Below are 226959 nucleotides of genomic sequence, written 5' to 3' on the forward strand. Positions count from 1 at the left end.
GGCGGTGCCGGTGGCGCTGACGACTTGCATGCCGCCTTGAATGTTGCCGTTGTTCTTGCAATCGAAATCCGACTGCTTGAGCGGCTGGCTGTTTTCGGCACCGCTCTGCTGTTGCGCCAGCGCGATTTGCTGGCCGCAGAACTGGTCTATGGCCATCTGCCTGGGGTTCGAGAAATCAAGCGGCGCTCCTGCCTTGGCCGCCGAAGCCGAAAGCTTGCAATAGGCCCATTGCATGCCCCAGAGCGGAAAGGGCGCCTCCTGCGTCATGAATCCCTGCGCCCGCACCAGCAGCGAGGAGAACCGCTGGTCGAGCGAATGCAGGCTGTCGACGGAATTATAATAGGCATCCTTCAGAAGCGTCAGGTCGGTCGTCGACGCCTGCTTGGCGGTGGCCGAGCTCAATTGCTTCTTCGTCGCCCAGACCTGCCGGATCGACTGCCCGAACCGAGCACTGAACTCGTTGTTGTCGATCTCCTGCAGCTTCGTGTTGATCGAAACGCCCCTGTTGTAGACATAGGTCAGCTTGCCGATGACGATCATCATCGTCACCGACAGGGCGATGAGAAAATAGGTCGCGAGCGCGGAGCGCCGTGACATGTCGCCGGGCGACCAGCCAGTGCGGAGCGCAGCCAGGGTGGAAAACGGCACGGTGTTGGAGCAGTCGTTGAGTACCGTCTGAAGTTTGACGACCTCGGGCTGGCTTGCCGTCGCATCATTGAGCTTTTCCGCATCGCCGATGGCGGCGAAGAGCGCGCTGTCCTTGAACACCCCGTAGCGGCCGTAGCCGGCAACCAGCTTGGCATCGGCAAGCAAGCCGGAGACGAGAGGATCGTGGGATGTCGTCGTCATCGCGTCCCCTCCGACGACTAGCCCAGATAACCCGGCACGAAGCCATATTGCGACGGGCACCCGCAGGGATAGCCGGGCGGCCCGGGCGGCTGCGCCCAGCACCAGAAGAATTGGGTGATGCAGATCGTCCCCGGCGCGTGCGGCGGAACTTGCGCGAGAGCGGGCCACGGCAGCACCGCCGCGCCGACGGCGAGAGCCAGAACGACCAGGGTTCGTGCAACGCGCGCCTTCAATCCAGCCCCCAAAAGCCAACCGCGCTTACTCACATGCGCGGCGACTTTCGGAAAATACCGGAGCGACGTCCGTGAAATGGCTCACGCTCTGCCTGGATAGTTGGCGCGCCAACAAAAAGGCGCCGCATCCTGGCGGCGCCTTCCCATTCGAAGCGGTTCCAGCTAGGCGGCGTTCCGCCGCAAGGCACGCTGGTTCGAAGCGTAGATCGTGTCGCGCTCGGGCAGGGCGCCGGTCTTCAGGCAATCGATCCAGTCGGCGGTCTTCAGCACCGCGGCGAAGCGCGACTGCAAGACGACGCTCACCACCCGGTGTATGTCCTCGGCCGATGCATAGCCGGCGCTGTTGGCATAAGGCACCGAGCCGCTGGCATCCGAAAGGAACTCGACGGCAAAGCCCATATGCACCGCGTGGATGATGGTCGACAGATCGCAATTGTGGGTCATGTAGCCGACGACCACGATCGTATCGATGGCGCTGGCGCGCAGCCAGGCTTCGAGATCCGTGCCGGTGAAAGCCGAAGGCAGCGTCTTTTCGACATAGTGGTCGCGGCCGCGCCTGGCGATCTCGGGATGCAGCTCGCCACCATGGCTGCCCTTGGCAAAGATCGGCGAGGTCTCGGGCGCCATCTGCTTGACGACGACGACCTTGATGCCGGCCGCCGCGGCGGCATCCATGGCGCGCGCGACATTGGCGACGCTCTCGGCGAAGGGCGGATGCTGGATGGCGAGATTGCCGCCATTGTAGTCGTTCTGGACATCGACGACGACAAGCGCGCGGCGTGGCTGGGTGGCTGGTGCGGACATGGCGGTTTCCTTTCGACCGGGTTGATGGGCCAAAGCTAGCCGGCTGCTTCAGCTCCAGAAAGTGGCCCAATTGACATCATTCGAAAGAATTGGGACAATCAGCTCTCAACGGATCAATGCTTGCCATGAGGGACCCGATCATCGCCGCTGTCGCTTTCGACGGCATCAGCCCGTTCCATCTCTCCGTGCCGTGCCTGGTGTTCGGCGCGGACCGCACCAAGCTTGGCCTGCCGCGCTTCGACTTCCGCGTCTGCGCGATGGAGGAGGGACCCATTCATACCGATGCCGGGCTGAGCATCGTCGTGCCGCATGGGCTTTCGGCGCTCGACGAGGCCGACATCGTCATCATCCCGAGTTGGAAGGATCTCGGGGATCCCCTGGCGGCGCCGTTCAAGGAGGCGCTGCAACGCGCGCATCGGCGCGGCGCGCTCATCGTCGGCTTGTGCCTCGGCACCTTCGCCATTGCCGGCGCCGGATTGCTGGCCGGACGCAAGGCGACCACCCACTGGGCCTATACCGACCGGTTGCAGGCGCTGCATCCCGACCTCGCGATCGATGCCGACGTGCTCTATGTCGACGACGGCGACATCATCACCTCCGCCGGCGTCGCCGCCGGGCTCGATTGCTGCCTGCACATCGTGCGCGCCCGCTACGGCGCGGAAGCCGCCCTTCGCCTTGCCCGCCACGTCGTGCTCTCGCCGCACCGGCAAGGCGGCCAGGCGCAGTTCATTGAGCGCCCGGTCGCGCCGACGCCGAACGCCGACCGGTTCACGCGCGCTCTCGACAAGGTGCGGGCAACGCTCGGCGAAACGCACAGTCTCGACAGCGTCGCCGACATGGCAGGCCTCACGCGTCGCACCTTCACGCGCCGCTTCCAGAACTCGATCGGCACCAGTTTCGGCGACTGGCTCGCCGACCAGCGCGTGGCACTGGCGCAGAGGCTGCTGGAGCAGACGGACAAATCGATGGACATGGTGGCCTTCGAAGCCGGCTTCGGCAGCGCCACGTCGCTGCGCCAGCATTTCGCCGCGCGGCTCAAGACGTCGCCGATGCGGTACCGGCGTGAGTTCTCAAAAAGCGCTCAAAACGCCGGCGCGTTCATCGGCGCGTAACCATCCGTGCCGGATTGCCGACAACGGTGGTGTTCGCCGCCACGTCGCGCGTCACCACCGCGCCGGCGCCGACGATGGCGCCCTCGCCTATGCTGACGCCGGCAAGGATCACCGCGCTGCCGCCGATCCAGGCATTGTCGCCGATCGTCACGGCCTTGGCGATCTCCAGCCCTGCCAGCCGGCCGGAGGCCTCGCGATGATGCTCGGCGCAGTAGATCTGCACATTGGGCCCCAGCAGCGTCCCCTTGCCGATGTGCACCGGCGCGGTGTCGAGGATGGTGCAGCCAGCATTGAGGAAGACGCCGTCGCCGAGGAAGAGGTTGAAGCCATAGGCGCAATGGAACGGTGCCTCGATGCGCGCCCGCTCGCCCGCGCCGCCGAGCAGCGCCCGCAAGGCCGGGGCGATATTGCCGCGCTGCCTGGGCGGCAAGCTGTTGTGCTCGAACACCGCATCGCGCGCGGCAACGCGCAAGTCCTCGAGCTCATCGTCGCTGCAGATGTACCATTCGCCCGCCGCCATCTTCATGCGTTCGCTCGTCGTCATGGCGGCACCTCCGGAGTCTGCTGCCAAAGCATAATCGCCAAAGCATAATCGATTGTCAGACAAAAGCCCCGTGGCCAAACGCCTGGCCTATGCTAGCCTGCGGTTGGGAGACCATGCGACGGTCTCATTTGAGGGGGTCGATCATGCTTTACATTCTTGCACTGCTGATAGGCGTCGTTGCCGGCCTGCGCGCCATGACCGCGCCGGCTGCCGTGGCCTGGGGTTCGTATCTCGGCTGGCTGCCGGTCACAGGCACCTGGGCGAGCTTCATGGGCCACTGGATCGCCGTCGGCATCTTCACCATCCTGGCGATCGTCGAATTGGTCACCGACCAGTTGCCGTCGACGCCGAGCCGCACGGTGCCGCAGCAATTCGGCGCCCGCATCGTGACCGGCGCCTTCTCCGGCGCGGTGATCGGCGTCACGGCCGGCGCCACCATCGGCGGGCTGGTGGCAGGCGCCATCGGCGCGGTGATCGGCACGCTGGGCGGCGCCGAGGTCCGCGGCAGGCTGGCCGCCGCCTTCGGCAAGGATCCGCCCGCCGCCTTCATCGAGGACGCGGTGGCGATCATCGGCGGGCTGCTCATCGTGGCGGCGGTGGCATGAGCGCGAAAGCTTTCGACGCCATCGTCATCGGCGCCGGACAGGCCGGCACCCCGCTCGCCGGCCGGCTGAACGCGGCCGGCATGAAGGTGGCGCTGATCGAACGCAAGCTGGTCGGCGGCACTTGCGTCAACACCGGCTGCATCCCGACCAAGACGATGGTGGCGAGCGCCTATGCCGCCCATCTTGCCCGTCGCGCCGCCGATTATGGCGTGACCGTTTCCGGTGAGGTCGGCGTCGACTACAAGGCGATCAAGGCGCGCAAGGACAAGGTGTCGGGTGCTTCCCGCACCGGGCTGGAGACCTGGATCGCCGGCATGGAGGGCTGCACGCTTTTTCGCGGCCATGCGCGTTTCGAATCCGCCAATACGGTGCGCGTCGGCGACGGGCTGCTCACCGCGCCGAAGATCTTCCTCAACACCGGCGGCCGCGCCTCTGTGCCCGACCTGCCCGGTGTCCACGATATCCCTTATCTCACCAACTCCTCGATGATGGATCTCGATGTGCTGCCCAGCCATCTGATCGTCGTCGGCGGCAGCTACATCTCGCTCGAATTCGCGCAGATGTTCCGCCGCTTCGGCTCCGAGGTCACGGTGATCGAGAAGGCGCCGCGGCTGACCGGTCGCGAGGACGAGGACACCTCCGCAGCCATCCTGTCGATCCTCGAAAACGAGGGCATCGCCGTTCATGTCGGCGCCGGCGACATCAGCTTCGCCAAACAAGGCAGCGGCGTCGCCGTCACCTTCGCCGCCGACAAGCCGGCGGCGGTGGGCTCGCATGTGCTGCTGGCGCTCGGCCGCGTTCCCAACACCGACGATCTTGGCCTCGACAAGGCCGGTATCGCAGTCGATCAGCGCGGCTTCGTCGTCGTCGACGACCAGTTGCGCACCAATGTGCCCGGCATCTGGGCGATGGGCGACTGCAACGGCAAGGGCGCCTTCACCCACACCTCCTACAACGACTTCGAGATCGTCGCCGCCAACCTGCTCGACAACGATCCGCGCAAGGTCAGCGACCGCATCGAAGCCTATGCGCTCTATATCGATCCGCCGCTTGGGCGCTGCGGCATGACGGAGGCCGCGGTGAAGAAATCCGGCCGCCGCGCGCTGGTCGGCCAGCGGCCGATGACCCGTGTCGGCCGCGCCGTCGAAAAGGGCGAGACGCAAGGCTTCATGAAGATCCTGGCCGATGCCGACACAGGCGAGATCCTCGGCTGCTCCGTGCTTGGCCCAGGCGGCGACGAGGCGATCCACTGCGTGCTCGACCTCATGTATGCCAAGGCGCCGATCTCGACGCTCGCGCGGGCGATGCACATTCACCCCAATGTCTCGGAGTTGCTCCCCACAATCGCCCAGGAGCTTAAGCCGCTGACCTGAGGCTGGCCCGTCGGCTGGTGGCGAAGGGTCGCCCTCGCCTTTCTGCATTGCTGCGTTGCGACAATGTCGCTTGTGTGGGGGCATGCCCAAAGCCAGTTTCGAATTTTGAACCGATTCAGTCCGGACATCCCATGCCGCTGCCGATCCTAGCGCTAGCCATTGCATCCTTCTGCATCGGCACCACCGAATTCGTCATCATGGGTCTTCTGCCGGAAGTCGCTGGAGACCTCGGCGTCTCGATCCCTTCGGCCGGCCTGCTGGTCACCGGCTATGCTCTGGGCGTGGTCTTCGGCGCGCCGATCGTCGCCATGGCAACCGCCCGCCTGCCGCGCAAACCGGTGCTTGTCGGCCTTGCCACGCTGTTCGTCATCGGCAACCTCTTCTGCGCCATCGCGCCGAACTATTGGCTCTTGATGGCGGCGCGCGTGTTCACCGCTTTCGGCCATGGCGCCTTCTTCGGCATCGGCTCGGTGGTTGCGGCGGGCCTCGTGCCGCGCAACAAGCGGGCGAGCGCCATCGCGCTGATGTTCGCCGGCCTGACGCTCTCCAACATCCTCGGCGTTCCCGCCGGCACGGCGCTTGGCGAGGCTTTCGGCTGGCGCGCGACTTTCCTCGCCGTCGTCGGCATCGGCCTGATCTCGGTCGCAGCCATCGCCTGGCTGGTGCCGTCGGATGTCGCCGAACCCAGCGGCGGCGGCCTGGTCGGCGAACTGCGCGTGCTCGGCAAGCTGCAGGTCTGGCTGGCGATGCTGATCGCCTCGCTCGCTTCCGCCAGCCTGTTTGCCGTCTTCACCTACATCAAGCCTTACCTCACCGACGTCTCCGGCCTGTCGACGGCGACCGTCACCTGGGTGCTGCTCTTGTTCGGCGCCGGCATGACCATCGGCAACGTCATCGGCGGCAGGCTGGCAGACTGGAAGCTGATGCCGACGGTGATCGCCACGCTGCTCGCCATGGCCCTGCTGTTCCTCGTCTTCACCGAGCTCGGCGCCATCGCCAGCGTGGCTGTCGCCATCGTTTTCCTGTGGGGCATGCTGATCTTCATCGTCGTGCCGCCGCTGCAGATCCGTGTCGTCGAGGCGGCCGCCGAAGGACCGAACCTTGCCGCCACGCTCAACCAGGGCGCCTTCAATGTCGGCAATGCCGGCGGCGCCTGGATCGGCGGCCTCGCCATTTCCTGGGGCGTATCCTACGCCAATCTGCCGCTGGTGGGCGCGGCGCTCGCGCTTCTGGCCGTCGCGGTGGCCATGCTGTCGCAGGCGCTCGACCGCCGAACTCTCCTGCAGCCGCAACCGGCTGAATAACGCTCGGCGTCTTCGCCGTAGCGGGCTCGGCGTCTTCGCCGTAGCGGGCTCGGCGTCTTCGCCGTAGCGGGCTCGGCATCTTCGCCGTAGCCAGCTTCTGCCCCGACGGGCCGGCCCGTCTGGACCACTCGACAGTCCTGCCGCAAACATGCATGTCTGGCCCTCCATTGGAGGTACCCCATGCAGAAGACGATCGAACGCATCGCCGGCGACAGCGAGGGCGTCGCTTACGAATTTCCGGTCTTCCGCTTCGAGGGCAAGGACAAGTCGGCTCCTTCCGCCTATCTGCAGGCGGCGCTGCATGCGGGCGAACTGCCGGGCGTCGTCGCCATCGACGCGCTGATGCCGATGCTCACCAAGGCCGAGACCGAGGGCCGCATCAAGGGTCCGATCACCATCGTGCCCTGGGCCAACCCGATCGGCCGCGCGCAATATCATTTCGGCGAGCATCAGGGCCGCTTCAATCTCGGCACCCGCACCAACTTCAACCGCTCATTTCCGCTGCTTGCCGCGCCCGACGCGCGGCTCTTGCCCGATGTCAGCCTCGGCGGCGCCGATCGCCGGCTGAAGAACCGGCTTGTCCAGCTCTCGCTCGGCAACGACATCGTCCTTGACCTCCACTGCGACGACGAAGGCCTTGCTTATCTCTACATCCACACCAGCCTGTGGCCGCATATGGCCGACTGCGCCGCCGCCATGGGCGCCGAAGCCGTCCTGCTGTGGAGCGAGGACAGCACCGGCACCTTCGAAGGCGCCTCGATCATGCCCTATCAGAACGTGCCTGCGAGCGTCGCGCGCTTCGACCGCCGCGCCGTCACCACGGTCGAATATCGCGGCATGCTCGATGTCGACGGCGCCCTGGCCGCGTCCGATGCCGCGGGACTCTATCGCCTGCTGGCGGCGCGCGGCGTCGTCCAGGACTCGTCCATGCCCAAATTCGAGACATTTTCCGGGCCGGTCGTGCCGCTGGAAAACATCGACATGATGCCCTCGCCCAAGTCCGGCGCTATCCTCTACGACGTCAAACCCGGCGACCGCGTCAAGAAAGGCGACAGGCTGGCGACGATCGTGCATGCGCCCGGCGAGACCGGCGGCCGCACGGAAGTATTTGCCCCTCAGTCGGGCTTCATCCTGACCCGGCGCTCGCGCCGCATCATCCGTACCGGCGAGGATCTTTTGAAGCTGGCCGGCGACGGCAGGAGCGGCGACGCGCGTTCCGGTACGCTGGAAGACTGAAGCCTCTGTCTTCCGTGCACGTGAAATCCAGTTGCACCGACCTCCATTCGCCGCTATGGGAGTCGCCATGAACATGCGTTCGAACAAGACCGTTTGGTGGTGGGCTCGCTGACAGCGGCCTGTTCGTGCGTGTGCGCGTGATAGTAGAGGGTGGCCGCAACGGAATGTCCGGGCGGCCATTTGTTTTTTAAAGCCATTCCCGGGTCCGTTGCCCAAAACGCTGATGGAGACGGCAATGACGACTAGAGTTCTCGACAACGGGGCGGAGCGCTTCGTTACCGCGGGCGGCGTGACGATCACCCGCGAGCGGCACGACAGGCCCTATGAAGGCGCGATCGATGCCTATGTCGACGGCCTGAATTCGCGCCGCGGCGCGGTGTTCTCCTCCAACTACGAATATCCGGGCCGCTACACGCGCTGGGATACGGCCATCATCGATCCGCCGCTGGTGATCTCCGCGCGGGGCCGCACGATGCGCATCGAAGCGCTCAACAAGCGTGGCGAAGTGTTGCTGCCGGTGATCGGCAGGGCGCTTGGCGAGCTCGACGACGTGACGATCGCCGAGACCTCGAAGACGCTCATCCGCCTCGATGTGGCAAAACCCGGCCGTGTCTTCACCGAGGAGGAGCGCAGCCGCGTTCCCTCCGTCTTCACCGTGCTGCGCGCCATCACCGCGCTGTTCAAGACCGCCGAGGACGCCAATCTCGGCCTTTACGGCGCCTTCGGCTACGACCTCGCCTTCCAGTTCGACCCTGTCGACTACAAGCTCGAGCGCAGAGAGAGCCAGCGCGACCTGGTGCTGTTCCTGCCCGACGAGATCCTCGTCGTCGACCACTATTCGACCAAGGCCTGGACCGACCGCTACGACTATTCCGGCGACGGCTTTTCGACCGAAGGCCTGCCGCGCGACGCCCATGTCGAGCCCTTCAAGACCGCCGACCGCATCCCGCCGCGCGGCGACCATGAGCCCGGCGAATACGCCAACCTGGTGCGGCGCGCCATGGAGAGCTTCAAGCGCGGCGACCTGTTCGAGGTCGTGCCCGGACAGATGTTCTACGAGCGCTGCGAGACCCAGCCCTCCGACATCTCGCGCAAGCTGAAAGCGATCAATCCGTCGCCCTATTCCTTTTTCATCAATCTCGGCGAAAACGAATATCTGATCGGCGCCTCGCCGGAGATGTTCGTGCGCGTCAACGGCCGCCGCGTCGAGACCTGCCCGATCTCGGGCACGATCAAGCGCGGCGACGACGCCATTTCCGACTCAGAGCAGATCCTGAAGCTGCTTAACTCGAAGAAGGACGAGTCCGAGCTCACCATGTGCTCGGATGTCGACCGCAACGACAAGTCGCGCGTCTGCGAGCCGGGCTCGGTGCGCGTCATCGGTCGCCGCCAGATCGAAATGTATTCGCGCCTGATCCACACCGTCGACCACATCGAGGGGCGCCTGCGCGAAGGCATGGACGCCTTCGACGCTTTCCTGTCGCATGCCTGGGCGGTCACCGTTACCGGCGCGCCGAAACTGTGGGCCATGCGCTTCATCGAGCAGAACGAGAAGAGCCCGCGCGCCTGGTATGGCGGCGCCATCGGCATGGTCAATTTCAACGGCGACATGAACACCGGACTGACGCTCCGCACCATCCGCATCAAGGACGGCATCGCCGAGGTGCGTGCCGGCGCCACGCTGCTTTTCGACAGCGTGCCCGAGGAAGAAGAAGCCGAAACCGAACTGAAGGCATCCGCCATGCTCTCCGCCATCCGCGACGCCAAGACCGGCAACGCCACCGGAACCGAGCGCACCACCGCGCGCGTCGGCGACGGCGTCAACATCCTGCTCGTCGATCATGAGGACAGTTTCGTCCATACCCTGGCCAACTACTTCCGCCAGACCGGCGCCAATGTTTCCACCGTGCGCTCGCCAGTGCCGGAAGAGGTCTTCGAGCGGCTGAAGCCCGACCTCGTCGTGCTATCGCCCGGCCCCGGCACGCCGAAGGATTTCGACTGCGCCGCCACCATCAAGAAGGCGCGCAGCCGCGACCTGCCGATCTTCGGCGTCTGCCTCGGCCTGCAGGCGCTGGCCGAGGCCTATGGCGGCGAGCTCAGGCAGTTGCACATCCCCATGCATGGCAAGCCGTCGCGCATCCGCGTCTCCAAGCCCGGCATCATCTTCTCCGGCCTGCCGAAGGAAGTGACCGTCGGCCGCTACCACTCGATCTTCGCCGACCCGGTGCGCCTGCCCGACGGCTTCGTGGTCACCGCCGAGACCGAGGACGGGATCATCATGGCTTTCGAGCACCGCAAGGAGCCTATCGCGGCGGTGCAGTTCCATCCGGAATCGATCATGACACTCGGGCACAATGCCGGCATGCGCATCATCGAGAACGTCGTCGCGCATCTGCCGCGCAAGGCCAAGGAAAAGGCCGCGTAGGAGAACATGGCCGCAACGCAGGACATGACGGCGGCCGCGGCGAAAGCCGCGACCCGGGAGAAGGTTGCCAGGCTCGCCTTCTGGTCGATCGTCGTCGCCTGCGTCGTGCTCGCGCTCAAGGTCGCCGCCTGGTACATCACCGGTTCCGTCGCCCTCTATTCCGACGCGGCGGAATCGATCGTCAACGTCATCGCCTCGATCGCCGCCTACTGGGCGATCCAGGTCAGCTACAAGCCCGCCGACCAGGACCATCCCTTCGGCCACCACAAGGCCGAGTATTTCTCCGCCGTTCTCGAAGGCGTTCTGATTATCGTCGCGGCCCTCTTGATCCTCAACGAGGTCTGGCAGTCCTGGCAACATTCCGCGCCTTTGGAACAGCCCTGGCAAGGCCTGGGCGTCAACGGCGTCGCGACGGTGGTCAATGCCATCTGGGCCTGGGTGCTGATACGCACCGGTCGGAACGCGAAGTCGCCGGCCCTCGTCGCCGACGGCCAGCACATCATGACCGATGTGGTGACATCGGTCGGTGTGTTCGGCGGCCTCGTCGGCGCGGTGCTTACCGGCTGGCAGATCCTCGACCCGGCGCTTGCCGTCATCGTCGCGCTCAACATCCTGTGGCAAGGCTGGCATGTCATCGGCTCGTCGATGAACGGGCTGATGGACCGCGCAGTCGACAACCACGAGCACATGCAGATCCGCGACATCATCTCGGCCAATTCGAAGGGCGCGCTCGAGGTGCATGACCTGAAGACGCGCATAGCCGGGCGCGCCACCTTCATCGAGTTCCATCTCGTCGTCGACGCCGACATGACGGTCGGCGCCAGCCACGTCATCTGCGACCGCATCGAGGATGCGCTGAAGGCCGAGATCCCATCGGTGCGCGTCACCATCCATGTCGAGCCGGACGACGAGGCCAAGCTGCCGAAAGGTACCACTGCGGTGCCTTTTGCCTGAGCCGAGTAACCACCTTGGAAATTAGCTGAAGCCTTCAGACTTCGTCATGTATGGACGGCCCCTCTCGGGCAAGAGGGGCCGTCCATACATGACGAAGCGCTGGTTACGGCGCGCACGCCGATTGCGGCATCGGCTGCAGCCGATAGACCTTGTCATCCGACTTCGTCTTGCCGTTCGCCGCCTTCGAGCAGAGATCGAGAACCGCCACCGCATTGTTGGGGTTCGCGACCATCATCGTGCCGTTGGCGCCGCGCTTGAGGAAGATTTCCTTCTGCGAGATGTCGCAGGAAAAATCGCTCATCTTCGAGCTGGCCGAACAGCGCCACTGGTCGGCCTCGCCCTGGCAGGAATAGGTCTGCGTGACCTTTTTCCCTTTCTGCCTCGTCGTCACCGAAACGGCGATATCCGCCCCGTCGGGCCAGTTCGCGGCATCGCCGCCGGCGGCGAAGGAGGCGAGCTCGACCGGGCCGCGGAAGACGCGGATCGATTGCGTGAGCTGGTTGGGATGCGACTTCAGATGCGCATCGTCGTAGTCGCGCCCGAAGCAGAAGGGCTGATCGGACTTCAGCCGCACGCGCAGCGGGTCCCCCAGCGCCGGATCGATCGGGTCGATGCGCGCGAACTCCGCCTTGCAGCTGTCGGCCGGCATCGGGTCCAGCTTGAAATTGTCGTCCTCGCTGCCCAGTTGCTGCCTGGCATACTCCGCCTTGCTCATCGACTCCGACGCATCAGGGTCGAGATAAACGTCCGGCGACAGGCCGGAGAGCAGAAGCTTGCCCTTGTCGACCTTCAGCGAGGCCAGCGTCCGGTCGCAATCCATGCCGCAGCGGATGCCGCTCGCCTTGTCGCTCGGGTCTTCCTTGTTGCACCAGCTGCTCGCCCATTCCGGTTTTTTGGCGCCACGCACCGTGGTGGTGAGGAAGCCGTTATAGGAAGTATCCTGGTTGGCGGGAGGTTCTTCATTCGGCCGGCTGACCGGGTCATGGCCGTAGAGGAAGAAGATGCGCGCCACCTTCTGGTGCGGATGCGCCTTGAGATGAGCGGCATCGTACACACGGCCGAAGCAGGCGTCGGCGCCGGTCGGGCTGAGCTCGGGAAGTTGGGGCGGCTGTTCGGCGCGCGCCGCGCCGGCAAAAGCGGCAAGGGCGGCGCAAAGCGCCGCGCCCGCCATAGTCCTTGCCCTCGATGTCATGTGATCCTCCTCCCACCGACAGGACCGGGATATGCTAGAGCAATTCCAGGAAAAGTGTGAGCGGTTAAGTTCGGCGTCTTCGCCGTAACCTTCCGTCCGGAATTGCGTCAAAACAAGGAGATAGGGCGTTTCGCCGTTTCCATGAAACGGTGAAACGCACTAGTCTAGGAGCCCGCCCGGGCCATGCAAAATCGCGCGAGCGGGCGAGGCAAGGAGGATAGGATGCTGCGCCGTGACATTTTTCGCGCCGGTCTCGCAGGCGCCGCCGGCCTGTTCGGACTGAACCGGGCAAATGCGGCAACGGCCGAGGGAAGGCTGAAAGTCGCCTATCACCTCAGCGACACCGACAAGGTCAACTTCGTCCTCGGCAACATCAAGAACCACTATGAGGGCACCGGCGGCAATGTCGACATCGTGCTTGTGGTGCACGGCCCGGCCCTGGCCGCCTTCAAGTCCAAGGGCGCTTCCGGCGCCGTTTCCAGCCGCTTTGCCGGCCTCGTCCAGCAGGGACTTGTCCCGCAAGCCTGCGGCAACACCCTGCACGGCATGGACATCACGCTGACCGACCTGCTGGCGGGCTTCGAGCTTGCCGAGAAGGGTGGCGTCGTGAAGCTCGCCGAGCTGCAGCATCAGGGCTATGTCTATCTCAGACCCTGAATGCGCCCACACTGAACGCCAACACTTGAAGGCCAGGCCGGCAATGGCCTACGAAGGATGGGAGCCCGGAGGCCAGCTGACATGACGACACCTGCCATCCCCGATCTTGCCGGAAAGGCGGTGCTGGTCACCGGCGCTTCGACCGGCATAGGTGCCGCCCTCGCCCGCGCCTATGCGGCGCAAAAATGCCGGGTCGCGCTGCATTACAATGCGAGCCGCGCTCCCGCCGAAGCCGTGGCCAGGACCATCCGCGACGATGGCGGCGAGGTGTTTCTGGTCCAGGGCGATTTTTCGATACCTGCCGACGTCGAGCGCGTCGTCGAAGAGAGCGCAAAACATTTCGGCCGGCTCGACGGCCTGGTCAACAATGCCGGCGGCATGCTCGGGCGCGTCGCCTATGCCGATCAGGACGAGGCGCATTACGACGCGGTCATGGATCTCAATGCGCGCTCCGTCCTGACCGCCTCGCGCAAGGCGATACCGTGGCTGAAGCGCCAGGGCGGCTTCATCATCAACACCACCTCGATCGCCGCCCGCAACGGCGCCGGCGGCGGCGCCGGCCTCTATGGTTCGTCGAAAGCTTTCGTCTCCAACGTGACGCGCGGCATGGCCAAGGAACTGATCGGCTTCGGCATCCGCGTCAACGCCGTGGCGCCCGGCACGATCCTGACGCCCTTCCACGAACGCTATTCGAACGCCGAGCAGATCAAGGCTATGGTCGCCACCATACCGCAAGGCCGCGCCGGAACGCCCGAGGATTGCGTCGGCGCCTATCTGTTCCTGTCGTCGGACCTCTTGAGCGGCTACATCATCGGCCAGGTGATCGAGGTCAATGGTGGCCAGTTGATGCCGTGAGCGGTCGACTGCATACTCGATGGAGCGTGCAACCTGGAGGGAGAGCAAGGGCATGTACGGACTGATCGGCAAGATGCGGGCGGCGCGCGGCCAGCGCGATGCGGTCATGGACGTGCTGCGCGAAAGCACCGGCGCGCTCCCCGGTTGCCTGAACTACATCATCGCCACCGATCCGGCCGACGCCGACGCGATCTGGGTGACCGAAGTGTGGACCGACCAGGCGAGCCACAAGGCCTCGTTGCAACTGCCGGAAGTCCAGGCCGCGATCGCCAGGGCGCGTCCCTTCATCGCCGGCTTCGAATTCCAGGTCGAGACCCACCCGGTCGGCGGCTTCGGCCTTCCCGCCTCCGAGAAGGCCGGCTAACCGCGCGGACGCGGAATTTCCGCGAAAAGCTGGTTCGCATTTGTCTGTATCCGGTCTAAGAGCCGGACATGGACTCTTCACCAGAGCAGCCATCCCAGAACCAAGCGCCCGTCGAGCGCATGGCGCGCCTGCGCCCGCCGCGGCAATGGCTGGTGCTTCTGGTATTCTCGCTGCTCTTCGCCAGCGCGCTGGAGTTCGCCGCCCTGCCAGCGGCCCTGCTGATCGGCCCGATGCTTGCCGCGATTCTGGCCGGCACCAACGGCGCCTCCGTGCGCGTGCCGCGACCGCTGTTCGGCGCGGCCCAGGCGATCGTCGGCTGCCTGGTTGCCGGCTCGATCTCGGCCGACATCTTCCCGGTGTTCTATGCCGAATGGCCGCTTTTCCTCGCCGTGGTGGTCGCGACCGTCGCCGCCTCCAGCCTGCTTGGCTGGATGATCAGCCGTTGGCGCATCCTGCCCGGCACCACGGCAGTCTGGGGCTCCTCGCCGGGCGCCGCCACCGCCATGGTGCTGATGGCAGGCGCCTTCGGCGCCGACCAGCGTCTGGTCGCCTTCATGCAATATCTGCGCGTCATCTTCGTTTCGATGACGGCGGCGATCGTTGCCAAGATGTGGGTCAACACATCCGGCGTCGAGGTGACGCCCATCGTCTGGTTTCCGCCGATCGACGCCTTCGCCTTCGCCGCCACCATCGGCATTGCGATCGTCGGCGGCCTTCTCGGAAAGCTGGTCAGGCTGCCCTCGCCGTTCTTTCTCGGCACCTTCATCTTCGGCGCGGTGATCCATCTCGGCCTCGGCGTGCCGATGCAATTGCCGCCCTGGCTGCTGGCGATCAGCTATGCCATGGTCGGCTGGTCGATCGGGCTCAATTTCACCCGGCCGATCTTGCGCCACGCGGCGCGCGCCCTGCCGCAGATCGTCGGCTCGATCGTCGCGCTGATCGCCTTTTGCGGCGGCGTGGCCTTCGTCATCAGCCGCCTGCTCGGCATCGACCCGCTGACCGCCTATCTGGCGACCAGCCCTGGCGGCATGGACAGTGTCGCCATCATCGCCGCCGCGGCACGGAACGTCGACATCTCCTTCGTCATGGCGCTGCAGTCGGCGCGCTTCCTGGTCGTACTGCTGATTGGGCCAAGCGTAGCCAAGCTGGTGGCGCGAAACGTCGGGGCCTGATCCGGGCTATCCAATGCCTGAGCAGTTCCAGGAAAAGCGCTCGGCGGTTGGGCTCGGCGCATTCGCCGTAGCCTTCCGTCCGGAATTGCGTGAAACAGAAAATTGGAGCGGCTCAGCAATCCTGTCAGGATGCTGAATTGCTCTAAGCAAACGAGGGGGAATTGCCGATGAACCGCCGTTTGAACGCCGTCGATCTGTCCGGCCGCGTCGCCGTGGTGACCGGCGGCGCGCAAGGCATCGGCCTAGCGGTCGCGCGACGCCTGTTGTCGTCGGGCGCCGGTGTCGCCATCTGGGACGTCGACCAGGCCGCGATGGCCAAGGCCGTCGCCGAACTCGCTTTGCTCGGCCGCGTTGAAGCGATCCTTTGCGACCAGTCGCAGATCGAGGCCGTCGATCGCGCCGCCACCCAGACCGAGCGGACGCTTGGCCCCGTCGATCTCCTCGTCAACAATGCCGGTATTGCCGGGCCGGCGGCGACCGTTGTGAACTACGACCCCGCCGCCTGGCGCCAGATCGTCGACATCGACCTCACCGGCGTCTTCTACTGCTGCCGGCGCCTGGTGCCCGGCATGGTCGCGCGCAACTACGGCCGCATCGTCAACGTCTCATCGGTCGCCGGCAAGGAAGGCAATCCCAACGCCGCCGCTTATTCCGCTGCAAAAGCCGGCGTGCTGGCGCTGACCAAGTCGCTCGGCAAGGAGCTCGCCGGTCACGACATCGCCGTCAACGCGCTGACGCCTTCGCCCGCCCGCACCCGCATCCTCGAGCAGCTCACCGAGGCCCAGGTCGCCTATATGCTCGGCAAAGTGCCGCGCGGCCGCTTCGTCGAGGTGGAAGAGGCGGCCGCCATGGTCGTCTTCATGCTGTCTGACGAGAACTCCTTCACCACCGGCGCGACCTTCGACCTCTCCGGCGGGCGCACGACCTACTAGAGCAATTCCAGGAAAAGTGTGAGCGGTTTTCCGTCCGGAATTGCGTACGGCCGAGCCGCAAGATGTCGCGTCGCTGCCGGCCTGCCAGGAAGGATAGCCGTCCACCAAATCAGCCGATGGCGAGAGAGGTCAACTGATGACCAGGCTTGCGATCCGGTCGCCGTCGAGCGTGAAGGCCATGTCGCCCACGCCATTGAAGCCATTGCCCGTCACGGCGACGCGGGCATGGTAGACGCCGTCGCGCTCGGCGACGCGAACGATGCGAAGATTGGACTGCACGCCGATATTGTCCGACTGGTTCCACCGCGCGACCCCGTCGCGGCCATGGAAATCGCGACCCCAGTCGCTGAGGAGGGCGTTGTCGGTGAATGTCGCCAGAAAGGCTTCGGTATCACCGGCGTTGGTGGCTTCGACAAAGCGGCGGATCGGATCGGGCGTGGTCATCAATCCAGTCGCTTCATCAGATCATCGTCCAGCCAGCGGCCGAAGAAATAGACAAGCTGCTTGTGCCACCACGGCCAGTCGTGGCTGACGTCGCCACCCCAATAGTCGACCCAGGCCGGGATGGATTTGTCGCGCAGCACCTGCTCCAGCTCGCGCGTCTCGACCAGCATGCGCTCTTCCCAGGCGCCCTGGCCGCAGCAGAAGATCAGCCGCAGCGCCCTGAGCCGCCCGAGCAGCTTCTGGTCGACGATGCCAGGCAGGTAGTCGAGCGGCGAGTTGAAATAGATGTTGCCTTCCAGCGTCCGGCCGAAGAAGTCGCGGGCCGAATAGACGCCGGACAGCGAAATCACGCCGCTCGCCAGCTCCGGGAAGCGGAACACGAAGTTCGACGAGTGGTAGCCGCCCATCGAGCAGCCGCAAAACAGCGGCTTCAAGGCGCGACCGCCATTGGCCTTGGCGGCGACCGCCTGCAGTTCCGGCAGCGCCTCTTCGCGCACATAACGGAAATAGGCCTCGTGGCGGGCGATGCGATGCGCCGCGTCGGCATGCTTGTTGAAGAACGACTCCGAATCGATGCCGTCGAGCGTGAAGAGCTGGATGCGGCCGGTGTCGATGAGGTCGGCAAGCGCTGCGACCCCGCCGGAATCCTCGAACTGGTAGAACCGCCCCTGCGAAGTCGGGAACACCACCACCGGGCGCCCGGCATGGCCGTAGCGCTTGTATTCCATGTCGCGTCCGAGATTGCGGGCATGGCCCTTGTGATAGGAGACGTCCATCGGCTCAGGCCTTTTCCGCGTGGATATAGTCGACCGCCTGGCGCAGCGCCTTCGGATCCTTCGAACGCATCTGATAGGCGTAGTTGCCCATGGCGCGGCTGAAGATCTCTTCGATGGCCTGGTGATGGACGATCTTGTCGCCGTGGGCGGCTAGCACGTCCGCATGGCTGTGCAAATAGTCGATATGGCGCTTGCGACTGGCATAGGCGGTGAAATACTTGCCCTTGTAAGGGCCGCCGGCGGCATCCTTGACCACCATGTCGGCCCAGGCGGCATAGACGTCGATGTCGAACGTGTAGTTGATGGCGTCCGTCATCCAGGCGCCGGGCGGGCGCATGTTGACCTCGAGCGCGATGACGCGCTTGTCCCTGGTTTCGAACAGCTCGATGTGGAAGAAGCGCTCGCGCACGTCGAACGCCTTGAGTATCTTGCGGCCCGCCTCCTCGACCTGAGGGCTGATCTCGGGGAAGCAGGTGTAGCTCATGTGGCGGTCCTTGTTGACCGCATCCATGATGCTCTGGTCGTAGCGGTGGCTGGCCGCCAGCACCACCTCGCCATCGCGGTTGACCAGCCCGTCGAAGGTCACCACCAGCCCCTCGATGAACTGCTCCATGACGAAGGTGACGCCCTCGGGCTTGTCCCTGAAGAACTGGTCCAGTTCTTTGGCGTTTGATATCTTGAAGGTGTTCGAGGCGCCGGAGCCCGAATCCGGCTTGACCACCACCGGGTAGCCGACACGACGGATGAAGGTCATGGCGCCGGCGCGGTCGGAGCATTTGCGCTGCGGAATGGTCTCGACGCCGCTCTTGCGGAAGAAGGCGCGCATGCGACTCTTGCGCTTCAAATTCTTCACGAAATCGACCTTGGTGCCGAAGATGTTGAAGTCGGTTCGGATGTTGGCTTCGAGTTCGAGCCAATGCTCGTTGAGCGACTCGAAGCGGTCGATGCGGCCCCATTTGTGGATGAAATGCCCCATCGCGCGGAACACGGCATCGTAATCTTCCATGTCGGCGATGCGGTAGTATTCCGAAAGCGCCGTCTTCAGCTTGCCGTTCAGCGTCTCGTAAGGTGCATCGCCGATGCCGAGCACGGTGGCGCCTGCCTTTTTCAGCCGGTCGCAGAAATCCGTGCCGTTGGCCGGGAAATGCGGCGAGAAGAACACGAAATTCATGCACAACCTCCCCCGGGGCACTATGGGCCGCGTCGGGCGAGTGTGGCGCATTTGCCCGATGCGGGGAAGAGCCAGCGCTAATGCATGTCGCCCAAAGTTTGCGCCGCTTTTGGGAAAACGACATGCATAAAACCAAAGGCTTAAAGCGCGTCGCTCGAATCTATTTCGATGCGAAGCGCTTTAAGCGCGTCCTGGCCGGCACTTGCCTCCCGATGGCCGCTCCTGTAAGAGAGCCGCCATGACCACGCGCGTCCGCTCTGTCGCTTCCTCTCGCACCGGCTTTGCCGGCGAGACTGCGCGCGCGCTCGCCTCGACCCTGCTTCTTCTCGGCCTTATCGGCGATCGCCGGGTTCGCTGAAGGAGCGCCCGGCGGTCGGTACCAGCCGCCTCAGGCGCATGCTCCTTGGCAAGGTCATAATCAAGCGAACGAAATTCTGGTAGAGGCGACGCTCGCCATCAATCCGCCCAAGGCGAACGCGAGCCGCCCGGAGAAGAGACGATGAACGCACGAGAAGAAATCAGCGCCGGCGAGGCTGAAGCCGGAAAGCGCACGGCCGGCCACATGCCGGATGCAGCACGCAAATACCAATCCTACCCGACGGTCGGCCTGATCGACCGCACCTGGCCGAACAAGATCATCGACAAGGCGCCGATCTGGTGCTCGGTCGACCTGCGCGACGGCAACCAGGCGCTGATCGACCCGATGGGCCATGAACGCAAGGCGCGCATGTTCGCCTTGCTGCTCGATATGGGCTTCAAGGAAATCGAGATCGGCTTCCCCTCGGCCTCGCAGACGGACTTCGACTTCGCCCGCTGGTGCATCGAGGAAGGCGGCGTGCCGCAGGATGTATCGCTCCAGGTGCTGGTGCAGTGCCGGCCCGAGCTGATCACGCGGACCTTCGAGGCGTTGAAACGCGCGCATCGCCCGATCGTGCATTTTTACAATTCGACCAGCGAGCTGCAGCGCCGCGTCGTCTTCGAGAAGGACGTCGCCGGCATCAAGCGCATCGCCACCGACGCCGCCAAGATGATCACCGACATGGCGGCCAAGGCCGGCGGCGGCTATCGCTTCGAATATTCGCCCGAAAGCTTCACCGGCACCGAGCTCGACGTCGCGCTGGAGATCTGCAACGCCGTCACCGAGATCGTGAAGCCGATGGCCGACAACAAGCTCATCATCAATCTGCCCTCGACGGTCGAGATGTCGACGCCCAACGTCTATGCCGATCGCATCGAGTGGATGTGCCGCAATCTCGACAACCGCGAGAACCTGATCATCTCGCTGCACCCGCATAACGACCGCGGCACCGGCATCGCCACCACCGAGCTCGGCCTGATGGCCGGGGCCGACCGCGTCGAGGGAACGCTGTTCGGCAATGGCGAGCGCACCGGCAATGTCGACATCGTCACGCTGGCGCTCAACATGTTCACCCAGGGCGTCGATCCGGAGCTCGACTGCTCCGACATCAACCGGATGAAGGATGTCTACGAGTATTCGAACCAGCTGAAGATCCCGGAGCGTCACCCTTATGTCGGCGAACTGGTCTACACGGCTTTCTCCGGCTCGCACCAGGACGCCATCAACAAGGGCATGAAGGCTCTGAAGAAGGCCAACACGCCGATCTGGGAAGTGCCTTATCTGCCGATCGATCCGGCCGATGTCGGCCGCACCTACGAGGCGATCATTCGCATCAACTCGCAGTCGGGCAAGGGCGGCATCGCCTATGTGCTGCAGGCCGATTACGGCCTCAATTTGCCGCGCAATCTGCAGATCGAGTTCAGCCAGGCGATCCAGGCGATCACCGATGCGGAAGGCAAGGAAGTGCCGGCCAAGCGCATTCATGACCGCTTCCTCGAAACCTATGTCGACCAGCCCGGCGCGCGGCTGAAGTTCCTCGACCACCGCACCTATCCCGACACCGAGGTAAAGGGCCGGCGCATGGTCGAGGCGGATATCCTCGACAATGGCAAGGAAGTGACCATCACCGGCTCGGGCACCGGCCCGATCGACGGCTTCGTCGACGCGCTCTCGCGCCATGTCGGCGTCGACATGTCGGTGCTCGACTATTCCGAGCATTCCTTGCAGCGCGGCTCCAACGCCTCGGCGATCTCCTATGTCGAAATGGAGTATCCGGGCGGCAAGCTGTTCGGCGCCGGTATCAACACCAATATCGTGGCCGCCTCGCTGGAGGCCGTTGTTTCGGCCGCCAATCGCATCATCGGCCATAAAGCCGGCTGAGCGGCAACTCGATCGAAGTGTGGCGCATCCAACATGCGCCGCACTTCAAAGACAGACGCGAAAGACAGACGCGAAAGCCTGCCATTCGTTAACCGCCGGAGGAATTTCCGGTGGCTTACGCGATCGCATAATAGAAGCATCCTTGTGCGCCGGCGCGGGCGCTATATTATCGCGTCCTAACCTGTGCCGACTTCGAAAGGCTCGACACTTGGAGCATGCCCCGCCTGCCGCCCCCGCAGTGCGCGAGACATTGGAGCGACTGCTTGCCAGCGAAACGTTCGGACGATCCGAGCGTGCGCGTAGGCTTTTACGCTATCTGGTCGAACGCGAGCAGGCTGGCGAGGCGGACAGGCTGAAGGGTGTTTCCATCGCCATGGACGTCTTCGGCAAGGACGGCGATTTCGACGCCTCCACCGATGCCGTGGTCAGGGTCCAGGCCGGCCGCCTGCGCGAGCTCCTGGACCAGTACTTCGCCAATGAAGGCATTGCCGAGCCGGTGCGCATCGCGATCCCGCGCGGCGGTTATGTCCCGTCCTATGAGCTGAACGCAATCCGCTTGCCTGGCAACGCCAGGTCCGCCTCCGACGGCACCGCGCGGCCCGACGTGTTGGCCGAAGCCGAACATCTCGACAGGCCGACGCTGGGCGAGCCTGCCGCCCCCATTGCCCCGGCCACACCTGCACAATCGCTGACGCGGCAACTGCGTTTCTTCTGGGCTGCCATGGTCCTGGTCATTGCCATGCTCGGCGTGCTCATCCTTCGCCAGGGCGATGTCTTCCTCGGCGGCGGCGACACGGTGGCAACGGCCGAAACGGCGGGCGCTGCCGGCACCGCCGCCCAGCCGGTGTTCGACTCCCTGCCGCTGATCTACATTGCCACGAAAGCCGACGGAGCAGAGGCGGCTCGCGTCGCGTCGTCGCTGCGCGCCGGGCTCGCCGGTTTCGACACCATCGACTTCATCGGGCGCGATGCGGATTCGACGCGCGATCAATCGGCCGACCCGATCAGTTTCGTCTTCGATATTGTTCCCGGCCCCGCCGCCGGCGACGTCACGGTCGAACTGCAGAGCGTCGCGACCGGTCGGGTTCTCCTGTCGCGCAACCTGACATCGGCCGAAACCGCGCCTGGCGTGGTTGAAAGCAACATAGCCAGCCTTCTGACATCGACCGTTCCCGCTTCCGGCGCGATCTACAGCTACATCGACCAGAGCGACATCCGGACCAGCCAGATCGGTTGCCTGGTGCTCGACGACCGCTATTTTCTCGACATGAACGCCCAGACCCATGAAGCTGCCTATCGCTGCCTGGAGAAGCTTGCCGCCGAAGGCACCAAATCATCGCTTGTCTATGCGGAACTGGCCGCGCTTCATGGGGAGGCCGTCACCGCCCACTATTCCTATCCACCGGAAGCAACGCTCGAAAAGGCCATGTCGCTTGCGCATCGCGCCGTCCAGATGGGGCCTATGAACCCGCACGCGCATCGTGCCCTCGGCTACCTCAACTCGCGCCTCGGCAACGCGGACGAAGGGATCCGCTTGACGCGCAGGGCCTACGAACTCAACCCGTATGATCTCGGCATGGCCGCCGCCTATGGCTACGGACTGATCTTCGCCGGCAAATATGATGAGGGAACACCGATCCTGAGCCACGCGGTCGAGGCCTTCAGCGGCCATCCGACCTGGTGGGATTACGGCCTGTTCGTCGGAGCCTTCATGCAGGGCGATATGAAACGGGCCGCGATCGCCAGCGAGTCGCTGCGCACGACGGCATCCAAGTCGCATTACCTGGCCGCGCGCCTGATCGGCGCCAGGATTTCGGGCCGCGACAAGCTGGCGGGCGAGCTTGCCAACGAACTCACCGCCGAATTCCCGAAGTTCGCCGCCGACCCGCGGGCGACATTCGTCGACCGCAAATACCCCGCCGATCTCACCGATCGGCTGGTGCAATCCTTGCGTGCGGCCGGGATCGGCAACCCGAGCTGAACACGCCTTCGGCCCATTTCGGCGGCCGATCGAGCGCCTGACGGATCGCTTCGGTCGCGAAAATTTTACTGGCCAACGGTCCGGATCAGGAGCAATCCAGCCACAATTCGAAAGTGTTGCCCTCTTTGCTCACTGCTCCATTTTTCATGCTTCCATTCCCCTATGCCGTCGAGAGCGGCGCTGGCCTGAAGACGATCGTCTTTCTGCACGGCTTCGGAGGCTGCAGCGAGATTTGGCGTGACGTCGCGCTGTCGCTCGCGACGGAGGCAAGGATATTGACCTACGATCTGCCGGGCCATGGTCATTCGCTGGAGTGCGAAGGCCTGGGCGGCGCCAAGCCGGCCGCGCAAGCCATCCTCGCCGATCTCGCCGCGCGGCGGCTGGGCAGAGTCCATCTTGTGGGTCACTCAATGGGCGGCGCGATCGCGACATTGATGGCGCTTGCCGACCCCGACAGGGTGGCCTCGCTCACACTGTTGGCGCCTGGCGGCTTCGGCCCGGAAATCAACGCAGGCTTGTTGCGCCGCTATGCCGCCGCGACCGGCAGGAGAGAGGTCCGCGCCAGCCTCGCGGCCATGTCGGGTCCGCGGAGCGTGCCGCCAGACCACGTCGTGGATGCATTGTGCCGGATGCGCAAACAGCCGGGCCAGTTACAGGCTTTGATCGATATGGCGGCCGCGATGACAAGGGATGACCGGCAAGGGGTCATCCCACGCGCGCAGCTGGATACGCTTGACATGCCGGTGATGGTCGTTTGGGGAGCGGAGGACCCGCTGCTGCCAGTCGAGCAGGCCGAGGCGTTGCCGTCGCATTTCCATCTGCACCATGTTCTCGACGCGGGTCATATGCTGGTCGAGGAGGCTCCGGGCCTGATCGCCGAAATCGTCCGCCGCAACACGCGCCGGCGCCGCAGGCGGGTGCGCCCATCACGGGACGCGGCGGCGAGCTGATCGCTGATTGTCCTGCGGGATTGGCCCTTCGGACCGGCCTCGAAAATATCCGCAACCCGCTCCGCCAGACCGCAGCGGTCGCACTGCTCGTCACCGGCAGTGCATTTTGCCGGCGATTGTGTTAACTCGCTGTTAACCAACAGTGAGGCAGCCGCCATGAAGGATGCAGGCGACAAGATCACCCCTATCGAGCCGTCGCGGAAGCTCGCCGATGCCGTACGCGACGTCAAGAACGCCTTCGCCGACCGCGACGACGTGGTCGTCGACATGCGCGAGGCGCACCGCATGCGGCTCGATCTTCTGGCAACCGAGCTTGCCCCGATCTTTGCCGATGTTCCGGCCGACATGGACAGCTTCGACTTCGCCGTCTCGTCCGGCCTGCAGCCGCGGCTATGGATCGACGCGGTGAGCCACGTCGCCATGGGACGCGACCGCCGCACCTACCGCTTCCTCAAGGATACGCGCGTCGGCCGTGTTGTGCTGGCCGAGACGACCGAGATGAAGGCCGTCGCCGATGCGGTGACGCGCTACGTGGCCGAGCGGGTCGTCGAGCGGCAACGCATGATGGAAGGGAGCATGGAAAGCGCCGTTCCCGGCCTGCATCGCCACGTGGTCCAGGAAGCGGAACCGCCCATCCAATCCGAAACCCGCCGCAGCAATGGCTGGACCACCTTCTTCGCCGGCCTCGGCCTGATTACCGCCGGTGCCCTTGTCGGCCTGGCGGCTTCGCTGGCGATGTTCTGGGACCGCATCGTGCACATGAAGATCAGCTTCTGACGAGTTCGCGGTCCTTCGCGACCGGCACGTCGAGATCCGTCGTTTGCAGGTCTGACGGCGGCAGCGCCGGCCCCGTCAGGCCGCGCCGGATCAGGCGGAGACGCCAGTCACCCTTTTCGCCGTCGATCTCGAACAGATTGTACTGAGCGGCCGGATGTTTGCCACCGGGCGCCTGGCCTGCGGCGGCGACCCCGACCACGGGCACCTTGGCGCCACGTGCGCCGATGGTGAACAGCGACGGCAGATGCGAATGGCCGTGCAGGACGAGTTCCGCGCCATGCCGGCGAATGACCTTGTGGAAACGGGCGATGCCGAACAGCCGCTTATGCTGCTGGACGGCGCCGCGCACCGGCGGGTGGTGGATCATGATGGCGCGGAACAGCCCTTGTTTCGCCGCGTCGTCGAGAACCTTGCCGAGCCGCTCGGCCTGTCCTTCCATGAAGAAGCCGTTGGCCATGAAGGGCGCGGTGGCGCGCGCCGTGGTGACGCCGATCAGCGCGACATTGCCGCGCACGCGCAGATACGGAAAGGAATTGCGGTCGACCGGACTGTTAACGCCGTCGCCCGTCATCCAGGGAGCCCACGCCCGGCAGACCTTGTCGAAGGCGCCCGGCACATAGGCGTCGTGGTTGCCGGGAACCACGGAGACGTCGTGCGGCGATCCGAGCGTCTCCAGCCAGTGCTTGGCCATCTCGATCTCGCCGTCGAGCGCCAGGTTGACGAGATCGCCTGTCACAGCGAGGTGGTCCGGCGCGTTCGCCTTGATGTCGGCGACGATGGTATCGATGACCGCGTCATGCATATGGCGGCGCCGGTTGCGCTGCCAGTTGACGTAGCCCAGCACGCGCTTGGACGCGAGGTCGCGATAGGTTACATCGGGCAGCGGTCCCAGATGAGCATCGGAAATATGCGCGAGCCTGAACATGGTCCCTTCTTAAGCGACGCTGACGAAGCTTTCCACTCACCCTTTGCTGTTCGCCCAAGCAGGTTCCGCAAAAGTCTCCCACGGTTTTGCGGCCAGAATCTGCGAAAAACAAGGATCCCCAAGCAGATGTTCGTGGGGCAACCCACGAACATCTGCTTGGGGATCGTTGCATGAACCGCCGAGCCGATCCGGAAGAGGCATTCCGCCAGACCGGCTGGCCGGGGCTGCGGGCAAGGTTGTTCCATTTCTACTTCCTGCTGCGCCGCCCGATGACGCTCGGCGTGCGCGGGCTGGTTTATGACCGTGCCTCCAACGCCGTCTTCCTGATCCGCCACACCTATGTGCCAGGTTGGCAATTGCCGGGAGGCGGCGTCGAGGTCGGCGAGACCCTCGAGCAAGCGCTGGCCCGCGAGCTGGCCGAGGAAGGCAACATCACCCTGACCGCTCCGCCGGTGCTGAAGTCGATGCATTTCAACCGCCGCTCCAGCAAGCGCGATCATGTCGGCCTTTATCTGATCGACACCTTCAGCCAGACGGCGCCGAAACTGCCGGACCACGAGATCGCCGAAGCCGGCTTCTTCCCGCTTGGTCGGTTGCCGGAGGGCACGACGCCGGCGACGCTCCGGCGGATAGCGGAGATTTTTGAGGGCGAGCGCATCTCGGCTTACTGGTAATCAAGCCGCCTTCCTGAACCGTCCCCGGTCATGCGGCGCGGCATAATCGAGTTCCGGCCCCGCCGGAACGATCCCCGTCGGATTGATCGACCTGTGGCTGCCGTAATAATGCGCCTTGATGTGATGCAGGTTGACCGTGCCCGAGACGCCCGGCACCTGATAGAGATCGCGCAGATAGTTCGACAGGTTCGGATAGTCGGCGATGCGGCGCAGGTTGCATTTGAAGTGGCCGACATAGACCGGATCGAAACGAACCAGCGTCGTGAACAGCCGCCAGTCGGCCTCGGTGATGTGTTCGCCGGTCAGATAGCGCTGCTTCGAAAGCCGCTCCTCGATCGTATCGAGCGCTAGGAACAATTCGCCGAACGCTTCCTCATAGGCTTTCTGCGCGGTGGCGAAGCCGGCGCGATAAACGCCGTTGTTGATCGCCGGATAGACCAGCGCATTGATCTTGTCGATCTGCGCGCGCAGCGCCGCCGGGTAGAAGTCGAGACCCGCGTCGCCCCATTGGTCGAAGGCCGAATTGAGCATGCGGATGATCTCGGAGGACTCATTGTTGACGATGGTCTCTTGTTCTTTGTCCCACAGCACCGGCACCGTCACGCGGCCCGAATAGCCCGGATCGGCCTTGGCATAGACCTGGTGCAGGAAATCGAGGCCGTAGAGCGTGTCCCCGGTCGCGCCGTCCTCGGCTTTGAAGGTCCAGCCGTTTTCGCCCATGAAATGGTGCACCACGGAGACGGAGATGATGCCCTCCAGCTTCTTCAGGGCGCGGAAGATCAGCGTGCGATGCGCCCATGGGCAGGCGAGCGACACGTAGAGGTGATAGCGGCCGGGTTCCGCCTTGAAGCCGCGCGTGCGGCCTTCCGCCGGCGCGCCGTCGCGCGTGATCCAGTCGCGCCATTGGGACTCCGTGCGTATGAACCGCCCGCCGCTGTCGGTGTTGTGCGGCCGGTCCTGCCATTTGCCTTCAATCAGCAATCCCATGCGAAAATCTCCCTGGCGGTTGCCATTATCTAGGCTGATGACCGGGCTGGCGAAGCCCTCAGGCGCTGAACAGTTCGTCAAATGGCGAATAGGTCCAGCGATGGACCGGTTCGTCATGCAACGCAAAGAAAGCCGGAAAGCACCGATTGCAGCGGCACAAAATTGGTGCTAGCGGAGGCGCCCATGTTCGACTTTGCCTCGATCCGGTTCGACCGACGACGAAAGGGCGCCCGCGCTTAAGAGCGCTGATTGGCGAACGCTGCCGCTTGCAGCAAACCTTCCTCGCATGCCGGAACGCAAAGACCATGAGCCTTGCCGACGTGAAATACCTGCCGGAAACCCCGGCGCATGATGCTGAAATCGAAGCCATCAACGACGAGGCCTTCGGCCCGGGTCGTTTCGTGCTCGCCGCCTACAAGATCCGCGAGTCGGGCGGACATGACCGCTCGATGTCCTTCGTCGCCGTCAAGGACGACACGGTCATCGCTTCGGTGCGCATGACGCGCGTGGCAGCGGGCGCCGGTCGCGCCATGATGCTCGGCCCGCTTGCGGTGCGCCCCGCCTTCAAGAATCTCGGCATCGGCCGCAAGCTGGTGGCTATCGCGCTGGAGGCGGCCAGGAAGGCCGGCGCGCCCGCCGTCATCCTGGTCGGCGACGAGCCATATTATGGGCCGCTCGGCTTCAAGCGCTTTCCGCGCGGGCAGATCGCCATGCCGCGCCCAGTCGATCTCGACCGGCTGCTGCATCACGAAATCAAGCCGGGCGCCGTCGCCCGCTTTGCCGGCGATGTCTGCCACGCCAACATGGCGAGGGTTGCAGAATTTGCCCCGGCCCTGGCGCGGCCTGCCGCCAATGCGCAGTCGTCGATCGACCCAGCTATTGCGGTTGCGCCTCCTTTGCGCGCCTCGTAGCATAATTCGAAATCCAGGGAGGCTTGCATGAACCCGAACGGCCAGATCGCGATCGTCACTGGCGGGGGATCCGGTCTTGGCGAGGCGACGGCGCGCGCCTTGGCGGCCAAGGGCGCCCGTGTCGCCATCCTCGACGTGGGCGTCGAGCGCGCTGCCAAAGTCGCGGCCGACATCGGCGGCTTTGCCGTCCAATGCGATGTCAGCAGCGGCGACAGCGCTGCCGCCGCGATCGCCGAAGCGGCTGAAAAGCTTGGGCCGCCGCGCATCCTGGTCAATTGCGCCGGCATCGCCATCGGCGTGAAGACGATCGGCAAGGACGGGCCGCATCCGCTCGACCAGTATCGCAAGGTGATCGAGATCAACCTGGTCGGCACCTTCAACATGATCCGCCTCGTCGCCGACCGGGCGGCGAAACTCGATCCGCTCGCCGGCGGCGAGCGCGGCGTCATCGTCAACACCGCCTCCGTCGCCGCCTATGACGGCCAGATCGGCCAGGCCGCCTACGCGGCTTCCAAGGGCGGCGTCGTCGGCATGACGCTGCCTGTGGCGCGCGATCTCGCCCGCTCCGGCATTCGCGTCTGCACCATCGCGCCCGGCATCTTCAAGACGCCGATGATGGCCGGCATGCCGCAGGAAGTGCAGGATTCGTTAGGCGCTTCCGTGCCCTTCCCGCCACGGCTCGGCGAGCCGTCGGAATATGCAGCACTTGCCCTCCACATCGTCGAGAACCAGATGCTGAACGGCGAGACCATCCGCCTCGACGGCGCCATCCGCATGGCGCCGAAATAAGCGGAGATGCCTGGCTCGCCTACAGGCGCCGGTGCTTCCACCGGAAAGATCGGCCCGCTCGCCGGCCTGAAAGTGATCGAATTGGCCGGGCTCGGCCCAGTGCCGCTTGCCGCCCTGATGCTGTCCGAGATGGGCGCCGAGGTGCTGCGCATCGAACGCGCCGACGCCGGCCAGCCGCTTCTAAGCCTGCCGGAAGAATACGATCTCGACCGCCACGGTCGTTCCATCCTCAAGTTCGACCTCAAGCGCCCGGCGGGCGCGGAACTGCTGCTGCGCCTTGCGGCACAGGCCGACTTGCTCGTCGAAGGCTTCCGTCCCGGCGTGATGGAGCGGCTCGGGCTGGGGCCGGATGTCGTTCTCCAGCGCAATCCGGCGCTGATCTATGGTCGCCTGACCGGCTTCGGCCAGGACGGGCCGCTGTCCGGGCGAGCCGGGCACGACATCACCTATCTCGCCTATGCGGGCCTCTTGCATGCGATCGGCAGGCAAGACGCGCCGCCGGTGCCGCCGCTCAACCTCGTCGCGGATCAAGGCGGCGGTGCCATGATGCTGATCGCGGGCGTGCTCGCCGCTCTTTTCCAGCGCTCGCGCAGCGGAAAGGGCCAGGTGGTCGATGCCTCGATGATCGAGGGAGCCTCGATGCTCGCAGCACCCATCCATGCCTACATGGCATCGGGTCTGTGGAGCGACAGGCGCGGCGAGAACCTGCTCGATTCCGGCGCGCCTTTCTACGACACCTATGAGACGGCGGACGCAAGGCACATTGCCGTCGGCTGTCTCGAACCGCGCTTCTTCGCCGAATTCGCCAGGCTGCTGCCGCTCGACGGGCATTTTGTCGGCGGCCAATACGACAAGTCAGCATGGCCCGCGATGCGCGCCGCCATTGCCGGCCGGATCAAGGAGAAGACGCGCGACGAATGGGCCGCGCATTTCGCCGCGACGGACGCCTGCGTGGCGCCCGTACTGTCCCTGGTCGAAGCCAGGAACCATCCGCACAATCGCGCCAGGCAAAGCTTCGTGAAGTCCGGCAAACTCGACCGCCCGGCGCCGGCGCCGCGTTTCTCGCAACGCGTACAAGCGCCTGCCGCAGCGCCGGCCGTCGCCGATCGCGAGCCCTCTGGCATATTGACCCGTTTCGGCTTGAGCGAAGAGGAGATCGGAGCGCTTGCAAAGACGGGTATACTCGGTCGATAACCGGATAACGAAAATCAACTTATCTCGGGTGAGCTTGTGACCGAACCGAAAAAGGACGTCATCCGCGAGACCGACGCCGAGGCGATCAGGCTGGCGAAAACCTTGGTCCGCGCGGCACGTTTCGGCGCGCTCGCGGCGATCGAGCCTGGCACCGGCGCGCCGCTGGCAAGCAGGGTTGGCGTCGCCACCGACATAGACGGCGCGCCGCTGATCCTGATCTCGATGCTGTCCGCGCATACCGGCGCGTTGCTCGCCGATCCGCGCTGTTCTCTGCTGCTTGGCGAACCCGGCAAGGGCGATCCGCTGGCGCATCCACGCATCAGCCTGGCATGCCGGGCCCTGCGACTGGAGCGGGGATCGGCCGATTACATCCGCGCCGAGCGGCGCTACCTCAACCGCAATCCGAAGGCGAAGCTCTATGCCGGGCTCGGCGACTTCTCGTTCTTCCGGCTCGAGCCCGAGCGCGCCAGCCTGAACGGCGGCTTCGGCAAGGCCTTTCTTCTCGACCGCGATGATCTCATCGCCGGCGCCACCCTTGTCGAGGAGTTCGCCGGCGGCGAGCAGGCAGCGCTCGATCACATGAATGCCGACCATCGCGACGCGCTTGCCCTTTATGCCCGTCATTTCGGCCGCGCCGAGGGCGACGGCTGGATCGCGACCGGTCTCGACCCCGATGGCATGGATCTCGCCGCAGCCGATGCGACCTGCAGGATCTTCTTTCCCCGGCCTCTGCAAGGCGCGCACGAATTGCGTTCGGCGCTTATCGAGATGGCGAAGGCAGGACGCGCAGCGGAGCAAGAGCGATAGTTGATGGCGCGCCGGCGAAAGCAACGCTTGAGATTTAGACGAAATGAATTACCTTCGTAGTGACGCTGATTCAGCGCCCATCGACATCTGAACATTGCGGAATCAGGCGCCATTGCCCCCTGGCGCCTGGATGAGCCAAGACCCTTGGGGGATCTATGATCTCAAATAAGCTGATCGCCAATGCGGAATCTGCGGCCGCGTTTCTCACCCTCATGGGCAACGAAAAGCGCTTGCTGATCGTGGCCCATCTGATCGACGATGAAATGTCGGTCGGCGCCATCGCCGAGAAGGTGCAACTCAGCCAATCCGCGCTGTCACAGCATCTCGCCAAGCTGAGGGCGCTCGATCTCGTCGAGACTCGGCGCGACCGCCAGATGATCTACTATTCCTGCAAATCCGAGGCGGTGCGCGAATTGCTGCGCATGCTGGAAGGCATTTTCGGCGACGGCGACCTTTCCCAGATGGCCTATCGGCTGCGCCGCGCCGGGGCTTGACCCGCGCCATCCAAAACCCCTTACCTCGCTGGCAATTTTTCCAGCGAGATTTGCATGAACCTCATTCCGATCGACGACCCTAAGGACCCGCGCGTCGCCGCCTATCTCGACATCCGCGAGCGCGATCTCGTCGGCCGGCACGGCCGCTTCGTCGCCGAAGGCAAGGTGGTGCTGGACCTCCTGCTGTCGAGCGGGCGCTTCGCCGCCGAGTCTGCCCTCATCCTCGAAAACAGACTGGCCGGCGTGCAGGAAATCCTGCGCAAGGCGCCCCCGGAGTTTCCGGTCTATGTCGCCGCGAGCGAGGTCATGGACCGGATCGCCGGCTTCCACATGCATCGCGGCATCCTGGCGATCGGCATGCGTGGCGACCCAGTGCCCGCCGAGATTCTGGTGGAGACCTTGCCCCGGCGCGCGTTGGCCGTCGTCCTGGTCGGCATATCCAATCACGACAACATGGGAGCGATCTTCCGCAATGCGGCCGCCTTCGGCGCGGACGCGGTGCTGCTCGACCAGACGTGCTGCGATCCGCTCTACCGCAAGGCAATCCGCGTTTCGGTTGGCGCGGCGCTGAAGGTTCCCTTCGCCGCCTTCGGCGATACCGGAACCTTCACCGCGACGCTCGATCGGCTGGGCTTCGGCCAGTTCGCGCTCTCGCCAGGCGGAAACGTCGACATCCGCGCCGCGGAACGATCAGCGCGCCTGGCGCTCTATCTCGGCACGGAAGGCGAAGGCCTGCCGCGAGACCTGCTTGCCCGGCTGCAAACGGTGAGGATCGCCATGGCGGAAGGTTTCGACAGCCTGAATGTCGCCGCCGCGTCGGCAATAGCCCTGCATCACTTTTCGATGGCTAGCGACCCTCAGAACGACCCCACATCCCGAGTAGCTGCGACGCTTTGAGGTGCGTCGTGATTCAGGTCAGGCCGAGTCGGAGTCGAAGACGGGCGCGAAGCGACCAAAATGGTGGGTTCCGAGAACCGGAGCGGAGCGTACTTAAAGTACGTGAGCACCGGAAGCGCAGGAAGCCGCCATTTGCAGGCCGGCCTCACCTGAATCTCAACACACCTCAGTTGGTCGAGCCGGCTTTCTGCAAGGCCCTCACCCGGTCCGCAAGGCTGACGCCGCGCCCATTTTGCTGCCCCTCGCCCGCCAGAGCCTTGGCGATAGGCGAGTCCGGCCCGTCGAGCTTCATCGTCAGATTGACCACCTCGGCGGCCAGCTCGTTCATTTGTTCGCGAAGGCCGGCGCCGGAGCGTGCGTCGCCCGCCGATTCGGGCATTGCCGTTCCCGAGGCGGCAAGATCGGTTTTCAGCCGCTTGTTCTCGCGCGCCAGCGCCGTCAGCCTTGCCTCAAGCCGTTCCCGGTCGGCCTCGAGCCTGGCGATTGCCTTGTCGACATCGTCGCCTTTCGCATCCGCGCCGGCCGCGAGCCGCGCGACGCCGTTTGCGGCGCTCTCCTTCGAACGTTCGCGCATTCGAGCGAGATCCTTCTCGCGCCGGTCGAGCTTTTCCTCGCGGTCGGCAAGCGTGGCAAGCAGCCGCTCGACCTTCTTGTCGAGCTCGGCCGTTTTCTTCTTCTCCGCCTTCAACGCCTCGCGCGCGGCCTTGCTTTCCGACGCGACCTCCTGGTTGCGTCGGTCCGCCTCCTTGCGCTGGCCCTTGAGCAGCGCAATGTCGCTGGCGAGCTTTTCCAGCTCCGATTCGCGGGCAACCAGTTCGATCTGGCGGTTCGAGGACGAGAAGCTGGCGTCGTCATACATCTGCTCGAGCTTCTGCAACTCCAGCGCGCGCTTCTCCAGCGCCCGCTCCGTCTGTGCGAGCTTTTCCGACAGCCGGTGCAAGTCCTCCTCGCGCTGCCTGAGCTCCGCATTCTTTGCCTGCAGATCGGAGAGCGCCTGGTTCTTGTCCTTCTTTTCGACCGCGAGTCCCTTCAGGGCCTCGCGCCCGCGACCGATCTCCACCAGCTGTTCGGCCGTCTTTTCCTGCAGGTTCTTGACGGTGATCTCCAGTCGGCGCGTCGTCATGGCATATTCCGCACGGACCCGGTCCTTGTCCGCCTGGATTTCGGCTTGTGTCAGCGGCAGCGAAGCCTCGAGGCGCCTGCGCGTCAGGACAACGGCCCGCCGCCAGACCGCCGGCGCCACCAGCGACACCAGAAAAACGGCGCAGAGGAAACCGAGTACGAAGAACAGAACCGACTGGACCAAGGCGTGCTATCCATTTTACGGAGCGGCAATCGCTGGATTGTGCCACCTTGGCATGGCCGAAATTCAACGCCGCGGCAAGGGCTTGCCACGGCGCGATCAGCACTGTCCGAGCGATTATAGCGGGCGCAATCCGATCAGAACGGGTTCCAGGTCGGCCTTTCGGTGAGCTTCAGATAGCCGAGATTGACTCCCAGACGCGCGCCGACACCAGTGCGGATCGGCACGAGCAACACCCGATTGGACTGCAACACATTGAAGCCTACGCCCGCAATGACATAGGCGGAGCCCGCGACGCCGCCGAAGCGGTTATAAAGGCTGCTGATATCGTCGAGGTTGTAGACCAGCATCATCACCCGCGATCCCTCGCCGCCGAAATCCCAGCCGAGCGACGGACCTTGCCAGAACACCTTATGATCGCCGGCGTTCTTGGTGTAGAGCGTCCCTTCGCCATAGGTCAGGCCGCCGATCAGGGCGCCGGAACCTTCCTCGCCAAGCAGGTAGCCGTTGGGCAGGCCGTAGGAGGCAAAGATCTTCTCGACGACGGTGGCCAGGCCGCCGGACGTCTCGCCGAAGAATTTATGACCGGAATCGACGATTTCCTGAGCGGTGTACTGCTGAGCCCGCGACGCGGCGGTCGAAAGGACCAAAGCCCCCAGGAGTGTGATGGTCATGGTGAGGACACGGACGAATGTCCGGTCGTAGTATCGGGAAAACATGCTTCCAATCTCCGTCAGGGAGCACTTTCGCCGACGCCTCGCACCCCTACGGCTCTTGCCGGCCGTTCAGGATGGCTGTTACGGGCAAACTATGCCGTAATCCTTTTTCAACCATTAAACTCCCACACGAAGATGGCGGTTCGAAGGCTGCACTTTTGCCGCTGCGGCGGGTTTCCCCCCGCGAACACACCATTTTTGCCGTCGACAATTTTGGATTTGTTGATGCGCGCTCGGGCCCTGTGTATTCAGAAAGCCTTGGAAAAGAGCGTGATTCGTGCGGGCAGGCGCGAAAACGGTCGCTCGGCCATGAACAGATGACTTGAGCAGGGATTTCGCCGATGGCCGAGCTTTTCACCCTTTCCGCGCCAGATCTCGCGGCACTGCTTTGCAGCCGTGTGTGCCACGACATCATTTCGCCGGTCGGAGCCATCAATAACGGCCTCGAGTTGCTCGACGAAGGCGGCGCCGACGAAGACGCCATGAAGCTCATTCGCCAGAGCGCCAAGAACGCCTCGGCGCGATTGCAGTTTGCGCGCATCGCCTTCGGCGCCGCGGGTTCCGCCGGCATGATGATCGACACCGGCGATGCCGAGGCCGTGGCCTTCGCCTTCTTGAAGAACGAAAAGCCGGAACTGTTGTGGAACGGCCCCCGTGCGCTGCTGCCTAAGAACAAGGTCAAGCTGCTGCTTAACCTCATTCTCGTCGCCAACGCGGCCATACCGCGCGGCGGCAAGCTGGTGGTCACGCTGGAAAGTCCCGAAACCGAGCCGCGTTTTTCGCTGTCGGCCAGTGGCCCGATGCTGCGCGTGCCGCCGAAATTCCTCGAGCTGCATTCCGGCCACAAGCCGGAGGAGCCGATCGACGCCCATTCGGTCCAGCCTTACTACACGCTGCTTCTGGCGCGTGAGGCCAATATGACGATCTCGATCCACGCGACCGCCGAGGAGATCGTACTGAAGGCTGCCTAAGAAAAGTCGAAGTATCTTTTCTTGCCAATATTTGTGCTGGCAGTGCCGGTCGAGCAATGCCAGCTGCAATCCATATAATGGCGTCGGGAGCTAGAGCGGCGCAAGATGCCCGTTTGGAAAAACTTTACCTAACGGCTTTTCAGCTTCTTTACCAGATTGGCCTATGGTGCCTTGCAGTTACCCGGAGATTGCCGGTGCGGCAGATGGCAAAGAGGACCCGGACATGAAGCGCTGCCTGTTCGTCGATGATTCGAGCGTCATCAGGAAGGTCGCAAAACGCATTCTTGGCGGCTCGGACTTGATTGTCGTCGAGGCCTCGACAGGAGTCGAGGCCGCCGAGATTTGCGCCGACGCCATGCCCGATGTCATCGTCATCGACGGTGGTCTTGCCGACGTCCCGGCCGTGGACCTTATTCGCCGCATCCGTGCTATCGAAGCTCCCATCAAGCCGCAGATCCTGGTCTCGCTGGTCGAGGTCGACGTCGCGGCGATCATGCGCGCCAAGCGCGCCGGCGCCCAGGGCTATCTGCTGAAGCCCTTCAACCGTGCGCAACTGCTCGAAAGCTTCCGCGTCCTGAAGATAGCCGCCTGATTCGCCAGGGCTTGTTCCAAACAAAAAACCCGGCCTGAGCCGGGTTTTTCGTTCGAATCACTTGGATCGTTTACGCGCTGACGCGGATATCTTCCGGCTCGCGCAGCACATAGCCGCGGCCCCACACCGTCTCGATGTAGTTCTGGCCGCCGGACGCCGCGTCGAGTTTCTTGCGCAGCTTGCAGATGAAGACGTCGATGATCTTCAGCTCCGGCTCGTCCATGCCGCCATAGAGATGGTTGAGGAACATTTCCTTGGTGAGCGTCGTGCCCTTGCGCAACGAGAGCAGCTCCAGCATCTGGTATTCCTTGCCGGTCAGGTGCACGCGCTGGCCGCCGACCTCGACCGTCTTGGCGTCGAGATTGACCACCAGGTCGCCGGTGGTGATGACCGACTGGGCATGGCCCTTGGAGCGGCGCACGATCGCATGGATGCGTGCCACCAGCTCGTCCTTGTGGAAGGGCTTGGTCATATAGTCGTCGGCGCCGAAGCCCAGGCCGCGCACCTTGTCCTCGATGCCGGCCATGCCGGAGAGGATCAGGATCGGCGTCTTGACCTTGGAAAGTCGCAGGGTGCGCAGGACTTCATAGCCCGACATGTCGGGAAGATTGAGATCCAGAAGGATGATGTCGTAATCGTAGAGCTTGCCGAGATCGACACCTTCTTCGCCGAGATCGGTCGTATAGACGTTGAAGCTCTCCGATTTCAGCATCAGTTCGATGCTCTGTGCGGTTGCACTGTCATCTTCAATCAGCAGAACACGCATTTCATTCCCCTTTTCTGCTGCCGGACCGTGTCACGACCCGTCCGGGACCCGGAGCAGTGATTGCCTGAACAGAAGGTGCCACTGACTGGTTAACAAATCCTAATTTCGTGCCATCCACGATACCAGATTTTTTAACCCCTTTCTACACCCACTTGAATCTAATAATGAATCACAGACCAAAACCGCTAATGCACCACATTAATAAGTCAGCCTAAGTGACTCCAGAGACTCGCTGGCCAGGGCTTCCGCCGAGAGCCGGAATTTTTACCCGGCCTTAAGTCCTCGCCCGTATGATTAACAATGCCCGTAAACGAATGGTTACCGCCGGCAAAAATCTTTAGGGCTTTGTTTCCCATAGCCCAGGGAAAGCCGGTGGAAACGGGTGGCGCTTGGGTCGTTCCGGGCGGACTGGACGGTATTGCAAGTGTGCGTTTGCGGAGTATCGAGTCATGAAGTCACGTGAAAACCTCGTTCGGCTGAAGCAGTTTCAGGTGAATGAGAAGCGGCGCCAGCTCTTGCAGCTGGACATGATGATCGCCGAGTTCGAGCGCATGGCCGTGGAGCTGGAAGCGCAGATCATCGCCGAAGAGAAAAAAGCCGGCATCACCGACATCAACCATTTCGCCTATCCGACCTTCGCCAAGGCGGCTCGCCTGCGCCGCGACAACCTCAGGAACTCACAAAGCGACCTCGCCCAGCAGCGAAGCGCCGCCGAATCATTACTCGGCGAAGCTGAAGCGGAGCTGTCCAAGGCGGAGATGCTGGAATCGCGCGACACCAAGATCCGCGAGGCCGAAACCGGCGGCCGCAGCGCCATGATCGGCTGATTGCCGGGCATATTCGCGATCGTGCCGGAGACCTGCCGGCACCATCAGATCGGGCAATCGGCAGAAATCGGCCCCGCGGTGTTCAGGACGCAGCGCCCATCTCGCCGTGATCGGCTGAAGCCCGGGCCCGGGCATCCTTGATATCCGGCGCATGCTCTTCCGCCCAGGAGCGTATCTGGCTGAGCAGCCCCGCAAGGTTCTGGCCAAGTTCCGTCAGTTCGTATTCGACGCGTGGCGGGATGACCGCGAACACCTCGCGCCGGACAAGGCCGTCGCGCTCCAGCACTCGCAGCGTCTGCGTCAGCATCTTGGGCGTGATGCCCTCCAGCTTGCGCGCCAGCTCGCCATTGCGCAGCCGGCCGCGCCGCAACGCGCAGACCGTGAGGTAAACCCATTTGCTGGCCAGCATCTCCAGCACCGTATGCGACGGGCAGGTGCGCCGGAATGCGTCGTAGCCGAGTGGCGATCTGTCTTCACTATCCATAAGGTGCCTATATATAGAAAATGTGCATACTCGACAAATGAATATTACTATCCAAATGATAGCGGCACATCCAATCGAACCAGGAGGCGTTCATGCGTGCCGTTACCCAGACTTCCGTCGGCGGACCCGAGGTCCTTTTCGTGGCCGAGCAGCCCGACCCCTCGCCCCGGCCCGGCGAAGTGCTCGTCCGCGTCAAGGCGGCGGGCATCAACCCGGTCGACGGCGCCGTGCGCGGCGGTTTTTATCCCCTGCTCGGCGAACCGCCATTCATCCTTGGCTGGGACATTTCGGGGACCGTTGCGGCGCTCGGTCCCGACGTGACCGCCTTCAAGGTCGGCGACGAGGTGTTCGGCATGCCGCGTTTCCCCAAGCAGGCAGCCGCCTATGCCGAGCTCGCCGCGGCGCCGGCAGACGAGATCGCCGCCAAGCCTGCCGCCATCGACCATGCGCATGCCGCCGCCTTGCCGCTGGCCGGCTTGACGGCCTGGCAAGGCCTCGTGCGCCATGGCGGCCTGCAAGCGGGGCAACGCGTGCTGGTTCATGCCGGGGCCGGCGGCGTCGGTCATCTGGCGGTTCAGATCGCCAAGGCGCGCGGCGCTTACGTCATCGCCACAGCCAGCCCGGACAAGCTCGATTTTGTCCGCTCGCTCGGCGCCGACGTCGTCGACTACACCAAGGGCAACTTCGTCGAACAGGTCGGCAATGTCGATCTTGTGCTGGACCCTATCGGCGGCGACCATGCCGACGAGTCGCTGAAGGTGGTGCGTGACGGTGGCGTCCTAGTGTCGCTGCTCAACGTTCACGACGCCACCAGGGCGAAGGCCAAGGAGCGGAGCATCCGTGTTGAACGAATGTCTGTAATCCCCGACCGCGAAGGGCTTACCGGGCTCGCCAGGCTCGTCGATGCCGGAAAGCTTGCGCCCCATGTGGCGAAAGCCTTTCCGCTCGACCAAGCGGGAGCTGCCCATGCTTTTCTCGCCACGCGGCCGATCGGCAAGATCGTGCTGACGGTCTGAGGCTTTTGCAAAAAGCGAAAGGGCGCGGTGTTCCGCGCCCTTTCGTACTTGTGTCTGTCCGGCCTAGAGCAATTTCAGGAAAAGTGTGAGCGGTTTTCCGTCCGAAATTGCGTCAAAACAAGGAGATAGAGCGGTTCGCCGTTTCCGTGAAACGGTGAAACGCTCTAGTGCCGGTACTGCTGGATCCGCGTGGTGCGCAGCCCGGCAAGGCCGTATTCGTCGATCGATGCCTGCCAGGAGAGAAATTCTTCGGTGGTGAGCTTGTAGCGCTGGCAGGCTTCCTCAAGGCTGAGCAGGCCGCCGCGTACTGCAGCAACCACTTCCGCCTTGCGCCGGATAACCCAGCGCCGGGTGTTCGTCGGCGGCAGATCGGCGATCGTAAGAGGGCTGCCGTCAGGCCCGATAACATACTTGACTCTAGGTCTAACCAGATCGGTCATCGTACTCTCTACTAAAAACTCAAAGACCCAATCCCCGCCACACTACCGCCACAGCTTTAAAAATTGCCTAAGCGAACCCTAATCACTAGGTAAGGATCGTGAACGCTCGGTTAGGATTTCGTTTAGAATTCGAAACACCGGCCTCCGGGCCTTGATTTTGCGGGTGAACTCGTCCTGGGCCGCAAGCTGGCGCATGCGTGGCGCTTGACCTATATTCCGGCCATTGGCATTGAGCGCCACACAGTGAAAGCACCATGAACAGCCTCGATCTTCCCCGCCGCCCCGAAGAAACCCGCGTCGTCGTCGCGATGTCGGGCGGTGTCGATTCGTCCGTCGTCGCGGGCATCCTGAAGCACGAGGGCTATGACGTCGTCGGCGTGACGCTGCAGCTTTACGACCACGGCGCGGCCACCCATCGCGCCGGTTCGTGCTGCGCCGGGCAGGACATCGACGATGCCCGTCGTGTTTCGGAGACGCTCGGCATCCCGCATTACGTGCTCGACTATGAGGAACGCTTCCGCAAGGCGGTCATCGATCCCTTCGCCGAGAGCTATGTCGCCGGCGAGACGCCGATCCCTTGCGTGTCCTGCAACCAGACGGTGAAGTTCGCCGATCTTCTGGCGACAGCCCAGGATCTCGGCGCCGACGCGTTGGCCACCGGCCATTACATCCGTTCGCGCGCCAGTGGCGCGCATCGCGCGCTCTACCGGCCGGTCGACGCCGACCGCGACCAGAGCTATTTCCTGTTCGCCACCACGCAGGCGCAGATCGACTATCTGCGCTTTCCCCTCGGCGGCCTGTCGAAGCCGCAGGTCCGCGCCATTGCCGAGGAGATGGGGCTGACCGTCGCCGCCAAGCAGGACAGCCAGGACATCTGCTTCGTGCCGCAGGGCAAATATTCCGACATCATCGCCAAGCTGAAGCCGGCCGCCGCCAATCCCGGCGACATCGTCCATATCGACGGCCGCGTGCTCGGCCGCCATGAAGGCATCCTGCGCTACACGATCGGCCAGCGCCGCGGCATCGGCATCGCGTCCGGCGAGCCGCTCTACGTCGTCCATCTCGACGCCGACCGGGCCCGCGTCATCGTTGGCCCACGCGAGGCGCTGGAGACGCACAAGATCTATCTGCGCAACATGAATTGGCTCGGCGACGGACCGCTGTCGGACGTCCCGGCCGGCGGCATCGAGCTGTTCGCGAAAGTCCGCTCGACCAGGCCGCCGCGTCCAGCCGTGCTGCACCACCGCAACGGCGTGACGTCGGTCGAGCTGGCCGACGGCGAGTCGGGCATCGCGCCGGGACAGGCCTGCGTGCTTTATTCCGACGACGGCAACGAGGCGCGGGTGTTCGGCGGCGGCTTCATCGAGCGCTCCGAGCGCGGCGCCGAGGCCGAGGCCATGCTGTCCAGGCTCGCGGCCAGGCCGGCGCAGATTCCCGCCGAGTAATCTCTCAGTCTATTGTTGCCGTTTCAGCACAGATTCACACGGACGAACCCGTATGGATCACCGTGCCGGCAGTCAGGATGCGCAGCACCCTGATCGCTTCCTCGCCGTCGGTGCGCGGCTCGGCGCGCGTCTCGATGCACTGCATGAAATGGGCAAGCTCGCGCGTCAGCGGCATGCCTTCGCCGACCGGCACGTAGGAAGGCTCGTTGGCCGTGAAGGCCCATTGGCCGCTGTCCTGCCAGACCGCGTGGCGGTAGACGGCGAGCTTGCGCTCCCAGGGCTCGACGTCGTCGAACACCGCCATCGCCTTGGTGCCGACGACCGTCAGTCGCCGCTCGCGGTAGGGATTGAGGCGCGAGGCGAAGAGATGGCTGCGCAAGCCGTTCGGGAAGCGCATATGCAGATGCGCGAAGTCGCTGAGATTGTCGAGCAGCGCCGCTCCCTCGCCCCTCACCTCAATCGGCTCGGTGCCGGTGATGGCGAGGATCATCGACAAATCATGCGGCGCCAGGTCCCAGAGCGCGTCGTTTTCGGTATGGAACTTGCCGAGGCCGAGCCGATGCGAGTGGATGTAGCGCACCTCGCCCAACTCGCCATTGTCGATCAGCGCCTTCAGCGTCTCGAAGGCGGGATGGAAGCGCAGCACATGGCCGACCATGAAGACCCGGCCATTGTCCTTTGCCGCCTTCACCGCGCGCTCTGCGTCGGCGACCGTCAGCGCGATCGGCTTTTCCACCAGCACGTCCTTGCCGCTTTCGACGGCGCGCACCGCGGTGTCGGCGTGGAATTGCGGCGGCAGCGCCATGACGATGGCGTCGATGTCGTTGCGTTCGAACAGCCTGTCCGGCTCGATCGCCAGGCAATCCTGCTCGCTGGCGAAACCTTCGGCGCGAGCGCGGTTGACGTCGGAAACGGCATGGAGCGCGCCAAGCGCCTTGAGGGTGCGGATATGGTTGCTGCCCCAGTATCCGCAACCGAGGACTGCGATGCGCGGCTTCATTCGCTCAAACTCTAGAATTTCATGGCCGAGACATAGCGACGTGCCCCGCCGAACTCAACCCCGGGACATGCCCTGAGTGTCTGTCCGGCAAAGCTTTTCTGGGATGAGATTATGCCGGCTGGATTATGCCGGCATGTCGGCCGCTTCGAAGCTTGACAGGCTCACCCTCGCAACCTTATATCCGCGCGACCTTGGCGAACGCCTCGCGACGCCCGTCCATTCAGGACGGTTTTCCGGGCCATTTGCCACCCTGGCGGGGTAGCTCAGTTGGTTAGAGCACGGGAATCATAATCCTGGGGTCGGGGGTTCAAGTCCCTCTCCCGCTACCATCAATACAGCGTTAGGCGCCTCTCCTGGTTTGCGGTTTGCCAGGTTGAGGAGCTCCGCCAGCGCACCGTGAACCTTGAGCTCAATCTGCCCCCTGCCCTCCGTCGGAATGATCTCGATCCTCGCGACCAGTGAGCGGACAATCCTCGCTGCCTCTTGACGCTCGCGATCGTCGGATTGCAGCGCCTCCTGGAGTTCTGACACTTTCCGGCGATAGGCTTCAACCGCCGCCGGGTGAAACTCCACGATGCTTGCAGCGCCATGGCCTGAAGTTCTCGCCCTAGATTTTCCTTATCGCTCTCGAGTTCCAGCAGCTTCGATCTCATGCTGGCCGTAGAGACAAGGCGAAGAAGCTCGGCATCAAGTGCTTCGACTTCCGCAAGAAGGGCGGTGCGTGAGCGCCGCGCTTTCATTCGCACACTATTCGGTGCTCGCGCCGCCTTTCGGGATATCGACGACAAACCGGGCGCTTGGACCCGGCTCGACAGTTATCTTTCCCTCGAATTGCTCGACGATCGACCGGATCAGGCGCATGCCCAGCCCCTTGCCGCCCTCTACGAGGAAGTCGCTCGGCAGGCCAACGCCATCGTCGCTGACGCTGAGGCGAGCGATCGGGCCCGCAGATCTCAGCTCGACCCTGATGCTGCCGTGCCGACCTGCGGGATAAGCGTGCTTCAAGCCGTTCATCACGAGCTCGGCCACGAGCATTCCCGTTTTCATCGCGCGCTTCGAGCCGAGCACAATCGGTTCCGCCTGGACCTCAATGCCATCAATATTGCTTGGCCGGTGAGCAGCGAGCGCTTTGCAAATCCCATCGAGGAATACTGACATATCGACCATGTCGCTGCCTGACGCCCGATAAAGCTGCTCGTGCGCCGCCGCGACGCTCGCGATTCGGCGCTGCGCCTGTTCGAGCGCCCTTGTCCCCTCGATGCTGGAGAGCTGATGCGCCTGAAGCCTCAGCATACTCGACACCATTTGCAGGGAGTTCTTCACCCGGTGGTCGACCTCCTGCATCAGCATATGGTTTTGCTCCAGGAGCCGGTCCTTTTCCGCAAGAAGCTGCTCAGCATCGCGACGCGCCAAGCGCTGCGCGGCGAGCGACCGCCTCAACTCAAGCTCGGTTATGACGCGGCTGGCCAGCACCTTCAGCAGCGACCGCTGCCTCTTCGTCAGATCGCGCGGCCTCCAATCGAGCACGCAAAGGGTGCCGACATGGCCTCCGTCTGGAGCCACGAGCGACGTCGCAGCGTAAAAGCGCACCGAGTTCTCCGGATGCGCCCGCAGGTAGTCCCTGAACCGCTCATCGGCTATGAGGTCCGGAATGACCATGATCGTATCTGCCGGCGACACCAGAGCGCAGATCCCGGCCGGATCGGCACCATCTCCGTCCGGCAAACCAGTCACCGCTTGGATGCAACGGTGATCGTCATTGACGAAGTTGATGGCGGCGATCGGCGCGTCGCAAATCGCGGTCGCTAAACGGACGATTTCGTCGAAAGCAGGGGCCGGGGCAGTGCCAACAACGTCGTAACGATGGGAAATGTCGAGCGGTGTTTCTTCAAGCTCTTTAGTATCTTCAGCATAGTGCATGACGTGCCCTCCCATGCGCGAACGTCGCCTCAAGGCCAAGAAGGCCGAGTGTACGTACGCGCCTTTTGTGGTGTATCCGCGGGCTGTTCTTTACCGGTCCGTCACGTGGCTCCATAGAGCCGGACGCATCATGCAAGCCTAGTAAAACTGCATTATTCAGTGTCGTCGCGGCCGCTTCGAGCTTCCTGCGCCAATCCCGGTGAAGCCACGTTCACGTGCCCAGACAACGGCGCCCGCTCTATTATGCACGTCAGCCTTCACATAAATCCGAGCTATGTGGTTACGAACCGTATTTTGCGTCACCCCAAGCTTTTTGACAATCTCGACGTTGCTCAATCCCTGAGACATCAGGCCAAGGATCTCAAGCTCCCGCGGTGTCAAATCGGCAAGTCCGGCCTCCGGCTTGCCCGACGCGCCCGGTCGACGCAGGTGAGCGAGTTTCTCGATGATCGTGCGGCTAACCCAGGACGTATCCTGCATCACCGCCTCGATCGCGGCGATTAGTTCTACCTCCGAGCGTTTCCGCTCGGTAATGTCCTGGATGACCGTCAGGACGCACTCTTCCCCCTGAATACTGATGGTCTCCGTCGAAACAAGACAATCAAGCACTTCATCGTGCTTGGTTCGCAACTGAAGTTCGAGCTTGCGCAAACTGCCCGCCGCTTCGATCTCACGATCGAGACGCTTGCCCGAGGCCGCATCGACCCAAATGGGAAGCTCCGGACTGGTCCGACCGATCACCTCTTCCGGCTCATAGCCGAGGACAGCCTCGAAGGCGTCGTTGACGTCCAGAACACGGAGTTGCTGGCGCGTCGACAACATCGTCGGGATGGGCGTCAGCCGGAATGACCGGGCAAAGCGCTCCTCACTCTGACGCAGCGCATCCTCCGCTTGCCTGCGAGGCTCCATGTCGATGAAGGAGAAGAGCATGCACTTCTCATCACCGATCTCGATTGGCTGGCCTGCGACGATCACAGCCTTGCCTCCGTCAGGCAGCCGGAGCATTGACTCCATCTGAGGAATGGTCCGACCTTCGCGAAGGCTGGCGATGGCCGCCTCTTTCGCCCCCGCGTTCTCAAGTACATCGAACTCGTAGGTCGAGCGCCCGATAACGTCGTCGCGACTACAACCCGTCATCTGCAGGAATCCGGAATTGACCCTGACATAGCGCAGGTCGGAAAGCCGACAGATGAGCGCCGGCGCAGGATTGGCCGCGAATGCTCGCTCGAACCGTTCCTCGGCGCTTATCTTCTCGGTGACGTTCTCGATAACGAGCACATAGGATTCCGGATTTCCCTTCGCATCCGGGAGCGCGAAGCCGTGGAATTTCAAGACGCGTCGTCGATCCTCGATGGTGTTTGAACGCTTTCTCGCCAACTCGACAGTAACGTCGCGAAACTCGTCCCCCGCCAGGAGACGGTCGACCGGATATTGGCCCTCATCCAGAGGGTGATGGTTCCGATACTTCAGCTCGAAACTATCGCGATAGTCGGCCGCCGAGGTGCCAAGCTGGGGAAGCTCCGAAATATTGTGAAGTGCCAACGCACTTTCGTTTGCCCAGACGATACCTTCTTTGGGGTCGACAAGAATGATGCCCTCGCCGAGCCCGGCAATAATCATCTGCAATTGTCGCCTGTTGACCTGCCGTTGCAATGCGACTTCGTCCGGCACCACCTGGTTCATCGAAAATCTTCCTCACCACCCGCGTTCGTTACTGAATATCCTATCCTCCGGGAGGCGCTGCGATTTCGGCGCCGAACAGCATTTTCAAGCGCAATCGGTCTGATCCTGCGCGATATGTCCTCCTTCGCTGTCTCCAGTGGTTCGCCGATTACGTCACGCCCAACGTCATACTCGTCCACGCGCGACTTCCAGAACGGCGAGGATCGTCACCAAGCGAGTCCTGAGTTCAGGACGCCAGCCAAGACGCCCGATGATGGGCTGATCTCGAGTCCACTGCCGCGAGCCATCAGGATCGCGACATCAACAGAGCAAGCCCGGCCGACGCTGCCCCAAAGATGCATGTCCCGCTCCATCCCCATGCCGAATAAGCGAGCCCGCCGCCTCCGGCACCAACCGCGCCTCCGAGGATCATGGTCGCCATGAAGATCGTGTTGAGACGGCTGCGTGCGTCGGGATCCAGCGCATAAACCCGTGCCTGATTCGCAACCTGGGACGATTGCACCGCTACGTCCAGGATCAGCACGCCGATGATCATCGCCACGAGCGAACCCTGAAATAGGCCGAAGATGGCAAAGGCGAGGACCACCAGCCCGGTGCCGATCGTCACCGTCGTGTCAGGCCCGCGCCGATCGGCGAAACGCCCCGCGAGCGGCGCCGCCAGCGCGCCGGCGACCCCGACCAGCGCCATCAAGCCCACTGCTGTCGCACCGAACCGGTAAGGCGGCGCAGCGAAGACCAATGCGAGATTGGACCAGAAACCGATGAAAGCGGCGAAGATCAGGGCCTGGACCGTGATCGCTTGGCGCAGCACACGATGCGTCCGGAGCAAGCTCCAGAGCGATCCCAGAAGCCGTCCGTAGCTCAAATCCGTGCTCGGTTCGACGCGCGGCAAGGTTACGGTCAACACCGCCGCCGTCGTGATCATCAAGCCGGAAGCGGCCCAGAACACCGCCTGCCAACCCCACAGGTCCGAGACGATACCGCTGATCGTGCGCGCGAGCACGATGCCGATCAGAATGCCGCCGGTCACGATGCCAAGTACGCGCCCACGCTCGGACGGGGAAGCCAGATGCACCGCGAGCGGCACGATTTGCTGGGTGACGGTGGCGAACAGCCCGATGCCTATGCCGGCGATGACGAGCCATGCGAAGCTCGGAGCGACGGCAGCAACAAGGAGCGCCACGACCAGCACCGCCATCGTTATCAAAATGAGGGACCGACGCTCCAGACGATCGCCGAGCGGAGCGAGAAACAAGATGCCGGCGACATTACCGAGTTGGGTCAAAACCGGGAGAAGCGAAACCGTTCCCGCGGACAGCTGGAACTCGCTCGCCAGCAAACCGAGCATCGCTTGATTATAGTAGTTGTTGGCGACCGTCAGCCCAGCCGCAATCGCCAAAATTGCCAGCAGGCCATCGCTGATAGCTGACTTTGGGCCTGTAGTTATCATCTCGGCAATTGCGTTCATCGCCGCGACCCTGCACAATCAGCGCAGCAGCAACAAACCACATCTCTTGCGTGCCGGTTTAGCTCACCTAAACTGACGACATGCAACCACCGGTCTCCCTCCTCGCCCTGCGGGCCTTTGCCGAAGTTGGACGCCACGGCAGCGTGAAGCGCGCGGCCGCGGCTCTTGGCGTCACGCCGGGAGCAATCAGCCAGCAGGTCAAGCTTCTTGAGCACAGGCTTGGCGTCACGCTGCTGGAGCGGCGCAATCGCGAGGTTCGCGTGACGGCCGACGGAATGCGGCTGCTCGAACCGTTGTCCGCAGGCTTTCAACAGATCGAAGACGCAGTGGGTCTCTTCGCCGTCGCATCGCCCAGTCGCAAAATCCTCACCGTAAGCACCACCCCCTCCTTTGCAGCATCCTGGCTCGTTCCTCGGCTTGGTCGCTTCTCCGCCCGCTATCCAGATCTGTATGTTCGTGTCGACACCACGCCCCGACTGGTCGACCTGCGAAGTGAGGGCGTCGACGTGGCGCTCCGTCACGGCGCCGGAAGCTATTCCGGCCTGGAAGCTGTGCGGCTGTTCACGCCACAACTCATCTGCGTCGGGAGCCCTGCCCTTCTGGCAGGCGGCCCGCCGATGCTGGAGCCAAACGACTGCCTTCACCATCCGCTTCTTCAGGACCGGGATCGCGCCGACTGGCCCTTGTGGCTTCGCGCGCGCGGAGTTGGCGCGATCGACGAACGAGCTAGAAACGGTCCATGCTTCGAAAACGACCTACTCCTGATCCGCGCTGCGATCGCCGGCCAAGGCCTGGCTCTTGTTCGCGATGTCTATGCCAGTGACGAGTTGAGCTCCGGGCGAATTGTTCTCGCTTTGGAAGGATCATCGCCGACGGCTGATGCCTATTATTTCGTGGCGCGGCCAGAGGCGATGGCGACGACCAAAGTCGCCGCGTTCCGTGATTGGATTTTCGAAGAGAGCGCCAACCGAGTTTGAAAGGTGTGGGCCGATCGTCCTGTTTGGGAAATGCACACGCGACGAAATCGGCTTGTTGATCTTGTCCGCAAGGAAGTGCGATCCAACGCCGCGCCGCGTCGCCACCATCCGGTGGACTGAAGTTCCGCCAATGCTTTGCGGACCGTGGTGCGGCTGATCCCAAAGGCTCGCTCGCTATAAGCTGGCTTCCGATGGCAACGCGATGTCGGCGGAGCGATTGCCGCCGGAAAACTCGCTCAGTAGCTGCTCGGCTATGGTTCGATAAAGTGGTGCCAAGGCGTATCTCCATGAGCAATGGTCGGACGCCCAAAAGATACAAGTAAATCTCGAACTGCACTGGATCGCTCTGAATTAGCGCAGTTGAATCAGATACATGAGAATGCTTCCTGTCGGCTACTTGTATCCTTTCTTCCTCTGGGAGTTCGGGAGTTCTGACGAGGCTGGCAGCCTAACGCCTAACGGCTTGCCAAGGCGAGTTGTGCAGCCAGCGCAGCAAAAGCAGCAGCGAAGCCGCGCCGCATCCATGTCTGGACGGAGGCGCTGGAGATGACATGCCGCCGAACAGCAGCGGCAAACGCTCCATAGGCAGCGAAGATCACGAACGTCAGCGCCATGAATACTAGGCTCAATTCCAGCATCCGACTCACGGGCGACGCGTCATCCGCCTTCACGAATTGCGGCAGGAAGGCGAAGAAGAAGATGGAGAGCTTGGGATTGAGCAGATTGATAAAGATAGCCGAAACGATCACCTGCCGGACGCTTTTGCCCGCCGCCTCGTCATTCAGGCTGAGCAATCCGCGATCACGGAACATCGCCCAGGCCATGTAGAGCAGATAGGCGACACCGAGATATTTGAGAATCTGGAAGGCCAGCGCGCTCGTATGAAGCAGCGCGGCGAGCCCGCTGACGGCCGCCAGCATATGGGGGACGATCCCGAGCGTGCAGCCAAAGGCGGCAATGAAGCTCGCCCGCGTGCCGCCCGAAAGACCGGCCGCCACGGTGTAAATCGCGCCGGTGCCGGGCGATGCGATGATGACCAGAGAGGTGAGGAGAAATTCCAGCGTCATAGCGGTTCCAATTCTGTCACCGCAGCGGCAGGCCAGTTCGCGGCAAGCGCCTCGGTAAGCGACGACGTGAGGACGGCAAGATCGTCGCCGGCCGTCTTGTGGAGGGCTTCGACGACGATCAGGGCTTGGGTGGTATCCGGGCGAATGGCTGACCAACCGCTCTGACGGTGGGTCCAGCGGCGCGCATGAGCTCGGTTGGTATCATCGGCGAAGATGACTTCTCCACGTTCGGGATGTTCGACGTCACCGGCAAAGGTCTCATAGATTTCGGTGCCATAGGCGGGTCGAACGGTTATCGCGCCAGTGACCCTGGCCGTATCGAACACTGCGACCGGAATGGCGAAGGCGAGCGAGGCCGCGTTGCACAGGTCGATGAGGGGATGAAGCGCGGGGAGAGCTCTCTCTTTGCGATAGCGCCTCAGCAGCGCTTCTGAGGCACACCGATAGTTAGTCGGCTTAAGCCCCATTGCGGAAAAGGCACGCCGCCACGCCTGTATCTCGGGAAATTCCCCTTCACTGGTGGCGGCAAGCCGTCTATCGGCAATCGCATTCAGCCGCGCGATCTGGGCGGAAGGGTCAGCCTTTGCGTCGATCCCGTCGACGAGCAGGACGCGCGATTGGAGTTGCGGAAAAGCGGTTCGAATATCAGGGGCATAGCAAAACTGCATGGGCATACTCGGAGCTCGATTGTTTTTCGAGCCATTCTCACGGTCCCGCTTCGCCCCGTCTTGAAGGAAATTGCAGCTCAGTTCACCGCGGCGGCATAAAGGCCGGGCGACATGCCATACGTGCGGACGAACAACCGGGTCATGTGGCTTTGGTCTGCGAAGCCAGCCGCTTGCGCCGCATCGGCGAGGGTCGCGCCTGCCGCGATCATCTTTCGCGATCTCTGAAGCCGGCGCTGGATGAGATAGGCGTGTGGCGTGAGGCCGGTCGCCTTCGAGAAGCCCCGCACAAGTTGGAACTGGCTGACCCCCGCGATGGCGGCCAGTTCTCCAAGCGACAGCGGCGCAGACGGATCATCGTCGATACGCTCACGCGCCTGTTGTATCGCCTTGGGTGCTCCGGGTTGTTTCCGATCGCGACGGCCGACGAGCGGCGCCAGCAGCAGAAGCAGATTTTCCCGGCCCTCGATCTCGCTATACCCGCCGTGTGGATCGGTCATCGTGCGAAAGAGAGACAGAAAGCACGCCGCCGATGCCGGATCGCGCATCGCCGGATGCGAAAGCTCGGCGCTACCGGTGCTGCCTTCCGTCACGGTGCGGATAGGGCCGGCCAACGCAGCCGGGTCGAAATAGAGCATCCGCCAAGCCCGGCCGCCCTCTCCGAGGGGCGAGCCGTCGTGCACTTCGCCGGGATTGACCGTAATGACGTCGCCGGCTTCCGCTTCCACGACACCTCTGCCGCTCATGGATTTCTGCGCGCCGCGCAGGATGACGCCGATCCCGAACTGGTCATGGGTATGCCGCCCGAACGCATGCGACGTATCGGCCGACACCGCGTCCACGCCTTCCATCCCGCAACGGGCTATCTTGAACCGTCCTTTTGTCATCACGCCGATACTATATCGCAACGGTCTAGCGAACCACGCGAAAACTTGGCGATATAGATCAACTGAGTTGAGCGATCCGGCCCATTTTGCCCGCTAGCTTGAGCATGGTGTTCAGTGCAGCATTGCGGTTCGACAGCGGCTAGACGGCCGAGAACGGCTCCGGCTCGTTCCCCGGGCTTTCATGAACCCCTGTTCGTCGAGGAAGAGGCCGGCGCATGGTTCAAGGCATTGACGAAGCCTTGTTATGAGATAACAGTGATGCAATGATCGAGAGCTCTCGTTAACCCGCAATCAAAAACTCGTCCTCGGTGCGGTCGAAGCCTCCCCAATTCCTGTGAGCGCCTACGCTATTCTTAGCGCGCTGGAGGGAACTGGTATCCGTCATCCATTGCCGGTGTACAGAGCGCTGGAAAAGCTGGTCGCCTTACGCCTCGTCTATCGGGTTCACACCATGGCGCGTTCATAGCAGCGGCGACCGCTGCCGATCCGCTGGCGGCGGAAACCCAACTCGTATTCACGATCTGCGATGTATGCGGCCGGGTCTCCGCCCTCCTGGACAAGGCGCTCCGCAAGCAACTCGACAGCACGCTGAAATGCCCAAGCATAAGCGCTTGCGGCTCAAATCAATAAAGCTCTAACCAAAAGCCTTCACGAATACGAAGGCCGGTTGCGCTATGTTCCGGCGAGGCATACCGGTTGGCAATGTCGTAGCATTGAATGGGAAACGCCAACACGCTGGTAAGTCAACGTCCATGTCCAAGAGTTTATTTTCGAATCGGCAAAAGACTGGGAACGAACTTCCAAAGAGCGCGCAGACGATGCTGATAATATTCGGCAAACTCAAGTCAACTCACATGGAACTTTCGATCGCAAGCTGTCGGTCCGCATTCTCCTTGCGATCCTCTGCACATCGCTTCTTGCATTGTCCATTGTTGCGCCGACTTATCGCGATTTCGCTGTTGCGCGACAGAATCTCCACGACATCCGGCAATACCGACTGATCCTCGATACCGCGAACTCTCTGGCAGCCGAGCGAGGCCCCGCCAATATCGTCATGTCCGAGGACCCGTCTATCGATAGTCCCGGCATGAAGCGTTTGGTGGAATTCCGAGCGCGAAACGATGCAGCTTTAGCTCAGCTCGCGGCTGTATCCGACGTTCCCTTTGGGCTGCACGGTCACCGAGTCCCGCAGGATCTGCTGCAAGATGTCCGCGACCAGCTAACCCTCGCACGAAACAAGGTCGATGGGATCGCATCGATCCCGCGCGCCTCGCTGAAGCTCGACGAAATCCAGGATGCGATTGACAGCATGTTCGCGGTGTCGGATCGGTTTCGCGTCGTAATTGCCTGGAACTCCAATGAACTCGCTCAACATAGTACGGGCCTCGCCGCACCCGCCCTTATCGGACAGATGCTCAGCGATCTTCGCGAACATGGCGGCAGGGTTGGCTCCGAGATTATGGCCCCGCTCGCCACCAACCAAAAAATGCCGCTGCAGAACGTAATCGACAGTCGGCGCAGCCAGGGTGGGCTCCTCGAGCTCTGGCAACTGATCAGCAGCCAAACCAACCTCTATAACGTGCCGTCGCTCGCAGCGAGCCGCGATGAAATCGACCGAGCCTTTTTTGGCCACGGCCTTGCCTTAGTCGATCAAGTCATCGACGAGGGACGGCGCAATCCGCCCTATACCGTGACAGCGACGGAATTCACAAATCGCTTCGTCCCAACCATGCGGCCTATCGAGACCTATCGGGCAGCGTTCCTCGATGCCGTCGTCGAACGGTTTGCCGACGCGAGGACCAGCGCACTTGTAAGCCTCGTTACGACCGTCCTGGTGTCGACCGCCGTCCTTACTATCCTCGTCGGCATCGTCTTGTCGGCGCGGGCACATGTGTTTCGCCCGCTCATGCAAGTGCACGACGCCGTCCTTCGATTGGCAGCCGATCGCCTCGTCACATTACCGGCCCGCCCCACTCAGGTGGGAGAGATCCGCAGTCTCTTCCACGCCATCGAAGTCCTCCAAGGAAAGCTGCAGGAGCGCGCGTTCCTCACGCACGAGCTTAGGCGTCAGGCAGAGACTGATGGTCTGACCGGTCTCCTGAACCGGCGCATGCTCGACCGCTTCGCGCGATCGCCCTCGCTTGGAGAACATGCGGGCGACGCTCTCTGCCTTATCCTCATGGACATTGATCACTTCAAGAACGTGAACGACACCTTCGGCCACTTTACCGGTGATCGCGTGCTGATCCAAATCGCGGAACTCCTGCGGTCTCACCTCAGAGAAAGCGACATTATCGCCCGCTTCGGCGGTGAGGAATTTGCGATCCTCATCTCCGACGTTGATCTATCGGGCGCGATCTCGATTGCGAAAAAAATTCGCCTGGCCATTCAGACCGACACGTTCACCACGCCCGATGGGACGCCCTTCCGTGTGACGGCGAGCCTCGGCGTCGCGCGGGGCCGCCGCGGCGAAGTCGCGTGGGCTGAGCTCATCGAGCGCGCAGACACCGCACTTTATCGTGCAAAATCCGAAGGTCGCAACCGCGTCCGCTTTGCGCGACTGTCAACGCCAGACATGGTGCCGTCGACCTCCAACCTTCTGTCGCTGACGGCGGCCACACGACCGAGTTCGGGCCGATAGGGCAGCAGACCTTTCGATGCCAGGTCCGGAGCCGGCGCATGGTCGATTCCCGGACCGTCAAAAACTGCGTCGGGTTTGGTGCGCCAAGGGAGAACGCGAATGGCCAGGAGAAAGCTTATCAGCTCGAAGGAGGCAGCGACGCTCCTGGGTATAGCGACGGATGAGGATAGCCTGATCCGTCACATCAAGGAGCCGCTTGTCTATCGATCGCCTTCTCACTTCGAATTTCGGCAGGCTCAACAGGGAAACGATCAAGCCGTGATTTTCAGATAGAGCCGCGGCAGCAGGTCGACGAGGCGATCGACGGAGTTGATGCTGAGCGTGTTGCGCCGTCCGAAGATGCGGCCGAGCGAGGAATCGGCGGTCGAATCGAGCCCGACGCAGAATGTGTCGATGCCCATGCGGTTCAAACCTTGCACGGCATTGCGGGCGTCTTCCACCAGATAGAGGCGATCCTCGACATCGATATCGAACGGCTCGCCATCGGTGACGACAAGCAGAAGCCGACGATAAGAAAGCCGGCGCGCCAGCGATGCTCCGGCATGCCGGATGGCGGCGCCGAGCCGCGTGGAAAACGCGCTTTCGAGACCGGCGAGATGTGCGTAGGTCGTAAGATCGGCGGGGAGTCCGAAATCCTTGACCCTAGTATAGCGCACATCTTCACGGCGGTCGGAACAGAATGCGGCAATGGCGAAGGGATCGCCAAGTTCGGACATGGCATGCGCCAGAAGCGTTGCCGCCTGACGCTCGATATCCAGAACGGACCGACCGGAACCCCGCACTTTTTCGGCTGTCGATTGCGACGTATCGAGAAGCAGGAGGACGCTGAGGTCGCGATGTCGCCGCTCGTAGCGGCCATGCACGCGCGGGCTTGGCGGCTCGCCGATACGCCGCGCGATTGCCGCATCGATACAGGCGTCGAGGTCGAGGAACTCGCCCTCCGGCTGACGGCGCAGCCGCTCGGTGCGGCTGACGCGCGCCGAACGGATCAGCGCGCTGAGCCGGTTGACCAGATCGGCCCGCTCGTCGCGAAGCCTTAGCAGCGCTTCGGTGGAACCGCGCCTAGGCGTATATTCGCGGACAGTTGTCCACTCTCGTCTTTCGCGGCCGGTGACATAATCATATTCGGGGTAGCGACCAGCCAGCATGCCGTCCATTTCCGGCTCGACGAGGCTGGCGCGGCCAGCCGCCTCATCCAGATCGTCAGCGTCGTCGCGCTGCGGCTCGCCGCCCTCGCCAACCTCGGTCCTGATCCTGACCGACTCCACGATCTGCTCGGCCTCCACCGCCTGCTGCTGGTCGTCGTCGCCGAAATCCCAAAGGCCGAGATTGTCGTCGCGGTAAGGCGGCTGCACGATATAGCCCTTGGCATCGAACTGCACCCGCATCTGGCCAAGATCATTGCCGAGCAGGTCGCCGATGCGACGGCTGAGTTGCTGGTCGCTCAGGGCATCGCTGTCGGCGAAGAATGCCTTCCTGGCCTTGTCTATCCAGCCGTTGTCGTCCTCGTAGGCCGGGTCGATCAGTGCCCGCGACAGGCGGGCAAACAGGCTTGGAGCGGTGTTTGGCCCGTTTGCCTGCGCGACATGAAAAGGTAGGTACAGACGGGCAAGGCCGGGAAGCTCCCGCATCGCCAGCCAATCGACCCTGGCGTCCTCGACCAGCGACACCAGCGCGACTTGAGCCGGCCGCAGCCCGCCGAGCTTGAACTTTTTCCGCGTGAACCGGTGGTGGGCGCCGACATGCGCGACAGCGGCGCGATAGAGTTTCTCCGAGTCCGCCGCGACAAAGCCCGGAAAGGATGCCGGCATCCTTACCACGCCATCGTCGAACCCCGGCCGTCGCCTGGCATTTTCCGGCGCGCCGGCCGGGACCTCGCGCAACGGCGGGCTGATGCCCCAGAGTGCCGAGAGAAACGGCTTGAGACGCCCCTCAAGGTCGAGAAAGCCAACCTCGCCGGATTCACGCTGCAGCCAACGCTGGGCTTCAGGGTCTTCCAGCGTGAAGAAGCGCAACCGTCGCGCCGCATCGCCAACGGCTGTGCGAACGCCGATCCTCAGCCAGGATTCCAGACCGGCAAGATCGAGCCGGGCAAGAAGATAGTCGGTCCGCTCAAGGATCGGGACCATCGATTCAGGAGCTTGCAGGGTCACTTGCTCGATGAGCCGCAGCCAGCGGCGCAGCGCGCCCGATGCCGTCAGCCGCTTCGCTGCAACCACCGTCGCCGCCGGGAGTTGGGAGGCAGCCCGGCTGCCCGATCGTATCGCCATGTTGGAGACGGACGCCGCCAGATCGATGGCGACATCGGTCGAGCTCAACCGCGCCACGTCGGGCGCCTGCCGTTCATACGCTTCGGCGACGTCGCCGCCATAGCCGGCCCCGGCAAGGCGCCGGTAAGCCTTGAGCCAGGCAGCATAGGCATCGCCCGGAAATGCGGCGCGAAGCACGGCGTCTGGCGCGCGGCCCCGCATGGTGCCGACGCCAACCGATGCGTCGCCGTCTTGTGTCTCGTCTCCAGTCATTGCCCGATCGCTCAGACGCAGGCAGCGATCGCCGCCCTCAGCGCATCGCGAATATCGGGGTCGTCGGTGATCGGCAGCACGAGTGCCACGTCGCAGGCCTCGGCAAGGGCGATGCCGTTGCCGACAAGCAGGCCGGCATTGATCAGCATGCGGGTCGAGGCGCCCTCTTCCAGACCGTGGCCCTTCAGGTTCCGCGACCGCGCGCCAATATTGACCAGCGTGGCGGCCGTGCGTCGGTCGACCCTTGCCTCGGCGGCGACGATCTCGGCTTCGATCGCGGCGACAGGATAGGAGAAGGCGATCGCGCCGAAACGCTGCTTGGTCGATTCCTTCAGGTCCTTGAGTACGCTCTGGTAGCCGGGGTTGTAGGAGATAACGAGGTGGAAATCGGGATGCGCCTTCAGCACCTCGTTCTTCTTTTCCAGCGGCAGGATGCGCCGATCGTCGGTCAGCGAATGGATGACGACGGTGGTGTCCTGGCGCGCCTCGACGATTTCATCGAGATAGCAGATGGCGCCGGAGCGGACGGCGAGCGTCAACGGTCCGTCATGCCAGACAGTGCCGACCGCATCGAGCAGATAGCGGCCGACCAGATCCGACGCAGTCATGTCCTCGTGGCAGGAGACGGTGATCAACGGCCTGCCGAGTTTCCAGGCCATGTGTTCGACGAAGCGCGTCTTGCCGCAGCCGGTCGGCCCTTTCAACATCACCGGCATGCGTGAGCGGTGGGCGGCTTCGAACAGCGCGACCTCATGGGCAACGGGGCGGTAATACGGTTCGCCGGCGATACGGAAGGGGTCGAGCGCGAGATCTTGTTGCGCTCTTGAATCGAGCGCGGCTCCGCTTCTGTCGTGCATTTCGTCTGACCTCATGCGTCGTGATCTGTGACGACGTGGCCGCGGGGTCCGGAGAGCCGGCGCCGCGCCAGAGCGGACCCCGTGGCCACTCGACCCGGGGGTCAGCGGTGCGCCGTGACCTTGTTGGGAATGCCCTCGATCGGGCTTTCCGGCGTGCCGACGGTCTGTCGTGTCATTGCTTCCACAACCTCGCGGGTCCCTTCCGGATCGGTGATCCAGTTCTTGTAGAAATTGTACGGGCAGACCGCATGGCCGCGCGCGTCGTCGCCCGAGTTGATCAGGCCGGTGTAGCCACGATGCACCAGCTTGAAGAGGTGGTTCTGCGACTGCATGTTGCGGCGGGCGTCGCGGATCAGCGATGTCGACAGCTGCGCATACTGGATGCCGTTTTCCTCGGTTCCGCATTCGCCCAGCGTCCGGCCATCGAAGCCGATGATCGAGGAATGGCCGAAGTAGGAATAGACGCCGTCGAAGCCGGCCGCGTTGGCCACCGCGACATAGACGTTGTTGGCCCAGGCCATCGACTTCGAGATCAGGATCTGCTGCTCCTTGGCCGGATACATGTAGCCCTGGCAGCGGATGATCAGTTCGGCGCCGCGCATGGCGCAATCGCGCCAGATTTCAGGATAGTTGCCGTCATCGCAGATGATCAGGCTGATCTTGAGCCCTTTCGGTCCCTCCGAGACATAGGTGCAGTCGCCGGGATACCAGCCCTCGATCGGTACCCACGGCATGATCTTCCGGTATTTCTGGACGATCTCGCCCTGGTCATTGATCAGGATCAGCGTGTTGTAGGGCGCTTTGTTGGGATGCTCCTCGTGGCGCTCACCGGTCAGCGAGAAAACGCCCCATACCCGCGCCCTGCGGCAAACGTCGGAGAAGATCTTGGTCTCTTCGCCGGGGATGGCCGAAGCCGTCTCATACATTTCGCGCTGGTCGTACATGATGCCATGCGTCGAATATTCCGGGAAGATCACCAGATCCATGCCGGGCAGGCCCGTCTTCATGCCTTCGACCATCTTGGCGATGTTGTGGGCGTTGGCCAGCACCTCTTCGCGGCTGTGAAGCCTCGGCATCTTGTAGTTGACGACCGCGACTCCGACGGTGTCGTTGCTGCTCGAAATATCGCCGTGGTACATTTCTAGTCCTCCTGTTGAATACTGCTCGCCTCAGACGACGAGGTGCTGGTGGATGAGATCGTCACTGAGCTTGTCGATTGGTCCCCCAACGGCGACGCTGCCGCGATTGAGGATCGCGAAATGCTGTGAGGCACGCCTGGCAAAGCGGAGATTCTGCTCGACCAGGATGATCGTCAGGCCACGCTTGCGGTTGAGATCGATCAGCACATCCTCGATCTGTTCGACGATGTTGGGCTGGATGCCTTCGGTCGGCTCATCGAGCAGCATGATCTTCGGCTCCGACAGCAGCGCGCGGGCGATGGCCAGCTGTTGCTGCTGGCCGCCGGAAAGGTTGCCACCACGACGGTGCATGAACTCCTTGAGGATCGGGAACAGGTCGAGCACCCATTCGGCGATGCGCCCATCGCTGGCCTTGCTGGCGAACGTGCCGATCATCAGATTCTCGCGGACGGTGAAGTTCGGCAGGATGCCACGGCCCTGCGGCACATAGCCGACGCCGGCGCGCGACCGCTCATGCGTCGGCTTGGCGATCAGTTCCTCGCCATCAAGGCGGATGCTGCCGGTCGTCCTGGTCATCAGGCCGAGTATGGTGCGCAGCAGCGTCGTCTTGCCGACGCCGTTGCGGCCGAGCACGCTGAAGAAATCGCCATTGCCGACCCGCATCGTCAGCGACTGCAGGGCGCGGCTGCGACCGTAGAAACCATCGACGTCAGCGAGTTCAAGCATGGCCGATTCCTCCCGATCCGAGATAGGCGTCGCGCACCTCCTTGTTGCGTTCGACATCCGAGATGGGCCCCTCTGCAAGCAGCCGGCCCTGATGCATGACGGAGATGGTTTCGGCGATGTCGCGCACAAAGCCCATGTCGTGCTCGACCACCACCAGCGTGTGACGGCCGCGAAGCCGGTTGAACAGCTGCGCGGTCTTCATGGTTTCCTGCGCCGTCATGCCCGCTGTCGGCTCGTCCATCAGGATCAGCGTCGGGTCCTGGGCCAGCAGCAGCGCTATCTCCAGCCATTGCGTCTGGCCATGCGAGAGATGCGCGGCCTCTATTTCGAGCTCGTTCTCAAGGCCGACCATTTCGGCGAGCCGATCGATGCCGGATGCGTCGGCGCTGCGCCCGAACGTCAACAGGTTGCGGAAGACGCCGGGCCTGCGCGAATGGCCGATGTGGAGATTGTCGCGGACAGTCAGTTCCCGGAACACGCTCGGGACCTGGAATTTGCGGCCGATGCCTACGCGCGCGATCTGGTGTTCGGGAAGCTTCTGGATCGCCCGCCCCTCGAAGCGGATCTCGCCAGACGTCAACCGCGTCTTGCCGCAGATCAGGTCGAGCGTCGTCGTCTTGCCGGCCCCGTTGGGACCAATGAGGCAACGCAACTCGCCCTTTCTCACCGTCAGATCAAGCTCCGACACGGCACGGAAGCCGCTGAAGCTCACGCTTGCCTTGTCCATCACCAGCAGGTCTTCCTGGCCCGCGCTCATGACAGGCTCTCCGCACGGCGGGCATCGTCGGCTTCGGCCCTTGCGGGCTTCGGAGCGGCGACAGCCGGGACCGCGCGATGGCCGCCGAAACGGTTCGCCAACAATTCCATGCCGCCGGCGATGCCTTTCGGCATGAACAGCACGACGATGACGAACAGCAACCCCATCACCAGGGTCCAGCTGTCGAGGAAGGTTTCCGATTCCGAAAGGGCACCCTGCACGCCGGTGACGATGATCGCGCCCAGCATGGCGCCAAGCAGGCTCTGGCGGCCGCCGACCGCCACCCAGATCACCACCGAAAGACTGAGCGGCACGCCGAGGAATGTCGGCGAAGCGAACTCCATGACGATGGTGTAGAGCATGCCGGCCAGACCGGCGATGCCGGCCGAAACGGAGAAGATGAAGATCTTGTAGAGCGCAACGTCGTAGCCGAAAAAGCGCACCCGGTCCTCCTCGTCACGGATCGCCTGCAGGATCAGGCCGGTCTTGCTCTTGGTGATAGCCAGCGCCAGGAACAGCGCCGCCGTCAGGCAGATGGCGACGAGGTAATAGGTGGCCGAGTCATAGGCATCGAAGGCGAAGCCGGCCACGTCGAACTGGGCGAGGTCGGTGATGCCGTTGAAGCCGCCGGTGAACTTCTGCTGGTCAATGATCAGCAGTTGCACGACCACCATCGCGGCCAGCGTGATGATCGCCGCGTAGACACCCGTGACCCTGCCGCGGAACATGAACCAGCCGAGCAGCGCCGCGCAGCAGGCCGGGATCAGCACGCCGGCCAGCAAGGCAAAGACCAGCGAGTAGAATGGCGTCCAGAACCAGGGCAGTTCCGTGACGTTGTTCCACACCATGAAGTCCGGCAATCCGTCGCTGCCGGTGTGGACGGGGATGGTTTTCAGCTTCAGCGCCATCGCCATGCAATAGGAGCCGATGCCGAACGTCATCGCCTGACCGAGGTTGAGAATGCCGGCTTGCCCCCATGACAGGCACAGCGACACCGCCAGCATGCCGAACACCAGGTAGCGGGCATACTTGTTCAGCAGGAACGCGTCTTGCAGGACTAATGGGATGAGGAAGATGACGAGGCAGACCGCCGCGTACACAGCCACTTGAATGATCGTCTTTCCAGGCAATGTCTTCTTTCCTTGGTTGTCCGGGCGCCCAGCGTCACGATCTGGTGCGAGCGGTGAACAGTCCCTGCGGCCGGAAGCGGATGAGCACGACGATGCAGAGCAGGACGATCGCCTTGGCGATCGTGTCGTTGCTGTAGAAAGCGAGGTAGCCGGTCAGCTCGCCGAGAATGCCTGAGCTCGCCAGCGTTCCTATCAGGCTCTGCGCGCCACCCAGCACGACCACCATGAAGGCATCCACGACATAGGACGTGCCCATTTCGGGCGACACGCTCTTAAGCGGTGAAATCAGAGCCCCAGCAAGACCGGCGACGCCCGCGCCATAGGCGAAGGTCGCGCGATAGATGCGGCCGGAATTGATGCCGAAACTGCTGGCGATGGCCCTGTTCTGGGTGATCGCGCGAAGCTTCAGCCCGAAATGCGTGTAGCGGTAGATGAACCAGGTGACGGCGAACAGGGCGAGCGCCAGGAACAGGATGAAGATCCGATAAGCGGATTCGCTGACCCCGAAAATGCTGATGCTGCCACCGAGTGCCGCCGGCATTTCGACATAGCGAAGCTCGCCGCCGGCGATCAGCCGCACCGCCTGCTGCGCCATGACGCTGATGCCCCACGTCGCCAGGATGGTGTCGAGCGGCCGGTCATAGAGATGGCGGATGACCAGCATCTCGATCAGCCAGCCGAACAGCGCCAGAAGGATGAAGATCGGCACGAGGCTCGCCAGCAGGCCGAGCCCGAAATAGCTCTGCAGTACCCAGGCGCCGTAAGCGCCGAGCATAACGAATTCGCCATGCGCCAGGTTGATGACGCCAGTGACGCCGTAAATGATGGCCAGCCCAAGCGCCACCAGCATCAGGATCGATGCGATGCTGAGACCGGTCACAAGCTGGGAAATGACGACGTCCATCAGGAATGCCTTCAGGTTCGGAAAGAGATGGCGGCGCATTGGCTCGCCGCCATCGGTTGGCTCGGGAGTTCCGCTCAGACCTCTTTCAGGCCTGTCGCGGTGCAGAGCTGGTGCGGGTAGGCCTTGTAGGGTGACGGTTCGAGCGAGTTCGCCGATTGCTTCAAAATCTCGAACTGTCCATCCGCCTTGCACTGGCCGATCTTCGGCCACAGCCAGGTGTGCAGGTTCTCAGGCTCGATCTTGACCTTGCCTTGCGGCGCCAGGATCTCCTGGCCCTTCACCGCTTCGCGGATGGTGTTCGGATCAATGTCGCTGCCGGCAAGTTTTTCGATCGCCTGCTTGAACAGGTAGACCTGGAAATAGGACGGTTCGGAAACGAAGTGGGTGACCTTGTCGGCGCCCCAGCGCTGCCGGTAGGCGTCGACGAATTTATGGTTCTCGGGCGAGTCCCAGACCATGAAGTATGGCGCCGAGGTGAAGTGTCCGGCCGCCGCCGCGCTGCCCATAGCGGCGACCTCGTTTTCCGAGGTCGTCAGACTTGCCATCGGCATCGTTTGCGGATCGAGCCCGGCGGCGTGATATTGCCGGTGCAGCGCCACGACTGAATCGCCGACGACGGTGGAGAAGATGACGTTCGGCTTCTCGGATTTCAGCTTGTTGATGACCGAAGAGAATTCCGAGTGGCCAAGCGGCACATATTCTTCCGCCACCACCTCGGCGCCGAGTTCGGCCAGCAGCTTCTTGCAGTAGTTGTTCTCTTCCTTCGGATAGATGTAGTTCGAACCGATCAGGTACCAGCGCTTGCCGAACTTCTCGACCAGCCACGGTATGAAGTCGTCCTGCTGCTGATTGGGAACGGCACCCGTGTAGATGACGTTCTTGGAGCATTCCCGGCCTTCATAAAGTGTGGGGTACCAATAGAGGTTGTTCTGCTTTTCGAACACCGGCAGCACCGCCTTGCGGCTTGCCGATGTGTAGGAGCCGAACACCGATACGCATTTGTCGCTGAGCACCAGCTTGCGGGCCTTCTCGGCGAAAGTGGCCGGATCGGATGCCGGATCCTCGACCACCGGCACGAGCTTCATGCCGTTGGCGCCGCCGGCGGCGTTGATCTCCTCGATGGCCAGCAGTGTCGCCTTGTTGAGCGATTCCTCGATGATGGCCGTTGTGCCGGTCAGCGAGAACAAGACGCCGACCTTGATCTCGCCACCGGCTGCCCGAGCGAGTGAACTGTTCTTGCTCCAGATGTGTGGAAATCCGGCCAGAGTGGCCGCGCCGAATGCGGCGGTGCCCTTCAAGAAATTACGACGATTATTGATCACCTTCCGTCCTCCCTGAACAAAACAAAAAAGGCCCCGAAGCGAGCTGCGTTCAGCAGTTCGTTTCGAGGCCCTGTCGCCATTATTTTTCGTGGCTTCGCCGCCGCGAGAATTCAGTCAATTCGGCAATAAAAAACCCCACGTCCCGCCAGAGCGAAAATCGTGAGGTTCCATTACCCGGATGTTTGGACGGCATCGTCGCCGCCAACAGAATTCGACGATTAGCTGAGAAGCTCGTGCGAGTCAATTATCGCATTTGCCACCGCGCCGATCGTCACGCGCCGCTCCATCGCCTGGCGCCTGAGATAGTTATAAGCCTCCTCCTCGCTGACATGTTTGACCCTGATCAGCAACGACTTGGCGCGCTCGACGCTGCGCATCGTGCGCAGGCTTTCGTCGAGCTTGTCGATGCGTCCCCGCAAACGCTTTTCGTAGAGATAGTGTCCGCGCGCCAGCGCAAGGCTCGCCTGCACCGAGCGAGCGGTGGTCGGGTAGTGCAGCACGCCATGCGCCGCGCAATTGTGCATCAGCCGCAGATCAAGCGCGCCGCCGCCGCGTTCCACCACGACGAGGGCCGCCGCCGGCTCGCCGGGTATCCAGGGCAACCGCTGCGGCAGGTCGTCGGTCAGCGCGCAGTAGATCGCGTCGAACTGCGCCGGGATCTGCGGCGGCATCGGCCAGATGTGATGTACGCTGCAGCGAAGCCTCTGCAGCTCGCGCACCAATCTCTCCCCGTCATCGTCGCGCTCGACGATGACCGCCACGTTGAGATCGAAATATACCTTCGGCGATGCCTGCCCCGAGGACTGGCCATGCGGCCCCTTCTCTTGCCACTGGCCGGCGCCGCGACTGTCCTGCTCACGACCAGATCTCATCATTTGAGCGTCTCGCTTGTCATTCTTTCGCAAAGCATGCCGGTCACCATACCTGTCTCAACTGAATTCGAGATTGCGGCCATAGCCGATCAGATAAGGGTCGGCCCGTATGCAGGCCGTCGATTCATAGACCAGGTCGAACTGGCCTTGCCGGTTGGCACGGCCGACCCGTGTCCACAGGTCGGCATGACCCCAGATCGGATTGATGGAGACATCGCCCTGCGGCGCTTCGAACTCGGAGCCCATCACCGAGGCGCGCAGTATTTCGGTGTCCATGGAGTTGGTCTGTTCAAGCGTCTTGGCGAACACGTTGACCTGGAAATAGGATGCTTCCAGACACATGTTGGTCGGCTCGTCATCGCCATAGCGTTTCTTGTAGCGCCGAACGAACGAGGAATTCCGTTCGTTGCCGATACCCTGGAAATAGGGCGCGGCGGTGATGTGGCCCTCGCCGACATCGTGGCCCATCGCCCTGATCTCCGCTTCCGTCGTGGTCAGGCTGGCGATCGGCATCACTTTGGGATTGAGGCCTAGATCGCTGTAGGCCTGATAGAGAAAAGTCGTGGCATCGCCCACCACGGTCGAGAAGATCACGTCGGGCTGCGCCTTCTTGACGTCGCGCATGACCGGCAGGAATTCGTTGCGAGCGGCGCCCAGCCGCACATAGCTTTCGCCAACGACGCTGCCGCCGCTGTTGCGGATCAGCTCGCGCATGATGCGGTTCGATTCGCGCGGATAGATATAGTCCGAGCCGATGAAGAAGAACCGTGTGCCGTAAAGTTCCATCAGGATGCGGCACAGCTCGACGCTGTTCTGGTTCGGCGTCGCGCCGGTGTAGATGACGTTCGGCGAGAATTCGAACCCTTCATACAGCGTCGGATACCAGAGCAGCCCGTTCAGCCGCTCCACCACCGGCAGCACCGCCTTGCGGCTGCTGGACGTGTAGCAGCCGAAGATCGTGCTGACGCCATCCTCGACCATCAGCTTCTTGGCGTAGCGTCCGAACGCCGGCGCCTCGGATCCCGGATTGTAGACGATCGGTTCGATCGGGCGGCCATTGACCCCACCGGCGTTGTTGATCTCATCGATCGCCGTCAACGTTCCGCGCAGCTGGGTCTCTTCGATAACCGCCATAAACCCGCTGCGCGAAAACAGCACGCCGACGCGCCAAGGTTCGGAGGTAGTATTTGATCTCGTCAATATACGCTCCCATCTGTTGTCCCGGGGTTCCCCAACCCCATGTCCCGGACCGGTCTTCCTTTGGGAAGCGTGGCCCGCGCCTTGCGGAGCGGGCCGGCTTCCGGTCGTCAGCTTGCCAGCAACTCCTTCAGCTTGCCGTCGAGGAATTTCACATCGTCCTTGCTGGTGCCCGGGCCACCGGCGAAATGCCCCCATACGGATTCGAACGGAACGAGCCTGGCGTTCGGCATGCTGGCCACCTCGAACTCGCTGTCCTCCGGCGGGAAATAGAGGTCGGTGCGCCCTGGCATGACATAGGCCTTGGCCTTGATGGCCTTCAGGGCTTTCTTGAGGTCGCCCTTGTAGAGATCGTTGTCGCTGATGTTCCCGTTCTGCCAGGTCCACAGCATCGTCAAGAGGTTGTTGGCGTCCTTGGGCAGGAAGAAGCCTTCCCAGAACGACACCAGGAAATCCTCAAGTGAGGAATAACCAAGCGTCTTCAGGTCAAGCTCCTGCCGATAGAAGGCCTGCGAGAAGCCCCAGCCGGCATAGACCCGCGCCATGGCCCGCAAGCCCCTTTCCGGCTTCTTCTCGTACCAGCCATTGTTCCATGCGGCATCGGCGGTAAGTGCCGCCTTGACGCCTTCGAGGAAGACGAAATTGTGCCGCGAGCATTTTGACGATCCGCAAAACGGTGCTATGCGCTCCACCATGTCGGGGTACATCGCGCCCCAGTGGAAGGTCTGCAGAGCACCCATCGACCAGCCGGTCACCAGCCTGATCTGTTCGACACCGAATTTCTCGGTCATCAGCCGGTGCTGGGCCCTGACATTGTCGTAAGCCGTCACCTGCGGAAAGCGGGAGGCGTTGTAAGGCTCCGGCGTGTTGCTCGGCGATGACGAGAGACCGTTGCCGAACATGTTGGGAATGACGATGAAATATCTGGCGGGGTCGAGCGCCATGCCCTTGCCCACTAGCCATTCATTGTCGATGTGCTGCCCGGAATACCATGTCGGATAGACGATGACATTGTCGCGCTTGGCGTTCAGCTTCCCGAACGTCTTGTACGCAAGCGCGGCGTCGCGCAGCGTCGCTCCTCGCTGCAGGACAAAGTCACCCAGTGCGAATATTTCATGATCAGCCATTGCTGATGTCCCTTCCCCATTTTCAATCATAGATGGGGAAGGGCCGGGAGTCCCGACCCTTCCCCGGTTTTCTCAGGCAGCCGCCCGTGCCGGCGACGGCAGCAGGCAAAGCAGGGCATAGGCCGCGCCGCCGGCGACCGCCGCGCTGATCGCCGTCGACAGGTGCGGGGCGTAAAACTCCACCACCAGGGCGACCAACGACCCGAAGGTCCAGGCTACGAAAGCCGACGGCCGCCAGTCGCGGTCGATCTCGGCATTCTTGCGGAACACATACTGGTCGACCAGGATGATCGCGCCGATCGGCGGAACAAGAATGCCCAGCAACGAAAGCCACTCGATGAAGAAGGCCCAGACATTGCCGGCGGCCACCACGATGCCGATTGCGCCGAGCAAGACCGCGAACAGCCGCATCCGGCTGCCGAAGATGCGCGACCAGCCCGTTGCCGAATTGTAGAGGCAGTGCGCGCAGACGGAACCGAGATTGCAATAGAGGAAGACGAAGGCCAGAAAGCTGAGGAACGCCATCTGCTTGCCGTTCATGTAGCCGAACATGTTGTCGGCGCCGAACGGGTTGGCGTTGGGCACGGCGAGCGCCGCGGTGGTGATTCCGCCGATCAGCATGGCCAGCAGGTTTGCTAACGGAAAGGCGCTAAAGGTGGCGATCACCGAACTTCTGGTATCTTTTGCCCAGCGATTGAAATCGGCCGACACGGTTCCGGCGTCAATGAACAGGGCAAGGACCACGGTAAGTCCGACCCCCATCGTCATCGTCGCCTGACCATTGTTGCCCGGATAGGCGATGATCGCATCCCATGTCGTCTTCGAAGCCGCGTCGAGCATGACCCAGCCGCCGAGCACGACGAACAGCGGAACCGAAATCAGCCCGATCAGGTGCAGGCCGCGGACGCCGACGAAGGTGATGCCGATGTAGAGCAGCCCGGCGATGATCGTCATCGCCACATAGTTGAGATTGTAGGCCGAACTGATCAGCGCACCGGTGATGCCTGTCTGCACCGCATACCAGCCGAGCAGCAAGGTCGACAGCAGGCCAGAGGCGAATACATAGCCCTTCTTGCCGAAGACGATACTGGCGAGCAGCGCGAAATTGGTGCCGCGGCGGGTACCAAGAACACCAAGCGCGCCGACATAGGCGAACATGATGACGTTGCCGATGATCATCGCCGTCAGCGCGTTTCGGAAGCCCATGCCGAGCACCAGGATCGAGCCTGTCATGGCTCCTGTGATGATCATCGGAAATCCTATCCAGACGGTCGTCACCGAAAAGGTCGTTCGCCTTGCCGACATCGGCACCGGCTCATGTTCGTATTCTTCGCCCAGGGCGTGATCAACACCTCCGAGCGTCTCGACCTCCCTTGATACCTTTGTCATTCCCCTACTCCTTTGAGACAGCTGTCGTGAAAACCGCTGGCCCGTCTGCGCAATTGGCCGGGGATGCATTTTGACCCTGGCGGAGGCTGCAATCTTGCCGTTCGGGCAAGCTCAGCCACACCAGTGCTTCGAGTAACGCAGCACCGTTACCACCGACGTCTTCGTCGGGATTGCACAAACGAAAAAAGCCTCCCTGTGGCTCTGTTGTCAGAGACATAGGGAGGCTTTTTTGCCTTGATTTGCTCAGATGGCTTCGTCGCCACCCAGCCTTGCAAGGAGGCTGCGCGCAAAAGCTAGCCCTGAGTCCGTAGTTAGTCAATATATGACCGAGAGCGATAGACTTGCGGGTTCGTCGCCCCCGATCCTCGGCGATGATCGCAGCGGCGGCGTGTCGGCTTCGGAGAACGCATACTCAGCGTCCATTTCTGGCACGAAGCGGTTGGAACGTGACACGCGTCAAAGTCAACCAGATGAGATCTGGTGCCGACTGACCGCAGAGAACCATGGCATCGTTTGGGGCTTGGGCGCGGCTTTTTGAGCGCGGCGACGGGGCTGTTCGGGCTTTCCAGGCTCGGCGCCTCTTGGGACTTGGCCGGCAATGTCTACCTTTGGGCGGATCGCTTGCCATCCTGGCTTCAGTCGGCGGGGGTTTGGTCTTGGAACGTTGCGGCGCGCAATCTGCCCATTGCTCTTGCAGAACAGCTTATCGTGTCTGAGACCGTCTTTGGTGTGATCTTTGGCTTGGCGGCGCACGGACGTTGGCCTTCGTCGGCGGAAACGTGCGGTATCGTCTCCCTGATTGCCGGCGTCGTTTCGGTAATCCATGTTTCACTAGCCGCCGACCACATAGCGCTGCGCGATACGGAGACTCAGGGTGAATTCAAACAGGGAAATCTTGCTACCGCGCTTAGAGCAGTTCCAGGAAAAGTGTGAAACGGTTTTCCGTCCGGAATTGCGTAAAAACAAAGAGATAGAGCGGTTCGGCGATTCTGTGAAATGCTGAACCGCTCTAGCGTAGGATTCCGCCCCCTCCTGCAAACGACCCCCATTCGCCTCGGAGAACTCTCACCGGTTCTGGTGAAGGATGGTTTCGGCGGCAATAAAACCCCAGGTCATGTTTGGGCCGAGGGTCGTGCCGGCGCCCACGGCGCGGGTACCGATCGGGTTGGCCATGGCAAGCCCGGCGGCATAAAGCCCAGGGATGATCGAACCGTCCGGCCTCAGGACCTGCGCCCGCTCATTGGTACGGGCGCCGCCCTTGGTGCCGAGGATCGAGCGATTGATCGTCATGCCGATATAGGGTGGCTTGTCGATCGGCTTCAGGCGGTTCCGCGGACCGTGCGCCTTGTATTCCTCCCAGCCATTCTCGCCGCGGCGGAAATCCTCATCGCGTCCCTTCGCGCAAAAGCCGTTCCAGCGGGCGATCGTTTCTTCGAGCGCCACCGCCGGCAGTCCGAGTTTTGCCGCAAGGCCGCCGATCGTGTCGGCCTTCTTGATCCAGTGGCGTTCGTAGGACGCGTACCAACGGAAGGGCAGCGACGTCTTCACGAAGCGATGATCGCCGACCAGATAGCAGGGCAGATTGACGGGTGCGCCATCCGGTCCGCGCGCATCGATCGCCTCGCCGATATTGAAATCGTTCTCGCTGACGAAGCGCCTGGCATCGCGGTTGACCACGATCGAATGCGGTTCGGCCTGGAAGGTCATGGGCAGGCCGTGCGGCTTGCCCTGGTAGCGCGTCGGCAGGCAGGGATAGACGTTCGCCTGATCCATGCGGTCCAGCTCCGCGCCGACGGAAGCCGCAAGCTTCTGGCCATCGCCCTCATTGGTAGGAGGGCTGCCGATACGATCCAGGGCACCGGGGAAATGGCGCGCCCGCATCTCGGCATCCCATTCAAAGCCGCCGGTCGCGATGACCACGCCGCGCCGGGCAAGAAGCTTCGTCCGCCGGCCCTCGCGCTCCACCTCGGCGCCGATCACGCGTGAGTCCGAATCCTGAAGCAGGCCCACGGCTCGGGTTTCCAGCCGGTAGGTGACGCCAGCATCGAGGCACCCCCTGATGAGCCCGGTCATCAGCGCCGTGCCCTGCCCGCCGGAATTCGTCAGCCGCCGCCAAAGCAGCTTCGGCCAGAGCCTGACGCCGGCGCGGATAGGGTGATGATAGAGGTCGCTGTCGACGATTTCCTGGTAGCTGAAGCTGTGCGGCAAGGTGGAACGGCGCAGGCGCGCCGCGAACTTGCCCAGGATGCGGCGGCTGAGCGGCCTCGGCGAAACCATGCGGCCGTAAAGCTTGCCGCCGGGCGCTTCGGCGAAGGGGTCCGGCTCGTTGACAAGGCGGAAGTCGAGAGGCGTGCTGCCGGAGAGGAAACGCAACATGTCGGGGGCGGCCCTGACGAAGGCGCTCCAGAGCGCATCTTCCTTGCGCGCCCAGCCTTCAGGCGCCACGGCGCGCAGATAGGTCAGCGCGTCGTCCCGGCTGTCGGCAACGCCGGCGTCCGCCGCCACATGGTTGGCGGGTATCCAGACCCCCGCGCCCGACATGGCGGAGGTGCCGCCCAACCACCCGCTCTTTTCGATCACCAGCACCTTGAGGCCGCCCTTGGCGGCCCGCAACGCCGCCGAGCAGGCCGCCGAGCCGGAACCGATAACCAGAACGTCGAATTCGCCCATTGGCGTTCCCCCTGCTGTCATCGCCACGACACTATAGGGGCGCGAAATAAAATCTGTCTACTATTGTGTCGACACTTTTTGCGTTATAATCTCCATGAGGTGAGCGGCATGCTCCCGCCCGATCATTTGCAGCCCTTTCGAGGCAGAGCCATGGACCACACCCATCTTCCACCTGCTCCATCCGGCATTCATGTCTCCGGGTCCGAAACGCGTGAAAGCTATTGGCAGCCGGTACCGGCGAACGGCCATATCGACGTGGCGCTGGCGCCGCACATCGTCGGCATGGAGCACCCGTTCGCGCTTGGCACGCAATCGGTCGCGCCCGGCGGCTATGTGCGCGAGCACACGCATGAGCGCAACGAAGAGGCGATCTATGTGATCGAAGGCCATGGCCGCGCCGTCGTCGACGGCAAGGAATATCCGATACGGTCCGACAGCGTGGTGTTCCTGCCGAAGAATGTCCGGCACATGTTCATCAATGACGGCGAGACGCGGCTTCGCTGGGTCTGGCTGATCGTGCCCAACGGGCTCGAGGACTTCTTTCGTCTCATCGGCAAGCCGCGCAGGTCGGGCGACCGCGTGCCGTCCAACTTCCCGCGCCCGGAAAACGTGCTGGAGATCGAGCGCCAGACGGTCTTCGGCGCCGACCTAGCCGACAAGTTCGACCCCGTGAGCCGTAACTCCTGAAGACGCCGGATGACGACGCTTGGTGTCATCGGCTACGGCGCGATCGCGCGCGAGATCGTCTCGGCTTTTTCAGCGGACGCGATCGATTGGGTGATGCTCCTGCGCGAAGGCGCCAACCCCGAATTGCCGGCCGGGGTCAGCGCGGTCACGCGGATTGAGCAATTGATCGACGCGCGGCCGGAAGCGGTGGTCGAGGCGGCAGGCCAGGAGGCGGTGGCCGCTTACGTGCCGGCGCTGCTCGAAGCCGGCATCCCGACTATCATCGCGTCGGTCGGCGCGTTGGCCGATGCGCCGCTTCATGCTCGTATCACCGCAGCCGGCCGCAATGGCGGCGCGCGCGTCGTCCTGCCGGCAGGCGCCCTGGGCGGCCTCGATTATCTCCGTGCCATTGCTGCCCTTCCCGACGCGCGGGTGCGCTACACCTCACGCAAGCCGCCGGTGGCCTGGAAGGCGGAGCTCGCCGCGCTTGGCCTGTCGGCCGAAGACGATGCCGTGACGCTGTTCGAGGGCACGCCCGCGGAAGCGGCAACGGCCTACCCGAAAAACCTCAATGCCGCCTTCGCCGTGGCGCTGGCCGTGGGCGCCGACAAGGTCACCGTGCGCGTGATCGCCGATCCAAAGGCGGGCGGCAACAGCCATGAAATCGAGGCCGAGAGCGCCGCCGGCACCGCCTCGTTCAGTTTGGTCAACGCGCCCTCTGCCGGCAATCCGAAGACCTCCGCGCTGACGGCGCTGAGCCTGGTTGCCGCGCTTCGCGATCTGCTCGACATGGACCTGCTCGGCATGGGAGGCCGCCGCTGATGGCCTTCTTCGTCGCCGCCGATGGCTGCCGCATCCATTACGAAACGTTTGGCGCGAGCGGTCCGCGCCTGGTACTCATCCCGGGGCTCGGCGGCGACGGACGATTCTGGGCCGGCGTGGTGCGGCTGCTCGAGGCCGACCATCGCCTGATCGTCACCGATCATCGTGGCGCTGGCCGCAGCGACCGCCCGGCAGGCCCCTACTCCCTATCCCTGATCGCCAGCGACGTCGCCGGCCTGCTGGCGCAGACGGGCGGGCCCGTGCATGTCGTCGGGCATTCCACCGGCGGCGCCATCGCGCAGGTGCTAGCGCTCGACCATGCCGATCTTGGCCTGAGCTATACGATCAGCAGTTCCTGGGCGCGGGCAGACGCCCGCTTCCGCACGCTCTTCACCGCCCGTGCCGAACTGCTCGAAGCCGGCATGGCCGAGACCTACCAGCGGCTCACCCATGCGCTCTGCCACGAGCCTCCCTACCTCGCCGCGCATTCCGCGCAGCTCGAGGCGGCCGTCGCCGCCGCCTCCCGGACCCTCGCCCCGCTTGGCGTCGCCGCCGCGCGGGTGCGGATGCTGCTAGACCACGATCGTCTCGACGACCTGCCGGGCATCGCCGCTCCGGTCCAGGTGATCGCCGCCATGGGCGACGTGCTGACGCCGCCGTCCCTGTCGCAAGCCATCGCCGCCGCGATACCGGCCGCGCGATACGCATCCGTCGACGGCGCGCATTTCCATCCCCTCGCGAAGCCCGAGGGCATCGCCGCCATCATTCGCCGTTTCATCGCCGAAACCGAGCAGCAGATATCATGACCGCCGACATCGCCCCCGTCCTCATCGATCCGCGTCTCCAGCCGGGTGCAGACCTGCTTGCCGAGGGGCGAACAATGGCGCGCGACTGGCGGCTCGGGAGTTGCCGCTTCCTCACCGAAACCGGAATGCCGTCCGAAGCCGCGTGGAAACGCAAGGCAGCGGCCGAAAAGCGCGTCATGCAACATGCGCATATCGGCTTCCGGAGCGTCGACCGCACCATCGCGGCGATCGGCGAGGTGCATGAGCAATGCCGGAAGGCCGGCGTGACGGTCGATCGCTTCGGCATCACGCTGGACTGGTCGATGGGCTATCCGCAAGCCATGCGCGCCAAGGCCGCGCGCGGCACTGGCATCGTGCTCAACGGTCCGGAAGACTTCGCACGCATCACCAATGCCGCGCCGGCCGCCGCCCATTTCGGCGACTTCATGCTCGGGTTGCCTGGCGCCGTCGAAAACACCCGCGCCGCGATCGCCGCCGGGGCGACGGCCATCGGCAATCTCGGACAGTATTTCACCTTCCGGCTGCCCTATTGGGACGATGACGTGGCGACCACAGAAGCGACCGTCACAGCGCTCGGGCTGATCGCCGCGCAGGATGCGGAGATCCTCGTCCATTCCAACCTCGACGACGGATTCGCCGGGCTTTTCATCGACATGGCCTGCGCGCTCGGCATGGTTCTGGTGGAGAAACACATCGTCGAGACGCTGATCGGCGCGCGGCTTGGCCATTGCTATGGCCATCACTTCAGCGATCCGTTGTCGCGCACCGCCTTTCACGCAGCGCTCGTCCGGGTCACGGACACGCCGGGCACGATGATCTTCGGCAACACCGTCTCCTATCAGTCGACTCCCGCCGGCAATTACGCAAGCCTGGCGAGCTATCTCCTGGCAGACATACTCGCGATGGGGCGCTGGCCGTCGGGCCATGCGGTCAATCCGGTGCCCGTGACGGAGAACCAACGCATTCCCGATGTGGACGAGATCATCGACGCGCAGACATTCGCCCATCGGCTGACGCTGCATGCGCCCTTCTACGATCCGGTGTTCGACTGGGCAAAGGCGGAGGCAATGGCCGACATCCTCGTCGAAGGCGGACGCCGCTTTGCCGATGCAACTCTCGCCGGCCTCGCCGAGCGAGGGGTCGATGTGAGCGACCCCGCCGCGCTGATGCTGGCCATCCGCCGCATCGGACCGCGGCGCCTCGAAGCGCTTTTCGGCCCGGGCGCAGTGGGCGCGCGTGGGCGCGCGCCGCTGATCCATGCCGAATGGGCGCGCGAGCTCAACCACAAGGCAGTGGCCTGGGTGGCGGCGCAAAAGCAGGTGGAGGCCGCACGGAATCTCACCGTCTGCATCGGCACCACCGACGTGCACGAGCACGGCAAATATCTCGTCGAGCAGGCGCTCGAGGGCCTCGGCGTCACCATTGCCGATGCCGGTGTCGCCGTCGATCCGGAGGTGCTCGTCGCTCGCGCCGCCGAAACCGGCGCGGACGCCATCGCGGTCAGCACCTACAATGGCGTGGCGCTTCGCTACGCGCAGGCGCTGAAAGCCGCGATGGCGGCGCGAGGGCTTGCCTTGCCGGTGCTGATCGGCGGGCGGCTGAACGAGGTGCCGAAGGACTCCAATTCGGGCCTGCCGGTTGATGTTACCAAGGATATCGCCGACCTCGGCTGCCTGCCCTGCGCAGACCTCGACGAGATGCTCGCCGCCCTGCGTTCCATCCCGCCCGCTGCCTGATGCCGTGAAGGACGTGCCGGCGCGATGCGATGGAGCTCGCTCTCACCAGGCGGTCATACCGCCGTCCACCGTCAGGATCGAGCCGGTCGCGAAGGAAGATTCACTGCTCGCGAGCCACAATATCGCATTGGCGATCTCGATCGGCTGCGCGACGCGGTTCATGGGCGAACGGGCATTCAGGGCCGCGACAAACCCCTTGGGGTCCGGATGCGTCTCCAGCATGCTGTCGAAATAGCTCGACCAGGTCACGCCCGGCGCCACCGCGTTGACGCGGATGTTCTCGCCCGCATGGTCGAGCGCCATGGCCCGCGTCAGCGCCGCGACGCCGCCTTTCGAGGCGACATAGGCGGCTCGGTCGGCAAGGCCGACATTGGCGACGTTCGAGGCAGTGTTCACGATCACCCCGCCGCCACCGGCAGCCATGACGGGAATGGCATGCTTGGAGCAGAGGAAGACGCCCTTCAGGTTCACCGCCATCAGCGCATCCCAATCCCCTGCCGCGGTGTCGACGACCGAACCGCGAATGCCGTAGCCGGCATTGTTGACCAGCACGTCTATGCGCCCGAACGCCTCTTGAGCGCGGCGCACCATCGCCGCGACGGAGGCCTCGTCGGAGACATCCGCCTCCGTCGCCAAGGCGCCGGTCCTGGCCGCCACTTCGCTGGCCCGCGCGCCGTCGCGGTCGACGGCGAGAATGTAGGCACCCTCCCTGGCGAAGAGTTCGGTGACGGCGGCGCCAATGCCGGCGCCCGCTCCCGTGACGATTGCCGCCTTGTCCTTCAGCCGCATGGCCGGTCCCCTTTTCCAAACTTGTTTTCACCCTATCTTGCAGAAGCGCTTGCAAAGTGTCGACACTTTTGTATTTAATTTCGGCACGAAATCGGGGATAGCCGTGAAGAACACTCCTTCGGTCGAACAACAGCTGGAAATCTATCGCCGGATGCTGCTGGTGCGGCATTTGGAAGAGAGGCTTGGAGCGCTTCACAAGGAAGGGCGCACACGCGGCCCGATCCACCGGTGCGACGGCCAGGAGGCTGTCGGCGTCGCCGCCACGGCCGCGTTGGAGACGGGCGACAAGGTGGCCACTACGCACCGCGGCCACGCCGTCTATATCGGCAAGGGCATGGCCATGCGTCCCGTGGTGGCCGAGATATTCGGCAGGGCCACGGGCGCCTGCGGCGGGCGCGCCGGCCATATGCTGGTCGCCGATGCCGAAAAGGGCGTGATCGGCGGCAATGCCATCGTCGGTGCCGGCATTCCCGCCGCCACCGGCATGGCGCTGTCGATGCAGATCCTCGGCACCGGCAATGTCGCCATGTGCATTTTCGGTGACGGCGCCGCCCAGACCGGTATCTGCCACGAGGCGATGAACATGGCCGGACTTTGGAAACTGCCGGTCGTCTTCGTGCTCGAGCACAACCAGTTCGGGCTGACCGTTCCTTCAGACGTCCAGTCGCCAGTCGCGGATCTGTCGATCCGCGCAGCCGGCTATGCCATGCCGGCCGAGATCGTCGACGGCAACGACGCGGTCGCCGTCTACCGTGCCGTGTCGGCCATGGTGGAGCGGGCGAGGCGCGGCGAAGGTCCCGGCATGGTCGAATGCAAGACCTATCGCGTCGAAGGCTTCTCCACCTCCGACATGGGCGGCTACCAGAAACCGGAGGACATCGCGGCCTGGAAGGCGCGCGACCCCTTGCTCGTCTCGCGCAAGGCGCTGTCGGGCAAGGTCGACGAGGCGCGGCTCGCCGCGATCGAGGCCGCGGCCAAGGCCGAGACGGACGAAGCCTTCGAGGCCGCGCTTTCCGACCCGATGCCGGAATTTGCGGTCGACGAAGCCTGCAATCCCTACAGCGAGGCGCACTGACATGGCGATGATGCGATATGCCGAAGCGCTCAACGCCGCGCTGCGCGAGGAAATGCAGGCCGACCCTTCCGTCTTCCTTTTCGGCGAGGACATCGGCCGCTATGGCGGCGTGTTCAAGGCGACGAAGGGGCTGATGGAGGAATTCGGTGAAAAGCGGGTGCGCGACACGCCGATCTCCGAACAGGCGCTGACCGCCATGGCGGTGACCGCCGCCATGACCGGCACCCGGCCGGTGCTGGAGATCATGTATGCGGATTTCATGCCGTTGACGCTTGATGCGCTGGTCAACCAGGCCTCGATCTACAACTACGTCTGGAACGGTCAGGTGAAAATGCCCTTCGTGCTGCGCACCCAGGGCGGCGGCGGCGCCGGTGCCGGCGCGCAGCACTCCAAGGCGCTCGATTCCATGGTCGCCCATATTCCCGGCATCAAGGTCGTCGCGCCTTCGACGCCCGCCGACGCCAAGGGCATGCTGAAGGCGGCGATCCGCGACAGCCAGCCTGTTGTCTTCCTCGAGCACAAGCTGCTCTACAACACCCGCGGCGAAGTGCCTGAAGGCGACGTGACGGTGCCGCTTGGCAAGGCGGGGATCCTGCGCGAGGGCAGCGACATCTCGATCTTCGCCACCTCCAAGATGGTGGTCGAGGCGTCGAAGGCGGCCGATCTTCTCGCCATGGACGGCGTTTCGGCCGAGATCGTCGATCTCCGGTCGCTGCGCCCGCTCGACATCGATGCCATCGTCGCCTCGATCGCGAAGACGCACCACGCCGTCGTGGTCAACGAGGGCTGGCGTTTCTGCGGCTACGCCGCCGAACTTTCGGCGACGATCATGGACCATGCTTTTGACGAATTGGACGCGCCGGTCGCGCGCGTCACGCTGCCGGACATGCCGATCCCCTATTCCGAACCGCTCGAAACGGCGATGCTGCCGAGTGCCGAGAAGATCCGCGCCGCCGCGCTGAAGACCCTGAAGTGACGGAGGCGGCAGATGGCAACCCATCCGATCAGCATCGACAGCGCCGGCGGCGAGTATATGGAAGCCGTTCTGGTGGTTGCCTGGGCGGCCAAACCGGGCGATCCGGTCAAGGCCGGCGATCTCATCGTCACCGTCGAGACGGCCAAGGCGGCGACCGAAATAGAGGCTGATCGCGACGGCTGGCTGGCGGACATCTTCTTCACCGAGGGGCAGGAAGCGCCGGTGGGCGCCGTGCTTGGCACTATCGCGGACGAGAAGCCGGCGGTAGGCCAGGCGGCTCCAGTCGCGACAATAGCGGCCGCCGATCCGCTCGCGGCCGCCAATGCCTCTTCCTTCGTCCGCCAGTCCGGCGCCCGCGCGATCGCAAGCCCGCTTGCCCGCCGGCTTGCCGCCGCCGCGGGGCTCGACCTTTCGACCGTCGCGGGAAGCGGTCCCAGAGGGCGAATCAAGAAGCGCGACATCGATGCCGCCCTCGCCGCCCGTTCGGACGCGCCCGGCGGCATCCTGACGGCGCAGGCCGCTTGCCCGGCGTCGCTCGCTGCCGCGCCGGCGACAGCACGGCAAACGGTGCCGACGCTCCTGATCCATGGCTTCGGGGCCGACCGCTCCGTTTGGCGGCAGGTCGTGCCTTTGCTCGAACCAGGTATCGCGACGATCAGCCTCGACCTGCCCGGCCACGGCGCGGAAGCCGCAAGACCGGCGAAGGACATCGAGGAAATCGCCTTCACCCTTTCCGACCGCCTGGAAGCGATGGGCGTGCAGGACGCCCATCTCGTCGGCCACTCCCTGGGCGGGGCGGCGGCTCTTGCGCTCGCCCGGTTTGGCCGTCTCACGGTGCGCTCGGTCACCCTTTTCGCCCCAGGCGGACTCGGTCCCGAGATCAACGCCGGCTTCATCGGCGGGCTTGCGCGGGCGACCAGCGTCCAGGCGCTGGAGCGCTGGCTGGCGGTCATGGTCGGCGACCCGGCAGCCCTGCCCGCCGGCTATGCGCAAGCAGCGCTCAGGCAGATCGACAGGACCGGCAATCGCGGCGCGCTGGCCGCGATGGCCGAGACCCTGTTTCCCGACGGAACGCAAGGCTTCGACCTGACGACGGCGCTTGCGGAACTTGGCGTCCCGACGCGGCTCGTCTGGGGCAAGCTCGACCGTGTCATTCCGGCCGCTCACGCGGCCCGCGCGCCGGCCTTCGCCGCCGTTCATCTCCTCGATGGCATCGGCCATGTGCCGCAGATCGAAGCGCCGGCGCTGACGGCCAGGCTCATCGCGGAGACGGTGCGCAGCTGCGGCTGAGCCGGATCGGCAGACCAGACACGATTTCAGCGGCGCAAGCATAGCCGGACCAGATACCAGAAGGAGTGACCGGGATGATCTTCGACCATCGGACCTACACCGCCCGCCCCAACAAGCTGTCGCATTTCCTCAAGCTCTACGAGGATGTCGGCCTGCCCATGCAGCGGCACTATCTGGGCGAGCCTTTCGGCTTCTTCCAGACCCATATCGGCGATCTGTCGCGGACGGTGCATCTGTGGAAATATGAAAGCCTCGCCGACAGGGAGAATCGGCGCGACCGCATGGAAGCCGATCCGGAATGGCAGGCGTATCGCCGCAAGGTCATCGAGACCGACTATCTCCTCGACATGCGCAACCAGATCCTGAAGCCTGTCTCCTTCTTCAACGCCGGGAAATAAGATGGATCTGATTTTCTCGGCCGAAGGGCAAAGCTGGCCGATACGGCTCACCGGCGATGCCGAGCGCACCCGCCGGGCGCTGCTTTCGGCCCTGCCCATGCGCCTGCAACTCCATACGCCCAAGATCGCCGGCAGCCACATCTACTGGCATGCGCCCTTTGTGGAGGATCTGGAAGGCGCAATGCATGTGCTTGCCGCGACCGCCGGCGCCTTCATCTATTGGCCGGTGCGGCAGTTCCTCGAAATCACCTTCGCGCCGTTGCAGGCCGAGAATGCCGAGATCACCGTGCTCGGCCATCTCGACGCGCCGGTGGAAGGCATCGCCGAACTCGCCGCGACGCTGAGGCGAGACCAGGGCCGCCGCATCCTCGAAGGCACGCTTTCCAAGGTGGACGGTGGTGTCTCGGCTGCGCCGGCGCCATCGCTGCTGCCGCAGGATATCGTCGCCGCACGCAAGGCGCTCTGGGCCGCTTGTCCGTCCGACATCAGCCGGGTGACATCCTCGCGCGCCATCATGCATCCGGCAGGACCCGTCTTCACCGCGGAATCGGAAGCCCGGGTGCTGCATGAATTCCTGTGGTGGATCCGCGCCGAGCGTGGCGAAACGGACGAAGCGATGCGGCGCCACACCGCCGCGCTGGCGCTCGACAAGGCTGCGACGCGCCTTCGCGATTTCTGCCATATGGAGGAAACGCCGGCGCTGCTTTTCCGGCTCAAGGCGGCCATGGGCGACGCACATCCCTTCGATGCCCTGATCGACGAGGCGATCCTGGTCGCCGGACGGATCGGCGCCTGGCTCGACCTGCTCATCCCCTGGAACGACCTCAACGAGGCCTTCCGCGCCGCGCTCGATGGAAAGAGGGCCTGACGATGGAAAGGCTGACGATCGGCATTGTCGGCTTCGGTGTGATCGGGCAGCGCTGGACGGCCTGCTTCGCCCATGCCGGACATGACGTGCGCGTCTACGATCCGATGGAGCGGCGCGAGGCAACCTTCCAGGACGTGCTGCCCGCGCTGATGGCCGATCTCGACGCGTTGAAAGGCCGGTCGCCCGCGCCGGGCACGATCCAGCTTTTCCAGACGCTGGCCGAAACGCTGGACGGCGTCGATTTCGTGCAGGAAAACGGCCCGGAGGATTTGCGGCTCAAGCGCCGGCTGCTCGCCGAGATCGAAGACCATGTCCGCGATGACGTCATCATCGCCTCTTCTTCGTCGGCGCTACTCGTCTCCGACATGCAGGCCGAGTGCCGCTTGCCTCACCGCATCGTGCTCGGTCACCCCTTCAACCCGGCGCATCTGATGCCGCTGGTCGAGATCGTCGGCGGCAAGGCGAGCGATCCGCAGGTGATCGCCCGGGCACGCGCCATCTACGAGGCCATCGGCAAAAAGCCGGTGACGCTCAACCAGGAAGTGACCGGCCATATCGCCTTGCGCCTTATGGGCGCGATGTGGCGCGAGGCGATCGCGCTGGTGCGCGACGGCGTCGCTTCGGTCGAGGATGTCGACCGGGCCTTCATGTATGGACCGGGTCCGAAATGGACGCTGCAAGGCTCGTTCATCTCCAACAGCCTCAATGCCGACGGCATCGAGGACTTCCTGGGCAAATATGGCCCCACCTATCAGGCGATCTGGGACACGCTCCTCGATGCCAGGCTCGATGGCGAGACGATCCGCGCGATCTCGGCCTCGACGACTGCAGCGGTGGGCGGCCGCGGTCAGGAGGAACTTAAGGCGGCGCGGGAGGCCGGCCTCGTCGGCATCCTCAGGACAGTTGCCGAGCGCGGCGCGCTCTAATTATCGCAGCTTGGGAGAACGGCCATGGAGTATCGCACCGCCCTCGTCACCGGTGCCTCGAAAGGCATAGGTGCCGCGATCGTCGAAAGCCTTGTCGCGGAAGGGTTGACCGTCCACGCGCTGGCGCGAAACAACGATGCGCTGCTTGATCTGCAGCAGCGGCTCGGGCCGCGGGTCAGGCCGCTGGTCGCCGATGTCCGCGACACGGAAGCGATCGCCGCTGCGCTCGGGGCGGCGGAAATCGACGTTCTGGTCAACAATGCCGGCGGCCTGGCGACGGTGCGCCCACTGCACGAACAGGGCGCTGAGGAAACAGCCGAGGTGGTGGCGCTCAACCTCACGGCGCCGCTGCAGCTCATCCGTCTTCTCCTGCCGGGCATGATCGCGCGCAAGCGCGGCCACATCTTCAACCTGACCAGCACCGCGGCCAGCGCCGTCTTTCCCGGCACGACGGCCTATGGCGCGGCCAAGGCCGGGCTGTCGCAAGCGGGCCGCATCCTGCGCTTCGACCTTGCAGGCACCGGCGTGCGGCTGACCGAGCTCGCTCCCGGGCGCGTGGAGACGGATTTCTACTTGAAGGCTTTCGACGGCGACCGCGAAGGCCTGCGCAAACGCATGTATTCCGAGCAGCGGCCGCTGCGCCCGGCCGACATTGCCGCCGTGCTCGTTTCGGCACTGCGCCTGCCGGATCACGTCGACATCGCCGAACTCATCGTCGCCCCCAGCGAACAGGCCGCCGGCGGCCAGGTCTATCCACCCGCGCCGCAGCGGTAGGGGCAACGGCCGAGACGCCGCAATCAGTCCAGCACCTGCCCAGTCAATTTGTCGAGCACCGCCGCGCAAGCCTCCTCCCAGGCGGCGGGCACGCCGCGCGCCGACAGAACCTGCAGGCCCCGCTCGGTGATGCCTCCCGGCGTCACCAGCTCTTCGAGCAATAGATCGATCGGCTCGGGCTTTTCGGCGATCAATTTTCCCGCCGCCACGAAGGTCATGGCCGTCAGCCGGCGGGCGATGGCCGGGTCGAGGCCCTCGGCGCTCGACCATTCGGCCGCCTTGCGGATCAGATCCTGCGCCCAGCCGTAGACCGCGGCGCTGACGGTCGCCACTTCGAAGTCCCTTTCGCTGGCCAAAGCGATCGCCGGGCCGAGCCGTCCGAGAACCGCCTGAGCCTCTTTGATGTCTGGGAAATAGGCCGTCGGGCTGGCGCCAATCTCGGCCGCGGTGAACGGCATGGCACGCACGACCCGCGCCGGCGAGACGCCGAGCCGCGACAGCGGCACGCCGGCGCAAACCGAAATCAAAATCTGCCCCTTGCGCCAGGGCAGGTCCTGGACGACCTGCGGCGCCAGCGCCGGCCGCACCGCGAGGATAACGATGTCGGTTCGCTCGACGAGATCGTGGTTGTCCGCCGCGAGCCGGAAGCCATGCCGGGCGCGAAGTGCCGCCGCCTTGCCGCGCGGCGACAAAAGGATGTTTTCCGGGCCAAGCCCGGAGCGCTGGAATCCGGCCAGCATCGAGGCTGCCAGATGACCGACGCCAAGAACCCCTAGGATCATCGCGGTTCCCTCGGCTCGAAGCTGTCGCTTGCCATTCGCATGGGTTTGGGGAAGAAAGGCGCATCGCAAAGTGTCGACATGCACCGCATGCAAGTCAGATGGGAGCCCTCATGACCGAACGCGCCGAGAGTACCGACAACGATCCGCTCCTCGCCGGCGAAGTCGACATGCGTCGCACCGCCGACAGCAGCGAGCGGGCCTACAACACCATCCGCAAGCTCCTCGTCGAATTCACGCTCAAGCCGGGCGAGCGCATCAACGAGGTTCAGCTTTCGCGCAGCCTGGGCGTTTCGCGCACGCCGATACGCGAGGCGCTGAACCGCCTCGCCTCCGAAGGCTTCGTCTCGCTCACGCCCAATCGCGGCTTCTTCGTCAGGAGCCTCAGCACCGAGGGACTGCTCGACCTCTACGAACTGCGCTCGATCATCGAATGCGCCGCTTTCAAGCTGATGTGCGAGCGCGCGGAGGACAGTGAGATCGACCGCCTGCGGCAGTATTGGGAGGCGATCGTCGACGGCTATCGCGACCAAGCGCCCGACATCATCTTGGCCGAGGACGAAGGCTTCCACCTGCTGATCGCCGAACTCTCCGGAAATCCGGAACTCGTCGGCCAGCTCTCCTCCATCAATGCCCGAATCCGCTTCATCCGCCGTATCCAGATCGAGCATCCCTCGCATGACAAGGCTCAGGTCACCTCCCACTCGGCGATCGTCGCCGCCGCCGTCAAGCGAGATGCCGAGAACGGCATGAAACTGTTGCGCGAGCATATCGAAATGACCGTCTCCGCCACGCAGCAGGCGCTCAAGGACGCGCTGCTCAAGGTTTTCGCGCCGGGAAACGGCGCGGATCTGAAGCGCCGGCGAAGGGCCCGCGACACATAATCCGTATCTGAGCACAAAATTGAACGCAATAGTGTAGACACTTTCTTGACGACGATCCCTTTGTCTGCTTCGATGGCGATCAAGGAGAAGAAGACCAGAACGGCCGCTCCCGTCGTGACCAGTAGCCAAGGGGAACCATCATGAGGAAATTCACTGCCACGCTCCTTTTGGGAGCATCGTTGTTCGCTGCGCCGGCCATGGCCGAGCAGGCCACCATCGGTCTTTCTGCTCCGCTCTCCGGCCCGCAGGCCTATTTCGGCACCACGTGGCACAACGGCTTCAAGCTCTATGTCGACAAGCTGAACGCCGACGGCGGGGTCAACGGCGTGACGATCGCCTACGAGCAGGAAGACGACAAGGCGGACCCGCGCGAAGGAACGCTGGTGGCGCAGAAATTCTGCGACAACGACCAGGTGGTCCTCGGCCTCGTCAACTTCAATTCCGGCGTCGCCCAGTCGACCCTGCCGATCTATGAGGATTGCACGCTGCCGACGATGACCTTCGGGTCCAATCCTTCGCTGACCAAGCAGGGTTACAAATTCATGGTGCGCCCGGTCGCCAACGACCTGGCTGGCGCGCTGCTGCCGGCCGAATATGCGCTCGGCAAGCTCGGCGCCAAGACCGCGCTCGTCGTCAACGACAAGCAGGTCTTCGGGCAAGGCATTTCCGAAATCTTCGCCAAGAACTTCGAGGCCGGCGGCGGCAAGGTTCTCGATACCATCGCGGTCGCGCCGACCGACGTCGATTTCACCGCCGTGCTGGCGCAGATCAAGCCCAAGAAGCCGGACGTGATCTATCTCGGCGCCGTCATGCCGCAGCTCGCGCTGTTCGCCAAGCAGATGCACGAGCAGGGCATCAGTGCCACGCTGATCGTTCCCGATGGCGGCTACACGCCGGACCTCATCAAGCAGGCCGGTGAGGCCAACGTCCAGGGCACGCTGGTCGCGATCCAGGTGCCGCCGATGGACGCTTCTCCCGAGATCGCCGAGTTTGCCAAGCTCTACAAGGCCAAATATGGCGAGGACGCCGGCCCCTACTCGATCTACGGCTATGTCCAGGGCCAGATCCTCGAGCAGGTGCTCAAGACGACCAAGGGCCTTAAGCGCGAGGACATCAACGCCGCGTTGCACGCGGTCAAGGTCAAGACCGCGGTGGGCGAGCTGGAATTCGACGAAACCGGCGAACTTAAAGTCGCCCCCTCCTACCTCTACAAGGTCGAAGGCTCGGACTTCAAACTCGTCGGCCAGAAGTAACGATTGCGCGCCGGAGCCGCTTGCCCTTGGCGGGCGGCTCCTTTTTTATTTGCGGCCGTGCCCGGCAGAAAGCGCTGCGGCCACGTTGATCGTTCCCCTCCGCGGCTGGCCTGTCGGGCGGAACCTATTGCACAGGGACGCCAGCCCATGCTGGGAAACCTCATTCAACAGACGGTCAATGCCCTGACGATCGGCGCCGTCTACGCGCTAATCGCGCTCGGCTACACCATGGTCTACGGCGTGCTGCGCATGATCAATTTCGCCCATGGCGAGATGTTCATGCTTGGGGCCTACGTCGCCTTTCTACTGCTCAGCATGCTCGTCGGCGATGTCGGCGCGACGGGCGCGATCGCTCTCACGGCGGCGTTTGTCATCGCCATCTTCCTGGTCGGCGTCATCGGCGTCGGCATCGAAAGGGTCGCCTACAAGCCATTGCGAAATTCCACCCGGCTCGCGCCGATGCTCTCCTCGCTCGGCGTGTCGCTCTCGCTGGTCACCGGCATCCAGATCCTTGCCGGTCCGCAGCCTGTCGCCTTTCCGAGTTTCTTTCCCGCCGTCCGCTACGAGGTGCTGGGCGGCACGGTCAGCGCGGTGCAGATCGGCATCCTGATCGCCGCCTTCGCGCTGATGTTCGGCCTGCATTTCCTCGTCAACCGCAGCCGCATCGGCATCATCGTGCGCGCCGTCTCGGAAAGCCGCCCGACAGCCCAGCTTCTGGGTATCAACGTCAACGGCGCGATCTCGATGGTGTTCTTCGTCGGGCCGCTGCTCGGCGCGGCGGGCGGCATCCTCTACGCCAGCTATTATGGCATCATGACGCCGACCATGGGCGCCGTCATCGGCCTGAAAGCCTTCACCGCAGCGATCCTCGGCGGCATCGGCTCCATTCCCGGCGCCATGCTCGGCGCCTTCATCCTCGCCTTCGTCGAGGTTGGCGGAACGGCGCTGCTGCCCGTCGTCACCCATGGCGTGCTCGGCACCGAATATCGCGACGTGCTGTCCTTCGCGATCCTCATACTCGTGCTCCTGGTCCGTCCCGCCGGCATTCTGGGCGAGGCCGTTTCCGAGGAAAGCATCGTGTACAAGAGGGAGTTCTGATGTCCGTCGCCGAGACCCTCACCACCGCCAAGCCGCGTTCGGGACGGGCCATTTCGTTCCTCTTCTTCGCCATCGCGATCGCGCTGATCGTAGCGACCCCCTTCCTGCCCAACTACTATGTCCGCGTCATCAACAGCCTGCTGATCTATATCCTGCTCGGGATCGGCCTGAACATCGTGATCGGCTATGCGGGACTGCTCGATCTCGGCTTCGTCGCCTTCTACGCGGTCGGCGCATACAGCTACGCGCTGCTTGCCAGCCCGCAGCTCGACCTGCACTGGCCGTTCCTCATCATCCTCCTGGTCGCCGCATGCCTTGGCGCGGTCACCGGCATATTGCTCGGCATACCGGTGCTGAGGCTGCGCGGCGACTACCTCGCCATCGTCACGCTCGGCTTCGGCGAGATCATCCGCATCATCATCAACAATCTCGACTGGCTCACCGGCGGGCCGAAGGGCATTCCCCGCCTCGACAAGGCCTCGATCCTCGGCATTCAGGTCGCCCGTCCGATCGATTTCTTCTGGCTGCTGCTCGTCACCGTGCTCGTGGTCGGCACACTGGTCTGGCGGCTGGAGCGCTCCATCCTCGGCAAGGCCTGGGCGGCCATCCGCGAGGACCAGGACGCCGCGCGCGGCATCGGCATCAACACCACCAACGCCAAGCTGGCGGCCTTCGCCACGTCGGCGACGATCGGCTCGATCGCCGGCGCGATCTTCGCCGCCTCCCAGCGCTTCGTCAGCCCGGAGAGCTTCACGCTGCAGGAATCCGTGCTGATCGTGCTGATGATCGTGATCGGCGGCATCGGCAACATTTTAGGCATCGTCGCGGGCGCTGCGATCCTGATGCTCTTGCCGGAAGTGCTGCGCGAGTTCGCCGAATGGCGCATCCTCTTCCTCGGGCTCTTGATGATCTTCCTGATCATCGTGCGCCCGGCGGGAATCGTGCCGCGCAGCTTCGGGCCGGACAAGCTCATCCGGAGGCTTTTCGGCAAATGACGCTCGCCTTCGACAGATTGCGAAAGCAATACGGCCAGGTCGTCGCCATCGACGACGTGACGGCCTCCTTCGCCCCGGGGCTGATCCACGGCGTGATCGGGCCGAACGGCGCCGGCAAGTCGACGCTCATCAACATGACCGCCGGCTCCTACAGCGTCTCCTCGGGATCGATCGCGCTCGACGGCAAACGCCTCGACATGCTCAAGAAATACGAGATCGCCAATTCCGGCGTGGCCCGCACTTACCAGAATATCCGCCTCTTCGATCAGATGACGGTGCTCGAAAACCTCGAAGTGTGCTTCTACCCGGCCGATGTCGGCGGCACATGGAAGGAAGTGATGTGGCCGCCCTACGCCTCGGCCAGGCGCGAAAGACGGCGCGAGAAATGCGTGGAGGTCCTGCGTTTCTTCGATCTGCAGGGCTACGCGGAGGCGGAGGCCGGCAGCCTGCCTTATGGCCGGCAGCGCATGCTGGAGATCGCCCGCGCGCTCGTCCCGAATCCGCGCGTGCTGCTGCTCGACGAGCCGGCAGCCGGCCTCAATCATCACGAGACGGCGGAACTGACCGCAAGGCTCGCCGCCCTGCGCCTGCCCGACCGGATCACCATCATCGTCGAGCATGACATGGATCTGGTCATGTCGCTCTGCGACAACATCATCGTCATGCATCACGGCAAGCTGCTGTTCCAGGGCACGCCCGCCGAGGTGCAGGCGAGCCCCGACGTCCAACTCGCCTATCTGGGAACCGCCAATGACATCGACGACATCCGGGCCGCTGCTCAGGATCGCCGGGCTCAGCTCGGGATACGGACGCGTCGGCGTTCTTGAAGGCGTCGACATAGAAGTCGATCCGCATGAGATCGTCGTCGTGCTGGGCCCGAACGGCGCGGGCAAGACGACGCTGCTCAATTCCATCTCCGGCGTCGCGCGGGCGAGCGCGGGCGCGATCACCTTCGAGGGACGCGACATCACCGGCATGCGTCCGGAGCAGGTCGTGCGCCTCGGCATCACCCATTGCCCTGAAGGCCGTCAGATCTTCCAGCGCCTGACGGTGGAGGAGAACCTGGTCGCCGCTCATATCGGCCGCGCCGGCAAGAGCTTTGAGGCGCTTCGCGCCGAGGCGTTCGATCTCTTCCCGGTGCTCAAGGAGCGCCGCAACAGCATAGCGAGCCGGATGTCCGGCGGGCAGCAACAGATGCTGGCGATCGGCCGCGCGCTGATGGCCGAGCCGAAGCTGTTGATGCTCGACGAACCGTCCCTCGGCCTCGCCCCGAAGATCGTGCACCAGATCTTCCGCATCATCCTCGACCTGTCGCGCAACGGCATCTCGATCCTGCTCGTCGAGCAGAACGTCCAGCTCGCGCTCGAATGCGGCGACTACGCCTATCTCCTGAACACGGGCAAGGTGAAGCTGCACGGCCCGGCCCAGGAGATGGCCGAGCACTCCGCATTGAGCGAGCATTATCTCGGCGGCGCCAGCGAGGCGGTCCTTCATGTTTGAGGTCGACTGGAAGACGCCGCATCTGTGGCGCAAGACCGCGCGCTCGCGCGAAACGGCGCCGGCGCTTCAAGGTGACCTGAAGACGGATGTGCTGGTCGTCGGCGGCGGCTTCACCGGCATGGCCGCGGCACTTGGCGCGCGCGACAGCGGGGTCGGCGTCATCCTGCTGGAAGGCAACGAGATCGGATCGGCGGCCTCCGGCCGCAACAACGGCCTCGTCATCTCGCATCACTCGAAGGCATCGCCTTCGGAATTCGAGGCCGCCTACGGCAAGACGGTCGGCACACGCTACAACCGCATGGTCGCGGACGCGGCCGGCGTCGCCTTCGGCCTGATGCAGCGCTTCAACATCGATGCCCATCAGGTGCAGGAAGGCTGGATCCAGCCAGCCCACACCGAGGCGACTCTCGCCCGCGCCCGCCAGTTCCATGACGAATGGAAAGCCTTCGGCGCAAATGTCTCCTGGCTCGACCGCGCGGAAGCCAGCACGCGCATCGGCAGCCCCTATCTCGGCGGCTGGATGGTCCACAATTCGGGCCACATCAATCCTTTCGCCATGACCATCGGCCTGGCGGCCGCGCTGGAACGCGAAGGCGTGACCATCCACGAGAACTCGCGCGCGGAGCGGATCGAGCGCCTGGAAGGCGGCTGGCGCGTCTTCACGGCGACGGGAAGTGTCACGGCGCCGGAGGTGGTTCTGGCGACCAACGCGCTGACCGGCGACATCTGGCCGGGGCTCAAGAAGACGCTCGTGCCCTTCAAGGTGTTCCAGGCGGCGACAAATCCCCTGCCCGAGGCATTGCGCGCCAAAATCCTTGTCGGCAATCCGGCCGTGTCCGACATGCGCAGCGACCTGCGCTACTTCCACTATGACCGTGACAACCGGCTGGTCAGCGGCGGCACGCATACGTTCTGGCTGAACGAGGCCGACTGCGGCCGCGCCAAGGTCTCGCGGATGCTCGGCAAGGCATTTCGGGCTTTCGGCGGCGAGCCGGAGATGGTCGAATACTGGCACGGCACCTTTGCGGTGGTGCCTGACCGCAGGCCTCGCCTCTACCGGTTGGGACCCGGTCTCGTCTTCGGCGGCGTCTATTCGGGCCGCGGGGTGGCGCTTTCCATGTCGCTCGGCCAGGAGATCGGCCGCTGGGCGGCAGGCCGCCGCAGCGACGGGCAGATGCCGCTGCCGGTCACCGACATGAAACCGGTTCCGTTCCATCCGATCGCGGTGCAGATCGCCAACCGCATGCACGCCTGGAACCGTCTTCAGGACCGTCGCTCGTAAGAAGCGTTTCTCACAAAACGATAGGGCAATGAGTACGCTCAACGGCCAAGGCCCGCTTCCCTTTTGGCCAAGGAAGCGAGCCTTCATTTTTCGGGTCGCGCAGCCGCTGGAATTGCCCCAGCGCGGCTCAGCCTCTGATGCGTTCCCCTTTGGGGTCATACCAGCTCTTGAGCTGCGCCCGCGCCGGATAGCGTCTCCAGGCGATCTCCACTTCCAGCGGCATCGAGGCGAGGTAGGCGTCGGTGACGCCGTCGGCGCACTCGACATAGGCCATGCCGAGCGACGCGCTGAGGCGGTGCCCGTAGGCGCCCGAAGTGACCGAGCCGATGATGCGCCCGTCGCGCCAGACCGGCTCGTGGTGATAGAGCAGCGGCGCGGACTCGTCCTCCAGCCGCAGTTGCACCAGCCGGCGGCGTATCGGGCCGGCTTCCTTCTGGCGCAGCAGCGCCCCGCGCCCGATGAAGCCGCCCGGCTTGTCGAAGGCGACCGAGAAGCCGAGCCCGCCCTGCAGCGGCGAGTCCTCCTCGCCGATGTCGTGGCCCCAGTGGCGATAGCCCTTCTCCATGCGCAGCGAGTTGATGGCGAAATAGCCGCCATGACGCAGCCCGAAGGCGGCGCCCGCCTCGACCAGCCGGTCGAAGACATGGGCGGCGAATTCCGCCGGCATGTAGAGTTCCCACCCCAGTTCCCCGACGAAGGTCAGCCGGCTGGCGCGCACGCGGGCGTAACCGAGGTCGATCTCGCGGCTGGTGCCGAACGGAAAGCCGGCGTCGGAGAAATCGTCGGGCGAAACCGCCTTGAGCAGGTCGCGCGCCTTCGGTCCCATCAAGGCCAGCATCGGCAGGCCCGATGTGATGTCGCGCACGAAGACATGGGCGCCCTCGGGGATATGCCGCGTCAGCCACGTGAGATCGCGCCGCTGCGATATCGCGATCGTCACCACCATGAAGGTGCTTTCTGAAAGCCGCGTCACGGTCACGTCGGCCTCGATGCCACCGAGCTCATTCAGCCATTGCGTGTAGACGACGCGGCCGACCGGCGCATCGATATCGTTGGCGCAGATACGGTTCAGCACCTTCAGCGCGTCGCGTCCCTCGACCTCGTATTTGACGAAGCAGGAATGGTCGAACAGCGTGACGTTCGTTGCCGTGTTGCGGCATTCGGCGCCGGTGAGGTCGAACCAGTTCTGCCTTCCGTAGGAATATTCGATCTCAGGCTTCATGCCCGCTCCGGCGAAGAAGCCTGGCCGTTCGAAACCGGCAGCCTCGGTCATGAAGGCGCCTTCGGCAAGCAGCCGGTCGTGGAAGGGGCTGCGCCTGATGCCGCGCGCCGTAGCGAACTGGCGGTAGGGCCAATGCATGTCGAAGAGCAGGCCGAGCGTCTCGGTGGTGCGGTCGTGGAGATAGCTCTTGTTGGACTGGAAGGAGATGGTGCGGCGCACGTCGACGTCGGCGAGGTCGACCGGCGGGCGGCCGTCGCGGATCCATTCTGACAGTGCCTTGCCGACGCCGCCCGACGATAGGATGCCGATCGAGTTGAAGCCGCAGGCGCAGAACAGCCCGGCCACCTCCGACGTTTCGCCGATCAGGTAGCGGTCGTCGGGCGTGAAGCTTTCGGGGCCGTTGAAGAACAGCTTGATGCCAGCCTCGGCCAGCAGCGGCACGCGCTTGGTCGCCATCTCCAGGATCGGCTCGAAATGCTCGAAATCCTCCGGCAGGGAATCGAAGCAGAAATCCTCGGGAATGCCCTTGTGGCCCCACGGCTTGGCGTTGGGCTCGAAGCAGCCGAGCAGCAGCTTGCCGGCGTCTTCCTTGTAGTAGGCGCACTCGTCGCCCATGAACAGCACAGGCAGGTTGCGCGGCAGCTCGGGGATCGTCTCGGTGACGATGTAGAAATGCTCGGCCGCGTGCAGCGGCAGCGTCACGCCAGCGGTAGCGGCGAGATCGCGCGACCACATGCCGCCGCAGATCACCACTCGCGAGGCGCGGATCTCGCCCTTGTCGGTGACGACGCCGATGGCGCGGCCGTTCTCGACCAGGATCTTGTTCACCTTCGTATTCTCGAAGATCCTGCCGCCGCGCATGCGAGCGCCCCTGGCGTAGGCCATGGTGACGTCGGCCGGATTGACCTGGCCGTCATGCGGAAACCAGAAACCGCCGACGATGCCATCGAGGTCGATCGGCGACCAGCGCTCCTTGATCTCGCCGGGGCTGACCTTTTCGACCGGCAGCCCGAAATTGCGACCCATCGACGCGCCCCGCGCCAGTTCTTCCAGCCGCGCCTCGGTGCGGGCAACGCGCAACGAGCCGCGCCGCATGAAGCCGGTGGCCTGCCCTGTCTCTTCCTCGAGGCTGGCGAACAGCTCGCCGGTGTATTTGGCTAGCTCCGTCATCTGGCGCGTGGCACGCAGTTGCGTGACCAGGCCTGCGGCATGCCATGTCGTGCCGCAGGTGAGCTGCTTGCGCTCGCACAGCACCACGTCGGTGATGCCGAGCTTGGTGAGGTGGTAGGCGATGGAACAGCCGGCTACGCCGCCGCCGACGATCACCACGTCGGCGCGGTCGGGAAAATGATTGGAGGTTGTGTCCGTCACCTTCTGGCTCCTCGATGTCAGGATTTTTGTGGTCGCGGCGCCGCCGCGTCAGCCATGCGGCGCGCCGGCGGCATGGTCGCGGGGCTTCGCCCAGGCAAAGCGCCGCTCGAAGCGCTTCTGCAGCGCCATCAGCGCGTAGACCATGGCCAGATAGTAGATGGAGGCGACGGCGTAGTACTCCGCATAGCGGAACGACGAGGCGACGCTCTGTTGAGTCACCGCCATCAGTTCGGTCAGCGAGATGACCGAGGCGAGCGACGTGGTCTTCAAGAGGCTGATGAACTCGTTGACCGTCGGCGGCAGCGCGACGCGCAGCGCCTGCGGCACGGCGATCAGGAAGAACACCTGCGGCTTGCGCAGGCCGAGCGCGGCGCCCGCCTGGTATTGTCCGCCGTCCACGGCGCTGAGCGCAGCGCGGTTGATCTCCACCTGGTAGGCCGCCTCGTTCAGCGTCAGCGCCACGAAGGCGGCGATGAAGGGCGAGAACCAGGGCTCGCGGAAGACTGGCGATATCTGCGGCAGGCCATTCCAGACGAAGAGCAGCAGAAGCAGCGCAGGCAAGGCGCGGAACAGGCCGACATAGGCGGTCGCGGCCCAGCGCAGCCAGGCGCGCTTGCCGTCGAGCGCCAGCGCCAGCGGCAGCGACAGCAGGATCGCCGCCGCATGGGCTAGGATTGTCAGCGCCAGCGCGATCAGCGCGGCCTGGAAGAAGGTCGCGGAAAAGAGCGCCGACCAGAACAGATCCGTGTTGAAGCTCACCGCGGCCTCGTCCGCTGACTATTCGCCGACGCCCGTTACCGTCGAGGGCGGCAGCTTCCACTGCTCCGCGATGGTCTTCATCGTACCGTCGGCCATCAGCGCCTTGACCGCGTCGGCCACGGCCGCCTGGTCGGCGGCGTCCTTGCGGAAATAGGCCGCGTACTGGTCGGCGGCGCCGGCCGAATAGAGGATCTTCAGTTCGCCCGGCTGCTGCAGGTCGCGATAGGCGAATTCGGTGTCCTGGCTGATCGTGCCGACGGCGCGCCCGACCATCACCTGCTGGATGGCGTCGGTCTGCTTGGGATAGGTCTGCAGGACGATCTTGTCGCGGCCCGCCTTGGCGAGGTCGTCGTTCACCTTGTTCAGAAGGTCGATGTAGGAGGTGCCGCTCTGCACGGCGACGACCTTGCCGGAGAAGTCCTCATAGCTCTTGTAGGCGGTGCCGTCATCGGCCTTGCCGATCATGACGACGCCGGTCTTCAGGTAGGGAACGCCGCTGAACTTCTCCAGCCGCTCGGGCTTGAGCAGGGCGCCGCTGATGACGATGTCGCAGCGCTTGGATTCGAGGCCCGGCAACAATCCGTTGAAGTCCATCGCGGTGATGTTGGCGTCGACCTTCCAGTGCGCGGCGAGCGCCTTGACGACATCGACGTCGATGCCGACGGGCGGCTGGCCCGGCGTCTTGACGAACTCCATCGGCGGGAAGGTCGGGTCGACGCAGGCCTGCAGCTTGCCGCCAGCGATGAAGCCCGGCCCCTCGGCCATGGCGGGCGTGGCGACGAGAAGTGCGAGAAGGCAGATCAGTTTTCTGGACATTGGTTCACCTCTGGGTTCGGGCTCTTGGCGGCCTTGCATCAGGCTTGCTTAAAGTTCTTACATAGTCAACATAATTCGCTATAAACGAACATCCTCAAGCGCGCCCTTGCCGGCTATAGCTGTGGCATAGTGCTTGGAAACATCCCGAATCAGAGGAGGCGTTCGTGTCAGATTCACCATCCAGCCGGCGTCCCGCCCCCAATATCGGCAGGCTGCTGCGCGCGCGACGGCGTGACCTCGACATGACGCTGGACGAGGTGGCAGGCGCCGCCGACCTGACGAAGAGCTTCCTGAGCGACATCGAGCGCGACAAGACCTCGCCGTCGGTTGCCTCGCTGGTGCGCCTGTGCGAGGTGCTGGCGCTGCCGGTGGGCGACCTGTTCACGCCGGCGCGCTCGGGCGTCGTGCGCGCCAACGACCGACCGCCCATCCGCTTCGGCGGCACCGGGGTTTGCGACTATCTTATCTCGCCGGCGGAGGCGAAGCGGCTGCAAGTAATCTTCTCCGAGATCGAGCCCGGCGGCACCGGCGGCGAGAAGCTCTACACGCTGGCCTGCGAGGAGGAGTTCGTCTTCGTGCTGGAAGGCGCGATCCGCATCGTGGTGGAGGACACCACCCACGAGCTCGGCACGGGAGACTCGATCGCCTTCGATCCGCGCCGTGCCCACACCTTCGCCAACGCTTCCGCGACCGAGCCGGCCAAGGCGCTGTTCGTGCTGACGCCGCCGCCGCGTTGACGGCGGCGCGCGGCATGGCATGGCGCCGGGCCGCCTCACGCCGGCTTGTGTTCCGGCTTGTCGGTCCGCATGCGGTCCGCCATCAGGCAGATCATCTCGAAGGCCACGACCATGGCGTTCATCGCGGTGATCTGGTTGGGGCTGTCCTTGGTCGGCATCAGGCAGACGATGTCGCCGCCGACGATGTTGAGCCCGCGCAGGCTCTGCAGGATGCGCACCGCGTCGCCGATCCTGAGCCCCGGATAGCCCGGTTCGATGTTGGATACGCCTGGGCCGTCGGCGGGATCGAGCACGTCGAGGTCGAAGGTGACGTAGACCGGCGCGTCGCCGACGCGGTCGCGCACCTGGCTCGCCACCTTCTCCCAGCCGTCGCGCTCGATCTCGTCCATGCCGATGACGCGGTAGCCCAGTTCTTCGCTGGTGTTGCGCGAACCCGGCGTGCCGACATTCGGGCGGATGCCGATCTGCGAGGAGCGCGTCGGATCGACATTGCCTTCGGTGGCGGTGTAGCTGCTCCAGTGCGCCGCCGAGCGGCGGTTGCCCAGCCAATGCGGCAGGTGATGGTAGCTGTCGGTGTGGGAATCGAAATGCACCAGCGCCACCGGCTTGCCGTCCGTCATCGGCGAACCCGGGCCGGCCACCGCCTTGAGCAGCGGCCCGGTGATGGAGTGATCACCGCCGATCGACACCAGGCGGGTGCCGGCCGCGGCGAAGCGCTTCGCATAGAGCTCGATATGGCGAACGCTGGTGTCGTTCACCATCGCTTCCGGCAGCGGCACGTCACCGGCGTCGACGATCTTGCAGACATCCCACGGCACGAAACCGAAACGGCCATGACCGCGCCGGTAGAGCGCCGAGACATGACGCACGGCGCGGGGTCCCAGATGCTGGTCGCGCTCGGTCGAGCCATTGCCCGAGGAGTGCGGAACGCCGAGCACAGCGATCTCGCTGCCCCCCGGTTCCTCGTCCCAGGGCGCGCGGAAGAAAGTGGGGATGCCCCACCAGTACCAGCGCTCCATCTCCTTGCGCGCGGCGGCCCAGTCCACGGTGTCGGCTTCGGTCAGACTCATCATTGGTTCCGTATTTACGAATATTGTTCTCCAACAGCGTACCAACGATCTCCGAAACGTCAAGCGGCGCCACAGCGAGACTCCGCCATAGCCTTGCGGGTACGGATCCGTCGGATCGAGATAATAAGGGCCGGAACAAGATTTGCTTTCCCAGACACGCTAAGGTCGAACGAAGCACAAACATCTGTTTGTCCTCCGGATAAGGTTGCCAACTCGATTGCGATCGATCTTGCAGCGACAATAGGCTCGGCTCCTTCATAGCGAGGAGCGAACGAATGGTCCGAAGAAGGTTGGTCAATGCGGCGGAGGCAGAGGTTCTTTGGCCTTCCGGCTGACGAGGATAGTCTGCTGCGGCATTACACTCTCGATCCAACTGACAGGTTGGAATGTCAGGTGCGTCGCCGCCCGCATAGCAGGTTGGGCTTCGCCATCCAGCTTTACGTTATGCGTTATACTGGGCGCCAGGCCCAGCACGGGCTCACTCAACATAACGCTGGTCGTTCATGGATGTCTCCGTCAATTGCCGTCGGAAACAAGATGGTCGCTGACCTCAGCAAATGGGATGCTGCGTCGACTCGGACTTCCACTGTTTTATCCACGAACGGATGCTGCTCAGCCGCGCCCCTCCCTCATTCTTCAGCGCAATATCGGCACCGTCCGCTCCGCGCGAAAAATTCAATGGTAGTTTCTATCTTCTGTCTGCCGACGCTCTATCTCCCGATAGAGCAGAATGATCATCACCATCTCGGCGCTACCGACGGGCGAGGTACGGGGAACGGTTTCCAGCAGCCGTTCGAGCGTGGAGCCGTCCATGCCCGAGAGATGCGCCTTGATGGCCTCAATGCTGTCGCCAAGCGCAGCAAGTAATTGTGCCGCTATTTGCATCTAACCCATTGTCCAAGCCGGTGACGGACGCGACACCACGATATAGTCGCGACCGAAAACGAAGGTCTCAGAATCGATCAAAATCGAACGAAATACCTTCGGCGGTGTCAGGGCCATAGTGCCCCTGTTCAATTTCGCATTTCTCTACCTGAACGGAAGCACGCTTTTCCTGAGTCTGGCTAACCTTGATTGAAATACGCCAGACGAAAGGTGCAGATTGAGACGATTCGCGCAGAAATGCGCAGTCGATGCAGCTGCATGAGACACTGCCCCGGACAAACGCCGCCCTCCGCCTTCGGTGAGCCTGTCACGACGGCGCCGCGGCTATGCCGGCCTTGGCCGCGGAATAGGCGGCCTCGCCTTCATTGGACACGTAAGGTCGGGTCACCGGACGGATCGGCCGGGTTCCTGCGTCTCGCCGTGGCATGTTTCGGTAGAGAGCGAATGGGCCGGTACAGCCGGCCCATTCCCAATCAATCCTCCGCAACGGGTGCCGGGATCTCATCCGGCAGGGTTTGCCGTCCAACCCGGTCGGCAACGAGCATCGAAAGCATCATCTCGACAAGGCCGTTGGCGGCCCCCTTCTCGCCGCCGGTAGCGCCGATCTGGATCTGCGGCACGAGCGGCAGCCTGCCATTCTCGATCGCCTCGGCGAAGCGCATGAGAACCTGCGAGTTGAGCTGATAGTCCGGGCCGCCGAAGGCCGCGACCTTCTTCTCGGTGGCCTCGGCCTCCGCCAGACCGATGGCGCGCACCTTCTCGGCCTCCGCAAAACCAGTCGCCTTGATGCGTTCGGCGTCGGCAAGCGCGACAGCCTTGATCATGTCAGCCTCGCCCTGGCCGGCGAGGCGCACCTTCTCGGCCTCTGCTTTGGCGGTGACCTGAATGGTTTCCGCCTCCTGGCGGGTGCGGGCGAGTTGCGCCTTGCCCTCGTTCTCACTGATCTCGATGGTAAGTGCCGACGTCGTGATCTTGGCTTGCTGTTCGGCGAGCGCCTCTTTCTCACGCAACGTGCGTTCCTGAGTGGCAGCCCTCTCCTGCAATTTGTAAGTCTCGACCTTTTCGACTGCGATCTGGCGCTCGCGCAGCTGGATCAGGATCTGCTCTATGCTGTTCTGGCCATTGGCGGCACGGGGCGTACCAATCAACACTTCCTGCAGCTCGAGGCTGTAGGAATTGAATTTTTCGCGCATCTCCTCGCCCGATTTGCGCTGGATATCGCTACGCTCCTGCAGAAGCTGGATCAGCGTCTTTGTCTGGGCGATATTCTTGAAGTAAGCAGAAACCATCGGATCGAGCGTTTGTTCGACCAGCCGCTTGATGTCACCGAAACGCTGCACCACGAGCGGCGCCTTCATATAGTCGATATGCACGACGACGGAGAGCGGCAGCACAGGCTCGAACGCATCCTTGGTGATCAAAGACACCTCCGACAGGTTCTCGTCCAGCCTGTGTTCGCCAAACTGCTCCTTCGTCCATTTGAGCACGAAGTTGGTGGTCGGCACGGTGATGATATTGCCGGCATAGGTGTTGAACGCATACTTGCCTGGCAGCAGCGGCGTCGACCAGACACCGCGTGAGCCGACTTCGACCAGCTCGCCGTGACGGTATGCCTGACCGGATAGGTCCGTGCCGTGGCGGCCATTATAAGAGACGACGACACCCACCGTGCCGACGTCGATGACTGTCTTTCCGACCAGTTCGACGGTCGCGAAAATGCGGTTGAGGAAGTAGCTGCCGTCGGCCAGCACCTGCAACTGCCGGCCACGGTAGCCACCGGCATTGAGAAACTTCTCCGGGTCCTGGAAATTGTTGTGAAAGTTCGGGTCGTTCGGATCGTTGGCCACGGTCGGCGCGATGATCTCGCCGTCCGGCAGGGCCGGACCGTCATGGATGGTGACGATACCGATCATGTCCTCGGCATTGTGGATGACGACCGGCTCAAAGCCGCCCCGCTCCGAGATCATGCTCGACATATTGGCAAAAAGGCTTTGTTCCGACGCGCTCAGATTGACGGCATAGGTCGACTGGGCGGTGAGCACGATGAATTGTGCGAGATTGATGGCATAGGTGCCTTCGCGCAAAATCTTGCGCTGCGGTCCTTTCTGTCCGCCTTTTTCGAGAAAGCCGCGCACATCTTGGAAATCATCGGCCTCTGTGTTGGAGGCAAGTGTCTGCGTCGGAGGCAGCGGCTTGCCATCACGGGCAAAGACGTAGCCGATCTGGCCCTGCGGTATGGTGACGAGATTGGCGCGATGCATCGAATATTGGAACGGCATGAAGAAATGCAGGCCGCCGCGCACGACTTCCGGCTGGTAACCTGCCTCACGATTCAGCGCAATGAAGCCATCCCTGACGGAGCCGCGAAAGCTCCATAGTTTTTCCAGGATGCCAAGCCTGTCATTCGGGATGTAGCGAACCATGCCGCTCCGCCAGAACAGGATCGCCAGCACGATAACCGGCACGGCGATCTCGATCGCCGTCCATTTCATCGGGCCGAGATATTCTAGGGCTTCCATCTCTTGTCTCCTATGGGCGCTCGGGTTCGTTCACCCGACGGCCACCCGGCTGGTGTTGGTCATTTAAGCGGGGAGATTGCGCACCGACGCGCTCGACGCACTAGGCGCGTGTCGAACGTTTGGGCTGCTCGTTGTATCGGAAAATGACCGCGCTTCCCGAGTCCCCCATGAGGGAGCGTGGCCGACAGCGATGTTACATCGGTTTTGCCTTGATAGACATAACGTCAAACAACGTAGGGATCGCGCCTCCAGGTTTAAAGATATTCCGTGCGAAAATCGTATAAATCACAGAAACGGCATCTCGCGGTACACTACGGGCTCACTCCAGATGAATACCGCGAGAAAAGCCAGAATACCCGATGGTTGCGCCGAACTACAGAGGCTCAAAGATCTTCGCTCGCGAAGGCGGCGGAGCCCGGACCCAAACCGTTGCCGAACCCTCCGCCAAAGAGCTCCTGCCAAGCACAAATCTAGGTTAAGGCAAGATTTGGGAGCGCCTGACCTCGGGCCCTCTGGTTATTTTGATGCTTTAGACTGAGCGCCACCGATAGCAGAAGAGTGCCTCCTAGATAGTCTCACGATGTAGCGCCCTCCCGCTACCGTCTCCTTACATTTTTGGCTTTCGCGCTCAGGATTATCCCTTGCGTTCCTGCAGGATGTTGCCGCCGTCCACGACCAGAACGGCGCCGTTGACGTAGCTCGCCGCGTCGGATGCCAGGAACAGCACGGCGGCCGCCACTTCCGCGGGGCTGCCGGCGCGGCCAAGCGGGGTGTTGCGCGCGGCGACTAGCTCCTCCTGCGTCGAGGCGCCCGTCGCGATCCAGCCAGGCGCCACGGCGTTGACGGTGACGCCGCTGCGACCGACCTCAAGGGCAAGCGCATGCGTCAGCCCGATCATGCCGGCCTTGGCCGCCGAATAGGCGGCCTCGCCTTCATTGGACACGTAAGGCCCCGTCACCGAGGCCATGTTGACGACGCGCCCATGGCCTCGCCGCACCATGCCGGCCAGAAATCCGCGCGTGCTCAAAAAGGCGGTTTTCAGGCTGACGTCGATGCCGCGGTCCCATTCGCTTTCGCTGAGGTCGAGAAACCGCCGCTGCAATGCCGGCTGAGCGACGGTGCCCATCCCGGCATTGTTGACGAGGATGTCGATCTCGCCGGCCTCGGCGCTTAGCCGCTCGACATCACTGGAGAGCGTCAAGTCGGCCACCACAGCGCGGACGTCCAGCCCATCCGCCCGCAATTCCTCCGCTCGCTGCTCGACCCGTGCGGAAGAAGCGGTGAGGGTGACCGAAAGACCGGCCTCGCCCAGCGCCCGCGCGATCGCCATGCCGATGCCGTCAGCGGCGCCCGCGCCGGTCACCAGAGCCTTGCGGGATTTGCGAAACACGATCATTTGCTCTCCAGAGTGCGGATGCCGGCATGCCCGGCGCGGGCAATCATAACCGCGATGAAACCGATCCCACGCGGGTTCAATAGCCGGCGCTGACGCCGAAATCGATCGAAAGCGCGGCCCCAGTGATCGGCGCCGCGCCCGGTTGGCAAAGGTAGTGAATGAAGGACGCAATCTCCTCCACCTGGATGAACCTTGCTTTGTCCCCTTGCGGATAGTGCCCCAGGAGCCGGCGCTTGTAGCCGTCGGGATCGTCCGCCCCATAGGTCTTGGCCTGATATTCGATCATCGGCGTTGCCGTGTCGCCGGGACAGACTGCGTTGACCCTGATGCCTTGCGGCGCGAGTTCCAGGGCGAGAGCCTTGGTCAAAAGCACCAGCCCGCCCTTCGAGGCGCAATAGACGGCCGCCCCATTGTTGCCGACGATGCCGGCGTCGGAGGCGATGTTGACGATCACGCCTTGCGCCGTCGACAGATGCGGGATGGCCGCCGAGATCAGGAAGAACGCGCCCTTGAGGTTGACGTCCAGCACCAGGTTCCACTGGTCCTCCTCGACCTCGTTCGCTGGCCCCTCGAGCCAGACCCCTGCGGCGTTGACGAGAATGTCGATCGCGCCGCCCCAGTCCCTGGCCTTGCCCACCACGCCGCGGCAGGCGGCGACCGAGCGGATGTCGAGCGGCAAGCCGATAGCGTCCGCCCCGGTCGCGGCAATCCGCGCCACGGCGGCGTCGAGCTTGGGGCCGGCAAGATCGGCGAGCGCGATCCGCTCGCCGTCGGCGGCGAAACGCAGCCCGGTCGCCAAACCCATTCCCCCGGCGCCGCCGGCGATGAGGACCGTCCTTCCAGCCATTCGACAACCTCCGCGAAACGCAGCCCGACAAAGGCAACCACGTCATTGAGCCATGTCGCATGGACCAGCGAGGCAAAACAATGATCTCAGCGCGCGATCAGCCCAGCTCGAGCGTCGTGACGCCGAAAACCGTCGAGGGGGCGTCGCCGGGCTTGCCGCCCTTGTACATGCGTGTCGTCGTGAAGCCCGCAACCATGCCGGCGGCCTGAAGCATGGCGGTGAATTGAACCTGGCCGGCCGGCACGTCGATATGCAATTCCTCGCCGGCGGTTGCGTCCGAGAGGTCCGCCACCATTGCCAGGGCGAGCTGCGTCCTGTCGGCGAACAGCGGCCCGACCTTGAAACCCTCCCGGCACCGGCGCGCCACGGCATAACCGGCGATACGGTCGGATCCGGCTGAGAGCAGCGCAATCCTGGGCTGCCGCAGCCACTCGCCAAGGAAGACCTCGCGCGGCGCCGGGAAGCACTGGCGGTCGTAGGCAAATATCCCGGCCATGTCGGCGGCCGTCACCGGCCTTATCTTGCCGCCCCCAGACAAGCCGGCGGGGCGGCCACTGTAGCGGACGGTCTCGTAGGCAGGCGCGAAGCCCATGCGCCGGTAGTTGGCCCGCTGCTCGGCCACTCCGTCGAGACCGATGATGCGGTTGCCGAGGCGCGCAATGCCCGCGCTCCAGACCGCCTTGCCGTGACCTTCGCCACGCCGGTCGGGCCGACAAATATAGAGGCCGATGAAGCCGAAGCCCGAGCCGTATGCGACGGCCGAAATGCCTGCCACCATCTCGCCACCGACAAAGGCGCCGATGAATCCATCCGGATCGGCCGCTCGAAACGCCGTGGCATCGTCCATCCCCGGATTCCAGCCCTCCCTCGCCGCCCAGTCGACAAGCGTCTCCACTTCGCTGGCGGTCAGGGTCCTGATTGATCTCGGCATCGTTTCACTCTGTGGCAAAGGCCGCACCATGCTCGGCCATCGATCGCCACGATAGGCCGCCATCCGCGGGCTGCAAAGGCCGCGCCGAGTATCGATATCGGCGCACTATCGACCAGCGCCGGGCTGCCCGGCCAATGCCGGCGCGCAAATGTCGGCGACCGTTCCGACGGCACGGCAGAATGTGGCATCATCGAAGCGTGGATCCTCGACGATCGCCTGCGGGTCGGCGCCAGGCGCGGCCCCTGAGAAGACGACCGGCAGCGGAGCGCCGTTGCCTCGGGCTGCAAAATTATGGCCTACCGTGCTTGCGACCTCGGTTGTCGGCACGACCCCGCTCGCCTGTACCACCAGATTCGCACCGACATAGCTCAGATCGTAGTTCGCCGAGGCACTCAGGCTGCCTTGCTCGATGGCATAGCTGCCAGGGCCGCTTGCGGTGGTCGCTTCGGTCGAAAGCGCTCCGGTGAGCGTATTGCCGGCGGCCAGGCCCAGCCCGCCGATGCTGTAGGTAAGCGGGGGATTGGCAGCACCTTGCGGCCGGCTCTTGGCATCGGCCGTGACGATAATGGCCCGCTTGGCGATGCTGAAATCGGCGCCGACGAAGGTGATGTCGTAGTTGGAATTTGCGGCACCCGTCAGCATACCCTGGCCGATGGCGTAGCTACCGGCGTTCTCACCCGTTTCGCGATCGAGATCGCCGACCAGCGCAACGCCGCTACCGAGGTCGCTATAGGTGTAGCTGTAGGACGACGGGTCGGCGTTGCCGTAGATCTTGCCCTGGCCGGCCGTCGCCGCCACCGTCACGGCCCGTTTGCCGATGGTGAAGTTGTCGTCCTCGAACGTGATGTCATAGTTCGAATTGTTGGCATCGGTCAGTGTGCCCCGCCCGATCGCATAATCGCCGACATTTTCGCCGGCTGCCCGATCGAGCGTGCCGAAAAGCGCCACCCCGCTGCCGAGGCTGCTGTAAGTGTAGCCGTAGGACGACGGATCGCTATCGCCATAGGTCTTGCCCTGCCCGGCATTTACCGTCACCGTCACGGCCCGCTTGCCAATGGTGAAGTTGTCGCCCTCGAACGTAATGTCGTAATTCGAATTGTTGGCGTCGGTCAGCATGCCCTGATCGATGGCGTAATTGCCGGCATTCTCGCCCGCCATACGGTCGAGCGCGCCGACCAAAGCGACGCCGTTGCCGAGGCTGCTGTAGGTGTAGCCGTAGGACGACGGATCGCTATCGCCATAGGTCTTGCCCTGCCCGGCATTCACCGTCACCGTCACGGCCCGCTTGGCGATATCGAAGTCGGCGCCACCTTCAAAAGTGATGTCGTAGTTCGAGTTGTTGGCGTTGGTCAGCGTGCCTTGGCCGACGGCATAGTTGCCGACATTCTCACCGGAAGCCCGATCGAGCGAGCCGACAAGCGCCTCGCCGCTGCCAAGGTCGGAAACCGAATAGGTCAGGGTCGGATCGGTATCACCATAGGCCTTGCCCTGATCGGCATTGACCGTGACGGTGATGGCCCGCTTGCCGATGGTGAAATCTGCGCCGACGAATGTTATGTCGTAGTTCGAATTGTTGGCATTGGTCATCGTGCCTTGGTCGACGGTGTAGCTGCCGACGTCCTCGCCGGCTTCCCGGCCGAGCGAGCCCGCCAGCGCCACGCCGCTGCCGAGGTCCGAAACCGAATAGGTTAATGCAGGATCCGCATCGCCATAAATCTTGTGCTGATCGGCATCGGCCGTGACCGTGACCGTGCGCTTCGCGACGGTGAACAACCCGGCACTGTCGAAGGCGAGCCCATAGCCGTTCAGGACAGTGATATCGCCAGCGCCGACGGTAATCGTGTAAGTCCCAGCTCCGAGCTGCTGAGTGGCAAGCGGATTGGGGGTGGAGAGCGACGGCGCGCCGGTGAAAGTGTTGCCGGCGCTGTCGCCGAGATAGGCATTGGCCGCCCCTGCCCGATAGCCCGACACCGTGTAGGTCAATGTCGGCATGGCGGTATCGCCGTAGGTCTTCGAAGTATTTTGGGAGGTAAACTTCAGCGTCGGCTGGTAGGCAAAGACATAGCGATTGCCGCTCGCGCTTACCGTAGCGCCGGCCGCCGTATTCCAGATCGCCGTGTTGTTGCTGTTGAGATTGCCGAACGTGTTGCCTGTCGGCGCGGCCGCGTAGACCAGCCAGCGTCCGCTGGTCGCGGTCACGGCATCGCTGCCGCGGCTGTTGATGAACTTGCCGCCTGCCGCCAGCACCGGATCGGTACCGCTGACCTTGGCTGCCGCGGCGATCGTCAGGTCGCCGGACGTCTGAAGCTGGACCTGACCCGTCGTACTGGCGCCGGTCGTCGTCACGCCGCGCGCGCTTCCGGCGCTGCCGATGACGAGGCCGCCGAGATTCGCCAGGTTGACCGATCCGGCATTGACGGCGACCGTGCCGACCTGGTTGCCGGCATTGGTCAGGTTGAAAGCGCCCGTGCCGCCAAGCCATAGCGAGCCTGCGCTCAGGCTACTCGTCTGCGTGACCGTGCCGTTCGACGACAGCGCCAGAGTGCCGCTGCCGGTCGACACCGTCTGATCGAGCGCGAATGTCGTCGACGCCGTCTCGATCTGCCAATTGGCAAAGGACAGACTGCCGACATAGGTCGATCCGACGGTCGTCGCTGCAATGTCTTGCAGCGCCGAAAGCGACGTGACCGAGCTGTCGACCTCATCGAGGCGCCAGTTGCCATAGACATTGAGGTTGGCGACATTGCCGCCCGACAGACCCGTCCGGAGCGTCACCGCGTTCTGCGCCCCGGCGGCATCGGGGCCGCCGTCCTGTACGGTATAGACGAGCACGCTGCTGCCGATCGTGCCGTTCGGCGTCGCGATGTAATAGTAGCCGTTGACGCCGGTGGACACCGTGCCGAGGTCGACGCCATTGGCGACCGCCGTGACGAGCCCTGGGTTCTTCACATAGATCGGCTGACGCGTACCTGACGACAGCGGGGTGACGCCGCTATCCTTGTAGGCGATGCCGGAGATCGCCTGCACCCCGTTCGGATAGAAGCTTTTCAGATAAGGGTAGAGGCCGCCCGAACCGCCGCCGAAGGCGGCGCTCAAACCGTTGACGCCGCCGTTCTGGAAGTCGGCGGTGGTAAGACCGATCACGCTGCCCGCGTTGCTGCCGCTGCCAAAGGCGTTGCTCAAGCCCGACGTCGTCATGTCAAAGGCGCCATTGGTGACGGCGCCTATATTGTAGCCGACCAGCCCACCGATCGTTGTCTCGCCATAGGTCCCGCTGGCCGGGCCGGTTGAATAGGCGTCGCTGATCAATCCCATATTCAGGCCGACAAGCCCACCGACAAACCTCGACCCGAGGACCCAGCCATACGAATAAGATTGGCTGATTGTCCCGCCGGTGCCGTTGGAGCCGACAAGCCCGCCAACGCTATTGAAGTCGCGCGCGTTGACGCCGACCGTGGAGAAGGATTGGGTGATCGAGCCATCATTCTGGCCGACCAATCCGCCTGTTGTACCGGCGCCATGGATCTGCCCGCTCGCCCACACGCCGGAGATCGAGCCTTTGTTCCAACCGGCGATGGCGCCTGTGAAGCGGGACGCCATGACGGAGGCATCGACAAGCCCGACATTGCGCACCACGCCGCCACCGCCGATATAGCCGAACAGGCCGGCATAGTTTGCCCCGCCCGGTGTCGAGCGCAGGTAGTCGATGGTGTTGCCAAGGCCGTCGAACGTGCCGTTGAAGCCGTTGCCGCCGTTCAGGATGTTGGTGTTGCCGTCGGTGCCGAGCGGGATGAAGGCCTTGACGCCGTTCCAGTTGTAGGTGTCGCTGGCATCGATGGTGTTGGCGAGCGCATAGCGCCCGCTGAGATCACTGTTGATCGCCTGTAGCCCGTTGATGTCGTAGATCAGCGTGTAGCTCTGACTGTTGACCGACAGCGCCTGCGCGCCCGGCGTGCCGGTGAAAGTGGCCGACGCGCCGAGCGCATAGGAGATCGTGCCGCCGGAGCCGCCATCATTGGTGACCAGCGCCAGGCCACCGACGCCGCCGATCGTGGCATTCGCATTGAAGACGATCGAGTGATAGGCGTCGAGCGTCAGCGTGTTGGCGCTCCACGCGATAGGCACGGCAATTGTGATGTCGCCGGCCTGCGAACCGCCACTGCCCGTCGAGATGGTGACGTTGGCGCTCGCGAGCAGGTTCTGCAGCGTCGTGACGTTGATGACGCTGTCATTGGTGTTGGCGCTCATGCTGCCGCCGGTGTTGCCGGCGGCATTGGAGATGGTGACGTTGTAGGGATCGAGCAGCAGGTCGCCCGTGTCGCCGAAGCGTGCGCGCAGATCCGCCGAGCCGGTGAAGTCGAGGCGCTGCTTGCCGGAGACTTCGACGAAGCCGCCATTGCCGCTGATATCGCCGCCACGCGCCGAGATCTTGCCGGCGAAATTCGTCCGCTCGTCCGACCAGACGATGATCGTGCCGCCGTCGCCATTGCCGGTCGCATCGGCGCTGATCGTCGTGTCCTTGTCGATCTCGGTCGTTTCGGCATGCTGCAGCGTGCCGGAGCCCTGCTTGTCGCCGCCGATCCTGACCGCGCCGCCGCCATCCTTGCCCGAGGCATCGACAACAGCGCCCTTGAGCTTCAGCTTGCGGCCGGTGATGGTCACCTTGCCGCCCTTGCCGCCGGCCTTGGCCGAAGCGCCGAGCGTACCGGACACTTCGACCGAGCCGTCGCTGCCGCCAAGCACGATCTCGCCGGACTGCCCGGAGACGGTGCGCGCCTCGACCAGCCCCGACATGTTGACGGCCTGCCGCGCCGCTTCCTTGGCGGCAGCGGCCTTGATCTCGACGCGGCCGCCATTGGCGCTGATCACGCCCGAATTGGAGACCAACGCACCCGTGCCGTCCGCCTTGGTCGGCACCGCCACCTGGAGAAAGCCATCGCCGGAAAGATCGAGCGTCGCCTCCTCGCCGGAGCCCAGCCCGACCTTGCCGAGCGGCACGCTGATGGTGCCGGAATTGTCGACACTGCCGCCGATCAAGGCCGCATAGCCGCCCGGGCCGATCGAGACGGAGCCTTCGTTCGAAACGGCGGCGGAAGCGCCCTTGCCCTTGAACGTGAGCCTTCCGGCCTTGAAGTCCTCGTCGTCGATGTCGAGTGAGGAGCCGACGAAGCCGGCGGCGCTCACCTTGCCGGTCTTGGAGATGGCGATGCCGTTCGGGTTGACCAGGAACACCTGGCCATTGGCGTTGAGCTGGCCGGCAATGGTCGACTTGGTGTTGCCGGTGACGCGGTTGAGCATCACCGAGGACGATGTCGGCTGGTCGATGTCGACGCGTGCGCCGGCGCCGATGGAAAAGCTCTGCCAGTTGACGATGGCCGAATTGGTCGACTGCTTGATCGCAAGCTGCGAGGCAGACGGCTGGGAGATGGTCACGCCGCCCGACGCGACGCTGCCGCCCGTCGGCAGTTCCTGCGCCCTGGCCGAGGTGAAGCCGACAAGCGCCGTCGAGGCGAGCAGCAGCGCCGTCAGCGGCAGGTTCGCGGTGCGAAGAAGGGGAAATGTGTCGCGCATGGTAGGACCTAGAACTGGATGGCGCCGCTCAGCGAGAAGCGATCGCTGATGGGCTGATGATCGTCACGGTGCTGACGGCCCCATTCGAGGGTCAGGCTGGTGTTGGTGGGGTCGATTGCCAAGGCCATGCCGAGCTTGACGCCGAGCCCGTACGAGGCCCCGACGATGCTGGCGCTCTCGAGCGCCGTCGGCATTTCCAGTCTGACTTCGCCGACAGCTCCGAAGATGTAAGGCGAGAACTGGACCACGCCGCCCGTGAAGGGCACGTACCAGGGCGAGGACAGTTCGCCGCGAACCACGTAGCCGGAATCGCCCTGCAGCGCGCCGGCATCGAAGCTCGACAGGCCGGTCGCGCCGGTAAGGCCGATCTGCTCTGACTGCAGCAGCGGCTTGCCGAAGGAGGTCTGCGCGCGGGCGAACAGGTCGAGCCCGACATGCTCGGCAAGCGTCTGGCTGTAGCTGGCCGAGATTTCGAGTTTCTGGAACGTCGCGTCGGCGCCCTGGCGCGACAGCGGCAGGAGCGGCGTGGCGTCGGCTGCCATACGCGCGCCGAGGCCATCGATGCCGAACGATGCCGTGACATTGCCGACGAACACGCCGCCGAGCGGCGTGAACCAGGTGGCGTCGGTGCCGAACCGGATGATGCGCAGCCGGTCCTCGGCGATGGGTAGCGAGACCGGCGTGACGGCATTGAGATAATCGTTCTGCGCGTCGAAGGACAATTGGCTGCTTACCGTCAGCGCTCGGCTGCGGATCCAGGGATAGCGCAGCCGCGCCGAATAGCGCTCGAATTCGCTGCCGAAGCCCAATGAACCGGGCTCGGCGTCCGGATTGGCGCGCGTGCGGCTGGCCTCAAGATTGAGCGTCAGCCCGTCATAGCCGATCGGGACGACGATGCCGGCGGCGGAGTTGCGGTTGCGCGGATGGTCGCTGAACAGGCCCTGGTCGCCGCCATCGGGATATCCACCGGCCCGGAGGTAGACGAGCTCGCCGAGACCGAGCAATGAATTGAAATCGACGCCGACGCCGGTCGACCAGCGCTGCAGCGAAGGCGACAGCGAATTGTCGACGGTGAGCTGCCCGCCGATCGGCCGGTATTTGCCGTCGATGACCAGCACGCTGGCGCCCTTGGTCGAGCCCGCCTTCAGCGTCGAGCGCAGCCTGGCGCCCGGCGTGTCGCCGGCCAGCAGCAGCTTGCGTTCGATCGCGGACAGCTTGATGCCTTTTTTCCCGACCAGCGGCGCCAGCGTCGCGTCGACCCTGCCCCTTATCCGTTCCGGCAGATTGCCAGTGTCGATCTTTTCGAGGAAACCATCGACGACGATCAGCCGCAACGTCGCGCCGTTGGTCAGTTTCTGCGCCGGCAGCACCACCCGCACCAGCACATAGCCGGAGCGCGCGTATTCGGCTTCCAACTGGCGCGCCGCGACGAAGATTTCGGCCGCCGTGACCGTGCGGCGGGAAAACCCGGCGGTGATCTCGCGCGTTGCATCCGTCATATCGGCAAGGCCGCCCTCGATATGCACCCCGGCAAGCCTGACCTTCAGCTTCTCCGCGCCGGCGGGTGCCTCCAGCCCCTTGCTTTCGGGAATGGAGACACCTGCCGTGTCCGGCCCGGGTGGTGGCCGAAAGGTGGGCGGGGTGATCTGGCTTGCGGTCTGCGCGAAGGCGCCGGATGAAAGCCAGAGGCAAGCACAAGCGGCGACAACCACCAGCCTGATGCCGCTATGGCCACACCATCCCGCGCCGGGCCGGGCACCGTGTCGGAGGTTGCGGTTTTCGTCGGCATGGAAGCCGGTTCCGCCCATATGGCTCACGCGGTCACTCTTGATCCGGGACGGAAATCGGGCGCAAAGCGTTGCCACCGCCGATGCCGCGCATCGGGCGCCCAGACCCTGTCCTAGTTTTTTTCCGGGAAAGCGCTCCCCGCAGCCCCGATGGCGCGGAACCTATGCTCGCCTGGCGGGACTCGTCAATTCAACGCAGGGCTGTGGGGCCGACTATTATTGGGACGGGTTCCCGAACCGGCGCAAAGAGTTAGCCGGGAACACACAGCCCAATCGGCGGTTGTTCCAATGGGCAACTGGACACAATCGGCGAAGACTGGGAATCTTCATTTGTCGTTGCTTGGAATCGCATGGAGTGCCGCAGGAAATGCCGCTGAGTGCCGCAGAGATCGCCCGTCATCCGGCAGCGCTTAGCAATGTCCAGGAACAGGCCAAGGCGCTCATCCATATTTATGAAACGAGCCCGCGGCTGGCGGCGGTGTTTGCCACCCAGCAGCGATGGCTGCTCGCTCATGTCGGCCTGGCGCTGCATTTCCGGCGCGATCCCAACGACCGCCGCACCGAAATGACGATGGCGCGTTTCATCGAGGTCGTGCGCCGCAATTCGGTGGCCAGCCGCAACACCGCCGAAGCCTTCGTCAAGGAGATGCTGCACTACAACATCGCCGAATATATTTCGGCCAGCGGCGACGGACGCGCCCACCCCATGCGGGTCACGGCGGGCACCATCGCCACCTTCACCGGCTGGATTTACGCGCATCTGAGGACACTCGACCGCATAGACGGCGGAACCCGGCTGGCAGCCTTCCTCGACCAGCCCGAAATGCTGCCTGTCTTGCAGCCGCTGATAGCCGACGGATTGCTGGCCAGCAACGGCGTGCGGGAGCCTGGACAAACTTTCTCGTTGTTTATCTGGCTAAATAACGGCGGTATCGTCATGGACTGGCTGATGTCCGGCATCGATCCCGAAGACGTCCATCTCGACAGGATCCCGACCGGCGTCATATCGGTCAGCGAGTTCGCGCGCTGGCTGAAACTCTCACGCACCCATCTGGCGCGCAAGCTCCATGATGCCGAGGCGCTCGGCAGCATCGGCTGGGTCGGCCAGCGCGGCCATTCCGTGATGTGGGTTTCGCGGCAGTTCTTCGACGAGTACATGGCCGTCCAGGCAGCCAAGCTCGCCGTCGTCGACGAAGCCTTCGAAGCCTGTCACTCGGCTCTGAAGGATCGCTGACCGTCAAACTCCGCGCTGCGGCGCGCAAAACCGGCGCCCACGCTGGCGGGTGCCGGCCAAAACTGCTATCCGCAACTTGCGAGACTACAGCATCTTTGGGTGGAAGCTGGGAGGGTGCGTTGACCTACGAGGACATTGCCGGTCACCCGGCACTGCATGCTTGTGTGCGCGCACAGGCCATGGCGATGCAGCAGGCCTATGAAAGAAACCCGCGGGCATCCTCGGTCTTTGCCACCCAGCAACGCTGGCTGATGGCCCATATCGGCCTTGCCCTGCATTTCCGCAGGGATCCCAGCGACTACCGGAAAGAAATGACGGCGGCGCGTTTTGTCGACGTCACCGTTCAGCACGCGGTGGCAAGCCGGAACACTGCACATGCCTTCATCAAGGAAATGCAGCACTATAATTTCATCGAGGTCGGGCCGGCGGGCGATGACGGCCGCATTCGCCCCTTGCGACTGCCCGCCATGACCTTGGAGCCGTTGATCGGCTGGATTCATATGCATCTGAGCACGCTTGACGCGCTTGACGGCGCGAAGCGGCTGCAAACATTTCAGGCAAGGCCGCAAATGCTGGCCAAGTTGCAGCCGCTGATCGCGGACGGCCTGATTTCCTCGGTGCCGGTGCGCGAGCCGCAACAAACATTTTCGCTGTTCACCTGGCTCAACAATGGCGGCGTCGTCATGGACTGGCTGATCGCCAGCGTCGACCCGCAAGATGCGGGCCAGGAGCGCATCCCCACCGGCGTGCTGTCGATCGGTGATTTCGCCAAATGGCTGAAGCTGTCGCGCACCCATCTTGCGCGCAAACTTCGCGACGCCGAGACGCTCGGCAGCGTCGGCTGGCTCGGGCAGCGCGGCCATTCCGTCATGTGGATATCGAAGGAATTCTACGGCGAATACATCACCGCGCAGGCGGTCAAGCTCGCCATCATCGATGCGGCTTTCGCCGCCTGCACGACACAGGCGACGGACTGACCGCTTTCCGTTTTCTAATGCATGTCGCCCAGAAGTGTGCAGCGGTTCTGGGACAACGACATGCATCAAAACAAGACCTAAAAGCGCGTCGCCTGAATCCATTTCAGCGCTACGCGCTTTAGAGCGGCAATTCCGGACGGAAAACCGCGACGCACTTTTCCTGGAATTGCTCTATCCGGCCTTCAGGATCGCGGAAAAACGCGGATCGAAGGCCCGGCTGATCGGCTCGGCCGCGGCGCCCACGGCGATCGCCCATGGATCCGTGATGCCGAGTTGCAGGCGCGGCAATCGCCTCCCGGGGCGGTCGGCGATCGACGGCAGCAGCGGATGTATGGCCTGCAGCAAGCGGCCCGCCAACGCCTCGGGTGCGCCGCTGGTGAGGATGACAGTCTGCGGATCGAAGATCGTTTCGATCAGATGCACGCTCCAGCGCAGATCGTGCGCGGCGCCCTCGATCCAGCCCATCACCTTCGCATCCTCGGCGGCGGCCAGAGCGCCTATTTTTTCATAAAGATGCTCATCGGCCGGGTTGAGGCCGAGATGCTGGTACAGCGAGGCGAGCGAGGCACGGTGCTCGAGCGGCGTAGCTCCAGGCCCGGCCGGCGACAGCAGTGCCCTGCCGATCTCGCCGGCGTTGCCGTTGCCGCCATTGTAGAGTTCGCCATTTAGGATCAGCCCGGCAGCGATGCCGTAGCCGACATAAAGGCAGACTGCATGATCGACACCGTGCGCGGCGCCGACGATGCGCTCAGCCGTGGCGCAGGCGGCGGCGTCATTCTGCAGCCCGACACTCAATCCGGTCCCGGCCGTAAGGGTCTCCAGCAACGGGAACTGCTGCCAGGCCGGCATCATCCATTTGTCGTCGGACTCTTTAAGACCGAACGGGCCCGGCATGGCGACGCCAAGCCCGACCAGCCGCCGTTCGGACTGGGCGGAGATGTCCGCCAGTTCGCGCCTCGTATGCGCGATGAGACCCAGGATGGTCTGGACGCCCGGCGACGGCTCGTCGAGGGGCAGGCCGGCCTCGGCACGCGCCACCACGTTGCCGACCAGGTCAACGACCACCACCCGTGTCAGATGCCGGTCGATCTGCAGCCCGATGGCGAAAGCTCCCTCGGGAACCAGCCGGTAGGGCGTGAAGGGCTGCCCCCTGCCCTTGCGCACCGCATCCAGCGCGACAACCAGTCCATCGCGCTCGAGATCCTCGATGATGTTGGAAACCGCCTGCTTGGTAAGCTGCGTAGCCCGCGCCAGGTCGGCGCGCGAAAGCGCGCCGTTGAGCCGCAGCGCCTCGATCATGACGCGGCGGTTATGCGCGCTGGTGCCTTCCTGGTTGGTGCCGCTTTTGGCACGGATCGGGCTGATGTCGTGCACCGTCGTTTCCCCTCTTGACTCCATTAAAGGATTGATCGACTAATTAAGTCAAGCGAATTGACTTAATAGGCGAGACCCTCGCGGCTCTACAAAAAGACGGCAAAGCTTTCGGGCTCAGCCGCACGCCGTTGGGGACGGATCCGGTCAGACGCGATGCGAATTCGAGGAAGCGGCACGGCCTTGGCCGCCCACTCGCAGCTGTCGAAAATGGGAGAAAGACAAATGCTGAAATCGATCGGTAAGACACTTCTGGGCGCAGTGTTCGTCGGCGGACTGTTCGTCCCTCACGCCTTCGCCGAAACCACCTTGAACGCGCTCTTCATGGCGCAGGCCGCCTATAGCGAAGCCGACGTGCGCTCGATGACGGAGGCCTTCACCAAGGCCAATCCGGACATCAAGGTCAATCTCGAATTCGTCCCCTATGAAGGCCTGCACGACAAGACCGTGCTCGCCCAGGGATCGGGCGGCGGCTATGACGTGGTGCTGTTCGACGTCATCTGGCCGGCCGAATATGCGACCAACAAGGTGCTGGTCGACGTATCGTCGAAGATCACCGACGACATGAAGAAGGGCGTGCTGCCGGGCGCCTGGACCACCGTCCAGTACGACGGCAAGTACTACGGCATGCCGTGGATCCTCGACACCAAATACCTGTTCTACAACAAGGAAATCCTGGAAAAGGCCGGCATCAAGGCGCCGCCGAAGACCTGGGAAGAGCTTGGCCAGCAGGCCAAGATCATCCAGGAAAAGGGCCTGCTGAAGACGCCGGTCGCCTGGAGTTGGTCGCAGGCCGAAGCCGCTGTCTGCGACTACACCACGCTGGTCAGCGCCTATGGCGGTGATTTCCTCAAGGACGGCAAGCCCGACTTCCAGAACGGCGGCGGCCTCTCGGCGCTGAAATACATGGTCGACAGCTACAAGTCGGGCCTCACCAATCCGAATTCCAAGGAATTTTTGGAGGAAGACGTCCGCAAGGTGTTCGAGAACGGCGATGCCGCCTTCGCGCTGAACTGGACCTACATGTACAACATGGCCAACGATCCGAAGGACTCCAAGGTCGCGGGCAAGGTCGGCGTCGTGCCGGCGCCGGGCGTTGCGGGCACCAGCGAGGTCTCGGCCGTCAACGGCTCGATGGGCCTCGGCATCACCGCGGTGTCGAAGCACCAGGACGAAGCCTGGAAATACATCGAGTTCATGACCTCGCAGGCGACGCAGAACCAGTATGCCAAGCTCTCGCTGCCGATCTGGGCCTCGTCCTATGACGATCCGGCCGTGACCAAAGGCCAGGAAGAACTGATCGCCGCCGCCAAGCTCGGTCTCGCCGCGATGTATCCGCGCCCGACCACGCCGAAATATCAGCAGCTGTCGACGGCGCTGCAGCAGGCGATCCAGGAATCGCTGCTCGGCCAGACGACACCGGAAGACGCGCTCAAGACGGCTGCGCAAAACAGCGGCCTCTGATCTGGCGTTCCCCGACAAGCGGGCGGCCTCATACACGAGCGCCGCCCGTGCTATTTCTGATCGGATGAAGGAAGAGAGGCGCCTCTGATGTCAGGCACCTGGATGACGACTCGCGCGTGGCTGTTGATGCTGCCGCTCCTGGTGATCATGGTCGCAATTATCGGCTGGCCGTTGGTCGATACCGTCAGGCTCTCCTTCACCGACGCCCAACTGGTCGGCACGGCGGGCAATTACGTCGGCTTCGACAACTACACCAGGATGCTGACGAGCTCGAATTTCACCCGCACGCTCTCGACCACCACCTGGTTCGCGGTCGTCTCGGTCGCCGCCGAGATGGTGCTCGGCGTCCTTGCGGCACTTCTGCTCAATCAGGAATTCCGGGGCCGCGCCGTCTTGCGTGGGCTGATGATCCTGCCCTGGGCGCTGCCCACCGTCGTCAACGCGACGCTCTGGCGGCTGATCTACAATCCCGAATATGGCGCGCTCAACGCAGCGCTGACGCAACTCCATCTCATCGACGACTATCGCTCCTGGCTGGGTGAGCCCGGCACGGCGCTTGCGGCGCTGATCGTCGCCGACTGCTGGAAGAATTTTCCGCTTGTGGCACTCATCGCGCTTGCCGCCCTGCAAGCGGTACCGCGCGACATCACCGCCGCGGCGCTCGTCGACGGCGCCGGCCCGTTCAACCGCTTTCGCTTCGTCATCCTGCCCTATCTCGCCGGTCCGCTGATGGTGGCGCTGGTGCTGCGCACCATCGAGGCCTTCAAGGTCTTCGACATCATCTGGGTGATGACCCGCGGCGGCCCGGCCAACAGCACGCGCTCGCTGTCGATCCTCGTCTACCAGGAAGCCTTCTCCTTCCAGCGCGCCGGCTCCGGCGCTTCGCTGGCGCTGATCGTCACCTTGCTCGTTACCGTGCTCGCCGTCGCCTATGCGACGCTGGTGAGAAAGACCGCGGGGAGCGCGACCTGATGGAACGCAAGGGCTCGCTCTTCACCGTTTTCGTCTATGCCTGCGCCCTCCTGCTTGCCGCCGTGATCCTGGCGCCGCTCGCCTGGCTCTTCGTCATGAGCATATCGCCGGCGGCCGATCTCGCCGCCAAGCCGCTGCGCTGGTGGCCGCAGGCGGCCGACTTCTCCCGTTACGCGCAACTTCTGTCGACGGCCGAGAACAGCGCCGGCGCCGCCTTCACCGCCTCGCTGCGCAACAGCCTGGAGGTCGCCGGCATGGCGACGCTTGCCGCTGTTGTCCTTGCCGTGCCGGCCGGCTGGGCCGTCTCGCGCACGCCTTCGGTGGGCTGGTCGCTGTCCATGGTGATCGCCACCTACATGCTGCCGCCGGTGGCGCTCTCGGTGCCGCTTTACATGGGCCTGTCCTGGCTCGGCCTGCTCAACAACGTCTTCGGCCTGGCGCTGATCTATCTGACGATCCTCGCGCCCTTCACGACCTGGCTGATGAAATCGGGTTTTGATTCCATCCCGCGCGAGATCGAGGCCGCGGCGATGATCGACGGTGCCGGCCTGTTCCAGACCTGGCGCATCATCACCTTGCCGCTGGCGGCGCCCGTGGTGGCGACATCGGCGCTGTTTGCCGTGCTGCTTGCCTGGGACGAGTTCTTCTACGCCCTGCTCTTCACCTCGGACCAGCGGGCAAAGACGCTGACGGTCGCCATCGCCGATCTCGCCGGCGGCCGTGTCTCCGACTACGGACTGATCGCCACCGCCGGCGTGCTCGCGGCCTTGCCGCCGGTGCTGATCGGCCTCGTCATGCAACGCGCGCTGATCTCGGGCCTGACCAGCGGCGGGGTGAAAGGGTAATCATGACTGCAGAAAAGAACCGCCCGGCAGGGCTTCTCGCGATCGACCGCGAGATGGCGCGCCAGCATACGGATGCGCTTGCCTCGTTCGAGAGCAATCGAGAGACAGCCGCCAAGGTCGCCGCCTCGATCAGGAAGAACGGCAGGCTCGTCCTGCTCGGCATGGGCGCCTCGCATGCCGTCGCGCGCGCCGTCGAGCCGCTCTATCGCGCGCATGGCATAGACGCCATCGCGCTGCCGCTGTCGGAGCAGCTCGGACAGCCGCTGCCGCTTGACGGCAGGACGGTGATCGTCACCTCGCAGTCCGGTGAGAGCGCCGAGGTGCTGCGCTGGTTTGCCGAGACCGGCGACCACGCCGAAACCTTCGGCCTGACGCTGGAGGCCGGCTCCTTCCTTGGTCGCACCGTGCCTTGCCTCGTCGGCGCCGGCGGCACCGAGCTCGCTTTTGCCGCAACCCGCAGCCTGACCGTGACCTTCGCCCTGCATCTCGCCATCCTGGCCGCGCTCGGCGATGATCCCGCCGCAGCACTTGCCGCGCTCAAAATGCCGGAAACGGTTGCGACCGATGCCGCTCTTGCGGCGCTCGGCACTGTTGCGACCGTGGTCACATCCGGCCGCAGCCTGCAGGGTGTGGCCGAAGCGTTGGCGCTCGGCCTCACCGAACTGTCGCGCCTGCCCTGCTACTCGCTCGAAGGCGGCCAGTTGCGCCACGGGCCGATGGAGATGCTCGGGCCGAAGATCGGCATCGTGCTTTTCCGCGGCAAGGACCCGACCGCCGACCTCGTCACCGCCATGGCCCTGTCTGTCGTCGAAACTGGCGCGCCATTGATCGTCTTCGACGCCTCGGGCATGCCGCCGGTAACGGGCGCCGTCACGTTGAGCTTCAAGCCTGCCTCCGGACTGGCGGCGGTTTTCGCCATGCTGCCGGTGGCGCAACGCCTGATGATCGCCTTCGCCGATTCCCGCGTCGACAATGCCGGAACGCCGGTGCGCACCACCAAGATCACCAGGAGCGAGTGATGCGGCCGCTCGCGGTGATCGGCAACGTCAATGTCGACCTGATCGTCGGGCCGGTCGCGCCCTGGCCGAAGGCAGGCACGGAGACCGTCGTCGAGCACGACGATCTGCGCGTCGGCGGCCAGGCGGGCAACACCGCGCTTGCCTGGCAGGCGCTGGGCATCGACTTCGAGATTGCCGCCAATGTCGGTGACGACCAGTTCGGGCGCTGGCTGCGCGAAGCCTTCGGACGTCGCGCGCAAAATTGGCCGGTTCGTCCCGAAGGCACGACATTGTCGGTCGGCATGACCCATCCCGACGGCGAGCGCACCTTCTTCACCACGCGCGGCCACCTGCCCCGCTTCAGCCTGGCCGACGTGCTCTCCGTGCTGGACGGCAATCGGCTTTCCGGCGGCTACGCGCTGCTCTGCGGCTCTTTCCTCACCGACGACCTGACGCGCGATTACGACGCCTTCTTCGATTGGACCGAAGCGCATGGCATCGCCGTTGCGCTCGATACAGGCTGGCCGATCGACGGCTGGACTGAAGCGAACTGCACTGCCGCGCGCGGCTGGCTGTCGCGCTGCGAACTGGCCCTCTTCAACGAAGTCGAGACGACCACGCTGGCCGGCCTGGCAAGTCCGGCGGAGGCGGCGTGCAAGATCCGCGACGGCATGAGGGACGGCGCAACCGTCGTCGTCAAGCGCGGACCGGACGGCGCGATAGCCATCGGCGCCGACGGCAAACTCATCGAAGCGGCGGCGCCACGCGTCAGCGTCATCGACACGATCGGCGCCGGCGATGTCTTCAACGCCGCTTTCCTGGCCGCGCTGGCACAGGGCAGGCCGCTCGAGGACTGCCTGTCCGCCGCCATCCTGGTGGCCTCGCGCGCCATATCAACCTTGCCCCGCGACTATGGCGGGCCGATCCAGTTCGAGGATGCCGTCCATGAGCGCGCTTGAAATCCGCGATGTCCGCAAGAATTACGGCAACGTCGAGACGCTGAAAGGCATCGACGTCGCGCTCGAGAACGGCGAGTTCCTGGTGCTGCTCGGCTCGTCGGGCTGCGGCAAGTCGACCTTGCTCAACATCATCGCCGGTCTCGCCGAGGCAACCAGCGGCGACGTTCTGATCGGTGGCCGTTCGGTGCTTGGCGTGCATCCGAAGAACCGTGACATCGCCATGGTCTTCCAGTCCTACGCGCTCTATCCGAACCTCACCGTCAGCCGCAACATCGGCTTCGGCCTGGAGATGCGCAAGGTTCTCGCCGCCGAGCGCGACAAGGCGGTGCGCGAAGCGGCGAAACTCCTGCAGATCGAGAACCTGCTCGACCGCAAACCCGGCCAGCTCTCCGGCGGCCAGCGCCAGCGCGTCGCCATCGGCCGGGCGCTGGTGCGCAAGCCGCAGGTCTTCCTGTTCGACGAGCCGCTCTCCAATCTGGACGCCAAGCTGCGCATGGAAATGCGCACCGAATTGAAGCGCCTGCACGAGATGCTGCGCACCACGGTCGTCTACGTCACGCACGACCAGATCGAGGCGATGACGCTGGCGACCCGCATCGCCGTCATGCGTGACGGCCGCATCGAACAGCTCGGCACGCCGCAGGAGATCTATAACCACCCGGCGACGCTCTACGTCGCCGGCTTCGTCGGCGCGCCGGCGATGAACATGCTGGAAGCGGTTGTCGAGGACGGCAGGCTGGCGATCGCCGCCACGGATGCGCGGCTGGCGCTACCGGAACGCTACGCCAGCGCCGTCCGCAACGGTGCTTCGGTTGTGGCCGGTATCAGGCCCGAGGCACTCCGCCTTGGACCGGCCAGCGGCGCCGACATGTCGCTCCCGGTCGAGATCGACGTCGTCGAGTTGACCGGTCCCGAGCAGGTCACCACCGCCAGGATCGGTTCGCAAAGGCTGACGGCAACCTTGCCGCCGCAAGCCCGCGTCGCCAAAGGCCAGCCCTGCGCGTTCGTCTTCGACGCGGACGCGCTTCGCCTGTTCGATCCGGCAACCGGCAAGGCTTTCTGAGCGGCGATATCCCCCGCACGGCAGATGCCGAGGCAATCGAGACAGGCGCCGCAATTCGCGGCGCCTGCTGCCGTCCTTAGTCGATGTCGAACGACACGCCTTGCGCGAGCGGCAGCGCCTTGGAGAAATTCACCGTGTTGGTGGCGCGGCGCATATAGGCCTTCCAGGCGTCCGAGCCGCTCTCGCGACCGCCGCCGGTTTCCTTCTCGCCGCCGAACGCGCCGCCGATCTCCGCGCCCGAAGTGCCGATATTGACGTTGGCGATGCCGCAGTCCGAACCGTCGACGCCGAGGAACCGCTCCGATTCCTGCAGGTCGCGCGTGAAGATCGACGACGACAGGCCTGCGCCGACCGCGTTGTGCTGCTCGAGCGCCTCGTCGAAATCGGTGTATCTCATCACATAAAGGATCGGCGCGAAGGTCTCCTCCGTCACCGGCGAAACCTGCTTCGGCATCTCGACCAGCGCCGGATGCACATAATAGGCGTCCGGATGGCCGTTTTCGAACCGCGCGCCGCCCGTCACCTTGCCGCCATGGGCGGTGGCTTCCTTGAGCGCCTTCTGCATGCCGTCGAAGGCGGCCTTGTCGATCAGCGGACCGACCAGCGCCTTGCCCTCCAGCGGATTGCCGACCGAAACGGACTGATAGGCCTTCTTCAGCCGTGGCAAGAGCGCGTCATAGACGCTGTCATGCACGAACAGGCGCCGCAGCGTCGTGCAGCGCTGGCCGGCGGTGCCCATGGCGCCGAAGGCGATGGCGCGCAGCGCCATGTCGAGATCGGCGGTGGGCGTGACGATGCCGGCATTGTTGCCGCCGAGCTCCAGCACGGCGCGGGCAAAGCGCTTGGCGAGCCTGGGACCGACCTCGCGGCCCATGCGCGTCGAGCCGGTGGCCGAGACCAGCGGCACTTTCGGATGGTCGACCAGCACCTCGCCGGCGACGCGGTCGCCTATCAGCACCTGCAGCAGTCCTGCCGGCGCGTCCGCGCCGAAACGCCTGGCGGCGCGCTTGAAGATCGCCTCGCAGGCAAGTGCGGTCAGCGGCGTCTTTTCCGAGGGCTTCCACACCACGGCGTCGCCGCAGACGAAGGCGAGCGCCGAATTCCAAGACCAAACAGCAACCGGGAAATTGAAGGCCGAGATCACGCCGACCACGCCCAGCGGATGCCAGGTTTCCATCATGCGATGTCCTGGACGCTCGGTGGCGATGGTGAGGCCATAGAGCTGCCGGGACAGCCCGACGGCGAAATCGCAGATGTCGATCATCTCCTGGACTTCGCCGAGCCCTTCGGACGGGATCTTGCCGACTTCGATCGACACCAGCCGGCCGAGCTCGTCCTTATGCGCGCGCAATTCTTCGCCGAGCAGGCGCACCAGTTCGCCGCGCTTCGGCCCCGGCACCAGTCGCCAGGACTGGAAGGCGTTGTGCGCGGCATCGATGGCCTTGCCGGCATCGGCGGCCGAGATCGATTTCAGCGCCGCGATCTGTTCACCCGTCACCGGGCTGCGCACGATAAGATCGCCTCCTGAAAGCGCATCCTTGGCGACGCCCAGTTTCTCAAGAAGTGCGGCCGTTTCCTTCGCTAACGTCATTTTTGTCCCTTTCAGATCCCGCCTCGCAGGGCGGAATGAAGCCACGCGCCATATCTTGGACGTGCCGTCGGGCACGACCGGGCGCTTTGATGGCGTGGCATTACTCGTTTCGGGGAAAAACCGCCACCCCGGTATGGTCCAAGGCCGGAACGCGGAATTGGGCCAGACAGCAAACCACGGCCAAGGCGTGTTGAGATTCAGGTCAGGCCGAGTCGGAGTCGAAGACGGGCGCGAAGCGACCAAACTGGATGGGTTCCGAGAACCGGAGCGGAGCGTACTTCCGGTATGTGAGCACCGGAAGCGCAGGAAGCCGTCATTGCAGGCCGGCCTCACCTGAATATCAACACGCCTTAGCGCGCTTTCTGGATCGTCGGCTTCCGGGCGCTTTCCTTGATCAGCCGGTCGATATGCATGCGAATATGCGCCGCCTCGGCGGCGGTGTTGGCCAAGGCGATGGCGCGGTCGAAGGCGACACGCGCCTCCTCGTTGCGGCCAAGCTGCATGAGCAGCCCGCCCCTCAGCCCGAAGAAATGGAAATAGCCCGACAGCCGCTCTTCCAGCGGCTCGATCATGGCAAGCGCCGCTTCGGCACCCTTCACTTTGCTCACCGCGACAGCCCGGTTCAGCGTCACCACCGGCGACGGCTGCATCTGTTCCAGCAGGCCGTAGAGCAGGTCGATCTCGGTCCAGTCGGTGTCCTCGGCGACAGCAGCCCGCGCATGCAGCGCCGCGATCGCCGCCTGCACCTGGTAGGGGCCGGGCTTGCGGTGGCGCAGCGCCTTGTCGACCAGCGCCAGGCCCTCGTCGATCATCTTGCGGCTCCACAGCGAGCGGTCCTGGTCCTCGAGCAGGACGATCTCGCCATTCTCGTCGAACCGTGCTGGCGCCCGGGCATGCTGCAGCAAGAGCAGCGCGGTCAGCCCCATGATCTCCGGCTCGGCCTGGAAGAGCCTGAGCAACAGGCGGGCAAGGCGGATCGCTTCTTCGCACAGCGGCGCCCGTGCCGGCGCCTCGCCGCCATTGGTCGAATAGCCTTCGTTGAAGATCAGATAGACCATCGCCGCGACAGCGGCGAGCCGCTCCGAGCGCTCGACCGCGCCCGGCGTCTCAAACGGCACGCCGGCATCGGCAATGCGCGCCTTGGCGCGGGTGATGCGCTGTTCCATGGCGCTCTCGCCAACCAGGAAGGCGCGCGCGATCTGCTTGACGGTGAGGCCGGAGACGATGCGCAGCGCCACCGCGATCTGCTGCGTCGCCGGCAGATCCGGATGGCAGCAGATGAACAGAAGCCGCAGGATATCGTCGCGGTAATGCGCGCCGTCCAGCCGTTCGGCCATGTCGCTCTCCGCGTCCTCCAGATCGGAAACCTGGTCCTCTTCCGGCATCGGCGCCTGCTTGGCGCGCTTGCGCACGGCGTCGATGCCGCTGTTGCGGCCAACGAAGATCAGCCAGGCCGCCGGATCGCGCGGCGGCCCGTTCTTCGGCCAGTTGTTGAGCGCCCTCAGGCACGCATCCTGGAAAGCCTCTTCCGCGGCGTCGAGGTCGCGGAAGTAGCGCAGCAGCGCGCCCATCGCCTGCGGACGGGCGTTGCTGATCGCGTTGCTTATCCAGGCAAGCTCCGTCATACCGCGACCTTTGTCGGGTTGAAGATCGAAACCGGCCGGATCTCGTAGGAGCCGCCGCTCGGATTGACCTCGGAAAGCTCCCGCGCGAATGCGACGGCTTCGTCGAGATCCTTGCATTCGAGCGTGTAGAAGCCGAGGAACTGTTCCTTGGTCTCGGCGAACGGGCCGTCCAGCACCACCGCCTCGCCCTTGACCTTTCTCAGCGTGGTCGCCGCGGTCGTCGGCAAAAGGCGCGCCACGGGGCCGAGCCGACCCGCCTTGGCGTATTTGTCCTGCACGTTGAGGAGCTTAGCCATGACTTCGTCGTCCTGTTCCTTGCTCCAGGAGCAAACGACGTCTTCGGAAGCGTAGCAGAGGATGGCGTAGAGCATGGCAGGTCCTTTCCGTATCAAAGGACGCGACACTAGGGCCCTTCCCGACACAAGGTCGATAAAAAAATTTAACGAGGGATCACGGACTTGGCGGTCTCCACGCCTGCCTGTCAGGCGCCGCGCGCCTGCAGCCATCCGAGCACCAGCGTTTCTTCCTCGTCGAGGCCGGATATCAGGCGTTTGCGCTTGTTGGCCTCGGCCATTTCGTCAAGCAGGCGCCCTTTGCTCCACGACTCGAACACCAGCGGATGGATGTAGCATTTGCGGCAGACCGCCCGCGTGTTGCCCAACCGCTCGGCGACTTTGTCGACGACACTGTTGATCACCCGTTTTTGCTGGGTTTTGCTCTCCGGCAGCTCGGTCTTCGCAAACAGCGACGCCGCATGGATCGTGCCGCCCCAGGTGCGGAAATGCTTTGAGCTGAATTCGGCGCCGGAAGCCTCGCGAATATAGCGGTTGACGTCCTCCGAGCGCACCGGCCGCCGGGCGCCATCTTCACCCAGATATTGGAACAGCTTCTGGCCCGGCAGATCCTGGGCGCCGCGCACGACCTTGGCGATGCGCCGATCGACCAGCTTCAGCTTCCATTCCTTACCCGACTTGCCCTTGAAGGCGAAGCGCAGGCTAGAGCCGGTGATCTCGACATGGCGGTCGCGCAGCGTGGTCAGGCCGAAGCTCTTGTTGTCGCGTGCGTAGGCCGCATTGCCGATCCGGATCATCGTGTTGTCGAGCAACCAGACCACCGAGGCGACGACACGTTCCAGAGGCAGCCCGTGCCGGCGCAGATCCGCATCGATCTGCCGCCTGAGAGCAGGCAGGCTTTCGGCGAAGGCGACGAGGCTTGAATATTTGACGCCGTCGCGCTCCTCGATCCATTGCGGGTGATACCGGTACTGTTTACGGCCGCGCTGATCCCGGCCTGTCGCCTGGATATGGCCGTCCGGGTCGGGCGAGATCCACACATCGGTCCAGGCCGGCGGAATGACGATCGCCTTGATGCGGGCAAGCGTCTCCGCGCTGACTGCCCGCCCGTTCGGACCGGCATAGGAGAATCCCTTGCCTTTTCGCAATCGCCGAACGCCGGGATCGGCGTCGCTGACATAGCTGAGCGACGCGTGCTCGGCCGAATCTTGCGCACCGTTCCTCCGGGTTTCCTCGTTCCGCGGCGAACGGTCCGAGGACAATTGTGAATGCTGCAACATGCCGGCTCCGCGAAATTGTCGTAGATAAATCCGCGCGCTGGTCACTGGTTCCGAAAGAGATTTCAGTCCCGCCGGTTGGCGGATAGATCAGCCATCCAAAGCCCACCGTCATCGGCATGGGCGGGAAGATACTCGCGGCCCTCCGGCACGGCCTCGAGGACCATTCCCGACTCGTCCGCCAGATAGTCGTAGCCGATCTGCTGCAGCCGGTGATCCGGATCGAGACGATTGTAGAGGTCGCGACGCGCCGAACGCCGTTTCGGCTCGATCATCTTCAGATGATAAAGATTGAGACCGCTGTCCTTGAGCCTGAAGTCGATTTCATCGGGAAACCAGGCGCCATGCAAATCCTGCGATCGATATCGATCAGGATGGTAGGCGGAAAAAAGCCTGTGTTGCATCTTCTGGCCCCAGGTGCCGTCGACCCGGTAGCTGGCCGGCGTATACATCTCCCGGCAACGAAATCCCCAGGCGATGCGCCTGGACCCGCCGGTCAACCGGCCGATCCGGCCGGCGACGGCATTTTCCAGCCTTTCATCGGGATCCATGGCCAGAACCCAATCGGCGCCCGCCTCATGGGCCGCGGCGATAAGCGCGCGCCGCCTTTGCGGCTCGCTGCTGAAAACCCCTTCCGAGGCGCGGTCGTCATAGGCGATCCAGCCGTCGACGACAGGCTCGAGGTTGGCGATGAGGTCGGGCACGAGATGCTGATCGTAGCGATAGCTGAAGACGGCGACGATCTTGCGCCGCGACCAAGGCCATCGGCCGCGCCGCCGGTGCTGCGGCTTCATCTCGACGGTAATCATTGCCGGCCCTTCGGCGTGCCGACATGCCGGGCCCCGACCGACGCCCCCAGCGATTTGGCGAACAATGCCATCCACACGATCGGCAGCGACAGCCTGGCGAAAGTCCGGTCCCTGCCGGACAGCCCCTCCTTGACCAGCTTGCCGATATTACGCCGGTCCCGGAACACTTTTCGGAACGGGCGCACGGGTTTTCCGGCTTCGATTGACCCTAGATAGGCGCCATAGCGACGCCCGCGGCGATACTGGTCCGCAAGCAACCCGAACAGGCTCGTCTCGTTGCGATGAAGGGTCAGCACCCTCGGTTCCCAGACCGGCCGCAAAGCCTCCGGCAGTCTAGCCATGAATTCGGTGTCTTCTCCCGATATCAGTTGCTCGTCGAACGTCCCGTATCGATCGAACAGCGTCCGCTCGAACGATGCGCCGTAGCGCTGCGCCTTCTCGGCCGGCAAACCGGGCAGGCGTCGCATGGAGGTGACGAGATGCGCCGCGCAGGCGACCAGATTGCGCGGATGACTGTTGAGGATGGCGCTCGCCACAGCCGCGGCGCCTTCCCGATGACGCAGCAGCCGGACTTCGGCCCATCGCGGACAGGCCAGGCAATCATCCGCGAGAAAGGCGATGAACGGAGCCTGCGTGGCTGCGATGCCCCGGTTCCGAGCGGCGCCGGCAAACAACCGCTCCCTCACTTCGATGACCCTCACATCGATGCCGCCATCGGCAAGAAGCGCCTTGGCGTTCCCGCCGCCGGAATTCACGACCACGATCTCGAGCGGGACATCCTGGTCGAGCACGGACCTCACCGCCGCCACCAGTGCGGCGGGTGCCTGGAAACCTATCACCACGACCGCGAGATCCGGCCTCCCGGCCATCAGGCGCGTTGCAGTTGGGCGGCCGGCGCCGAGAACCGGCGTCGCAGCGCGATCTTCAACCTGTAGCGCATGCACCGCCAGACATCCGCGCCCGCCCTTGGCGCGGCTTCGGCCACGTTGAGGAATCTTGCCGCCATATCGAAATCGCCGCGCGCGTAGTGAACGCGCGCGATCTTCAGGGCGACGAGGCCTTCCCTGGTCTTGAGCGATCGTTCCGCGATGCCGCAGGACCGCAGCCGGCGCAGCGCCAGGCGCCATTCGAGAAAGCCCTTGGCAGGTCTGACAGTGAAACGATCGTCGGAGCGCTCCACCGACACGAAATAGATGAAGATGGGCCGTGTGACGACAGCAAGCGAGGCTTTAGCCATCACGCGCGTCCAGAACAGCGTGTCCTCATCATAGGCAAGGCCGGTCGCGAATCTTGTTTCGCCGACAACCCGCCGCGACACCAGCGCGCTGCCGACCGCGATCGACCGTATCCGCCCTTCGAGATAGGCGCAGGCGTTGGCCGGTCCGCTTGCCACGTAGCCGCCCGGCAGCTTGGTCGACCGCTCCTCGCCCTTGACATGGCGGCGGTAGGCGCCGACCACCATGCCGGGCCCCGGTTGCGCGCTCGCCTTGGCCAGCAAGGCGCGCAGGCCGCCTTCGAGATGGAGGTCGTCGGCATCGATCAGATAGATCCAGGGAAAGCGGGCCTGCTCCAGCGCCAGATTCCTGGAACCGCCGGCGTCGCGGCAGCTCGACTTTATGATGCGCAAGGGCAAACCGCAGCGCAAGGCCGCATCCGAGGCGACAGTCGCGGTTGCGTCGGACGACGAATCGTCGACCAGCAGCACCTCGCCGATAACTTCCTTTTCCGACGCCAGCGAAGCGAGCGTTCGGGCGATCGTCCGAGCCGCATCATGTGCCGGAATGATGACGCTTACCGCTTCCAAATCTCTCTCCGCGCCCGCTACGCGATCCGCAAGCGCTCGCCGATCCCCCGTCAATCCCAACGCCCACGATACCGGCCGCATCCGCGCTTGAGAAGCGCTTGTCGGCAATCGGGACTGCCATCACACCTTTTCCACGGCGACCGGAATGACGTCGACCGCCTGCTCGCCGACCTGACCACCGGTCGTCTTCAGCACGCCGACGATCGGTGCCACGTCGGAATAGTCGCGGCCGTATCCGACCGTGATATGATCGTTGCTCGCCCGCATGCCGTTGGTCGGGTCGAACTCCTGCCAGCCGGCATCGCGTCCGCACCAGGCCATGACCCACGCATGCATGGCGTCCGCGCCTTCGAGCCGAGGCTTGCCCTTGGGCGGGATCGTGCGCAGGAAGCCGCTGACATAGCCGGCCGGGATGCCAAGCCCGCGCAGGCCAGCGATCATGATATGCGAGAAGTCCTGGCAGACGCCGCGTTTCAGGGCAAACGCGTCGCTGGCCCGGGTCTGCACGGTCGTCGCCTTGCCGTCATAGGTGAAATCGCGATGGATGCGATTGCACAGATCGACCGCCGTGGCGACGGTTGACCCCGATAAACTGTCCCGCGCATAGGCCGTGATCGCCGCGTCGATGCCGACATGATCGCTGGCGGCGAGGAAATGATGCGGCGCGGACGGCGAGAGCGACCGCACCAGATCGAGCTCCGACCTCAGCCCGTTTATATCGGGCGAGACATCGAGACCCGGCTCGGGCCGCGAGACAGAGACGCGCGCGCTCATTCGGATGTCGAGCGTCTCATGCGCGTCGCGAAAGGCGATCGATGTGACGTTGTTGCCGAAGAAATCGGAAAAATCGGCACGCTCGGCCGGCGGCGGCTGGAAGGATAGCGAGGCGGCGATCACGCGCTGCACGCCGGCGATCGTCTGCGGCATGACGCGCACTTGGTGCCGTCCGCCGCCGGCCGCGGACGCATAGTCGTAATGCAGATGGAGTTTGATGTCGTAGAGCATTAGAGCAATTCCAGCAAAAGTGCGTAGCGGTCAGGCTCGGCGGCTTCGCCGTAGCCTTGCGTCCGGAATTGCGCAAAAACAGAGAGATAGAGCATTGGAGGCGATCCTTTTCGCTGGAAATGCCCTAACCGAAATAGGCTCTGGAGAGGCTGTTGTAGAGATCGCCGATCTGGCCGGCGAAGTCGTCGAGCACCTTGGCGCTCATATCTGACGGCTCCATGACGGCGATTGCCGTGTTGAGCTGCAGGATTTCCTTGGCGGCGGGCGACATATGCCCCTCGCCGCCGATCGAAGGCAGCATGCCGATCTCGGCCTTCAGCCGCTCGAGCTGGAACAGGACCGAACGCGGGTTGAGCGGATCGAGCGCCAGCAGGTCGATCACCGTGCGCCGCCCGGCCTGCACCGGATATTGCCGGCGATGGGTCATGACGCTGTCGCCGATCTCCAGCATCATGTCGAGCGCGCCTTCAGGCGCCCCTTTCCGCGTCAGCCGGCTGAGCGTGCCGGCGATCTGGATGCCGCGCTCCAGGCGTCGGCCGATCTCCAGGAAGCGCCAACCGGTGAAGCGGTACATGTTCTCATGCAGCAGGCCGGAAAAGCCCGCGAGCTTGCGCAGCATCACCGTCATGGCCCGCGTCGCGTCGTCTCCGGGCGCGACCGTCTCCGCGAATTTGTGGATGGTCTTCGACAGATCCTTCAGCGCCAGCCAGCCATCGGGAGAGAAACGGTCGCGAATCTGGCCGGCGCTGTAGACCGCGCTGTCCAAAGTCCCGATCAACCCCGGCGGTATCGCCGTTTCGACCTCGATGCCGTACGGCTCCAGATAGTCCCTGATATCAGCGAGCAGCGGCATGTCTGGATCGGACGTCTCGGCAAGCCGCACGTGATAGGCGCGCAGCACGCGCACCGTGTCTTCGGAACGCTCGATATAGCGCCCGAGCCAGGTCAGGTTCTCGGCCGCGCGGCTGGGCAGGCTGCCCGGCATGGTGCGGGTGAAGCCGTCATGTTCCTGCGGCAGCAATGTCTCGCGCTCGACCGGCCTGTCGCTGACCACCCAGACATCCGCCGCCTGGCCGCCGCGCTGCATGGCGATCGCCGTCGGGTCGAGCGAAAAGCCGACGCGGGCGAAGCCGCCGGGCATCACCGTCCAGCCTTCCGGCGTGCGCGCCAGATAGACGCGCAGGCTGGCGGGCCGTGGCTCCAGCAGGCCGCCGACGAACACCGGCGTGGTCGACAACGTCACTGCTTCCTGGCCAACGAAATCGGCGCCGCCAGTCTCGATCCGCGCGACGAGCTCGGCCCGCTCGCCGGCCGAAAGGGACGAGCCGAGCCGGGTCGCGCCATCGTCCTCGAAGGCAAGCCGGGTCGACAGCGCCGGGCCGACCACCATGCGATCGATATTGGCCAGCACATGGGCGCGCTCGGCCTCCTGCCCGCACCACCAGGTGGCGATGCTCGGCAGCTTGAGGTCGTCACCTTGCAGTTCCCGCGCGATCCTGGGCAGGAACGACAGCAAGGCCCGCGTCTCCAGCAAGCCGGAACCCAGCGCATTGACGGCCGAAACGGAGCCGCGCCTTATCGCCTCGACCAAGCCCGGCGTGCCGATCTGCGAGTCCGGCCGGAGCTCCAGCGGATCGGCGAAGGCGGCGTCGAGCCGCCGCCACAGGACGCCGATCGGCAGCAAACCCGAAACGGTGCGCACCACCAGCCTGCCGCCGGATACAGTCAGGTCCTCGCCCTCGAGCAGCATGATGCCGAGATAGCGGGCGATATAGGCGTGCTCGTAATAGGTTTCGTTGAGCGGTCCCGGCGTCAGGATGGCGACCCGGCCGCCCGATTCCCTCGCCATGCCGTTCAGCGCGTCGCGGAAACGGCGGAAGAAGCCGGCGAGCCGATGCACATGCATCTCGCCATAGATGTCCGACAGCGCGCGCGTGGTGGCGACGCGGTTCTCCAGCGCGAAGCCCGCGCCTGACGGCGCCTGGGCGCGATCGCCCAGCACCCACCAGCGCCCGTCCGGGCCACGGCCGAGCTCGAAGGCGACCATATGCAGGAAATGCCCGCTGGCCGGCCGGACGCCGGCGACGGGGCGCAGGTATTCGGGGCTCGCCGCGATCAACGCGGCCGGCAGTATCCCCTTCTCGACCAGCCGGTTCGGCCCATAGATATCGGCCAGGATCGCCTCGAACAGGTCGGCGCGCTGGACGAGGCCGGCGCTGATGTCGGCCCATTCCTTCTCGTCGATCAACAGGGGGACATGCGCGAGCGGCCACTCCCGCTCATTGGCCCCGGCCTGTTCGTAGACGCGGTAGTAGACGCCGGCATCGCGCAGATACTGGTCGGCGCGCGCGAACCGCTGCCCGAGCCGCTCCGCCCCCAGATCGTCGAGCGCGTCGATGAAGAAGCGCCAGGCCGGACGCGGGCTTCCCGCGGCGTCGACCATCTCGTCGACGACGCCTTCGATCGGCCGATAGCGTTCCAGCAGGCTCTGCGCCCGCGGCCCGCCGCCTGCCCGTCTCTGATTCCCCTTGGCCATTGTCGATCAGAGTCTCGCCGGCCGCCTGAGGTCAAGGGTCATGGGGAACTCTTCAGAGGCTTCTTCGTCACGCAACACATAGCCGCCCGGCGTGTGGCCGCGCGGTTCGAACCGGGCAAGCCGTCGCGCCTCGGCCTCGTTGCCGTTGACCGGGAAGGTGTCGTAATTGCGGCCGCCCGGATGCGCGACATGGTAGACGCAGCCGCCGACGGAGCGGCCCGACCAGCGGTCATAGATGTCGAAGACCAGCGGCGTGTTGACCGGCAGGGCCGGATGCAGGCCCGACGCCGGCTGCCAGGCCTTGAAACGAACGCCGGCCACCGCGACCTCGCGGTTGTCGGTGACTTTCATCGGCACGATGCGGCCGTTGCAGACGATGGCGTGGCGCTCCGCATTGAGGCCTTCGGTCCGTACCTGCAACCGCTCGACGGAAGAATCGACGAAGCGGACCGTGCCGCCGATCGCACCTTGTTCGCCCATCACATGCCAGGGCTCCAGCGCTTGCCTCAGTTCCAGCTTGACGCCGCCATGCTGCACCTCGCCGCAGAACGGGAAGCGGAATTCGAGCTGGGCCGCGAACCATTCGGGGCGGAAGTCGAAGCCGTTCAGCTTCAGGTCCTCCAGCACGTCGAGGAAATCCGCCCATACATAATGCGGCAGCATGAAGCGGTCATGCAGCGACGTGCCCCAGCGCGCGAAACGGCCATCCAGCGGGTTCTTCCAGGCCCGGGCGATGATCGCGCGCACCAGCAACTGCTGAGCGAGGGACATGCGCGCATTGGGCGGCATTTCGAAACCGCGGAACTCGACCAGACCGAGCCGCCCGGTCGGGCCATCCGGCGAGAACAATTTGTCGATGCAGATTTCCGACCGGTGCGTGTTGCCGGTCACGTCGGTCAGGAGATTGCGGAACAGCCGGTCGACCAGCCAGGGCAAAGGTGCCGCGCCCTTGTCCGGATGCGGCACCTGCGCCAGCGCGATCTCCAGCTCGTAAAGTGAATCGTGCCGCGCCTCGTCGAAGCGCGGCGCCTGGCTGGTCGGACCGATGAATAGGCCCGAAAACAGGTAGGACAGCGACGGATGCCGCTGCCATTGCAGCACCAGGCTCTTCAACAAGTCCGGCCGGCGCAGGAACGGGCTGTCATTGGGCGTCGCGCCGCCGACCACGACATGGTTGCCGCCGCCGGTGCCGGTATGGCGGCCATCGATCATGAACTTGTCGGTGCCGAGCCGCGATTGCCTTGCTTCCTCATAGATCGCCGTGGTGGTGGCGACGCATTCCTGCCAGTTGGCGGCCGGGTGGATGTTCACCTCGATGACGCCGGGATCCGGCGCGACGCGGATGACGTTGAGGCGCGGATCGTGCGGCGGAGCATAGCCCTCGATATGCACCGGCACGCCGATGGCCTTCGCGGCATTCTCCGCCGCCGCCACCAGTTCGAGATAATCTTCCAGCGCCTCGACCGGCGGCATGAACACGCAGAGCCGGCCGTCGCGCGGCTCGACGCTGAGCGCGGTGCGCACCGCGCCGCCGATCTCGGTGATCTCCTGCTCGACCCGGTCCTGCTGACCGGTCGCCGCCGTGAACGATACCGCTTGCTGGCGGCGCGCCATTTCGTCGGCGCCTTCGAGTTCGGCTGGTGCCGCCGTGGGCAAAATCGCCTCGCGCGCCGGCAGCGGACCGCGCGGCACGGATGGATCGACCGGCACGATATAAGGGAACTGCGCCGGCGGCACATAGGGCAGCGTACCGAGCGGCAGTCGGTAGCCGACCGGCGAGTCGCCCGGCACCAGGAACAGACGGCCGCGCCGCGTCTTCCATTTCTCCGAGCGCCAGCGCTGTCCGGCAGCCTGGCTGTTCCAACGCTGCACCGGCAACACATAGCCCGACGGCTTGGTCAGGCCGCGCTCGAAGACGCGGGCCATGCGGCTGCGTTCTTCCGGATCTTCCAGCTTCGAATTGGACGGGTCGACATTGTCCGGCAGCTTGCCTTCCTTGAGCAGCCACTCGCCGGGATCCTCATAGGCCTCGCTGACCATCGATTGTTCGATACCAAGCCCGTCGGCGATTGCCTTGAGCAGGCTTTCGGCTTGCACCGGCCCGATATCCGCTTTGCCCGTCTCCCGCGCGATCAGCGAAGGATCGCGCCAGACCGGCTCGCCGTCTGCGCGCCAGTAGAGCGAGAAGGTCCAGCGCGGCAGGCTCTCGCCCGGGTACCACTTGCCCTGGCCGTAATGCAGGAAGCCGCCCGGCGCGAAGCGCTCGCGCAGCCGCCGGATGAGCTGGTCGGCCTTGTCGCGCTTGGTCGGGCCGACGGCCGCCGTGTTCCATTCGGCGGATTCGAAATCGTCGATCGACACGAAGGTCGGCTCGCCACCCATGGTGAGCCGCACATCGCCGTCTCCCAGCGCCGCGTCGACTTTTTCGCCCAGTTGATCGAGCGCCTCCCAGCTTTCGTCGGAGAACGGCTTGGTGATGCGCGGATGCTCGGCGATCCGGTCGACCCGCATGTCGAAGCCGAAATCGACATTGGCGAAGCTTGCCATGCCGGAGATCGGTGCGGCATTGCGGAAATGCGGCGTCGCGGCGAGCGGCACATGGCTTTCGCCGGTCAGCAGACCGGAGGTCGGGTCGAAGCCGATCCAGCCGGCGCCCGGAAGATAGACCTCGCACCAGGCGTGCAGGTCGGTGAAGTCGACGGTGGTTCCAGGCGGTCCATCGAGCGCCACCAGATCGGGCTTGAGCTGGATCAGGTAGCCGGAGACGAAGCGCGCGGCGATGCCGAGATTTCTGAGGATCTGCACCAGCAGCCAGCTGGAATCCCGGCACGAGCCCTTGGCCGCGGCAAGCGTCTCTTCCGGCGAGAAGACGCCGGTCTCCATGCGCACGATATAGGCGATCTCGCGCTGCAGCCTTGCATTGAGGTCGACCAGGAAATCGACGGTGTTCCTCGGGCTGCGGTCGATGCTTTCCAGGAATTTGGACAACAGCGGCCCGGCCGGCTCTGGCGTGCGGTAGATGGCAAGGTCGTCCCTGATCTCTTCGGGATATTCGAACGGAAACGTCTCGGCCGTAGGCTCGACGAAGAAGTCGAACGGATTGTAGACCGTCATGTCGGCGACGAGGTCGACCTCGATCTTCAATTCACTCACCGGCTCCGGAAAGACGAAGCGGGCGAGGAAGTTGCCGTAGGGATCCTGCTGCAGATTGACGAAGTGGTTTGCCGGCTCGACCTTGAGCGAGTGGCTGAGCACCTTGGTGCGCGAATGCGGCGCCGGCTGCAGCCTGATCACCTGAGGACCGAGCACCACCGGCCGGTCATATTTGTAATGGGTCAGGTGATGAACGGCTGCCAGAATTGCCATGGGGCCCCGGAGTTCGGCGTTTCAGTCGCCGAACCCTGACATAAATGCTGGCCATTCTCCAAGCAGAGATGTTGCGCTGCACCTAATTTATGCAGCGTTGCCGGCTTAGAAGAACGCCTGGATACCGGTCTGCGCCCGTCCCAGGATCAGCGCATGCACGTCATGCGTGCCTTCATAGGTGTTGACCGTCTCCAGGTTCTGCGCGTGGCGCATCACATGGTAGCCGATCTGGATGCCGTTGCCCCCATGCATGTCGCGGGCCTGGCGAGCGAGGTCGAGCGCCTTGCCGCAATTGTTGCGCTTGACGATCGAGATCATCTCAGGCGCCATCTTGCCTTCGTCCATCAGCCGGCCGACGCGCAACGAGCCCTGCAGGCCGAGCGCGATCTCGGTCTGCATGTCGGCGAGTTTCTTCTGGAATAGCTGCGTGCCGGCAAGCGGCTTGCCGAACTGTTTTCTGTCGAGGCCATATTGCCGCGCCCGGTGCCAGCAATCCTCGGCGGCGCCCATCGCGCCCCAGGAAATGCCGTAGCGCGCGCGGTTGAGGCAGCCGAACGGACCGCCGAGGCCCCTGGCGTTTGGCAGCAACGCGTCTTCGCCAACCTCGACGCCTTCCATCACCACTTCACCGGTAATCGACGCCCGCAGCGACAACTTGCCGCCGATCTTCGGCGCCGACAGCCCCTTCATGCCCTTTTCCAGCACGAAGCCGCGGATCTCATCCTTGCCGTTGTCGCCCTTCAGCTTCGCCCAGACGACGAAGACGTCGGCGATCGGCGCGTTCGAGATCCACATCTTGGAGCCGGAGAGCTTGTAGCCGTTCGCGGTCTTCTCCGCGCGCGTCTTCATGCCGCCCGGATCGGAGCCGGCATCCGGCTCGGTGAGGCCGAAGCAGCCGATCCATTCGCCCGAGGCGAGCTTCGGCAGGTATTTCTTGCGCTGCGCTTCCGAGCCATAGGCATGGATCGGATACATGACCAGCGAGGACTGCACGCTCATCATCGAGCGGTAGCCCGAGTCGATGCGTTCAACTTCCCGCGCGACCAGGCCGTAGGTCACGTAGCCGGCGCCGAGCCCGCCATATTCTTCCGGAATGGTGATGCCGAGCAGGCCCGCCTCGCCCATCTCGCGGAAGATCGACGGATCGGTCTTCTCGTCGGCATAGGCTTCCTCGATGCGCGGCGCCAGCTTGTCGGCGGCGAAGGCGGCGGCGCCGTCGCGCACCATGCGCTCGTCCTCGGAAAGCTGGTCCTCGATGAGGAAAGGATCGTTCCAGACGAAGGCGTACTTCTCGGCGGCCATGGCCTCGCTCCCGGTAAAAATCTTGGATTGCCCGGCTTATCCGCCTGCGCCGGCGAAAAATCAAACAAAATTGCATCACGCATCAATGAGCGTTAGTAATAGGTCATGAACGTCCAGCGCCGTCTTTTGCCGAACACCGCCGCGCTCGCCGCCTTCGAGGCGGTGGCGCGCCTCGGCTCCTTCACGGCAGCCGCCCGCGAACTCGATCTGACACAAGGCGCCATCAGCCGGCAGATCGGCCTTCTCGAGGAGCAGTTCGGGCGTCGGCTCTTCGAACGCGACAGCCGCAATGTCCGGCTGTCGACGGCAGGCGAGATCTATGCCGAGGCGGTTCGCTCGGCACTCGGCCAGTTGCGCGATGCCGCGCTCGGATTGATGAGCAATCGGCATAGCGGCGTTCTCAACCTTGCCATTCTGCCGACCTTCGGCACACGCTGGCTGATGCCGCTGATCCCGGATTTCGTCGCCCGCCATCCCGACATCACCATCAACTTCGCCACCCGCATCGGCCGCTTCGACTTTGCCCGCGAGCGGCTGGACGCCGCCATCCATCACGGCATGCCCGACTGGCCGGACGCAGACTGCACGCTTCTGATGCGCGAAACCGTGATGCCTGTGGCTTCACCCGAATTCCTCGCCAACCGCGCCATCGCCACGCCGGCCGATATCAGCCGCCTGCCGCTGCTGCACATGGCGACACGCCCCGGCGCTTGGAGCGAATGGTTCGAGCATCAGGGGCTGGAGGCGCCGACCGGACCCGGCATGCAGTTCGAGCAGTTCGGCACGGTCGCCCAGGCCTGCATGGCGGGGCTCGGCGTCGCGCTGCTGCCGGAAATCCTGATTGCCGGCGAATTGCAGCGCCGCCAGCTGGTGCCGGCGCCGGGCACGCCGATGCAAAGCCGCAGCGCCTATTATCTGGTCGTGCCGCACGACAAGCGCGGCCACCCACCGGTCGCCAGTTTTCGCGACTGGCTGCTGGGTCAGATCGGCAAGGAGCCGGCTGTCCTGGCCTGGTAAGCTACTTGCGCTTCATCGCCTCTGTTTTCGGCTGTAAGCGTCGCGTCATTGCGACTCGCGTTTCGGCAACTTTCGCATCGAGCTTGCTCTTGATCCGGGCGAAAGCCTGATTTCCGTCGACCGAACTGCCACTCGCCATGCCCTCGTCCCAAAGACGCCCCAACTCGTGGACACTCACTTCCTCGAAGCTTGCCATATCGCGCGTCCCTCCAGGCACGGATGGTAGATAACGCTCTACCGATTGCAAGGAACCATTCGAGGCTATTTCCGCTTCATCGCCTCGGCGAGCGCGGCACCGAACGCGCCCTGCGAAGGCTTTTCCGGCTGGCGCTGTGGTGCCGGCGAACGCGGCGCCGGCTTGCCACCGCCGTGATCGCGCTGGCCGCCGCGAGGCGCCCCACCCTCGCCGCCATCCTTGCGCATCGACAACCCGATGCGCTTGCGCTTGATGTCGACATCGACGACCCGCACCTTCACCACGTCGCCGGCCTTCACCACGTCATGCGCGTCCTTGATGAAACGGTCGGCCAGTTGCGAGACATGCACCAGCCCGTCCTGGTGCACGCCGATGTCGACGAAGGCTCCGAAAGCCGCAACATTGGTGACGGTGCCTTCGAGCAGCATGCCGGGTTTCAGGTCCTTGATGTCGTCGACGCCCTCGGCAAAGGTCGCCGTCTTGAAGCCGGGGCGCGGGTCGCGTCCGGGCTTTTCAAGCTCGGCGATGATGTCGCGCACCGTCGGCAGGCCGAAGCGCTCGTCGACGAAGACGCGCGGGTCGAGCGCCTTGAGCGCGGCGCCGTCGCCCATCAGCGCGCGGACATCCCTCCCGCAAGCGGCGACGATCTTCTTGGCTACCCCATAGGCTTCCGGATGCACCGATGACGCATCGAGCGGCTCCGCGCCGTTCGGGATGCGCAGGAAGCCGGCGCTTTGCTCGAAGGCGCGCGGCCCGAGCCGCGCCACCTTGAGCAGGTCCCTGCGGTTGGCAAACGGCCCGGTCGTGTCGCGATGCGCGACGATCGCCTCGGCGAGCGACGGCCCCAACCCCGACACGCGCGCCAAAAGCGGCGCCGAGGCCGTGTTGAGGTCGACGCCGACCGCGTTCACCGCGTCCTCGACCACCGCCTCCAAGGAGCGGCCAAGCCGGTACTGGTCCACATCATGCTGGTACTGGCCGACGCCGATCGACTTCGGCTCGATCTTGACCAGCTCGGCCAACGGATCCTGCAGACGCCGGGCGATCGACACCGCGCCGCGCAGCGAAACATCCAGGCCCGGGAATTCCGCCGCTGCCGTAGCCGAGGCGGAATACACGGAAGCGCCGGCTTCGCTGACGATGACCTTGAGCGGCTTCGGCCCCGCGCCTGCCGGCATATCCGACAGCATGTCGGCAACCAGCTTCTCGGTTTCGCGGCTGCCGGTGCCGTTGCCGATCGAGATCAGCTCGACCTTGTGCTGGCGGATCAGGGCGGCAAGTTCGGCCTGCGTGCCGCGCACGTCGTTCCTGGGCGGGAACGGATAGACGGTCGTGGTCGCCACCAGCTTGCCGGTGCCATCGACCACCGCCACCTTGACGCCGGTGCGGATGCCGGGGTCGAGCCCCATCGTCGGCCGCGAACCGGCAGGCGCGGCCAACAGCAGGTCCTTGAGGTTGCGGGCAAAGACATGGATCGCCTCTTCCTCGGCCCGTTCGCGCAGGTCGCGCATCAGATCGAGCGTCAGATGCAGCGACAGCTTTATCCGCCAGGTCCAGCCGGCCACGTCCATCAGCCATTTGTCGCCCGGCAGGCTGCCGCCGATCGCATACGCATTGGCGATCATGCGCTCGACCGGTTTTACGGGTGAGGCGTCATCGGCATCGACTTCGATGTCCAGGGACAGAACCTCTTCGTTGCGGCCGCGCAGCATGGCCAAGGCGCGGTGGCTGGGCACGCCCGCCCAGCGCTCGACATGGTCGAAATAGTCGGAGAACTTTGCGCCGGCTTCCTGCTTGCCGTCGACGACTTTTGCACGCAGGAAGGCGCGTTCCTTCATATAGGCGCGCAGCTTGCCGACCAGATCGGCATTTTCGGCGAACTGCTCCGACAGGATGTCGCGCGCGCCTTCAAGCGCCGCCTTGGCGTCGGCCACCTCTTCGGTGATGTAGGCGAGCGCCAACTCGGCAGGTACGGCGGAACGATCGGCAAGGATCGCCTCGGCCAGGGGTCCAAGCCCGCGCTCCCTGGCGATCTCGGCCTTGGTGCGGCGTTTCGGCTTATAGGGCAGGTAGATGTCTTCCAACTCGGCCTTCGTGGCGGCCGCGACGATCTTAGCCTCCAGCTCCTCTGTCAGCTTGCCCTGTTCGCGGATCGAGCCAAGAATCGTGTCGCGGCGCGCATCGAGCTCTCGCAAATAGGCCAATCGCTCGGCAAGGTCGCGCAACTGCGTGTCGTCGAGCCCGCCGGTGACTTCCTTGCGGTAACGCGCCACGAACGGAACTGTCGCGCCCTCGTCGAGCAGCCCGATTGCCGCCGCGGCCTGCTCCGGCCGCGCACCGATCTCGGCCGCGATGATTGCTGCGATGCGCTTGATGTCCGATGCCATGCCGATCCCTGTCGAAAAGAGCGGCGACCATAGGCCCGGAGAACCGTCACGCCAACCGCGCCGGTTTCATCATGCGCCGAAGGTCCACAGAAAACAGCCCTTGGAACCAATCTCGGGTCGGCTCAGACCATGCCGCTCAGCGCATCCAGGAACACCACAATATCGTCATCCAGCTTCTCATCCACCGGCTCCGGCTGCGACGACATCTTGGCGACGACCACTTCCGCCCTCGGATTGACGTAGAGCCACTGGCCGTGGATGCCGATACAGCAGAAGGCGCCGCTGTCATGGCCGGTCTGGTACCATTTGTTGCGGTAGCGCCCGTTCGGAAACAGGAAGGCCATCGTGCCCCGCTGCCAGGCTTCATGGCTGCCGCCGGTGGCGACCGTGTCGCGCACCCAGGCTTCCGGGACGATGCGGTGGCCATTGGCCGTGCCGCCCTGCCGCATCATCTCGCCGATGCGGGCAAGGTCGCGCGGCGTCATCGACATGCCGCCGGCGGTGCGCGCCGTGCCTTCCATGTCGACCGTCACCGACATCTCGCTTGCGGCACCGAGCGGCTGCCAGAGTTTTTCGCTGAGCAATTGGCTGACGCGCTTGCCGGAAGCGCGCTCGACAAGGATGCCGAGCATATCGGAATTGGGCGAACGGTAGCGATAGGTCTGGCCGTGCGGCTCGGCAAGGCGCTGGATGCTCATCAGGAATGCCGTGAGGCTCTCCGATCCGCCACCGGGGTTCCACAGCGTCGAGCGGCGGTAGCGGGCGAACGCGCTCTCTGGATCGAGATAGGCTTCCTCGAAATCGAGGCTGACCGTCATGTCGAGCACGTTGCGCACGCTCGCATCGCCATAGGCCGAGCCCTTGGCTTCGGGAATGTATTGCGTCACCGGCGCGCCGGGGTCGAACACCCCTTCGCCCTCCAATATGCCTGCGAGGATCGCCGTCACCGACTTGCTGATCGAAAAGATGATGTGGCGGGCTCCAAACGGCATATGCGGCGCCGACCAGTCGCCAACCAGCTTGCCCGCCTTCAGGATCGTCAGCCCATCGGTGTCGGAACGCTTCAGGAAGCTCTCGACGGTTTCGCTACCGCCGGCGAGCGAGACCTTCTCCTCGAGCAAAGCGCCGAGCGACTTCGCCTGCTCCTCGCCGCCGGGCGCCGCCGCGACATGCGCGCTCGGCACCAACTCGCCGACATTCTGGAAGGACCATCGGTTGAACGGCGCCAGCCGCCAGGTTTCGAGCCGCACATCCTTGCGGGCAAAACCATATTGAGCCTCGAACGCGGTCTTGCCGCTCATGATACTCTCCCGGATTCTGCTTGCGGCTTCAGCCCAGCGCGGCGGCGATGGCATGCACCGCCTTCTGCGTCGCCACCGAATAGGCGGCGTTGAGGAAATCCGGATAGGTCGAAAGCTTCACCACGACCATCCTGTTTTCCCAGCTCATATGGATCAATTGGCCGAATACGCCGCGGCACATCAGCGACCGTGAACGCGAATCCTCGATCCAGAACTGGTTGCGATAGCTGCCGTCCGGAAGGCTCGGGCTGAAATTCGGCCCGTGCTTGCCGCTGCGCGTCGCCTCGATCCAGTCGGCCGGGACCACGCCGCCGCCATTGTCGAGTATTAATTGTCCGAAGCGGCCATAGTCGCGCAGCGTCGCGTTGAAGCCGCCATCGGCCAGCGCGTAGCCGGCGCTGTCTACTGTAAAGCAGGCGCTTTCGTCAGCGCCGAGCTTTTGCCAGAGCTCTTCGGAGACGAGCTGCGCCAGGCGCTTGCCGCTCACCCGTTCCATGACGAAGGCGAGCACGTCGGTCTCGATCGAGCGGTATTCGAACGCCGCGCCATGCGGGCGCACTCGGTCCTTCAGCCGCAGGATCAGCTCGAACAGGTGCGACGGCCACGCAAAATCCGGATCGCTGCCCGGAGGGACTGGCTTCCAGCCAGTCGCGACATCGACCTGTCCGATCTCCGAATAGCGATCGGTATATTCCTCGGAGAAGCGCACGCCCGTCGTCATGTCGAGCACTTGCTGCACGGTGGCGCCGGCCCAGCCGGTCTGGCCGAGCTCCGGCAGATAGTCGGTGACCAGCTTGCCCGGATCGATCAGGCCGCGCCCGACCAGGATGCCGCACACCGATCCGGTGATCGATTTCGCCATCGACTGCGACAGGTGCAGCGTGCGCTCATCCATGCCGTTGAAATAGCGCTCATAGGCTATCCTGCCGTCCTTCAGCACCAGGAAGCCGTCGGCATAGGTTTCGTCGAGCAAGCCGGCGAGCGTCGTCGGTGCTCCATTGCTGTCCACGACAGCCAAGCCATCGAGGTCAACCTCGTTGCGCTCCAGGCGATGGCGATGGCCGTTACCGCGCCAGACTTCGACCGTCGGCAGGAATTCGCGCATGTGCTGGAAGGCCCAGCGGTTCCACGGCGGCCGGTCCCAATCGAGCTTCGGCGGCACAAGGCTGGGTGGCGAGCCCTGCATGATCGGCGGCCGCGGATCGGAGTTGCGGTACGATGTCATCAGATCCTCCCTAATGCATGTCGCCCAAAAGTGCGCGGCGGTTTTGGGAAACGACATGCACAGAAACAGTCACACGAAGGGGAGGCCGGAGCCTCCCCTCCTGTCATGCTTGCCTGCGAAATTACTTGCGCAGGTTGGTCCAGATCTTGTTGTAGATCTCCACCACGTCCGGCGGGCACGGCGGCACGAATTCCGGCGTCGGCGAGCCGGCCGGAGGGCTGATTTCCGGCGAGTTGGCGAATTCCTCGGGCAGGAATTTGTGGCTGCCGGCGATGCCGTTGTCATAGCCGGCGAACTCCGAGATCAGCGCCGCGTTCTCGGGCGCCATGACGAAGTCCTGGAACAGCTTGGCGTTGTCGAGGTTCTTGGCGCCCTTCAGCACCGCGACATTGTCCATCCAGCCTTCGATGCCTTCCTTCGGATAGGCATATTTGATCGCCGGTATCTTCTGGCGCGAGCGATAGCTGGCGCCGTTCCACTGCTCCGACACGATGACGTCGCCGGAGGTGATCTTGGTGATGGTGTCGTAGCTGAAGGTCTTCCACGACGGCTTGGCGGCCATCAGTATGTCGTTGACCTTCTTCAGATTGGCCTTGTCGGCGCCGCAGCGCGGCACACCGGCATAACGCTCGGCCGCATGCAGGACGCTGTTGACGTCGTCGAGCACGTTAATCTGGCCCTTGAGTTCATCCGGCGGATTGAACAGGATGGCATAACTGTTGATGTCGCCCTTGAACTTGTCGGTGTTGACCGAGAACGCCGTCGTGCCGAACTGCCACGGCGCGGTATAGTGGCGGCCCTTGTCCCAATAGACGTCCACGAAGCGCGGATCGATGTTCTTGCCGTTCGGCATCGCGTTGGGCTCGGTCTTTTCGAGCAGGCCCTCTTCGACCATGATCTTCACGGTGTAGTCCGACGGCACGACGATGTCGTAGCCGGAATTGCCGGCGCGCACCTTGGACAGCATGGTTTCGTTGGAATCGTAGTCGTCCAGCGTCACCTTGATGTTGTACTGCTTCTGGAACTTATCGATCAGCTTCGGGTTGGTGTAATCGCCCCAGTTGTAGATATGCAGTTCGCCGTCGGCGAGCGCCGGCACTGCCCATAAAAGCACGGCCGCGGAAACGGCCGCCATCAGTTTTCCAGACATTTATGTTCTCCTTGCCTTCCCATTGTTGTGTTTGGAGCTCATTTGGCGCGTCGCCGCGCGATCAGGAACGAGATCGAGACGAACAGGATCGACACCATGAGCAGGATGGTGGAGATGGCGTTGATCTCCGGCGTCATCGGGCGCCGGATCTGGTTCCAGATGTAGAGGGGCAGCGTCGTCTGGCCAGGGCCGGCGACCAGCTGCGTGATGGTGAAATCGTCGAAGGAAACAATGAAGGCGAGTGCCCCACCCGACATGATGCCGGGAACCAGCAGCGGCAGCGTGATGCGCCTGAAGGCATTCCACGGCGTCGCGTAAAGGTCCGCCGCCGCATATTCGAGCGTCAGATCCATATCCTCCAGCCGCGCCCGGATCGGCATATAGGCGAAGGGGATGCAGAACACGGTGTGGGCGAGGATAAGGTTGCCGATGCCGAAATTCAGCCCGAACGCGCCGGCGATCAGCGCGAAGAAGGAAAGCGTCGCCACTGCCGTGATGATCTCGGGCACCATCAGCGGCAGGTTGATCACCATGAAAGCCGCCGCAAGCCCGCGCCACGGCTTCACGCGTGTCATGCCGATCGCTGCAAGCGTCGCGCAGATGGTCGAGACGATCGTCGCGGTCACCGAGATGATCAGCGTGTTGCGTGCCGCGGCATGGAATTCCTCGTTGAGGAACGCGCTGCCGTACCAGTTGAGCGTGACGCCTTCCCAATGTGTGACCAGCGATCCGCTGTTCAGCGAGAAGATCATCAGGATCAGCACCGGCACATAGAGCACCAAAAGGCAGATGATGGCGATCGAACGGAAGCCCGGCTGGTCCTTGATGTCCATGATGCGGGGCTCAGCCATGCTGCACCTTGCCCGACGTGTTGCGGACATAGAAGAACAGCGCCACCAGCACCGCCGCCATCAGGATCAGCGCTTGCGCACAGCCGAGCGGCCAGTTGCGGCCCGAGCCGAACTGCTGCGCGATGAGATCGCCGATCATCAGGTGGACGCCACCGCCAAGGATCAGCGGTGTCACATAGGCGCCGAGCGCCGGGATGAAGACGAGCAGGCAGCCGGCGATGATGCCGGGCTTGGACATCGGGATGATCACCCGCCACAGCACCTGTCGGCGCGTCGCGTAAAGATCATACGCGGCTTCGATCAGCCGGAAGTCGAGTTTCTCCAGGCTCGAATAGAGCGGCAGCACCATGAACGGCAGGAAGGCGTAGAGCAGGCCGAGTTGGATGGCGAAGTTGGTGTAGAGCATGGTGATCGGCTTATCGATCACACCCAAGCCGATCAGCGCGTCGTTGATCAGGCCTTCGTCGCGGATGATGAACATGATCGCCAGCGTGCGCACCAGAAGGTTCGACCAGAACGGGATGGTGATAAGGAGCACCCACCAGTTGCGTTGCGCCGGCGGCCGGGTGGCCATGAAATAGGCGGTCGGAAAGCCGAGCAGCAGGCAGATGATCGTCGTCACCACCGCGAACAGGAAGGAGCGCAGGTAGATGACCAGGAAGTCCGGCGTGAATTGCAGCGTATCGTCGAAAATGTCGCGCTGGAACAGGAAGTTCAGATAGGCGTCGGTCGAGAACTGCCACTGCACGCCGCCATAGGGCGCGGCGACCAGGAACGAATAGACGCAGATGATGAGGAGCGGCAGCACGCCGAATATGCCGATGATGATCAGCGCCGGCAGTGACAGCAGCCGGTTGCGCCGAGCACCGGCTTTCACCGCCTGGGCTTCGAACAACGCGGCCTTGGAGAGCGTGGTCGGGGAGAGCGCGGCTGTCGTCATCAGTCTTTCAGGACGCGGGCGGCGTCCTCCTCGAACTGGATGCCGACCTTGGCGCCGGTCGCGTAGGTGACCGACGACGAGCGGCTGTTCTGGTGGCGCACGATGAAGTTTTCGCCGCCGTCGAGCTTGACGTGATAGTGCGTGTCGGTGCCGAAATAGACGATGTTGGAGAGCGTCCCGGCGATCGTGCCCTTGGCCGGATCGGGTACCAGGTCGGCGTGTTCGGGGCGAACCACAAGCGTCACCTCGCCGGTCGGGTCGAAGCCTTCCGGATAGCCCGCGGCGATCGTCGCGTTGCTGGCGAACTTGACCGTCGCCACGCCAGGCTTTTTCGACACCACCGTGCCAGGCAGGAAATTGGTTTCGCCGATGAAGTCGGCGACGAAGCGTTCGGCCGGCCGGTCGTAGATGTCGCGCGGCGTGCCGACCTGCAGGATCTTGCCGGCCGACATGACCGCGATGCGGTCGGACATGGTCAGCGCTTCTTCCTGGTCATGGGTGACGAAGATGAAGGTGATGCCGGTTTCGTTCTGCAGCCGCTTCAATTCGATCTGCATTTCCTTGCGCAGCTTGTAGTCCAGTGCCGACAAAGGCTCGTCGAGCAAAAGCACCTTCGGCTGTGGCGCCAGCGCCCGGGCCAGCGCCACGCGCTGCTGCTGGCCGCCCGAGATCTGGCTGGTGCTGCGCGCCTTCAGCGCCTCCATCTTGACCAGCTTCAGCATCTGGGCGACGCGCGCCTCGATCTCGGCTTTCGGCTTGCCGAGCATCTCCAGTCCGAAACCGATGTTCTGCGCCACCGTCATGTGCGGGAAGAGCGCGTAGCTCTGGAAGACGGTGTTGACCGGACGTTTGAAGGGCGGCAGCGGCGCGATGTCCTGGCCGTGCAGCAATATCTCTCCGGCGGTCGGAAAATCGAAGCCGGCAATCAATCTCAGCAGCGTCGTCTTTCCGCATCCGGACGGGCCGAGCAAAGTGAAAAACTCGTTTTCTCGGATCGACACGGACACCGTGTCGAGAGCGGCTACCTGATTTTCGCCGGTACCAAAGACCTTGCGAACACCGCGAACTTCGATCGCGTTCTTACCCGGTTGTTCCGGCACGATTACCCCATTGAGAGAGCCTGCTCTTGTCGGCAGGTGTGTTCCTGTTTGATTGTCACCACAAGCTGGTCGGCTTGGCAACTGCGGAGCAGTGACTCGATCCGAGCCCCTATTCAATTAAGCAATTCCTATGCCATCGTTAGGCTTGGTAAGTGATCTTTCCCCCGCAGATGGTGGTCACCGGGCGCACGGTGTGCAGCGCTTCCGGCGCGGTCGCCTCGATGTCAGCCGACAAAACGACGATATCGCCCAGATACCCGGTCTTCAGGCGACCCTTGCGATCTTCCATGAACTCCGCGTAGGCGCCCTCGACCGTGTAGCCCTCGATTGCTTCCTGCAACGAAAAGCTCTGGTCCGGCATGCCTTCTGCCCAAGGTTTGCGCATGACTGCCGCCTGGATGGACAGGATCGGATCGATCGGCGAAACCGGCCAGTCGGACGCGAACACCACGCGCGCGCCGGCGTTTTTCAACGTGCGCCAGGCATAGCTCAGCGCCCACTTGTCACGGCCGATGCGCGAGATCGTCGGCTCCATCGGGAAGTTCAGCGCGCCCGGCGGATGCGCCGGCTGCATCGAGGCGAGCACGCCGAGCTCGGCAAAACGCGGCACGTCGGAGGCCGTTGTCACCTCGATATGCTCGACGCGGTGCCGGCTGTCGCGCCTGCCGTTTTTCTTCTGCGCCGCTTCGTAGCCGTCCAGCACCGCCCGCACGGCGCCATCGCCGATCGAATGCACGGCGATCTGCAGGCCGCGCCTGTCGGCTTCGACCGCCACTTCGGCGAAATGCTCCGGCGAAAACAGCGGCTCGCCGCGCCATCCGGGCCGGTCGGCATAGTCGTCGACCATCACCGCCGTCCAGGAATCCAGCACCCCGTCATAGAAGACCTTGACCATGCCGGACGTCAGCCATTCGGAATTGTAGGCCGCGGCCATCCGCGAGGCTTTTTCCAGCATGTCCAGCTTCATGAAGTTCTTGAAGTGGAACGGGATTTTGGTGCGGCAGAGAAGCCGCCCCTCTTCTTCCAGCCCGGCCAGCAGCTCGAGCTGATAGAGATTGCCGTCCATGTTCTGGATCGAGGTGATGCCGTGCTTGGCGCACCACTGCAGGCCGCGATGCATCAGGTCACGATCGGCGGCCAGTTCCTCCGCCGAAGGATAGGGATCCGGCTCGGCGCCCTCGAGGCCGAGCCGCGTCCGGTTGGCCCCATAATGGTCGAGGAGCGGCCCGAAGGCCTCGCCTTCGCGCAGCTCGCCCGCGGCAAGCCCGTCGGCGCCCATGACGATCTCGTTGCCCTGTCCGACCTCTCTGCCATTGAGCAGCCCGGCCTCTTCCAGCGCCTTGGTGTTCGCCCACATCGTGTGGTGGTCCGAAGCCGACATGGCGAAGGGCCGGTCGGGAATGATACGGTCGAGATCGTGTCGCGTCACCGGCTCCGGCAGGATCGCGTAGTCAACGCCGGCGCCGATCAGGAGCCTGACGTCCGGGCGCCTGGCCGCGAAATCCTGGATCGCGTCGCGCAGCGCGTCGAAGCCGTGCACGCCCGCCAGATGCAGGTTGTCGAGCTCGGCCGCGCCGCCGAACAGATGCATATGCGCCTCGATGAAGCCCGGCAGGACGGATCCGCCATGGGCGTCGACGACCTTTGTCGCCGGTCCCTTGAGTTCTTCGATGGAAGCGCGGTTGCCGATGGCAATGATGACGCCGTCCTTGACGGCAACAGCCTCGGCGGTGGGATTGTCATCATCCATGGTCAGCACTCGGCCGTTGACGACCACCAGATCCGCACCACCATCCGCAACCGACATCGCGACTCCACATTTTGCTGAGGGACCGGCAACGCCACGTCCAACGGTCAGCCGCTCCACCGGGGCGACGCCATGGGACAAAAGTCGATGCCGATGCGCCGTCTTCGAAATTCCCCTTGTTATCGTGGAAGACAGCGTGGATAAAGAATGCGACTGTTTATTCGCGTTTGTCAACAGCCGGAATTTGGAATGTATAGTGGACCGCACCGCGCGCCGATGGTGAGGCCGGGCGGGGAACGGGGGCAACGAACAGTGAAGCGCAGTCTCGACCGCAAGACCAAGATAGCGCTCGAACCGCGCAAGCAGCCGCGGCAGCAACGGTCAAGCAAGGTGGTCGACAGGATTCTCGACGCGGCGCTGATCCTGACGCGCGAGCAAGGAACCAGAACGCCAACGACACTCGCCATCGCGCAGCGCGCGGGCCTGTCGGTCGGTTCGGTTTATCAGTACTTTCCCAACAAGGAGGCCATTCTTTTGGACCTGGCCCGGCGCTGGCTGTCGTCTTTTCCCAAGGTCATCCAGAAGCGCATCGACGTCCCACGGCCAACCAACCGTGACGAGTTTCGGCGCGAGGTGCGCAAGCTCTTCATCGACACGTCCAGGCTCTATCTCGACAACGCCACGTTGATGCCGGTGATCGAGGCGATATCCGGCAATGCCGACCTAAGGCCGATCCAGGACGAATATGACAAGGAGATCATCGCCCTCTACGCCGCGTGGCTGCAGCATGTGAATCCGGCTCTCGAAGCCAAGATCGCCAGCCGGCTCGGCGTGCTGATGATGGAAGTCGGCCATGTCTGCCGGCTTGTCGGGCTGAAGAGGGATCGCAGGACCTTCGACCTCATCGAGGACGATGTGGAAGCCATGTGGCTCGCTCTGGTGACCCCCCATCTCAATCTCGACTGAATTTTCGCACCTCCAACCGATTTCGCACTTCCAGGGGAATTTCTATGAAAACTGTCTATTCGCCGCTTCACGCCGGTCATTCAGGCCAGATGGAACTGGTCACGTCGGCGATCGTGCCGGGCTTCGAGAAGCCGTCGCGGGCTGAATTCATCAGGGCGCGGGTGGAGAGCGAGAAGCTCGGGCCGATCATCGGACCGGTCGAGCACGACCTCGCCGCCGCCAAGCGCGTGCATGAAGCCCACTACATCGATTTCCTGCCGACGGTGTGGCCGGAATGGGTCGCCGCCGGCTTCAGGGGATCGGCCATGGGCTTCACCTGGCCGACGCGCGGCCTGCGCGGCGACGTGCCGCCGAAGCGGATCGATGCCTTGCTCGGCTATTATTCCTTCGACGCCGGCGCCACTTTCGTCGAAGGCACCTGGGCGGCGATCAAGTCCTCCTATGACGTCGCGCTGACCGCCGCCGCCCTGGTCAAGGGCGGCGAGCGCACCGCCTTCGCGCTTTGCCGCCCGCCCGGCCACCACGCGGGCGCTGCCTTCATGGGCGGCTATTGCTTCATCAACAACGCCGCCGTCGTCGCGCAGTGGTGTCGCGACCAGGGCGCCAAACGCGTCTCGATCCTCGATGTCGACTACCATCACGGCAACGGCACGCAGGAGATCTTCTATCGCCGCGGTGATATCCAGGTCCTCAACCTGCATGGCGATCCGATGGTCGAGTATCCGTTCTTCCTCGGCCATGCCGACGAGCGCGGCGAAGGCGAAGGCGAAGGCTTCAACATCAACTACCCGATGCCCTTCGGCACCAACTGGGACGGCTGGAGCGCGTCGCTGGAGGACGCCTGCGCCAAGCTCGCGGCCTACGCCCCCGACGTCGTCATCGTCTCGCTCGGCGTCGACACCTTCGAGAAGGACCCGATCAGCCAGTTCAAGCTGAAGAGCGAGGACTATCCCAAGATCGGCCGCCGCATCGCCAGCCTCGGCCTGCCGACGCTGTTCGTCATGGAAGGCGGCTACGCCGTCGAAGAGATCGGCATCAACGCCGTTGGCGTGCTGACCGGTTTCGAGGATCGCTGAACCAATCAGGGACATACGCCCTCGGACGCAACCGGGGGCGTGTTTTTTTGCGCCCCGCCGCGAAATCATCGGCTCAATTCGACTTTGAAATCACCGCCAAGTAACGCGAAGACCGGCTGCTGAGTCGCAAAGCGAGTCCACCGGATTCGATTTTGTCAAATCGCGTTTGATGTCGGATTCATCTGCGGGTAGATTAGACCCGAATCAGCCGGTCCATGGGGGGCGCGGCGACCACCCAAAGTCTCAAGTTCCGGCGCCAGGCCGGCACCAGACGCGGACGGTTTCGCGTTCCCTAGAGGGATTCGGCGCGGTTGGGCGCCGTTCGCGCCCGTGAGTGTGTCTTCGTAAACGTGACGCGTTTCGGGTCCGGCCGTTGGCTTCGCCAACACCGGGCACAAGGATCGATTCCGGCAAGAATCCAAGAATTAAAATGAGCAGTCCCGCCGCGCTTCTCCAACCCGACACTTCAGGCTCGCGCCTGACGTCGCGCGGCGATCTCACCTCCTTCTTCATGCAGCTTGCCGCCGATATCGGCGCCGACAGCTACATGCTGGTCGCCATCGTGCATGACCAGGACCGCAACGATGCGCGCATCGTCTCCTCCAACTGGATCTTCGATGCCATCGAGCTGATCGGCAAAAGGCTGATTGCCAACCTGGCGCTGGGTCCCTTGACCGTGGCGCCGGGCATACGCCCGAAGCCGTTGGTGGCGGCGCACGCGCCTGACGCCGGAGCATTGCTGACCGGTGAGGAAGCCCGCCTGCTCGACGTGCTCGGCCACGCTGAAATCTATTCGCTGAAGTTGAATGTCGGCCGGCAGCGCCTGTTCGTGCTGTTCTCGGCCGCCGAGGCGGGCAGGATCGACCTGACCGCCCTGATGAAGGCGCAGCTCAAATGCTGCTACGCGCTTTCCAGCATTCCGCAGCTGATCGCGGCGGCATCGATGCAGGATCCGCTGTCGGACCGCGAGCGCGAATGCCTCTTCTGGGTCTCGGAAGGCAAGACCACCGATGAGGTGGCCGTCATCCTCGGTGTCTCGTCGAACACCGTTAACAGCTACATCACGCATGCCATCCAGAAGTTCGCGGCCAGCAACCGCGCGATGGCGATCGCGACCGCGATCAGGAGCGGCATCATTTGAAGCACGCACAGGTCAGAGAGGCGGCAGCAGCCCTTTTCAACGATCAGCGCAATCCGTTTGGTGCCTTCTCGCTCGGCTCGGAGACCCATCACGCGGTCACCATTCCGGATGCCGTGCGGCGTTGCCGCTGGATCGCCGTCGATATCAACGCCTCGGCCTTCGGGCTCTATTTCGTCAGCCCCTCGCCCGAGCGCGCGCGACTGGTCGCGTGTTTCGATTCCGATTATCCCGGCACCGCGGTCGCGACCAAGTTCATCTCCGGCGCCAATGGCGAGGATATGGTGCGCCACAGCCGTCTCTCGACGGCGCCGCGCTGGTGGGCCGACGACGGCACCGCCGGGTCGCGACAGATCTTTGACGCGCTCGCCTGGGCCGAGCAGACCGCGCCGCTGGCGCCCGGCACCAACGGCATCGCCCTTCCGGTGCACGCCGATCGTGGTCAATGCGGACTGGTCGTTTTCCTGGGTTCTGAGATCGCGCTCACCGACGAAACACTCTGCGAGATCCACGCCCGCTCCTTCGCGCTCTTCGCGGCAGTCGCCCGCATCCGCCCCGGCGACGCCGGCAAAACGCGCTCGATCTCCAAGCGCGAGCTCGAATGTCTGAAGCTGACCGCCAACGGCAACACCAGCGAGGAGATCGCCAAGCTCCTCAAGCTCTCGGTACATACCGCCAACCAATATCTCACCCAGTCGACGCAGAAGCTCAACGCGGTCAACCGCAACCAGGCGGTCGCCAAGGCGTTGCGGCTCGGCCTGATCGAATAGCCGCGCCAATGCATGCAGCGGTTTTGGGCGACATGCATCAAAACCAAGGCTTAAAGCGCGTGGCCTGAACCCGTCTCAGCGCGCGGCGCTTTGAGCGTGCCATAGCGAGGTTTGGGACGACTGCAATCAAAAGGCCAGCGGCTCGGTCCTGCGGATGCGAGCCTCTTCGATCGCGTCCTCGAGCAAGGCCGTGTTGTGCTCGGGCGTCTCGCCGGGCTTCTCGAACGAGACATAGTTGACCACCACGGACGCCTCGTGCTCGGTCAGCGTCAGCTGGAAATAGACCGTCACGCCGCGTGGCCGCAGCTCGAGATCGAGCACGATGCGCGGGCTGCCGCTCCAGTCTACATGCGCCTCCGCGCCATGGCCGAGGCGAAGCGTGCCTGGCCGGAAGTAAAGCTCGGCCGCCGAATCCACCAGATCCGACAGGCAGGCGAGATGCTCGAGCCGGATGAAGGCGATATAGTCGGCAACGTCGATGAGCCTCAATTCACCCACAACGGGCTCGATGGCGCTGGCGACGATAAGCTCGCGGGAGTTGGCGTGTGGTTGCCGGTCCATGGATTAGCGGCGTCCGTTCATTGGGTTGCTTTGCGCGCGGCCTTTTTCGAGTAGACGATCCGCACCAACTCGGCGACCGCCTGGTAGAATTGCGACGGGATCACGCTATCAACCGAAACTTGCTTGTACATGGAGCGCGCGAGCGCCACGTCCTCGAAGATCGGAATGTTGTTCTCCTTGGCGATCTCGCGGATCTTGAGCGCTACCAGGTCCTGTCCCTTGGCCAGCACGATCGGCGCGGAATCTTCCTCGCGCACATATTTCAGCGCGATCGAATAGTGCGTCGGATTGGCGATCACCAGCGTCGCGCGCGGCACGGCCGTCATCATGCGTCTGCGCGCCCGGTCGCGCGCCAGCGAGCGCAGCCGCGACTTGACGATCGGATCGCCTTCCGACTGCTTCAGCTCGTCCTTGACTTCCTGCTTGGTCATACGCAGGTCGCGCCGCCAGTGGAAACGCGACCAGACGATGTCGATCACCGCGATCAGCCCCATGACGAAGACGATCGCCACAAGAATGTCGACGAAGATGCCGCGTATGACCATGCCGAACGAGACCGGGTTGGTGATCATGCCGGCAAGCAGCTTGCGATGATCTTCCGAGAGCGTGAAGCTCAGCACCGCGATGGCGAAGCCGAGCTTGGCAAGCGACTTCAGGAATTCGACCCAGCCCTGTGCGCCGAACATCCGGCTCCAGCCCTTGGCGATCGAGATGCGCGACAGCTGCGGCCTGATCCGTTCGCCGACGATTTGCGGCATGTTCTGGAAGACCGAGGCGCCGATGCCGGCAACCGTCAGCAGCACCAAGAGGCTGACCACGGCGCGGCCGATCTCGGTCATCACCTGCTTGTAGAGCGAGATGACGTCGGTCTCGGTGTCCATCGGCCAGGCTTCCGGCTTTTCCAGGAACGTCGACAGGAACATGCCGAGATCGACGATCGCGTCCTTGGCGTAGAAGACGGCGAAAACCAGTATGGCGAGGAAGGACGCAAAGATCGCGGTCTCACGCGAATGGGGCAGCTTGCCCTGTTCGATCGTGTCGCGGATCTTCTTTTCTGTGGCTTCCTCGGTTTTGGAATCCTTGTCGACCGCTTCAGCCATGGCGCTCTGACCGGGTCGCTATCGTCAGGCGGCTTCGGCGGGGGCGGTCTGCGTCGAAGGCAGCTCGAAAGCTCCTTCGCGCGACAGCCGGATGGCAGCGACCGATATGCTCTTGCGCGCCGCCATGATGTCGGCAAGGGCAATGCCTTCCGATCCCTGTCCAAGCTCGGACTCGATCATGCGGCGAGAGCGTGCGCCGATCGCCGACAGCGCCGATTCGGCGAGTTCCGGCGACGCGCCGCGCAGCGCCAGCGTGACGAGTTCGGTCGATAGCCCGTCGAACAGCAGAACCCGGGCTTTCTGCGGCAGTAGCGGCAGGTCGTCGAAGGCGAAAAGCCGCGACTTGACGCCGGCGAGATCGGGCGTGTTGGCGTTCTCCAGGTCCTGCATGAGTTCGTCCAGCTCCGGCTTCGCCATTTCGTTGAGCATGCTGGCGACGCGTTCCTGGCCGGCGGACGTGTCCCTGCTGGCCTTCTGCGACAGCACGCTCACGCGCAGCTGGTTCTCGACGATCCGCGATGCTGCGTCCGGGATGTTGGCCATCGTCACCATGCGTTTGGTGATCTGGCTGCGCATCGGCTTTTCCATGGTGAGCAGCACGTTGGCGGCTGTCTGCGGCGCGAGCTTCGACAGCACCATGGCCGACGTCTGCGGATGCTCGCCGGCAAGGAAGGCGCCAAGCCGCGCCGGCTCGAGCTTTTCGAGGTCCGGCCATATCGGCGCGGGTCCTTCCTGGACCGGCTCGAACTTCTTGTCACCCATGATGGCGCTCATCTCCTCGGGCGACAGCGATTCGTTGAGGATCGTGTCCATCCGGTCGGCTGAATCGAGCAGGCCGGCGCCCTCGGTGAATTCGGCTTCGAACTCGGCGACGATGCGCTCCAGATCGGCTTGCGGAATGGTGCGCAAGAGACGCGCGCCCTCGATCAGCGCCTTCAGCTCGTCCTGTTTGAAGAATTTGAGCAGGCGGCTGGCCGCGGGCTTGCCCATGGCCACCAATATGGCCGCCGCCTTTTGCGGACGTGTGAGCGCCAATGCCGTCGTCATGCGTGTTGCCCTCGCTGCCGGTTGGTCCGCACGCCGGCCATTCTCAGGCGCTCTTCGTCGCGGCGATGATTTCGGTGAGCCGGATGCCGAAACGCGTCGGATCGCTTTCCAGCACCGTGATCTCGCCGCGCGCGATCTTGCGGCCGTTGACCACGACGTCGACCGGCTCGCCGATGCGGCGGTTGAGCGCGACGGTGGAACCCTTTTGCAGCGCCATCAGCTCCGACACCGGCATCTCGGTGCTGCCCAGGATGATCTGCACGTCGACCGGAATGGCCATGATGATCGAAGAATTCGCACCCGACTGCAGGGCGGCATCCGGGCGCTTTTCCTCTTCCCGCAGCACGCCGCGCAGTTCCTCGATGGCGCGGTCGAGCTGTTCGTCGGGCTGGTCGGGTTCGGCTTCCACCTTGGTTTTTGCCATCTGTCGTCTCCATGAATCCCAGGCCTGGCGTCAGCCCGGCAGCAGTCCGTCGATGAAATCCTGCCCGGCATCATGCGGATGGCTGATGCGGACGGTGTAGTTCTGCCCCAGCTTGCCGAACTCGCAGACAAACAATGTCTTGTCGCGGGCGCTGAGCCTGGCGTTGATCTGCGCATTCTCCTCGAATTCGATCACCTGGCCGGGCTCGAACGCGGCGAGGTCGCCGAGCGTCAGCCGGGCGAGCGGCATCGTCGCTTCGAGCCGGACGGTCGAGCGCATCACCTCTTCGGAGAAGCGGGCGCGCCAGTCGAATTCCGTGGTCTCGCCGTCCTCACCCGTGGCGACGTCGCTGCTGCGCGCGGAAAGCAGCAGGCGCTGCGGGATCATCACCGTGAGCGTGCCGCTGTCGGACGGCGTCGACAGGCCATAGACGATGCGCACGGCGGCGCCGTCGCGCAACACGCGCCGCCTCGCGTCGTTGCCGGACATTGCTTTCGGCACCGGTAGGCGCAGGTCGAGCGAACGTTTGCCGGATCCGTTGAGTGCCGTCGCGACCTCCTGGAACACGGTGGTCGCGACATCGGCCTCGATCTGCGACAGGTCGCGCTCGATCGGCGCCACCGGCTGGTCGGGATCGCCGCCGAACAGTGCGCTCACCATCACGGCGACCGCTTGCGCATCCATCACCAGCGTCATGGCGTCGGCCGAAGCCGGCGACGAGACGACGCTCAGTGCAAAGGCGTCGCCGGCGCGCGAACGGGCCTCGGGAACGCGGCCGACCTCCACCACTTGGAGATCCACGCTCACCGGCGCGCCGAGTTCGCCCGCAAGCGCCTTCTGCAGCACCGGCAGCGCCCGCTCGGCCATGCCGCGGCCGACGCCGATCACCTGCGCCGCCTCGCCGCTGTCGCCGACGAGCCGCTCGATGATCAACTGCCGGGTTTGCGAAGGACTGCCCGGACTTGTCATGACGGCAGGCGGCCCTGTCTGAGACGCTGCATGCTCAGGCCGCCTTCTTCTCGGCCGCGCCAGCGTTCATGGTGCTCTGCTCCACCGCATCGATCGTCGGACGCTCGTAGGAAGAGATGGTCTTGCGGCCGAACTCGATCGCCACCTGCGGCAAGGCGCCGTTCATATACGCAAGCAGCGTCTGCTTGACGATGATGTAGAGGCGGTTCTTCTTTTCGCGCACCGTCTTGATCTTGGTGGCGACCGGACCGACCACCGCATAGGACAGGAAGATGCCGAGGAAGGTTCCGACAAGTGCCGCGCCGATCAGGCCGCCGAGGATTTCCGGCGACTGGTCCAGCGCGCCCATCGCCTTCACCACGCCGAGCACGGCCGCCACGATGCCCAGCGCCGGCAGACCGTCACCGACCGCGACCATTGCGTGATAGGCTTTCAGCTTGTCGGTGCGGATCGTCTGGATCTCTTCGTCCATCAGTGCTTCGATCTCATGCGAACGGGCATTGCCGATGATGATAATGCGGCAATAGTCGCAGATGAAATTCGTCAGGTCGTGGTTCTTCAGCACGGTCGGAAAGGCCTGGAAGATGGCCGACTCTTCCGGATTGTCGATATGCGCCTCGACCTCGCTGCGCGACTTCGAGCGCAATTCGCGCATCAGGCTGTGCAGGACGCCCAGCGTCTCCAGGTAGTCGCGCTCCTTCGGCACCGCCTGCTTGAAGGCCTCGAGAATGCCCTTGCCGGTGTCCTTGACCGTCTTCATCGGATTGGCGACGAGGAAGGTCCCGAGCGCGGCGCCGCAGATGACCACCGCCTCCCAAGGCTGCAGCAGCACATGCAGATGCCCGCCCATGGCCATGAAGCCGCCGAGAACGCAGCCGAGCGTCACCACAAGTCCGATCAGAATGCCCACGACAGGTCCTTCCGCATGTCACGTCGTGGATCAGGGATAGTCCTCGTGCCTTGTGTGAGGCTTGAATCGAAGGCAGCGAACGCGATTCAGCTTCGCGCAAGGAAGTGACGCTATTGTGCAGGGATAGCTTCGGCCGGAGGCGTCTCCTTGCTCAGTACCTACACCAGCTACCAGTTGATCGCCAAAGACATCAACAAATCGATCACCCAGGTCGAGCAACAGCCGACGGTCGATCGCGATACGCAATATTATCTGGCCAATATCGGCAAGGTTAAATCGATCGACGATTTCGTAAACAACGACCGCCTGTTCAAATATGCCATGAAGGCTTACGGACTGGAGGGCATGGACTATGCCAAGGCCTTCATGGTCAAGGCGCTGAAGGAAGGCGTCTCCAACACCGACAGCTTCGCCAACAAGCTGACCGACAAGCGCTACGCCCAGTTCGTCGCTGCCTTCAACTTCGCGGCCGACGGCGCCAATGCGACGGTCTACAACCCGACGCAGCAGCAGGTTACAGCGAACTACGCTGCACAGGCCGAGATCGCCGGCCTCGATCCGAATTCGGACTATGTGAAAGGCGAGACGACCTACTATCTCGCCAACATCACCAAGGTGAAGTCGATCGACGATCTGATGTCGAACGGTCGGCTCTACACTTACGCGCTGGCCGCGTTCGGCCTGGATTCGGCCACCGAGAACAAGGACCTGATCAAGTCCGTCCTGCAAGGCGGCGTGAAGGATCCCAAAAGCGTCGCCAACCAGCAAACCAACAAGGCCTATGCCGGCCTCGCCGCTGCTTTCAACTTCGCGCAATACGGCGACACGACCACCACTCGCGTTGCGGCGCAGCAGCCGACCGTCGACATGTATCTGCGCCAGACATTGGAAGAGAATGCCGGCCAGAGCAACGAAGGCGTTCGGTTGGCGCTCTATTTCCAGCGCAAGGCGCCCGACATCACCAGCTGGTACGACGTGCTGGCCGACACCGCTTTGGCCAGCGTGGTGCGCAGCGCGCTCGGCCTGCCCGATTCCTTCGCCACCGCCGACGTCGACAAGCAGGCGCAGTTGTTCGGGCAGAAGCTCGACATCAAGGACTTCACCGACCCGGCCAAGCTCAGCAAGTTCCTGACCCGCTTCACCAGCATGTACGAGATCGCCCATCCGACCTCGACGGCCGTGACGTCGGTCAGCGTGCTCTTCGCGCAGCCGACCACCGTCGGCATCTCTACCGATCTGATGATGGCCATGCAGCAGTTGAAGTTCTGAGAAGATCATGCAGGACAGCCTTTACGTCGCCCTTTCCTCCCAGATCGCGCTCGAGCGTCGTCTCGACACCATCGCCGATAACGTCGCCAACGCCTCGACCATCGGCTTTCGCGCCACCGGCGTGAAGTTCGAGGACGTGGTCTCGGGCACCGGGTCGAAGTCGGTCTCCTTCGCCTCCTCCGGCAAGACCTATTTGTCCGGTGCGCATGGCGCGCTGACCGAGACCGGCAACCCGTTCGACTTCGCCATCCAGGGCAACGCCTGGTTCGCCATCGACACGCCAGCCGGCACGGTGATGACGCGCGACGGCCGTTTCTCCATGAACGAGAACGGTGAACTGATGTCGATCGAAGGCTATCCGGTGTTGGACAGCGGCGGCGCTCCGATCCAGCTCGATCCGCGCAACGGCCCGCCCAAGGCAGGCGCCGACGGCTCGCTCAGGCAGAACGACCAGTTGGTCGGAGCCCTCGGCCTCTACGATTTCGACCCCGGCGAGAATTTCGTCCGCTATGGCAATTCGGGCATCGTTCCGGCGCGCACGCCCGAACCTGTCACCGATCGCTCGGACGTCGGCGTCGCTCAAGGGTTTCTGGAAGAGTCGAACGTCAACCCAGTGCTGGAAATGACCCGGCTGATCCAGGTGCAGCGCGCTTTCGAGAACACGGCGGCGCTGATGCGGCAGACCGATTCCTCCACCGACGACGCGATCAAGACGCTCGGCTCGAAGTGACGGCATGACGACCGGCTCGTCCCTGTTGCGCGCTTCGGAGAGCCCGGCGGATACCGGGCACACGGACAGGCTGGCCGCGCTCGAACGCGTCTGGCGGCGGTTCGACGATCCGCAGGCGCTGCTTGCGCGCGGCGGCCGCGTCGCCGAGATATCGCCGACGCACTACAAGGTCCGCGGCCTGTCCGGAATTGCCAGGCTCGGCGACATCGTCGAGCAGCGCGGCAAGGCCGGCACACGCCGCGGCGAGATCGTCAAGATCGGCAGCGACGAGGTGGTGGTCGCGCCATTCGACCGCAGCGCCGATGCCGGTATCGGCGACGCCGTCTTTCGCCGCGGCCCGCTCGCCGTCACGCCGCATGTCTCGTGGCGCGGGCGCGCCATCGATGCCTTGACCCGCGCCATTGACGGCGGACCGCCGCTGATCAGGCCGAATGCCGCCGAGGTCGGGCATGCCGCGACGCCGGGCGCCCTGGCGCGCCAGCGCGTCGGCACCGGCTTCCTCACCGGCGTCAGGGTGATAGACATCTTCACTCCGCTCTGCTTCGGCCAGCGGCTCGGCATCTTCGCCGGTTCCGGCGTCGGCAAGTCGACGCTGCTTGCGATGCTGGCCGGCGCCGAGGCTTTCGATACGGTGGTCGTGGCACTGATCGGCGAGCGCGGCCGCGAGGTGCGCGAATTCCTCGAGGACACGATCGGCGCCGAGAGCATGGCCAAGACCGTCGCCGTCGTCGCCACCAGCGACGAAAGCGCCATGATGCGCCGCCGCGCGCCCGACACCGCCATGTGCGTGGCCGAGCATTTCCGCGACCAAGGCCATCGCGTGCTCTTGGTGCTGGATTCCATCACCCGCTTCGCGCATGCGCTGCGCGAGGTGGCGACCGGAACCGGCGAGCCGCCGGTCGCGCGCGGCTATCCGGCCTCGGTCTTCACCGACCTGCCGAAGCTGCTCGAACGCGCCGGGCCTGGAGCCGAGGGCAAGGGTTCGATCACCGCCATCATTTCCGTGCTGGTCGACGGCGACGACCACAATGATCCCGTCGCCGACTCGGTGCGCGGCATCCTCGACGGCCATGTCGTGCTCGACCGCTCGCTTGCCGAGCAGGGCCGTTATCCGCCGGTCAATCCGCTGTCGTCGATCTCCCGCCTCGCCGACAAGGCCTGGAGCGCCGAGCAGCGCATGCTGGTGACAAGGCTGAAATCGATGATCGCGCGCTTCGAGGACACGCGCGACATCCGTCTGCTGGGCGCTTATCAAAGCGGTGCCGATGCCGAGCTCGACAACGCGGTGCGCCAGGTGCCGGTGATCTACGAGGCGCTCACGCAATCGCCGAGGGACCGCGCATCGGCCGATCCGTTCGCCGACCTCGCCCGCCATCTCAAGGGGAAGCTGAATGGCGATCAAGGAGACTGAGCTCCAATACACCGAGCGCATGTTGCGCGACATGCTTGCCGAGGCCGAGGCGGCGGAAAGAGCCGAGGCCGACGCGGCAAGGCTTGCCAAGGACAGGGCCGCCCGCGCCAGGACGGAGAAGGCAACAGCGCTTCTGACCAAAGCCGACAGGCCGCATCCACCGCGGACTTCCACCGCCGACGTTGCACAGGCCAGCCGCGATTCCTTGCTCGACGGCCTCTTTCCCCGGACCGAATGGCCGGAGCCGCCGAAAGCCCAGTTCCCGCGCCTGGCCGACAAGAGCGCCGATCGCCGCAGCGATTTCGTGATCGCCGCGCTTGGCATCACGCTCGGCCTGATCTGCGCGTTGTTCCCCTGGTATATCTTCTTCAATCAGGAGCAGTTCGGCGTTCAGTCGATCAAGTTCGGCGGCAGCGGCAGCAATTCCGGACGCGCGGGCGGTGGCGTCGTGGCCGAACGCAGCGGACCACTGACGGCCAAGGACGTTCCCGACGCCGATATCGACCTGTTCGCCACCGGAACGGTGCTGGACGACCCCGCGCCGCCGCCCGGCGACCAGCCCTTCCCGGCCGCCGCTTCGGAATTCAAGATGGTGCATGTCGCCAACGGCCGCGCCATGATCGAGGACGATACCGGTCTGTGGATCGTCCAGCGTGGCTCTGTCCTGCCCGATTCCAGCCGCGTCGCCTCGATCGAGCAGCGCGGCGGCAAGTGGGTGATCGTCACCAGCGCCGACAAGGTGATCCAGCTCTCCAGGTAACGGCGCCGGGTCGCGTGACCCATCCCGCGCAAGGTCCGCGCAAGACTGGCCGCCTAGTCTTGTGCGTAATTGCCCGGGAGATTCCCATGGAACCCGTAAATCTTTTCGATCTTGCCACGCGGCAGTCGCAATGGCTGGCCGTGCGTCAGTCGGCGATTGCCTCCAACATCGCCAACGCCAACACGCCGGGCTACACGGCCAATGACGTCGAGCCCTTCGAAAAGGTCCTCGACCGGACCGCGGTGACGCTTGCCGCCACGCAGACCGGCCACCTTGGCGCCGAAACGGCCAATGCCGGCTTCAACGTCAAGCCGGAAGACGCTGACGGCGCGATCATGCCTTCGAAGAACACCGTGGTTGTCGAGCAGGAATTGATGAAGGCCGGCGAGGTCCGCCGCTCCTTCGAGCTCAACACGGCGATCGTCAAAGCCTTCCATTCGATGATGACAATGGTGGTGAAGAGCTGATCATGGACGCCCTTACTGCAGCCCTCAAAGTCGCGGCATCCGGTCTTGGCGCCCAGTCGGAGCGCCTGCGCGTGGTCTCGGAAAACCTCGCCAACGCCCAGTCGACCGGCAGCACGCCGGGCGCCGACCCCTATCGCCGCAAGACGATCACCTTCCAGTCCGAGGTCGACCGCGCGACCGGCGGCTCGCTGGTGGAAGTCAGCGCGATCTCCCGCGACCCTTCGGACTTCCCGATCGAATTCCAACCCGGCAATGAAGCCGCCGACAACAAAGGGTACGTCAAGATGCCCAACGTCAACACGTTGGTCGAAATGGCCGACATGAGCGAGGCGAACCGCTCCTATGAAGCCAACCTGCAGGTCATCAAGCAGGCTCGCGATCTGATTTCCATGACCATCGACCTGATGAGGAACCAGTAATGATCGGCGGTATCGGGGCAATACAATTCAAAACGGCGGTTGACGGGGCGGAGTCGGCCTCACCCAACCTGCTGCAGGGCGGCATCGGAACGCAGGCCAGCGAAGGCCTCGGCAGCACCTTCGCCGACGTCCTCAGCCAGGCGGCGACGAAGACCGTCAACACGCTGCAGGGCGCCGAGCAGATGTCGATACAGGCGCTCAAGGGCGATGCCGACACGCGCCAGGTCGTCGATGCGGTGATGAGCGCCCAGCAGGCGCTGCAGACCACCATCGCCATCCGCGACAAGGTCGTCTCGGCCTATCTCGAAATCAGCCGCATGAGTATCTAGGACCGCGTCATGAAAGCCCTTGCCATCGCCGCCACCGGCATGAACGCCCAGCAGACCAACCTGGAAGTCATCGCCAACAACATCGCCAACATCAACACCACCGGCTACAAGCGGGCGCGGGCCGAATTCTCCGACCTGCTCTACCAGGTCGACCGCACGCAGGGCGTGCCCAACCGCTCCAACACCTCGCTGGTGCCGGAAGGCGTCTCGATCGGCCTCGGCGTCAAGACGACGGCGGTGCGCAACGTCCACACGCAAGGTGAATTGGCCAGCACCGGCAACAGTTTCGACCTGGCGTTGACCGGCAGGGGCTGGTTCCAGATCGAGGGCGCCGACGGCGGCACGCTCTACAGCCGCGCCGGCGCTTTCAACACCAATGCCACCGGGCAGCTCGTGACGGTCGACGGCGCCAATGTCATTCCGGCCATCACCGTGCCTACCAACGCCGTCGAGGTGATCGTCAACAAGACCGGCCAGGTTTTTGCCCGCCTGGACGGCCAGACTAACCTCCAGCTTCTCGGACAGCTCCAGATCGCCAACTTCGCCAACGAGGCGGGCCTGGCGCCGCTCGGCGACAACCTCTTCCAGGAAACGGCTGCGTCTGGCCCGGCCAATGTCGGCGTCCCCGGCGATCCCGGCTTCGCCACGATCCAGCAGGGCTATCTCGAATCCTCCAACGTCGATCCGGTCAAGGAAATCACCGAGCTGATCTCCGCCCAGCGCGCCTATGAAATGAACTCCAAGGTCATCCAGGCCGCCGACGACATGGCCTCGGTGGTCTCCAAGAACATCAGGTAACGGACGATGGCCGGGCCGATCTCCTCCGCAGTGCGTCGCGCCGCGCTGGCCACGGTCCTGGTGGCCGCGGGCACGCCGGCTTTCGCGCAGGACGCGACCGGCCAGTCGGCGAACCAGATCGCCGCCGGCCAGGCCGTCGGCGAGGCCGTGCTGATCCCCAACAGGGTCATCTATCCCGGCGAGACCATCGAGCCCGCCTCGCTCAAGCAGGTGACGCTGATCCCCGGCAAGCACAAGCCGGACGGCATGGCGACGCGTACCGAGGAACTCCAGGGCAAGGTCGCCAAGCGCACGCTCCTGCCCGGCCGCTACATCCCGGTCAGCGCCATCCGCGACGCCTGGCTGGTCGAGCAGGGCGCGTCCGTGCAGGTCTATTTCACCGCCGGCGCGCTCACCATTTCGGCGGCCGGCGTCACGCTGCAGCCAGGCGCCGCCGGCGACCAGATCAAGATCCGCAACATCGACAGCGGCAAGGTCATCTCGGGCACGGTGATGGCCGACGGCACCATCCAGGTCGGCGCTTCGTGATGCGCGTGCTTGCCCTCCTGCTGAGCGCTGCCATCGGCCTTCAGCCGGCATTGGCGGATGGGCTGACTCCCAAGGCCAAGCGCGAGCTCGCGCAGAAGAACGGCGGCGTCTACGACGATCCGGAATACGATCCGGCAACGACGCAGCGCATGTTCCGGGTCTCGACCGGGCCAAGCACGCTGCCGCCCGGCCAGGTCGCCGCGCGCATCAAGGACATCGCGCAGCTGCAGAGCGCGCGCGACAACCAGCTGGTCGGCTACGGCCTGGTCATCGGCCTTGCCGGAACCGGCGACAGCCTGCGCAACTCGCCCTTCACCGAACAGTCGATCCGCGCCATGCTTGAGAATCTCGGCATCGCCACCGAGGGTGGCAGCGCGCGCGCCAAGAACGTGGCCGCCGTCATCGTCACCGCCAACATGCCGCCCTTCGTCCAGTCGGGCGCCCGCATCGACATCGATGTCTCCTCGATGGGCGACGCCACCTCGCTTGCCGGCGGCACGCTGGTGATGACGCCGCTGAAGGCGGCCGATGGCGAGATCTATGCCGTCGGGCAAGGCTCCGTGATCGTCGGCGGCTTCACCGCCCAAGGCCAGGCCCAGCAGCTGACGCAAGGCGTGCCGACCGCCGGCCGCGTGCCGAACGGCGCCATCGTCGAGCGCGCCGTGCCGGCTGAATTCGACGATCAGGGCGTGCTGACGCTGCAACTGCGCAATCCCGATTTCTCGACCGCTATCCGCATCGCCGACGCCATCAACGACTACACCTCGCAGCGCTTCGGCATGCGCGTCGCCGCCGAGCGCGATGCCCGCACCGTGCAGATCAGACGACCGAAGAACGTCTCCGCCGCGCGTTTCTATGCCGAGATCGAAAATCTGGTCGTCGAATCGGACGCCCCTGCCCGTGTCGTCATCGACGAGCGCACCGGCACCATCGTCATCGGCAACAATGTCAGGATCTCGCGCGTGGCGATCAGCCATGGCACGCTCACCGTGCGCATCACCGAAGCGCCAAGAGTGGTCCAGCCGGAACCCTTCTCCAGGGGCCAGACCGCGGTCGAGCCTTTCACCGCCATCCAGGCGAGCCGGCCCGACGCGCGCGTCGCGGTGCTCGACGGCCCCGATCTCGAAACGCTTGTCTCCGGCCTCAACCGTCTCGGCGTGAAGCCCGATGGCATCATCGCCATCCTGCAGGGCATCAAATCGGCCGGCGCCCTTCAGGCCGACCTGGTTCTCCAATAGGCACGCCGATGAACGCGCTCTTCTCCTCAAACCCGCACCGTCACCTGAGCCTCTGCGCCGCCGGGGCGATCGTTGCTCTGTTGGGTGTGACCGTCGCCCGCGCCGACGAGGTGCGCCAGATATTGCCCGGTGGACAGGCGCCACTTCAGCCGGCCCAACTCAAGCGCGAGACCGTGCCGGTTCAGCCGGCCGCGCTTGCGGACGGGAAGGCGCCTGACGAAAGCGAGGTACAGCGCTTCTGCTCCAACATCGCGGATGCCGCGCGCGACCGCCGCTACGCTCTTCAGGCCGAGGAATTGAAGCAGCTACAAGCCGGCATCGACGAGCGCATGAAAGCGCTTGAAGCAAAGCGGGCCGAATACGAGGAATGGCTGAAGCGCCGCGAAGTGTTCCTGGCGCGCGCCGAGGACGGCGTCGTCAAGATCTATGCCGGCATGAAGCCCGATGCCGCCGCCGAACGTCTGGCGATGGTCAATGCCGAGCTCGCGGCGGCCATCCTGATGAAGCTGGACTCGCGCAAGGCCGGCGTCATCCTGAACGAAATGGACCAGAAGGCGGCGGCGACGCTCACCGGCATCATGGCCAGCGCGGCGCGAAGGGTTGATCCGTCATGAAGTTGAAACTGCTCGCCCTGGTCGCCCTCGCCACCCTGACCGGCTGCGGCACCGATCTCAGGGAGATCAACAGGGAACCCGCTCTGTCGCCGGTCGGTTCCGGCATCAGTGACGGCGGCCCGGGCCCGTACAGCTACCCCGAGCCGCCTGCCTCGCGGCCGAAGAAATTCTCGCTGTGGGACGATCGCCAGAGCCGGCTCTTCACCGATCCGCGCGCGCTGCGCGCCGGCGACATCCTGACCGTCAACATCAAGCTCAACGACAGGGCCAATTTCAAGAACCAGAACGACCGCAGCCGCACCGCCGCGCGCAAGCTCGGCTACGACATCAATCTCGGCTGGGAAAAGGCAAGCACCAGCGGCAAGGGCGACGCCGGCTTGAGTTCCAGCACCGAGACCAATGCCGACGGCGAGATCAAGCGCTCGGAAGACCTCGCCCTCAACGTCGCCGCCGTCGTTACCGAGGTGCTGCCCAACGGCAATCTGATGATCAGGGGCTCGCAGGAGGTTCGCGTCAACTACGAGCTTCGGGTGCTGACCATCGCCGGCATGGTTCGTCCGTCCGACATCGGCGCCGAAAACACCATCCCCTACGAGCGCATCGCCGAGGCGCGCATCTCCTATGGCGGTCGAGGCCGTGTGAGCGAGGTCCAGCAGCCGGCCTATGGCCAGCAGGTCCTCGACCAGGTTCTTCCCTTCTAGGCCCGGGAGAGCGCTGCCATGGCGAATGTCGAGCAGGTCCAGCCCAAGAAGGGACCTTCCCTGGTGATCCAGCTCGCCATGCTGTTGGCCATGACCGGCGCGGCCGTCGGCATGGGCTGGCTTTCCGGCGGCTATCTCAAGCAAGGCGAAACGCCGGCGCCGGTGCCCGCGGCGCCGGAAAATGCCGGCACCGCTGAAAAACCCGCCGAAGGCGGCAAGGCGGTCGCCGGGCCGACACTGGTTCCGCTGGCGGCGATCACCACCAATCTCGCTTCGCCGTCGGACGTCTGGATCCGGCTGGAGACGTCGCTGCTCTACGATGCTCCCCAGCCGCCGGAAATGGCCGAGCAGATCCAGCAGGACCTGCTCGCCTATGTGCGCACACTCAAGCTGCATCAGATCGAAGGCGCCAGCGGCTACCAGCATCTCAAGGCCGATCTCGAGGAGCGCGCGGCGCTGCGCAGCGGCGGCCACGTCAAACAGGTTCTCATCAGGACGATGCTGCTCGAATGAGAAAGTTCCTTATAGCGACCGCGCTCATCGTCGTCACCACGTCCGTCGCTGCCGCCCAGCAGCTCGATCTTGGCGGCATCAGCAAGGCCGACGGCACGACCGTCGGCTATCTGATCCAGATGTTCGGCCTGCTCACCGTGCTTTCGGTGGCGCCAGGCCTTTTGATCATGGTGACGAGCTTCACCCGCTTCGTCATCGCCTTCTCGATCCTGCGCGCCGGCATCGGCCTGCAATCGACGCCGGCCAACCTGATCCTGATCTCGCTGTCGCTGTTCATGACCTTCTATGTCATGGCGCCGACCTTCGACCAGGCCTGGAACACCGGCGTCAAGCCGTTGATGGACAACCAGATCACGCAGGCCGAGGCGTTCGAGAAGATTTCCGGCCCGTTCCGCGATTTCATGCTGCACAATGTGCGCGACAAGGATTTCGACCTCTTCGCCGACCTCGCCCGCGAGCGTGGCCAGACCGTCTCGCGCGAGACCGTCGACCTGCGCATCCTGGTGCCGGCCTTCATGATCTCGGAGATCCGGCGCGGCTTCGAGATCGGCTTCCTCATCGTCCTGCCGTTCCTCGTCATCGACCTCATCGTCGCCACCGTCACCATGGCCATGGGCATGATGATGCTGCCGCCGACAGTGGTGTCGCTGCCGTTCAAGATCCTGTTCTTCGTGCTGATCGACGGCTGGAACCTTCTGGTCGGCAGCCTGGTGCGATCCTTCACCTGATCGTTTCCCCCGGACCACGCGAAAGCGTGCGCAAAGTCTCGACCGCTTGAGCAAAGTGCGCGCAAGTCTTCCTGACATTATTTTCGATTAACCGTCCCATTTAGGTCTTTGGTAGGGACTTCCCGCCATAGTCGCTCGCAGATGGCGGGTGACCCAGTTGAGCGGTCATTGGCATGATGCCGCACCGTCATACCGGACATGCCGGTATGTCAAAAAAATCCGTGTAAAAATAAGGTACGAGTACCATGGCCAGTATCATGACCAACAGCGCTGCGTTGACCGCGCTGCAGAGCCTCAACAATACCCAGAACCAGCTCCAGACCACCCAGACCCGCATCTCGACGGGTTATCGCGTCTCCCAGGCTTCCGACAACGCCGCTTACTGGTCGATCGCCACCACGATGCGCTCCGACAACCAGGCCATGTCCACCGTTTCGGACGCGCTCGGCCTCGGCGCCTCGAAGGTCGACACCGCCTACACCGGCATGAGCAGCGCGATCACCACGATCAACCAGATCCAGCAGAAGCTGACCGCCTCCTACGGCCAGACGGATGCTTCGAAGGAAAAGACGCAGGTTGAAATCAAAGCTCTTCAGGACCAGCTGAAGGCCTATGCCGACGGCGCCACCTTCTCCGGCACCAACATGCTGTCGGTGTCGACGGCCTCGGGTACCGCTGCCGACGTCAAGATCGTTTCGGCCTTCAACCGCGACGCCACGGGCGCGGTTTCAATCTCGACGATCGACGTCAACGTGGAAAGCATCAAGCTCTATGACGCGGGCGCTGCCCCGACCTCGAAGGGCATTCTCGATGCGGCTCGCCTCGGCACCACCGGCGCTACGACCGCCACGGCACAGAACCCGACCCTGGGCGCCGCTCCCGTAGCCGGCGATACTTATTCGGTTTCCAGCCTGTCCATCTTCACGGGCACCACCGCCGCCAGCGACGCTCAGATCTCGCAGATGATGAACGTCGTCGACGCAGCGCTGAAGGACATGACGACCGCCGCCACCAAGCTCGGCGCCGCCAAGAGCTCGATCGACCTGCAGAAGACCTTCACCTCGAGCCTGATGGACTCCATCGATCGCGGCGTCGGCCAGCTCGTCGATGCCGACATGAACAAGGAATCGACCCGCCTCCAGGCGCTGCAGGTTCAGCAGCAGCTCGGCGTCCAGGCGCTGTCGATCGCCAACGGCTCGTCGCAGTCGATCCTGTCGCTCTTCCGCGGCTGATCGCTCTATATTGACAAGGCCAAAGCATCGGGCCGCGCCAAAAGCGCGGCCCGATTTGCGTTTGCTCAAGGCTCGCGCAACCCTCGTTCCTTAACCTCTCGGAAGCCTACTTTTAACAGGCCATTAACCATATCGCGCTAGGTATGGTTAACCAATCACTTAGGTTGTCGAATCGGCCCGACCGGCACGATCGCAACCGATGGACAGGCCGAACCGGCCTGTGTGGCATGCCGGCTTTTGAGAAGGAGCGAGTTTCTTGGCGAGCATCATGACGAACGCTGCGGCGTTGACTGCACTTCAAAGCCTCAACGCCACCAACAAATCGCTCCAGCAGACACAGGCCAGAATCTCGACCGGCTACCGGGTCTCCGAGGCCGCCGACAACGCCGCCTACTGGTCTATCGCCACCACGATGCGTTCCGACAACTCGGCCCTGTCGACCGTGCAGGACGCGCTCGGACTCGGCGCCTCGAAGGTCGACACCGCCTACACCGGCATGAACAACGTCATTTCGACGATCGGCCAGATCAAGACCAAGCTGCTGTCGAGTGTCGGCCAGTCGGATGCCAACAAGGCTAAGACGCAGACCGAAATCACCGCGCTACAGGCGCAGATGAAGTCGTTTGCCGATGCCGCCACCTTCTCCGGCTCGAATTTCCTTTCGGTGACGTCCAAGCAGGTCGCGGCCGCCAATGACGGCGTCCAGTCCGACGCCAAGATCGTCTCCTCGTTCAACCGCTCGTCGTCCGGCGCCATTTCGCTCGGAACGATCGACATCAATATCGAAAGCACCAAGCTGTTCGACAACGGCCTCTCCACCGACGTCAAGAACCAGGGCATTCTCGATCGCAAGACTTCGATCTACTCCACGGCGGCGGACCAGTCGGCGTATGACGCCGCCTATGCTACCGCCATCGCCGGCGGCGCCACCGACATCGCCGCCAACATTACAGCCCAGGGCGCTGTGTCGGGCACGCCCGTCAAGATCGACAACGTCTCCGCCTTCAATCTCGACATCACGGCAACGGGCGTGACCGACGACATCATCACGCAAATGGTCACCAAGATCGACCATGTCATGAGTCAGCTTACCGACGCCGCCACCGTGCTCGGCGCAGCCAAGAGCTCGATCGACCTGCAGAAGACCTTCACGCAGAGCCTGATGGACTCCATCGACCGCGGCGTCGGCCAGCTTGTCGATGCCGACATGAACAAGGAATCGACCCGCCTTCAGGCGCTCCAGGTCCAGCAGCAGCTCGGCATTCAGTCCCTGTCGATCGCCAACAGCTCCTCGCAGTCGATCCTGCAGCTGTTCAAGAACGGCTAAGCCGCCTGATCATCATCGACCCGACGAAAGGGCCGCGTCCGAAACGCGGCCTTTTTCGTTGCAAGACGAGAAAGCGGCGGTTCGGCATTCTCCCGGCTCTCCGGCGGCACACCTATCATCCTCGCACAAGCTTCGCGGTCTAGTCTTCCGGCGGACAGTCATGCTGGGAGCGGTTGAATCGTGCCGGAACAGATCCAGAGCGTCATCGCGAATTTGAAGAGCTTCGGCGTGCGGCGTCTGGCGCTGATGGGCGGCATCGCTGCCCTGGTGATGGCCGTCATCGGCATCGCTTCCGTCTATCTCAACCGGCCGGCCTATGAGACGCTCTATGTCGGCCTCGATCGTTCCGACGTTAACCAGATCGGCCTGGTGCTGGCCGACGCCGGCATCGGCTTCGATGTCGGCTCCGATGGAACCTCCGTGCTGGTGCCGGCCGGCACCACCGCGCAGGCGCGCATGCTGCTTGCCGAGAAGGGACTGCCGACCAGCACCAATGCCGGTTACGAGCTGTTCGACAATGTCGGCTCGCTCGGCCTCACCTCCTTCATGCAGCAGATCACCCGCGTGCGCGCGCTGGAAGGCGAGATCGCGCGCACCATCCAGTCGATTTCCGGCGTCAAGGCGGCGCGCGTCCACATCGTCATGTCCGAGCGCGCCAATTTCCGCCGCGACGAGCAGCAGCCCTCCGCCTCGGTGGTCATCCGCTATGCCGGCAACGATGCCGAGAAGAGCGCCATGTCGATCCGCCACCTCGTCGCCGCGGCCGTTCCCGGCCTCTCGGCCGACAAGGTGACTGTGCTCGATTCCAACGGCAACCTTTTGGCCGCCGGCGACGACCCGTCCAATACGAGCGCCGCGCGCACGCTCGGCGTTGAGCAGACGGTCGAGGCGCAGATCGGCGACAACATCCGCCGCGCGCTCACCCCTTATCTCGGCCCGGACAATTTCCGCGCCAGCGTCAAGGCCGACGTCAACACCGACACGCGCCAGACCGAGGAGACGATCTTCGATCCGAACTCACGCGTCGAGCGTTCGGTGCAGTCGGTGAAGACCAACGAGGCCAGCAACCAGAAGCAGGCCTCGACCCCGACCAGCGTCGAGCAGAACCTGCCCGAGACACAGACCACCACCACCGAGGGACCGCAATCCACCTCGCAGAACGACCGCAAGGAAGAGATCACCAACTACGAGATCAATTCGAAGAAGATCGCGACCGTTTCGAACGGTTACACGGTCAACAAGATGTCGATCGCGGTCGTCGTCAACCAGGATCGCCTCAAGACCATCCTCGGCAAGGACGCCACCCCGGAGCAGATCGCCAAGCGCGTCGCCGAGATCCAGAAGATGGTCGCCTCGGCGACCGGCTTCGACGACAAGCGCGGCGACATCATCGACGTGTCGGCGGTCGAGTTCATCAACGGCCTCGACGGCGAGCCGATCGATCAGCCTGGCATCCTCGCCTCGATCGGCACCTATACCGGCACGCTGATCAATGCCGGCGCCTTCATCGTGGTCGTTTTCCTGGTGGCCTTCTTCGGCCTGAAGCCTATGGCCTCCGCGCTGACGGCGTCGGCGAAGCCCGCGGCCATTGCCGGCCCGAGCTTCGACGACGTGCAGCGTTCCTTGCCGACGCCCGATGCGCCCGTCGCCGCGATCACCGCCGAGACCCCGGCCGGCGCCCTACCCGGCGCGCGCGCCGGCGCAACCCCGCTCGACGACCTGCGCCAGAAGATCCGGCCGGCGCCGCAGGAGCGGCTTGCCCGCATGGTCGACCTCAACGAGGAGCGCACCGCCCAGATCCTGCGCAAATGGGCTGCTGCTCCGGAAGCCGTGGGTTAGGCCGTGGCCTCGGCGCTCTTCGATCTCCTGCCCGATTTTGGTTCGCGGACCCCGCGTGCCAGCCAGCCGCCGTCCGCACGCTCCGCAGAGCATATGCCTGCCGCCGCGCCGGCGCCGGCGCCGCAGGCCGATATCGGCGCGCTGATCGCCGAGGCGGTGGCCGACGCTGAGGCGACGCTCGAGGCACGCCTTGCGCTCTCCCATCAGGCTGCGCTCGACGCCGAGCGTCAGGCCAGCGACGATGCGGCGAAAGCTTTCCTTGAAAGCTTCGGCGGCGATCTCGGCACTGCCGTCGCCACGCGCATCGAGGCCATGGAGCAGCGCGTTGCCGAGCTTGCCGGCGCGACCGTCGCGCGCGTCCTCGGCGGCCTTCTCAGCGACGATCTGCAGCAACGTTCGCTCCAGGCGCTTTCGCGCACCATCGGCGCGGCGGTCGCCGACAGCGAGGCCGTGCGGATCGGTGTCCGCGGGCCGCTCTCGCTGTTCGAGCCGCTGAAGGCAGCCCTCGGATCCCGCGCCGCCAATCTCGACTTCACCGAGGCGCCGGGCTTCGACCTGACCGTCACCATTGACGAGACGGTGTTCGAAACGCGTATCGCCGAGTGGTCGGCGTCCTTGTCGGAGGTCCTGTCATGAGCGCCGTCGACCATGCCGACCCCCGGCACGAGATCATCATCGTCAAGCGCAATCACGACGGTCATGACGAGGATCACCATGGTGGCGTGTGGAAGATCGCCTTCGCCGACTTCATGACGGCGATGATGTGCTTCTTCCTCGTCATGTGGCTGATCAACGCCGCCAACGAGCAGACCAAGGCAGCCGTCGCCAGCTATTTCAATCCGGTCGAGCTGATCGACCGCAACTCCAGCCGCAAGGGCCTGGAGGACCTCGGCGATGGCCCCAGCAAGGTGGGGCTGACCGCGGACAACCCGCAGCAGGGCGCGACCAAGGCGGGCGACAACGGCAAGGGCGGCGCCGGTTCCTCCGAACGCCGGCAGACGAAGGACGGGGCCCAGGACGCCCAGCTCTCCGACGAGAAGCTGTTTGCCGATCCCTATGCGGTGCTGGCGGAGATCGCCGCCGATACGGGCGTGATGCAGAACGTCAGCGCCAAGGGCGAAGGCGGTGCCCAGACATCCGGTCCGGCAACAGGCGCCTCCGGCGGCGAATCCTACCGCGATCCGTTCGCGCCGGATTTCTGGTCGCAACAGGTGGCTGCGCCTGATGCCGAGGCTACCGCCGAGCGCGCCAAGATCGACGGCGACCCGGTCAAACCCGGCGACAAGGTCGCCACCGTCGCGGTGCCGAGGGTGAAGGCCGTTCCGGCTGCTCCCCCGCTGACGGCCGCGCCGCTGGAACCGCTGGCGGCTACGGAAAAGACCGACGCCAAGAACGGGCCAAAGGTCGCGCTAGGCGAGGCCGAGAAGCCGTCGGCCAAAGGGAACAAGACCGAGAAGGCGCAAGACGCGAAAGCTGAAGTCGACAAGCGCGAGGCTGCAGCGGCCGATACCAAGGCCGAAACGGCGAAGGCGGAAAAGACCGAAGCCGAGCAGGCCGCCGACAAAGGTGACAAGGCGCCGAGCAAAGCCGCTCTTCAGGAAGCGGCTGATATCAAGAAAGAACTCGCCAAGGCATTTCTGCCGGGCGAAAAACTCGCCGCCGGCGTCTCGGTCGAAGCCACCGACAAGGGTGTCGTCATTTCGATCACCGACCAGCTCGATTTCGGCATGTTCGAGATCGGCTCGGCCATACCGCGGCGCGAGCTGGTGCAGGCGATGGAAAAGATCGGCCAGATCATCAACGAGAAGAAGGGCACAATCACCATCAGCGGCCACACCGATGCGCGGCCGTTCCGCAGCGACGCCTACGACAATTGGCGGCTGTCCACCGCACGCGCCCATTCGGCATACTACATGCTGGTGCGCGGCGGCGTCGACGAAAGCCGCATCACCGAGGTCGCGGGCTTCGCCGACCGGCAGCCCAAGATCGCGGCCGATCCGATGGCGGCCGCGAACCGGCGCATCGAAATCCTGATGGCGGCCGGCGGATGAGGGGCAAAGCCGTCATCGGCCGTGCAATGGAGCACTTCACCGTTTCGTCGAAACGGCGAACCGCTCCATCTTTTTGCCTTGGCGCAATTCCGAACGGAAAACCGCGCCACACTTTTCCTGGAATTGCGCTGGCGCTGGCGCTGTCCGCCGCGGGGCCATCGCCGGCCCTCGCGCAGGATGCGCTGCAGCCCTATCAACTGGTGCGTTCGCTGCAGCTGATCCAGGATCGCATTGCCGGCGGCGATCATGCCGCGCTTCCGATGCAGGCAAAACTCCTCGAAATGATCGATGCCCGGATGCGCGACGCCAATGCCGAGGATTTCAAGGAGCCCAAGAACTTTCGCGCCTTGCTGGTCTACGGCATGAGCGGCGGCAATCCGGTGACGATCGCGGCGGCGGCTTCGCGGGCGGTAACCGACCCGCAAAGCCTGGCTATAGCCAAAGGCGTCGTCGCCTATCTGAGCGGGCAGCCGGCCGAAGCGATCGAGATGCTGAAGCCGATCGATCCGATGAGCGTGCCCGCCGACCTCGGCGCCTTCCTGGCGCTGGTCAAGGGCTCGCTTGTTGCGGCCGATGACCCGGCGGCAGCGCTTGCGTTCCTCGACGAGGCGCGCTTGCTCAGCCCCGGCACGCTGGTCGAGGAAGCGGCGCTTCGCCGCTCCGTGGGCATCGCGGCCGCGCAGGGCGACGCCGCCCGTTTCGCGCTGGCTTCGACCCAGTATGTCGCGTCCTACCTCTACTCGCCCTACGCCAGCCAGTTCGCCGATGCCTTTGTTTCCGGCGTCATCACGCTGCACATGGCGATCAGCCAGGACAAGATCGCCGACATCACCTCGATGATGGATCCCGAGCGCGAGAAAGTGATCTATCTGCGCATCGCGCGCCGTGCCGCGATCGACGGGATGACCGAGCTCTCGACCTTCGCCTCGGCCAAGGCGGAACTGGGCCGCAACGGCAACGGCAACCAGGACGACCCGCGCACCCAGCTCTATTCGAGCCTCTCCACCATGACATCGGCCAATGTCGATGAAGTGCGCGCCAAGCTCGGCAAGATCGATCGCGGCAAGCTCTCGCAAAGCGACCGCAACCTGCTCGATGCCGCGCAAGCTGTCGCGGGCGAGGTGATGGCGCCTGTCAAAGCGGCCGCCAATGCGAAAGCCGCATCGAAAACCGTTGCAAGAAGTGACGAGGCGAAATCAGCGACCGAGGCCTCGGCCGATCCGGCCAATGCGGACTTGCCGCCGGTGGAAGGAGCGATGCCCGACCAGCCAGCGGTCGCGGCAAGCCATCCAGCGGTCGCGGCAAGCGACCAGGTAAAAGACACGCCCGCAGCTTCGCTGCCCGCCGTCACGCAGCCGGCGCAAGCATCGGCTGAGACGGCGGCGTCGGCGCCAGCATCGACTGACGCCGCGCCGGTGGTGCAGGCATCCGCGCCGGCGACGCCCGATGCGCAAGACCCTATCGATGCGGCGGTAACGAGCACGCGTCGTCAGCTAGACCAGATCGACCAGCTACTCGGAGCAGCCCCCAAATGACCAGCGTCAACCAGACCCTGCCGGGCTTTGCTTCGACCCAGCCCCGGCAGCACTCTGTCGACGGGAAGGACAAGGATCAGAATTTCGGTGACCTGGTGCATGGGCCCGAAAAGACCGATCGGCCGCGGGACAAGCACGCGACCGGACAGGTGATGCCGGACCCGCATCCGGCAAGGCGCTCGGCGGCCAATGCCGGCAGGCAGGAGCCGGACCAGGACCCGCAGGAAGGGAAGACCAGCTCGCAGAAAGCAACCACGGGAAAGTCCGCGAAGACCACCGCCCAGGCCAATCAGGCGAAGCCGACGACGGACAAGGATACTACGGCGCAAACCGACGAGCCCGCGCCGCTGCAGGACCGCTTGCCGTTGCTGATGGCGCTGAGCGACATGAAGCATTTCGCGCAATCGTCGGGCACGGGCGGCAAGGATTCCGCCAACGGTGAAGAACCTGTGAGCGACCGCGGATCGCTGGAACCGCGGCTGCGCTCAGGCAAGCGCGCGGCGGCCGACAATTCCCTGGAGCCGCAGTCGCGGTCCGCCCGTTCGACGATGGCGGAAGAGTCCGGGCCCGATTTCGGGCAGAAGCCGGCGAAGACGCAAATGGCTCTCGATGTGCCGGGCCGTCACGACGCCAATGCCTTGCCGGTGCAGGGGAACGAGCAAACGGCCGATAGCCCGTTGCCCCCGCAAGGCTGGCGGCCGGCTTCCGCCTCCAAGGCCTCGCAACAATCGCAGTCGACCGCGCAGCAGGCAGCGGCCAGGCCATCCTCCTCCCCCACACGCATGGAAGTCGTCAGCCAGCAGAGCTTCCCGGCGCCGGCGCAAAACCCGATCGGCCAGACGGCATCGGCGCTGGTTGAAGCGCTTGCCTCCGACAAGGGCGTTCAGCAGGCCTTTGCAAGCGCCCCGGCAGGCTTGCAGACGACCAATTCTGTTGCCGTTCCGACACATGTGCTGAAGATCGAGCTCCACCCTTCGGAGCTCGGATCGGTCACCGCCAGCCTGCGGCTCTCGGGGGAGCAACTTTCGATTGAGATGAAGCCCGAGACGCACGAGGCATACCGCCGTCTCACCGTCGACAGCGACGCCATCGTCAAGTCGATGCGAAGCCTCGGTTTTGACGTCGACAAGATTACCATCCTGCAACCTTCGATAGCAGCGCATGCGGCCAGCCGCGCCGACGCAAACAGCGCCATGCCGATGTCGACAGGCCGCGACCAGTCTTCGTTCCAGCCCGGGAACTGGGGCGGCAACAATGAGGGCGGCGGCCGGCAACCGGGAAGGAACGATGGCAATGGCGCACAGGAATTCGGTCGTGCCGCTTCGCCTCATCGCGAGCGTGCTGACGACGATATGTATATCTAGCTTCGCCGCCAGCGCGGCCAGCGCCGCCGCCAATCCCTGCGAGCCCGAGATCCTGCGCGCCGCCGATCGCTACGGCGTGCCGGCCGGCATCCTCTATGCGGTCGGCCTGACCGAAACCGGGAAGAAGGGCAGCCTTCAGCCTAATGCCTTGAATATAGAAGGAAAAGCTCTCTTTCCCCGCAGCCGCGGTGAAGCGCTCGCCGCATTCGAGAATGCGCGTCGCGAGGGCAAGACGCTGATCGATCTCGGCTGCATGCAGATCAACCATCGCTATCACGGCGCGCAGTTCCGCAGCGTCGAGGATATGCTCGACCCGCATCAGAATGTCGACTACGCGGCGCGCTTCCTGGTGAGCCTGCATGCCAGGCATATGACTTGGTCGATGGCCGTCGCCCGCTATCACGCCGGCCCCGACAACGACCCGGCGCAGAAGGTCTATGTCTGCCGTGTCATCGCCAACATGGTCGCCACCGGCTTCGGCAAATGGACGCCGAATGCCAGCGCTTTCTGCAACCATTAATTGCAGCTCTCGAACGCCGACCGACCTTCGCCGCCTATCCGCCAGCGCCAATATTCATCGGCCAAAAGTGGGGGCGAATACACCTGCTGCAACCGCTTTTATTACGGCTCTCAAAAAAACTCCCAAGAAAATAGCTACAAGAAATGATGGTTTTTCAGGATTCGTCGAGCCGGGTACCCCTTTCCGCACGGGGCAAATGAATTGATTCGGAGGGCGGGCCGATGATCGTGATCGTTGACGAGCGGGAGCTCGTGACAGACGGCTACTCTTCACTTTTCGATCGCGAGGGCGTGGCCACGGCCGGCTTTGCGCCGGGCGAATTCGGCGAATGGGTGAGTTCCGCCGCCGACACCGATCTCAGATCCGTGAGGGCCTTTCTCATCGGCGACTGCCGCGACGGCGCGATATCGCCGCGCCAGATCCGCGACCGCACCGGCGCGCCGGTAATCGCGCTTAGCGAACACCACTCGCTCGAACATACGCTGCGGCTGTTCGAAAGCGGCGTCGACGACGTCGTCCGCAAGCCTGTCCATATCCGCGAAATTCTAGCCCGCATAACCGCCATCCGCCGTCGCGGCTCCGAAGAAGCCGCCTACACCGAAGTCGGGTCGATGCGCATCTTCATGGACGGCCGCGATCCGGAGATCGACGGCGAGCCGCTGCCGCTGCCGCGGCGTGAGCGGCGCATCCTGGAATATCTGGCCAGCAACCGCGGCCGGCGCGTAACCAAGACGCAGGTCTTCAACGCCATCTACGGCATCTTCGACGAGGAGGTCGAGGAGAACGTGGTGGAGAGCCACATCTCGAAGCTGCGCAAGAAGCTGCGCGAGAAGCTTGGTCGCGACCCGATCGATTCCAAGAGGTTCCTCGGCTACCGGCTTGTGTTTTGATGGCCGCCCGCGCCAGCCTCGCGCAAGACACGAGGCATAGTTTTATGGCCTCCTACCCAGGCACTGCGGAGATCGATCGATGAGCCTCTACGGAATGATGCGAACCGGCGTTTCCGGTATGAACGCGCAGGCCAACCGCCTCTCCGCGGTGGCCGACAACATCGCCAACTCGGACACCACCGGCTACAAGCGCTCTTCGGCCGAGTTCTCGTCCCTGATCATGCCCAACACCGGAGGCGCCTATAATTCGGGTGGCGTGACGACGACGATCCGCTCCGCCGTCAGCACGCAGGGCGTCATGACCTACACCACCTCGGTGTCCGACCTTGCCGTCAACGGCGACGGCTTCTTCGTGGTTCAGGACGCCGCCGGCACGCCCTATCTTACCCGCGCCGGCTCCTTCGTTCCGGATGCGCAGGGCCGGCTGGTCAATGCCGCGGGCTACCAGCTGATGGCCTACAGCTACGCCAATGGCGACCCGGCCGCGACCGCCAACGGCTTCGAAGGCCTCGTGCCGGTGCAGATCTCCGACCAGCAGATGACGGCGACGCCGAGCACCGAAGGCACCTTCAGCGGCAACCTGCCCGCAGGCGCCACCCCGCCTGCCGGCCCGCTGCCGTCCAGCAACAGCGCGACCGCCGAATACACGTCGAAAACCTCGCTGGTCGCCTACGACAATCTCGGCAACAAGAAGCTGCTCGACGTCTATTTCACCAACACCGGCGCCGGCACCTGGGAGGTTTCGGTCTTCGATCAGTCGAAGGCAACGCCGGGCACATCCTTCCCCTATACCGGCGGCGCGCTGGCATCGACGAACCTCACCTTCGACACCACCACGGGTAAGCTCACCGGCGCGACGAACAGCATCTCCTTCACCGTGCCGGGGGGCTCGACGCTGAACCTCGATCTCTCCAAGGTGACCCAACTCGGCACCGGCTTCACCGTCGCCGACGCCAAGGTCAACGGCAATGCGCCGAGCTCCATCCAGAAGGTCCAGATCGGCCAGGACGGCATCATCTACGCGCAGTTCGCGGACGGCTCGACCAAGGCGCTGTACAAGATCCCGCTGGCCGACGTTCAGAGCCCCGACAACCTCACCGCCATGCCCGGCAACGTCTATGTGCAGAGCACTGACTCCGGCGCCGTGCACATCGGCTTTGCCAATGAGGGTAAGCTCGGCTCCATCGTCTCCGGGGCGCTTGAAAACTCCAACGTCGATATCGCCGAGGAACTGACCAACATGATTGCGGCGCAGCGCAGCTACACCGCCAATTCCAAGGTCTTCCAGACCGGCTCGGACCTGATGGACGTCCTCGTCAACCTGAAGAGATAAACGACGGGCGCCGCCCGTGAAAGATCAGCATGTCGCTTTCCTCCGCACTAAGCATTGCCCAGTCGGCGCTCCTGGCCACGTCCAAGCAGACCAGCGTCGTATCGCGCAATGTGGCCGACGCGTCGAACCCGGACTATACCCGTCGCATCGCCGTGGTGACCAGCACGGCGCCCGGCGCCCGGTCGGTGGAGATCCAGCGCACCGCGAACGACCTCCTGTTCCGGCAGAACCTTTCGGCGCTTTCGGCATGGAGCGGGCAGAGCGCGCTTTACAACGGCATGGATCAGCTCGATCTGTCGGTCAACGGGGTCGACAACGCGTCGTCCCCCTCGACGGCAATCGCAAACCTGCAGAAGGCCCTGCAGCTCTACGCCACGACGCCGTCGAACCAGAACCTCGGCACAAGCGTCATCGACGCCGCCAAGCAGGTGGTGAATTCTCTGAACAGCGGCACCAAGGCGATCCAGGACTTCCGCACCCAGGCCGACAGCCAGATCGCCACTGCCGTCGACGATCTCAACTCGCTGCTCAGCCAGTTCCAGGACGCCAACAAGGCGGTCATTTCGGGCACCCGTTCCGGCACGGACGTGTCCGACGCGCTCGATCAGCGCGACGCTATTCTGAAGAAGATATCGGAATATGTCCCGGTCTCGACCTTCACGCGCGGCGACAACGACATGGTCATCACCACGAAGGACGGCTCGACGCTGTTCGAGACCGTGCCGCGCTCGGTGACCTTCACGCCGTCGGCCGGCTATTCGGCCGGCACACCCGGCAACACGATCTACATCGACAACGTGCCGGTCTCTGCCGGCACCGGCGATAACACCACCACCGACGGCAAGCTTGCGGGCCTGCTGAAGCTGCGCGACGGTGTCGCCTCGACCATGCAGAGCCAGCTCGACGAGATCGCGCGCGGCCTTGTCACTGCATTTGCCGAAACAGCGCCGTCGCAGCCCAATGCGGCCGGCCTGTTCACATGGTCCGGCGCACCCGCAATTCCGGCCGCCGGCACCCTGGTCGACGGCCTCGCCGGCACGATCAGCGTCAACGCCGCCTTCGATCCGAGCGCGGGCGGCAATCCGGCCCTGTTGCGCGACGGCGGCGCCAACGGCGCGGCCTATGTCGTCAACACGGGCGGCGCATCCTATTCGGACCTCCTGATCAGCTACTCCAACAAGCTCGATCAGCCGATGGCCTTCGACAGCTCGGCCGGCATCACCGTCAGTTCCGGCGTCTCCGACTACGCGGCCAATGCCATCGGCTGGTTCGAAGGCGTGCGCCAACAGGCCTCGACCAATGCCGACAGCAAGCAGGCGCTGGCCGCGCGCACGGCCGAGGCGCTGTCCAACGACACCGGCGTCAATGTCGACCAGGAAATGTCCCTGCTTCTCGACCTCGAGCACACCTATCAAGCCTCGGCGCATATGATGAAAACGGTCAGCGACATGCTGGATTCTCTGATGGCCGCGGTGGGATAATCCATGAAAGCGACAGGCGTTTCCTCAGCTGCCATCTCCAACGCGCTGCGTTACCAGCAAGCGAAGATGCAGGCCGACCTCGTGAAGGCGACCAAGGAATCGCAGACCGGGACGGTCGCCGATGTCGGCCTGGCGCTTGGCAGCCGCACGACCCAGGCCGTCACCTTCCAGCGCGATCTCGACCGGCTGAACGGCATCGTCGATTCCAACGCGCTCGTCACCGCGCGCCTGACATCGACCCAGAATTCGCTCGGGCAAATCGCCGACACCGCGCAGAGCTTCCTGTCGGCGCTGACCAGCGGCGTGTCGGGCGACTCCTCGACCAGCATCCTGCGGACCGCCGGCGCCTCGGCGCTGCAGCAGATGACCGGCATCCTGAACACCAGCGTCAACGGCGAATATCTGTTTGCCGGCACCAACACCGACGTCAAGCCGATCGACGATTTCAACGCCGCCGGCTCGCCGGCCAAGGCCGCCTTCGATGCCGCCTTTTCGAGCTATTTCGGCTTCGCCCAGACCGACCCGGCGGCGGCGAACATCACCGCCGCGCAGATGGACGACTTCATCACCACCAAGGTCGAGCCGCAATTCCTGGGCGCCGGCTGGCAGGCCAACTGGTCGAGCGCCACCGACGACCAGATCACCAGCCGCATCTCGCTCAACGAAACCACCCAGACCTCGGTCAGCGCCAACGAGCAGGGCATCCGCAAGCTCGCCATGGCGTCCGCCATGGTCAGCAGTCTGCTTACCGGCAACATCAGCGAAGCCGCCCAGAACGCGGTCGTCGATCGCGCGCAGGCGCTGGTCGGCGAAGCCATCGGCGGCATCACCCAGGTGCGGGCCGAAACGGGCCTTGCCCAGCAGCGCGTGTCCGACGCCAGCGATCGCATGAAGACCCAGGTCGACCTCTTCGAGAAGCATATCGTCGATCTCGAAGGCGTCGATCCGGCGCAAGCCGCTACCCGCGTCGCCGACCTGACGCAGCACATCGAGACCTCCTTCGCCTTGACCGCGCGTCTGCAGCAGCTCAGCCTGCTGAAGTACCTCACCTGAACACCCACACCGGAACGCCAGAGCGCTGACGATGTATCAATTCTCCTACGCCGACATCCAGACCGACTCCGTCGCCGACGCCAAGGACCGGGAGCGGCAATTGCTCACCCGTTCGATCGACATGCTGGCCGCGGCGGCCGCCGTCGGCACCGAGTCGATGGAAGCGGTCGAGGCGCTGCACTTCACCAACCGCGTCTGGACCACCTTCGTCGAGGATCTCGGCTCCAGCGACAACGCTTTGCCTAAGGAACTGCGCGCCAACCTGATCTCCATCGGCCTGTGGCTGCTGCGCGAGACGGAAGACATCCGCCAGGGCCGCACCAACAATTTCGAAGGGCTGATCGAGGTCTCCCAGATCATCCGGGACGGCATCCAATGACCAACACGCTGAAGATCTCGCTGAAGCCCAACGAGAAGATCTATATCAACGGCGCCGTCATCCGCGTCGACCGCAAGGTCACCATCGAGCTGATGAACGACGTCCAGTTCCTGCTTGAAAGCCACGTCATCCAGGCCGATCAGGCCTCGACGCCGCTGAAGCAGCTATATTTCATCGTGCAGATCATGCTGATCAATCCGGCAGGGGCCGTGGAAGCTCGCGACATGTTCCGCCGCTCGCTGCCGATGCTGATCGCAAGCTTCGACAACCAGGACATCTGCAAGGGCCTGAAGCAGATCGACCGCATGGTCGGCGAGGATGAGATCTACGAGGCGCTGAAAGCGATCCGTGCGCTCTATCCGCTCGAGCGCAAGGCGCTCGAAGACAATGACGACATCCCGCAAGCGCCGCGCGCATTGGCTGTAGGAGCATAACATGACCGTGGACATGACCACGACGATCCCGGTTGGCGCCAACCAGGCCAGCCAGCAGACCTCGAAGACGGCCGTGGACTACCAGTCATTCCTGAAGCTGCTCATCGCCGAGATGAAGAACCAGGATCCGACCAAGCCGATGGATTCCACGCAATATGTCGCCCAGCTCGCCACCTTCTCGCAGGTCGAGCAATCGGTGCAGACCAACACCAAGCTCGACCAGATCATGTCGTCATCGGCGCTGTCGCAGGCCGACGCGATTATCGGCCGCAACATCACATCGGCCGACGGCAAGACCAGCGGAACGGTGGCTTCAGTGACGCTGTCCAGCAGCGGCCTGATCGCCGTGCTGCAGGACGGCACCAAGGTGCCCGTCGGCGCGGGCGTGTCGATCAAGCCAGCCGCCTAGCCGATTTCTCCATAGGGGCAAGCCATGAACGAGGCCGACGCCCTCGATATCGTCCAGTATGCGGTGTGGACGGTGCTTACCGCTTCCGCCCCCGTGGTGCTGGTGGCGATGGTCGTCGGCATCGGTATCGCGCTCATCCAGGCGCTGACCCAGATCCAGGAAATCACGCTCACCTTCGTGCCGAAGATCGTCGCCATCATGCTCGTGGTGGCGCTGACCGGCCCGTTCATCGGCAGCCAGATCTCGGCCTTCACCAACGTCATCTTCGAGCGCATCGAACACGGTTTCTGACGCGAAGCTGCGGCAAGCGCCTGGCGGCCTGTTCGCAAGTCGCCAGATCGCTTGCGGCGGCGTTTCTTGCAGCTAGATTGTAGACGCGCCGGCATCGGCCGGTGCCCTTGTCCTAAGCGATCTTCAGGAAGCGATGCATCAGGCAAGAACGGCCGGCAGGCCATGTGCGGAATAGCCGGCGTCTGGCGAAAGCGCGATCCGATCGGCAGCGGCGATCGCCGCGACGTCGTGCGCATGATGCAGGCGTTGGCGCATCGCGGCCCCGACGATCACGGCAACTGGAACAACGCCCGCCTGGCGCTTGGCCACCGCCGGCTGACCATCATCGATCCATCGCCCGCCGCGCGCGAGCCGATGCTGACCGCGTCCGGCGACGGCGTGCTGTGCTACAATGGCGAGGTCTATAATTTTCGCGCGCTGCGCAAGACGCTGGAAGCGGAAGGCTTGATATTCCAATCGGTGTCCGACACCGAGGTGGTGCTTCAGGCCCTGCATCACTGGGGTCCGCAAAAAGCGGTGCCGCTGTTCGACGGCATGTTCTCCTTCGCCTATTTCGATGCCCGCGACGACGCCTTGTGGCTTGCCAGGGACAGGCTGGGCATCAAGCCGATGTCGGTCGCCGAAACCGGCGACCGCGTACTGTTCGCCTCCGAGGACAAGGCGATCCTCGCCTGCCATGATTTTGCGCGCAGGATGGACACGCGCGAACTGACGCTGCGGCTCGCCTGGCAGAGCCGCGATTCGAGCTACAGCGTTTTCGACGGCATCGAGCGGCTGCCGCCAGCCGGCCTTTGGAAGATCACCGGAGACGGCATCGACAAGCGCCGCTTCTGGCATGTCCTCGACATCCTTGAGACCGGGCGCATTGTCGGCGACAGGACCTCTGATGCGGAACACGCGACGACGCTCCAGACGCTGCTCGAGCAAAGTGTCGAGCTGCATTGCATCGCCGATGCCAGCCTTGCCACCGCCTGCAGCGGCGGCGTCGATTCCGGCCTGATCACCGCGCTTGCCAAACGCTTCAGGCCCGAGCTGCACGGCTATGTCGTCGACCCGAAGCTCGGCCGCAGCGAAGCGCAGGACGCTGAGCGGACCGGTCGCCATGTCGGCGTCAACCTGCGCCGAGTGCCGTTCGACAAGGACCGGTTCCTCGAGCTCTGGCCGCGCGCGGTCTGGCACCTTGAAACCGACGGTTGGCATGCCAGCCACGCCGCGCTGCTGGCGCTCGCCGAACAGTGCCGCGCCGACCGCGTCAAGGTGCTGCTCACCGGCGAGGGCTCCGACGAACTCTTCGGCGGCTACAAATGGCAGGCGTCGACGATGAGGCTCTGGCGCCAGTCCTGGCTGCAGCGCCTGTTCCGCTCGAAGACCAGGCGCGACCGCAAATTCGCCGAACTGCGCCGTGCTCCGTTCCGCAACTCGATCGGTCGCGGCTCGCCGACGGACCGCACCATGGCGCTCAGAGCCCTGTCGCCGGAGCTGAATTTCCTGCAGACAAAGCTGTTCGACAGGCTGGACGGCGTCGCGCCGCCCAGCGATCGCGCCTTCCTGGCGAGCTGTCTCTACGACCTCTACTCGCATCTGCAGGACCTGCTGCACCGGCACGACCGGTTGAGCATGGCGGCGTCCGTCGAGCTCCGGGTGCCGTTCCTCGAGAACCGGCTGATCGACTTCGCCCTTCATCTGCCGCGCAGGCAGAAATACCGCGGCGGAACCGGCAAGTGGCTGCTGAAAAAGGTCGCCGAGCGCCATCTGCCGCGCGAAAACATTCGCGCCGCGAAGAACGGCTTCGAGATGGCCGAGGCTTTTTCAGCCGGCACTCAAGGCTTGCTGCGCGGCGGTCTGCTGCGCGACGCAATGAAATGGTCTTCTTCCGAATTGGACGACCTGATCGACATGGCAAGGAGCCAGGAAACGTCGCGCCTGCGTCTCGTCGGCATGGAGATGCTGCTCAGGCTTTACATGGGCGGCGAGACGACAGGCGAGCTGACCGAGGCCCTGCACGCCGAGACGAAAGGCGGGAAATAGAGCAATTCCAGGAAAAGTGGCGCGCGGTTAGGTTCGGCGCCTTCGCCGTAACCTTCCGCCCGGAATTGCGTCAGAGCAAAGAGATAGAGCGCTTCGCCGTTTCGGTGCAACGGCGAAGCGCTCTATCGAAAAGTTGGTCCAGACCGGCCAGATGCTTGGTTTAAAGCTTCGCCGACGCATTTTCGCCTTTGCCTTCCTGTTGTTGGACCGCACTCTTTGGCGAGTCGCCGGCCCTTCCGGGTGCGGCGCGCGCCTACAGCGGACGAAGGCCCAACCATGATCGACGACGAGCCGGAAAGCGAACGCGTCTCCGCGCTGGCGCCGTTCCGGCACGGCATCTTCCGCGCCGTCTGGTCGGCCAGCCTGGTGTCGAATTTCGGCGGCCTGATCCAGGGCGTGGGCGCCGCCTGGATGATGACCACGATCGCCACCTCGCCCTACCAGGTGGCGCTGGTCCAGGCCTCGACCACCTTGCCGATCATGCTGTTCGCGCTCGTCGCCGGCGCCATCGCCGACAGCTTCAACCGCCGCAAGGTGATGCTGGTGGCGCAGACCTTCATGCTGGTCGTCTCGGCGTTGCTGACCTTGTTCACCTGGCAAGGCTGGATGACGCCGTGGACGCTGCTTGCCTTCACCTTCCTGATCGACAGCGGCACGGCGCTGAACAGCCCCTCATGGCAGGCTTCGGTCGGCGACATGGTGCCGCGCGCCAAGGTGCCGGCGGCGGTCGCGCTCAATTCGCTGGGCTTCAACATCACCCGCAGCGTCGGCCCGGCCATCGGCGGCGTCATCGTCGCGGCGGCAGGCGCTGCGGCCGCCTTTGCCGCCAACGCCGTCAGCTATATCGGGCTGATCGTCGTGCTCGCCCGCTGGAAGCCGGCGCTGCCCGAGCAGACCCTGCCGCGCGAATCGCTGGGCGCGGCGATGGGCGCCGGCCTGCGCTATGTCGCCATGTCGCCCAACATCGCCAAGGTGCTGGTCCGCGGTTTGGCCTTCGGCTTCAGCGCCGGCGCGGTGCTGGCGCTGCTGCCGTTGGTGGCGCGCGACGTCGTCAAGGGCGATGCGCTGACCTACGGCATCATGCTCGGCGCCTTCGGCATCGGCGCGGTCGGCGGCGCGCTGATCAGCGTGCGGCTGCGGCAGCTGCTGTCGAGCGAGGTGATGGTGCGCATGGCCTTTGCCGGCTTCGCGCTATGCGCCTTCAACGCCGCCGTCAGCCACAATGCCTGGCAGACATCGGCGGGCCTGCTCATCGGCGGCGCCTGCTGGGTGATCGCGCTCTCGCATTTCAACGTCACGGTACAGATGTCGACGCCGCGCTGGGTGGTCGGACGCGTGCTGTCGATCTACCAGACGGCGACCTTCGGCGGCATTGCGCTGGGCAGCTGGATCTGGGGCGTCGTCGCTGACGCCCATGGCGCCGAGACCGCGCTGACCGCGGCGGCGATCGCGATGCTCGCCGGCGGCGCCATCGGCTTCGTCCTGCCGCTGCCGCGGCAGACGGTGCTCAACCTCGATCCGCTCAATCGTTTCAAGGAGCCTATGCTGGCGCTCGATTTGAAGCCGCGCAGCGGCCCGATCGCCATCATGATCGAGTACATCATCCGCGAGGAGGATGTGCCGGAATTCCTGGCGACCATGGCCGAGCGCGGCCGCATCCGCCGCCGCGACGGCGCGCGCAACTGGACGCTCGCGCGGGACCTTGAGAATCCGGGCATCTGGATCGAGCACTACCACACGCCGACCTGGGTCGAGTATATCCGCCACAACCGGCGCGCCACCCATGCCGACGCCGTGGTCGGCGAACGCATCCGCGCGCTGCACAGTGGCGAGAACCCGCCGCGCGTGCGCCGCATGATCGAACGCCCAACCACCGCCGGCACGACGCTTGTCTCGCCGAAAGGCCCGATCGATCACTGATCGCACGTCGTCCGAGGCATGCAGCGCTTCCGGCAAACGGCCTGCGCCGAGGGGTCAAGGATCAGTCGGCGCTCTGGATCATGTAGAGCTTGCGGGTGGTCTCGTGGATACGCCACTCGCCCTTCCATCCCTGCGGCAGGACGAGAAGGTCGCCCGGCCCCAATTCACGCATCTCGCCATCGGCGCGGCTCACCGCGACGCGGCCGGAGATGATGTGGCATATCTCAGACGAGTTCGTGCGGTCGGCGGTGAAGCGTCCAGGCGTGCATTCCCAGATGCCTATGTCGATGCTCCCGTCCGGCGATTGGAAGAACGACCGCGCGGCCTCCAGCTGATCCCCTTCGAAAGAGGTCGGCTTCGGTGAAAAGGCCCCGATGTCGGCCCTGGCGAGGTCGTGGAAAGTCGAGAGATCGATCAAGATAGGCTCCAGTGTCAGTGGCCTGTGAGGCTGTCGGCCAAAGCGGCAAGTTTCGAAGTGTGGTTGAGCCCGGTGGCCTCGCGGTTATCGGCGATGCGGTAGAGCTGGTACATCGAATGCACGCCGAGCCAACGGAACGGCTCGGGCTCCCAGGGCCTGACCTTGCGGTTGACCCAGGGTAGCCGCGTCAGTTCGGTGTTCTCGCCAAGCACGAGATCGGTCAGCGTGCGCCCCGACAGGTTGGAGCTCGACACGCCGAGCCCGACATAGCCACCAGCCCAGCCGATGCGCGTCGCGGGATCGAGGCCGACCGTCGTGCACCAGTCGCGCGGCACGCCGAGCACGCCGCACCAGGCGTGGTCGATGCGGCATCCGGCGGTCTGCGGCAAAAGCGTCGTCAGGATCGCGTGCAGCTGGTCGATCGTCGCCTGCTGCGTCTGCCCGTTGACGTCGGTGCGCGAGCCGTAGCGGTAGGGCACGCCGCGCCCGCCCATGGTGATGCGCCCCTCGCGCGTGCGCTGGGCATAGCAATAGGCATGCGCGGCATTGCCGAGCAGCTCGTGCCCCTCCCAGCCGATCTTGCGCCAGAGTTCTTCGGACAACGGCTCGGTGACGATCTGCGCGCTGTTGAGCGCGAGCCAGGTCCGCTCTTCCCCCGGGATGCCGGCCGTGAACCCTTCCGTGGCGCGGATGATGGTTTCGGCCCGCACCGTGCCGCGATCCGTGGTCACGACGCCCTTGGCAATGGCCGTGACCGTCGTCTTCTCGTAGATCGAGACACCGAGACGCTCGACCGCTGCCGCCAGCCCGCGCACCAGCTTGGCCGGCTGCACGCGCGCCTGTCCATGGATGACGAAGCCGCCCATGACATTCCGGATGTTGATGCGCGCTCGCGTGGCGTCGGCGTCGAGCGCCTCGATGCGTTCGGGATCGGCGTCCCAGGAGCGGATCGTCTCGCACTCCTCGCGCGCGCGCTCCAGTTGCGCCGGATTGGTGGCGACCGTCAGATTGTCGACGCGGCGGATGTCGGCGTCGATGCCTTCCTCCGTCGCCACCCGGATCACCTCGTCGACGCAGCCGGCCATTGCCTTCTGCATGGCGGTGACGCCTTGCCGCGTCGAGGTCTTGAGATACTTCTCGCGCGACCAGCCGAAGCCGCCCGACAGCCAGCCGCCATTGCGCCCCGAGGCGCCGAAGCCGGCGAACTCCCGCTCGACGAGCACGATGCGCAGCGAGGGCCTGGCCTTCTTCAGATAGTAGGCCGTCCACAGTCCGGTATAGCCGGCGCCGACGATCGCGACATCCGCCTCGATGTCGCCAGGCAAAGACGGACGTGGTGCGGGGATGGCGCCCAGGTCAGCATACCAGAACGAGATGTCGCCGTTGCGCTTGACTTGCATGGGATGGTTTCCGCCAAGGCAATTCCAGGAAAAGTATGAAACGGTTTTCCGTCCGGAATTGCGTTAAAACAAAGATGATCAGGTGAGCGTCGTGTCGGCCGTGCTGTCGTCGGGCAGGAGCTTCGCGTCAGCGCCGTCGAAGCAAAGCTCGACCTTATCGCCGAGGCCGAAGCTGTCGCCAGCGAGCGGCGAGCGCACGATCGCGGTCGAGCCGTCGCCGAGCCTCACTTCGTATTTCGAGCCCGAGCCGAGATAGATCGCCTCGGCGATCGTTCCCGATAGTCGATTCGCGCCGGCGGCATCCTGTCCCGGCCGGCGGATGGCTAGTTTTTCCGGCCGCAGCAGCATCACCGGATTGGCCTCGCCGTTGAGACGGCGCGGCGTGGTGACCATCTCGCCGGCGACGCTCAGAGCCGTGCTGGTGCCATCATTTTTCGCCTCGCCGTGCAGCACGGTGGAATCGCCGATGAAGCGGCCGACGAACAGCGTCGCCGGCTCGTCATAGAGCTGGCGGCCGGTGCCGATCTGCTCGATGCGCCCGCGATTGAAGACGGCGATCCGGTCCGACAGAACCAGCGCCTCTTCCTGGTCGTGCGTGACATAGACGAAGGTGGTGCCGAGCTCGCGATGGATGCGCTTGATCTCGAGCTGCAGCCATTCGCGCAGCTTCTTGTCGAGCGCGCCGAGCGGCTCATCCATCAGGAGCAGCGGCGGATCGAAGACGATGGCGCGCGCCAACGCCACGCGCTGCTGCTGGCCGCCGGACAATTCGCTCGGATAGCGATGCGCGAAATCGCCCATCTTGACCATGTCGAGCGCCTTTGCGACGCGCGCCTTGCGCTCGTCCTGATTGATGCCGCGCAACGTCAGCGGATAGGCGACGTTGCGGCCGACCGTCATATGCGGGAACAGCGCGTAGTGCTGGAAGACGACGCCGATATTGCGCTTGTGCGCCGGCACGCCGACGACGCTTTTTCCCCCGACCGAGAGCTTGCCGCTGGTCACGTCGGTAAAGCCGGCGATCACATTGAGCGTCGTCGTCTTGCCCGAGCCGCTCGGCCCCAGCAGCGTCATGAACTCGCCGGGTTCGATCCTGAGCGAGACACCGTCCAGCGCCTTGAAGGCGCCATAGGCCTTGCTGACCGTGTCGAGATCGATCGCGGCGCCCCGATTTTCGGGTCTCGGGTTCATAGGCGTCCCTTCCGCTCGCGGCCAAGGAGGAGCATGCCGCCGCCGATCAGGATCGTGGTGGCGAACAACAGGATGGTGCCGACGGCCGCGACCGTCGGGTCGGCATCGCGCGTGATCGAGGAATAGATCTGCACCGGCAATGTCTTGAGATAAGGGTTTGTGATGAACAGCGACACCACGATCTCGTCGAACGAGGTGGCGAAGGCGAACAGCAGGCCCGACAGGATGCCGGGCAGGATCAGCGGCAGCGTCACCGTTCGGAACGTGGTCAGCGCGCCGGCGCCAAGGCTTGACGCCGCGGTCTCGAGCCGCCTGTCGAACACTTCGAGATTGGCCGAGACGGCGATCAGCACGAAAGGCAGCGCCAGAATCGTATGCGCAAGCACGAAGCCGGTCAGCGTTCCGACAAGCTGCGCATCGAGATAGACGGCATAGATGCCGATGGCCAGGACCACGCCCGGCACGACCATCGGCGTCAGCATCAACATGCGCAAGAGATTGGCCGGCCGCGCCTTCATGCGATCGAGGCCGAAGGCGGCGAGCGTGCCGAGCACCGTCGCCAGCACCGCCACCAGCGAGGCGACCTTGAGCGAGTTGAGGAAGCTGGTCGACCATTCCGGGTTGGTGGCGAAGTTCTGGTACCACTGCCAGGAAAAGCCCTGCGGCGGAAAGGCGAGCGACTTGTTCTGGTTGAACGACATCGGCACGACGACCAGCGTCGGCGCCACCAGCCATATCGCCACCAGCAGGCAGACAAGCCCAAGGATGACGCGCGTGAGCGGCTTCATCTCCATCAGCGTCGTCCCGCTTCCCGATGCCTCGACCGCATCACAGGAGCCGCAAGCGAGAGCAGCACGAAGGTCGCGACCAGCAGCACCACGCCCATCGCGCCGCCACGCCCCCATTGCAGCAGGCTCAGCACCTGCGTCTGCACCAGCGTCGACAGCATGGTCGAGCGCGGCCCGCCGAGTAGCGCCGGTGTGATGTAGAAGCCCAGCGCCAGGATGAACACGATGATCGCGCCGGCATAGACGCCTGGCAGCGACAGCGGCAGATAGACGGTGAAGAATGCGCGCGACGGCCGCGCGCCGAGACTCCGCGCCGCCTGCACCAGCCTGAGATCGATCCCCTTCATCACCGAGTAGAGCGGCAGGATCATGAAGGGCAAGAGCACCTGCGCCATGCCGATCACCACGCCCGTCTGGGTGCGGATCAGCCGGACGCCGTCGAACCCGGCCGATCTCAGCAGCGAATTGATGACGCCGGAATCCTGCAGCAGGATCACCCAGGAGAGCGTGCGCACCACGCCGCTCACCCAGAACGGAATCAGGACGCAGAGTATGAGAGCAAGCCGCACGCGCGGCCCGACGGCGGTCATCAGATAGGCGTAAGGATAAGCGCAGAGCACGCAGACCACAGTCACCCAGGCCGAGATCGAAAAAGTGCGCTGGAGCACCGTCAGGTTAACCGGCGCACCGAAGAACCAGGTGTAGTTCTGCAGGCCCCATTGCGGCTCCGACAGGCTGCGTAGCACGATGGTGATCAGCGGATAGCCGATCACCGCGGCCAGCAGCACGAGCGCCGGCAGCGTGAGCGCGTACGGCCGCCATGCCCAACCCACCCGTTGCGGGGCGGAAGGCGTCGTCGGTTCGAGCGCGCTCACGGGGTTGCCTCTCCTTCAGCCGGTCAGTTGCCGGCCATCAGCGCGGACCATTTCTCCTGCGCCACCGCGAAGTTCGGCACCCAGAACTTGAAATTCTGCTTGTAGCCCTGCTTCTGGCGGTCCGGCGTGTTGGTCAGGAAGGCCGCGACGGAATCGTCTACCTTGGGCTGCGCCTCGCTGTTGATCGGCGTGTAGGATGTCTTCTCCGCAAGAACCTCCTGTGACTGCTTGCCGAGATAGGCATTGATGAGCGCGTAGGACGCGTCCGTATCCTTGACGCCAACCGGGATGGTCATCTGGTCCATCACCACCAGCCAGTCCTGCCAGGCGGGCGCGTACTTTGCGCCGTTCTTGACCGCGGTCATGGCGCGACCGGTCCACATCATCAGCATGTCGGCCTCGCCGGATTCGGCGAGCTGCTGCGATTCAGCACCGGTCTTCCAGAAGATGGTGTCGGGACCGAGCTTGCGGACCACGTCGATGGCCTTGTCGATATCGGCCACGGTCATCGCCTTCGGATCGCCGCCGGCAACCTTGAAGGCCTGTTCCAGCAGGCCGCCGGTCGGGCTGCCGGAGCCGTCAATGCCGCGCACGCCCGGGAACTTTTCGGTGTCGAAGAAGTCGGCCCAGCTCTTGGGCGGATTATCCTTGTACTTCTCCTTGTTGTACATCAGCACGACGCCGTAATTCATCGCCGGCACCGAGCATTCGCCGACCTGGCCTTCCGGGATTTTCGAGACGTCGAGCTTCGTCAGATCGAGCTTCTGGAACAGCTTGCCGCAATAGACGTAGGGCGGCAGGTCGTCGGTATCGACGACGTCCCAGGTGACGTTGCCGGACTCGACCTGCGCCTGCAGCTTGGCGATCTCGGTCGGACCATCATTGAGCAGCTTGACGCCGGACTTGTCGACGAACTCCTTCAGCGCCGCCGCCTGGCCGTCCTGGTAGATGCCGCCATAGGAGACGAAGGTCAGGGTCTTGCCTTTCAGCGATCCCTCCTTCACCTCGCCCGCCACGGGCTTGTCCTGCGCGAAAGCCGCGCCGGTCAGAACGCCAAGCGCCAGGACGGCGCTGATGCCATATGTCGATTTCAGCATAACGATAACTCTCCCATTCATGCCCGCGTTTGATCGGTTACCTGGCGGCGGGCGGTTTCCAGGTCGTGTATTGGTCGAGCTCGGCGCGCGCCGAGGTCGGCGGCGCGATGATCCACATCACTTCGGCCCGGCCGCTGCCGATGTTCTCCGTGCGATGCGGGGTGGAGGTGGTGTATTCGACGCTGTCGCCCTCTTCGAGGACATGGCGCGCCTCGCCGAGCGAGACCTCGACGACGCCGCGCAGCACGATCAGCATCTCATGCGCGTCGCCATGCGTGTATTGGCCGGAGCCGGTCGAGCCGCCGATCTCGAACTCCCCGACATAGACTTCCATGTCGCTCAGCGGCGGCCGCGAAAGCAGCATCTTGCGGCAGCCGTCGCTGGGCAGGCTTGGCCGCTCGCTGCGCCTGAGCACGCCATGGTGATTTTGAGCCGTGCTCTCCGCAAACAGCAGCGCGACGCTTACCCCGAGCGCCGAAGCCATCTGATTGAGCGACGCCGTGCTGGCGCCGGTCAGGCCGCGCTCGAGCTGGCTGATGAAGCTGGCGCTGGTGCCGGTCGCCTCGGCGAGGTCGCGCAGGGAAAGCCTGCGGGCAAGGCGAAGGCTCTTCAGCCGCATGCCGAGCACCTCTTGGGCGGCTGTCGCGACCGAACCGTTCTTGGTCCCGATCGGAGCCTGGCCTTTATCGGAAGCCTTGGGCATCTCGTTGTTCTCCACTGCACATTTTGTACAGTGACACTGTACAGGATGCAAGCGGGGAGAATCCGGCCAAAACCAGATCGGCGGCACGAAACATTTTCTTCAGGGGCAAATGAAACAATCTGTGACACCATGCGTGATCGCCTCGGGTCGACACGGACTCTAATTACAGGCATTCGAGGCACCAAGGCTGAGGAATCGCGATGAGCGTCGTTTACACAATTGGATATGAAGGGACCGACATTGAGCGATTTGTCGCAACGCTGAAAGCGGTGGGCATAGAGCGTCTTGCTGACGTCCGAGCTGTGGCACTCTCACGCAAGAAGGGATTCTCCAAGAAGTCTTTGTCGGCACGACTCGAAGCCGAAGGCATCGAATATTTGCATTTCATTGATCTCGGCGACCCGAAACCCGGAAGAGACGCAGCGCGCGCAGGATTTTTCAACAAGTTCCGTGCTATATATTCAACACACCTTGATTCTGACGATGCTCAGTCGTCCCTCAAGGAGCTGGTGGCCGCGGCGGGGGAAAAGCCTACGTGCCTACTATGCTTCGAACGCGATCCGGTGACCTGTCACAGGTCCATCGTCGCCGAGGCGATGAAGGAGTCGGCGGAGTTCGAGGTTTGCAATCTCTACGGAGACAACCCCGAACGCTATGTCCGTAACGCCACAAGAATGCCGCGTTACCATCCTCGTGAAGGCGCTGCCGCAGCCTAGCAAGCTATATGGCGAGACTGTTTGTTGCGCAGGTATAACGCCTGACGGAAAATGGAAGCGTCTCTACCCCATCCGGTTTCGACATCTTTCGGGTGAAACCAGCTTCAGACGATGGGACCAAGTTCGATTTCGTTATTCGACGCCTCGCAGGGACAAGCGGAAGGAAAGCTGTCACGTGCATGAGGATAGTATCGAAATTCTTGGCGAGTTCGCACGCAAAGAACGATCCCGCGCATTCAACCCACTGATCGTTCCCTCTGTCGCCGAAGCCGCCCGTCGCGGCCAATCTTTGGCCCTGCTTCGACCAATCGAGCCGAAATTCCAATGGAAACGAAAATCCGACGCTGCAATGGCAGAGGAGCGCGGAGCCTACGCCAAGGCAGCGCGTCAGGGATCATTGCTCGATAAAGAATTGGAGGCCTTAGAGCCCACGCCATACGAGTTCAAGTTCAGGTTCCGAGATGCGGAAGCCGAGCACACCTACGTGAATGGCGATTGGGAGGCACACGCAATGTTCTATAATGGAATCCGCAGCGGCAAATCTGAGGCAGAGGTACTCAGTTGGATGGACCGAACCTTCAACGTGGAGTACCCGTCAAGAGGCATGGTTTTCGCTGTGGGAAATCAAGCGAAGCGCCCACAAACATGGCAGCTTCTAGGGGTACTTCGGCTGGACGAGCTTTCGGAGATTGAGAAAGCGCAAGGCAGCTTGTTCTGATCCCTCTCTCGCTTTCATAGATATTTGAAATGAAGCTCTGAAAGACTCATGATGGCAAAACTCCCATTACCACCGTCTCGCCGCGCTCCAGAAGCCCTCCGGGAGGAAGTGGAGGGATATCGGAAAGCCCGTCCGACGCCTAGATCGCCATGCGTGAACCAAACCGAGGCCGAGATCGAATCGTACTACCGAAGCGTGCTCTTGGGTATGGATGCCGTCGTCCGAAATACACAAGGCCACGGTCTCGTTTATCACGTCGCCGAAGTTGAAGGGACCAATCCGGGTCGAGGCCGATTGTATGTAAAAGGCCACGGAGCCTTCTACATGAAGCACGGCAAGAACTGTTATCACCCTAAAGGGCAGATCAGCTTAGTGGTGCCAACTGAAGAAGTGCTCCAATGGGCAAAGGAGCATACCAGGGGAGAAATGGGCTACACCATCTTCCCGTGACGATTGACGGGAGCGCCATTCAAAAGGCAATCGAACTGGTCTCCTATCGATGTCCTTCAACCAGCTGCCGAGCTGCTCTACCCCTCGCCCGACAGGTCGCGCCGCGCCTTGTCGAGTTCTTCGGCATAACGGCGCATCAGATGGCTTTCGGTGAGCAGGCCAAGCACGATGCGTTCGTCGAAGTCCTCGACCACCGCCAGTTCTTCGGCCCCGGTGCGCTGGAAGGTCTCGGCGGCGGTCTGGACATTCATCGACGGCACCAGCACCGCATCCTTGAACTGGGCGAGCGCGCTGACTGGCGTATCGCCATCGGAGGGATCGCTGTGCAGCTCCGGCACCAGCAGCATGCCGACATATTGGTCGGCCAGTTCGACGGCGATGACGCGCTGCCCGGAACCGAGCGGTATCTCCTTGCGGAATTCGGAGAGCGTGGTCGAGGCGGGAATGGTGCGGACGTCCTTGCGCATCATCGAGCCGACGGTGAGGCTGCGCATCCAGCCGACGTCATGGGCGCTGCGGATCGTCTCGCCGCGCAGGTGGAAACGCCAGGTCGAGAAGGAGTAGCCGAAGGTCTCGCGGACCAGGATCGCCGACATGATCGAAGCGGCCAGCACCACGCCGGTGAGCGTCAGGTCGCGGGTGGATTCCAGCGCCAGGAACGTCATGGTCAGCGGGCCGCCGACGACGCCCACCGCAAGCGAGGTCATGCCAACCACGGCGGCGACCGCGGGGTCGATGCCGATCGAGGGCGCGGTCATCGCCATGACGCCGGCAAAGACCTTGCCCAGCAAGGCTCCCAGGAACAGCGAAGCGAAGAACAGGCCGCCGCGGAAGCCGGAGCCGAGCGAGATGGCGGAGGCCGCCAGCTTCATCACGAAGACGCTCGCCACCACCGGCAGCGTGTAATTCATGGCGAACTCGCGATGCAGCGCGCCATGGCCGCTGGAGAGCACCTGCGGTGTGACCAGCCCGAGCAGGCCGACAAAGATGCCGCCGATGAAGGGCCTGACCGACGCGTCGATCGACAGCCGCACAAAGAGCTGCTCGACGATGCTCACCAGATGCATGATGGCGATCGAGGCGGCCCCGCCGAGCAGTCCGAGCAGCATGAACGGCACGTATTCACTGGCTGTCAGATTCGGCAGGCCTGACAGTTCCAGCGGGAACGGCACGCCGCCGAACATTTCCGCCGTCAGCGAAGCGGCGATCGCCGCCGTCATCACCGGCGCCACATTGGCGACGGAATAAATGCCGATGACCAGCTCGAACCCGTAGAACGCGCCGGTCAGCGGCGCGTCGAAGGCGGCCGAGATCGCGCCGGCCGCGCCGCAGCCGACCAGCATGCGGACGTCGTTGCGGCGCAGCCGGAACGCGCGCGCAAGTCGGGAAGCAATGCCGGAGCCGATCTGCGTATAGCCGGCTTCCAATCCAACCGAGGCGCCGAAGCCGCTGGAGATCATCGTCTGCGCCACGATGATGAAGGTGTCGGTGAGCGACATGCGCCCGCCATAGAGGGCGTTCGCCTCGATCGGGTCGACCGGCGTGCGGAACTTGCGCTTTCTGAGCCAGATGACGGAAAGGCCAAGCAGCAGGCCGCCGATCGCCGGGAACATCGCCTGCACCGGGTCGGCGAGCGAGAACATCGCCGAAAGCCGGCCGCCGGGCTGCACGTCGAACAGCAGCCAGTGCATGCCTTGCACCAGCGCGCTCATGCCGGTGACCAGCGCGCCCGCGATGACGCCGACCATGCCGGCCATCAGCACGATCACGATGCCACGCGCCTCGAGCACGGGGATCGAACTGATCAGCACCGCGCGAAGCCGGCGGGCGTAGACTTGTGGGTCGTTTCTGGCAGGCAACGGAACGGCTCGCCGGTATGCGAAGGATAAACAGCTGCCGTGCCTGATACGCGCGGCGGCCTTGCGTGGCAATCGCAATGCCGACCGCTTATGGCGCCATTTTGGCGTTGCGCGAATTAGCGTAATGCATGTCGCCTAGAAGTGTGCAGCGGTTCTGGGACAACGACATGCATACAGCAAAGGAAGGCTCCCCGCCGCGATAAAGGCAATAGATTTAGTTGGGTAACGGAATGGTCAGCGGTCCGCAGTCGTCCCCCGCGACGAAGATCGCCAGCAGCTCGGCCGGCTCGGTGGCGCTGGCGTTCTCGGCGAAGGAATGGATTGCGCCGGGCGCTTCGAACCAGGTCTGGCCCATTGTGTAGGTGACGGCCGGCCCGCCTTCCATCTGCGAACGCAGCGCTCCCTTGATGACGAAAGCCGTCACGGAGCCCGGGTGGCGATGTCGCGGCGTGTAGGCGTTGGGCGGGAATTCGACCAGCGCCGTGGTGATCGAATGCCCAGGCACATTCGGCAGCCTTTCGCAGGAGAGCGGCCTGACCGTGGTGGTCGGACGCGCCGCCGCCCCTTCCCCGGCATCGGCCCCCATCATGTCGATATGCGCGTCCATTCCACCAGCGATGGTGGTTGCCCTGTTGCTCTGGACTACGGCCATGCCAAGCAACCCCGAAGCGATGGCGGCGACGCCGAGCAGCGCGAGGCTTCTCGAAGAAACATCTTCGATCATGACGGCAACTCCGTTCATCCGGCCAGGCGAAAGCCGGCGTGCCAGCCGAGCTCGCGGACGGCTTTGTCGGTCGTGATATGGCCGTTCGGCTCCGCGACATTGAAGGCGCCCTGTGCGCCCCGCTCGACGGCAAGCAGGGCCGCGTAAGCGGCGGCGTCGACATGCACCGCCGGGTCCGCGGCAACTTCCACGCCGGTGCCTGGACCGTAGAGGTGGCCGTAGCGCAGCACGATGCCGGTGATCGGCGAGGCGCCGAGCACATGCCTTTCCAATGCAATGACGCCGCCGACGCTGACGGCACGACCGCCTTCCGCGCCGCCGTCCAACGCGTCGGTCTCGGCATGCGGCTCAGGCCCCGGCGCGTAGGCCCAGGCGATGCTCTGCGCGATCAGCCGCCTTGCGCCGACCACCTTCGCCGCCTCGACGAGGTTGCGGGTTCCTTCATCGCGGATGCGGGCGTTGCGCGCGGTTGCCTCGGCCATTTTCGATGGGTCGAGCCCGGCCGGCAGGTCTGTGAGCTGGTGGATGACGATCTCCGGCTTCGCCGCCAGGACAGCCGCGCGCAACCCGTTCGCATCGAACACATCGACCACCACCGGATCGGCGCCGAGCGCTCGAAGATCTTCGGCTTTTGCCGCCTGGCGCGTCGTCGCCGTCACCTCATGGCCGGCCGCCGCCAGCTGCGGCACCAGCCAGCGACCGATCGCGCCCGAGGCGCCCGCGAGAAAAATGCGATGGCCCATCGTCTTTCGCTCCTTGCTGTGATAATATCAGAGTACGAATAACATATAAGAGCACTGATACCATGCGCAAGGGGAATTCGTCCATTCCGTCCGCCGGTGAAGGCAAGCGCGGCGAGCAAGGCTATCTGGGCTACCTGCTGCGCCAGGCGGCCGGCGCCTATCGCCTTAAGGTGGAGCGGGCGCTGGATGAATTCGGCGTGACGCAGGCGCAGTTCGCGGCGCTCACCATGATCTCGGCCTATCCCGGCCTGTCCAATGCCGACCTGGCCCGGCTCGCCGTGCTGACGCCGCAGACGGTGAGCGTGATCGTCGGCAATCTGGAAAAAGCCGGCTCCCTCATCCGTCGGCCGCATGCCGTCCACGGCCGCATCCAGCATCTCGACCTCTCGGACAGCGGTCGCGCCTTGCTGAAGAAATGCCGGGAACGCGTCTACAAGCTCGAAGGCGAGCTGACCGCCGGCCTCTCCGCCGAGGAGGAGCGCGCGGTGCGGCGCTGGCTGGTCGCCGTCGCGACCGCGGACATGGCTCAGACTTGAGAGGCGACGCTTTTCAGGTCGGCGCGCCGCCGTCCGTCTCGTAAAGCGTGAGCTTGCGGTCGCCGATGCCGAGCTCCGCCCAGCTCGCGCGCCATTTCGCGATATGCGCCGACTTGAAATGCGCTTCGAGCGCGGCGCGGTCGCTCCAGGCTTCCGAAACATGGATGAGCCCGGCGTCCAGCACATCCTGCGCGTAGGAATAGCCGAGACAGCCCGGCTCGGCGCGGCTCGCCAGGATCATGCGTCGCATCACAGGCTTCGCCTGTTCGAGCCTGTCTGGCGGCAGCCGGATCGTGCCGATGATCAGGAGCATCTGCCTTCCTTTCGCAAGACCGTGTCCAGGTCCCGTAGCCACTCTCCCACCTTCGCGCAAGCTTGGGGGGTTACGGTCGAGGGCCTGCCCCTGTGCGTGGCGGGTCTTGATTTGGGGACGACATGGCGATCAGCGAAACACTCCCGTCGGGCCTGGTGGTCAAGAACGGCCGCGACGTCTTCTTCGCGCTGGGCATCGTCTTCATCCTGGCTGTGCTGTTCCTGCCGATCCCGGCCTTCCTCATCGATATCGGCCTCGCCTTCTCGATCGCGCTCTCGGTGCTGATCCTGATGGTGGCGCTGTGGATCCAGCGGCCGCTCGACTTCTCGTCCTTCCCGACCGTGCTGCTGATCGCCACGATGCTGCGCCTGTCGCTCAACATCGCCACCACGCGCATGATCCTGTCGCACGGCAATGAGGGCACGCATGCCGCCGGCTATGTCATCTCGGGCTTCTCCAAGCTGGTGATGTCGAGCGACTTCGTCATCGGCCTCATCGTCTTCATGATCCTGATCGTGGTGAACTTCATCGTCATCACCAAGGGCGCGACCCGTATCGCCGAAGTCGGCGCGCGCTTCACCCTCGACGCCATCCCCGGCAAGCAGATGTCGATCGACGCCGACCTTTCCGCCGGCATGATCGACGAGAAGACGGCACAGCTGCGCCGTCGCGAGCTGGAAGAGGAATCCTCCTTCTTCGGCTCGATGGACGGTGCCTCTAAATTCGTGCGCGGCGACGCCATCGCCGGCCTGATCATCACCGCCATCAACATCGTCGGCGGCATCGCCATCGGCTACCTGCGCCACGGCATGGGCCTCGGCCAGGCGGCCGACGTCTTCATCAAGCTGTCGGTCGGCGACGGTCTCGTCACCCAGATCCCCGCCCTCATCGTCTCGCTCGCCGCCGGCATGCTCGTCTCCAAGGGCGGCACGCGCGGCTCGGCCAACCAGGCGATATTCGGCCAGCTCGGCGCGCATCCGCGCGCGCTCTATGTCGCCTCCTCGCTGCTGGTCATCCTCGGCCTGATGCCCGGCCTGCCGCTGTTCCCCTTCTTCGCGCTTGCCGGCGGCATGGCCAGCCTCGGCTACATCATCCCGCTGCGACAGAACCGCGAGCACGCCGCTGCCGAAGCCCTGAAGACGCAGGAGAAGGCGAACAAGGTCGAGGAGGAGAAGAACTCGGTCAAGGCCTCGCTGGTCACCGCCGAGATCGAGCTTCTGATCGGCAAGCAGCTTTCGACCAGGTTGATGGTGGCGCACCAGGAACTGGTGTTCCGCATGTCGAAGATGCGCAAGAAATTCGCCCAGCAATATGGCTTCGTTGTACCGGAGGTGCGCGTGGCCGACGACTTCGCCATCCCGCCGAAGAGCTACCAGATCAAGGTGCACGGGACGGTCGTCGCCGAATACCAGATGCGCGTCGGCGAGATCATGGTGCTGCTCGGCACGCGCGGCGTGCCGGAGATCCCCGGCGAGGAAATCCGCGAGCCGGCCTTCGGCATGCGCGCCTATTCGGTGCTCGAAACCTTCGCCGAGGACCTGAAGCGCGAGAACTTCACCTTCGCCGACAACATGTCGGTGCTGCTCACCCATCTCTCCGAGGTGATCCGCAACAATCTGCCACAGCTCCTGTCCTACAAGGACATGAAGGCGCTGCTGGAGCGGCTCGACCCTGAGTACCGCAAGCTCGCCGACGAGATATGCACCTCGCACATCTCCTATCCCGGCCTGCAGGCGGTGCTGAAGCTGCTGCTCGCCGAGCGCGTCTCGATCCGCAACCTGCATCTGATCATCGAGGCCATCGCCGAGATCGCGCCGCATGTGCGCCGCACCGAGCAGATCGTCGAGCATGTGCGCATCCGCATGGCGCAGCAGATCTGTGGCGACCTCTCCGAAGGCGGCACGCTCAAGGTGCTGCGGCTCGGCAACCGCTGGGACCTCGCCTTCCACCAGAGCCTCAAGCGCGACGCCAAGGGCGAGGTGCGCGAATTCGACATCGATCCGCGCCAGCTCGAGGAATTCGGCCAGGACGCCACCAAGGCGATCCGCAAGCATCTCGAGGCCGGCGAGCGCTTCGTGCTCGTCACCGCGCCCGACGCGCGCCCCTATGTGCGCATGATCATCGAGCGGCTGTTCACGACGCTGCCGGTGCTCAGCCATGTCGAGATCGCCAAGGGCGTCGAGATCAAGGTGCTCGGAACGATCTCGTGAACGCGCTCTCGCAAGGCGTCGTCATCGCCGCCTTCCTCGCCTTCTGCCGCATCGGCGCCTGCTTCATGCTGATGCCGGGCCTGTCGAGCGCCCGCGTGCCGCTGCAGATCAGGTTGTTCGTCTCGCTCGCAGCGACGGGCGGCCTGCTCGCTTTCCTGTGGGACCGCATCTACCCGTTCGTCGATCCGCGCCCACAGGTCCTGGCGCCGATGATCGTCTCCGAGTTGCTGGTCGGCGGCCTGATAGGCGCCATGACCAGGCTCTACATGGAGGCACTGCGCTTCATGGGCTCCGCCATCGCCATGCTGATCGGCTATGGCGGCTCGGGCGGACCGGCGATCGAGGAACCGGAACCGCAGGCGGCCCTTGCCGCCATCATCTCGTTCTCGGCGCTGCTTCTGCTCTTCGTCTTCGACTTCGACCATGAGATCGTCAAGGCGCTGGTCGCCTCCTATCAGGTCGCCCCGGTCAACGTGTTCTTCAACCCGCAGGCGGCGCTGGTCGACGTCACCGACACCGTGTCGGACGCCTTCTTCCTGGTCATCCGCCTCGGCAGCCCTTTCATCGCCTATGCCATCCTGGTCAATCTGACGATCGGCTTCGTCAACAAGCTGACGCCGCAGATCCCGGTCTATTTCATCTCGCTGCCCTTCGTCATCGCCGGCGGCATGATCATCTTCTATTTCGCCGTCGGCACGCTGCTGTCGCTGTTCGTCGACGGCTTCGTCGACCTCACGCTGGCGAGATAGCCATGACCACGCGAAAAGACCGCCTGAAGAAACTGGTCAAGGTGCAGGAGCAGTTGAAGGCGCTGCACGAGACCCGCCACGCCGGCTTCCTCGCCGCCGCCGTCAAGGCCGAGGCGGAGGCCAGGGACCTGATCGAGCATTTCGAGACCGACGCTTCGCTGGGCTCCCTCTTTCCGGAAATCTATCATCGCCGCATCACCGGGGCGCTGGAACGCCAGAAAAAGAGCCTGGAAGATGCCAAGCAGGAAGCCGCGCTCATCGCCACCGCGACGGCGCGCACCAACATGGTCGAGCGCGCCTACAAGGACGTGCGTCGCCGCGACGAGCGCGAGCGCTCCGACCGCGAGCGGCTCGATCTCATCACGCAGAAGCGTTGGCAAGAGTGAGTGCAACGCGCCTCAGCGCTTCAGGCGTTGAGTTCGTCAGCTGCGGCGATCACTTCGGAAACGATCTCATAGACGTTTGCCGGCTCTGTCCGATGATTGACGAAGCAGGCACGCAGCGCAAAGTGACCGTTGATGCTGGCATTGGAGAGATACACGCGCCCACGTGCAATCACGCGCTGCAGGATGGCTTCGTTGCTTTTGACGCGATGGCGGAAGCACACGGCGCTAAGAGGCACCGGCGCGAGCAGTTCGAGTTCAGGACGTGCCCTGACAGCATCGGCGAGTAGCTGTGCGTGCAGCAGATCGCGCGAGATGGCCTCTCGATAGGCTTCGCGTCCGTGGTATTGCAGGGACAGCCAGAGCTTGAGGGCGCGAAACCGGCGGGAAAGCTCGATCGATTCCTCGAAGAAGGCGAACGCTTCGCCGGGGTCTTGGTTGAAGACCCTGACATAATCTCCGCTGTGGGAGAAGGTCTTCCGCGCGGCGTCGCGATCGCGATAAAGCAGGCAACCGCAGTCGATGGGTTGGTAGAGCCACTTGTGCGCGTCGAGGGAAATGGAGTCGGCCAGGTTCAGTCCTTCGAATTTTTCCGGGACCGCCAGCGCTGCCAAGACGCCGAAAGCACCGTCGACATGGAGCCAAATTCCTTCGGACTTCGCGATTTCCGCGATTTGCCGCAATGGATCGATTGCTCCGGTGGCCACCGCGCCCACACTGGCCACGATAGCCACCGGGGTGTTCCCGAACTTCCGGTCGCTGGCGATGGCGGCTTCGAGAGCATCGGTCCGCAAACGAAAATCCGCGTCGACCGGGATCAGCCGAAGATTGCTGCGGCCCAGGCCCAGCAGCGCAATGGCCTTGGGAATCGACATATGCACTTGTTCGGATGCGTAGACCACACCCGGCCGAGCCCCCTCCTCGTTGGCGGCCAGCGCCTTCTCCCGCGCGATCGCCAACCCCATCAGGTTGGCCATTGAACCGCCGCCGCACAGACTTCCGGCAAAACCGCCGCAGCCGATCGCCTCAGCGAGCCATCCGATCACCGCGCGCTCGATGGTGATTGCGGCGGGAGCCGAACGCCAGGACGTAGTGTTCTGGTTGAAAACCGATGTGAGAAAATCGCCGACGGCCCCCACCGGTTCACCAGAGCCGGCGACGTAGCCGAAGAAGCGGCCAGTGCATGGGCGGACGTGTTCGGCAATCACTCTGACGTCGTCCAGAACTTTGCTCCCTCGCCCCTCACCCGACCATGGCCGGTCGAAGAGGCGCGCCGTCTCAGACCCGCTGGTCGAGGGATAGGATGGCCGCTCCTCCAGCGAAGCCCAGTACTCGGCGGCGAAATTTGTGGCCTCCGACATGAAAGCCAGCAATTCGCGGTTGGAAATTTCGAGCGCGCGCATGCCCACATCCCCGCCCAAAGCTCAAGGCGCAGGTTAAGTCGTTAGCCCGGCTGCGACAAGGCTTAGGCTATGCCGGCACATCTCCAGATCAAACGATGGCAGGCGTGTCGCGCTTCAGAATCGTGTCGAGAAACTCGCCTTGAAGGCATTCTCCATCGCGCCGGAAGCGAATTGGCCGTCATAGCTGAAGCCGAGGCGCCGCCGAGGTCGACATCGACGCCGGCCTGCAGCGCCACCGCGTCGCGTGCGATCGGCACGCCGAACACGGTGAAGCCGTCGCCGCCGTCGAACGAAAGCCGCGCCGCCGGCGCATCCGCGAAGGCATGGCGCCAGCCGAGGCGCGCGCCTCGAAGCTCGTGCCGACGACGACGATCTTCTGCGAGACCCGCGCGCCAAGCGTGGCGAATGTGGCGTCGCTGCTGAAGCCGCCCGAAGACAGGGCCGCCGCGCCGCCGTCCTCGGCGAAGCCGTCGGTCGACAGATGGACATAGGCGAGATTGGCGAACGGATCGAGCTTGAGCGCGCCGAGATCGAAGGGGCGCGACGCCTCGCCGAACGCCTGCAGCGTGCTTGCGCCGTAGCTGGCACTCAGCTCATCGCTGAAGCCGACAAAGGCCGGGCTGCGGCTGGTGTCGATGTCGTGATGGCTGTAGCCGGCGCCGAACTTCAAGCGGACGCTGTCGATGGCGCCGCCGCCATAAGCGCCAAGATGCACGCTGGCGATGTCGGCGGAGGACGCTCGGTCGTCGATATCGGGCGAGGTGACGCTGATCCCGCCGAGGAAGCCGAGCGTCCAGCCGTCGCCGACGGCGGCGTCGATACCGGCGAAGAAGGCGCCCGTGTTGGCGTCGGCATCGGCGGCGTTGCCGTCGCTGTCGAGCGAGCGGGCAAGCCCGGCGCCCTGCATCCAGAACCCCCTGGCGCCGGGCTCGGCGACAGTGGCGGGCACATATGGACAGATGCGGACAATTCAGGACACGAGGACGCGCCGCACATCGCCACGGTCCGGTTCGGCTCGTGGATCGGCCTGCCGCGGCGCGATTTGACGGTGTAACGACGAATCGTCGCTGCTCTTTCGCCGGCTGCCGATCACGCCGCCGTCATCATCCGATATCGCAAGCCTGCCACAAGCTTGTTCAGTCATTGTGCAGATAACAAAACCGGCAAAGGGCGGACTTTCTTGGCCATTTCCCCACCCAGCGACATCGTCATGGACGTTGCCCGCGCAGCGGAGCCGGCCGATATCGAGGCCGCGCGGGCAGCACTCCTTAAGCGCGCGGGTGGTGCGCCAGGTGCATTCTCTGTCGGTCCCTCTGTAACGGTCGATGCCGGCTCCATTCTCTCGCGCGCCTCGGCCGACAAGGCGGAAGCCGCCAATCCGGCGAAGAAGTTCCAGCGCTTCGAGGCGATGGTGCTGACGACCTTCATCCAGAACATGATGCCCAAGGACACCGAGGGCGTTTACGGCAAGGGCCTGGCGGGCGACATGTGGAAGTCGCAGCTCGCCGAAAAGGTGGCCGATGTCATGGCCGCGCATGGCGGCATCGGCATCGCCAAATCGATGCTTGCCGACCACTATCTCGACGGCAAGCACAAGGTGCCGGTCGGCCCTGTTGCCGGCGGACCGCAGAAGACCGAGATCGACCAGCAGACCCGGCTTTCGACCTCGATGATCGAGGAGCTTGAGCGCAAAGCCGCACGGTCGATGACCGGCGACGACACAACCATAAAGACGGACATCAAGATCTAGGGACCTACATGGCCGACCAAACGGACCTTTCCAACCTTCCCGTACGCACCAACGCAATGGAGGCGCCCGCCGCCGCACGACCCGGCAACCTCGCCGCCATCATCGGCCGCATCGAAGAAGTCGTGGACGAGGAGACCGCCGGCATCCGCAGCGGAACGACGTATGACCTCAAGGCCTCGAACGCCCGCAAGAGCCGGTACCTCTACGAGCTGAACCGCGCCTTGAAGGGCGCCAACGAGATCGAATTCCTCGAGCAGCATAAAGAAGGCCTGCTGCGGCTGCGCCAGAAGCTGGCGAAGAACGAAGCGGCGATCCTTGCCCATCTCAACGCGGTCAACGAGGTCGCCACGCTTTTGAGGAACGCCATCCAGCGGGCCGATGCCGACGGCACCTATTCGGTTGGGGAGTTCGGAATGGCACGGGCCTGATCGAGATGATAGAGGCGCAAGGACGGACCGGGTGATTAAGTTTATCGCCGCCGCGCTGTGGATCTGCGCCGTGACGCTCGGCGCGGTCTTCTATTCCTTCCAGGCGGCCGGCCAGCGCGGCGCGGCCGAACCGCCGAAGCCGATGCTGGGCGGCCTCGACTACGTCAAGACCGACATGATCTCGGTGCCGCTGCTGCGCGACGGCACGATCGACGGCTATTTCCTCACCAAGCTGGTCTACACGGTGGAGCCGGAACAGATAAAGAAGCTGTCGGTCCCGGCGCAGGCGCTGATGACGGACCAGGTCTATTCCTATCTCTATTCCAACCCGCAGATCGATTTCACCAAGAAGGAATCGATCGATCTCGATGCCTTTCGCAAGTCGATCCGCGACACCATCAACGCTCGGGTTGGCGTCGAGCTCGTGCACGAGGTGCTGATCGACCAGGTCAACTTCCTCTCCAAGGACGATATCCGCGACAACGCGCTCCGCCGCCGCAGGGGTGCCGGCGAGACCGCTTCAGCCATGACCAAGGCTTTCAAGGCCGAGCCGGAGCACTGATTGTCCGGCCAAGGTTCGGCGTGGATGCCCGAACTCCGCTTACCCGTGATGCGAGATGACGCATGTCGCTTGCGTTGACGTTAACGTCAACTCGAAGCTATATGCGCCGGTGACAGGCAACCGCGCGCAGGCGTGGCGCGCCTACCTCGCCCAGCGGCCAAGCGCCGGTGCGCGTCAACGCAACCAACGAGGAGAACCGCCATGGGCGTTCAGGAGATTGCCGACAAGATCAAGTCGCGCGTGGCAAGCGCCGGCTTCGAGCATTCCGTCAAGTTCGACACCGGCAGCGATGGCGTCATCGTCATCGACGGCGCGAGCGTCTCGACCATCGACGCGCCGACCGACTGCACCGTGAAGCTGTCGCTCGACGATCTGGATTCGCTGATTGCCGGCGACCTCAACCCGACCATGGCCTTCATGGCCGGCAAGCTGAAGGTCGAAGGCGACATGACCGTCGCCATGGCGCTCAGCCAGCTGCTCGGCTGACCTTTCGCAAAACAGCAACGCCGCCCGATGGGCGGCGTTCCTGTTTTTGTCGAACCTAAAGCATGTCTCCCGAAAGTGGGCCCGGTTTCGGGACAAAGACATGCTTAAAATCAAAAACTTAAAGCAGGTCGCGTGAATCCTTTTTCACGCGACCTGCTTTAGAGCAATTCCAGGAAAAGTGCGTAGCGGTTGGGCTCGGCGACTTCGCTGTGGCCTTCCGTCCGGAATTGCGTGAAACAAAGGCTTCAGGCGACGAAGCCCGGCGCTTGCCCCTTGAGCTTGCGGCCGGCGGCCTTGATCGTGCCATTGGCGCCACCCATCGCGCCGTCCTTCAGCTCCAGCGCCAGAAGCCGGTGCCGCTCATAGGGGCCGGGCATGGCGAGCGCTCCGGTGCGGTCGGCCGAGAAGCCGAACCGCCCGTAATAGGGCGCATCGCCGACGAGCAGGATCGCGCCGTGGCCGAGCCGCGCGGCTTCGGCAACCGCATGCCGCATTAGCGCCGAGCCGATGCCGCCGCTCTTCAATCCCTGCTCGACAGCGAGCGGGCCGAGCAGAAGCGCCGCCGGACCGCCCTCGCCCAGCCTCACATCCCACAGCCGCACCGTGCCGACGACCGCGCCCGAGACATCGCGGGCGACAAAGGCCAGGCCTTCCGAGGGCCGGCGGCCGCGCCGCAGCTTCTCGGACGACTTCTTCCTGCGTTTCGGCCCCATGGCGCGGTCGAGCAGCGCTTCGCGCGCCGCGACGTCGCCCGCGCCTTCGCCAAGGATGACGAAGGCCGGCGCCTGGGCGGCCCCCTCGTCCGGCGCGCCGCGCGAGCCAGCCTGTGCCCGGAGGGCAAGGGAGGGCGCCAGCACATTTTCAGGCGAAGTGGAAACCGGTTCGCCGTAAGAAAATGCGCCAAAGAGCACTGCCGTCGAGCCATTCTCCCCCGCGGAGAAAAGCTCAGCCGACGGTCCGGACGAGGGGGCAATTTCGGTGGCCGCAACGGCCGATTTGATCAGGTATTCCATGTCCGCGATCCTTCACGAGCGGAGATCTGTCCCACAAGCGAGCCAGGGCGGGCGACATGATCGCCCGCGCCGGATGATCTGAGCGGTCCTTGCGAACCGGTCAGATCACGTAGGATCGGAGAGGCTCGAAGCCGTTGAAGGCGACCGCCGAGTAGGTGGTCGTGTAGGCGCCGGTGCCTTCGATCAGCACCTCGTCGCCGATGGTCAGCGACAAGGGCAGCGGATAAGGCGTCTTCTCGTACATTACGTCGGCCGAATCGCAGGTCGGGCCGGCGAGCACGCAAGGCGCGGTCTCCGAGCCGTCATGGCGGGTGACCAGCGGATAGCGGATCGCCTCGTCCATGGTCTCGGCGAGACCGCCGAACTTGCCGATGTCGAGGAACACCCAGCGCACATTGTCGTTGTCGGCCTTCTTCGAAATCAGCACGACTTCCGACTTGATGACGCCGGCATTGCCGACCATGCCGCGGCCCGGCTCGATGATCGTCTCGGGCAGCGCGTTGCCGAAATGCTTTCGCAGCGCCGAGAAGATCGCCTGGCCATAGGCCTGGGGCGCCGGCACGTCCTTCAGGTAACGGGTCGGGAAACCACCGCCCATATTGACCATCTTGAGCACGATGCCTTCCTCGGCGAGCGTCGCGAACACCTTCTTGGCGTCGCCCAGCGCGCGGTCCCAGGCCGTCAGGTCGGTCTGCTGCGAGCCGACATGGAACGACACGCCATAGGCGTCGAGGCCGAGGCCCTTGGCATGGCGCAGCACGTCGACGGCCATCGCCGGCACGCAGCCGAACTTGCGCGACAGCGGCCACTCGGCGCCTTCGCCGTCGGTCAGCACGCGGCAGAACACGCGCGAGCCGGGGGCGACGCGGGCGATCTTCTCGACCTCCTCGACGCAGTCGACGGCGAACAGGCGGATGCCGAGCTGGTAGGCGCGTGCGATGTCACGCTCCTTCTTGATGGTGTTGCCGAAGGAGATGCGATCGGCCGGCGCGCCGGCATCCATCGCCATCTCGACCTCGGTAACCGATGCGGTGTCGAAGGACGAGCCCATCGCAGCAAGCAGGCGCAGGATTTCCGGCGCCGGGTTTGCTTTCACCGCATAGTAGATCTTGGAATCGGGCAACGCCTTCTCGAAGGCGCGGAAATTGTCGCGCACGACATCGAGGTCGACGACGAGGCAGGGACCGTTCGGACGTCGGGTGGCGAGGAAGTCAAGGATGCGCTGGGTGGCCATCGGGGTCTCTCCATCACGCCTTTCGGCGCGCACAAGGGTGCGGACGCGGGCTGTCGGCCTCGCGAACACGCGGTCAAACAAAGGCGGGACAGAAATTCCATGGAACCAGCCGGTGGAGACCCCGGAACCATGAAACGCCGTCTCGCGGCGATGAACCTAGCCTTGCCCGGCTTCGGTTCGCTTTGTCTGCCTTGGCTTGGATTGGGAGAACCCCGTTCCGCACTGCCGGCAATGAAGGTGTGCCTCTTCAGTAACCCCGGTCTTTGGACAACCGGCAGAGAACCAGAAAGGCCCGCACCGTCGTTGCTTCAAGGTGTCCTCGGTCTTGTGGTTGGCCACTGACCGACTGGAGGGGTTAGCTCCAGTTACCTTACCGATTGCCCTCACCATTCGAGGATCGGCGGACACCCACAGGCACGTGCGACTTTGGGCAAGCGCGATATAGGAGCGAAGGGTTTCACAATCAATAAAAATCGTAAGCCCAGGTTGTAAAATTTCTGGCATCGAACAATGTTTGTCGCACCGTATCCGGAAATCGAACGATGCCAGGAACTCAAGGACCGCTAAACGCCTTCCTCGATCTGCGCCAAATGCCTGTGGCGAATGCGGAATTGGGCCCGCTCGCCGGCCTGCGCCTGGCCGTCAAGGATATCTATGACGTCGCCGGCTACCGCACCGGCTGCGGCAATCCGCAGAAATTCGAGGAGGCGCATGCCGCCTCGCGCACGGCCGAGGCGGTGCAGACGATCCTCGATGCCGGCGCGCGATTCGTCGGCAAGACCCAGACCGACGAGCTGGCCTTCTCGCTGTTCGGCCAGAACGCGCATTTCCCCTACCCGGTCAATCCCGCCGCGCCCGAGCGCGTCACCGGCGGCTCTTCCTCCGGCTCGGCGGCCGCGGTTGCCGGCGGGCTGGCGAACGTCGCCACCGGCTCCGACACCGGCGGCTCGATCCGCGCGCCGGCGAGCTTCTGCGGCCTGATCGGACTGCGCACCACCCATGGCCGCATTCCGCTCGACGGCGCGATGAAGCTGGCATCGAGCTTCGACACCTTCGGCTGGTTCGCCGACGACATCGAGACCTATGAGACGGTCGGCAAGCTTTTGCTCGGCCGCGATCCGCACCAGCATCCGCTAAACCGCCCGCTGTCGATCCGCTGGCTGGACGCCTTCGTCATGGGTCCGGCGGAAGCCGCCGAATATCAGCGTATGAAGGCGCTGACCGCCGCCGTCATCGGCCTGCCCGTGGAGACCGAATACGCCTTCGCCTCGTTCCCCGACGAGCTTTACTGGTGCTTTCGCCGCTTGCAGGCCTTCGAGGCCTGGCGCGAGCATGGTCCCTGGATCTCGGCCGGCGGCCGCCTGAGCCCAGGCGTCGAGGAGCGTTTCGGCTTCGGCCGCACCATCGACGCCAAGACTGCCGCCACCGAGGCAGCGCGGCGGCTGGCGTTCCGGGCCGAGTTCGGGGCGCTGCTCGGCAACAACGGCTTCCTGGTCCTGCCCACCGTTCCCGGCGCGGCGCCGCTCGCCGCCGGCACACCGGAACAGTTCCAGGCCTATCGCGAAAGGGCGCTGCATCTGTTGTGCCTCTCCGGTCTTTCGGGCTTTCCGCAGATTACCCTGCCGATCGGCTCCGTCGACGGCGCGCCCTTCGGCCTTTCGCTGCTCGGCCCTTCCGGCAGCGACGTTGCCCTGATACGGCTCGGCCGCAAGATTCTCGACGCGGCACGAAAGGTCTGACCATGGACACATTGACGCGCATGCGCGCCTTCATCGACGTGGTCGAGGCGGAAGGCTTTTCGGCCGCAGGGCGCAAGATCGGCCGCTCCAAGGCGCTGCTGTCGAAATATGTGCGCGAGCTGGAGGACGAGCTCGGCGCGCTGCTGCTCAACCGCACCACGCGCCAGTTCTCGCTGACCGAAGCCGGCCACACCTATTATCAGCGCGCCTCCGAGATCGTGCGCGAGGTCGACAGCCTCGCCGAGGCGGTGCGCCAGTCTTCCGGCGACGTTCGCGGCAGGATCAAGCTGTCGGCCGCCCGCACCTTCGCCGATGCGCCGATCGGTCAGTCGCTGGTCGACTTCGCCAGGCAGCATCCCGACATCGTGCTCGACATTCATCTCGACGACCGGTTCGTCGACCTTGTCGAGGAAGGTTTCGATCTTGCCGTGCGCATCTCGCGGCTGGAGAACTCCTCGCTCATCGCCAGGCGGCTGGCGCCGTTCTCGGTCAGGCTTTGCGCGTCGCCGGAGCTGATCGCCAAGCACGGCAAGCCGACACGGCCCCAGGATCTCGCCAACATGCCCTGCCTCGTCGACACCAACGGCCGCTCGCTGGCCAATTGGCGCTTCAAGGGCGAAGGCGAAGACTCCGTGAGCGTCGCCGTGTCGGGCCCGATCGAGGTCAACAGCCCGATTGTGGCAAGAGCCGCAGCACTTTCTGGCCTGGGCTTCGCCATGCTGCCGGATTTCATCGCCGCCCCCGACGTCGCGTCCGGCAAGTTGGTCACCGCGCTCGACGACCGCATCCTGGCGGGCACCGGCATCTTCGCCGTCTACCCGCACCGGCGCTATCTGCCGGCCAAGGTGCGGGTGTTCGTCGACTTCCTGGCGCAGTGGTTCAAGACGCGCGATACGGGAGCCTGAGCAGGCGTCCCAATTTCGCCCCCTTTATGCTAACTCTCGGGCTCGCCCTCGAAGTCAATGGAATCGCGGCACGGAATGCATCTGAAACGGCAAGCCACCATGCTGGCTTCGGCCCTCGCGGCCACGTTCGCCTCGGTCGAGCAGGCCGAAGTGCACCCGCATGTATTTGCCGAAGCCCGGCTCGACGTCATCCTCAGCCAGGATCACCAAAGTGTGACGGCGCTGCGCCACCTTTGGCGCTTCGACGACCTGTTTTCAAGTACAGTGATGATGGAGTTCGACAAGAACTCCGATCTGAAACTTGACGATAAAGAGCTCAAGGAAGTGGCCGACACCGTCCATTCCTCGCTGGCCGAGTTCAACTACTTCCAGCTCGTCACCCAGGACGGTAAGGACGTGCCGATGGTGCCGCCGCCGCATCTGATGGCGAACTTCGACAACGACCAGCTGATCATCCTGTTCGAGTCGCAGCCGAAGGCACCGATCAAGCTGACGGGCAAGATCGACATCGGCGTCTACGATCCGACCTTCTACACGGCGATCGACTTCACCGACGACGCCAACCTCACCGTCGAAGGCCTGCCCTCGACCTGCACCAAGAAGGTCGTCCGGCCCGATCCGGACGAGGCGATCAAGGAAAACCAGAAGACCCTGACGGACGCGTTCTTCAACGATCCGACAGGCACCGACATGAGCAAGATCTTCGCCACCAAGCTCGAGTTGAACTGCTCGCCGGAAGGATGATTTGGTGATGAAACCGTCGCTGCGCGTAAGCAGGTTCCGCAAAAGTGTCCCACGGTTTTGCGATCGGAACCTGCGACAAGCAAGGGAATCTAAGCGGATATTCGTGGGGCATCCCACGAATATCCGCTTAGCGCTCGGCCTTTTGGCCACCACCCTGGTGATCACTCATTTGCCCGTCGTCGCGCACGCGCAAAGCTCGCTCGGCATCGGCACCAATGACGGCATGGCGCCGACCACCACCGGCCCGTTCGCCCACATCCTGATGTGGATCAATCTCAGGCAGCAGGAATTCTACCATTCGCTGGCGGCCGCGATGAAGGCGATGCGCCAGGACGGCAGCAAGCTCTGGCTGCTGATCGGGCTTTCCTTCGCCTATGGCATCTTCCACGCTGCCGGACCCGGCCACGGCAAGGCGGTGATCTCCTCCTACATGGTGGCCAACGAGGTGGCGCTGAGACGCGGCATCCTGCTCTCCTTCGTCTCGGCGCTGCTGCAGGGTCTGACGGCAGTGGTCGTCATGATGCTTGCCTATTTCGTGCTGCGGGGCACCGCGATCTCGATGACCGACGCGGCCTGGTTCCTCGAAATCTCCAGCTTTGTGCTGGTCACCTTGTTCGGTGCCTGGCTGCTGTGGCGCAAGCTCGGTCCGTCGGTGCTGCGCCTGTTCGGCAGAGCCCCTGCCTACAGCCTGTCGGCGGCCCATGCCGGCCATTCGCATGGCGGGCATGCGGGCCACTCGCATGCTCACGCGCATTCGCATGCGGGCCATTCGCACGCACATGCGCACGCCGCGCATTCCCTGCATGTGCATGACGATCATGATCATCATGACCATGCGCACGCCCACGATCATGGCGCGCATGAGCACCATCATCACGCCGCGCACGAGCACGCCCACCACGACCATGGCCCGGGCGAAGTCTGCGAGACCTGCGGCCATTCGCATGCGCCGGACCCGGCAATGCTGTCGGGCGACCGCTTCGACTGGAAGACGGCCTGGTCGGCGGTCGCGGCCGTCGGCATCCGCCCCTGTTCCGGCGCGCTGATCGTGCTGAGCTTCGCGCTGCTCAACGGACTGTGGGTAGGTGGGCTGCTGTCGGTGCTGGCGATGTCGATCGGCACCGCGATTACGGTGTCGGCGCTGGCGACGATCGCCGTGACGGCCAAGAACTGGGCAGTCTATTTCGCCGGCGACGGACGCATCGGCAACCGCATCCACTCGATCGTCGAGATCGGCGGCGCCGCCTTCATTTTCATCGTCGGCCTGCTGCTTCTGTCGGCCAGCCTGTCGGGCGGCGTCTGAACCCTATCAGGCGATCTTGCCGCCCAGTTCGTCCTCGATATGAGCACGGATGATGTCGTCGAAATTCTTCTCGGCGGCAAAGCCGAGTTCCCTCGCCCGCCTGGCTTCGAACCGTGTCGGCCAGCCTTTGACGATCGCCCAGATGACCTCGTCGGGCTGCTCGCGGATCCGCTTCGCGACCTCGGCGCCGGCGATGCGCTCCAGCGCCTCGATCTGCTCGCCGACGGTGACGGCGACACCAGGCATTGTCAGGTTGCGGCGCGGACCGACCTTGTCGCCATCGATCTCGGCCGCATGGATGAGGAAATTCACCGCCGAGCGCGGGCTGGCATGGGTGTGCAGCACCGAGCGCGGCACCGGCAGGATCGCTTCCTGGCCGGCGAGCGGCTCGCGGATGATGCCGGAGAAGAAACTCGACGCCGCCTTGTTCGGCTTGCCAGGGCGCACGCAGATCGTCGGCAGCCGGATGCCGATGCCGTCGAAGAAGCCGCGCCGCGTATAGTCGGCGAGCAGCGCCTCGCTCATCTGCTTCTGCGTGCCGTATGAGGTGAGCGGCGTCGGATGGAATTCGTCCGGAATGACGTCCGGGAACGGCGCGCCGAACACGGCGATCGACGAGGTGAAGATGAGGCGCGGCGCGAACGCCGCCAGCCGCACGGCGTCGAACAGGGCGCGCGTGCCGTCGAGATTGACGCGGTAGCCGAGGTCGAAATTGGCCTCCGCCTCGCCAGACACGATGCCGGCCAGATGGAAGATCACATCCGGGCGCGGAGCCACGAGAGCCGCCATGGCCCCGGGTTCGGAAAGATCGCCGGTGTGGATCGACACATCGACACCCGCGAGCGCCGGCGCCTGCGGCGCCACGATGTCATGCAGGTCGAGCGCCGTTATCTTTTGCCCGCGCAGCGTCCCGTCCTTGGCCAGCCGGGCAATCAGCTTGCGGCCCACCATGCCGGCGGCACCGGTGATCAGAATTCTCATCTTCAGAGACCTTTCTTGCGCTGGCTGCGTCCGCGCAGCCACAGGACGACGAACAGCCCGACCATGAAGATCGCGGCGATGATGGCCGCCAGAACCGTCGATACCTTGCCAGCGGCCAGCATGATGGCCGGCAGGAAATAGGCGGCGAGGCCGAACACAAGCAGTATCACGGCGGCGGCGATCGCCGCGTTGCGGGTGTCACGATCCATCAACTGGCATTCTTCGTTTCGAGGCTGTTCGGCTTTGTCATCACGCAGCGATCAGTGATAGTGCCGGCGATCGCGCGGCGCATCGTGCGCGTGGTCATGATCGTGATCGTGATGGTGGTCGTGCTCGTCATGGCTGTCCGCGCATTGGCCAAATTCGGGTTCGACAGTGGCATGCTCGATGCCATGCTTGGCTGCAAGCCGTTTCTTGATGGCGCTCACCGCCATATGCGCGTCGACGCCGTCGTTGAGGCAAGCATGCAACGTCGCCATGTTGGAGGTGCCGTCGAGCGACCAGACATGCATATGGTGCACCTCGCGCACCCCCTTGACCGCGCCTTCGATATCCTTGGCGATCACATCGCGGTCGAGGCTTGCCGGCACGCCTTCGAGCAGCACATGCGCGGCCTCGCGCATCAGCGACCATGCCGTCGACAGGATGAGCAGCGAAACCAGCACCGACAGGATGGGATCGATCGGCGTCCAGCCTGTCGCCAGGATGATGATCGCGGCGACGATTGCCGCGGCCGACCCCAGCAGGTCGCCCAGCACATGCAGGATGGCGCCGCGCATGTTGAGGCTCTCGCGATCGCCGCCATGCAGTACGAAGAACGAGGCGATGTTGACCAGAAGGCCGGCGACCGCCACCACCAGCATCGGTCCGCCCAGCACCGGCGACGGGTGCAACAGCCGCCCCCAGGCTTCGTAGACGATCCAGAGCGCGATGACGAAGATGGCGATGCCGTTGGTGTAGGCGACCAGCGTTTTCACCCGGCCGAAGCCATAGGTGAGACGACCGGTGGCCGGACGCCCCGCCAGATGGAAGGCGTACCAGGCAAGGCCGAGCGCGATGGCATCCGCCAGCATATGGCCGGCATCCGCGAGCAGCGCCAGTGAGCCGGTGAGCAGACCGCCAAGCGCCTCAGCGACCATGAAGCCGCCGGTCAGGCAAGCCGCGATCAGCACCCGTTTCTTATCGGTCGAGCCATGCACATGCCCGGCGCCATGGCTATGACCGGCGGAACCGTGATCATGTGAACCGTGGTCATGCGCCATCGCCAAACTCCCTGTCACGCTCCGAATTCGGCGCGGAAATCCTCGAGGCGCCTCTTCTGGCCGCCTTCGCCATCGAAGTTTGCCGGATCGAGCCAGCCCTCATAGGCCTGGCGCAAGGCCGGCCATTCCTTGTCGATGATCGAATACCACGCCGTATCGCGGTTTTCACCCTTGACCACAAGATGCTGGCGGAAGATGCCTTCGAACCTGAAACCGAAGCGCTCGGCGGCGCGTTTCGAGGGCTCGTTGCGGTTGTTGCACTTCCACTCGTAGCGGCGGTAGCCGAGATCGTCGAAGAGATATTTCGCAAACAGGAACTGCGCCTCGGTCGCCGCCGGCTTGCGCGAGATCAGCGGCCCCCAATAGATGTTGCCGATTTCCCCGACGCCGTTGGCGGCGTCAATGCGCATCAGCGTCTGGCGCCCGGCGATCTTGCCGCTCGCCTTGTCGATGACGGTGAAGAACAGCGGATCCTCGCTGGCTTCGGCCTTGTCGAGCCAGGGCTGGAAGGCGGCGCGGGTTTCCGGCGGGTAATCGGGCAGCCAGGCGAAACGTCCGCCGACATCCGAGACGGAGGAGGCCTCGTAAAGGCCGTCGCCATGCTTGGCGGCGCTCAGCGGCTCGAGCCTGACGGTGCGTCCCTCGATTGCCTTGCGTTCCGGCCGCGGGCGCGGCTGCCAATTCTTCAGATCTTCCGACACCTGCCACTCCAATCCGTTGACTTTTACCGGCGGACGGTCACAAAAACGCTCGCTCACAGAAAGAACCACAGGGACGGGAAAAATGCTCCACACGATCGCGGCCTTCGACCGTCTCGGCGAGGAAAATGCCTTCGCGGTGCTGGCGAGGGCCACAGCGCTTGCCCATCAGGGCCGTGACATCGTCAACCTCGGCATCGGCCAGCCCGACTTCAAGACGCCGCAGCACATCGTTGAGGCGGCGATCAAGGCGCTGCGCGACGGCCACCATGGCTACACGCCGGCCAACGGGCTTTTAGCCACCCGCGAGGCGGTCGTGCGCCGCACGCTGACCACCACCGGCGTCGAGGTCTCGCCCGAGAATGTGATGATCCTGCCGGGCGGCAAGCCGACGATGTTTGCCGCGATCCTGATGTTCGGCGAGGCGGGCGCCGAGATCCTCTATCCCGATCCCGGCTTTCCGATCTATCGCTCGATGATCGAGTTCACCGGCGCCACTCCGGTGCCGGTGCCGATCCGCGAGGAAAACGGCTTTGCCTTCTCGGCGGAGGAGACGCTGGCGCTGATCACGCCGAAGACCAGGCTGCTCATCCTCAACTCGCCCGCCAATCCGACCGGTGGCGTCACCCCGCGCAGCGAGATCGAGAAGCTGGTCAAGGGCCTGGAGAAGCACCCTCAGGTCGCCATCATGTCGGACGAGATCTACGACGTGATGACCTATGACGGCGAGACGCACTTTTCGCTGCTCAACTTCCCCCAAATCCGCGATCGGCTGATCGTGCTCAACGGCTGGTCGAAGACCTGGGCGATGACCGGCTGGCGCATGGGCTGGTCGATCTGGCCGAACGGCGACAAGGGCGCGCATCTCTACGACAAGGTGCGCAAGCTGGCGGTGAACTGCTGGTCCTGCGTCAACGCGCCGAGCCAGTTTGCCGGCATCGCCGCGATCGACGGCCCGCAGGACGATGTCGAGAAGATGATGCGCGCCTTCGACAACCGCCGCAGAATCGTGGTCGAGGGGCTGAACGCGCTGCCCGGCATTTCCTGCATCACGCCGAAGGGCGCCTTCTATGCCTTCCCCAACGTCTCGAAGACCGGCTGGAAGGCCAAGAAGCTTGCATCGGCGCTGTTGGAGGATGCCGGCGTGGCGCTCATCGGCGGCCCCGATTTCGGCGTGCTCGGCGAAGGCTATATCCGGCTTTCCTACGCCAATTCCGAGGAAAATATCCTACGCGCACTGGAACGGATCGAGGCGTTCCTGAAGAAGTGACCCCCATCCGGGTGAGGGAACTCGCGTTCACCCACGCCCGACAAACGGCATCTTCGTCGCCATCACCGTCATGAACAGCACGTTGGCGTCGAGCGGCAGGCTCGCCATGTGCAGCACCGCGTCGGCGACGCGCTGCACATCCATCACCGCTTCGGCGGCGATCGAGCCATTGGCCTGCGGCACGCCGACCGTCATCGGCTGCGCCATCTCGGTCAGCGCATTGCCGATGTCGATCTGGCCGCAGGCGATGTCGAAAGGCCGGCCGTCGAGCGCCAGCGTCTTGGTGAGCCCGGTGATCGCATGCTTGGTCGCCGTATAGGGAACCGAGCCCGGGCGCGGCGCATAGGCCGACACCGAGCCGTTGTTGATGATGCGGCCGCCCATCGGCTTCTGCCGGCGCATGGCGCCGAAGGCGGCGCGCGCGCACAGGAACGAGCCGGTGAGGTTGACGCCGACGACGTCGTTCCAGACCTCGACCGGGATCTCGTCGATCATCGTCGACTTGTAGCCCATGCCGGCATTGTTGAAGAGCAGGTCGACGCGGCCGAAGGCTTCGAGCACGGTCTCGAACATGTCGTCCACTTCTGGCGCCTTGCTGATGTCGCAGGCGACGGCCAATGCCTTGGCTTGCGTCTTCCCGGCTTCTGCGATCGCCTCCTCCAGCACCGTCTTGCGGCGGCCGCAGAACACCGTGTTCCAGCCTGCCTTGAGCAGCGCCGTCGCCACGCTCTTGCCGATGCCGGTGCCGGCGCCGGTAACGATGGCGGTCTTCTCTGCTATGGCTGTCATCGCCGTCCTCCTCCCGGTCATGGATGGAAAGACGTGGCATCGCAAATGCCGGGGATCATGGCAAGCCGCTATTGGCGGATAAGGACATGCCAACAAAAAGGGCGGCCATTAGCGACCGCCCCGATCTGAACCGCGCTTGGGAGGAGGAAAAGCCGGTCCGACTGGTTAGAATGATGCGCTTGCTGGGTTAACGAGAAGTTAACGGCAACCGCACCCGCTAACCCTGCTCACCAGGGCGAGCTTCCCGCAGGCACCTTGGCCGCCGAAACCGTCGCTTCGACATGATCGACCAGGGCGTCCGGCAAACCGAGCCGGCCGGCAAGCAGGTCGAGATAGCCGCGCTCGGCGCGCGTGTCGGGATCGATGGTCAGCCGCGAGGCGGTGTAGAGCTCGAGCTTCTGCGCATCGGTCTTGGCGCCGGCGACCAGCGTGTCGAGATCGAGCGGGCTTTCCAGCTCGGCGAGCAGGAACTTTTCCGCTTCGGCGCCGATGCCGGCGAGCTTGAGCTTGTCGGCGATCTTCTTGCGCTCGTCGTCGTCGACATGCCCGTCGGCCTTCGCCGCCGAGATCATCGCCCTGACCAGCGTCAGCGTGAACTCGGCCTCGCCCTGCGGCGCCTGCGAGGGGTGGAAGGCGGTGTCGGCGGGCGGCGGCAGCAGTTCCGGCTCGCTTGCGGTCGGCGCCTGCGCCGGCTCCTTGCCGGCCTTGTAGTTCTGATAGGCCTTGTAGGCGAGGCCGCCGATCGCAGCCAGTCCGCCGAGCTTGACGGCCGCGCCCGTTACCTGCCGGCCGGTGCCGGTGCCGAGCAGCACGGCGGCAAGCGCGCCGGCTGCCAGCGGATTGTCCTTCGCCATCTGCACCGCCTGCCCGGCCTTGTCGCGGACGGTCGAGCCGGTCCCAGGGATTTGCGAGCCGAGAAGATCGTCGAGCAGCTTCTTGGGGTCGAGCATCAATGCCTCCAGAATTGGCCCGGCCGAATGCGCGCGGGCAAGGTTTCGGACGGGCAAGAGGTAGGCTCCGCACCCCGACATTACAATGACGGCGGACACTTCGCCGCCTGACGAAGGCAGCTGGCCGATCTCCTCCATGTGTCGAAACGGCGGAGGGCTTCAGCTAGGATCGCGCCAATTTCGGAAAGGAGCGATTGGATGACGAGTGCAGAAACCCGTGAGCCGGCGCGCGATCCGCAGGATCTCGAGCGTCTGCTGATCGATCGGCAATGGGCCGGCGACATCGAGGGCATGCTGGCGCTGTTCGAGCCCGACGCCGTCGTCGACAGCGGCGATGACGGGCCGGTTCGCGGCCGGCACGCCATCCGCGCGCTGTTCGAACAGGGCATCGCCGCGGGTCGTAAATTCCAGCGCGGCGAGCAGCGCCCTGCCCTCGTCAACGGCGACCTGGCGCTGACGTCGACGAAGCTTCCCGACGGCAGCATAACCAGCGAGGTCGCCCGCCGTCAGAGCGACGGAACATGGCTTTGGGCGATCGATCGTTATTCGGTGGAGTTCTAACTGCCTATATGGCGCTTGCCGCCGCGCGCTTGCGCCAGCTCCACCTGGCGATGGCGTTCAGCATAGCGTTCTCGATCCTCGTCGGAGCGCATTTCAAAACAATGCGGGCATGAAACGCCGATCGCGTATTTCGACGACAGCCGGTCCTCGACCGTCAGCGGGTGCCGACAGGCGCGGCAGAGCTCCGCTTCACCCTCGGCTAGGCCATGCGAGACGGACACCCGCTCGTCGAAGACGAAACATTCGCCTTGCCACAGGCTCTCATCGGCAGGGACGTCTTCCAGGTATTTCAGGATGCCGCCCTTGAGATGGAAGACGTTTTTGAGGCCGAGCGACTTCACATAGGCCGTTGCCTTCTCGCAGCGAATGCCGCCGGTGCAGAACATCGCCACCTTGCGGCCCTCAAGCTCTTCACGGTGCTGCTCGATCCAGGCGGGGAATTCGCGAAAGCTGGTGGTCTTGGGATCGACCGCGCCCTTGAAGGTGCCGAGCGAAACCTCATAGGCGTTGCGCGTGTCGATCACCAAGGTATCCGCATCGGAAATCAGCGCGTTCCAGTCGGCCGGCGCGACATAGGTGCCCGCGCTCGCCGCCGGATCGATGTCCTCGACGCCCATGGTCACGATCTCGCGCTTCAACCGTACCTTCATGCGGTGGAACGGCATTTCGGCGGCGCTGCTGTATTTGACGTCCAGCCCGGCAAGGCCTTCGATGGCCTGCAGATGGTCGACGAGAGCGGCAATCGCCCCTTCGCTGCCGGCGACGGTGCCGTTGATGCCTTCATGCGCCAGAAGCAGCGTGCCCTTGATGCCGCGCCCGCAACAGAAGGCCGCGAGTGGCGCGCGCAGGGCCTCGTATCCGTCGAGCCGGGCAAACTTATAGAGCGCGGCGACGCAGACGGGCTGAATTTCCTTGGCTATTGTCATGGCAATGCCACTAGACCGTGGTGAAAGCCGTTTCAAGGCAGACGACGCCGGCACATCACGACGTGACATCACGACACGCCGCCCTTCGTGGACTTGGCATATCCCTTCTGCTAATCGGTTTAAAGTGATCGAAATGGAGACCAGCACATGACCAGCAAGACCGAAAAGCTCCTGTCGCTTCTCAATGGTCAGCCGGTTATCCCGGTGCTCAAAATCGCCAATGTTGCCGATGCCGTACCACTTGCTCGCGCGCTTTCGCGCGGCGGCCTGCCGGCGATCGAGATCACGCTGCGCACCGCCGACGCCCTGGAAGCGATCCGCCGCGTTGCCGCCGAAGTCGAGGACGCGGTCGTCGGCGCCGGCACCATCCTCGACGCCAGGCAGTTCGACGAGGCAGCCCGCGCCGGCTCGAAATTCATCGTCAGCCCCGGCATCACCAGCCAGCTTCTCGACGCGGCCAAGGACAGTCCCGTGCCGCTGCTGCCCGGCGCCATCACGCCCGGCGAGATCATGGCCGCGCGCGAAGCCGGCTTGCGCTTCCTGAAGTTCTTCCCGGCCGAGCAGTCCGGCGGCATCGCTTCACTGAAGGCTTTCGCCTCGCCGCTGGCGGATGTGAAGTTCTGCCCGACCGGCGGCATAACCGCCAAGAACGCCGCCGACTATCTGAGCCTGCCCAACGTCATCTGCGTCGGCGGCTCCTGGGTCGCGCCCGACGATCTCATCAAGGCCGGCAAGTGGGACGAGATCGAAGCGCTGGCGCGTGAGGCGAGCAAGCTCAAGAAGTAATCGGCGCCTTCACCAGGGCAGCGAGAGCGTTCTCGTCGAAGTATCGGTCGGTGCGTCGCCCCCGCGCCGCCAAGCGGCAGCCTTTCCCGTTTCACGACCCTGTGTGATCGCGTGCTGGTGGTGGAATCCGTATTCGCCGACTGGTTCCCGCTCATGGATTCGAACCACGATTCACGCCTTCAAAGGGCGCTGTCCTACCATTAGACGAAGCGGGAAGATGGGGTGGTCAACCAGGCAGCGGCGCATGCCATGAAAGACAAAAGCCGCGCTGGCGGGCCAACGCGGCTTTGCGATGGCCACGCTGGCTCGCCTATTTCGTTTGGAAGCGCGCGACCGAGAGGAACTTCACCGCGTTGCCGGTGAAACGGCTTGCGTCCGGCACCTGGCCATCCGCCTGGAAACCGGCCGTATACACTTCGCTCGGCGGCGTGTGCACGATGTTGTAGGCGTAGCGCGGCGCCGTCGTCGGGTCGGAAACCGAGGCAATGTTGACGCCGCTGCCCAGCGCCCAGCGCGCGGCTTGCGGCGGCGGCGCCACCACCATGGCCTTGGGCCCGGGCTTCAGATCGTGAGCGGACGCCCTGCCTTCCTTGGCCGTCGTCTTCACACTGCCGCCGATCGCCTTCGCGGGATCGGTCCCGGCCGGAAGCGCGGCGATGGCCTGGCGCGGCGAGGCCGCATCGACGCCCGACGGATCGTTGAACGCGGAGCGCGGCTCGGGTTCGGTCAGCGACGCGAGCTGGTATTCGGCGCCGGCGCCGCCGGCCTCGACGGTCGCATTGGCCTGTTCGAGAACGGCTTTGACCTCATCCTGCTTGCCGGGCTGCGGCCGTGCGGTCGGCAGCACTGAGAACGCATCGGTCGCGCTCTTGTCCTGCGAAGCGGTTTCGGCCAGCGCCAGAAGCACGTTCTTGTCCTTCGACGCCAGTTCCGCCGGCGTCGAGTGGTCGGGACGCCAAGTCGGCAGCGGGATGTTGTTGACCGCCACCTGCGCCGGATCCGTGCTCGCGGCCTCCGCGGCGCTGGCTGCGCCGAACGGAACCTTGTCCGGCACGGGCGCCTGGGCCGTCGCAACCGCCTGCTCCGTCGTCGTAGAGGCATCCGCCGTGGCGAACGGCACGTTCTGCGGCGTCTGCTGGCCGACATCGACCTTGGGACGCGGCGCGAAGTCGGGCAGCGGGATTTCCTTCGGCGGCAGCGCGGCGATGATCGTCTCCGGCGTATCCTGCTGCGGCTGTTGCGAATCGTCGGCGCTGTCATCCGCGTTCTGCGGAATGTTGGCGCGCTTGGCATCCTTCGGCGAAACGATCGCGATGCCCGGCAGGTTGCTGCTGCGGGCCGTGGCAGCGCTGGCGACCTGAACCTGCTTCACAGCTTTCTGCTGAGGCGCCGGAGCGCTTTCATCGGCCGCGTCATCGGCTTCGTCGGCGCCGCCGCCGAACAAGGCGGCAAGCAATCCGCCGGAGCGCTTGGTCGAGCCACCGGCGCTGGCCAGTTCGATATTGGGCGTGCCGGCGCCCTTGCGCGCCTGATACGCTGCCACTGCTTGCTCATAGCCGGGCAGCGGGCGTCCGTCGCTCGGCACATGCAGCGTCTTGCCGTTCGGGAACAGGCTGACCAGTTCCTGGCGGCTGATGCCCGGCCAGTGGCGCACATTGCCGACATCCATATGGACGAAGGGCGAACCGGAGGTCGGGTAATAGCCGACGCCGCCGCCCTGCATCTTGAGGCCGATGTTGCGCAGCTTCTTCAGCGGCACGCCTGGGATGTAGAAGTCCATCGCCTTGCCCAGCATGTGCTGGCTCTTCTCGGCGACGCCGCGGCTGCGCGAACGCAGCAGCGCATTGGTCGACGGCGAGCGGTAGCCGCAGACGACCTGAATATAGTCGGTAGCGCCGCTTTCGCGATAGGCTTCCCAGACCAGGTCGAGCAGCCGCGGATCCATCTTGGTCGGCTCGTTGCGGCGCCAGTCGCGCAGAATGATATTGATCTTGCGCAGGCCTTCCGCATCGTAGCGGCCATTGCGCTTGTAGACGATCTCGGCCTTCTCATGCGTGTGCAGATGGTAGAGCTTGAGCGTACGGACTTCTGCCCTCGCGCCCGACGTCGCAGCGGACAGAAACCCGACGGCCAAAATCACAAACGTCAGCCACCTCGGCCAGACGCTCATGTGAAAATGCCGCCCGTTTTTGTGTCGTTCGACTTTGTTCAAATCAAATGGCTTTCAGGCTGCCGTTTGTCCCCGGATTTGACCAAACGGATGCGTCGCTTTCACATCCGAATATCGATCCTAATGGTTAATCATCGTTTATTGAAGCCGAAATGCGGTAACACCGTGGCGATATCCCGTCAAAAATGATGCACAGCATTTCGTGGTAAACCGCTGGTTTAGATCATGAATCCGGCCTCGGCCAGAACACGATCTGTTACCGTTAGCGTTAATGTGTGATCCCCGGCAACGCCAACCGCTGAAAACCCTGCGTTTTCACGTCAAAAGCGACAATTTGACTCGGATTTTAGGCGGGCAAGCTGGTTCGAGGCTTGCCTGTCACGAGGCAAGCCGGTCGACGCGACCAACTTCGGGATCAATGCCATATTCCTTCAACTTGCGGTAGAGCGTCGAGCGGCCGATGCCCAACCGGCGGGCGACTTCGCTCATCTGACCGTTATAATGGTCGATCGCGAGCTTGATCATTTCGAGCTCGACATCGGCCAGCGCCCGCACATTGCCGCGCTCGTCGAGCGCACGGAGCGTTCCGAAACGCGGCTGCGGCCTGGCTGGCGCCTGGCCATCGGCCAAGCCGGCCTCCGTTGCATTGGCGACGGTCTCATCCGGTTGCCGGGACGCGTCCGCGGTCGTTTCGGCGACGGCGGATGCCGGTTCCGTTCCGAGATTTACCGTTCCTTCCACCTGCGCCCGGATCTGCGGGAACTCCTCCTCGGTCAGCACATCGCCCTCGGCAAGCACCGAGGCCCTGAAGACCGCATTCTCCAGCTGGCGGATATTGCCCGGCCAGTCATAGGCCTGCAGCATCGCGAGCGCTGTCGCCGATATGCCGGCAAGGCGGCGGCGCGGATCGGTCGGAGCGACCTTTTCCATGAAATGCCGGACCAGATAGGGAATGTCGTCGCGGCGGTCGCGCAGCGGCGGCACGAAGATCGGGTAGACGTTCAGCCGGTAGAACAGGTCCTCGCGGAACTTGCCGTCCTTGACCTGCTGCAGGAGGTTCCGGTGCGTGGCCGAGATCAGGCGGATATCGACCTTGACGGTCGAGCGGCCGCCGACCGGATCGACCTCGCCTTCTTGCACGGCGCGCAGCAGCTTGACCTGGACGTCGAGCGGCAGGTCGCCGATCTCGTCGAGGAACAGCGTGCCGGAATTCGCCTCGACGAATTTGCCGGTGTGCTTGTCGGTGGCGCCGGTAAAGGAACCCTTCTCGTGGCCGAACAGGATCGATTCGACGAGATTGTCCGGGATGGCGCCGCAATTGACGGTGACGAACGGCTTCGAGCGGCGATCGCCGCTGCCTTGGATGGCGCGTGCCACCAGTTCCTTGCCGACGCCGGATTCGCCCTCGATCAGGATCGGGATGTTGGAGGCCGCCGCTTTCTGCCCAAGGCGTATCACCCGGTCCATTGCCGGGCTGCGCGTGATCATGTCCTTGAAGGTGAGATGGCCACCGCCGCGGCGCCGCGACGCGCGCTTCATCTCGTCCTCGACAGCCTCCACCTTGAGCGCGTTGGAGATCGCGGTCTGCAACCTGTCGGGCGACGCCGGCTTGACGACGAAGTCGAAGGCGCCGTGCCGCATCGCCGAGACGACGGTTTCGATGCCGCCTTGCGCCGTCTGCACGATGACGGGAATGTTGATGGCGCGCTCGCGCATCGCCTTCAGCACGCCGATGCCGTCGAGGCCGGGCATGACGAGATCGAGAATGACGACGGAGACCTCGCGCGCGTTCGGCCCGTCGAGCGCGTCGAGGCCCGCCTCGCCGCTATCCGTGACGATCGCGCTGTGGCCGAACTTGGTCAACGCGGCCTCGACCAGCCGGCGCTGGACCGGATCGTCATCGACTATGAGTATGGAACCTGTCATGACTGTTTGAGTTGTCCGCCCGAGAAAATCCCCATGGATCATCTTGGCACAGGGTTCTAAATAAGGTTTCAAAAAACCCGGTGAACGAATTCCTTAGGATTTGACCGGCTTCTCCTTTCCCTTTGATTCTGGCCCCTTGGTTCAAAGAAGGTATCGTTGATGCGCATGATGTTTGGTCGGCGGCTTGCGGCGCCAACGTCCGGCCAGGGCGCGGCGGGGCTTGGCGACCTGCCGGAGTGGAATCTCGCCGATCTCTATGCCGGCATGGAAGCGCCCGAGCTGAAGCGCGATATCGCCAGGGCGGCCAGCGACGCCATCGCCTTCGAGACCCGCTGGAAAGGCACCCTTGCCGCGGAAGCCGAGCGCGGCGCCGCCGGCCGGCTGGGCGAGGCGCTCGAGGCCTATGAGGCGCTCGAGGAACTGATCGGCCGCATCGTTTCGTATGCCGGCCTCGTCTATGCCGGCAACACCGCCGATCCGCAGCGCGCCAAGCTATATGGCGACGTCCAGGAAAAGATGACGGACGCCAGCGCGCATCTCCTGTTCTTCGCGCTCGAGCTCAACCTGATCGACGATGCGGCAATTGAGGGCGCTCTATCCGCCGACAAGGCGTTCGGCCACTACCGGCCATGGGTGCTCGACCTCAGGAAGGACAAGCCCTACCAGCTCGAGGATCGCGTCGAGCAGCTGTTTCACGAAAAGTCGGTCACCGGGCGCGGCGCCTGGAACCGCCTGTTCGACGAGACGATGACCGACCTGCGCTTCGAGATCGACGGCGAGGAGCTGACGCTCGAGCCGGCGCTGAACCGGCTGCAGGATTCGAATGGCGAGGTGCGCCGCCGCGCCTCCGAGGCGCTGGCCGCCACGTTCCGCAAGAACCTGCGCACCTTCACGCTCATCACCAACACCTTAGCCAAGGACAAGGAAATCTCCGACCGCTGGCGCGGCTTCCAGGATATTGCCGACTCGCGCCACCTCGCCAACCGTGTCGAGCGCGACGTGGTCGACGCGCTGGCCGCGGCCGTGCGCGAGGCCTATCCGCGGCTGTCGCACCGCTATTACGCGATGAAGGCGCGCTGGCTCGGCATGGAGGTGATGAACCACTGGGACCGCAACGCGCCGCTGCCGGAAACGCCGCAGGCGGTGATCAGCTGGGACAACGCCAGGGACACGGTGCTCTCCGCCTACCAGCGCTTCTCGCCGGACATGGCCGAAATCGCCCGCGGCTTTTTCGACCGCAGATGGATCGACGCGCCGGTGCGGCCCGGCAAATCCCCCGGCGCCTTCGCCCATCCGACGGTGCCGTCG

214 protein-coding genes, 2 tRNA genes and 3 pseudogenes (2 of these 219 only partly in view) are annotated in these 226959 nt (G+C 64.2%); 119 read left to right on the plus strand and 100 right to left on the minus strand.

Annotated elements, in window-relative coordinates; translation table 11 throughout:
- The 3 genes from RFM52_RS10145 to RFM52_RS10155 all read right to left on the minus strand — a co-directional run.
- Positions 1-849: the 5' portion of a hypothetical protein gene (locus tag RFM52_RS10145; RefSeq protein WP_320293329.1), read on the minus strand. 468 nt of this gene lie to the left of the window's left edge; 849 of the gene's 1317 nt are visible here — the first part of the coding sequence; it begins with the start codon at positions 847-849; its stop codon lies beyond the left edge, outside the window.
- A 17-nt stretch (positions 850-866) separates the two neighbouring features.
- On the minus strand, positions 867-1082 hold the full coding sequence (locus RFM52_RS10150; protein ID WP_320293328.1) for a hypothetical protein: 216 nt from the start codon (positions 1080-1082) through the stop codon (positions 867-869).
- A gap of 162 nt (positions 1083-1244) precedes the next feature.
- A complete protein-coding gene (locus RFM52_RS10155) occupies positions 1245-1886 on the minus strand; it encodes a cysteine hydrolase family protein (protein WP_320293327.1) in 642 nt (213 codons plus the stop codon).
- A gap of 125 nt (positions 1887-2011) precedes the next feature.
- Here RFM52_RS10155 and RFM52_RS10160 point away from each other — a divergent pair, with 125 nt between their 5' ends.
- On the plus strand, positions 2012-2998 hold the full coding sequence (locus tag RFM52_RS10160) for a helix-turn-helix domain-containing protein (RefSeq protein WP_320327845.1): 987 nt from the start codon (positions 2012-2014) through the stop codon (positions 2996-2998).
- Here RFM52_RS10160 and RFM52_RS10165 read toward each other — a convergent pair.
- On the minus strand, positions 2985-3542 hold the full coding sequence (locus RFM52_RS10165; protein ID WP_320293323.1) for a sugar O-acetyltransferase: 558 nt from the start codon (positions 3540-3542) through the stop codon (positions 2985-2987). The two genes, RFM52_RS10160 and RFM52_RS10165, sit on opposite strands and share 14 nt — an antisense overlap.
- Before the next feature lie 143 nt (positions 3543-3685).
- Here RFM52_RS10165 and RFM52_RS10170 point away from each other — a divergent pair, with 143 nt between their 5' ends.
- The 6 genes from RFM52_RS10170 (at position 3686) to RFM52_RS10195 (ending at position 11439) form a co-directional block, all read left to right on the plus strand.
- Positions 3686-4147 (plus strand): DUF4126 domain-containing protein, encoded by a 462-nt coding sequence (locus RFM52_RS10170; RefSeq protein WP_320293322.1) that lies wholly within the window; start codon positions 3686-3688, stop codon positions 4145-4147.
- Positions 4144-5520, plus strand: a complete 1377-nt coding sequence (locus tag RFM52_RS10175; protein ID WP_320293321.1) for an FAD-containing oxidoreductase — start codon at positions 4144-4146, stop codon at positions 5518-5520. The genes RFM52_RS10170 and RFM52_RS10175 overlap by 4 nt, the downstream gene beginning before the upstream one ends.
- A 131-nt stretch (positions 5521-5651) precedes the next feature.
- Positions 5652-6824, plus strand: coding sequence for an MFS transporter (locus RFM52_RS10180; protein ID WP_320293320.1), 1173 nt, complete (start codon positions 5652-5654; stop codon positions 6822-6824).
- Positions 6825-7004: 180 nt separating this feature from the next.
- A complete protein-coding gene (locus tag RFM52_RS10185) occupies positions 7005-8060 on the plus strand; it encodes a M14 family metallopeptidase (protein ID WP_320293319.1) in 1056 nt (351 codons plus the stop codon).
- 235 nt (positions 8061-8295) lie between these two features.
- Positions 8296-10485 carry an anthranilate synthase gene (locus RFM52_RS10190; protein WP_320293318.1) on the plus strand — a complete coding sequence of 730 codons (2190 nt, stop codon included), beginning with the start codon at positions 8296-8298 and terminating at the stop codon, positions 10483-10485.
- A 24-nt stretch (positions 10486-10509) separates the two neighbouring features.
- Positions 10510-11439 carry a cation diffusion facilitator family transporter gene (locus RFM52_RS10195; protein ID WP_430699214.1) on the plus strand — a complete coding sequence of 310 codons (930 nt, stop codon included), beginning with the start codon at positions 10510-10512 and terminating at the stop codon, positions 11437-11439.
- A 103-nt stretch (positions 11440-11542) separates the two neighbouring features.
- Here the strand turns inward: RFM52_RS10195 and RFM52_RS10200 are convergent, their stop codons facing one another.
- The gene (locus tag RFM52_RS10200) at positions 11543-12631 is read right to left on the minus strand and encodes a hypothetical protein (RefSeq protein WP_320293316.1); all 1089 of its coding nucleotides are present in this window, start codon (positions 12629-12631) and stop codon (positions 11543-11545) included.
- Positions 12632-12853: 222 nt separating this feature from the next.
- Here RFM52_RS10200 and RFM52_RS10205 point away from each other — a divergent pair, with 222 nt between their 5' ends.
- The 5 genes from RFM52_RS10205 to RFM52_RS10225 all read left to right on the plus strand — a co-directional run bounded on the left by RFM52_RS10205 (position 12854) and on the right by RFM52_RS10225 (position 16611).
- Entirely contained in the window at positions 12854-13288 is a 435-nt protein-coding gene (locus RFM52_RS10205) for a DsrE family protein (RefSeq protein ID WP_320293315.1), read from the plus strand.
- Between the two features lie 81 nt (positions 13289-13369).
- Positions 13370-14143, plus strand: coding sequence for an SDR family NAD(P)-dependent oxidoreductase (locus tag RFM52_RS10210; RefSeq protein ID WP_320293314.1), 774 nt, complete (start codon positions 13370-13372; stop codon positions 14141-14143).
- 52 nt (positions 14144-14195) lie between these two features.
- Entirely contained in the window at positions 14196-14507 is a 312-nt protein-coding gene (locus RFM52_RS10215) for a putative quinol monooxygenase (protein ID WP_320293313.1), read from the plus strand.
- Between the two features lie 68 nt (positions 14508-14575).
- On the plus strand, positions 14576-15679 hold the full coding sequence (locus tag RFM52_RS10220) for an AbrB family transcriptional regulator (protein ID WP_320293312.1): 1104 nt from the start codon (positions 14576-14578) through the stop codon (positions 15677-15679).
- Positions 15680-15858: 179 nt separating this feature from the next.
- The gene (locus tag RFM52_RS10225) at positions 15859-16611 is read left to right on the plus strand and encodes an SDR family NAD(P)-dependent oxidoreductase (protein ID WP_320293764.1); all 753 of its coding nucleotides are present in this window, start codon (positions 15859-15861) and stop codon (positions 16609-16611) included.
- 129 nt (positions 16612-16740) lie between these two features.
- Here the strand turns inward: RFM52_RS10225 and RFM52_RS10230 are convergent, their stop codons facing one another.
- From RFM52_RS10230 to RFM52_RS10240, 3 genes are read right to left on the minus strand one after another with little or no spacing between them, the layout of a single operon-like run.
- Positions 16741-17055: a nuclear transport factor 2 family protein gene (locus tag RFM52_RS10230; RefSeq protein WP_320293311.1), complete on the minus strand. Its 315-nt coding sequence runs from the start codon at positions 17053-17055 to the stop codon at positions 16741-16743.
- Complete coding sequence (locus tag RFM52_RS10235; RefSeq protein WP_320293310.1) at positions 17055-17831, minus strand: esterase family protein; 777 nt, start codon at positions 17829-17831, stop codon at positions 17055-17057. The genes RFM52_RS10230 and RFM52_RS10235 overlap by 1 nt, the downstream gene beginning before the upstream one ends.
- A gap of 4 nt (positions 17832-17835) precedes the next feature.
- The gene (locus RFM52_RS10240; protein ID WP_320293309.1) at positions 17836-19002 is read right to left on the minus strand and encodes an ATP-grasp domain-containing protein; all 1167 of its coding nucleotides are present in this window, start codon (positions 19000-19002) and stop codon (positions 17836-17838) included.
- A gap of 499 nt (positions 19003-19501) precedes the next feature.
- Between RFM52_RS10240 and leuA the strand changes: the two genes are divergently transcribed.
- The 4 genes from leuA (at position 19502) to RFM52_RS10260 (ending at position 24949) form a co-directional block, all read left to right on the plus strand.
- Positions 19502-21241: a 2-isopropylmalate synthase gene (gene leuA, locus RFM52_RS10245; RefSeq protein ID WP_320293308.1), complete on the plus strand. Its 1740-nt coding sequence runs from the start codon at positions 19502-19504 to the stop codon at positions 21239-21241.
- Positions 21242-21449: 208 nt separating this feature from the next.
- Positions 21450-23222: a tetratricopeptide repeat protein gene (locus RFM52_RS10250; RefSeq protein WP_320293307.1), complete on the plus strand. Its 1773-nt coding sequence runs from the start codon at positions 21450-21452 to the stop codon at positions 23220-23222.
- A gap of 146 nt (positions 23223-23368) precedes the next feature.
- Positions 23369-24172: an alpha/beta fold hydrolase gene (locus tag RFM52_RS10255; protein ID WP_320293763.1), complete on the plus strand. Its 804-nt coding sequence runs from the start codon at positions 23369-23371 to the stop codon at positions 24170-24172.
- 156 nt (positions 24173-24328) lie between these two features.
- On the plus strand, positions 24329-24949 hold the full coding sequence (locus RFM52_RS10260) for a hypothetical protein (RefSeq protein WP_320293306.1): 621 nt from the start codon (positions 24329-24331) through the stop codon (positions 24947-24949).
- Here the strand turns inward: RFM52_RS10260 and RFM52_RS10265 are convergent.
- Positions 24939-25874: a metallophosphoesterase family protein gene (locus RFM52_RS10265; RefSeq protein WP_320293305.1), complete on the minus strand. Its 936-nt coding sequence runs from the start codon at positions 25872-25874 to the stop codon at positions 24939-24941. The two genes, RFM52_RS10260 and RFM52_RS10265, sit on opposite strands and share 11 nt — an antisense overlap.
- Positions 25875-26044: 170 nt before the next feature.
- Here RFM52_RS10265 and RFM52_RS10270 point away from each other — a divergent pair, with 170 nt between their 5' ends.
- On the plus strand, positions 26045-26548 hold the full coding sequence (locus RFM52_RS10270) for an NUDIX domain-containing protein (protein ID WP_320293304.1): 504 nt from the start codon (positions 26045-26047) through the stop codon (positions 26546-26548).
- On the opposite strand, the gene RFM52_RS10275 is transcribed toward RFM52_RS10270, so the two are convergent.
- A complete protein-coding gene (locus RFM52_RS10275) occupies positions 26549-27535 on the minus strand; it encodes a glutathione S-transferase family protein (RefSeq protein WP_320293303.1) in 987 nt (328 codons plus the stop codon). It lies immediately after the preceding gene.
- Positions 27536-27840: 305 nt separating this feature from the next.
- Here RFM52_RS10275 and RFM52_RS10280 point away from each other — a divergent pair, with 305 nt between their 5' ends.
- The 6 genes from RFM52_RS10280 to RFM52_RS10305 all read left to right on the plus strand — a co-directional run bounded on the left by RFM52_RS10280 (position 27841) and on the right by RFM52_RS10305 (position 32627).
- Positions 27841-28446: a GNAT family N-acetyltransferase gene (locus tag RFM52_RS10280; RefSeq protein WP_320293302.1), complete on the plus strand. Its 606-nt coding sequence runs from the start codon at positions 27841-27843 to the stop codon at positions 28444-28446.
- A gap of 27 nt (positions 28447-28473) precedes the next feature.
- Complete coding sequence (locus RFM52_RS10285; protein ID WP_320293301.1) at positions 28474-29235, plus strand: 3-hydroxyacyl-CoA dehydrogenase; 762 nt, start codon at positions 28474-28476, stop codon at positions 29233-29235.
- 6 nt (positions 29236-29241) lie between these two features.
- Complete coding sequence (locus RFM52_RS10290; RefSeq protein ID WP_320293300.1) at positions 29242-30429, plus strand: CaiB/BaiF CoA transferase family protein; 1188 nt, start codon at positions 29242-29244, stop codon at positions 30427-30429.
- Positions 30430-30465: 36 nt separating this feature from the next.
- Positions 30466-31236, plus strand: a complete 771-nt coding sequence (locus RFM52_RS10295; RefSeq protein WP_320293299.1) for a HugZ family pyridoxamine 5'-phosphate oxidase — start codon at positions 30466-30468, stop codon at positions 31234-31236.
- A 155-nt stretch (positions 31237-31391) separates the two neighbouring features.
- Positions 31392-31730, plus strand: coding sequence for an ArsR/SmtB family transcription factor (locus RFM52_RS10300; protein ID WP_140645679.1), 339 nt, complete (start codon positions 31392-31394; stop codon positions 31728-31730).
- A gap of 54 nt (positions 31731-31784) precedes the next feature.
- Positions 31785-32627 carry a TrmH family RNA methyltransferase gene (locus RFM52_RS10305; RefSeq protein ID WP_320293298.1) on the plus strand — a complete coding sequence of 281 codons (843 nt, stop codon included), beginning with the start codon at positions 31785-31787 and terminating at the stop codon, positions 32625-32627.
- A gap of 166 nt (positions 32628-32793) precedes the next feature.
- On the opposite strand, the gene RFM52_RS10310 is transcribed toward RFM52_RS10305, so the two are convergent.
- Together RFM52_RS10310 and RFM52_RS10315 are read right to left on the minus strand one after the other, a co-directional pair.
- Positions 32794-33933: a coiled-coil domain-containing protein gene (locus RFM52_RS10310; protein WP_320293297.1), complete on the minus strand. Its 1140-nt coding sequence runs from the start codon at positions 33931-33933 to the stop codon at positions 32794-32796.
- A 134-nt stretch (positions 33934-34067) separates the two neighbouring features.
- Positions 34068-34604, minus strand: coding sequence for a DUF1134 domain-containing protein (locus tag RFM52_RS10315; protein ID WP_320293762.1), 537 nt, complete (start codon positions 34602-34604; stop codon positions 34068-34070).
- 116 nt (positions 34605-34720) lie between these two features.
- Between RFM52_RS10315 and RFM52_RS10320 the strand changes: the two genes are divergently transcribed.
- The 3 genes from RFM52_RS10320 to RFM52_RS10330 all read left to right on the plus strand — a co-directional run bounded on the left by RFM52_RS10320 (position 34721) and on the right by RFM52_RS10330 (position 36209).
- Positions 34721-34972, plus strand: coding sequence for a hypothetical protein (locus RFM52_RS10320; RefSeq protein WP_320293296.1), 252 nt, complete (start codon positions 34721-34723; stop codon positions 34970-34972).
- Positions 34973-34987: 15 nt separating this feature from the next.
- A complete protein-coding gene (gene chpT / locus RFM52_RS10325) occupies positions 34988-35617 on the plus strand; it encodes a histidine phosphotransferase ChpT (RefSeq protein ID WP_320293295.1) in 630 nt (209 codons plus the stop codon).
- 223 nt (positions 35618-35840) lie between these two features.
- Entirely contained in the window at positions 35841-36209 is a 369-nt protein-coding gene (locus RFM52_RS10330) for a response regulator (protein WP_320293294.1), read from the plus strand.
- A gap of 70 nt (positions 36210-36279) precedes the next feature.
- Here the strand turns inward: RFM52_RS10330 and ctrA are convergent, their stop codons facing one another.
- Positions 36280-36975 (minus strand): response regulator transcription factor CtrA, encoded by a 696-nt coding sequence (gene ctrA, locus RFM52_RS10335; protein WP_006203583.1) that lies wholly within the window; start codon positions 36973-36975, stop codon positions 36280-36282.
- 449 nt (positions 36976-37424) lie between these two features.
- Between ctrA and RFM52_RS10340 the strand changes: the two genes are divergently transcribed.
- Positions 37425-37802, plus strand: coding sequence for a flagellar export protein FliJ (locus tag RFM52_RS10340; RefSeq protein WP_140811206.1), 378 nt, complete (start codon positions 37425-37427; stop codon positions 37800-37802).
- An 82-nt stretch (positions 37803-37884) separates the two neighbouring features.
- On the opposite strand, the gene RFM52_RS10345 is transcribed toward RFM52_RS10340, so the two are convergent.
- The gene (locus tag RFM52_RS10345) at positions 37885-38286 is read right to left on the minus strand and encodes a winged helix-turn-helix transcriptional regulator (protein ID WP_320293293.1); all 402 of its coding nucleotides are present in this window, start codon (positions 38284-38286) and stop codon (positions 37885-37887) included.
- Between the two features lie 92 nt (positions 38287-38378).
- On the opposite strand from RFM52_RS10345, the gene RFM52_RS10350 reads away from it, so the two are divergent.
- Complete coding sequence (locus RFM52_RS10350; RefSeq protein ID WP_320293292.1) at positions 38379-39302, plus strand: NADP-dependent oxidoreductase; 924 nt, start codon at positions 38379-38381, stop codon at positions 39300-39302.
- A 164-nt stretch (positions 39303-39466) separates the two neighbouring features.
- On the opposite strand, the gene sciP is transcribed toward RFM52_RS10350, so the two are convergent.
- Positions 39467-39742 carry a CtrA inhibitor SciP gene (gene sciP / locus RFM52_RS10355; protein ID WP_006203587.1) on the minus strand — a complete coding sequence of 92 codons (276 nt, stop codon included), beginning with the start codon at positions 39740-39742 and terminating at the stop codon, positions 39467-39469.
- A gap of 254 nt (positions 39743-39996) precedes the next feature.
- On the opposite strand from sciP, the gene mnmA reads away from it, so the two are divergent.
- Entirely contained in the window at positions 39997-41187 is a 1191-nt protein-coding gene (gene mnmA / locus RFM52_RS10360; RefSeq protein WP_320293291.1) for a tRNA 2-thiouridine(34) synthase MnmA, read from the plus strand.
- Between the two features lie 34 nt (positions 41188-41221).
- Here mnmA and RFM52_RS10365 read toward each other — a convergent pair whose 3' ends face one another.
- Positions 41222-42187: a Gfo/Idh/MocA family protein gene (locus RFM52_RS10365; RefSeq protein WP_320293290.1), complete on the minus strand. Its 966-nt coding sequence runs from the start codon at positions 42185-42187 to the stop codon at positions 41222-41224.
- 252 nt (positions 42188-42439) lie between these two features.
- On the opposite strand from RFM52_RS10365, the gene RFM52_RS10370 reads away from it, so the two are divergent.
- A tRNA-Met gene (locus RFM52_RS10370) sits at positions 42440-42516 on the plus strand.
- A gap of 418 nt (positions 42517-42934) precedes the next feature.
- Here RFM52_RS10370 and RFM52_RS10375 read toward each other — a convergent pair.
- The 3 genes from RFM52_RS10375 to RFM52_RS10385 all read right to left on the minus strand — a co-directional run bounded on the left by RFM52_RS10375 (position 42935) and on the right by RFM52_RS10385 (position 47258).
- Positions 42935-44107 (minus strand): sensor histidine kinase, encoded by a 1173-nt coding sequence (locus tag RFM52_RS10375; RefSeq protein ID WP_320293289.1) that lies wholly within the window; start codon positions 44105-44107, stop codon positions 42935-42937.
- A gap of 156 nt (positions 44108-44263) precedes the next feature.
- Positions 44264-45790: a helix-turn-helix transcriptional regulator gene (locus RFM52_RS10380; protein ID WP_320293288.1), complete on the minus strand. Its 1527-nt coding sequence runs from the start codon at positions 45788-45790 to the stop codon at positions 44264-44266.
- Positions 45791-46076: 286 nt separating this feature from the next.
- Positions 46077-47258, minus strand: coding sequence for an MFS transporter (locus RFM52_RS10385; RefSeq protein ID WP_320293287.1), 1182 nt, complete (start codon positions 47256-47258; stop codon positions 46077-46079).
- 80 nt (positions 47259-47338) lie between these two features.
- On the opposite strand from RFM52_RS10385, the gene RFM52_RS10390 reads away from it, so the two are divergent.
- Positions 47339-48235 carry a LysR substrate-binding domain-containing protein gene (locus tag RFM52_RS10390; RefSeq protein ID WP_320293286.1) on the plus strand — a complete coding sequence of 299 codons (897 nt, stop codon included), beginning with the start codon at positions 47339-47341 and terminating at the stop codon, positions 48233-48235.
- Between the two features lie 455 nt (positions 48236-48690).
- On the opposite strand, the gene RFM52_RS10395 is transcribed toward RFM52_RS10390, so the two are convergent.
- From RFM52_RS10395 to RFM52_RS10405, 3 genes are all read right to left on the minus strand, one after another.
- Entirely contained in the window at positions 48691-49302 is a 612-nt protein-coding gene (locus RFM52_RS10395; RefSeq protein WP_320293285.1) for a LysE family translocator, read from the minus strand.
- Positions 49299-49970: a B3/B4 domain-containing protein gene (locus RFM52_RS10400; protein WP_320293761.1), complete on the minus strand. Its 672-nt coding sequence runs from the start codon at positions 49968-49970 to the stop codon at positions 49299-49301. The genes RFM52_RS10395 and RFM52_RS10400 overlap by 4 nt, the downstream gene beginning before the upstream one ends.
- A gap of 77 nt (positions 49971-50047) precedes the next feature.
- Complete coding sequence (locus RFM52_RS10405) at positions 50048-50854, minus strand: AraC family transcriptional regulator (RefSeq protein WP_320293284.1); 807 nt, start codon at positions 50852-50854, stop codon at positions 50048-50050.
- 922 nt (positions 50855-51776) lie between these two features.
- Here RFM52_RS10405 and RFM52_RS10410 point away from each other — a divergent pair.
- Entirely contained in the window at positions 51777-53495 is a 1719-nt protein-coding gene (locus RFM52_RS10410) for a GGDEF domain-containing protein (protein WP_320293283.1), read from the plus strand.
- A gap of 251 nt (positions 53496-53746) precedes the next feature.
- Here RFM52_RS10410 and RFM52_RS10415 read toward each other — a convergent pair whose 3' ends face one another.
- The 12 genes from RFM52_RS10415 to RFM52_RS10470 all read right to left on the minus strand — a co-directional run bounded on the left by RFM52_RS10415 (position 53747) and on the right by RFM52_RS10470 (position 67437).
- A complete protein-coding gene (locus RFM52_RS10415) occupies positions 53747-56017 on the minus strand; it encodes a nitric oxide reductase activation protein NorD (RefSeq protein WP_320293282.1) in 2271 nt (756 codons plus the stop codon).
- Positions 56018-56028: 11 nt separating this feature from the next.
- Entirely contained in the window at positions 56029-56874 is an 846-nt protein-coding gene (locus RFM52_RS10420) for a CbbQ/NirQ/NorQ/GpvN family protein (RefSeq protein ID WP_320293281.1), read from the minus strand.
- Positions 56875-56975: 101 nt separating this feature from the next.
- A complete protein-coding gene (locus RFM52_RS10425; protein WP_320293280.1) occupies positions 56976-58013 on the minus strand; it encodes an aliphatic amidase in 1038 nt (345 codons plus the stop codon).
- 30 nt (positions 58014-58043) lie between these two features.
- Entirely contained in the window at positions 58044-58739 is a 696-nt protein-coding gene (gene urtE, locus RFM52_RS10430; RefSeq protein WP_320293279.1) for an urea ABC transporter ATP-binding subunit UrtE, read from the minus strand.
- Positions 58732-59496 (minus strand): urea ABC transporter ATP-binding protein UrtD, encoded by a 765-nt coding sequence (gene urtD, locus RFM52_RS10435; RefSeq protein WP_320293278.1) that lies wholly within the window; start codon positions 59494-59496, stop codon positions 58732-58734. The genes urtE and urtD overlap by 8 nt, the downstream gene beginning before the upstream one ends.
- Positions 59493-60602 (minus strand): urea ABC transporter permease subunit UrtC, encoded by a 1110-nt coding sequence (gene urtC, locus RFM52_RS10440; protein ID WP_320293277.1) that lies wholly within the window; start codon positions 60600-60602, stop codon positions 59493-59495. The genes urtD and urtC overlap by 4 nt, the downstream gene beginning before the upstream one ends.
- Before the next feature lie 58 nt (positions 60603-60660).
- Complete coding sequence (gene urtB / locus RFM52_RS10445; protein ID WP_430700520.1) at positions 60661-61530, minus strand: urea ABC transporter permease subunit UrtB; 870 nt, start codon at positions 61528-61530, stop codon at positions 60661-60663.
- Between the two features lie 74 nt (positions 61531-61604).
- Positions 61605-62852: a transporter substrate-binding protein gene (locus RFM52_RS10450; protein ID WP_320293275.1), complete on the minus strand. Its 1248-nt coding sequence runs from the start codon at positions 62850-62852 to the stop codon at positions 61605-61607.
- A gap of 218 nt (positions 62853-63070) precedes the next feature.
- Entirely contained in the window at positions 63071-63727 is a 657-nt protein-coding gene (locus RFM52_RS10455) for an ANTAR domain-containing response regulator (protein ID WP_320293274.1), read from the minus strand.
- A gap of 54 nt (positions 63728-63781) precedes the next feature.
- The gene (locus tag RFM52_RS10460) at positions 63782-64927 is read right to left on the minus strand and encodes a transporter substrate-binding domain-containing protein (protein ID WP_430700521.1); all 1146 of its coding nucleotides are present in this window, start codon (positions 64925-64927) and stop codon (positions 63782-63784) included.
- 104 nt (positions 64928-65031) lie between these two features.
- Positions 65032-66048, minus strand: coding sequence for an alpha/beta fold hydrolase (locus RFM52_RS10465; protein ID WP_320293272.1), 1017 nt, complete (start codon positions 66046-66048; stop codon positions 65032-65034).
- A 72-nt stretch (positions 66049-66120) separates the two neighbouring features.
- Positions 66121-67437 carry a purine-cytosine permease family protein gene (locus tag RFM52_RS10470; RefSeq protein WP_320293271.1) on the minus strand — a complete coding sequence of 439 codons (1317 nt, stop codon included), beginning with the start codon at positions 67435-67437 and terminating at the stop codon, positions 66121-66123.
- 480 nt (positions 67438-67917) lie between these two features.
- Here RFM52_RS10470 and RFM52_RS10475 point away from each other — a divergent pair, with 480 nt between their 5' ends.
- Positions 67918-68370: a hypothetical protein gene (locus tag RFM52_RS10475; RefSeq protein WP_320293270.1), complete on the plus strand. Its 453-nt coding sequence runs from the start codon at positions 67918-67920 to the stop codon at positions 68368-68370.
- A 132-nt stretch (positions 68371-68502) separates the two neighbouring features.
- Here RFM52_RS10475 and RFM52_RS10480 read toward each other — a convergent pair whose 3' ends face one another.
- On the minus strand, positions 68503-70107 hold the full coding sequence (locus RFM52_RS10480) for an FAD-dependent oxidoreductase (RefSeq protein ID WP_320293269.1): 1605 nt from the start codon (positions 70105-70107) through the stop codon (positions 68503-68505).
- Between the two features lie 150 nt (positions 70108-70257).
- Between RFM52_RS10480 and RFM52_RS10485 the strand changes: the two genes are divergently transcribed.
- From RFM52_RS10485 to RFM52_RS10500, 4 genes are read left to right on the plus strand one after another with little or no spacing between them, the layout of a single operon-like run.
- Complete coding sequence (locus tag RFM52_RS10485; protein WP_320293268.1) at positions 70258-70794, plus strand: cupin domain-containing protein; 537 nt, start codon at positions 70258-70260, stop codon at positions 70792-70794.
- A 9-nt stretch (positions 70795-70803) separates the two neighbouring features.
- Entirely contained in the window at positions 70804-71595 is a 792-nt protein-coding gene (locus RFM52_RS10490; RefSeq protein WP_320293267.1) for an aspartate dehydrogenase, read from the plus strand.
- The gene (locus RFM52_RS10495) at positions 71595-72401 is read left to right on the plus strand and encodes an alpha/beta fold hydrolase (protein ID WP_320293266.1); all 807 of its coding nucleotides are present in this window, start codon (positions 71595-71597) and stop codon (positions 72399-72401) included. Before RFM52_RS10490 ends, RFM52_RS10495 begins: the two co-directional genes overlap by 1 nt.
- Positions 72398-74137 (plus strand): cobalamin-dependent protein, encoded by a 1740-nt coding sequence (locus RFM52_RS10500; RefSeq protein ID WP_320293265.1) that lies wholly within the window; start codon positions 72398-72400, stop codon positions 74135-74137. The genes RFM52_RS10495 and RFM52_RS10500 overlap by 4 nt, the downstream gene beginning before the upstream one ends.
- 42 nt (positions 74138-74179) lie before the next feature.
- Here RFM52_RS10500 and RFM52_RS10505 read toward each other — a convergent pair whose 3' ends face one another.
- Positions 74180-74926, minus strand: coding sequence for an SDR family oxidoreductase (locus tag RFM52_RS10505; protein WP_320293264.1), 747 nt, complete (start codon positions 74924-74926; stop codon positions 74180-74182).
- Positions 74927-75029: 103 nt separating this feature from the next.
- On the opposite strand from RFM52_RS10505, the gene RFM52_RS10510 reads away from it, so the two are divergent.
- The 7 genes from RFM52_RS10510 to RFM52_RS10540 all read left to right on the plus strand — a co-directional run bounded on the left by RFM52_RS10510 (position 75030) and on the right by RFM52_RS10540 (position 81233).
- Complete coding sequence (locus RFM52_RS10510; protein ID WP_320293263.1) at positions 75030-76001, plus strand: thiamine pyrophosphate-dependent dehydrogenase E1 component subunit alpha; 972 nt, start codon at positions 75030-75032, stop codon at positions 75999-76001.
- 1 nt (position 76002) lies between these two features.
- Positions 76003-76977 (plus strand): alpha-ketoacid dehydrogenase subunit beta, encoded by a 975-nt coding sequence (locus RFM52_RS10515; RefSeq protein WP_320293262.1) that lies wholly within the window; start codon positions 76003-76005, stop codon positions 76975-76977.
- 12 nt (positions 76978-76989) lie between these two features.
- On the plus strand, positions 76990-78267 hold the full coding sequence (locus tag RFM52_RS10520) for an acetoin dehydrogenase dihydrolipoyllysine-residue acetyltransferase subunit (RefSeq protein WP_320293261.1): 1278 nt from the start codon (positions 76990-76992) through the stop codon (positions 78265-78267).
- Positions 78268-78341: 74 nt separating this feature from the next.
- A complete protein-coding gene (locus tag RFM52_RS10525) occupies positions 78342-78665 on the plus strand; it encodes an NIPSNAP family protein (protein WP_320293260.1) in 324 nt (107 codons plus the stop codon).
- Between the two features lies 1 nt (position 78666).
- Positions 78667-79533, plus strand: a complete 867-nt coding sequence (locus RFM52_RS10530; protein ID WP_320293259.1) for a hypothetical protein — start codon at positions 78667-78669, stop codon at positions 79531-79533.
- Positions 79534-79535: 2 nt separating this feature from the next.
- Positions 79536-80459 carry a 3-hydroxyacyl-CoA dehydrogenase NAD-binding domain-containing protein gene (locus RFM52_RS10535; protein WP_320293258.1) on the plus strand — a complete coding sequence of 308 codons (924 nt, stop codon included), beginning with the start codon at positions 79536-79538 and terminating at the stop codon, positions 80457-80459.
- Positions 80460-80483: 24 nt separating this feature from the next.
- Positions 80484-81233: an SDR family oxidoreductase gene (locus tag RFM52_RS10540; protein ID WP_320293257.1), complete on the plus strand. Its 750-nt coding sequence runs from the start codon at positions 80484-80486 to the stop codon at positions 81231-81233.
- Between the two features lie 23 nt (positions 81234-81256).
- On the opposite strand, the gene RFM52_RS10545 is transcribed toward RFM52_RS10540, so the two are convergent.
- Entirely contained in the window at positions 81257-82015 is a 759-nt protein-coding gene (locus RFM52_RS10545; protein ID WP_320293256.1) for a pyrroline-5-carboxylate reductase family protein, read from the minus strand.
- 110 nt (positions 82016-82125) lie between these two features.
- Here RFM52_RS10545 and RFM52_RS10550 point away from each other — a divergent pair, with 110 nt between their 5' ends.
- From RFM52_RS10550 to RFM52_RS10580, 7 genes are all read left to right on the plus strand, one after another.
- Entirely contained in the window at positions 82126-82896 is a 771-nt protein-coding gene (locus RFM52_RS10550; protein WP_320293255.1) for a GntR family transcriptional regulator, read from the plus strand.
- Between the two features lie 140 nt (positions 82897-83036).
- Positions 83037-84149: a branched-chain amino acid ABC transporter substrate-binding protein gene (locus tag RFM52_RS10555; RefSeq protein ID WP_320293254.1), complete on the plus strand. Its 1113-nt coding sequence runs from the start codon at positions 83037-83039 to the stop codon at positions 84147-84149.
- A 147-nt stretch (positions 84150-84296) separates the two neighbouring features.
- Positions 84297-85247 (plus strand): branched-chain amino acid ABC transporter permease, encoded by a 951-nt coding sequence (locus RFM52_RS10560; RefSeq protein WP_320293253.1) that lies wholly within the window; start codon positions 84297-84299, stop codon positions 85245-85247.
- Complete coding sequence (locus RFM52_RS10565; protein WP_320293252.1) at positions 85247-86242, plus strand: branched-chain amino acid ABC transporter permease; 996 nt, start codon at positions 85247-85249, stop codon at positions 86240-86242. The genes RFM52_RS10560 and RFM52_RS10565 overlap by 1 nt, the downstream gene beginning before the upstream one ends.
- Complete coding sequence (locus RFM52_RS10570) at positions 86239-87069, plus strand: ABC transporter ATP-binding protein (protein ID WP_320293251.1); 831 nt, start codon at positions 86239-86241, stop codon at positions 87067-87069. Before RFM52_RS10565 ends, RFM52_RS10570 begins: the two co-directional genes overlap by 4 nt.
- Positions 86993-87742 carry an ABC transporter ATP-binding protein gene (locus tag RFM52_RS10575; RefSeq protein ID WP_320293250.1) on the plus strand — a complete coding sequence of 250 codons (750 nt, stop codon included), beginning with the start codon at positions 86993-86995 and terminating at the stop codon, positions 87740-87742. Before RFM52_RS10570 ends, RFM52_RS10575 begins: the two co-directional genes overlap by 77 nt.
- Positions 87735-89024: an NAD(P)/FAD-dependent oxidoreductase gene (locus RFM52_RS10580; protein ID WP_320293249.1), complete on the plus strand. Its 1290-nt coding sequence runs from the start codon at positions 87735-87737 to the stop codon at positions 89022-89024. The genes RFM52_RS10575 and RFM52_RS10580 overlap by 8 nt, the downstream gene beginning before the upstream one ends.
- Positions 89025-89151: 127 nt before the next feature.
- On the opposite strand, the gene RFM52_RS10585 is transcribed toward RFM52_RS10580, so the two are convergent.
- From RFM52_RS10585 to RFM52_RS10595, 3 genes are read right to left on the minus strand one after another with little or no spacing between them, the layout of a single operon-like run.
- Positions 89152-91617, minus strand: coding sequence for a GcvT family protein (locus RFM52_RS10585; RefSeq protein WP_320293248.1), 2466 nt, complete (start codon positions 91615-91617; stop codon positions 89152-89154).
- A gap of 48 nt (positions 91618-91665) precedes the next feature.
- Positions 91666-92376, minus strand: a complete 711-nt coding sequence (locus RFM52_RS10590; protein WP_320293247.1) for an amino acid ABC transporter permease — start codon at positions 92374-92376, stop codon at positions 91666-91668.
- 18 nt (positions 92377-92394) lie between these two features.
- The gene (locus RFM52_RS10595) at positions 92395-93192 is read right to left on the minus strand and encodes a transporter substrate-binding domain-containing protein (protein WP_320293246.1); all 798 of its coding nucleotides are present in this window, start codon (positions 93190-93192) and stop codon (positions 92395-92397) included.
- A 164-nt stretch (positions 93193-93356) separates the two neighbouring features.
- Here RFM52_RS10595 and RFM52_RS10600 point away from each other — a divergent pair, with 164 nt between their 5' ends.
- Positions 93357-93929 (plus strand): helix-turn-helix domain-containing protein, encoded by a 573-nt coding sequence (locus RFM52_RS10600; RefSeq protein ID WP_320293245.1) that lies wholly within the window; start codon positions 93357-93359, stop codon positions 93927-93929.
- A gap of 35 nt (positions 93930-93964) precedes the next feature.
- On the opposite strand, the gene RFM52_RS10605 is transcribed toward RFM52_RS10600, so the two are convergent.
- On the minus strand, positions 93965-94999 hold the full coding sequence (locus RFM52_RS10605) for an arginase family protein (RefSeq protein ID WP_320293244.1): 1035 nt from the start codon (positions 94997-94999) through the stop codon (positions 93965-93967).
- Between the two features lie 275 nt (positions 95000-95274).
- Here RFM52_RS10605 and RFM52_RS10610 point away from each other — a divergent pair.
- Positions 95275-95461, plus strand: a pseudogene (locus RFM52_RS10610) (DUF4158 domain-containing protein); the annotation flags it as partial.
- Positions 95462-95674: 213 nt separating this feature from the next.
- Here the strand turns inward: RFM52_RS10610 and RFM52_RS10615 are convergent.
- Together RFM52_RS10615 and RFM52_RS10620 are read right to left on the minus strand one after the other, a co-directional pair.
- Entirely contained in the window at positions 95675-95884 is a 210-nt protein-coding gene (locus tag RFM52_RS10615; RefSeq protein WP_320293783.1) for a hypothetical protein, read from the minus strand.
- A 473-nt stretch (positions 95885-96357) separates the two neighbouring features.
- The gene (locus RFM52_RS10620; protein WP_320293243.1) at positions 96358-98403 is read right to left on the minus strand and encodes an SPFH domain-containing protein; all 2046 of its coding nucleotides are present in this window, start codon (positions 98401-98403) and stop codon (positions 96358-96360) included.
- A gap of 267 nt (positions 98404-98670) precedes the next feature.
- Between RFM52_RS10620 and RFM52_RS10625 the strand changes: the two genes are divergently transcribed.
- On the plus strand, positions 98671-98877 hold the full coding sequence (locus tag RFM52_RS10625; RefSeq protein ID WP_430699203.1) for a MucR family transcriptional regulator: 207 nt from the start codon (positions 98671-98673) through the stop codon (positions 98875-98877).
- Between the two features lie 160 nt (positions 98878-99037).
- Here RFM52_RS10625 and RFM52_RS10630 read toward each other — a convergent pair whose 3' ends face one another.
- From RFM52_RS10630 to RFM52_RS10650, 5 genes are all read right to left on the minus strand, one after another.
- The gene (locus tag RFM52_RS10630) at positions 99038-99799 is read right to left on the minus strand and encodes an SDR family NAD(P)-dependent oxidoreductase (protein ID WP_320293242.1); all 762 of its coding nucleotides are present in this window, start codon (positions 99797-99799) and stop codon (positions 99038-99040) included.
- A gap of 76 nt (positions 99800-99875) precedes the next feature.
- Positions 99876-100646 carry an SDR family NAD(P)-dependent oxidoreductase gene (locus RFM52_RS10635; protein WP_320293241.1) on the minus strand — a complete coding sequence of 257 codons (771 nt, stop codon included), beginning with the start codon at positions 100644-100646 and terminating at the stop codon, positions 99876-99878.
- 97 nt (positions 100647-100743) lie between these two features.
- Entirely contained in the window at positions 100744-101577 is an 834-nt protein-coding gene (locus RFM52_RS10640; protein ID WP_320293240.1) for a GNAT family N-acetyltransferase, read from the minus strand.
- 105 nt (positions 101578-101682) lie between these two features.
- Positions 101683-107148, minus strand: coding sequence for an MBG domain-containing protein (locus tag RFM52_RS10645; RefSeq protein ID WP_320293239.1), 5466 nt, complete (start codon positions 107146-107148; stop codon positions 101683-101685).
- Between the two features lie 8 nt (positions 107149-107156).
- Complete coding sequence (locus RFM52_RS10650) at positions 107157-108956, minus strand: ShlB/FhaC/HecB family hemolysin secretion/activation protein (protein WP_320293760.1); 1800 nt, start codon at positions 108954-108956, stop codon at positions 107157-107159.
- A gap of 346 nt (positions 108957-109302) precedes the next feature.
- Between RFM52_RS10650 and RFM52_RS10655 the strand changes: the two genes are divergently transcribed.
- Together RFM52_RS10655 and RFM52_RS10660 are read left to right on the plus strand one after the other, a co-directional pair.
- The gene (locus tag RFM52_RS10655; RefSeq protein ID WP_320293238.1) at positions 109303-110169 is read left to right on the plus strand and encodes a hypothetical protein; all 867 of its coding nucleotides are present in this window, start codon (positions 109303-109305) and stop codon (positions 110167-110169) included.
- Between the two features lie 119 nt (positions 110170-110288).
- Positions 110289-111146 (plus strand): hypothetical protein, encoded by an 858-nt coding sequence (locus RFM52_RS10660; RefSeq protein WP_320293237.1) that lies wholly within the window; start codon positions 110289-110291, stop codon positions 111144-111146.
- A 171-nt stretch (positions 111147-111317) separates the two neighbouring features.
- Here RFM52_RS10660 and RFM52_RS10665 read toward each other — a convergent pair whose 3' ends face one another.
- Positions 111318-112520, minus strand: coding sequence for an ROK family transcriptional regulator (locus tag RFM52_RS10665; RefSeq protein WP_320293236.1), 1203 nt, complete (start codon positions 112518-112520; stop codon positions 111318-111320).
- Positions 112521-112742: 222 nt separating this feature from the next.
- Here RFM52_RS10665 and RFM52_RS10670 point away from each other — a divergent pair, with 222 nt between their 5' ends.
- The 6 genes from RFM52_RS10670 (at position 112743) to RFM52_RS10695 (ending at position 118818) form a co-directional block, all read left to right on the plus strand.
- Positions 112743-113981, plus strand: coding sequence for an extracellular solute-binding protein (locus tag RFM52_RS10670; protein WP_320293235.1), 1239 nt, complete (start codon positions 112743-112745; stop codon positions 113979-113981).
- An 87-nt stretch (positions 113982-114068) separates the two neighbouring features.
- Entirely contained in the window at positions 114069-114953 is an 885-nt protein-coding gene (locus RFM52_RS10675) for a carbohydrate ABC transporter permease (protein WP_320293234.1), read from the plus strand.
- Positions 114953-115798 (plus strand): carbohydrate ABC transporter permease, encoded by an 846-nt coding sequence (locus RFM52_RS10680; RefSeq protein ID WP_320293233.1) that lies wholly within the window; start codon positions 114953-114955, stop codon positions 115796-115798. Before RFM52_RS10675 ends, RFM52_RS10680 begins: the two co-directional genes overlap by 1 nt.
- 2 nt (positions 115799-115800) lie before the next feature.
- Positions 115801-116817 (plus strand): SIS domain-containing protein, encoded by a 1017-nt coding sequence (locus tag RFM52_RS10685; protein WP_320293232.1) that lies wholly within the window; start codon positions 115801-115803, stop codon positions 116815-116817.
- A complete protein-coding gene (locus tag RFM52_RS10690; RefSeq protein ID WP_320293231.1) occupies positions 116817-117755 on the plus strand; it encodes a PfkB family carbohydrate kinase in 939 nt (312 codons plus the stop codon). Before RFM52_RS10685 ends, RFM52_RS10690 begins: the two co-directional genes overlap by 1 nt.
- Positions 117742-118818 carry an ABC transporter ATP-binding protein gene (locus RFM52_RS10695; protein WP_320293230.1) on the plus strand — a complete coding sequence of 359 codons (1077 nt, stop codon included), beginning with the start codon at positions 117742-117744 and terminating at the stop codon, positions 118816-118818. The genes RFM52_RS10690 and RFM52_RS10695 overlap by 14 nt, the downstream gene beginning before the upstream one ends.
- A 76-nt stretch (positions 118819-118894) precedes the next feature.
- Here the strand turns inward: RFM52_RS10695 and amaB are convergent, their stop codons facing one another.
- From amaB to RFM52_RS10750, 11 genes are all read right to left on the minus strand, one after another.
- Positions 118895-120409 carry an L-piperidine-6-carboxylate dehydrogenase gene (gene amaB, locus RFM52_RS10700; RefSeq protein WP_320293229.1) on the minus strand — a complete coding sequence of 505 codons (1515 nt, stop codon included), beginning with the start codon at positions 120407-120409 and terminating at the stop codon, positions 118895-118897.
- Positions 120410-120759: 350 nt separating this feature from the next.
- The gene (locus RFM52_RS10705) at positions 120760-122034 is read right to left on the minus strand and encodes an RNA polymerase sigma factor (protein ID WP_320293228.1); all 1275 of its coding nucleotides are present in this window, start codon (positions 122032-122034) and stop codon (positions 120760-120762) included.
- A complete protein-coding gene (locus tag RFM52_RS10710) occupies positions 122031-122405 on the minus strand; it encodes a YciI family protein (protein WP_320293227.1) in 375 nt (124 codons plus the stop codon). The genes RFM52_RS10705 and RFM52_RS10710 overlap by 4 nt, the downstream gene beginning before the upstream one ends.
- Before the next feature lie 110 nt (positions 122406-122515).
- A complete protein-coding gene (locus RFM52_RS10715) occupies positions 122516-123607 on the minus strand; it encodes a DNA topoisomerase IB (protein WP_320293226.1) in 1092 nt (363 codons plus the stop codon).
- Positions 123608-123669: 62 nt separating this feature from the next.
- The gene (locus RFM52_RS10720; protein WP_320293225.1) at positions 123670-124413 is read right to left on the minus strand and encodes a glycosyltransferase family protein; all 744 of its coding nucleotides are present in this window, start codon (positions 124411-124413) and stop codon (positions 123670-123672) included.
- Complete coding sequence (locus RFM52_RS10725) at positions 124410-125282, minus strand: glycosyltransferase family 2 protein (RefSeq protein WP_320293224.1); 873 nt, start codon at positions 125280-125282, stop codon at positions 124410-124412. Before RFM52_RS10725 ends, RFM52_RS10720 begins: the two co-directional genes overlap by 4 nt.
- Positions 125282-126217 (minus strand): glycosyltransferase family 2 protein, encoded by a 936-nt coding sequence (locus tag RFM52_RS10730; RefSeq protein WP_320293223.1) that lies wholly within the window; start codon positions 126215-126217, stop codon positions 125282-125284. Before RFM52_RS10730 ends, RFM52_RS10725 begins: the two co-directional genes overlap by 1 nt.
- Before the next feature lie 120 nt (positions 126218-126337).
- Positions 126338-127222 carry a transglutaminase family protein gene (locus tag RFM52_RS10735; protein WP_320293222.1) on the minus strand — a complete coding sequence of 295 codons (885 nt, stop codon included), beginning with the start codon at positions 127220-127222 and terminating at the stop codon, positions 126338-126340.
- A 124-nt stretch (positions 127223-127346) separates the two neighbouring features.
- Positions 127347-129758, minus strand: a complete 2412-nt coding sequence (locus tag RFM52_RS10740; RefSeq protein ID WP_320293221.1) for a circularly permuted type 2 ATP-grasp protein — start codon at positions 129756-129758, stop codon at positions 127347-127349.
- 6 nt (positions 129759-129764) lie between these two features.
- Positions 129765-133124 carry a transglutaminase family protein gene (locus RFM52_RS10745; RefSeq protein ID WP_320293220.1) on the minus strand — a complete coding sequence of 1120 codons (3360 nt, stop codon included), beginning with the start codon at positions 133122-133124 and terminating at the stop codon, positions 129765-129767.
- Between the two features lie 105 nt (positions 133125-133229).
- The gene (locus RFM52_RS10750; RefSeq protein ID WP_320293219.1) at positions 133230-134426 is read right to left on the minus strand and encodes an acyl-CoA dehydrogenase; all 1197 of its coding nucleotides are present in this window, start codon (positions 134424-134426) and stop codon (positions 133230-133232) included.
- A gap of 105 nt (positions 134427-134531) precedes the next feature.
- Here RFM52_RS10750 and RFM52_RS10755 point away from each other — a divergent pair, with 105 nt between their 5' ends.
- Positions 134532-135443 (plus strand): LysR family transcriptional regulator, encoded by a 912-nt coding sequence (locus tag RFM52_RS10755; RefSeq protein WP_320293218.1) that lies wholly within the window; start codon positions 134532-134534, stop codon positions 135441-135443.
- A gap of 1 nt (position 135444) precedes the next feature.
- On the opposite strand, the gene RFM52_RS10760 is transcribed toward RFM52_RS10755, so the two are convergent.
- The 9 genes from RFM52_RS10760 to RFM52_RS10800 form a co-directional block, all read right to left on the minus strand.
- Entirely contained in the window at positions 135445-135639 is a 195-nt protein-coding gene (locus RFM52_RS10760; RefSeq protein ID WP_320293217.1) for a hypothetical protein, read from the minus strand.
- Positions 135640-135704: 65 nt separating this feature from the next.
- On the minus strand, positions 135705-138026 hold the full coding sequence (locus tag RFM52_RS10765) for a Tex family protein (protein ID WP_320293216.1): 2322 nt from the start codon (positions 138024-138026) through the stop codon (positions 135705-135707).
- 122 nt (positions 138027-138148) lie between these two features.
- On the minus strand, positions 138149-139327 hold the full coding sequence (locus RFM52_RS10770; protein WP_320293215.1) for a serine hydrolase domain-containing protein: 1179 nt from the start codon (positions 139325-139327) through the stop codon (positions 138149-138151).
- 28 nt (positions 139328-139355) lie between these two features.
- Complete coding sequence (locus tag RFM52_RS10775; RefSeq protein ID WP_320293214.1) at positions 139356-140552, minus strand: serine hydrolase domain-containing protein; 1197 nt, start codon at positions 140550-140552, stop codon at positions 139356-139358.
- 121 nt (positions 140553-140673) lie between these two features.
- Complete coding sequence (locus tag RFM52_RS10780) at positions 140674-141702, minus strand: extracellular solute-binding protein (RefSeq protein WP_320293213.1); 1029 nt, start codon at positions 141700-141702, stop codon at positions 140674-140676.
- 38 nt (positions 141703-141740) lie between these two features.
- The gene (locus tag RFM52_RS10785; RefSeq protein WP_320293212.1) at positions 141741-142553 is read right to left on the minus strand and encodes an ABC transporter permease; all 813 of its coding nucleotides are present in this window, start codon (positions 142551-142553) and stop codon (positions 141741-141743) included.
- Entirely contained in the window at positions 142546-143493 is a 948-nt protein-coding gene (locus RFM52_RS10790; RefSeq protein ID WP_320293211.1) for an ABC transporter permease, read from the minus strand. The genes RFM52_RS10785 and RFM52_RS10790 overlap by 8 nt, the downstream gene beginning before the upstream one ends.
- A complete protein-coding gene (locus tag RFM52_RS10795) occupies positions 143493-144593 on the minus strand; it encodes an ABC transporter ATP-binding protein (RefSeq protein WP_320293210.1) in 1101 nt (366 codons plus the stop codon). Before RFM52_RS10795 ends, RFM52_RS10790 begins: the two co-directional genes overlap by 1 nt.
- Positions 144594-144732: 139 nt before the next feature.
- The gene (locus RFM52_RS10800; protein WP_320293209.1) at positions 144733-146400 is read right to left on the minus strand and encodes an amidohydrolase; all 1668 of its coding nucleotides are present in this window, start codon (positions 146398-146400) and stop codon (positions 144733-144735) included.
- 252 nt (positions 146401-146652) lie between these two features.
- On the opposite strand from RFM52_RS10800, the gene RFM52_RS10805 reads away from it, so the two are divergent.
- From RFM52_RS10805 to RFM52_RS10820, 4 genes are all read left to right on the plus strand, one after another.
- Complete coding sequence (locus RFM52_RS10805) at positions 146653-147306, plus strand: TetR/AcrR family transcriptional regulator (protein WP_320293208.1); 654 nt, start codon at positions 146653-146655, stop codon at positions 147304-147306.
- A gap of 44 nt (positions 147307-147350) precedes the next feature.
- The gene (locus RFM52_RS10810; protein ID WP_320293207.1) at positions 147351-148382 is read left to right on the plus strand and encodes a histone deacetylase family protein; all 1032 of its coding nucleotides are present in this window, start codon (positions 147351-147353) and stop codon (positions 148380-148382) included.
- A gap of 430 nt (positions 148383-148812) precedes the next feature.
- Complete coding sequence (locus tag RFM52_RS10815; protein ID WP_320293206.1) at positions 148813-149523, plus strand: helix-turn-helix transcriptional regulator; 711 nt, start codon at positions 148813-148815, stop codon at positions 149521-149523.
- On the plus strand, positions 149520-150290 hold the full coding sequence (locus tag RFM52_RS10820) for a helix-turn-helix transcriptional regulator (RefSeq protein ID WP_320293205.1): 771 nt from the start codon (positions 149520-149522) through the stop codon (positions 150288-150290). The genes RFM52_RS10815 and RFM52_RS10820 overlap by 4 nt, the downstream gene beginning before the upstream one ends.
- 126 nt (positions 150291-150416) lie before the next feature.
- Here RFM52_RS10820 and RFM52_RS10825 read toward each other — a convergent pair whose 3' ends face one another.
- Genes RFM52_RS10825 through motA form a run of 6 tightly spaced genes read right to left on the minus strand, consistent with a single transcriptional unit; the run spans position 150417 to position 155301 of the window.
- The gene (locus tag RFM52_RS10825) at positions 150417-150851 is read right to left on the minus strand and encodes a hypothetical protein (protein ID WP_320293204.1); all 435 of its coding nucleotides are present in this window, start codon (positions 150849-150851) and stop codon (positions 150417-150419) included.
- A 17-nt stretch (positions 150852-150868) separates the two neighbouring features.
- A complete protein-coding gene (gene flhB, locus RFM52_RS10830; protein WP_320293203.1) occupies positions 150869-151951 on the minus strand; it encodes a flagellar biosynthesis protein FlhB in 1083 nt (360 codons plus the stop codon).
- A gap of 24 nt (positions 151952-151975) precedes the next feature.
- Complete coding sequence (locus tag RFM52_RS10835) at positions 151976-152998, minus strand: flagellar motor switch protein FliG (protein WP_320293202.1); 1023 nt, start codon at positions 152996-152998, stop codon at positions 151976-151978.
- Positions 152999-153041: 43 nt separating this feature from the next.
- Complete coding sequence (fliN, locus tag RFM52_RS10840; protein ID WP_320293201.1) at positions 153042-153422, minus strand: flagellar motor switch protein FliN; 381 nt, start codon at positions 153420-153422, stop codon at positions 153042-153044.
- 30 nt (positions 153423-153452) lie between these two features.
- Positions 153453-154391, minus strand: a complete 939-nt coding sequence (locus RFM52_RS10845) for a FliM/FliN family flagellar motor switch protein (protein WP_320293200.1) — start codon at positions 154389-154391, stop codon at positions 153453-153455.
- A gap of 34 nt (positions 154392-154425) precedes the next feature.
- Positions 154426-155301 carry a flagellar motor stator protein MotA gene (gene motA, locus RFM52_RS10850; RefSeq protein WP_112096303.1) on the minus strand — a complete coding sequence of 292 codons (876 nt, stop codon included), beginning with the start codon at positions 155299-155301 and terminating at the stop codon, positions 154426-154428.
- 147 nt (positions 155302-155448) lie between these two features.
- Between motA and RFM52_RS10855 the strand changes: the two genes are divergently transcribed.
- The 32 genes from RFM52_RS10855 to RFM52_RS11010 all read left to right on the plus strand — a co-directional run bounded on the left by RFM52_RS10855 (position 155449) and on the right by RFM52_RS11010 (position 185892).
- Positions 155449-156570: a DUF1217 domain-containing protein gene (locus RFM52_RS10855; RefSeq protein WP_320293199.1), complete on the plus strand. Its 1122-nt coding sequence runs from the start codon at positions 155449-155451 to the stop codon at positions 156568-156570.
- Between the two features lie 7 nt (positions 156571-156577).
- Entirely contained in the window at positions 156578-157300 is a 723-nt protein-coding gene (gene flgF / locus RFM52_RS10860) for a flagellar basal-body rod protein FlgF (RefSeq protein ID WP_320293198.1), read from the plus strand.
- 4 nt (positions 157301-157304) lie between these two features.
- Positions 157305-158711, plus strand: a complete 1407-nt coding sequence (gene fliI, locus RFM52_RS10865; RefSeq protein WP_320293197.1) for a flagellar protein export ATPase FliI — start codon at positions 157305-157307, stop codon at positions 158709-158711.
- Positions 158692-159471, plus strand: coding sequence for a hypothetical protein (locus RFM52_RS10870; protein ID WP_320293196.1), 780 nt, complete (start codon positions 158692-158694; stop codon positions 159469-159471). The genes fliI and RFM52_RS10870 overlap by 20 nt, the downstream gene beginning before the upstream one ends.
- Positions 159472-159557: 86 nt before the next feature.
- Positions 159558-159938 carry a flagellar basal body rod protein FlgB gene (flgB, locus tag RFM52_RS10875; RefSeq protein WP_320293195.1) on the plus strand — a complete coding sequence of 127 codons (381 nt, stop codon included), beginning with the start codon at positions 159558-159560 and terminating at the stop codon, positions 159936-159938.
- A 2-nt stretch (positions 159939-159940) separates the two neighbouring features.
- Entirely contained in the window at positions 159941-160357 is a 417-nt protein-coding gene (flgC, locus tag RFM52_RS10880; RefSeq protein ID WP_320293194.1) for a flagellar basal body rod protein FlgC, read from the plus strand.
- Entirely contained in the window at positions 160357-160686 is a 330-nt protein-coding gene (fliE, locus tag RFM52_RS10885; protein WP_320293193.1) for a flagellar hook-basal body complex protein FliE, read from the plus strand. The genes flgC and fliE overlap by 1 nt, the downstream gene beginning before the upstream one ends.
- Before the next feature lie 9 nt (positions 160687-160695).
- On the plus strand, positions 160696-161484 hold the full coding sequence (flgG, locus tag RFM52_RS10890) for a flagellar basal-body rod protein FlgG (protein WP_320293192.1): 789 nt from the start codon (positions 160696-160698) through the stop codon (positions 161482-161484).
- A 6-nt stretch (positions 161485-161490) separates the two neighbouring features.
- Positions 161491-162012: a flagellar basal body P-ring formation chaperone FlgA gene (gene flgA, locus RFM52_RS10895; protein ID WP_320293191.1), complete on the plus strand. Its 522-nt coding sequence runs from the start codon at positions 161491-161493 to the stop codon at positions 162010-162012.
- Positions 162013-162161: 149 nt separating this feature from the next.
- Positions 162162-163250, plus strand: coding sequence for a flagellar basal body P-ring protein FlgI (locus tag RFM52_RS10900; RefSeq protein WP_320293759.1), 1089 nt, complete (start codon positions 162162-162164; stop codon positions 163248-163250).
- Between the two features lie 8 nt (positions 163251-163258).
- A complete protein-coding gene (locus RFM52_RS10905) occupies positions 163259-163864 on the plus strand; it encodes a MotE family protein (RefSeq protein ID WP_320293190.1) in 606 nt (201 codons plus the stop codon).
- Positions 163861-164565 (plus strand): flagellar basal body L-ring protein FlgH, encoded by a 705-nt coding sequence (gene flgH / locus RFM52_RS10910; RefSeq protein WP_320293189.1) that lies wholly within the window; start codon positions 163861-163863, stop codon positions 164563-164565. The genes RFM52_RS10905 and flgH overlap by 4 nt, the downstream gene beginning before the upstream one ends.
- An 18-nt stretch (positions 164566-164583) precedes the next feature.
- On the plus strand, positions 164584-165078 hold the full coding sequence (locus RFM52_RS10915; protein WP_320293188.1) for a flagellar basal body-associated FliL family protein: 495 nt from the start codon (positions 164584-164586) through the stop codon (positions 165076-165078).
- A complete protein-coding gene (gene fliP, locus RFM52_RS10920) occupies positions 165075-165806 on the plus strand; it encodes a flagellar type III secretion system pore protein FliP (RefSeq protein WP_320293187.1) in 732 nt (243 codons plus the stop codon). The genes RFM52_RS10915 and fliP overlap by 4 nt, the downstream gene beginning before the upstream one ends.
- Positions 165807-166051: 245 nt before the next feature.
- Positions 166052-167038: a flagellin N-terminal helical domain-containing protein gene (locus tag RFM52_RS10925; protein WP_320293186.1), complete on the plus strand. Its 987-nt coding sequence runs from the start codon at positions 166052-166054 to the stop codon at positions 167036-167038.
- Positions 167039-167294: 256 nt separating this feature from the next.
- Positions 167295-168365 carry a flagellin N-terminal helical domain-containing protein gene (locus RFM52_RS10930; RefSeq protein WP_320293185.1) on the plus strand — a complete coding sequence of 357 codons (1071 nt, stop codon included), beginning with the start codon at positions 167295-167297 and terminating at the stop codon, positions 168363-168365.
- A gap of 180 nt (positions 168366-168545) precedes the next feature.
- Entirely contained in the window at positions 168546-170204 is a 1659-nt protein-coding gene (gene fliF, locus RFM52_RS10935; protein ID WP_320293184.1) for a flagellar basal-body MS-ring/collar protein FliF, read from the plus strand.
- Between the two features lie 93 nt (positions 170205-170297).
- Complete coding sequence (locus RFM52_RS10940; RefSeq protein WP_320293183.1) at positions 170298-170840, plus strand: hypothetical protein; 543 nt, start codon at positions 170298-170300, stop codon at positions 170838-170840.
- Complete coding sequence (locus tag RFM52_RS10945; protein WP_320293182.1) at positions 170837-172255, plus strand: MotB family protein; 1419 nt, start codon at positions 170837-170839, stop codon at positions 172253-172255. Before RFM52_RS10940 ends, RFM52_RS10945 begins: the two co-directional genes overlap by 4 nt.
- Positions 172252-173790, plus strand: a complete 1539-nt coding sequence (locus RFM52_RS10950) for a chemotaxis protein MotC (RefSeq protein ID WP_320293181.1) — start codon at positions 172252-172254, stop codon at positions 173788-173790. Before RFM52_RS10945 ends, RFM52_RS10950 begins: the two co-directional genes overlap by 4 nt.
- Positions 173787-175154 carry a flagellar hook-length control protein FliK gene (gene fliK, locus RFM52_RS10955; protein ID WP_320293180.1) on the plus strand — a complete coding sequence of 456 codons (1368 nt, stop codon included), beginning with the start codon at positions 173787-173789 and terminating at the stop codon, positions 175152-175154. Before RFM52_RS10950 ends, fliK begins: the two co-directional genes overlap by 4 nt.
- A complete protein-coding gene (locus RFM52_RS10960) occupies positions 175084-175674 on the plus strand; it encodes a transglycosylase SLT domain-containing protein (RefSeq protein ID WP_430699202.1) in 591 nt (196 codons plus the stop codon). The genes fliK and RFM52_RS10960 overlap by 71 nt, the downstream gene beginning before the upstream one ends.
- A 221-nt stretch (positions 175675-175895) precedes the next feature.
- A complete protein-coding gene (locus RFM52_RS10965; RefSeq protein ID WP_320293178.1) occupies positions 175896-176564 on the plus strand; it encodes a response regulator transcription factor in 669 nt (222 codons plus the stop codon).
- Positions 176565-176643: 79 nt separating this feature from the next.
- Positions 176644-177897: a flagellar hook protein FlgE gene (locus RFM52_RS10970; protein WP_320293177.1), complete on the plus strand. Its 1254-nt coding sequence runs from the start codon at positions 176644-176646 to the stop codon at positions 177895-177897.
- A gap of 29 nt (positions 177898-177926) precedes the next feature.
- Positions 177927-179378 (plus strand): flagellar hook-associated protein FlgK, encoded by a 1452-nt coding sequence (flgK, locus tag RFM52_RS10975; RefSeq protein WP_320293176.1) that lies wholly within the window; start codon positions 177927-177929, stop codon positions 179376-179378.
- 3 nt (positions 179379-179381) lie between these two features.
- The gene (locus tag RFM52_RS10980; protein WP_320293175.1) at positions 179382-180431 is read left to right on the plus strand and encodes a flagellar hook-associated family protein; all 1050 of its coding nucleotides are present in this window, start codon (positions 179382-179384) and stop codon (positions 180429-180431) included.
- A gap of 31 nt (positions 180432-180462) precedes the next feature.
- The gene (gene flaF / locus RFM52_RS10985; protein ID WP_320293174.1) at positions 180463-180810 is read left to right on the plus strand and encodes a flagellar biosynthesis regulator FlaF; all 348 of its coding nucleotides are present in this window, start codon (positions 180463-180465) and stop codon (positions 180808-180810) included.
- A complete protein-coding gene (flbT, locus tag RFM52_RS10990) occupies positions 180807-181244 on the plus strand; it encodes a flagellar biosynthesis repressor FlbT (protein WP_320293173.1) in 438 nt (145 codons plus the stop codon). Before flaF ends, flbT begins: the two co-directional genes overlap by 4 nt.
- Position 181245: 1 nt before the next feature.
- Positions 181246-181653 carry a flagellar hook assembly protein FlgD gene (gene flgD / locus RFM52_RS10995; protein WP_320293172.1) on the plus strand — a complete coding sequence of 136 codons (408 nt, stop codon included), beginning with the start codon at positions 181246-181248 and terminating at the stop codon, positions 181651-181653.
- Positions 181654-181677: 24 nt separating this feature from the next.
- Positions 181678-181944 (plus strand): flagellar biosynthesis protein FliQ, encoded by a 267-nt coding sequence (gene fliQ / locus RFM52_RS11000; protein WP_040989996.1) that lies wholly within the window; start codon positions 181678-181680, stop codon positions 181942-181944.
- Between the two features lie 162 nt (positions 181945-182106).
- Entirely contained in the window at positions 182107-183972 is a 1866-nt protein-coding gene (gene asnB, locus RFM52_RS11005; protein ID WP_320293171.1) for an asparagine synthase (glutamine-hydrolyzing), read from the plus strand.
- 276 nt (positions 183973-184248) lie between these two features.
- A complete protein-coding gene (locus RFM52_RS11010) occupies positions 184249-185892 on the plus strand; it encodes an MFS transporter (RefSeq protein WP_320293170.1) in 1644 nt (547 codons plus the stop codon).
- A gap of 61 nt (positions 185893-185953) precedes the next feature.
- Here the strand turns inward: RFM52_RS11010 and RFM52_RS11015 are convergent, their stop codons facing one another.
- The 7 genes from RFM52_RS11015 to RFM52_RS11045 all read right to left on the minus strand — a co-directional run bounded on the left by RFM52_RS11015 (position 185954) and on the right by RFM52_RS11045 (position 192364).
- Complete coding sequence (locus RFM52_RS11015; protein WP_320293169.1) at positions 185954-186310, minus strand: cupin domain-containing protein; 357 nt, start codon at positions 186308-186310, stop codon at positions 185954-185956.
- Between the two features lie 14 nt (positions 186311-186324).
- Entirely contained in the window at positions 186325-187710 is a 1386-nt protein-coding gene (locus RFM52_RS11020) for an NAD(P)/FAD-dependent oxidoreductase (protein ID WP_320293168.1), read from the minus strand.
- A 78-nt stretch (positions 187711-187788) separates the two neighbouring features.
- A complete protein-coding gene (locus tag RFM52_RS11025) occupies positions 187789-188901 on the minus strand; it encodes an ABC transporter ATP-binding protein (protein WP_320293167.1) in 1113 nt (370 codons plus the stop codon).
- Positions 188898-189695 (minus strand): ABC transporter permease, encoded by a 798-nt coding sequence (locus RFM52_RS11030; RefSeq protein WP_320293166.1) that lies wholly within the window; start codon positions 189693-189695, stop codon positions 188898-188900. The genes RFM52_RS11025 and RFM52_RS11030 overlap by 4 nt, the downstream gene beginning before the upstream one ends.
- Positions 189695-190564 carry an ABC transporter permease gene (locus tag RFM52_RS11035; protein ID WP_320293165.1) on the minus strand — a complete coding sequence of 290 codons (870 nt, stop codon included), beginning with the start codon at positions 190562-190564 and terminating at the stop codon, positions 189695-189697. The genes RFM52_RS11030 and RFM52_RS11035 overlap by 1 nt, the downstream gene beginning before the upstream one ends.
- 23 nt (positions 190565-190587) lie before the next feature.
- Positions 190588-191661: a PotD/PotF family extracellular solute-binding protein gene (locus RFM52_RS11040; RefSeq protein ID WP_320293164.1), complete on the minus strand. Its 1074-nt coding sequence runs from the start codon at positions 191659-191661 to the stop codon at positions 190588-190590.
- Positions 191662-191698: 37 nt separating this feature from the next.
- The gene (locus RFM52_RS11045) at positions 191699-192364 is read right to left on the minus strand and encodes a helix-turn-helix domain-containing protein (RefSeq protein WP_320293163.1); all 666 of its coding nucleotides are present in this window, start codon (positions 192362-192364) and stop codon (positions 191699-191701) included.
- Positions 192365-192564: 200 nt separating this feature from the next.
- Between RFM52_RS11045 and RFM52_RS11050 the strand changes: the two genes are divergently transcribed.
- From RFM52_RS11050 to RFM52_RS11060, 4 genes and pseudogenes are all read left to right on the plus strand, one after another.
- On the plus strand, positions 192565-193080 hold the full coding sequence (locus RFM52_RS11050) for a DUF488 domain-containing protein (RefSeq protein ID WP_320293162.1): 516 nt from the start codon (positions 192565-192567) through the stop codon (positions 193078-193080).
- Positions 193019-193249, plus strand: a pseudogene (locus tag RFM52_RS32955) (hypothetical protein); the annotation flags it as partial. The gene RFM52_RS11050 and the pseudogene RFM52_RS32955, both read left to right, overlap by 62 nt.
- Before the next feature lie 6 nt (positions 193250-193255).
- A complete protein-coding gene (locus RFM52_RS11055; protein WP_320293161.1) occupies positions 193256-193798 on the plus strand; it encodes a hypothetical protein in 543 nt (180 codons plus the stop codon).
- A gap of 153 nt (positions 193799-193951) precedes the next feature.
- The gene (locus RFM52_RS11060) at positions 193952-194248 is read left to right on the plus strand and encodes a hypothetical protein (RefSeq protein WP_320293160.1); all 297 of its coding nucleotides are present in this window, start codon (positions 193952-193954) and stop codon (positions 194246-194248) included.
- A 77-nt stretch (positions 194249-194325) separates the two neighbouring features.
- Here RFM52_RS11060 and RFM52_RS11065 read toward each other — a convergent pair whose 3' ends face one another.
- The 3 genes from RFM52_RS11065 to RFM52_RS11075 all read right to left on the minus strand — a co-directional run bounded on the left by RFM52_RS11065 (position 194326) and on the right by RFM52_RS11075 (position 197574).
- Positions 194326-196107 (minus strand): chloride channel protein, encoded by a 1782-nt coding sequence (locus tag RFM52_RS11065; protein ID WP_320293159.1) that lies wholly within the window; start codon positions 196105-196107, stop codon positions 194326-194328.
- A 214-nt stretch (positions 196108-196321) separates the two neighbouring features.
- Positions 196322-196831: a cupin domain-containing protein gene (locus RFM52_RS11070; protein WP_320293158.1), complete on the minus strand. Its 510-nt coding sequence runs from the start codon at positions 196829-196831 to the stop codon at positions 196322-196324.
- 14 nt (positions 196832-196845) lie between these two features.
- Positions 196846-197574: an NAD-dependent epimerase/dehydratase family protein gene (locus RFM52_RS11075; RefSeq protein WP_320293157.1), complete on the minus strand. Its 729-nt coding sequence runs from the start codon at positions 197572-197574 to the stop codon at positions 196846-196848.
- A gap of 62 nt (positions 197575-197636) precedes the next feature.
- Between RFM52_RS11075 and RFM52_RS11080 the strand changes: the two genes are divergently transcribed.
- The gene (locus RFM52_RS11080; RefSeq protein ID WP_320293156.1) at positions 197637-198110 is read left to right on the plus strand and encodes a MarR family winged helix-turn-helix transcriptional regulator; all 474 of its coding nucleotides are present in this window, start codon (positions 197637-197639) and stop codon (positions 198108-198110) included.
- A gap of 13 nt (positions 198111-198123) precedes the next feature.
- Here RFM52_RS11080 and RFM52_RS11085 read toward each other — a convergent pair whose 3' ends face one another.
- Positions 198124-198423: a putative quinol monooxygenase gene (locus RFM52_RS11085; protein ID WP_320293155.1), complete on the minus strand. Its 300-nt coding sequence runs from the start codon at positions 198421-198423 to the stop codon at positions 198124-198126.
- Between the two features lie 122 nt (positions 198424-198545).
- Here RFM52_RS11085 and flhA point away from each other — a divergent pair, with 122 nt between their 5' ends.
- From flhA to RFM52_RS11100, 3 genes are read left to right on the plus strand one after another with little or no spacing between them, the layout of a single operon-like run.
- Positions 198546-200633: a flagellar biosynthesis protein FlhA gene (gene flhA / locus RFM52_RS11090; RefSeq protein WP_320293154.1), complete on the plus strand. Its 2088-nt coding sequence runs from the start codon at positions 198546-198548 to the stop codon at positions 200631-200633.
- A complete protein-coding gene (gene fliR / locus RFM52_RS11095; RefSeq protein WP_320293153.1) occupies positions 200630-201382 on the plus strand; it encodes a flagellar biosynthetic protein FliR in 753 nt (250 codons plus the stop codon). Before flhA ends, fliR begins: the two co-directional genes overlap by 4 nt.
- Positions 201383-201384: 2 nt before the next feature.
- Positions 201385-201768 (plus strand): hypothetical protein, encoded by a 384-nt coding sequence (locus tag RFM52_RS11100; RefSeq protein ID WP_320293152.1) that lies wholly within the window; start codon positions 201385-201387, stop codon positions 201766-201768.
- A 20-nt stretch (positions 201769-201788) separates the two neighbouring features.
- Here RFM52_RS11100 and RFM52_RS11105 read toward each other — a convergent pair whose 3' ends face one another.
- Positions 201789-203168: a pyridoxal phosphate-dependent decarboxylase family protein gene (locus RFM52_RS11105; RefSeq protein WP_320293151.1), complete on the minus strand. Its 1380-nt coding sequence runs from the start codon at positions 203166-203168 to the stop codon at positions 201789-201791.
- A 62-nt stretch (positions 203169-203230) separates the two neighbouring features.
- Positions 203231-204117: pseudogene (locus RFM52_RS11110) on the minus strand (autotransporter outer membrane beta-barrel domain-containing protein).
- Positions 204118-204378: 261 nt separating this feature from the next.
- On the opposite strand from RFM52_RS11110, the gene RFM52_RS11115 reads away from it, so the two are divergent.
- The 4 genes from RFM52_RS11115 to RFM52_RS11130 all read left to right on the plus strand — a co-directional run bounded on the left by RFM52_RS11115 (position 204379) and on the right by RFM52_RS11130 (position 206394).
- Positions 204379-204918, plus strand: coding sequence for a rod-binding protein (locus RFM52_RS11115; RefSeq protein ID WP_430699213.1), 540 nt, complete (start codon positions 204379-204381; stop codon positions 204916-204918).
- An 8-nt stretch (positions 204919-204926) separates the two neighbouring features.
- On the plus strand, positions 204927-205346 hold the full coding sequence (locus RFM52_RS11120; protein ID WP_320293148.1) for a hypothetical protein: 420 nt from the start codon (positions 204927-204929) through the stop codon (positions 205344-205346).
- A gap of 31 nt (positions 205347-205377) precedes the next feature.
- A complete protein-coding gene (locus RFM52_RS11125) occupies positions 205378-205908 on the plus strand; it encodes a hypothetical protein (protein ID WP_320293147.1) in 531 nt (176 codons plus the stop codon).
- A 201-nt stretch (positions 205909-206109) separates the two neighbouring features.
- Positions 206110-206394, plus strand: coding sequence for an SCP2 sterol-binding domain-containing protein (locus tag RFM52_RS11130; RefSeq protein ID WP_320293146.1), 285 nt, complete (start codon positions 206110-206112; stop codon positions 206392-206394).
- 245 nt (positions 206395-206639) lie between these two features.
- On the opposite strand, the gene RFM52_RS11135 is transcribed toward RFM52_RS11130, so the two are convergent.
- Both RFM52_RS11135 and odc2 read right to left on the minus strand, forming a co-directional pair.
- Positions 206640-207164 (minus strand): GNAT family N-acetyltransferase, encoded by a 525-nt coding sequence (locus RFM52_RS11135; protein WP_320293758.1) that lies wholly within the window; start codon positions 207162-207164, stop codon positions 206640-206642.
- A 343-nt stretch (positions 207165-207507) separates the two neighbouring features.
- Positions 207508-208641, minus strand: coding sequence for an ornithine/lysine decarboxylase (odc2, locus tag RFM52_RS11140; protein WP_320293145.1), 1134 nt, complete (start codon positions 208639-208641; stop codon positions 207508-207510).
- Positions 208642-209183: 542 nt separating this feature from the next.
- Between odc2 and RFM52_RS11145 the strand changes: the two genes are divergently transcribed.
- From RFM52_RS11145 to RFM52_RS11160, 4 genes are all read left to right on the plus strand, one after another.
- Positions 209184-210380, plus strand: coding sequence for an amidase (locus RFM52_RS11145; RefSeq protein ID WP_320293144.1), 1197 nt, complete (start codon positions 209184-209186; stop codon positions 210378-210380).
- A gap of 2 nt (positions 210381-210382) precedes the next feature.
- Positions 210383-211285 carry a LysR family transcriptional regulator gene (locus RFM52_RS11150; RefSeq protein WP_320293143.1) on the plus strand — a complete coding sequence of 301 codons (903 nt, stop codon included), beginning with the start codon at positions 210383-210385 and terminating at the stop codon, positions 211283-211285.
- Between the two features lie 75 nt (positions 211286-211360).
- A complete protein-coding gene (locus tag RFM52_RS11155) occupies positions 211361-212029 on the plus strand; it encodes a DUF1007 family protein (protein WP_320293142.1) in 669 nt (222 codons plus the stop codon).
- A gap of 157 nt (positions 212030-212186) precedes the next feature.
- Positions 212187-213332 (plus strand): nickel/cobalt transporter, encoded by a 1146-nt coding sequence (locus tag RFM52_RS11160; RefSeq protein WP_430699201.1) that lies wholly within the window; start codon positions 212187-212189, stop codon positions 213330-213332.
- Positions 213333-213338: 6 nt separating this feature from the next.
- Here the strand turns inward: RFM52_RS11160 and denD are convergent, their stop codons facing one another.
- The 4 genes from denD to RFM52_RS11180 are packed head-to-tail and all read right to left on the minus strand — an operon-like array spanning position 213339 to position 216276.
- The gene (gene denD / locus RFM52_RS11165; RefSeq protein WP_320293140.1) at positions 213339-214313 is read right to left on the minus strand and encodes a D-erythronate dehydrogenase; all 975 of its coding nucleotides are present in this window, start codon (positions 214311-214313) and stop codon (positions 213339-213341) included.
- Between the two features lie 2 nt (positions 214314-214315).
- Positions 214316-214522, minus strand: a complete 207-nt coding sequence (locus RFM52_RS11170) for a hypothetical protein (protein WP_320293139.1) — start codon at positions 214520-214522, stop codon at positions 214316-214318.
- A 51-nt stretch (positions 214523-214573) separates the two neighbouring features.
- The gene (locus tag RFM52_RS11175) at positions 214574-215575 is read right to left on the minus strand and encodes a cation diffusion facilitator family transporter (protein ID WP_320293138.1); all 1002 of its coding nucleotides are present in this window, start codon (positions 215573-215575) and stop codon (positions 214574-214576) included.
- 14 nt (positions 215576-215589) lie between these two features.
- On the minus strand, positions 215590-216276 hold the full coding sequence (locus RFM52_RS11180; RefSeq protein ID WP_320293137.1) for a GNAT family N-acetyltransferase: 687 nt from the start codon (positions 216274-216276) through the stop codon (positions 215590-215592).
- Between the two features lie 82 nt (positions 216277-216358).
- On the opposite strand from RFM52_RS11180, the gene RFM52_RS11185 reads away from it, so the two are divergent.
- A complete protein-coding gene (locus tag RFM52_RS11185; RefSeq protein WP_320293136.1) occupies positions 216359-217543 on the plus strand; it encodes a pyridoxal phosphate-dependent aminotransferase in 1185 nt (394 codons plus the stop codon).
- A 27-nt stretch (positions 217544-217570) separates the two neighbouring features.
- Here RFM52_RS11185 and RFM52_RS11190 read toward each other — a convergent pair whose 3' ends face one another.
- Entirely contained in the window at positions 217571-218332 is a 762-nt protein-coding gene (locus RFM52_RS11190) for an SDR family oxidoreductase (protein ID WP_320293135.1), read from the minus strand.
- A gap of 227 nt (positions 218333-218559) precedes the next feature.
- Positions 218560-219282, minus strand: coding sequence for a tellurite resistance TerB family protein (locus RFM52_RS11195; protein WP_320293134.1), 723 nt, complete (start codon positions 219280-219282; stop codon positions 218560-218562).
- 198 nt (positions 219283-219480) lie between these two features.
- Here RFM52_RS11195 and RFM52_RS11200 point away from each other — a divergent pair, with 198 nt between their 5' ends.
- A complete protein-coding gene (locus tag RFM52_RS11200) occupies positions 219481-219843 on the plus strand; it encodes a YybH family protein (protein ID WP_320293133.1) in 363 nt (120 codons plus the stop codon).
- Here the strand turns inward: RFM52_RS11200 and trhO are convergent.
- Complete coding sequence (gene trhO / locus RFM52_RS11205) at positions 219840-220769, minus strand: oxygen-dependent tRNA uridine(34) hydroxylase TrhO (RefSeq protein WP_320293132.1); 930 nt, start codon at positions 220767-220769, stop codon at positions 219840-219842. The genes RFM52_RS11200 and trhO overlap by 4 nt on opposite strands.
- A 147-nt stretch (positions 220770-220916) precedes the next feature.
- Between trhO and RFM52_RS11210 the strand changes: the two genes are divergently transcribed.
- Positions 220917-221555, plus strand: coding sequence for a 2-dehydro-3-deoxy-phosphogluconate aldolase (locus RFM52_RS11210; protein ID WP_320293131.1), 639 nt, complete (start codon positions 220917-220919; stop codon positions 221553-221555).
- A gap of 141 nt (positions 221556-221696) precedes the next feature.
- Here the strand turns inward: RFM52_RS11210 and RFM52_RS11215 are convergent.
- From RFM52_RS11215 to RFM52_RS11225, 3 genes are all read right to left on the minus strand, one after another.
- Positions 221697-221770 (minus strand) — tRNA-Gln (locus tag RFM52_RS11215).
- Positions 221771-221865: 95 nt separating this feature from the next.
- Positions 221866-223725: a peptidoglycan L,D-endopeptidase MepK gene (locus RFM52_RS11220; protein WP_320293130.1), complete on the minus strand. Its 1860-nt coding sequence runs from the start codon at positions 223723-223725 to the stop codon at positions 221866-221868.
- A 378-nt stretch (positions 223726-224103) separates the two neighbouring features.
- Positions 224104-225651, minus strand: coding sequence for a sigma-54-dependent transcriptional regulator (locus RFM52_RS11225; protein WP_320293129.1), 1548 nt, complete (start codon positions 225649-225651; stop codon positions 224104-224106).
- 159 nt (positions 225652-225810) lie between these two features.
- Here RFM52_RS11225 and RFM52_RS11230 point away from each other — a divergent pair, with 159 nt between their 5' ends.
- Positions 225811-226959: the 5' portion of a M3 family oligoendopeptidase gene (locus tag RFM52_RS11230; protein ID WP_320293128.1), read on the plus strand. The gene runs 690 nt beyond the window's last position; the window shows 1149 of its 1839 coding nt (coding positions 1-1149); it begins with the start codon at positions 225811-225813; its stop codon lies beyond the right edge, outside the window.

The organism is Mesorhizobium humile, assembly GCF_033977215.1.
Taxonomy (GTDB): Bacteria; Pseudomonadota; Alphaproteobacteria; order Rhizobiales; family Rhizobiaceae; genus Mesorhizobium; species Mesorhizobium humile.

What these genes read in the sequence shown, in the direction of transcription:
- RFM52_RS10155 (WP_320293327.1), bottom strand. Translation starts at nt 1,886, where the DNA reads ATGTCCGCACCAGCCACCCAGCCACGCCGCGCGCTTGTCGTCGTCGAT.
- RFM52_RS10160 (WP_320327845.1), top strand. Translation starts at nt 2,012, where the DNA reads ATGAGGGACCCGATCATCGCCGCTGTCGCTTTCGACGGCATCAGCCCG.
- RFM52_RS10165 (WP_320293323.1), bottom strand. Translation starts at nt 3,542, where the DNA reads ATGACGACGAGCGAACGCATGAAGATGGCGGCGGGCGAATGGTACATC.
- RFM52_RS10170 (WP_320293322.1), top strand. Translation starts at nt 3,686, where the DNA reads ATGCTTTACATTCTTGCACTGCTGATAGGCGTCGTTGCCGGCCTGCGC.
- RFM52_RS10175 (WP_320293321.1), top strand. Translation starts at nt 4,144, where the DNA reads ATGAGCGCGAAAGCTTTCGACGCCATCGTCATCGGCGCCGGACAGGCC.
- RFM52_RS10180 (WP_320293320.1), top strand. Translation starts at nt 5,652, where the DNA reads ATGCCGCTGCCGATCCTAGCGCTAGCCATTGCATCCTTCTGCATCGGC.
- RFM52_RS10185 (WP_320293319.1), top strand. Translation starts at nt 7,005, where the DNA reads ATGCAGAAGACGATCGAACGCATCGCCGGCGACAGCGAGGGCGTCGCT.
- RFM52_RS10190 (WP_320293318.1), top strand. Translation starts at nt 8,296, where the DNA reads ATGACGACTAGAGTTCTCGACAACGGGGCGGAGCGCTTCGTTACCGCG.
- RFM52_RS10195 (WP_430699214.1), top strand. Translation starts at nt 10,510, where the DNA reads ATGACGGCGGCCGCGGCGAAAGCCGCGACCCGGGAGAAGGTTGCCAGG.
- RFM52_RS10200 (WP_320293316.1), bottom strand. Translation starts at nt 12,631, where the DNA reads ATGACATCGAGGGCAAGGACTATGGCGGGCGCGGCGCTTTGCGCCGCC.
- RFM52_RS10205 (WP_320293315.1), top strand. Translation starts at nt 12,854, where the DNA reads ATGCTGCGCCGTGACATTTTTCGCGCCGGTCTCGCAGGCGCCGCCGGC.
- RFM52_RS10210 (WP_320293314.1), top strand. Translation starts at nt 13,370, where the DNA reads ATGACGACACCTGCCATCCCCGATCTTGCCGGAAAGGCGGTGCTGGTC.
- RFM52_RS10215 (WP_320293313.1), top strand. Translation starts at nt 14,196, where the DNA reads ATGTACGGACTGATCGGCAAGATGCGGGCGGCGCGCGGCCAGCGCGAT.
- RFM52_RS10220 (WP_320293312.1), top strand. Translation starts at nt 14,576, where the DNA reads ATGGACTCTTCACCAGAGCAGCCATCCCAGAACCAAGCGCCCGTCGAG.
- RFM52_RS10230 (WP_320293311.1), bottom strand. Translation starts at nt 17,055, where the DNA reads ATGACCACGCCCGATCCGATCCGCCGCTTTGTCGAAGCCACCAACGCC.
- RFM52_RS10235 (WP_320293310.1), bottom strand. Translation starts at nt 17,831, where the DNA reads ATGGACGTCTCCTATCACAAGGGCCATGCCCGCAATCTCGGACGCGAC.
- RFM52_RS10240 (WP_320293309.1), bottom strand. Translation starts at nt 19,002, where the DNA reads ATGAATTTCGTGTTCTTCTCGCCGCATTTCCCGGCCAACGGCACGGAT.
- leuA (WP_320293308.1), top strand. Translation starts at nt 19,502, where the DNA reads ATGAACGCACGAGAAGAAATCAGCGCCGGCGAGGCTGAAGCCGGAAAG.
- RFM52_RS10255 (WP_320293763.1), top strand. Translation starts at nt 23,369, where the DNA reads ATGCTTCCATTCCCCTATGCCGTCGAGAGCGGCGCTGGCCTGAAGACG.
- RFM52_RS10260 (WP_320293306.1), top strand. Translation starts at nt 24,329, where the DNA reads ATGAAGGATGCAGGCGACAAGATCACCCCTATCGAGCCGTCGCGGAAG.
- RFM52_RS10265 (WP_320293305.1), bottom strand. Translation starts at nt 25,874, where the DNA reads ATGTTCAGGCTCGCGCATATTTCCGATGCTCATCTGGGACCGCTGCCC.
- RFM52_RS10270 (WP_320293304.1), top strand. Translation starts at nt 26,045, where the DNA reads ATGAACCGCCGAGCCGATCCGGAAGAGGCATTCCGCCAGACCGGCTGG.
- RFM52_RS10275 (WP_320293303.1), bottom strand. Translation starts at nt 27,535, where the DNA reads ATGGGATTGCTGATTGAAGGCAAATGGCAGGACCGGCCGCACAACACC.
- RFM52_RS10280 (WP_320293302.1), top strand. Translation starts at nt 27,841, where the DNA reads ATGAGCCTTGCCGACGTGAAATACCTGCCGGAAACCCCGGCGCATGAT.
- RFM52_RS10285 (WP_320293301.1), top strand. Translation starts at nt 28,474, where the DNA reads ATGAACCCGAACGGCCAGATCGCGATCGTCACTGGCGGGGGATCCGGT.
- RFM52_RS10290 (WP_320293300.1), top strand. Translation starts at nt 29,242, where the DNA reads ATGCCTGGCTCGCCTACAGGCGCCGGTGCTTCCACCGGAAAGATCGGC.
- RFM52_RS10300 (WP_140645679.1), top strand. Translation starts at nt 31,392, where the DNA reads ATGATCTCAAATAAGCTGATCGCCAATGCGGAATCTGCGGCCGCGTTT.
- RFM52_RS10305 (WP_320293298.1), top strand. Translation starts at nt 31,785, where the DNA reads ATGAACCTCATTCCGATCGACGACCCTAAGGACCCGCGCGTCGCCGCC.
- RFM52_RS10315 (WP_320293762.1), bottom strand. Translation starts at nt 34,604, where the DNA reads ATGACCATCACACTCCTGGGGGCTTTGGTCCTTTCGACCGCCGCGTCG.
- RFM52_RS10320 (WP_320293296.1), top strand. Translation starts at nt 34,721, where the DNA reads ATGGCTGTTACGGGCAAACTATGCCGTAATCCTTTTTCAACCATTAAA.
- chpT (WP_320293295.1), top strand. Translation starts at nt 34,988, where the DNA reads ATGGCCGAGCTTTTCACCCTTTCCGCGCCAGATCTCGCGGCACTGCTT.
- RFM52_RS10330 (WP_320293294.1), top strand. Translation starts at nt 35,841, where the DNA reads ATGAAGCGCTGCCTGTTCGTCGATGATTCGAGCGTCATCAGGAAGGTC.
- ctrA (WP_006203583.1), bottom strand. Translation starts at nt 36,975, where the DNA reads ATGCGTGTTCTGCTGATTGAAGATGACAGTGCAACCGCACAGAGCATC.
- RFM52_RS10340 (WP_140811206.1), top strand. Translation starts at nt 37,425, where the DNA reads ATGAAGTCACGTGAAAACCTCGTTCGGCTGAAGCAGTTTCAGGTGAAT.
- RFM52_RS10345 (WP_320293293.1), bottom strand. Translation starts at nt 38,286, where the DNA reads ATGGATAGTGAAGACAGATCGCCACTCGGCTACGACGCATTCCGGCGC.
- RFM52_RS10350 (WP_320293292.1), top strand. Translation starts at nt 38,379, where the DNA reads ATGCGTGCCGTTACCCAGACTTCCGTCGGCGGACCCGAGGTCCTTTTC.
- sciP (WP_006203587.1), bottom strand. Translation starts at nt 39,742, where the DNA reads ATGACCGATCTGGTTAGACCTAGAGTCAAGTATGTTATCGGGCCTGAC.
- mnmA (WP_320293291.1), top strand. Translation starts at nt 39,997, where the DNA reads ATGAACAGCCTCGATCTTCCCCGCCGCCCCGAAGAAACCCGCGTCGTC.
- RFM52_RS10365 (WP_320293290.1), bottom strand. Translation starts at nt 42,187, where the DNA reads ATGAAGCCGCGCATCGCAGTCCTCGGTTGCGGATACTGGGGCAGCAAC.
- RFM52_RS10375 (WP_320293289.1), bottom strand. Translation starts at nt 44,107, where the DNA reads ATGCACTATGCTGAAGATACTAAAGAGCTTGAAGAAACACCGCTCGAC.
- RFM52_RS10380 (WP_320293288.1), bottom strand. Translation starts at nt 45,790, where the DNA reads ATGAACCAGGTGGTGCCGGACGAAGTCGCATTGCAACGGCAGGTCAAC.
- RFM52_RS10385 (WP_320293287.1), bottom strand. Translation starts at nt 47,258, where the DNA reads ATGAACGCAATTGCCGAGATGATAACTACAGGCCCAAAGTCAGCTATC.
- RFM52_RS10390 (WP_320293286.1), top strand. Translation starts at nt 47,339, where the DNA reads ATGCAACCACCGGTCTCCCTCCTCGCCCTGCGGGCCTTTGCCGAAGTT.
- RFM52_RS10395 (WP_320293285.1), bottom strand. Translation starts at nt 49,302, where the DNA reads ATGACGCTGGAATTTCTCCTCACCTCTCTGGTCATCATCGCATCGCCC.
- RFM52_RS10400 (WP_320293761.1), bottom strand. Translation starts at nt 49,970, where the DNA reads ATGCAGTTTTGCTATGCCCCTGATATTCGAACCGCTTTTCCGCAACTC.
- RFM52_RS10405 (WP_320293284.1), bottom strand. Translation starts at nt 50,854, where the DNA reads ATGACAAAAGGACGGTTCAAGATAGCCCGTTGCGGGATGGAAGGCGTG.
- RFM52_RS10415 (WP_320293282.1), bottom strand. Translation starts at nt 56,017, where the DNA reads ATGACTGGAGACGAGACACAAGACGGCGACGCATCGGTTGGCGTCGGC.
- RFM52_RS10420 (WP_320293281.1), bottom strand. Translation starts at nt 56,874, where the DNA reads ATGCACGACAGAAGCGGAGCCGCGCTCGATTCAAGAGCGCAACAAGAT.
- RFM52_RS10425 (WP_320293280.1), bottom strand. Translation starts at nt 58,013, where the DNA reads ATGTACCACGGCGATATTTCGAGCAGCAACGACACCGTCGGAGTCGCG.
- urtE (WP_320293279.1), bottom strand. Translation starts at nt 58,739, where the DNA reads ATGCTTGAACTCGCTGACGTCGATGGTTTCTACGGTCGCAGCCGCGCC.
- urtD (WP_320293278.1), bottom strand. Translation starts at nt 59,496, where the DNA reads ATGAGCGCGGGCCAGGAAGACCTGCTGGTGATGGACAAGGCAAGCGTG.
- urtB (WP_430700520.1), bottom strand. Translation starts at nt 61,530, where the DNA reads ATGGACGTCGTCATTTCCCAGCTTGTGACCGGTCTCAGCATCGCATCG.
- RFM52_RS10455 (WP_320293274.1), bottom strand. Translation starts at nt 63,727, where the DNA reads ATGATGAGATCTGGTCGTGAGCAGGACAGTCGCGGCGCCGGCCAGTGG.
- RFM52_RS10465 (WP_320293272.1), bottom strand. Translation starts at nt 66,048, where the DNA reads ATGGCTGATCATGAAATATTCGCACTGGGTGACTTTGTCCTGCAGCGA.
- RFM52_RS10470 (WP_320293271.1), bottom strand. Translation starts at nt 67,437, where the DNA reads ATGACAAAGGTATCAAGGGAGGTCGAGACGCTCGGAGGTGTTGATCAC.
- RFM52_RS10480 (WP_320293269.1), bottom strand. Translation starts at nt 70,107, where the DNA reads ATGGGCGAATTCGACGTTCTGGTTATCGGTTCCGGCTCGGCGGCCTGC.
- RFM52_RS10485 (WP_320293268.1), top strand. Translation starts at nt 70,258, where the DNA reads ATGGACCACACCCATCTTCCACCTGCTCCATCCGGCATTCATGTCTCC.
- RFM52_RS10490 (WP_320293267.1), top strand. Translation starts at nt 70,804, where the DNA reads ATGACGACGCTTGGTGTCATCGGCTACGGCGCGATCGCGCGCGAGATC.
- RFM52_RS10495 (WP_320293266.1), top strand. Translation starts at nt 71,595, where the DNA reads ATGGCCTTCTTCGTCGCCGCCGATGGCTGCCGCATCCATTACGAAACG.
- RFM52_RS10500 (WP_320293265.1), top strand. Translation starts at nt 72,398, where the DNA reads ATGACCGCCGACATCGCCCCCGTCCTCATCGATCCGCGTCTCCAGCCG.
- RFM52_RS10505 (WP_320293264.1), bottom strand. Translation starts at nt 74,926, where the DNA reads ATGCGGCTGAAGGACAAGGCGGCAATCGTCACGGGAGCGGGCGCCGGC.
- RFM52_RS10515 (WP_320293262.1), top strand. Translation starts at nt 76,003, where the DNA reads ATGGCGATGATGCGATATGCCGAAGCGCTCAACGCCGCGCTGCGCGAG.
- RFM52_RS10520 (WP_320293261.1), top strand. Translation starts at nt 76,990, where the DNA reads ATGGCAACCCATCCGATCAGCATCGACAGCGCCGGCGGCGAGTATATG.
- RFM52_RS10525 (WP_320293260.1), top strand. Translation starts at nt 78,342, where the DNA reads ATGATCTTCGACCATCGGACCTACACCGCCCGCCCCAACAAGCTGTCG.
- RFM52_RS10530 (WP_320293259.1), top strand. Translation starts at nt 78,667, where the DNA reads ATGGATCTGATTTTCTCGGCCGAAGGGCAAAGCTGGCCGATACGGCTC.
- RFM52_RS10535 (WP_320293258.1), top strand. Translation starts at nt 79,536, where the DNA reads ATGGAAAGGCTGACGATCGGCATTGTCGGCTTCGGTGTGATCGGGCAG.
- RFM52_RS10540 (WP_320293257.1), top strand. Translation starts at nt 80,484, where the DNA reads ATGGAGTATCGCACCGCCCTCGTCACCGGTGCCTCGAAAGGCATAGGT.
- RFM52_RS10545 (WP_320293256.1), bottom strand. Translation starts at nt 82,015, where the DNA reads ATGATCCTAGGGGTTCTTGGCGTCGGTCATCTGGCAGCCTCGATGCTG.
- RFM52_RS10550 (WP_320293255.1), top strand. Translation starts at nt 82,126, where the DNA reads ATGACCGAACGCGCCGAGAGTACCGACAACGATCCGCTCCTCGCCGGC.
- RFM52_RS10555 (WP_320293254.1), top strand. Translation starts at nt 83,037, where the DNA reads ATGAGGAAATTCACTGCCACGCTCCTTTTGGGAGCATCGTTGTTCGCT.
- RFM52_RS10560 (WP_320293253.1), top strand. Translation starts at nt 84,297, where the DNA reads ATGCTGGGAAACCTCATTCAACAGACGGTCAATGCCCTGACGATCGGC.
- RFM52_RS10565 (WP_320293252.1), top strand. Translation starts at nt 85,247, where the DNA reads ATGTCCGTCGCCGAGACCCTCACCACCGCCAAGCCGCGTTCGGGACGG.
- RFM52_RS10570 (WP_320293251.1), top strand. Translation starts at nt 86,239, where the DNA reads ATGACGCTCGCCTTCGACAGATTGCGAAAGCAATACGGCCAGGTCGTC.
- RFM52_RS10575 (WP_320293250.1), top strand. Translation starts at nt 86,993, where the DNA reads ATGACATCGACGACATCCGGGCCGCTGCTCAGGATCGCCGGGCTCAGC.
- RFM52_RS10580 (WP_320293249.1), top strand. Translation starts at nt 87,735, where the DNA reads ATGTTTGAGGTCGACTGGAAGACGCCGCATCTGTGGCGCAAGACCGCG.
- RFM52_RS10595 (WP_320293246.1), bottom strand. Translation starts at nt 93,192, where the DNA reads ATGTCCAGAAAACTGATCTGCCTTCTCGCACTTCTCGTCGCCACGCCC.
- RFM52_RS10605 (WP_320293244.1), bottom strand. Translation starts at nt 94,999, where the DNA reads ATGAGTCTGACCGAAGCCGACACCGTGGACTGGGCCGCCGCGCGCAAG.
- RFM52_RS10615 (WP_320293783.1), bottom strand. Translation starts at nt 95,884, where the DNA reads ATGCAAATAGCGGCACAATTACTTGCTGCGCTTGGCGACAGCATTGAG.
- RFM52_RS10620 (WP_320293243.1), bottom strand. Translation starts at nt 98,403, where the DNA reads ATGGAAGCCCTAGAATATCTCGGCCCGATGAAATGGACGGCGATCGAG.
- RFM52_RS10630 (WP_320293242.1), bottom strand. Translation starts at nt 99,799, where the DNA reads ATGATCGTGTTTCGCAAATCCCGCAAGGCTCTGGTGACCGGCGCGGGC.
- RFM52_RS10635 (WP_320293241.1), bottom strand. Translation starts at nt 100,646, where the DNA reads ATGGCTGGAAGGACGGTCCTCATCGCCGGCGGCGCCGGGGGAATGGGT.
- RFM52_RS10640 (WP_320293240.1), bottom strand. Translation starts at nt 101,577, where the DNA reads ATGCCGAGATCAATCAGGACCCTGACCGCCAGCGAAGTGGAGACGCTT.
- RFM52_RS10645 (WP_320293239.1), bottom strand. Translation starts at nt 107,148, where the DNA reads ATGCGCGACACATTTCCCCTTCTTCGCACCGCGAACCTGCCGCTGACG.
- RFM52_RS10650 (WP_320293760.1), bottom strand. Translation starts at nt 108,956, where the DNA reads ATGGGCGGAACCGGCTTCCATGCCGACGAAAACCGCAACCTCCGACAC.
- RFM52_RS10655 (WP_320293238.1), top strand. Translation starts at nt 109,303, where the DNA reads ATGCCGCTGAGTGCCGCAGAGATCGCCCGTCATCCGGCAGCGCTTAGC.
- RFM52_RS10670 (WP_320293235.1), top strand. Translation starts at nt 112,743, where the DNA reads ATGCTGAAATCGATCGGTAAGACACTTCTGGGCGCAGTGTTCGTCGGC.
- RFM52_RS10675 (WP_320293234.1), top strand. Translation starts at nt 114,069, where the DNA reads ATGTCAGGCACCTGGATGACGACTCGCGCGTGGCTGTTGATGCTGCCG.
- RFM52_RS10680 (WP_320293233.1), top strand. Translation starts at nt 114,953, where the DNA reads ATGGAACGCAAGGGCTCGCTCTTCACCGTTTTCGTCTATGCCTGCGCC.
- RFM52_RS10685 (WP_320293232.1), top strand. Translation starts at nt 115,801, where the DNA reads ATGACTGCAGAAAAGAACCGCCCGGCAGGGCTTCTCGCGATCGACCGC.
- RFM52_RS10690 (WP_320293231.1), top strand. Translation starts at nt 116,817, where the DNA reads ATGCGGCCGCTCGCGGTGATCGGCAACGTCAATGTCGACCTGATCGTC.
- RFM52_RS10695 (WP_320293230.1), top strand. Translation starts at nt 117,742, where the DNA reads ATGAGCGCGCTTGAAATCCGCGATGTCCGCAAGAATTACGGCAACGTC.
- amaB (WP_320293229.1), bottom strand. Translation starts at nt 120,409, where the DNA reads ATGACGTTAGCGAAGGAAACGGCCGCACTTCTTGAGAAACTGGGCGTC.
- RFM52_RS10705 (WP_320293228.1), bottom strand. Translation starts at nt 122,034, where the DNA reads ATGACGGAGCTTGCCTGGATAAGCAACGCGATCAGCAACGCCCGTCCG.
- RFM52_RS10710 (WP_320293227.1), bottom strand. Translation starts at nt 122,405, where the DNA reads ATGCTCTACGCCATCCTCTGCTACGCTTCCGAAGACGTCGTTTGCTCC.
- RFM52_RS10715 (WP_320293226.1), bottom strand. Translation starts at nt 123,607, where the DNA reads ATGTTGCAGCATTCACAATTGTCCTCGGACCGTTCGCCGCGGAACGAG.
- RFM52_RS10720 (WP_320293225.1), bottom strand. Translation starts at nt 124,413, where the DNA reads ATGATTACCGTCGAGATGAAGCCGCAGCACCGGCGGCGCGGCCGATGG.
- RFM52_RS10725 (WP_320293224.1), bottom strand. Translation starts at nt 125,282, where the DNA reads ATGGCCGGGAGGCCGGATCTCGCGGTCGTGGTGATAGGTTTCCAGGCA.
- RFM52_RS10735 (WP_320293222.1), bottom strand. Translation starts at nt 127,222, where the DNA reads ATGCTCTACGACATCAAACTCCATCTGCATTACGACTATGCGTCCGCG.
- RFM52_RS10740 (WP_320293221.1), bottom strand. Translation starts at nt 129,758, where the DNA reads ATGGCCAAGGGGAATCAGAGACGGGCAGGCGGCGGGCCGCGGGCGCAG.
- RFM52_RS10745 (WP_320293220.1), bottom strand. Translation starts at nt 133,124, where the DNA reads ATGGCAATTCTGGCAGCCGTTCATCACCTGACCCATTACAAATATGAC.
- RFM52_RS10750 (WP_320293219.1), bottom strand. Translation starts at nt 134,426, where the DNA reads ATGGCCGCCGAGAAGTACGCCTTCGTCTGGAACGATCCTTTCCTCATC.
- RFM52_RS10755 (WP_320293218.1), top strand. Translation starts at nt 134,532, where the DNA reads ATGAACGTCCAGCGCCGTCTTTTGCCGAACACCGCCGCGCTCGCCGCC.
- RFM52_RS10760 (WP_320293217.1), bottom strand. Translation starts at nt 135,639, where the DNA reads ATGGCAAGCTTCGAGGAAGTGAGTGTCCACGAGTTGGGGCGTCTTTGG.
- RFM52_RS10765 (WP_320293216.1), bottom strand. Translation starts at nt 138,026, where the DNA reads ATGGCATCGGACATCAAGCGCATCGCAGCAATCATCGCGGCCGAGATC.
- RFM52_RS10770 (WP_320293215.1), bottom strand. Translation starts at nt 139,327, where the DNA reads ATGAGCGGCAAGACCGCGTTCGAGGCTCAATATGGTTTTGCCCGCAAG.
- RFM52_RS10775 (WP_320293214.1), bottom strand. Translation starts at nt 140,552, where the DNA reads ATGACATCGTACCGCAACTCCGATCCGCGGCCGCCGATCATGCAGGGC.
- RFM52_RS10780 (WP_320293213.1), bottom strand. Translation starts at nt 141,702, where the DNA reads ATGTCTGGAAAACTGATGGCGGCCGTTTCCGCGGCCGTGCTTTTATGG.
- RFM52_RS10785 (WP_320293212.1), bottom strand. Translation starts at nt 142,553, where the DNA reads ATGGCTGAGCCCCGCATCATGGACATCAAGGACCAGCCGGGCTTCCGT.
- RFM52_RS10790 (WP_320293211.1), bottom strand. Translation starts at nt 143,493, where the DNA reads ATGACGACAGCCGCGCTCTCCCCGACCACGCTCTCCAAGGCCGCGTTG.
- RFM52_RS10800 (WP_320293209.1), bottom strand. Translation starts at nt 146,400, where the DNA reads ATGTCGGTTGCGGATGGTGGTGCGGATCTGGTGGTCGTCAACGGCCGA.
- RFM52_RS10810 (WP_320293207.1), top strand. Translation starts at nt 147,351, where the DNA reads ATGAAAACTGTCTATTCGCCGCTTCACGCCGGTCATTCAGGCCAGATG.
- RFM52_RS10815 (WP_320293206.1), top strand. Translation starts at nt 148,813, where the DNA reads ATGAGCAGTCCCGCCGCGCTTCTCCAACCCGACACTTCAGGCTCGCGC.
- RFM52_RS10825 (WP_320293204.1), bottom strand. Translation starts at nt 150,851, where the DNA reads ATGGACCGGCAACCACACGCCAACTCCCGCGAGCTTATCGTCGCCAGC.
- flhB (WP_320293203.1), bottom strand. Translation starts at nt 151,951, where the DNA reads ATGGCTGAAGCGGTCGACAAGGATTCCAAAACCGAGGAAGCCACAGAA.
- RFM52_RS10835 (WP_320293202.1), bottom strand. Translation starts at nt 152,998, where the DNA reads ATGACGACGGCATTGGCGCTCACACGTCCGCAAAAGGCGGCGGCCATA.
- fliN (WP_320293201.1), bottom strand. Translation starts at nt 153,422, where the DNA reads ATGGCAAAAACCAAGGTGGAAGCCGAACCCGACCAGCCCGACGAACAG.
- RFM52_RS10845 (WP_320293200.1), bottom strand. Translation starts at nt 154,391, where the DNA reads ATGACAAGTCCGGGCAGTCCTTCGCAAACCCGGCAGTTGATCATCGAG.
- flgF (WP_320293198.1), top strand. Translation starts at nt 156,578, where the DNA reads ATGCAGGACAGCCTTTACGTCGCCCTTTCCTCCCAGATCGCGCTCGAG.
- fliI (WP_320293197.1), top strand. Translation starts at nt 157,305, where the DNA reads ATGACGACCGGCTCGTCCCTGTTGCGCGCTTCGGAGAGCCCGGCGGAT.
- RFM52_RS10870 (WP_320293196.1), top strand. Translation starts at nt 158,692, where the DNA reads ATGGCGATCAAGGAGACTGAGCTCCAATACACCGAGCGCATGTTGCGC.
- flgB (WP_320293195.1), top strand. Translation starts at nt 159,558, where the DNA reads ATGGAACCCGTAAATCTTTTCGATCTTGCCACGCGGCAGTCGCAATGG.
- flgC (WP_320293194.1), top strand. Translation starts at nt 159,941, where the DNA reads ATGGACGCCCTTACTGCAGCCCTCAAAGTCGCGGCATCCGGTCTTGGC.
- fliE (WP_320293193.1), top strand. Translation starts at nt 160,357, where the DNA reads ATGATCGGCGGTATCGGGGCAATACAATTCAAAACGGCGGTTGACGGG.
- flgG (WP_320293192.1), top strand. Translation starts at nt 160,696, where the DNA reads ATGAAAGCCCTTGCCATCGCCGCCACCGGCATGAACGCCCAGCAGACC.
- flgA (WP_320293191.1), top strand. Translation starts at nt 161,491, where the DNA reads ATGGCCGGGCCGATCTCCTCCGCAGTGCGTCGCGCCGCGCTGGCCACG.
- RFM52_RS10900 (WP_320293759.1), top strand. Translation starts at nt 162,162, where the DNA reads ATGTTCCGGGTCTCGACCGGGCCAAGCACGCTGCCGCCCGGCCAGGTC.
- RFM52_RS10905 (WP_320293190.1), top strand. Translation starts at nt 163,259, where the DNA reads ATGAACGCGCTCTTCTCCTCAAACCCGCACCGTCACCTGAGCCTCTGC.
- flgH (WP_320293189.1), top strand. Translation starts at nt 163,861, where the DNA reads ATGAAGTTGAAACTGCTCGCCCTGGTCGCCCTCGCCACCCTGACCGGC.
- RFM52_RS10915 (WP_320293188.1), top strand. Translation starts at nt 164,584, where the DNA reads ATGGCGAATGTCGAGCAGGTCCAGCCCAAGAAGGGACCTTCCCTGGTG.
- fliP (WP_320293187.1), top strand. Translation starts at nt 165,075, where the DNA reads ATGAGAAAGTTCCTTATAGCGACCGCGCTCATCGTCGTCACCACGTCC.
- RFM52_RS10925 (WP_320293186.1), top strand. Translation starts at nt 166,052, where the DNA reads ATGGCCAGTATCATGACCAACAGCGCTGCGTTGACCGCGCTGCAGAGC.
- RFM52_RS10940 (WP_320293183.1), top strand. Translation starts at nt 170,298, where the DNA reads ATGCCTGCCGCCGCGCCGGCGCCGGCGCCGCAGGCCGATATCGGCGCG.
- RFM52_RS10945 (WP_320293182.1), top strand. Translation starts at nt 170,837, where the DNA reads ATGAGCGCCGTCGACCATGCCGACCCCCGGCACGAGATCATCATCGTC.
- RFM52_RS10950 (WP_320293181.1), top strand. Translation starts at nt 172,252, where the DNA reads ATGAGGGGCAAAGCCGTCATCGGCCGTGCAATGGAGCACTTCACCGTT.
- fliK (WP_320293180.1), top strand. Translation starts at nt 173,787, where the DNA reads ATGACCAGCGTCAACCAGACCCTGCCGGGCTTTGCTTCGACCCAGCCC.
- RFM52_RS10960 (WP_430699202.1), top strand. Translation starts at nt 175,084, where the DNA reads ATGGCGCACAGGAATTCGGTCGTGCCGCTTCGCCTCATCGCGAGCGTG.
- RFM52_RS10965 (WP_320293178.1), top strand. Translation starts at nt 175,896, where the DNA reads ATGATCGTGATCGTTGACGAGCGGGAGCTCGTGACAGACGGCTACTCT.
- RFM52_RS10970 (WP_320293177.1), top strand. Translation starts at nt 176,644, where the DNA reads ATGAGCCTCTACGGAATGATGCGAACCGGCGTTTCCGGTATGAACGCG.
- flgK (WP_320293176.1), top strand. Translation starts at nt 177,927, where the DNA reads ATGTCGCTTTCCTCCGCACTAAGCATTGCCCAGTCGGCGCTCCTGGCC.
- RFM52_RS10980 (WP_320293175.1), top strand. Translation starts at nt 179,382, where the DNA reads ATGAAAGCGACAGGCGTTTCCTCAGCTGCCATCTCCAACGCGCTGCGT.
- flaF (WP_320293174.1), top strand. Translation starts at nt 180,463, where the DNA reads ATGTATCAATTCTCCTACGCCGACATCCAGACCGACTCCGTCGCCGAC.
- flbT (WP_320293173.1), top strand. Translation starts at nt 180,807, where the DNA reads ATGACCAACACGCTGAAGATCTCGCTGAAGCCCAACGAGAAGATCTAT.
- flgD (WP_320293172.1), top strand. Translation starts at nt 181,246, where the DNA reads ATGACCGTGGACATGACCACGACGATCCCGGTTGGCGCCAACCAGGCC.
- fliQ (WP_040989996.1), top strand. Translation starts at nt 181,678, where the DNA reads ATGAACGAGGCCGACGCCCTCGATATCGTCCAGTATGCGGTGTGGACG.
- asnB (WP_320293171.1), top strand. Translation starts at nt 182,107, where the DNA reads ATGTGCGGAATAGCCGGCGTCTGGCGAAAGCGCGATCCGATCGGCAGC.
- RFM52_RS11010 (WP_320293170.1), top strand. Translation starts at nt 184,249, where the DNA reads ATGATCGACGACGAGCCGGAAAGCGAACGCGTCTCCGCGCTGGCGCCG.
- RFM52_RS11020 (WP_320293168.1), bottom strand. Translation starts at nt 187,710, where the DNA reads ATGCAAGTCAAGCGCAACGGCGACATCTCGTTCTGGTATGCTGACCTG.
- RFM52_RS11025 (WP_320293167.1), bottom strand. Translation starts at nt 188,901, where the DNA reads ATGAACCCGAGACCCGAAAATCGGGGCGCCGCGATCGATCTCGACACG.
- RFM52_RS11030 (WP_320293166.1), bottom strand. Translation starts at nt 189,695, where the DNA reads ATGGAGATGAAGCCGCTCACGCGCGTCATCCTTGGGCTTGTCTGCCTG.
- RFM52_RS11040 (WP_320293164.1), bottom strand. Translation starts at nt 191,661, where the DNA reads ATGCTGAAATCGACATATGGCATCAGCGCCGTCCTGGCGCTTGGCGTT.
- RFM52_RS11045 (WP_320293163.1), bottom strand. Translation starts at nt 192,364, where the DNA reads ATGCCCAAGGCTTCCGATAAAGGCCAGGCTCCGATCGGGACCAAGAAC.
- RFM52_RS11050 (WP_320293162.1), top strand. Translation starts at nt 192,565, where the DNA reads ATGAGCGTCGTTTACACAATTGGATATGAAGGGACCGACATTGAGCGA.
- RFM52_RS11070 (WP_320293158.1), bottom strand. Translation starts at nt 196,831, where the DNA reads ATGATCGAAGATGTTTCTTCGAGAAGCCTCGCGCTGCTCGGCGTCGCC.
- RFM52_RS11075 (WP_320293157.1), bottom strand. Translation starts at nt 197,574, where the DNA reads ATGGGCCATCGCATTTTTCTCGCGGGCGCCTCGGGCGCGATCGGTCGC.
- RFM52_RS11080 (WP_320293156.1), top strand. Translation starts at nt 197,637, where the DNA reads ATGCGCAAGGGGAATTCGTCCATTCCGTCCGCCGGTGAAGGCAAGCGC.
- RFM52_RS11085 (WP_320293155.1), bottom strand. Translation starts at nt 198,423, where the DNA reads ATGCTCCTGATCATCGGCACGATCCGGCTGCCGCCAGACAGGCTCGAA.
- flhA (WP_320293154.1), top strand. Translation starts at nt 198,546, where the DNA reads ATGGCGATCAGCGAAACACTCCCGTCGGGCCTGGTGGTCAAGAACGGC.
- RFM52_RS11100 (WP_320293152.1), top strand. Translation starts at nt 201,385, where the DNA reads ATGACCACGCGAAAAGACCGCCTGAAGAAACTGGTCAAGGTGCAGGAG.
- RFM52_RS11105 (WP_320293151.1), bottom strand. Translation starts at nt 203,168, where the DNA reads ATGCGCGCGCTCGAAATTTCCAACCGCGAATTGCTGGCTTTCATGTCG.
- RFM52_RS11115 (WP_430699213.1), top strand. Translation starts at nt 204,379, where the DNA reads ATGGACGTTGCCCGCGCAGCGGAGCCGGCCGATATCGAGGCCGCGCGG.
- RFM52_RS11120 (WP_320293148.1), top strand. Translation starts at nt 204,927, where the DNA reads ATGGCCGACCAAACGGACCTTTCCAACCTTCCCGTACGCACCAACGCA.
- RFM52_RS11130 (WP_320293146.1), top strand. Translation starts at nt 206,110, where the DNA reads ATGGGCGTTCAGGAGATTGCCGACAAGATCAAGTCGCGCGTGGCAAGC.
- odc2 (WP_320293145.1), bottom strand. Translation starts at nt 208,641, where the DNA reads ATGGCCACCCAGCGCATCCTTGACTTCCTCGCCACCCGACGTCCGAAC.
- RFM52_RS11145 (WP_320293144.1), top strand. Translation starts at nt 209,184, where the DNA reads ATGCCAGGAACTCAAGGACCGCTAAACGCCTTCCTCGATCTGCGCCAA.
- RFM52_RS11150 (WP_320293143.1), top strand. Translation starts at nt 210,383, where the DNA reads ATGGACACATTGACGCGCATGCGCGCCTTCATCGACGTGGTCGAGGCG.
- RFM52_RS11155 (WP_320293142.1), top strand. Translation starts at nt 211,361, where the DNA reads ATGCATCTGAAACGGCAAGCCACCATGCTGGCTTCGGCCCTCGCGGCC.
- denD (WP_320293140.1), bottom strand. Translation starts at nt 214,313, where the DNA reads ATGAGAATTCTGATCACCGGTGCCGCCGGCATGGTGGGCCGCAAGCTG.
- RFM52_RS11170 (WP_320293139.1), bottom strand. Translation starts at nt 214,522, where the DNA reads ATGGATCGTGACACCCGCAACGCGGCGATCGCCGCCGCCGTGATACTG.
- RFM52_RS11175 (WP_320293138.1), bottom strand. Translation starts at nt 215,575, where the DNA reads ATGGCGCATGACCACGGTTCACATGATCACGGTTCCGCCGGTCATAGC.
- RFM52_RS11185 (WP_320293136.1), top strand. Translation starts at nt 216,359, where the DNA reads ATGCTCCACACGATCGCGGCCTTCGACCGTCTCGGCGAGGAAAATGCC.
- RFM52_RS11190 (WP_320293135.1), bottom strand. Translation starts at nt 218,332, where the DNA reads ATGACAGCCATAGCAGAGAAGACCGCCATCGTTACCGGCGCCGGCACC.
- RFM52_RS11195 (WP_320293134.1), bottom strand. Translation starts at nt 219,282, where the DNA reads ATGCTCGACCCCAAGAAGCTGCTCGACGATCTTCTCGGCTCGCAAATC.
- RFM52_RS11200 (WP_320293133.1), top strand. Translation starts at nt 219,481, where the DNA reads ATGACGAGTGCAGAAACCCGTGAGCCGGCGCGCGATCCGCAGGATCTC.
- trhO (WP_320293132.1), bottom strand. Translation starts at nt 220,769, where the DNA reads ATGACAATAGCCAAGGAAATTCAGCCCGTCTGCGTCGCCGCGCTCTAT.
- RFM52_RS11210 (WP_320293131.1), top strand. Translation starts at nt 220,917, where the DNA reads ATGACCAGCAAGACCGAAAAGCTCCTGTCGCTTCTCAATGGTCAGCCG.
- RFM52_RS11220 (WP_320293130.1), bottom strand. Translation starts at nt 223,725, where the DNA reads ATGAGCGTCTGGCCGAGGTGGCTGACGTTTGTGATTTTGGCCGTCGGG.
- RFM52_RS11225 (WP_320293129.1), bottom strand. Translation starts at nt 225,651, where the DNA reads ATGACAGGTTCCATACTCATAGTCGATGACGATCCGGTCCAGCGCCGG.